We start from the raw sequence: 227,048 nt of genomic DNA, 5'->3' as shown, positions 1-227,048 counted from the left end.
GTCGTTCGGCCCCTGAATGCAGCTCACCCATTTGTTGAACACCACCGGCTCCTCGGGGATCGGCAGGTTGGATTCGGCCGCGTGATCGGCATAGTTGAGGCCGATCGCGACGAACTGACGCGTGCCGGTGACGCAGGGGCCATAGCGCACATCGCCTTCCACCAGCTTGAGCGTGGTGGGGTCGACGCCCGCGAGGTTCGCCAGCGTTTCCTTCGACAGGGTCTGCGCGTCGATATCGGCGACATAGTTGGACAGGTCGCGGATGCGGCCATCGGCGTCGATCAGGCCGGGCTTTTCGGCGCCGGGAGCGCCATAACGGCAGAGCTTCATGGGTCTTCCTTCGGTCTTGAATGTCAGTCGTTTGGATAGGGGCGATGGAGCGCGATGTCGCGGTTGAGCTCGACGCCGAAGCCGGGCTTGTCGAGTTCGCTCGCGCGGATCTTGCCGTTCACCGGCACCGGCTCGCCCAGCAATTGCGGCGCGAACATCGGCACCACCTCGGTCGGTCCCGGATGCATCATCAGGAACTCGGCGAAGGGCGAATTGTGGCGCGTCACCACGAAGTGATAGCTGTAGACCGACGATCCGTGCGGGACCATCAGCACGCCCTTCTTGTCGGCGTCGTCGGCGATCTTGATCAGCTCGGTCACGCCGCCGCACCAGCCGACATCGGGCTGGATGATGTCGCAGCACTCCATCTCGAGCAGCATCCTGAAGCCCCAGCGGGTCGATTCATGCTCGCCGGTGGTGACGAGCAGGCCGTCGGGGGCATTCTTCTTGAGCTGCGCATAGCCCCAATAATCGTCGGGCGAGAGCGCTTCCTCGATCCACTTCAGGCCGCACTCATCCCATGCGCGATGCGCGAGGCGGGTCGCGTAATCGATGTCGAGCGCCATCCAGCAATCGTACATCAGCCAGAAATCGTCGCCGCACTTGGCCCGCATGTCGGCGAGCAGGGCAAGGTTCTTGTCCATCCCTGCCTCGCCCTCGGCGGGGCCGTGATGGAGCGGCAGCTTGCCGCCGATAAAGCCCATTTCCTTGGCGAGGTCGGGCCGCGCTCCGGTGGCGTAGAACTGCATCTCGTCGCGCACCGCGCCGCCGAGCAGGTGATAGACCGGCTCCTGCCGCAGCTTGCCGAGCAGGTCCCAGATGGCGAGGTCGACGCCCGAAATGGCGTTCACGACCAGCCCCTTGCGCCCATAATATTGGGTCGAGAAGTACATCTGATCCCAGATCGTCTCATAGTCCGACGGGTCGCGACCGATCAGGAAACGCGACAGATGCTTCTCGACGATGAAGCAAGCGGGTTCGCCGCCGGTCGTGACGGCAAAGCCGATCGTGCCGTCCTCGGCCTCCAGCTCGACCACCAGCGTGCCGAGCACGTTGATGCCGAAGCTCTGGCGGCTCTGGCGATATTCGGGATATTTGGACATCGGCGTCGCGATGTGATCGTCGATCCAGTGGCCCGCGCCCTGATCGTGATAGTCCGCGCCGCCCCCGCGCACCGTGTAGGCGCGGACATGTTTGATCTTCGGAAGACCCACGAATTTCCCTTCGTTCATCGTGCGGCACCATCCAGCACCAGCACCCAGTCATTGCCGGCCGTGGCCTCGCCCGGCGGATCGAAACGCTTCACGCCGCGATTGGCGAAACCGCCCACGGGCGTGAACTTGCCGTCGCGCGGCGAGTACCATTGTGCCTTGACCCGGTTGCCCGCGATCGCGCCCAGCTTCAGCGTGAAGGGGCGGCCGGTATGGGTGTAAGCGAAGGCATAGGCCTTGCCCCGGCTCGCCAGCACGCGATCGTAGCGGACGCCATTGTCGGCGATCATGGTCTGGTCGGGCACGCGCTCGAGCATCGGCCGCGACTCGATGAGGGTGCGCAGGTGTCGCATCTGGTCGGCGCCCGGTGCGCCGGGCGCGGTCAGCGACGTGTCCCAGCGTTGATTAGGTTCGAAATTGGCATCCTTCGAACCGGCGACGAACATCTGCATGACGTGGTTTTCGCCATAAGTATGGCCGAACGCGCCGGCCATCACGCCCCACCACGCGTAGCGGCGCACGTCCGCCGCCTGCCAGCGCGGCTGGTTCGGCTCGTGCAGGCCGTGCGGGATATTCTCGTAGCTCGGCTCGCCGTCGATCGTCGGCTTGGGCGGGGTGCGGGCGAGGTCCTGCTCGACATAGCGCCAGTTGTCCTCGCCGATCGCGTTCGCGCCTTCCTGCGCGTAGCTGCGATGACCCGACTGGAACATGTTGAAGTCCAGCCACGGCGCCTGGTGCCATTGCCACGACGATGTGGTGCGGCCGATCGGATGGAAGGTTATCAGCTGCTTGGGCGCGATCTTCTTGATCGTGGTGCCGAGCTTGTCCCACACCGCCGCGCGCATCTCCGAGCGCGTGTCGCCGCCGTTGAGCCAGATGACGTTGGGCGCCTTGCCATACCGCTCGGCCAGGAAGCGGCCATAGCTTTCGACATTCTTCTCGTTGAGCTGACGCTCCATCGCGAGGTCGCCCCAGGCGGGCACCATCGCGACATAGATGCCGTGCGCCGCGGCGCGTTCGACCACCCAATCGAGGTGATCCCAATAGTCATACTCGCCCGCCTTGGCAGGATTCTTACCCGGGGTGGTGCGCGGCTGCCCAGGATCGCCGTCGATCAAAGCAGGCGCATCGTAGCGGTTGGTCATCTTGTCAGTGTGCAACACCATCACCTGGACGACGTTGAAGCCCTGACGCTGGCGCGTGGCGAGATAATGCTCGGTCTCTTCGCGGTCGAGGCGGCTGAGCAACAGCCAAGCGGTGTCGCCCAGCCAGAAGAAGGACTTGCCACCCGCCTCCAGATAGCGGTGATTGGCCGAGACGCTGAGCGGCGGCGTCTGCGCGGCGGCGGGTGCCGTCGCCAGCACGGCAAGGCCGGTCAGCAGAAATCTCGAAGCCATCCCTACACTCTCCCAAGCCCGCCTCTGCCTGCGCAGCACGGGTCACTATCGACGACCAGGGATTCGACACCTCCAGTCGTCGTACAATTTAAATATAATAGTATTATTTGGTCAAGCGTTTCGATGCGCGAAAGCTGCCGGAGCGGGGCCGCCGGTCGCCCAGTCGAGCAGTTCGATCGAGTGGACGACAGGGAAGCTACCATGGCGGGCGATCTGCATCGCGCAGCCGACGTTTCCGGTGGCGATCACATCGGCCTGCAATCGCGCGAGATTGGCCGCTTTCCGGGCACCGAGCTGGCCTGCGATATCCGGCTGGAGGATGTTGTAGGTGCCCGCGGATCCGCAGCAGAGATGCGCTTCGGCGGGCGTACGCACGGTGTAACCGGCGGCGGCGAGCAGCCGTTTGGGCGCATCGGTGACCTTCTGCCCATGCTGGAGCGAACAGGCGGCGTGATAGGCAACGGTGAGGCCGCGCCCGTCGCCCGGGGGCAGATCGATCTCGGCGAGCAGCTCGGAGACATCCTTCGCCAGCGCCGACACGCGTATCGCCTTGTCGGCATAGGCGGGATCGTTGCGCAGCATGAAGCCATAGTCCTTGATCGTGGTGCCGCAGCCCGATGCGGTCACGACGATCGCCGCCAGTCCGCCGCCCTCGATCTCGCGCATCCACGCATCGACATTGCGCCGCGCGGCGTCGAGCCCGTCGGCCTCGCGGCCCATATGATGGACCAGCGCGCCGCAGCAGCCCTCGCCGGCGGCGAACACCACGTCATAGCCGGCGCGATTGAGCAGACGGATCGCGGCGGCGCGATATTCGGGTTTGAGCACGGGTTCGGCGCAGCCCTGAAGCAGCGCGATCCGGCCTTTGGTACCGGGCACCGTCGCATTCACAGGGGCGACCGGAGGAGGTACCCGCTTCGGTGCCATCGCCAGCATCGCCGCGAGCGGCTTCACCCCCGCGACCAGTGGGGCGAAGGGCCGGCTCAGTTTCGCGAGTATCAGCGCCGCGCGGAAGCGGCCGGGATAGGGCAGGATCGCCGCGAGCAATCGCCGCACCGCGCGCTCATGCCACGGGCGGCGGTAATTCTCGTGAATGTACGCCCGCGCATGATCGACCAGGTGCATATAGTTCACGCCCGAGGGGCAGGTGGTCATGCACGACAGGCAGGAGAGGCAGCGGTCGATATGCTTGACCGTCTCCGGCCCCGGCTTGCGCTGGTTCTCCAGCATGTCCTTGATCAGATAGATGCGCCCGCGCGGGCTATCGAGCTCGTCGCCGAGCAACGCATAGGTCGGGCAGGTCGCGGTACAGAAGCCGCAATGGACGCATTTGCGGATCACGCCCTCGGACGAGGCCATTGCCGGGTCGGCCAGCTGATCAGGGGTGAACCGGGTTTGCATCTAGAAGCGCCCTGTTTCGAATATGCCGTCCGGGTCGAAGGCGCGGCGCACGCGTGTCTCGATCCCGGCCAGAGCGGGAGGTTGCGGGTGAAGTGTCGAGACGGCGCCGCGCATCGCCTCGCTGGCACGAACCAGCGTGGCATGCCCGCCCGCCGCCTCGGCAGCCGCGCGGATCGCGACGGGATCGGCCGCGCTTGCCAGCCAGATCAGTCCGCCCGCCCAGTCGAGCAGCCATTCCGCACCCGGTAGCGCGGCGATAACGCTGGGCGCCTGGCCGGGTGCGACGATCAGCCGCCATAGCGGCCATTCGCGTGGCAGCGGCGAAACATCGCGCACGGCGCGCCACAGCGCATCGCCATCGTCGATTGCTTCGAATTCGGGCAGCATCGCCGCGCGCGCCGCGACCGATTCCGCGAAACCGTCGAGCCGCAGCGCGGTCATCGCCTCGCCCCGCCAGTCGCGCAGATGAGCGGCGGCGGTAACTTCCGCCGCCGATCCCAGCGCGCGCGCCATCGCCGCGACCGCCCCGGCCGGATCGAGGCCGCGGATGACCAAAGTCAGCCGCGTGCGCGGCGCGGGCAGGACCTTGAGCGTCAGCTCGGTCAGCGCGGCAAGCCGGCCCCAGCTTCCCGCCATCAGCTTGGGCAGATCGTAGCCGGTGACGTTCTTGACCACCTTCGCCCCCGCGACGAAACGTTCGCCGCGTCCCGAGACGGCGGTGAAGCCGAGCAGATGATCGCGCGCGCCGCCACGCGACAGCCGCGCGGGGCCCGCTACGCCCGCCGCGATCACGCCGCCGATGGTCGCGCCGCCATCATTGCCGAGCATCGCACCGTGATCGAACGGATCGAAGGCGAGCATCTGGCCTTCGCTCGCGACGAGTGCCTCGATCTCAGCCAGCGGTGTGCCGGCGCCGACGGTGAGGACGAGTTCGGGCGGGTCGTAGTCGATCACGCCCGCGAAGCCGCGCATGTCGACGATCTGTGCATCGCACGGCGCGCCGATCGCATCCTTGGTACCGCCACCGCGAAGGCGGAATTTGGTGCCGGAGGAGATGACCTCGCACAGCTCCCCGATGGAAGCGGGACGGATCATTGCCCACCTCTACCGTCACCCCGGCCTTGTGCCGGGGTCCACCGGGAGGCTGGCATGAAACAAGAGGCGCCAGTGCATCGGACGAGGGGGAGCCGTGGACCCCGGCACGAGGCCGGGGTGACGGTGGGGGTTGGGGCGAGGGTCGGGATCATCAAAAGCGCGGAAGATCGGGGAATGGCACTTGGCCGCGATGGACGTGCATGCGGCCAAGCTCGGCGCAGCGGTGCAGTTCGGGGAACATCTTGCCGGGGTTGAGCAGCAGCTCAGGGTCGAACGCGCATTTGACCCGCTGCTGCTGGGCGAGATCGGCCTTGCTGAACATCGTCGGCATCAGGTCGCGCTTCTCGACCCCGACGCCATGCTCGCCGGTGAGCACACCGCCGACCTCGACGCAGAGCCTGAGGATATCCGCCCCGAACGCCTCGGCGCGTTCGAGCTGACCAGGCTGGTTCGCGTCGTACATGATCAGCGGGTGGAGATTACCGTCGCCGGCATGGAAGACGTTGATGACGCCAAGGCCATATTGATCGGACAGCGCCTTCGTCCGCGTCAACACTTCGGGAAGCCGCCGCCGCGGGATCGTCCCGTCCATGCAATAGTAATCGGGCGAGAGCCGACCCGCTGCCGGGAACGCCGCCTTGCGCCCGGCCCAGAAGGCAACGCGCTCGGCTTCGTCGGCCGAAGCACGCACCGACACCGCGCCATTGGCGCGGGCGATGCGTTCGACCTCGCCGGTCAGATGGCCGCATTCCGCCGAAGGGCCGTCCAGTTCGACGATCAGCAGCGCCTCGACATCGAGCGGATAACCAACCTGGACAAAGGCTTCGGCCGCATGGACGGCGGCGCGGTCCATCATCTCCATGCCGGCGGGGATGATCCCGGCGGCAATCACCTCGGCGACGCATTGGCCCGCGCTCTCGACGCTCGGAAACCCGATCAGCAGCGCCTTCGCCGTTTGCGGCCGCGGCAGGATGCGGACCGTGACTTCGGTGACCACGCCGAGCAGCCCTTCCGACCCGACGATCACTCCGAGCAGGTCGAGCCCCGCCGGCTCCAGCCCGCGCCCGCCAAGGCGCACGACCTCGCCCTCGATCGTCACCAGCTCGACGCCGAGGACGTTGTTGGTGGTGAGGCCGTATTTGAGGCAATGCACCCCGCCCGAATTCTCGGCGACGTTGCCGCCGATGGTGCAGGCGATCTGGCTCGAGGGATCGGGGGCGTAGTAGAAGCCGGCGTCTTCCACTGCTCGCGTAATGGCGAGATTGGTGACACCCGGCTGCACCACCGCGACGCGATCGGCATAGTCGATATCGAGGACGCGGTTGAATTTCGCCATGCCGAGCAGGATGCCGTCGGCGAGCGGCAACGCCCCGCCCGACAGCGAGGTCCCCGCGCCGCGCGGCACCACCTTGACCCGGTTGGCGTGACACCAGCGCAGCACCGCCGCGACCTGCTCCACCGTCTCGGGCAGCACCACCAGCAGCGGGATCTGCGCATAGGCGGTGAGTGCGTCGGACTCATAGGGCCGCAGCGCCTCGAGCTTGTCGATCACGCCCTCGCCGGGGACGATCGCGCGCATCGCCGCCACGATCTCCGCCCGCCGCGCCAGTATCGCGGCATCGGGCGGAGGCATGACGAGCGACACGCCGGAGGGCCTATTGCAGGTTCACGAAGGCGCCGCCGTCGACCAGCAGCGCCGCGCCGGTAACGTACGCCGCCATGTCGGAGGCGAGGAACACGATCGGCCCGGCAAGGTCTTCGGACTCGCCAAGGCGGCCAAGCGGGATGCGCGCGGTCATGCGGTCGCGTTTGTCCTGGTCGGCGAGATCGTCCTTGTTGATCTCGGTCAGGATCGTGCCCGGCAGCACCGAGTTGCATCGGATGCCGTGACGCCCAAGCGCAATCGCCGCCGATTGCATCAGCGAGTGCACGCCCGCCTTGGTCGGGGTGTAGTGCGTCTGAAACTCGCCACCGACCAGCGCCGAGATCGAGGAGACGGCGACGATCGCGCCGCCCTCACCCTGCTTCACCATCTGGTTCGCCGCCGCCTGCACCATGTAATAGGCGCCGTGGAGGTTGACGCGGAAGGTGCGGTCGACCGTCTCGACCGGCATGTCGAGGAAGGCGTGGAACGGGCAGATGCCGGCGTTGGAGACCATCACATCGACGCGACCGAACGCCTCGACCGCCTTGTTCACGAAATCGGCCGCGGTCTCGGGCAAGGCGACGTCGCCCTTCACCGCGAGGCCGCGCTGCCCGAGCGCCTCGATCTCGGCAACGCATGAGGCGGCCTTGTCGTCGGATGAGGCATAGTTGATCGCGACATTCGCGCCGTGCTTTGCCGCGCCGATCGCGGCGGCGCGACCGATCCCGGTCGATCCGCCGGTGACCAGCACGGTCTTGCCTTCGAGAAGCTTCATTTCACACCTTCAGCAAGGATCGAGCGGTCAATCGCTTCGATCCGGTTGACCCCGGTCAGCGTCATCGCGACCTTCATTTCACGCGCGATCAGGGCGAGCAGCTTGGCGACGCCCGCCTCACCCTGCGCCGCGAGCGCATAGACCCAGGCACGGCCGAGCAGCACGCCGTCCGCGCCGAGCGCGAGCATTCGCACGACATCGAGCCCGGTGCGGATACCGCCATCGGCGAGGATGGTGAGCTTGCCGCCCACCGCATCGGCTATCGGTGGGAGCGCACGGGCGCTGGAGAGCACGCCATCGAGCTGGCGCCCGCCATGGTTGGAGACGACGATGCCGTCGGCACCGATCGCCGCCGCCTCGCGCGCGTCCTCGGGATCGAGGATGCCCTTGATGATCAGCGGGCGATCCCATTCGGCGCGGATCCAGTCGAGATCCTTCCACTGGATCGACGGATCGAAATTCTTGCCCAGCCAGCCCATATAATCGGAAAGGCCGCTGTCCTTGCCGAGCACCGGCGCCAAATTACCCAGCGTGTGCGGGCGGCCCATCAACCCGACATCCCATGCCCAGCGCGGCTTGCCGATCGCCTGCAGGATCTGTCGCAACCGCGCGTTGGGCCCGGCCATGCCCGAATGCTCCGAACGATAGCGCGCGCCAGGAATCGGCATGTCGACGGTGAACACCATCGCCTCCGCGCCCGCCGCCTTCGCCCGCGCGATCAGGTCACGCATGAAGCCGCGGTCGCGGATGACATAGAGCTGGAACCAGAAGGGGTCGGCCGCCCGCGCCACCTCCTCCAGCGGGCAGATCGAGACGGTGGAAAGACAGGTCGGGATACCCGCCGCCGCCGCCGCGCGCGCCGCCTGAACCTCGCCGCGGCGGGCATACATGCCGCTGATCCCGACCGGCCCGAGCGCGACGGGCAGCGCCACCTCACGCCCGAACAGGGTGGTCTTGAGATCGACGTGCGCGACATCCTTGAGCACGCGCTGGCGCAACGTCACCGAAGCGAGATCGCTGACGTTGCGAGCCAGCGTCACCTCGTCATAGGCACCGCCCTCGGCATAATCGAACAGGAAGCGCGGCACGCGCCGCTTCGCCGCCTTCTCGAAATCATGGGACGAGGCAATGATCATGCGGCACCCTTTCCGGCGGCTGTCGGAGCGAGAGGGTATAGCATCAGAAGGAGGTGAACAGCGCTTCGCGGGCAAGGCGCAGCGCGGTCACCGCGTCGTGGCGATCCTGCGCATCCTGCATCGCTTCGAAGTCGAGCTTGTCGAGCGCCCGCTCGATGCCCTTCAAGAAGCTGATCGCGCCATTGGCGACCGCCACCGAATCCTCGCGGAACGGGAACTGGTCGAGCTGCCACACGCCCTCCCACTTGTTCTTGCGCAGCGTGTAGAAGAATTCGAACAGCTCGATCGGGTGGACCGATCCGGCCATCAGGTCATCGTCCCAGCCGCGGAAATTGTCGTTCACGTCCATGCCGAACAGGCGCCCGTGATCGATCGCGAGTTGCGCCGAATCCGCCGGGCTCTCGCCGCCATACAGCGCATGGCCGAAGTCGAGCAGGATGCCGACATTGGGCAGCCCCATCCGCTCGATCCCGAGCAGGGTGCGCGACACGCTGTCATAGCTCATGTGGCAGCGCGGCTCGCGCGGCTTGTACTCGATCACGAAGTTGAGGTCGGGGTTCTGGCTGGCGAGCTCGCCGATCCCCTCGACGCTTTGCTGCCATAGCTTGCGATGATCGACCTGGAACGGATAGTCCCAGCCGTCCTGCCCCGGCCACAGCTTCACATAGTCCGCGCCGAAGCGGCGCACGACGTTGGCGGCGTCGTTGCACATCTCGTTCGCCAGGCGGCGGATGCCGGGATCGGGGTTGGTGAAGGCGCCCTTGGCGAACTGGCGGGTGTAGATTTCCGGCGTGATGCCGATGACCGAGAGGTTGTTGCGCTTGAGCGCAGCCTCGACCGTGTCGAGCGACAGGCTCGGGTCGACAAAGGGGTAGTTGATGTCGACCACCGACAGGTCGTCGACTTGCCCGGCGATATCGATCATCTCGATCAGCGAGCGCGCCGGGCCATAGCCGTCGGTGGCGTAGCGATCGACAAAGGTCGCGAAGTGCCAGATGCCGGCACCGTATTTCTGATTGCTCACGTGCATGTTCCTTGTTGCAAGGAGGTGCGGCGCCGGGCGCCGTAAGGGTTCAGGCGACCAGGACCTCGACGCCCGCCGCCTCGATCGCGGCGCGGTCTTCGTCGCGGATGCCGGCGTCGGTCACCAGCAGGTGCACCAGGTCGATCCCACCGAGCGCGGTGAACGAGCGCAGCCCGATCTTGCTCGAATCGGCGACGAGGATGACCTTCTCAGCCGCCTCGATCATCGCACGCTTGACCGGGATGTCGGACAGCGCGGGATAGGTGAGGCCCGCTTCCAGATCGATCGCCGCGGTCGCGAGAAACAACTTCTGGACGAACAGGCCGCGGAAATAGTCCGCGCTGCGGTCGCCGGAGAGCGACAGCGTCGGCGCCTTGAAATGGCCGCCGGTCATATGGACCTCGAACCCCGGCTCGGCGCCGAGCATCAGTGCGATGTTGAGCGCGTTGGTGATCACGGTCATATCGCGCCGCCCGGACAGCTGCGTCGCGACCTCGGTCGTGGTCGATCCCGAATCGAGGATGATCGTCTCGCCATCGCCGACCAGCGCGGCGGCGGCGCGGCCGATGCGCTGCTTGGCGTCCATATTCTCGTGATGCTGCAGCGCCATCGCACGCACCTGTTGCGTCACCGATTTCAGGAACGCGCCGCCATGCTCGCGGACGATATGACCGTCCGACTCGAGCTTCTCCAGGTCCTGGCGGACGGTGACTTCGGACACGCCGAACGCCTCGGCCAGGCTGCGCACGCGCGCGCTGCCCTCTTCCTGAAGCCATTCGAGGATCTTGTTCCGGCGTGCCTCGCCGAGCATCCGCGCGCGTCGTTCACCGCTCATGCGCGGCCCACGATGCGACATGCGCCGCGGAAGAGCGCCCCCTGGCTGGACGAAACCGACATCCCCGCTCCTGCCTATCTGCCTGATTTGGCACCCGTTCGGGACCATCCGGCCCTCTCCCCTAGCTAACGCAGCCTTTCGGCTCTTGTCAATTTTTACCCATATCGATAGAAAACGAAGATATTCGAAACTTCGATCGATATCGCATATAATATGACTATTATTGCGTTCGATTACAACATCCGCTATCCGGCGGGCAGGAGAGGGTATGAGTAGAGTCGGACTGGAACGCCGGGAGACGGCTGTGCGCACGCTGGAAAGCCGTGCCACGCACGTCCGTGAGCGTGCCAATTGGATGCGCCGCCGGCTGCTCCGCATGATCGTCGATGCCGGCCAAGGCCATCCGGGCGGCGACCTTTCGTCCGCAGACGTCATCGCCACGCTTTATTTCGACATTCTTCGGATCGAAGGGTCCGCGCCCACCGCTCCGGACCGCGACCGTTTCGTGATGAGCAAGGGGCATTGTACCGGCGCGCTCTATACCGCGCTGGCCGGGGCCGGTTTCTTCGAAGAGCAAGAACTCGAAACCTACCTCAAGCCCGAGTCGCGGCTCAACGGGCACCCCAACCGCACCTATCTGCCCGGCGTCGAGACCAATACCGGTCCGCTCGGCCACGGCCTGCCGGTCGCGGTCGGCATCGCGGTGGCAGGTCAGATCGACCAGGCGGACTATCGCGTCTTCGTGCTCACCGGCGACGGCGAGCTGCAGGAAGGCAGCATGTGGGAAGCGGCGATGTTCGCCGGGCATCGCGGCCTTGGCAACCTCACCGTGATCGTCGATCGCAACCGGCTTCAGCAGGGCGCGGGGACCGAAGATACCAACGGCCTTGAGCCGCTCGCCGACAAATGGCGCGCGTTCGGTTGGGACGTCGTCGGGGTCGATGGGCATGACCACGCCGCGTTGCTCGAAACCTTCGACCGCGCGGCCGAGCCGCGTGAGCGTCCGCTCGTCATCATCGCCGACACCCACAAGGGCCAGGGTGTCAGCTTCATGCGCGACCAGGCCGGCTGGCACCACGGCGTGCCGAACCCCGAGCAATATGCCCAGGCGATTGCAGAACTCGAAGCGGAGATGAACTGATGGCCGCCGCAGCACCCGCCGCCGGTCTGTTCGACTGCCGCGACGCCTATGTCCGCACGGTCGAGGAACTCGCCGCCAATGACAGCCGCATCGTCGCGGTCGTCAACGATTCGGTCGGCTCATCCAAGCTCGGCAAGTTTCGCGAGCGTTTCCCCGATCGCCTGATCAATGTCGGCATCGCCGAGCAGAATATGGTCGGGGTCGGCGCCGGCCTCGCCAATGGCGGCAAGATCCCGTTCGTCAGCGGCGCCGGCTGCTTCCTGACCGCGCGCGCGATGGAGCAGATCAAGGCCGACTGCGCCTACAGCCAGCAGAATGTGAAATTGTGCGGCATCTCTTCGGGCGTCGCCTATGGCGAGCTTGGCGCGACGCACCACAGCATCGAGGACGTCGCCTGGCTTCGCGCCATCGACAAGCTGACCGTGATCGTCCCCGCCGACCCGTGGGAGACGGCCGAGGCGATCAAGGCCGCCGCCGCCCATGACGGCCCGGTCTATATCAAGATCAGCCGTATGCCCGTGCCCGCACTCGAGCGCCCCGAAGGCGCGGCCTTCGCGATCGGCAAGGGCGAGGTGCTGCGCGCAGGCAGCGACATCGCCATCGTCGTCAACGGCACGCTGGTTCACCACGCACTGGCCGCGGCCGAGGCGCTCGCTGCCGAAGGTATCGCGGCGCGTGTCATCAACATGGCAAGCGTTTCGCCCCTCGACACCGATCTGATCGCCGCCGCGGCGCAGACCGGGGCGATCGTCACCGCCGAGGAAGGACTTGCGCAAGGCGGCCTTGGTGGCGCGATCGCCGAATATTGTGCGCAGCACGATCCAGTGCGGATGCGGATGCTCGGCTTCCCCGGCTTCCTGCCGACCGGTTCGGCCGCGTGGCTGATGGAGCGCTACGGCCTGTCCGCCACCGGCATCGCCGCCGCCGCGCGCGAGCTGCTGGGCAGCAAGGCCGCCTGATGTCCGGTCCGGTCATCCTTGCCATCGATCAGGGCACCACCAACACCAAGGCGCTGCTGGTGGCGCCCGACGGGTCGGTGCTGCTGTCGCGTTCGCGGCCGATGCAGGTGATCTATCCGCAGCCGGGCTGGGCCGAGCAATCGGCGGCGGACATCTGGGACGCGGTCGCCGCGCTGATCGACGAGCTGGTCGCGGCGGCACCCGACGCGCAGATCGCAGCACTCGCCATCTCCAACCAGCGCGAGACGGTGGTGCTATGGGAGGCGGACACCGGCCGGCCGATCGCACCGGCGGTGATCTGGCAATGCGCGCGCTCGGCCGAACGCTGCGCCGCATTGCGCGCAGCCGGTCTCGAGGAGGCCATCGCGTCACGCAGCGGGCTCGGCATTGACCCGCTCTTCCCCGCCGCCAAGATCGGTTGGCTGCTCGACGCCATCCCCGGCACCCGCGACCGCGCGGCGGCCGGCGAGATCCGGGCCGGGACGATCGACAGCTGGCTGCTGTGGAATCTCACCGGCGGGCAGGTGCACGCTACCGATCACAGCAACGCCTCGCGCACCCAGCTGTTCAACCTCGACACGCTCGACTGGGATCCGGAACTGACGCGCATTTTCGACGTGCCGCTTTCCATCCTGCCGCGCATCGCGCCGTCGGACAGCGGTTTCGGTACGGTGGCGCCGGGCCTGACGGCACTGCCGACGGGCACACCGGTCCAGGTGTTGCTGGGCGACAGCCATGCCGCATTGTTCGCGCACGGCATCCATGCGCCGGGCCGGGTCAAGGCGACGATCGGCACCGGCAGCTCGTTGATGGCCGCGACCGACCGCCGCGTTCGCTCGTCGCGAGGGCTGTCCAGCACGATCGCATGGAGCCACGCCAAAGGTGGTGCACAGCACGCGATCGAGGGCAATATCTCCGTCTCAGGCCATGCCGCCGCGTTCGCGACCGCGCTGCTTGGTTTAACCGACGAGCAAGCGCTCACCGATCTTGCCACAAGCGTCGAGAGCAGCGAAGGCGTGGCCTTCGTCCCCGCGCTCGCGGGTCTCGGCGCGCCGCACTGGAACACCGACGCCCGCGGCACGATCAGCGGGATGACGCTGGGCACCCGCCCGGCGCATATCGCGCGTGCGACGCTGGAGGCGATCGCGCTCCAGATCGGCGATGTGCTCGACGCGATCACCGCCGATTTGGGGATCGACCTTCCCGAACTGTCGATCGACGGCGGCGCGGCGCGCAACGCACTACTCGCGCAGATGCTCGCCGATCTGACCGGGCGCACGATCGTCCGGCCCGAAATCGCCGAAGCGAGCGCGCTCGGCGTCGCGCGCATGGCTGCGCAGGCGCTCGGCCTCGCGGAAACGCCAGCACCCGCCGCCACCGACCGTTTCGAACCGGTACTGACCACCAGCGCACGCACGATGATCCGGCGCAACTGGCGCGAGAGCGTGGCGGATGTCGTCGCCCGCGCCAACCGCGCGCCGCCGGACTGAGGACTCAAAGAAACTACCGACAGAGAGGCGGAACACCGCCCGACGACTGGGCCGAACCCGGGCCCGTTCACAAACAAAAGGGAAGGAGTGGGGAAATGAAGGATGCAGGAACCAATCTGTCACGCGGCGCCCGCCACGGGTTGCTGATGACCGGCGCGAGCGCACTGACGCTGCTTGCAGCCACCGCCGCGCAGGCGCAGGACGCCGTGCCCGCAAGCCAGCCGACCGCCGAAGCCGAGCAGGAAGTCGTCGTCACAGGCAGTCGCATCGCGTCGCCCGCTTTGACTTCGCCCAGCCCGCTGCAGGTCGTGACCGCGCAGGCGCTGGAGGATAGCGGCGTCGTCAACGTGCAGGAGGCGCTGCAGCAGAACCCCGCCGTCGGCATCCCCGGCCAGAGCCGCACCACCAATGGCGGCAGTACCAACCCAGGCCTCGCCACCGTCAATTTGCGCAACCTGGGCGCCGACCGCACCCTGGTGCTGATCGACGGCCGCCGTTCGGTCGCGGGCGTTCCGGGCACCGCGCAGGTCGACCTGTCGATGATCCCGACCCCGTTCATCGAGCGCGTCGACGTGCTGACCGGCGGCGCATCGGCCGTCTACGGATCGGACGCCGTCGCAGGTGTGGTCAACTTCATCTACAAGAAGAAGTTCGAAGGGCTGCGGCTCAACGTCCAGGGCGGCATTTCCGAGCGCGGCGACGATCGCCAGTTCGTCGCCAACGCCACCTATGGCGCGAACTTCGCCGACGGCCGCGGCAACATCATGGTCTATGGCGGCTATGTGAACGAGGGCGTGGTCGAGAATGACGGTCGCGACTTCGCGCGCCTCGACTATACCAGCCTTGGCACCACGCAGCGCGTCGCCGGCAACAGCGCGACCAACCTGACCGCCGCGCAGAACCTGTTCACCCCCTTCTACAACCCGTCGAACGTCGGGCCGGGCGGGGTGTTCGTGATCGGCAGCCAGACCGGCCGCATCATCAATCCCGACGGCAGCTTCCGCGCCTACAACGCCGCGACCGACGGCTATAATCGCGAGCAGTACAAGCTGCTGGCGGCGCCGTCCGAGCGCTACACCTTCGCGGCGCGTCTCAACTATGACGTGACCGACAACGCGAACGTCTTTGCCGAGGCGACCTATACCAACGTGCTCAGCAAGGGCCGGATGGAAGCGTCGCCGATGCGCACCGACAGCGCGCTGGGCGCCTTCCCGGGCAATGGCGGTTTCTACCCCATCGAGTTCATGGTCGCGAACCCGACCAATGCGGCCGATGTCCGCCGTCTCGCCAACCCGCTGGTGCCGGCGGCGGTGTTCGCGGCGGCGACCAACCGCAACGTCAACGACGCGATCGCATCGAAGGATCTAAGCTTCCTGCTGCGCACGACGATGTTCGACGGCGGCACGCGCACCATCCCGACCGAGCGCGACAATTTCCGCGTGGTGCTGGGCGGGACCGTCGATCTGGGCAGCAGCTGGAAATTCGACGCCTATTACCAATATGGCTTCACCAAACAGACCCAGTCGATGAGCGGCCTCGCCAACCTCTACAACCTGGCCGAGGCGCTGCAGGCGATCCCCGACGTCTATGATTATGACAATGACGGCAACCGCAACGAAGCGGTGTGCGTCAATGCGTCGGCACGTGCGCAGGGCTGCGTTCCGATCGACGTCTATGGCCTGAACGCCGACGGCAGCTCGAAAATCTCGGCCGATGCGATCAAGTACATCAAGACGAGCATGAGCCGCTATTCCAAGCAGCAGATGCACGTCGCCGCCGCCAACCTCACCGGCACTCTGTTCCAGCTTCCCGCCGGTCCAGTGCAGGTCGCGGTCGGCGCCGAATATCGCAAGGAGGAAAGCCGCGACATCTTCGATCCGCTGACCAATCAGGCGCGGAACGGCTATGTCCAGATGACCGACACGGCGGGCAAGTTCGACGTCAAGGAAGCCTATGGCGAGATCGTCGTGCCGATCCTGTCGGACACGCCCTTCTTCCAGAACCTGACGCTGCGCGCGGCGGGCCGCATGTCGGATTACTCGACCGTGGGCACCTTCTATGCCTGGAACATCGGCGGCGAATGGTCGCCGGTCGAGGATATCCGCTTCCGCGCGGTCTATGCGCACGCGACCCGCGCGCCGAACATCGGCGAGCTGTTCGCGGCGCCACAAGCCGGCATCATCTCGATCACCGATCCGTGCCAGGGCATCACCGCGACCACGACCGGGGCGCTCGCCGACAATTGCCGCGCGGTACCGGGCATCGCGGCGAATATCGCGGCGAACGGATCGTTCACGCTCACCCAGGCGGATCTCGCGGGCGTCGGCGGCATCTCCGCCAACAATCCGAACATCCAGGAAGAGACCGGCAAGACGCTGACGATCGGCGCGGTGATCAACCCGCGTTCGATCCACGCGCTGCGCAACCTGACGCTGACCGTCGACTATTTCGACATCAAGCTCGAGAATGCGATCAGCCGCGTGTCGGCCGCGACGGTGCTCAACAAATGCTATCGCGAGGGGATCGCCGACTTCTGCCAGTTCGTCACCCGCCGCGCGGGCGCGTCGGGCGCGTACAGCACCGGTTCGGTCGAGCAGGTGGTGCGCGCGCTGGTCAACAGCGGCGGATCGTTCAGCCGCGGCCTCGACTTCACGCTGAACTACAAGCACGAGGTTGCGGGCGGCACGGCGAGCCTGTCGGCGGCGTGGACGCATCTGCTCAAGAACGGGTTCCGCGCGCTGACCGGCGACCCCTATGACAATACGATGGGCGAGCTTGGCACACCGCGCGACGCGGTGACGGCGGGCATCGGCTGGGACAATGACAAGTTCGGCTTCAATCTCAGCGCCGAGTATATCGCGCCGCAGGTGCTGGATTATGAGAATTTCCAGACGCTCTATCGCCTCGCCGACGGGTCGGTGCCGGACGAAAAATATTTCCGCATCGGGTCCAAGATCTACACCGACATGCAGGTTCGCTACACCGGGCTCGAGCATTTCGAATTCTATATCGGCGTGAAGAACCTGTTCGATGTCGAGCGTCCGCCCGTCTGGGGCGGCCTGCCCGGCAGCGCCAACGGCGTGTACGACGTGATCGGCCGCCGCTTCTACACCGGTGCCCGCATCAAGTTCTGACGAAGCACCCCTTTGGCAGGGGAGGCACGCGTCTCCCCTGTCGCTCTGTTTTCGGATTACCGTCGAGGCCGCGACGACGACATAACGGCCAAGCCACTAGCCCTGGAGAACAACAGAATGAGCAGTGCAGCCGATCGGGAGGATTGGAAGAATACAATCCTGGCGGGACTCGCCAATTACATCGACGCCGGATCGATCGTCGCGGGCGCCGTCGCGCTGGCGCTGTGGCAGAAGGAATATGGACTCGACGACAGCCTGCTCGGGCTGATCGCCGCGTTCGGCCCCAATGCGATCGCGGCGGGCATCGGCGCGCTGATCGGCGGGCGGCTGTGCGACCTGCTCGGGCGCAAGAAGATCTACCAGTACGACATGCTGTTCTACGCGTTCGGTATGCTGTGGCTGGTGTTCGCGATGAACGCCTGGATGGTCATCATCGGCTTCTTCCTCGTCGGCCTTGCCGTCGGCGCGGACATCCCCGCATCCTGGTCGCTGATCGCGGAAATGGCGCCCGACAAGAAGCGCGGCAAGCATAGCGGCGTCGCGCAATTGCTCTGGTATCTCGGCCCCGTCGTCGTGCTGGTAATGGCGCTGATCCTCGACAGCCTCGGTCTGCTCGGCGTGCGCATCATCTTCGCGCACCTCGCGATCCTCGCGATCGCCCTCACCTTCCTGCGCTCGAAGATGCAGGAATCGCAGCGCTGGGTGGAGGCGCAGCAGAGCGGGGAGACCGCGCAGCGCGGCCGCTGGCAGGATTTGTTCACCCGCAAGCATATCGGGTCGATGGCGTTCCTGGCGGGCACCTATCTGTTCTGGAACCTGTGGGCCGGCACCAACGGCTTCTTCTTCCCCTATATCCTGAGCACCGTCGGCAGCCAGACCCATGCGATGTCGGTCGCGGTCCAGACATTGAGCTTCGTGCTCGGCATGGCGTCGATCTTCTTCATCTTCATGAAGCTGTCCGACAAGGTGAACCAGCGGCTGTTGTTCGGCATCTCGGCCGTCACGCAGGTGATCGGCATGGCGCTGCTGGCGATCTTCCCGCTGACGCTCACCGTCGCGATCGTCCACGTCTTCCTGATGTCGGTCGGCGGCGGCTTCGGCGCACAGAGCTTCTTCCAGCTGTGGAGCTCGGAGATGTTCCCGACCGCGCTGCGGGCGACCGCACAGGGGGTGATGTTCGCGATCGTGCGCATCGTGCTCGGCATCTTCAGCTTCTTCGTGCCCGCGCTGGTGGCCACCGGCTTCCACAATCTCGCCTGGATCCTGGTCGGCTTCCTTGCGATCAGCGGCGTGATCGGCTTCGTCTGGGCGCCGCGCAACGAGGGCAAGTCGCTCGAACAGCTCGACGCGGAGCGCGCGGCGTGACCCTGTCCCGCCGCAATGTCCTGAAATCGGGCCTGATCGCCGCCGGTGCCGCCGCGACCCCCGCCTTCGGGCAGGGCGCGCCGCGCACCGAGCGGTGGGGCGTGCACGAGCTGGTGTTCGAGGGGCCGCAGGCGGGCAACCCGTTCGACGACGTGCAGCTCGCCGCGGTGTTCAAGGGCGCGGGCAAAACGATCCGCGTCCCCGGCTTCTACGACGGCAAGGGCGTCTACCGCATCCGCTTCAGCCCGCCCGAAACCGGCAAGTGGAGCTGGGAGACCGAGAGCAGCGCGACCGAGATGGCGCACAAGCGCGGCGGCTTCGAGTGCGTCGCACCGTCGAAGGGCAATCACGGCCCGGTACGGGTGAGCCAGGACGGCTATCACTTCACTTATGCCGACGGCACGCCGTTCCGCCAGATCGGCACCACCTGCTACAGCTGGGCGCTGCAGTCCGACGCCAAATGCGCGCAGACGCTGGAGACGCTCAAGACCGCGCCGTTCAACAAGATGCGGATGCTGGTCACCCCCAACGTCGAATCGGTCGCGACCAACCCCTATGTCCGCACCGGCAAGGGGCCGCGCGACTGGGACGCGACGCGCTTCGACCCCGACTATTTCCGCCGTTACGAGGACCGCATCGCGAAGCTCGGCGCGCTCGGCATCGAGGCGGACGTCATCCTGTTCCACCCCTATGACGAGACGCGCGGCTATAACGACATGAAGCGGGCGGACGACGCACGCTTCGTCCGCTACTGCGCCGCGCGCTGGGGGGCATACCGCCATGTCTGGTGGGCGATGGCCAACGAGTACGATGCGGTGAAGACCAAGTCGATGGCCGACTGGGATCATCTGTTCGAGGTCCTCGTCGCCGCCGACCCACACGACCGGCTGCGCTCGATCCATCAGATCAACACCTATTACGACCACCGCAAGCCGTGGATCACCCATGCCAGCGTCCAGAACGGCGCCGCGGTGCTCGACGATCTGCGCGCCGAGCTGCACCGGGCGATGACGCTCAAGCCCGTCATCTTCGACGAGGTGGTCTATGAGGGCAATTCGACCAAGCGCTGGGGCAATCTCGACGGGCAGGGCATGGTCGAGCGCTTCTGGTGGGGCCTGATCGGCGGCACCTATGTCGGGCATAGCGAGACCTACGACCCCAAGCAGAACGCCGATTTCTCATGGCTGGGCCAGGGCGGCTTGCTCAAGGGGACCAGCGCCCCACGCCTCGCCTTCCTGCGCAAGATCATGGAGGAGGGCCCGACGCCCGGCATCGACGCGATCCAGCCCTGGTGGAACTATCACCTCGGCGGCAAGCCGCACGAATACTACCTCAAATATTTCGGCACCGAAGCGCCGACCGAGTGGAAGGTCGTGTTGCCGGGCCGGGGCGGCGACCCCAAGCACAGCTTCCGCATCGACGTGATCGACACCTGGAACATGACGGTCACGCCGGTCGATGGCGTGTTCCGTATGCAGCAAAAGGACGATTACGACGTCCATGACCCCGCGCGGCCGAGCATCGCGCTGCCGGGCAAGCCGTACATCGCGGTCCGGCTGGTCAAGGTTTAACGAGACCCCCTCTGGGGTGGCTAGACCTGCGGCCGCGGCGTTTCGGCGTCGCGGCCGCTCTTTTTTCGGGTATCTGGATACCCGAAAGTCGCGAAAGTCCGGCTCCTACGCGCGCGCGAGTCCGATCGTCACCCACGATGAGAAAGAGCCGCCGAAGGCTGGCAGCCCGAATCCAACATTGCAAGGAAGCGGTGTCAGGCGGGCGTATTGCCGCTGCGCCGCCACCAGGCCCTGAGCAGCCGCGCGATCATGCCGGACACGCCGGGTCGCACGAACAGCCAGTCGCGGATCATCGGCCCCGCATCGGCGCCGATCGTGCGCTTGTAGCCGCTGTCGCCCGCGCCCCAGTCGACCGTCGCCATGCCGTCGTCGAGCGCGCGGACGAGGTTGCGATAATAGAGCAGCTTCCCGGGCGAATGCTTGGCGACGCGCGGGTCATAGCTGTTGGCGATGGCGTATTTGAGCGTGCCGGCGTTCATGTCGAACGAGAAGGCCGCCGGCTCCCCATCGATCCGCAGCAAAGCCGCCCACATCATCCGCGCGATCACCGGATCGGCCGCCGCCGCGCGCCAGAAACCGCCATGGCCGTCATCGGTGAACTTGGCGTCGCTGCCGTCGGTGCGCGAGGCGATCCAGCTCCTGGTTTCGACCGCGGCGAGATCGTCGAACGCCTGCGCGGTCCACTCCGCACCGGAAACGAAGCTCCAGTCGAGCGCGCCATGTTCGGCGAGGTGCTTTTCGTGGAAGCGGTTCTTGCGCAGCGTCGAGTTGCGCGGCCAGGTCCCCTCGTCGCGCAGCCCGGTCATGTCGAGCAGGAAGCTTTCGGCGACGAACCGGTCGAGCGCGACCCAGCCCTTCGCCGCCGCGGCGGCACGCAAGCCCTCGAGCGCCGGATCGCCGTCATAGACGGGGCCGAGGCGAAGCGCGCGCCCCTCGAACTTGTCGAGCAGCAGTTCGAAGGCGGCGGCATCGGCGTCCGACGCGACCGGGAAACTGCGGAACGGCCAGTAGCAACCGGGCACCGCCTGCATGCCGAGAAACCCAGGCCCCTTCGCGACCAGCGGCACCGCGAGCACGGGCACGCCTTCGCGCGCGACCGTCAACGTGCGTGCCGACCCGCCATAGGCGGCGAGCGCGGCGGCGAACCAGCCATAGCGCAGGAAACGATGCGTCGGCGCGGCATGATCCGCCACCAGATCGAGCGCGCTGGACAGACCATCCCCGACGCTCACGGTGAGCAGCGGGGGCAGACGGGTGAACTCGGCGAGGGGCATCGGCCTTGTCATAGCACGCGCGATAACGAGAATGCGTTACCAATGGGTGCAAGCCCGCTTGGCGGGAACGCCCCAGAATCATACAATCACGCGATGACCCCGATGCTCTCGACCGTCGCCGCCACCATTCAGGTTTCGATCGCCCCCGTTTTCCTGCTGGCGGGTATCGCGGGCATCCTCAACGTGCTGATCGGACGCATGGCGCGCGTGGTCGACCGCTCACGCAAGATCGAACAGCTCCATCCGGTGTCGCAAGGCGCCGAGCATGAACGGCACGTCTGGGAACTGCGGTTGATCGACCGTCGGCTGTCGGTGATCAACAAGTCGATCTGGCTATGCGTCGCGAGCGCGATCCTGATCTGCCTTGTCGTCGCGCTGATGTTCGGGGCGACGCTGACCCATCTCAACATCGGCGGGGTGGTCGCGGTGACCTTCATCGCGTCGATGCTGCTGCTCACCGCCGGACTGGTCGCGTTCCTGGTCGAGGTGCGGCTGTCGCTGCAGGCGGTGCATATCCGCGAGGAACTGCTGGAACGCGACCCGAGCTAGTTCTTGACCGGAACACAGCGGATCGGTTTCCCGCCGGACGGGACAATCCACAGCCCGGCTTCGTCGCCTTCGAGCCGTATATGGGGCTGCCAGCCGGATCGCGGGGACTGACGCACAGCCGCGCCGACCGGTTTCCCCTTGCGTTCGAGCCGCAACGCGCCGGCTGGGACCAGGGTGGCAAGAACCGAACCACAACGATAGGCGGGAATCGAAGGGCGGCGCGACAGCGCGCTCAGCACGAGCATCCGCTCGTCATAGGCGTCCGTAGCGCATTCCCGGTGCGTCGTTTCGAATGCGCAGCGGCTGCGGCGCTTGAACCAATCGGCCTGCGGCTCGAGCCACGGAGTAATGCCAGCGACCGGCTCGGGGCCGAGGCTGTAGAGGGCCACCGCGATGGCCGCGTCCAGCACACGAAGCTCCCGATCAGCGCATACCAGCTGATCGGTGGCATAGACGGGAGCGCGGCAATTCGCCGTGAACTGTTCGATCGGAGGCGGCACCGCCTGCGCCGAGACGAAGAGGAGAAGCGCGGCGATCATGGCGCGCTGCTCGCCAGCACGGTGAGCTTGCCGCCCGTCTGATGCGGCAGCACATGCGATTGGGTGACGAGCGCGGTGGTGCCGGGAACGATGGCGGCGCGCAACGCATCGAGGAATCCCCGCGGCATCCGCGCCTGTGCCAGCACGGTGGCGTCGAGCACCTCGCTCGCCTCGTCCTGATGCCCCGGCACGCCGACCAGCACCCAGCGCGGGCTGCCGGGGGGCGCGGCGACATAGGTCATGACATGAGTCTGGAAGTCTTCGGTGGGCAGCTCGACACGGGCGCGGCCGATCTCGACCCCGTTGCGCAGCACCACGATGCGCTGGTCGGAACGTGAGGCGATGATCGTGAGCGGGCCCGTGGGCGCGACCTCGGGCGTCCAGCGCCACGCCTCATCCGATGCGAGCGGGGTGTGGGAGACCTCGCCACCCTTGGCTCCGATCGGCGCGAGGACGCCGGCGGACGGCGCCAGCACCGCGCCGCCCGCGCGCCCAGCCACCACGACCACGCCGCCCATCTCGGTCACGCCGAACAGCAGCCGCGCGAACTCCAGCGGAAGATGCACGCAGCCATGGCTTTCGGGATAACCGGGCAGTCCGCCGGCATGGAGCGCGACGCCGTCCCAGGTGAGGCGTTCCTGGAACTTCATCGGGGCATTGTTGTAAGTGCTGGAGCGGTGGTTCGCGTCCTTTTGCAGGATCACGAACACCCCCTCCGGCGTCTCATGCCCCGCCTTGCCCGACGAGATGGTGGCGACGCCGATGCGCACGCCGTTGCGATAGACGGTCGCGATCTGGCGCGAGAGATCGACATAGACATGAACCGGCCCCTTGGGCGCGACCTGCGGCGCCCAGACCCAGTCGCCGGGCTTGAGCGTATCGGCCTTGCGCGCGAATTCGACCGGCGAGCTCGCTTTCGCCCCCTGCGGCATCGCGGAAGCGGGGATCGCCATCAGGCCCAGTATGACAGCCAGTCCGATCCCGCCGTTCCGCCGTATCCGCATGCCCCCATCCCGCATCGATTCAGCCCGCATCTATAGCGGCGCGCCCGAGGCGCAAATAGCCTTGCTCAGCCGGCGATTGGATCTCTGTGCGGCCGGGTCAGCCGTTCGGGGGTGAGGAGAAACGTCAGCGCCTCGGGGCTGAGCAACCCGCGTTCGAGCACCAGCTCGGCCACGCCGCGGCCGGTCTCGAGCGCCTCGCGCGCGATCTTGGTCGCGTTCTCATAGCCGATATAGGGGTTGAGCGCGGTCACCAGCCCGATCGAGTTCTTCACCGTTTCAGCCAGGTGCGCCTGGTTGGCGGTGATGCCCGCGACGCAGCGTTCGGCGAGGACGGTGCAACCGTTGCGCAGATGGCGGATGCTCTTGAACAGACTGTGCGCGATGATCGGTTCGAACGCGTTGAGCTGAAGCTGTCCCGCCTCGGCCGCCATCGTGATGGTGAGATCGTTGCCGATCACCTCGAACGCGATCTGGTTGACGACCTCCGGGATCACCGGGTTGACCTTGCCGGGCATGATCGACGACCCCGCCTGCATCGCGGGCAGGTTGATCTCACCCAGTCCGGTACGCGGGCCGCTCGCCAGCAGGCGCAGGTCGTTGCAGGTCTTCGACAGCTTGACCGCGATCCGCTTGAGCACGCCGGAAAGCTGGACGAACGCGCCGCAATCCTGCGTCGCTTCGATGAGGTCCGGCGAGGTCGACAGCGGCAGGCCGGTGATCCGCACCAGCTCCTCGCACACCAGCTGCGCATAACGCGGGTGCGAGGTTAGGCCGGTGCCGATCGCGGTGCCGCCCAGATTGATCTCGCAGATCAGCGCCGAGGCTTCGACCAGTCGCTGCTCGTCCTCGCCGATCATCACGGCATAGGTGCCGAATTCCTGGCCCAGCGTCATCGGGACCGCGTCCTGGAGCTGGGTCCGCCCCATCTTGATGATGTCGGCGAACTCGACCGCCTTGCGCTCAAAGGCCTCGCGCAGCGCCGCCATCGCGATCAGCAGTTCCTCGGCGCTGCGATAGGCCGCGACCTTGAGCGCCGTCGGATAGACGTCGTTGGTGCTCTGGCTCATGTTGACGTGTTCATTGGGGTGGATGAACGCATAGTCGCCGCGCTGGCGCCCGGTCAGCTCGAGCGCGAGATTGGCGATCACCTCGTTGGCGTTCATGTTGGTCGAGGTCCCCGCCCCGCCCTGGATCGCATCGACGACGAATTGGTCGTGGAAGCTGCCCGCGCGGATCGACTGGCACGCGGCGGCGATCGCCCCCGCGCGTTCGGCGTCGAGCAGCCCGAGCCTGGCGTTGGTGACGGCGGCGGCTTCCTTGATCGCGGCGAGCGCGCGGATCAGGTTGCGGTTGGCGTGGATCGGCACGCCCGAGATCGGGAAGTTGGCGAGCGCGCGCAGAGTGTGGACGCCGTAATAGGCATCGGCGGGCACCTCCATCGCGCCGATCAGGTCGTGTTCGATCCGGGTTGCCTCGCCGGTCATCGGCATCGCCTTCATTCCTGCGCCTCGCCAGGCTCGGCCGGATCGTCGCTGCTGTCGTCGTCCCCATCCGCCGGCGCCGCGTTCGGCGCCAGCGTCGGGACATAGGCCGCGCCCGTCACATGCGAGGTGAGCCAGCGCATGCTGGTGTTCACCTGAAACAACTGGTGGCGCAGCTCCCTGAAATTATGCGGCTCTCGCGGGGCGAGATAGAGTTCGGTCGGAACGCCGAGATCCTTGAGCGCGCGGAACAGCATGACCGACTGGGCGGGCGGAACGCGTTTGTCCTCTGCCCCGGCGAGGATCAGCGTCGGCGTCTTCGCGGCATCGATCGATGCGAGCGGCGAGTTGGCGAGATAGAGGTCGCGGCGCGCCTTGCTGCCATAGGGCGGGGTGACGAACCATTCCTTGCGCTGCCAGCGCGTGTCCGACCCCATGTACATCGACGCCCAGTCGACCGCGCCGGCGCCGACGATCGCCGCCTTGAAGCGATCGGTGACGGTGATGAGGCGCGCGGTCATGTGCCCGCCCGCGCTCCAGCCCATCGCGCCGGTCCTGGCCGGATCGGCGATGCCGCGCTTGACCAGTTCGTCGACGCCCGACAGCACGTCGCGGTCGGCGACGCGGAAATAGTCGCCGTTCATGCCCTGGAGGAAGGTATCGCCATAGCCGGTGCCGCCGCGATAATTGACGCTGAGCGTGACGAAGCCGTGCGACGCCAGCAGCGGCAGGAAGCGGCCATAGGAGAAGATGTTGAACTGATCGGCCGAGCGCGGCCCGCCATGGCTCTGGACGATCAGCGGATAGCGCTGACCCGGCATATAGCCGAGCGGATAGGTGACGAGGCCTTCGAGCTTCTGCCCCTCAGGCCCCGCCCACTGGATCGCCTCTTGCCGAGGAAGCTGGAAACGCTTGCCGATATCGTCGTTGATCGCCGTCACCTGGACCGGCGCGGTCGAGCCGGTCGGGTCGGTCCGCACGACTTCCGCCGGCTGGGTCGCCGACGCGCGCAGATAGGCCAGCGTCCGGCCGTCTCGCGACAAGGCGGGGGCCGAGACCACGCAGTCGCAGGCCTGAAGCGGCCGGATCGCCGCGGTCGCGACGTTGACGGCGTGCAGGTTGGTGCGGACACCGTCCTGGGCGGTGAAGTAGATTTCGGACCCGTCGGCGGACCACATCGCATCCTCGATCGCCCAGGGCTTGCCCTCGCCGAGCTGGCGGATCGCGCCGGTGGCGATATCGATGACGAACAGGCGCGAATTGACCGTCGCATATTTGCCGCCCGAGGCGTTGGCGACGAACAGCGCGCGCTTGCCGTCGGGCGCGAGCTGCGCATCATTTTCGCGATAGTCGTTGCTGGTCAGGCGGCGGCGAATGCCGGTCGCCGGGTCGAGCAGCCACAGTTCGGATCGCGGCTGATCGTCGAGCAGACGCGTCGGCGCCACGCGGAGCAGGATCGTCCCGGCGTCGCGCGCGATGCTGAAGCTGCGCACGTCCATGTCGCCGCTGACCACCGTCACCACCTCTCCCGATGCGATGTCGAGATAGTTGAGTGCCGTGCGCCGGCGCGGCTCCTCGAACGCGAACATGTCGTCCTTGGCCTTGATGCGGGCGGCGGTGGCGGGGTCGTCCGGCTTTTCGGCGAGGAAGTAGATGCGCTTGCCGTCGCCGGTCCAAGCGAGTGCGGAGGCGGAGCTGCGCAGCCGGGTGAGCTGACGCGCCTTGCCGCCATTGGGCGCGAGATGGATCTGGGCGTATTTGCCGTCGTCGGGCTTGGTCGCGAAGGCCAGCGCCTTGCCGTCGGGTGCCCAGGCGATCTCGCCCTTCAGGTCGCGCGCGCGCTCGGCGACGCCGGAGGCCGGCATGCGCCAGGTCCGTGTCGTCGCCTTGTTGCGGGCCCAGTTCGCGGCGCGGGTCTTGTAGACGATCACGCTGCCGTCGGGGGATGGGAGCGGGCCGGTGGCGCGGGTCAGCTCGACCAGATCGACCGCGGTCATCGGCCGGGGCGACGACGCGGAGGGCGATGCCTGTGACGACTGCGCGGATACGGGCGAGGCCGCGAGCGCGGGCAGTGCGCAGATCGTCAGCCAGAAGCGGTTCGAGGTCATGGGCCTGCATTCCTGTCGAGAGGGCGTGCCACAGGCTTGCGCGGAGGGAGACCGCACAAGCCTGTAACGTCACTGTATGATCGCTTGTCGGGAGCCGCCACCGGCATCCGGTGGCGGCTCCGCATCAGAAGTTCAGCGATGCGCCGAAATAGAAGCGGCGCCCGGAAACATCGTAGGTCGGGTTGTAGTTGTTGGTGCTTCCGCTGAGCACGTCGCCGGCCGGCAGCAGCGGGCTGGTCTTGTTGAAGACGTTGGTGACGCCACCATAGAGCCGCATGCCCGCGCCGCGGATCTTGAAATTATAGCCCGCATAGAAATTATGCTGCCACACCGCCGGGATATTCAGGAACAGCGGATATTCGGCATTCGGGTTGCTCGCCTTGAACGTCTGGTATTCCTTGAGGCGGGTCAGGCTGTCGTAGATCTTGCCATAATAGACCGCGGTCCAGCGCAGGCTCAGCCCCTCGTGCCGCCACGACAGCGATCCGCGCGCACGGTATTTGAACGTCCCCGACACCAGTTCACCGCGCTCGTCGGTGGTGACGAGGCCGGTGAGGCCCATGAAGCGGGTCTCGTATTTGAGCAGATGCGTCGCGTCGTAGCGGACGCTCCACTTGCCCGGCAGACCGATGCCGTCGAGGTCGAAGCGATATTCGGCGGCGACATCGAGGCCGGCGGTAGTGAAGCCGGCGAGGTTGAACTCGCGCTGGATGATACCCGACAGCTGCCCATTGTTCGGATTGCGGGTGACGTCGCCGCAGAACGGATTGGCCGACGTCGCGAGATCACTGTCATAGCATTGGGACAGGATGTCCTGATTGCCATAAGCGGTGATCGCGTCCTTGATCCGGATATTATAGTAATCCACCGACAGCGTGAACCGCTTGAGAAAGCTCGGCGTGAACACCGCGCCAGCGGTGAAGGTGTTCGCGGTTTCCTCCTTCAGCTCCAGATTGCCGGAATTGGGGCTGTAGATCGACGTGCCCGACTGATCGAACAGTTGCGGAACACTGTTCGCCGCCTGCGACGCGAACAGCGCCTGGATGCCGGGATTCGCCCGGCAATTCGCCGCGATCCGGCCCGCCGTGGTCGGCGTGACGCCGTCGCAGATGTCGCTGACATCGTCGAAGTCGCCGCGTGGGGGCGAGAACAGCTCGGTGAGGTCGGGCGCGCGCTGGGCGCGGGCATAGCTGGCGCGGAAGCGGATATCCTTGACCGGCGCGTACTGGATGCCGCCCCGGAAGCTGAAGATGTTTCCGACATTCTTGATGTCATAGGTGCCGATGCGCGCCGAGCCGTCGACGCTGAGCAGTTCGATGCCCGGCTTGTCCTTCACCAGCGGCGCGTTGAACTCGGCATAGCCTTCGAACACCGAAATCGACCCGCCGAAATTCGGCACCGGCGGGCCCGAGGTGCCGCCGAAGCGCGAATAATCGTCACCCTCGATCTTCTGGCTGTCCTTGCGATATTCGATGCCGAACGCGGCACCGACGGGTCCGGCGGGCAGATCGAACAGGTCGCCGGTGAGGAAGCCGCTGAAGCTGTGCTGCTTGAGCGTCGCGCGCTGATGGAGATCAGCCTTGATGAACGCCGCCGCCTCGGGCGTGATCGAGCCTTCGCCGAAGATGTTGATCGGCACACAGCCATTGGAGGGGTCACGGCAGACGATCTGGCCGTTCACCGTGGTCGCGTCGAGCGCCTGCTTGAGGCGCAGACCATGGATCTCGCCCGAACGCACCTGATCCTGGACGAACTGGCCATAAGCGAAGCTCGCTTCCCACTTCCAGTTGGCCCAGGCATCGCCACGCGCGCCGAACCAGCTGCGCACGGTTTCACGGTCGTTATAGGTCGCCTGCGGCCCGAGTTCGACTAGGCGGCGGGTGAAATAGACGCCGCGGTTGGTCGATCCGGTGGTGACGTCGGCGCGGATTTCTGCAGGCACGAAGGGGTTGCACGGGCCCGAGCCGGTTCCGGTCGCGCGCTGGCACGGGATGCGGCCGAGCGTCACTTCGCTGCCGACGCCGGTGACACGATCGATCACCGGGAAGGTATCGTCCGCGGTTATCGCGCTCGGCTCGCGGAAGTTGAGCGTCTTGACCTTCGAATACTGGACCTGAGCGAAAATGCTGGTCTTGTCCGACACCTCGAAATCGAACTTGGCGGCACCGAGATAGCGTTCGCGCTCGCCGCTGATCCAGCGCACATCCCGGGTACTGAACCCGTCGCGGTTGGGGAGGAAATAGCCGGTGTTGCCGGCGTCGCTGGTGCCGACATTGACGACCGCTCCGGTCTGAACGTCGGGACCGAGCGGAACCAGCGTACCGCCGCGATAGAACCGGTCGCGCGCGCTGCTTGATCCGTAGAAGACGCCGCCAGGGATCGAGCTGGAGAGATCGGCGGGCTTGTTGGGCGGGAAGGTGCCGATCGGCTGATCGCCGCTGGTCGGGATGCCCGTGGCATCGTTGTACAGCGTCTCATATTCGTTGATCCCGCCCAGCGCAGGATCCCAGTCATATTCCCATTGGGTGAGCGCGAAGGCGCGCTGGTTCGCGCGGATCGGGTCCTGCCGGTCATAGGAGCCGCTGATCAGGAAATAGCCACGCCCGTCGGCGAATTTGGTGCCGAAGCTGGCCTCGATCTCATGCTCGCGCCCGCCACCGGCATCGGTGAACTCGGTGCGTCCGCCGATGCGAAGACCCGTCCTCTTCGATTCAGTGATGATGTTGACCACGCCGGCGATCGCGTCCGAGCCATAGACCGACGAGGTGCCGCCGGTGATGATGTCGACGCGGTTCACAAAACCGCTGGGGATCGAACTCAGGCTGACGCGGTTGGCGTTGGCGCTGTTCGATACGGTGCGGCGGCCATCGACCAGCACCAGTGTGCGGTTGTCGCTGAGACTGCGCAGCTGGACCGAGCTGACGCCGTCATTCTGAACGTCGCCGCTGTTCCGGCGATCGTTCAGCGTCGAGCTGACCGAGGGCAGTTCGGCGATCACTTCGCTGAGTTCGGTCCGGCCCGATTCGGCGATCTCTTCACTTTCCAGCGCGGTGACGGGCGAGGCCGTGTCGAACGACTGGCGACGGATGCGCGAACCGGTGACGATCACTTCGCCGGGCTGAGCCTCCGCGACGGCCTGCGGCTCCGCTTCGGGGCCTGCGGACGGAAGTTCATCGGCCTGTCGGGGAGCGGCGCGCGTCACGGCAGCCGGGGTCGGCTGGCTCGACTGGCGCGGTTCGCGTGTGACCACGAAGGTCTGCCCGGTGGAACGGCGCGCGACCAGGCCGGTCCCCTGCAACATGCGCGCGAGCGCCTGTTCGACCGACATCGCGCCCTTCACCGCATTGGCCTGCTTGCCGTTCGTCACGCTGCGCGACGCGATGATCTGGACATCGGCCTGGCGCCCGAGCGTCACGATCGCCGATCGAACCGATTGCGCGGGAATGTCGAAGCGCTTTTCCTGCGCCTGTGCCGGCGTCGCAACCGCGCACATGATCGCGGTTCCCGCCATGAAGGCGTTGCGCGTGTATCCCCTCATTCTGTCTTCTCCCCCCTGGGCGTCGGGCTTTTGCCCGCTCACCTGCACCAAGAGACCGGGCTGGGAAGAATCCTTCGCCGACGCCGGATTTTTTGTTTCTTAATTCGCTTTCCCGATGCGGATGCCATCGGGATGCGCGGTATCGACCGGCACGCCGAGGCTGTCGCGCACCGCCATCGCGAACCCTTCGGGATCATCGACGCGGAAGATACCGTCAAACTCCTCGCCGGCCAGCGCGGGATCGGCGATGACCAGCTTGCGCGCATTATAGCGGTTGAACTCGCCGACCGCGAAGTCGAGCCGGTTGCCGTCGAGGTCGATCTTGCCCGCGCGCCAGGCGAGCGAGCGGTCGACCGCCGAGGGTTCGGCCGCGGCGACGTCGATCGCGGCGTCGTTCGAGACGAACGCCTTGCCGCCGGCGGCGATCCTGACGCGGTGCCCTTCCGCACCCTCGACCCAGGCCTCGACCACGCCTTCGGTCACGACCACCTGGGCGCCTCCGCTTTCCAGGCGCACGGCGAAGGCGGTGCCGACCGCGCGCACGCGGACCCGCCCCGCATCGACGACGAACGGCCGCCGCGGGTCCTTCGCGACCTGGAACCAGGCTTCACCCGCCTCGAGCTTCACGTTGCGGCGCTTGGCGTCGACCTGGATTTCGATCCGGCTGTCGGTGTTGATCGCCGCGACCGATCCGTCGGCTAGCGGCACACGACGGATCTCTCCCACGCCGGTCGAATATTGCAGCGAGCTGGTGCCCCAGATCAGGCCACCGGCGAGCGAGGCGGCGATCAGCCCGCCACCGCCGGCCATGACCCAGCGGCGCGAGACCCTGGCCGCCGACGGCGGGTCGCCGCGGTCGGCCTCCGCCAATTCGAGGTCGGTGGAGATCCACGCGGCCTGGGCCTGCAACAGCGCGCCGCCATGCATCGGGTGCGCGGCCAGCCAGGCCTGAAGCTCGGATTCGTCGCGATCGGTCCAGCCGCCCGCATCCATGCGGGCGGTCCAGCGCGCGGCCTCGTCCGATATGTCGCGGGTCATGCGAGTCATCTCGACGTCCTCGTCCGCTCAGCCTGGTCCATGCGGGCCTCGGCCTCCGCATCCGCGGCTCGCCACAATGCCTGCACCGCCTTGATGCCCTGCCAAACCTGCTTCTCCACCACCTTTTCGGTCACGCCGAGGCGCGACGCGATCTCCTTTTGCGACAGTCCCTCGATCCGGCGCATCTGCACGATCTGCCGGCACCGGTCCGGCAGGCGCGCGATCAGCCCGAGCACCCGCTCCACCTCGAGCCGACCGCCGGCCTCGCGCTCGGGCGACGGCGCATCGTCCGCCGAATGGCTTTCGATCGCTGCGATCGTCTCGATCGGAACCACCCGGGCGCGCTTGACGCGGCGCACATAGAGGTTGCGTACGATCGAGAAGAAATAGGCGTCCGGCCGCCCGATATGCTCGACGCTGTCGAGCATCGCGAGCCGGCAATAGGCTTCCTGGATCAGTTCATCGATATCGTCGGGAGTCGCGCGTGAACGCCGGAGCCACGCGCGCACGGCAGGCTCGTGGGGCATGACCTGCCTGGCCACCCACGTCGCGATACGGACCCGCCGCTCGACTTCGAACCCCTGCGCCGTTGCCTCGGCTCCCTATTCAACCCCGGACGCCATGCGCCACACTGCCTAGAGATTCCTGCCAGGGAAATCCTTCGCGGTTTCGAAAAAAGTTGAGAAGGCCGCACACCCGACAAGATCCCGCCAGGCCGTCCGGCAAGCCGGACGGCCTGGCGATCTTCATCGGTCGATTGGCCAGTCGCCACTCGAGCGAATAGTCAGAACTTCATCTCGAGGGACAGTCGCGCCGCCCTCGGGCTACCGCGAGTAAGGAAACCGCGCGACGTCGATTGCCAGTAGGAGTTGGCCGTCACATTCTCCACATTCGCACGCAGGATGTAGTGGTTTCCAGGATTGTCCGCCGACCAGCTGAACGGCCGTTATGTGGGAGCATTTCCGACGCCGTTCGCGCGCCACACCGAGCCGACAGGCTTCCGCGCTCGAATCTATTGAACACTGTAAAAAATGAAGGCAGACTCCCGCGATGGCGCGCCGGTCCGATCACACGCGGGACGAACTTCGAACCATGATTGTCCATGAGGGGCATCGTCAGATCTCCCAAGTGGGGTTTGCGCGGTTCTCCGCGCGCGAGGTAGCGAAGCGGATCGGCTATTCGATCGGCACGATCTACAATGTGTTCGGCAGTCACGACATGCTGATCGTCGCGATCAACGCACGGACCCTGATGCAATGGCAGGCGCACGTGGAAGCGCGGCTCGCGGGAACGACCGCTGACCGCCTGCGCGTGCTGGTGCAAGCCTATTTCGAATTTGCCATCCTGCACCGGCATGCCTGGACTGCATTGTACGATCACCGCTTGCCCGACGATGTCGCGGCCCCCGAATATTATCTCGAGCATATCCGATCGCTGACCGGGATCGTGCGCGACGAGATCGCCGCGGTCCTGCCTCCCGGACGCCAAGACGAAGCGGACGCGCTGACCCGATCGTTGCTGGCCACGGTGCATGGGCATTGCTTCTTCACGCTCAACGGCACCTTCGCTCTGCTCGGCGAAACCCAACCGCTCGAAACCGTCTACGCCCGCGTCCTCGAAGCCATCGCGCACGCTCCCTTTACAAGTAAATAGACAGTGTTCAGAATATTGGCATGAACGCGACTCGCGGCATCGGATTTCGCCTTGCTGGTAGCGGCATCGCCCTGCCCAAAGCGGCTGTCCTTTCCACTGAAGTCGACGCGCTGATCGGCCGCGACGCCGGCTGGACCGAGAGGCATTTCGAGATCGCGGCCCGCTATTGGGTGCGCGGCGAGGAAACCAGCTCATCGCTCGGCGCGGCAGCGGGCTTCGCGGCGCTGGCAGCCGCAAACTGGGATGCCGGCGAACTCGATGTGATCGTCTCCGCATGCGGCGTGATGGAGCAACCGATCCCCGGCAACGCGCCCCTGATCCAGCGCAGGCTCGGCATCGGCGCCAGCGGCATCGCTGCGTTCGACGTCAATGCGACCTGTCTTTCGTTCCTGGTTGCGCTCGACACCCTGCTGACCGGAATGGCAGCGGGCAAATGGCGCCGCGGCCTGATTGTCTCCGTCGACATCGCCTCGGCGGCGCTCGATTTTGGCCAGCCCGAGGCTTCGGTGATTTTCGGGGACGGCGCTGCCGCGATGGCAATCGAAGCGGATGGGCCCAGCCGTCTACTCGCGTCGCGACTCGCAACCTATGGCGACGGGGCAGAGTTATGCCAGCTTGAATCCGGTGGAACCCGAATGCGTCCTGGCGAGAATCTCGACAGATTTCTGGCGGCCGCCAAGTTCCGGATGGACGGTCCCGCCCTATTCGCGGCGACCGCCAAGCGCTTCCCACGCTTCCTGCGGGACCTTCTCGCCGAGAGCAGAGTGGAAGCAGATGCGATCGACACAATCGTCCCGCACCAGGCGAGCGCCGCCGCGCTCGAGCACCTCAAGCGATCGGTGCCCCGCGGCCACGCCAAGACGCTCGACATCTTCCGCGACCATGGCAACCAGATCGCAGCCGGCATGCCGCACGCGCTTCACATCGCACGCCAGCGGGGACTGACCGGGCCGGACAGTCACACACTGCTGATCGGTACCTCGGCAGGAGTCTCGCTGGGCGGCGCGGTGATCCGCTGGTGAGCCGCCGCGCGCTCGTGACCGGAGCGACCGGAGGACTGGGTCGCGAGTTGGTCGGTCAGTTGCTCGCCGCCGGATATCGCGTACGCGCGACCGGACGCGACCGGGCGATCGGTGCACTGTTGGGCACGGAGTTCGTTGCGGCCGACCTGACGCGCGACCCGCTGCCGCCCCTGGTCGACGGTATGAACATGGTCTTCCACCTCGCCGCCTTGTCCTCGCCCTGGGGGCCTCGTGCCGCTTTCCAGACGATCAACATCGCCGCGACCCGGCGGCTGCTGGATGCGGCGCGCATCGCGGGATGCGGCGGACTGATCTACGCCTCCACGCCTTCGATCTACGCCGCGCCGCGCGATCGCATCGGATTGACCGAGGGCAGCCCGGTCGGACCGCGCTTCGCGAACGCCTATGCCGCAACCAAATATGCCGGCGAACGCCTGGTCCTAGCCGCAGATGCGCCGGGCTTTCGGACTGTCGCGCTCCGCCCGCGTGCGATCGTCGGACCGAATGACAGCGTCCTTCTGCCGCGGATCTTGCGCGCCGCGCGGCGTGGGCGGTTTCCGCTACCCGGCGGCGGGCATGCGCTGATCGAGCCGACCGACGTACGCGACGCCGCGGCCGCCTTCGTCGCCGCCGACCGGTACCTGGCGGCGGCGGGCGGCCGGGCGATCAACATATCGGGCGGGGATCCGCGGCCGCTTCGCGAACTGCTCAGCGCGCTGTTCACCCGGATCGGGCAAACTCCACGCTTTATCGCGGTGCCAACTTCGCTCGCGATGACGGGGGCAAGCCTAGTGGAGCAAATGGCGGCGCTGTTGCCCGGCAGGCCCGAGCCGCCGGTGACGCGCTACAGCGTGATGACCTTCGGCTTCTCGCAAACGATGTGTCTCGATCGTGCGCGCGAACTGCTCGATTGGACGCCTCGGCATCGCGTCGAGGACATGGTCGCACACGCTCTGCCGGAGCCGATCGATGCGTGAGGTCGCCGTCAGGCTGATCCGCGCCGGCCACTGCGTCCACCCGCAACGCGCGACGATCCGTGACGGCAGCTGGCGCCCGGTGGTCTTTCCCGCCCTTTCCGCGCTGATCGTCCACCCGGTGGAGGGTCCGATCATATTCGATACCGGCTATGATCCGGCGTTCTTTGACGCGACCCAGCCCTTCCCCGAACGCTTCTATCGCTGGCTCACCCCAGTGACGCTTCCGTCGGGGGCCGATGTCGCGGGTCAGTTGCGGCGCCTCGGTATCGAGCCCACCGATGTCCGCCATCTGATCCTGTCCCATTTTCATGCCGACCATATCGCGGGCACCCACGCTTTCCCCAACGCCGCGATCCATTGCGCACGCGCCGGGCTCGATGCAGCCTGTTCGAGCGGTCGGATCAGCGCACTACTCGGCGGCGTGCTACCGGCGTTGCTTCCCGCCGATATCGCAGCCCGCGCGCGTTTCTTCGAGGAAGCGGCGCGCGCGCCGCTGCCGAGTGCGCTCCAGCCGTTCACCGACGCCGCCGACATCCTGGGCGACGGCAGCCTGCTCGCCGTCGAGCTACCGGGGCACTGTCCCGGCCACTGGGGGATGGTGGTCGCCGATGACCGACATGGCGAGCATTTCCTGGTCGCCGACGCCGCCTGGTCGAGCGACGCGATCCGCCGCAACATGCCACCGCCGCGGCTGACGAGTGGTCTTCTCGGCAACGCCGGACGAGTCGAGAGAACGCTGACCAATTTGCATGCGCTATGGCGGCGCAATCCGGCGATCCGGCTCACTCCCGCGCATTGCGCTGAATGCGCTGCCGAAGCCGAGATGTGAGCACGGTCCTGATCACCGGAGCCCGCGCGCCGGTAGCGGTCGATCTCGCCCGGTCATTCGCTGGCGCGGGGTACGAAGTCCATCTGGCCGATTCAGTGACGGGCTGGGCGGCGCGGCTCTCGCGCGCGGTCACCGCGACGCATCGGGTGCCACCGCCTCGCACCGATTTTCGACGGTTCGCGGCCGCGCTGCACGATCTGGTCGTCGAGCTCGATCCTGTCGCGGTCATTCCCACCTGCGAGGAAGTATTCTACCTCGCCGCGGCCGGCTTGGGTGAGCGCGTGCTGGCACCGCCGCTGTCTGTACTGCGCGCATTGCACTCGAAAGTCGCATTCGCCGGCCATGCGCGAAAATTGGGAATCGCCGTCCCCGACACATGGCGGATCGAGACACGCGCCGAACTCGATGCGCTGCCCGTCGCGGCCGCGGACCTCGTGCTCAAGCCCGAATTCTCGCGCTTCGCGACCCAGACGCTGATCCGGCCGACACGGGCGCAGCTCGCCGCGATCGAATGCACCGCCGGACGGCCCTGGGCCGCGCAGCGCTTCGTTGCCGGTGAGGAGCTTTGCCTGTGGTCGTTCGCGCGCGCCGGGCAGCTGGTCGCCTCGGCCGTCTATCGCCCAGTCTGGCGGCACGGCAGCGCGGCCGCCTATGCGTTCGAGGCGGTCGAATGCCCGGCCGCGATCGAGGTCGCACGCACTATCGCCGCAGCGGATCGCCTCACCGGACACCTCTCCTTCGACCTGATCCTCACGCCCCAAGGCGCGGTGGTGCCGATCGAGTGCAACCCGCGCGCGGTCAGCGGGCTGCATCTGTTCGATGCGCGCCCCGAACTCGCCCGTGCCATGCTCGGCGATGGCGAAGCGCATGCGATTGCAGGTGTGCGCTATCTAGGCCCGGCGATGCTGCTGCTGGGCCTGCCCGCGGCGATCGGTCGGAAACGTCTCAGCGAACTAGCCCGCGACGTGGGACGCGGGCGCGATGCGATCGGACGGCCGGGAGATCGCCTCCCGCTACTTGGCGCGGTGCTCGACGCTGCGCGTTTCGCGGCGCGCGCACGGGTGTCCGGGCACAGCGCAGCTGGCGCGACCACTGCCGACATCGAGTGGAACGGCGAGACGATCATATGATTCTGTTCGATCCGCTTGACCCGCCGCCTGACGCCTGGCCGAGCCCATGCGATTGCCGGGCCTATATCGAGGGCATTGCACGCGATGGTGCGGCCGCGATGATTCCCAACGTCACGACCCGATGGCTGGCGCTTCGGTCCGGCAACCGCATCTATCCGGTGACCGTCAACGACCGCGAATATGGCGGCAGCTACGTCTGCCTGCCGCACAGTGCCTATGTCCTCTATGCACGCGCGGAGCTCGATATCGTCGATACCGGCTGGCTGCGGCCGGTGTTGCGCATGTTGATCGCGGCCGCCGACCACCTGCTGCGCTGGGGTGAGGTCAATCGCGTCGTCCATGTCGACAACTGGCTGTTGTCCACCAATCTGCACGGCGACTGGTCGGGAGAGGATCTCACAACAATCCGGATGTTCCTGGCTGAGCGCTTTCCAGGCCACGCCATCGCGATCCGCTCGGTCGACCCCTGGTCGTCGCCGGCACTATTCGAGGCGACCAAGCGCGATGGCTGGCGGTTGCTGGGGAGCCGTCAGATCTGGGTAACCGGCAATCTGGAGCAGGATTGGCGGCCACGGCGTAACACGCACCACGACCTCAGGCTCCTCCGCCGCAGCGGCCTGACGATCGACGAATTCTCGGTGATGAGCGAGGCCGACGCGGAGCGGATCGCCGAACTCTATCATCTACTCTATGTTGGTAAATACTCGCCCCTCAACCCGGTATTCTCGCCCGCCTATGTGCTGATGACCTGGCGCGCTGGTACGCTGCGTTATCGCGGCGCTCGCGATGCGGAGGGTAATCTGCTGGCCGTGGCTGGCGTGCTGATCCGAGGTGACGTCCTGACTCCGCCTGTCGTGGGCTACGATACTACACGACCGCCGGCCGAGGGCCTGTACCGGATCGCCACGCTGCTGTTCACCACCATGGCGGCGGCACGGGAATTGCGGGTCAACGGCTCGGCCGGCGCGGCGCAGTTCAAGCGCAATCGCGGCGCGACCGGCGTAATCGAATATACGGCGGTAGCTGCCCGGCATCTGCCTTGGCGAAGGCGTGTCGTGCTGGGGTTCATGCAAACCGTCCTCGACCATCTGGCGGTTCCGATGATGAAGAGGCAAGGATTATGAGCGAGGCGTGGCCAATCGCGATCCGGCAAGGCTGGCACCCGATGGCGGCGCTGGACGAGTTGCGCGACAAGCCGATCGCGCGGCGGCTGATGGGAACGCCGATCGTGCTGTTCAAGAGCGGGGGCAAGCCAGTCGCGATGCTCGACCGCTGCCCGCATCGCGCGCTCAAGCTGTCGGACGGTTATGTACGCGAAGATACGATTGCCTGTCCCTATCATGGCTGGCGCTTCGGCGCGGATGGCCGCTGCGTCGAGGTCCCGGGATCAGATGACGTGCCCGCCGTCGCGGTGCGCGTACTCCCGGTCGAGGTGCGGGCGGGGCTTGTCTGGACCTGTCTGGCGGAGATGGCGCCGCCCTTCCCCAACTTGCCCGCGCTACTCGACGACACGACGCTCGATCATTTTCGCTGGCTGGTGGCACCGAGCCGGATGCGGTTGCTCGACGGGCTAGAGAACATGCTCGACGCTTCGCACCCGCATTATGTCCATCCCTGGTTCCTGCGCGGCACCGGAAAGCGTCGGGCAATGCGGGTCGAGGTATCGCTCGGCCCGGACGGTGCCGAAGCCGTCTATCATGAAAATGCCCGCGCCGACGGATTCATGCCGCGCCTGCTCGAGGGCAAGCGGACGGTATCGATCGGACGCTATTTCCCGCCGACGATCGGCCAGCTCGAATTCCGGACCGAGCGCGGTCTGAGCGTCTCGCTGACCGCGATCTTCGTGCCGGAGGACAAGGACCTCGTCCGCCCCTATGCCCTGTTCTCCACCCGCAAGGGCCTTGCGCCGGCCTGGCTCAAGCGCTGGGTGCTCAAGGCATTCAATCTCCCGCTGCTACGTCAGGACCAGCGCGTGCTTGCCGATCAAGTCGAAGCGCTGAAGGATTGGGGGGCGGTCGATTTCGCGATCGGCCCGGCCGACCTGATCGGACCGACCGTGTGGCGGCTGGCGAATGGCAGGCCGCAGGCGACCGAGCGGCGCGTGACGACACTCTACCTCTGAGACCATTCCCGGCGAACTCGGCGCAGCTTGTGGTCGAAGTCGATGTTCAGCCCGCGCGAAACGGTGATGGCGGGCCGAACGACGCCAGCGCGATCGAACAGCCCTTCCAGTGCGGTGATCACACACGCGTCGCTACCTAGGGGCAATGCTCGGTCGAGCGACACCACCACGCGATCCTCCGCGGTCTGCACGATGCGAAAGTCGGTGATCGCGCGGTCGGCATCGACCACCGCGTTGCGCAGCACGTCCGGCGTGATCATGCGCCACTGGCCATCGGTGTCGCGCAGTTCGAACACGTCGTCCTGCCGCCCTTCGATACGCGCCACCGACCGCAGCGGCGACCCGCAGGGACAGTCTTCGTCCGAGAGCGCCAGCAGATCGTTCATCCGGTAGCGTGCCATGATCTGGGTGCGGCGCGTGAAGTCGGTGACTATAGGGGTCACCAAACCGCTATCGCCCGCCGGCAGCCACTCGAACTTCACCGCATCTTCGGCGAGATGCAGCGTGCCGTGTGGGCAGGCGACCCCGAACAACCCCTCCGTCGCCATGTAGATTTCGCGCACGCGGGCGCCAGACGCCGCCTCGATCACCGTGCGATCCAGCGGATCGAGCACTTCGGCTCCGCTGAACAGATTGCGTGCAGTTAGCCGGCCGCTTTCGGCCAGCCGTCGCAGCACCTTCGGCGGAGCCACGATGGTGTCCGGCGCGAACGCGACCAGGTCATCGGCCCAAGCCTCGACGCCAAGCCCAAGATCGAAGAAGCGCAATCTGATCCGCCCCCCGCGCTCGGCCGAGCGATAGAGAGTCGAGAAGCCCGGCAAGGCAAGTGCAACACGGTGCCGACGCCACAGGACATCCGGCAGGGCCTTGGCGAGGATCGTGCCCAACCAGACGAAACGCTCAACATCGCTGATCACATAATAACCGCGATTGCCGCTGGTCCCGGTACTCTGCCCGACGGGATAACCGCGCACGCGATCCTCCCCCGCATCGATGGCTGCGCGCACCTCCGCCGTGGTTATGCCGGGCCGGTTATAGGCGGCGAAATTGGCTATTAGGATTGCCTTATCGATCGGTGGCAGCGCCTCCAGCTGCGCGACCGTCGTACCGACGAACGCGCGGGCTTGCGGCAGATCGACCTTCAGCCACCTGGCGATCCGTCGATCCTGCCACCTGCGGACATCCTCGGGGGTCTTCAGTCTGCCGGCTAGCCAGCGCGTACGCAAAAAGGCCGAAGCCGCGTTCATCACCGCAAACATGGCGACATGTTGACGCTAAAATCATCCCCTGCAAAGCAACCAGATTCAATTCCCCTTACCGCTCGGGTTTCAGCGAAAGAGTGCAATTTGACACGGCAACTGACGCAATTGATCTGTTCGTGATCGTCACCGCCTGCTTACCTGAATGAACAGCGGTTTTCAGGATGGCCTTTGATCGGGCTGAACGATCGGCCAACCCTCGCGTAACCGCTCTTAGATTACCTCAACCGTACATGTCGCAGAACGTCATCGCCCAGATGACGGGCACGCGTGCATCGACCGGCGCTCTGATCAACCGCGCGAACCAGATCGTGAACTATAGCGCCGTCAAGGACACCCACACGCAGACGATCAACATCGACGGCCTGGCCGCCGGTGTGTCCGTCAAGACGGGTGAAATCCTCTTCATCAATGGCGTGTACGCGACCAACTCGCGTCAGACGGACATGCCGCTCGACTTCCCGCGCCAGTTCGTCTCCCAAGCTGGCCAATCCAAGGGTCGATGAGATTGATACGGCACATATCCTCGATGTGCTTGCGCCCATCTGGACCGCCAAGCCCGGACTAGCTCGCAAGGTGCGGGTTCGCCTGGGACAGGTGTTGAACTTCAGCCATTCCAGGGGTTGGCGATCGACCGAGGCTCCAAGCAAGACCATTTCACTCGGGCTGCCGACGCAGCCCAAGGGCGGAAACTTCAAGGCAATGCCCTATGCGACGCCAACTCCTTACGGCGTGGAGCGAGTTTGTGACTACGGCACGAGTTGAGGAAAGCGATTTACCTCTCCTCGAAACGGGTTCACCGACCTAACTGCTCCTACGGATACTCGGATCGGTCATTTATGCTGCTTGATGCCAGAGATGCGGCCTTAGAGCGGCTAGCGATCTGCGAGCCTCACGATTGCGGCCACCGCTAGCCGTGTCCCTGTTCATCCGCATCAAGCCGTCGGTCGATCTCCTCGGCCAGTTGATCGAGCTGGTCGAATGTGGCGAGCAATTCGAATGACACGCCGTCTTGCGACGCAAGGCGAATGAGATAATCGGCGCCGACGGGCTCGATGGCGGCTTCTGCTAGGCGAGTGGGAATTGCGGTTCTCCAGCTGAGTTCAAGGAAGGTCGGATATTTGCAAGTGCAGATGATGCGATCCGGTGAGGAATCCCGCACACGCGTGCGAGCTGCCCAATCAGGCTGAATCTGCAAAACACGCGCCGTCTTGCAGGACTTCAGAGAAGGTTAAATCACGCGCGCTTTCCTGCCGTTCGACCGTGACATCCGTGTGGATTCACGGCGATCAGCGTAGCGCAGGGCATGTTGACCGTATCCAGCAACTACCATGGGCCCGCTTGGAGACCCAGCGATATGTTTCTCTCGACCGGGGTTAAATACGAGCTGCGGCGTACCTATATTCCGCTCATCGCTGGCAGGCGGCTTTGTAGGCGCTAGCGGCTGAGAGACAATTGCGCTCCCGCTTACATCCGGCGGGAGCATGTCATGGATCTCAACTATCTCCTTTCGCGCCATCAGATCTCCCTGATGCGGGCCGATGAGGCCGATTCTCGTGAAGTGCGGCACGCACATCGCGGGCTGGCATATGCCTACGCTACCCGCATTCGCGAACTCCAGGATCGACTTGGGGCGGTCTCGACGCCGCTCCAGGCGGCCTGACAGCTTGAGCAAGGAGGACCTGATCACTCTTGATGGGCTGATCGAGGAAATTCTTCCGGATGGGCGCTTTCGCGTTCTGCTCGAGAATGAGCACCGGATTATGGCCGACTTTTCTACCGCGAGTAGGGTGGCAAACTCGGGTACTCATGTGCGCAAGGGACACCGGCGTTGAGCGAAGCGCATAAGGACGATCCGCTGCGAGCGCCAGCAGCGCCTAGACGCAGGATGTTCGCGACCAGGACGAAGCCTCTCTCCCCCGATGCTGTCGAGCGGCAGAGCCGTGTCACGTTGCTCGCCTGGAATCTTCTTGGTGCCGATGCCGCAATCGCGTTTCTCAACGCCTACCACACCAGCCTCGATGGTCGCCCATTGGACCTGGCGGTCGCGAGCGCCGATGGCTGTGAAGCGGTCGAACTCGCCATTGCATCGAGCGTCGGCAGCTGACCTGTCGCTCCACCCACCGGACCAATCCGTCGGTCGGCAAACTCCACCCGCCCGGGCGAATGAATGGGCAGCCAGCTGGCACGAGGTTCTCGAAGGACGGTATGACCCACGATATCTGCCGGGCACAGAACACCCTTCGTCGCGGCGCTGAAGCGTTTGCCCAATGGCCGCGCGCGCTCCGGCAACGGCCGCAGATAACGCATGACCTTCGTTCAAAGGTCATCGGTAACGGCCTGCGCGAGCTGGACAGGTTCCTCAACCTGCTGGTCGATGCGGCGGTTCGCGAGCGCAACGAGTGCGACACGTCGAATCAATGGAACACTGCGAACAAGCTTCGCGGGTTTCGACAGGAGTCCGCTGGCGCGCGTGACGAGTATAGACGCCTTATTGCGCTTGGAAGATCCCGCAGCTCGCTTTTCCATTGTAGCGGGATCGCAAGGCACCAGGATCGCGACGATCCTCGGTTGATGACTTTGGGGTGGACAGGCGGCCCCGGTTCTCCACTCACCCGCGTGTCCCTCGGCGTTCCGATTGTGCTTAGCGCGAGCGACTTTGAATGTGTTGGTCAGTTCTACGGCGCGCTTGCACAATCGGTGGTGTCGGAAATTTGAACTTCACGGACTAAGGATCAGAACGAGGAATACGAAGAACAAGGACAGATGCACCGCGCCCTCCAGCATCGTCGTACGTGTCCCGGAGAAGGTGAGTGTATTGAGCATGAGAGTCACGGCAAGAAGCACCATGTTCGCGGGCGACACGCCCAGGATCACGGGTTGGCCGGTGGCCAGACCGATGAAAAGAACCACAGGCACCGTCAGGCCAAGGGTGGAAGTGGCCGCGCCTAGGCACAGGTTGATCGCGCGCGTCAGTTGATTGGCCGCAACCGCCTTCAGTGCGGAGATGCCTTCGGGCGTGAAGACGATCAGAGCGATCAGAATGCCGCCCAGCGCGGGCGGGGCGCCGAGGACAGCGATGCCATGGTCGAGCAGCTTTGCAAGATGCTTGGAAAGCAGCACGATCGGCAGGATGTTGATCACCAGTATGGCGATCCGCAGCCTGGTCGTGCCCGGAGCACGTTCCTGTCGCGGCAGCGGCGTGGCTATTGCGTCTTGCGCGTTTCCGCTGGCTGGCAGGAAGAACCCGCGATGCCTGCCCGTCTGGAGCCAGAGGAAACCGCCATAGAGTGCGATCGTGAAGGCGGAGAAGCTCAAGGCCTGTGGCAGCGAAAGCGCTCCCACGGTGCTCGATATCGTGAAGTTGGGCAGCACCAGCGCGATCACGCTGAGCGGAATGATGACGGCGAGATAAGCGCTCGCGCCCTGCAGATTATAGGCTTGCTGATGGAACCGCAGCCCGCCGACAAGCAGGCAAAGGCCGACGACGCCGTTGAGGACGATCATCAGCACGGCGAACATCGTGTCGCGGCCGAGTGTTGGTACATGCTGCGCGCTCAGCATCACCGCCGCGATCAGCGCGACCTCGATGATGACGATTGAAAGGGTCAGAACCAGCGTTCCAAGCGGTTCGCCGAGCCGCTCCGCCACCTCCTCGGCTTCGTGAACCACGCCGAACGCCGCCCACAGGATCGCGCCCAAGAGCCAGATGAAGAGAAGGGCTGTGATTACGGGATGCACGCCGACGAGCCGGACGGGATCGCCAGCGTACACGGCAGCGACCGTTGTCCATGCCGCCGCCAGGCGAAGAAACGAGGATTTCATCACCGTCTCAACGAGTCCCATGATTGAGCGTTGGGCGTTACGGGCGGGCCGGCTCAATCGGGTGGCACATGCTTGTGTTCGGCGGCTTGGCGGGAGCGAACGCGCGCCTCACGTCGCACATGCCGCGCATAGCCACGGGGGTATGAATGACAATATAGATAGCCGATGACGGTTGCGACGAAGATCGCGATCAGAAGCATGAGCAGATAGGCGGCGATTAATTGTGGTTCCATGGTGAACCTCCTCTGGCCGCGGATCGCGGCGGCGCGATATTCGGGCGGGATGCCGCCGAGCTGCGGTCCAACGACGCGGCCCGCAATATGAGGCTCTGGCTGCCGCGTGGGACGAGTATCACGCGATACGGCAACAGCATCATGTCCTTCGCATGACGATGCGTTCGACCCGATCTTCTATCCCGCTCTCATTCGCACCAGCGCGAATCGTGTTCAGTGACAGCCCTTGTCTCGGATTTTCGCCGAGCCGGCGCCAGCTCGAAGCGCCGCCACGGCGTTCATGCACGCTCGCTCCGTGACATAGCCGGCGCCACTGGCGACCGGCTTGCCGTCCGATGCACAGAAACGCCAGCGCCAGTCCCCGCCTGAAAAGAGGATCGAGGTGAGGTTCACGCGATCCGTCCGATAGATCTCGAAATAGGCTTCTCTCGCCAAGGCTTGGCGGGGTTTCGGGGCAACGGGTTCCATAAGCGTTGTGAGTCCACCGGCGACATCTTCCGGCACCTCCGCTGCGCTGCGCCGCGGTTCATCGAATCCATGATGTGCGAAGTTGTTCGTCACGCGATTTCTCCCTTCGGCAAGCGGGAGCAAATCCGTTTCTCTCGGGCGTCGCGCGCTTGCGAAGCGTGTGGTGCGACGATCCACCGAGCATAGGCCCATTCGCGGCAATTGACCACCCGTGCTATGATCAGTCGCGACAGCCAGCCGTCCGGGAGAGTAGCGATGACGATCCGAACGACACGCACAACGGTCACATTCGGATTGCCGTTCCGGCTCAAGGGCATCGGCGAAGAGCTCCCGCCTGGGCGCTACGACGTCGAGACCGACGAGGAGGTTCTGGAGGGACACGGTCACAATGCGTTCCGGCGCGTGGCGACTTTGTTGTTCGTTCCGACGGCGTCCGGGATGCGCATGTGCACGGTGGATGGCGACGAGCTCGACGCGGCGGTTACAGCCGACGCGCGATAGCCGGCGGCACTTGCGGGCGGGCGGGGCAGCGCCCACATGCCAAGCACTGGCATGCCGTTCCGGCATGCCCATTCGCATAGGCGGCGCTGGCTTCCGGTTGTGAAAGCGACGTGTTCGTCGCGGCCCAGCGACCCGAACGGCTCATTCTCATGACAGCAAGAGACATCAGGTTTGCGCGTGACGCGCGCGAACGCATCATGCGCGGCGTCGACAGGCTCGCCGACGCGGTACGGGTGACGCTGGGACCGAAGGGCCGCAACGTCCTGATCGACCGCGGCTATGGTGCTCCGCACATCACCAAGGACGGCGTTACCGTCGCCAAGGAGATGCAGTTCAGCGACAAGTTCGAAAATCTGGGCGCGCAACTTCTGCTCGCGGTGGCTTCACGAACCCAGGACCATGCCGGTGACGGCACGACCACGGCGACCGTGCTGGCACAGGCGATCGCACATGAAGGCATGAAATCGGTGGCCGCCGGCGCGAGTCCGATCGACCTCAAGCGCGGCATCGATCTCGGGGTCGCACGAGTGGTAGCTGGCCTGATGGCACGCTCACGGGCCGTGTCCGGGACCGACGAAATCGCTCAGGTCGGCACCGTCTCCGCCAACGGCGATGTCGAGATTGGCCGGATGATTGCGGCCGCGATGGACAAGGTCGGCAAGGAAGGCATCATCTCGATCGAGGACGCCCGCGGCACCGAGTTCGAGCTTGAGATCGTTGAGGGCATGCAGTTCGATCAAGGCTATCTCAGCCCCTATTTCATCACCGATACGCGGAAGATGACGGTCGCGCTCGACGACCCGTATATCCTGCTCCACGAGAAGAAGCTGTCCAACCTTCATCCGCTGCTACCGATGCTGGAGGCCGTCGCCCAGTCGGGTCGGCCATTGCTGATCATCGCCGAGGACATCGATGGCGAAGCACTGGCCACGCTGGTCGTCAACAAGTTGCGCGGCGGGCTCAATGTCGCGGCCGTCAAGGCGCCCGGCTTCGGCGACCGCCGCAAGGCGATGCTCGAGGACATCGCCATCCTGACCGGCGGAATCGTCATATCCCCCGACCTCGGCACCAAATTGGAGCATATCGCGCTCGAAGAACTTGGTACCGCCCGGCGCGTGACGATCGATCGCAACGACACCACGATCATCGATGGCGCGGGTGATGCCGCGGCGATCGCCGGCCGGGTCGGCGCCATCAAGCAGCAGATCGACCTAAGTTCGAGTGAATATGACCAGGAGAAGCTGCAGGAGCGGCTGTCCAGGCTCTCCGGCGGCGTCGCGATCATTCGCGTCGGCGCTTCGACAGAGGTCGAGATGCGCGAACGCAAGGACCGGATCGATGACGCGCTGCATGCGACGCGCGCCGCGGTCGAGGAGGGGATCGTCTCCGGTGGCGGCACCGCGCTGCTCTATGCATCTCACGCGCTGGATGGCGTGCACGGCGCCAATGAGGATCAAACCCGCGGCATCGATATCGTCCGCAAGGCCTTGTCGGCTCCGCTGCGTCAGATCGCCGAGAATGCCGGGTACGACGGCGGCGTCGTTGCCGCGCGCCTGCTCGATGGCAACGACCATGACATGGGATTCAACGCGCAGACCGAAATCTATGAGAACCTGATCGAAGCGGGGGTGATCGATCCGACATTGGTCGTCCGGTCCGCGCTTCAGGATGCGGCGTCGGTGGCCGGCCTGCTACTCACCACCGAAGCTGCGATCGTCGATGTCCGAGACCACTCGCCGAGGCTGGCGGCTCTTGGAAACGCCTAGCGTCGACGGGCGCCGCGCGGCGTACCGAACCCTGATCCCGGCGTTCGCTCGCGATAGATGATGCGCCCCTTGTCGAGGTCGTAGGGCGTCATCTCCACCTGAACGCGATCGCCGACGACCGAGCGGATACGGTTTCGCCGCATCCGACCCGCCGTATAGGCGATGATCTGATGATCATTTTCCAGCAGGACGCGAAAGCGGCCGTCGGGCAGGATCTCGTCGATCATGCCGTCGAAGGTCATCAGTTCTTCCTTCGCCATCGCCTTCAGGCCCCCGCGTCCGCGAAACCCCGATCCGGGTTTTCGCTGAACATGCGATCCTCCCGCAGTGATGGAGCGTGGAGCATCTCCTGAGCCCTGCGTGCGCGTCGTTGCTCACGGCGTTCGGCGGTGATCGCTTCCTTTGCCCATGCGGCGGCCGCAAGTATCGCCACGCCCTTGACGTTCGTGAGCGCGGCATCGGCGGCAAGGGCGCGCTGACGTGCTTCCTGCGCGCGGCATATGGCGAGGGTCGGGTTCATGTGATTTCCTTTCAAAGAGCACGCCAGGGAAGGCCCGGCAGCCGTATCATGTCGCAACCGCAATGGACGCAGCAGCTCGCGAAATAGCCGCGATTCCAATGGTTACGTGCGGGATCCGGAACATGCGTTCCGAACAGACGATGCAGGAGGTCACGCACCGGCCCGTCCGCGCCGTGCGGCGGCGATCGCGTCTTTCAGGCTGCCGTAGCGAAACCCGTTCCAGTGGAAATAGTCGACCGGGATACACTCGATCCCGTAGCTCTCCATCAGTGTGGCGGGATCATCGAGAACAGGTGGAGAAGGCTGAGAGATGAGGGGTGGCATGATGACCCTTCCTTGGTTGTGAGGATGTGCCCGCTCTAGTTGATGCGCTGTTGCGTCCATGGCTCGCGAACAATGGCGCCTTTCAGCACGCGTCGACCGAAGGCTTGCTCCACGACTGTTGCGGCATCGCGGTTCATGAACACGACACGCGTGCCTTCCGGCAGCAGCGGTTCGATCGCACTGATCGTCGCGCCGCATTTCGCGGCCATGGCGATCACCTCGGCAACGGTCGCGTTGACGTTCACAGCCCGCGACATGGCACGGGCTCGCTTTGGGCCGGGTCGAGACCAGGCATCGCGACGGCGGCTGAGAACAGGGAAAGCACGGCCCGGGGGCGAACGCGCGCAACCATCGCCGTGCTCGTACTGGTTTTGAGTGGAAGGGGCATATGGGGCTCCACGAAAGAGCGGGAGCACACTTATCTCTCAGTCGCGACCTGCTCGAAATGAAGCGAAGCGATAGCGATTATGTGGGTATATGGCGCCTATATTACTAGTGCGCGTCCGATAACCGTCATCGAATGCGACAAAAAAACGAGAACAACCAATTTTATGGACGACGTGGAGATACTCACCTCGTCTGGGGTGGGACTGTGACAACGAATGTGGATTCATATGAATAATGTCGTATCGGTCGTAGATATTTACGGATTCATGCTCATTGTATTCAGAAGCGCGTGACCCCATTTCCATGAGATCGCCCGCTTCAATGCGTGCCGGCGACTGAGAGACCCTTGTGCTCCCGCTGAAGGAGCCAGGGCTTGGATTTCGCGCGACCTTCTCGCCATTGCCAGATACCTCCCTCCATGGCTGTCGGCAGGGCGCGCAATCGATTTCGGCTTATGCTGGACGATATTGTCGTTGGAACAAACATGCCGGGGAATGGTTCTCTGTTCTGGCATGAGAAGTCTGCCACGTATCTCGAAACAATAGGAAATTTCGGGCGAAACCTTCCGCCACGTTCCTCTTTCGAAGGTAGCTGACCGTGTACGAAACACTCGATCGCGCGTTGTTCCATGAAGGCCGGGAAACGCACCCGACGCTCCAGCCGAACGCACCCGCCACCGTTCGCCTGGCGCTTGTCGGCGGTTTTTCTCCCCGGCGGTGCGGCATCGCCACCTTTACCGCGGACATGCGTTCGTCGCTGCGCAAGGCGGATCCCGATCTCCTGGTCGATGTCTATGCGATCGCGCCCGCGGGGCCCCCGACCGTCTTCGATCCGGGGGTTCGCGGCGTCATAACCGAAGGCGACGCGGCCAGCTTCGTGGAGGCGGCACGGCAGATCGAGGCGAGCGGCGCCGACATCGTCTGGCTGCAGCACGAATTCGGCCTGTTCGGCGGTCTTGCGGGCGACAGAATCCTCGAACTGATCGATCGCGTCTCCGCGCCCCTCCTCGTCACGCTTCACACTGTGCTTCCCGATCCCGACCCAGCTCAACGCCACGTCATGGATTGCCTGATCGCGCGAGCGATCAGGCTGGTCGTCATGTCCGAGCATTCGCGCGACCTGCTGCGAACCATCTATCGAGCCGACGACGAACAGATAGCGGTGATTCCGCACGGCGTTCCCGATCGTCCGTTTGGCCGCACAGCGCAATTCAAGCCGCGGTTCGGGTTCCAGGGCAAGGACGTGGCGCTGACCTTTGGCCTTCTGTCGCCGGGCAAGGGGATCGAGGGGGTCATCGAGGCATTGCCCGCGATCGTCGAGGGGCACCCCGATTTCCTCTACTGCATCGCCGGAGCCACTCACCCCAATCTTCTTGCGCGTGAAGGCGAAGCCTATCGTGAGCGACTCCAGGCACTCGCGTTCTCACTCGGCGTTGACGCGCATGTCCGCTGGATCGATGCGTTCATGGAGACCGACGAGCTCCTCGACCTGCTGGAAGCCGCCGACATCTATGTGACGCCCTATACGGGCGCGCAGCAATCGACTTCGGGCACGCTCGCCTATGCGATGGCGCTGGGCAAGGCCGTGATCTCGACGCCCTATGTTCACGCTGTCGAATTGCTCGCCGACGACCATGGCGTGCTGGTGCCGTTCAACGATAGCGGCGCGATCGCGAACGAGATCACGACACTGCTCGGCGATCCCGATCGGCTGCGCGATTTGCAGAAACGCGCCTATGCCCGAAGCCGCGACACGATCTGGCCGGTCTTCGCCGCGCGAACCCGGGCATTGATCGAAGAAAGCCGGGTCGTGCCGAAGTCAGCGCCAGTTCCCGACCGGATCGGCGTCGAAGGTCTTTTGCGCATATGCGATGGCACCGGCATCCTGCAGCACAGTATCCATGGGGTTCCCGACCGGGCGCACGGCTATTGCATCGACGACAATGCCCGCGCGCTGATGCTGATGCACCGGCTGCCCGACGCTATGCTTGCTCAATGCGGGCAATTGACCTCCGTCTTCGCCGCGTTCGTGCAGCATGGCTGGAACGCGGACCGGCGCGGGTTTCGCAATTTCATGGGGTTCGGACGGGACTGGCTGGAGGAGGTCGGCTCGGAGGATAGCTGTGGGCGGACCCTCTGGGCGCTGGGTGCGACGGCACGCGACGCGCATGATCCCGGCCTGCGAAGGTGGGCGCGCGAGTTGTTCGAGGATAGCGCAGCGATCACGCTGGATTTCCAATCGCCAAGGGCGATCGCGTTCGCGATGCTGGGGGCGGACTTTCTGCTCGCCGCCGATGCCGACGATGCGCTTGCCGGCCGGATCGTGCGGCAAGGCGCTGACCGGTTGCTAGCGCTCTATCGCACTGCGGCCCGGCCGGACTGGCGATGGTTCGAACCCGTCCTGGCCTATGACAATTGCCGCTTGCCCGAAGCGATGCTGCGGGCGGGTATGCAGCTGGATCGTGCCGACGTGACCAGCTGCGGCCTGGAGGCACTGCGCTGGATCAACGACGTACAGATTTCGACTTCCGGTCGCTATCGTCCGGTGGGGTCGGGCAGTTTCGGGCGTGCCTATGAACCGCCGCGCCCGTTCGATCAGCAGCCGCTCGAGATATGGGCCGCCATCGATGCCGCATCAGCGGCTTACGATGTGACCGGTGACGACGTCTGGCTCGCGCACGCCCAGCGCGCCTATGACTGGTTCGCCGGACGCAATGATCGCGGCGTGAGGGTCGGCGATCCGCTGACCGGAACCAGCAAGGACGGCATCAATCCGCGCGGCCTCAACCTCAACGAAGGCGCGGAATCCGTCCTGGCCTATCAGCACGCGACCTACGCCATGCTCGAATTCATCAAGAAGGCCGGCTGAGGGGTCATGGCGCATCTGGTCCAGCATGAATTGCGGCTGCATGCGGATCCGACCCGCGTCGTCGTGCGGCCTTTCCATCTGGCGTGGCAGGCGTCCGGCCCCGATCTGGAGCGCGTACAGCGGCTTGCACGCGAGATCGTCGCGCTCGATCCGCGAACGGTGCGTTCCGAACTCGCGGTTGTGCTGCGCGACTTCGCCGATCGGCACTGGCAGATCGAGAAAGTGTTCGCGGATCGCTTCGGCGAAATCGAACCGAAGCTTGGGCTTGAAGGCATTGCGATCAAGCGTGAGACGCAGCTTCTGATCGGCGCCTATTTTTGCCACGAATACAGCTATGCCGCTGCCGCACTGATGAATCCCAGCGTCGTGCGTCACCCCGACCAGAGCGGGTTGCGGGAGGGACACGTCCGCATCCTGCTGTCGCTACGAGCGGTCGGGGAGGGGCATATTTCGACCATCGCGTTTCGCGAAGGCGTGATCACGCATGATCGCGAGTTGACGCTGTTGCCGCGCCCGAGCTTTGCGACCGCCGCCATGCTGGGTGCGCATCGCGATGAACTGCCCCAGGACGTGGCGTGCGTCTATCGCCAGAAGGACAGCACGATCTCCGGGACGGTGATCTTCCCGATAACCGAGGCGCAGCGCAACGGACTTGAGGATCTGCGGCTGGTCGAGTTCGAGCGCGACAGCGGAAAGAGCGAGTGGATCGGAACCTACACGGCCTATAGCGGCCGCGACATCCAGTCCGAGCTGCTACGGACGCGTGACTTCGAGGATTTCACGCTGACCCCGATCAAGGGCAAGGCGGGACGCAACAAGGGCATGGCGCTGTTTCCGCGCAAGATCGACGGCCAGTTCTGCATGATCGGCCGCCAGGACGGCAAGAACCTCTATCTGTTGCGGTCCGACACGATCGACGAGTGGGAGGATGGCGAATTGCTGCTCGAGCCGCACTTTCCCTGGGAATTGATCCAGATCGGTAATTGCGGCGCACCGATCGAACTCGATCAGGGCTGGCTGGTCCTGACGCATGGTGTCGGCGCGATGCGAAAGTACGCGATCGGCGCGGTCCTGCTCGACAAGGACGACCCGTCGAAGGTCATCGGCCGCACGCCCAATCCGATCTTGTCCGCCGCGGACGAGGACCGCGAGGGCTATGTCCCGAATGTCGTCTATACGTGCGGAGCGATCCGGATCGGCGACGACATCTTTCTGCCTTACGGCGTGGCGGACAGCTCGGTCTGCTTCGCATTCGTTTCGATCTCGGAAATCATGGCGGCCATGACCTAGCGTCACGCACCATAGGGTGAAGCGGCGGATTGCCATGACGTCGCGAAGGAGCGACGAGTGTGGAGAGCTCCCTATCTTCTCACCGGCGGATGACCATGACCGGAAGCGACCGACATCGGTCAACCCGCTTCCTGGCGCGATTTCAGGATCGATCTTCCCGACTTTGACTCTATCTATCAATTTGAATCGAGGGGGGACGACGAGATGACAAGATTTCGGAATGCGCGAGGCTCCGCACTATTTTTGGCGATTGCTGCCGCGACCACGACGCCCGCCATGGCAAAGCCCCCCAAACCATCGAACGGAAGCTGGCGCATCATGCCTCTTACCCTGACCGAACCGCTGAAAGTCACGGTGGGTGACAAGATGACGCCGATCCTCGAGCAGAGGTTGGTTCCTGAGGCGGCGGTGCTGACCAGCGCGCCGGTCCAGTACGCCTCCCATTCACTAGCCGCGGACGCGGCGCTGATCAAAGTGACCACTAAGCAGGGCACCGCGTGGTGCAGCATCGACCCGCTTCGTACCCATCCCGGCAATCCGAAGACGTCGTTCGGTGAAGCACTCCTGATCGGCCGCAAGGTCGTCGAGCGCCGCGAGACTCCCTGCTTTGCCGACACGAATAGCGATGGCCTGATGGATAGCGCGATGACTGGGTCGGAACGCGGCTATGTCGTGCCGACGATCGACAAGCTAGGGAAACCGACACCCGTCACGCCCTTCGCGGTTCGAGAAACTGATGCCGCCGCGGTGATCTCCTACCCCCTTGTGCTACGGGCTGAGTTGACAAAGCCCAAGAACGAGGCGCCCAGCCTCATCTTCTCGCTCTCGGTTTCTTCGGATGAGCATTCTTCCGAGATCGTAGGATACAGGCTCGTCGGCGGGCCTGACGACCGGACATCCTTTGCGATGTTTTCCGGCCTCGCGACCATCGAAACGAAATTCGAAGAGCCAGTTCCGGCGCTCTATGCTCTCGGCCCGGTTAACCCGGACGGAAGCGCCGTGGTGACGATCACCCAAACGATCTCTGCGCGTCGTTTTACCCTCGACGACATATCGACCTTTTAGCAACGGGCATTCTCACTGTACTTGCTTCCAAACCTGGCCGGTTGCTGACACGGCGATCACCGAGGAGGCGACAGCTTTCGGCCAATCCCCACACTCACCCGAATGGCCGTGATTGAGGGCGCAAAGCTGCCGGGATGCCCTTGAACGAGTGCAGTCGATAGGCGAATCGTTTCAAATGTGGCGCGCCAACTGATTGCAACCTTGAGGATCGTGCCGCGGAGGTGATCCCGCGGCACCAACCTGCTCAGAAACGTAAGCCCAAACCGATCACCGCCTGATGGCGGCTATAGTCCCCTTCATAGTTCGAGTAGCGGTACTCGCTCTTCAGCAGGAAGGTCTGGCCCAGCCGCTTCTCGATGCCGATTCCGACGCGGTATCCGCCGATCGTCCCGCTCGCTGAGGATCGGAGCGATCCCGACACACGATCCCGAAGTTCGAAGGTCTCATGCACATTGCTGTAGCCGGCCTTGGCATAGACCAGCGCCGTTTCCCCAAGAACCGCGCCGATGCGGCCGCCGGCGTAGAGGTCCCGGCCCGGCTTGACGCAGGACTGATCGGCGGCGCCACCAACATGGAAGATGATGGTGCAGTTCTTGCCGGTTCCACCGCTCGCTTCGCCCTCGATGCCGAAGACGACCCCGTTCGACTGCCAGTCATAGCCGAGTTGACCACCATAGATCCCGGTGGCCTTGGCATCGCCATACCATTGGGCGGCTTCGATACCGCCGATCAGGGTCACGCTCGGCCCCGTGAAGGCGGTGTCGGATTCGTCCTGCGCCAGGACAGGGGCAGCACTGAAGACGGACAGCATCAACGCTGCGGTAAATAATCGCATCGGTTTCTCCTTCAGGGATGTGACAGGTCGTGCTTGGTGCATGGCGGGCAAGGCCGCCTGATTCTCGCGTTTCATCGGCGCAATGACGCGCCCGCAGACCAAAACCGCAGTCGTCTCGATGATCTTTTTAGAAGCGGCGCGAAATCGCCAGGGAGACGGTGCGCGGACGGAGGGGCGTGTATTGTCGGGTCGTTCGCGCCGAAAGGGGGTTGCCAAGGGAGGCGGTGTCAGCCGCCGCATCGAACAGGTTGTCGATTTCGGCGCGGAATGTCAGCCGGTCGTGCTCGGCCGAAACAGCAAATCGGCCGATGGCATAAGCTGGCACTCGTCGATTGAGATCCGCATCAAGACTGAGATGCGTCGCGCCGACAAGATTGGCCGAAATGACCGGGGTGACCCGCCACTCGCCGAGATCTGTCTCGCGCGCGATAGCGAACCGCGCCGATACATCCGGCAGCACGGGCAGGCGCGAGTTCGGCACCAATGCCGCGCCGTCCGGACCGTGGGTGAGGCGCGGGCGTTGCCAGATCGCCCCCGCTTGCACCCGCCATCCGTCGGCCAAGCGCCAGTCGGCCGACAGCTCAGTACCCAAGGTCCGCGCACGTCCGGCGTTGCGCGTTGCGATCAGACCACCGTCCTGCAGATAGTCAGACTGAAGGTTGTTCCAGGTCGTCCCGAATAGGCTGCCCTCGATGCTCAGTCGCGCACGATCCAGCCGGATGCGACCACCAAGATCGATACTGCGCACCTCATCGGCAAGGTAGCGTCGAGTAATCGCGTTACCGGCGTCGAGACCGCCGGGCCGAAAGGCGGTTCCGAAGCGCGCATAGATCAACTGATCCGGAGCGATCTCGTACGACAGTGAGGCGCTGGGGGTGGCGCTGAGCGACGTCTTGGCCTGGGCCTCCAGATATCCGGGCTCGAACCGATCATCCCGGGTATCGGTCCGGAATCCGCGGAGGCCCATGCCCAGTCTGACCCTGGGAAGAAGCGGAAACGACGCATCGGCGAAAATCGCGGCCTCGATGATCCGCCGATGCGCCGACAGCGTACCCGGGCTGGGTCCATTGCCCGACAAGAGCGGACCATAGGTTTTCGTCCGTGCCAGCATGAACGAGCCACCTGCAACCCAGGCGAACCGACTGCCCAATGCCGAACCGATACGAACTTCCTGGGTAAGGACGAGGTAATCCCGGTAGTCATAATAGGATGGCCGAAGGAATGTGGGCGCCGCCGCGGTGGTATCGTGGAGATCGCCCTGCTCCTGTGTCGTCAGCCCGGTCGCGACCGTCAGCCGCAGCGAACCGATCGATCCGGCGATGGTGTTCTGGGCGATCACGACTTTGCCGAAGCGGGGCTCGCGGATCGGCAGGTCACGCGTCAATCCCGCATCGGCGCCAAAGACATGCTGACTGTCCCGCGCGTGGAGCGACTGGATCGCCCCGGTCAGGTCCACGGTCCAGCCATCGAACGGCACGACGCGCAGCGTAGCGCGAGCACCCCGCGTCGTGGACCGGTTCAAGCCGCGACCGAACTTGGCATCCTCGATCCATCCCGGGTCCGCGGCCGTATAGCCGACGATCCGGATCGCCGCGCGATCCCGGATCAGTGGGAGGTTGACCACCCCTTCCGCCTGCGCGCCCAAGCTGCCCGAGTTCGACGACAATCCGAGACCAGCCCGCGCCTCGAATCGCCCGAGCACCGGCCGGTTGGTGACGATGCGGTAAACACCGCCGAGTGCACCGGTACCGTAGAGCGGCCCCTGCGGTCCCTTCAGCACTTCGACGCGCGCGATATCGACCAGCCTAAGCCCGGGTTCGGGCGCATCGAACGTCACCCGCGCGTCGTCGAGCTGAACGCTGACCGTCGCCTGGCTGAACCCGTTGAGCAGGCTGTCGGCAACGCCACGAATGAATAGCCGGTCGCGACCGGGGCCATTGTTGGCAAGCACGAATCCCACGGTTTCGCGCGCGACGTCGCGGGTCGCGGTGGCGACGCCGGGTGGGCTTCCATTGTGAGGGACATAGACGCTGAGAGGAGCGGCCACACCCGACAATATCTCCGATTGCTTCCGCCCGGTAACGATGATGTCTTCGGCGGGCAGGTCAGCCGCAGCCGTTGGCTTCTCCCTAACCGATATGCGCCGCACGATGCGATATGCGCGATTGCCAACGCGCACCGCCCCGAGATCGAAGGGGTGCAGCATCCGGTCGAGCGCATCCTCGATCGTCATCGTTCCGCGCATCGCGCGCACCGAACCGCGTGGCATCGGGCCATCGGAAGCGAACGACATCCCGGTCTGCGTCGAGAGCATCGCCAGCGCATTGGCGAGATCGGTCGCGCGGATATCGATCCGATACCGGGCGTCACGCGCCTGAGCTGGATCGTTGCAGAGCGCGGCGCTAGCGGCCAGCGCGATCGCCAAGACGTATCGCATCGCCGTCCGTCCGTGTTTGCAGGCCGGTCAGTTCGCCGAGCGAGGTGACCATTGTGGTGCGTTCACCGAGCGCGATCACGCCGGAAAAGCGACGACGCGCAACCGCCGGATCGACTGTCACCGGCCGACCGGTCGAGCGTGAAATGTCCGCAGCGACCATGGCCAACGGAACCTCATCATAGACCAGCGAACCCCGTCGCCACGCGCCGACGGTTTGCTCGCTTACCGGCCGCATTTCCGCCGCGCCATCCGGTCCGGTCAGGAGCAGCGCCTTTCCGGCACTCACCTCCACCTCTCCGGCAATATTGGGCGAGCGAACTGCAACCAGTCCCTCGGTCACCGCGATCCGCACCATGGCGCCGCCGGTCGAGACCTCGAACCGGGTGCCCACGTCGCGGATTTCATATCCGCCGGCGCGCACGACAAGCGGTTGTCCGTCCTTGTGCCGGACATCGAAGAAAGCGGTGCCGTCGAGCATCATTGGCGCCTCGCCGGAATCGGGGACGCGCAGGGTGCTGCCGGGCGCCAGTGTGGCAACGGCGCCGTTGGAGAGCCGCACTTCGCGCGACTGGCCCGCAGGCGCGCGATAGGCAATGGTTTCCGCGGCCCGCTCGGACACCCAGGGACGAAGGCCGACGGCGATCACGGCGATCAGCATCGCAGCGATCGTTCCCCAGAGGATCGTGCGCGGGGCACGGCGTGGGACCGACTCCGCTTGTTCGGGCAGCAGCTCGGACAAGGCGGGCCGCGCCGCATCAATCCGCGCATCGAGCATCGCGATCGCGTCATAGGCTTCGCGATGGCGCGGATCAGCCTCCAGCCATTCGGCGAAGGCCGCCCAGTCCATATCGTCTTCCGCCTGCGCCAGATGCCAGAGCGCGGCCTTCTCGTCGATTTCTGCGCTCATGTCGTTGCCATCGGCGCGACCTTACGATCATGCCGCCTCGCTATCCTGTTCAGACGCCGCCGGTCCCGCATACCTCAGTCCTTCATCGCGCGACGCAAATGAGCCATCGCGACGGCGATATGCTTTTCCACCCCGCTACGGCTGATCCCAAGCCGCGCAGCGATATCCGCGTGCGACAATCCCTCCAGCTTATGAAGCCGGAAAACCCGGCCCGCGGCTTCGGGAAGCGCGGCGATCGCCGAAGCGAGCGCAGCAGCCTCCTCGCGTGCCACCATGGCCGCCTCCGCATTGGGAGCGAGATCGACAGGCTCGGCGCCAGCGCCGCTGTGCGCCGCCGCCCATTGCGCGTCGCGCGCCGAACCGCGGTGCCGTGCTCGAACAACGTCGAGGGCCAGGTTCTGCGCCGCGCGATAGAGATAGGCCCGGCCATTGGCCACGGGGCCGGTGTCGGCGGCATGAATCCGCAGCCACAAATCCTGGAGCACGTCCTCCGCAGCCGCCACGTCACCGAGGCGGGCAGTCAGGAATCGCAGCAACTCTCCGTGAATGTCCGCATAGACCTGGGTGAGACCGGATGACGGGGCGGAAACAGGCTTACCTCTCGCTTGCGTTGCCGGATATGTGCCGTGTCGGTAATCGGGCGGCAAGGACCGAATTCGCGATTTCAAGCTATGGGCGCGGGTCATGTCCGGTAATGGTGGCGGGTACGACCAGAGGACCTACACTCCATGCAATCGCTGCCTCTACCGGCAGCTTGGACGAATGGCGGCTTTCAGGATCGCCGACCGCTAGCCTGAGCGACTGACAAGCGGGCGCTTAGCCGCCCTGAATTGGAGCGGCCCATCTTAGGCTCTAGCGTCGGATCTCGGTTCGCTCAGCAAGGGTTAGAGCATCTTCAATGTCGACGCCGAGATATCGGACGGTGTTCTCAATCTTCGTGTGGCCTAACAGGATCTGGATCGCGCGAAGATTGCCGGTGGCCTTGTAGATCATCGATGCCTTTGTGCGCCTGAGCGAGTGCGTGCCATACTTGGCCCGGCGAAGTCCGACTGCATCGACCCACTCGTCTACAAGTCGAGCATATTGGCGCGTACTGAGGTGACCGGCACGATCGACGCGGCTTGGAAAAGCATAGTCGTGGATCGTGCCGCCGCGACGCTCGAGCCAAGCCAGCAAGCTGACTCTGACATCAGCTGTCGGCTCGAATTGAACGGGCTTTCCGGTCTTCTGCTGGATGACGATCGCTCTGGTTCTGATGTCGGCTCCGGATACCAGATCGCCGATCTTGATCTTCACCAGGTCGCAGCCCGCGGCTTAGCGAACGGCGGGTTTCGGGTCGCTCTGCCGGGCTGCCAGACCGCGGCTATGAGGGCGAAATCCCGTCCGGCAGCTCATGCCAAGAGCGGCCCATCGTAGATACTAGCTGACGGCACAGCTCACCAGTTTTCGAACTGCTGCAATCCGCTCCGCGAGACCCAGTCGCTCGCTTGCTAATTGCCACGATGGACGGGTCCCAGGCTGGGAACTCATACGATCCTGAGAAAGCGAAATCATGTCCGCGTCCTCAGCGCTTCCGCCAGCCCACTTGCCATCCGCCGGGCAAGAGAACGCTGCAACGGAACATAATCGTCGGTGTCGGTGGCGTCAGCATATTCGCCTGTCCACAGGTTTCGGCCATCGTCCTCATGCACCAGCGAAACGGTCACCACCGTCCGCTGCGGCGTCTGCCGGACGCTCGTCTTTACCCGCAGATCGACTTTGGCATTGGAGGCGACCATCTCACAATTCTCCGGAAGGCGCCGACTAACCTCCGCCACGAAGCTCTCGCGAAGGCCAGCATTGAACTTCGGAAATAGCGTATACTCGCAAAGACCATTCGCTGGGCCAATGGCGAGGCGATGGTGCGGTCGGAAGAACATGCCGTGCGTTCCGACGCCGCCGATCGCGAGAGCCGCAAACGCCCCTCCCGCCAGTATCAGACGGCGACGTATGCGCGGCACCTCCGTCTCCGCTACTGCTACTGCCGCGGCCTCCTCCTCTTCCTCCGTCGCAAGCGAACCGATGAAGCGATAGCCAATACGAGGGCGCGTCTGGATGAAACGAGGCGTCTCGCTGTCGTCCTCAAGCAGCGTGCGGATGCGACGGATGCAGGTGTTCAGGGCGGCATCACCGCCCGTCCCGGAGCGTGCCCAGAAGCGCTCCAGCAGCTCCTGGCGCGTAACGGTCCGATCGGCATGACTTATGAGATAGGCAAGGACTTCCACCACCTGAGGCGGCGCATCGAGCCGATGTCCGTCACGGAATATATGCAAGATAGCCGGATCCAGCCGGAACACATCAAAATCAATCATCGCTGGCTTCCGCCGGACCTCCAATCCGCCTTCATCTGCCCTGCCCGGACCAAGGAACGCAAACTAGAAACCGAGATGTCAGTCACCGTCACAAGATGTCATTAGTCTCCGATCGCCGATCCCAGTAGCCCGGACCCGACAAAGACGGTCCTTACGCGCCGGGTCGGGGCCTTATGGGCATCGCCGCGACGGTTGCCAGAACGACGCACGCACCGGAGTTCCCACGGATCGCGGACAGCGAATTACCACCTCGTCAATCGAGTTCAGTGCGACACCTCGCAAGGCTGGCGCGCCAGCCTTCAATCTTTCAGGACTAGGAGGCGGCGATGGCGAGGAAACGAATGATTGGCCGGATCATCGCCGGTATCGTGGCATTGTCGGGGCTTCTTCTCGGCCTAGGCGCGTCCTACGAACAGCATGCGCGTCGTGGGGCCGCGCGGGATTTTCCTCCATCTGGCCGGCTGGTCGATATCGGCGGTCGTCGCATCCATCTTGATTGCCGTGGAAACGGACTCCCAACCGTGATCCTGGAGGCTGGCGCCGATACAAGCGGATCGGCCCTGTGGTATCCCGTTATGGATTCCATCGCCCGCCAAACGCGCGTGTGTTCTTATGATCGGGCTGGGCTGATGTGGAGTGATCCAGGGCCGTCCCCTCGCGATGGCGAGGCAATCGTCTCCGATTTGAACAAGGCCCTAACGACGGCGCGCGAGCATGGTCCCTACGTCATGGTCGGTGCTTCCCTCGGCGGCCCTTTGACACTTCTCTTTACCAAGCATTTTGGTGACGAGGTCGCCGGCCTCGTGTTGGTCGATGCCGCACACCCGGATCAGATCCGGCGCCTCGAGGAAGCGTCTGGCGTAAAGGACGATCCCGCGCCTCTCGCTTTCAGGGTACTGGCGAATGTCGCCTGGACTGGCTTGCCGAGATTGCTCCTGCCACCCCCCGAACTCCCTGAACTCCCACAGCGTGTCGCCGACGCAATCAATGCATATCAGGTGCCGTCGTTAGGCCCGGCACTCAACGAAGCGATCGCGATGCCGGAGACTCTCCACCAGGCTGGAGCGGCTCGCAACCTGGGCGACCGACCGTTAGCCATATTGTCCCACGGCAAGCCATGGAGCGCCTATACACAAGCGCAGCGAGCGTCGGCCGGCATGAATAAGGCGCAGTTTGAACGTCATCAGGCTGCCTGGGCACGCATGCAGGCAGAGGAGACCGGCTGGTCGAGCGACAGCAGCCACCGCACACTCATCGATTCCAGCCACGTCATCCAATTGGAACGACCCGATGCGGTGATTGCCGCAATCACCGAGGTGATCCGCAAGCTACGCTCAAGGCAGCATCAGCGCGCGAAGCTGCCCGCCGCAAGATCCGGCTCGTAGACTACTGCGCATCGCCGACGCGATCGCGGTCCGGTACGAGCCACATACATGGTGTGACCGGCAAGGTCTGGACCACAGCGAAACCGGCACCGGTACAGGAAGAGCCGCCTCCCCTTCGAGCGGAGAGGACCGCCTATTCACCGCGATCTTGGGGCAAGTTGCGGCTGGGCGGCCGCGTTCTTGGAGAAGCGGCTCGACGCAATGCGTGAAGCCATCACCGCTCCAGCCTATGCGCGTTCAGACAGCTTGATAGGTCCGGTATGTCGAACAAAAGTCATTATCGAACAGGAAGTTGGTGAACGTCACTGTCATGCTGAAATCCAATGCACGGACATGGTGCCACCAGCCGACCGGAATGAACAGCAACTCCCCCGGCGCGAGATCGTGGCAAAGGATCTCCACGTTCCGCATCCTCGGAAAGCGATCGTAATCGACATTGTCGAGATCGACTTCGCTGTAGACGTGAAGGTGATTGTACAGATTGGCCACCTGCAACCCATCGACCAGATGTACACGCTTGCGCCCAGTAATCTGAGCCATGAAGTTGTTGGTAAGGTCATGATGCGTCGGCGTGATCGTCCCTGCCGGTCCAATCCAGAAGAATCCCCGGTTCGCCGGATTGCTTGCATCGAGATATTCAGGGATCTGGACGATCCCGTCCCACAGTTCGCGCAAAGCTGAAGCGTTGGCGCCACCATTCCTGGCAGTCATGTAGATATCGTTGCTTTCCCCCAATTCTGTGATGCGCGCCATGAACGCTTCGAACGCCAGCCTCGTGCCGTGGCTGTCGGCCTGCATCTCATATTGCGGGTTGGCGTTGCGGTTGACCTGCACCTCCACCTCGCGACCAGCAAAGATGTGGATGAGCTGTTCGCGCGTCCAACCGAGTGCCGGCCAGTCCTCCATCATCCCGGTGATGACTACAGGGCGGTTGGCGCTGTAATAGTCGTTGAGGAATGTCGCACGGTCGAGTTTGTGGCGGCGCTCGATCGTACAATCGTTGCACGCACGCATTCTCCGCGCCTTGTGCTGTGCCTCAAGGGTCCAGTCGCGCTTTGCGACACGGCTGGCCAGCAGCCGGGCCGCTTTCAGGTAGGGGCTGCGATCGGCCTTATCGATTTCACGGCGCGCTTCGCCCGGGTGGAAGTTGCGAGAGGCAAGGGCCGACAGCAGCACATCGGGCGTAACCCCTAGCGCCAGATTCTCGCCGATCCATTCCCGCCAACCATCGGTGAAAGGGTCATGGACAGGCTCCAGCGAGGCGTTGTTAGCGGCTGGCATGATCATCTTCCCTCTCTCTATTCTCGCATTCGCACCGGGCGGCAGCCATTGCTGAAGGACGGCATCCATGCGCCCGGCGTCGATCAACCATTTGACGACTGCGTGGGGTGCTTCCGGGATTCGTTCGATGCCGACCCCAGCAATCCCGGTGAATCGGCGTGCATGGACCTCGTCCAGATTGGGGCTGCCATCCGCCTCCGCACCGGTACCGAACAGGATATGGATGGGCGGCGGCGACACGCCGGCAAACAAGGCAAGCAGATCGTCATACCGCCTGGCGGGAGGATAGCGATCGAGCGTCTCCATCACGCCAATCCAGCGCATGTCGCCGTCGCGCCGGGCCCAGTCAGCGCGCAGGTAGGATAGCGGGCCAAAGGCGAGCACCTGGTCCACGCGCAGCAGGACGCCGAACAGAATGGCCGCATAGCCGCCCATCGATTGACCGACGGTGCAGACCGAACTCGGTCGCAGATCGGCGATGATCCGGCGCAGCGATTCCGCAACCGTATCGACATCCCGTCCAAGGCCGGTCACGCCGTGCTGGTACCAGAAATTGGCTGTATCGCGGACCAGGATCAGGTTGAGCGGCTGCCCGGTTGCCGCCCCCAGCTTAAGGAGACGACCGACGAGATCGAATTTGGGAAGCTCTACCCAATCGACGAAGCCGAAAGTGATGATGAGCGGCGCCCCTTCATACGGGGCGTCGATGATGTAGCCGATATCGGGATCGGCTTGCGCGACCGCGAATTGCGTGTTGCCGGATCGTGTCATCGTTCGGGGCCACCTGTCGGAACGCGCCGGGAATGCGCGAGTGACGCATTCCCGGCAGCGCCCTGTTAGAAGCGGATACTGAGCCGCCCGCCGGCGCCGTGCGCCGTTGTTCCGGACCCGAAATCGCCATTGTAGGAAATCCCGATCGAAACACCGGCCGATGCCTGGACATCTAGCCCAGCCCGCACGGTCGCCGCATCCCTGGTGATCGGCGCACCCGCGATCAGGAAGGATCCCGTGGTATCGGGCAGCTTCATCGTCGCGAATGAGGTGGTATCTTGGAAAGCGTGGCGCCAGCCCGCACCACCAAATACCGTGGCCCGCACGCCGCCCAGGTCGATCCCGGTCGAACCCCGCACCCCCAAGGTCGTGAAGAAGGTCTCCATGCCCCGGGGCTTCACGGTCAGCGCCGCGGCACCGCCATCGGTCGCGACGCTCTTCTCGGTGAAGTCGTCGAGATCAAGCCGCACATAAGCGATGCTGGCATAGGGCTCGATAATCGACTTGCCCGCGCCATAGCGCCAGGCAAGCTCGCCAAACGACTGGAAGCTGCCGCCCCTGTAGTCAGCCTTGAGGCGGTCCTTGAACCCCGGGAAAGCCACGACCCGGTCGGTCGAGACATCATGCCATGTGTAGGAGAGTCCGGCGCGCAGAGACAGGCTGTCCCATCGCGTTCCGCCATAAATTCCAAGGTGGATGTTGTCGCTCTTGCCGTCCGATTGCTGCTGGCGAACGCTGAAATCGTCGCGGCTATAGCCGAGAAACGCGCCGAGGCGCGCGTTCGAGCCAACCCCGCTGTCGAGGCCGAACAGCAGACCGCCGGTGGAATTGCGCACACGGACACTGTCCCCATCCCGGCCTATGCGGCTCCAGTTGCCCAGCACCTGACCCCATATCGTGAGGCCAGACTGCGCGCGCTTGTCGCGCGCATAGTCGCTATAGCGGTAGTTGAGTGCGGCGACTTCCACGGGGTCGGCGACCTCCAGCGTGTCGCGCAGCCGGTCGAACGCCGCATCCCGCAGGGACAGGCCTTGCGAAGCTAGCGTCGATTGCACCGAGGCATGAATACTGCCCGACAAAGTATCGAACGCGGCGCGCGCCGTTGCAGCGTCAAGCACCAGCAGAACATTATACAGCGCCAGCGATCCGCCGCTCTGCTTGAGCGTATTGAGCGCAAGCGCCGTGTTGTACTGGTTGGCCGTTTTCGCGGCTGCCTGGAAGACAAGTGGAGGCGTCGGTGTCGGTGTCGGTGTCGGCGTTGGAGGCGTCGGTGTCGGTGTCGGCGTCGGCGTTGGAGGCGTCGGTGTCGGCGTCGGCGTCGGCGTTGGAGGCGTCGGTGTCGGCGTCGGCGTCGGCGTCGGAGGTGTCGGTGTCGGTGTCGGTGTCGGTGTCGGCGTCGGCGTAACCGCGATCTTCAGATCGACCTTGTTCGACTGTTGGTCGAGGCTGACACCAAGGAACGCAGATTTGGTGATCGCTTGCGCGAACCGGCCGTCGATCCCGCCGGCGGCTGTCAGGATGGTGTAGGTCTGGCCGTTTTGATAGCTGACCTCGGGGTCAAGTGCCGTGACCTCGACATTGACGCCGGTGCCGATCTTTACGCCTCCCTGCGACGCGCTCGGCGCATTGGTGCCGACGGGAAGCACGCGGATGAGATCGCTGGTGCCGTTGCCGAGGATATCGACCTCGTAGATCGACCCGTTGCCGAATTCGAGCTGCCCCAACACGGTCAGCGTACCTACCGAGTTGTTTCCGGGAGCGATGACCGCATGCCTGCCGCTGCCGTCGCCAAGTCCGTAGAGCCGCACCGATCCCACCGTTCCGGTTCCAGCGAGGCGGCCGAACCGGTTGGGGTCCGTATCGCTCTGCCCACCAACATAGACGCGGCTGGTGTAGGTCGAGTCACCCACGCCATTGGTGAAGACATGTCCTGTCTCGCCGTTGATGACGAGCGTACCGTGGTCGACCAGAATCAGCGTGCTGGGCCCGGTGATGCCGTATCTCCCGTCATTGCTGGCATCCGTGCCGAAACTGCCGCTCATGACCAGCCGGCTGCCGCCCTTCACGACCACGCCGCCGGTCACGCTGTCCGTACCGAGAAACTTGGTCATGTCGCCCGACAGGATCGTCTCGCCAGCGAGGCTGACGATCGTGCCGTCGCCGGCGATGGCGTTCTTGAATTCATACGCGGTATTGGTGTGGTTGAAGAGAAGCTGGCCATCCCTTCCGGAGAAGGTGATACGCGCATTCTCGTTGAGCATGCCGGCAGCCTCCGCGGCGACCGAGGTCGCGTTGTCAAAGACATCGAACACAACCTTGCCGCCAACCGTCAGCGCGCCGAGATTGACGCCGCCGCTCGCGTTACCGCCAAGCACGATTTCCTTGGCCGACAGAGTCGCGCCGTTCGACACGACCAGATTGTGATTGCTGTCGTCGCCGATCGTGATCGTTCCCGTCGCCGCGAAGGACGAACCTGCACCAGTGAGATAGGTCGTTGCCAGCGAAGTGGACATGCCGCGCAACTCGGCATTCGCCGTGGTCAGCTTGCCGCCATCCTGGATGGTCATGCTGCGATAGCTGGTGAAGTTGCCGCTATTATCCCACGCCGACCCGTGCCCGGTGATCAGCGTCTGCTTCGCCTTGCTCGAATCGTCCGCCGGCCCTCCGTCCAGCTCGACGGTGGTCGTCGAGATCCGACCGCCGTTCTCGATGGTGATCGCGCCCGCATCGTTGACGTCGTTGTTCCGGGAGCGGTTCCGTAGCGTATCGGCCACGATTGCGGATCCGGCACCGCTGACCTTGATGGCACCGCCGGTATTATCGAACCCCGCGTTGCTGGACATGGCGATGTCGCGCACCGAAACCTGTCCGCCATTCTCCACGTTGAGCCGGCCGAACCCGCTCCCGCCAATTTGAAGGAGGTTGTCGAGGAGACTGGTGGTACGTGTCACCTCCAGCTTCGAGCCGGCCCCGGTGACGGTGACCGTTCCCGAAGATCCGCCACCCGCGCCGATCCTGACCTGCTTGGCCACGACCACATCGGCGCCATTGTCGATCGTCAGCACGACGTCAGGCTTCGTCCGCCCCACGACAAGCGCTTCCGGGATGGTCCGATCCGTGGACCAGGTCGTGCTCCCGCTGTCGAGCACGGTATCCTGAGCCCTCGCGCTACCGGAAGCCAGCAGAACAATCGGTAGCGGCAACAGCGCGGCAAATGCGAGCCCATTACCGAGCGCCGTCGAGGCACCAAGAGTTCGCTTGAACCCTGCGATCGTTCTGATCATCTACAATTCCTCATAATAATAGTTACAGATACTGGACAATATTAAGTTGATTTAACGCACATCTATGACGAACTTCTGCCAGTCGTCTCAGGTATTTACGAAGGTCATTACTTGTCAGCCGGAGATCATCCGACTTTCCAGCAACTGGAAAGATCTTCAATTATTGCGGCGATCCGGGTGCTCGTCGGATCAAGGGCCAGGGCATGTTCATAGCTCTCGCGCGCTCGATCGATTTGCCCCGCGGCGCGATAAGCCTCGCCGAGACTGTCATGCGCATTCGCCGATCGCGGAAAGCGCGCGACGTTCCATTGGAAGATCGGCACCGCGGTTCGAGCATCCAGGATGTTCATCGCGTCATAGCCGACGCGATTGACGATCGCCTCGACCCTGTCGCTGGAGACGGTGGTGGTCAGGCGCGCCACGGCCAGGTCCCAGCGGTTCGAAGCGAGCCCCCGATAGAGCGCTTCTTCCTGCTCCTCCGTCGATCGCGCGGCCCCTGACATGACCCGATCCGCCAGGAGCGCCGCCAGTCGATGCCGGTCGAACGTCGTCCGGCCGCCATTGTCGAGATAAATCACCGTCGCGCAATCCGAGGGGTCGTCCGCGCGGAAGAAGTGTCGCCAGACATGACGAACGCCGCCGCCGTGTCCCACAATCGTCACATCGTCGTGCCGATAATATTCCCAGCCATGCGTATGCCATGCCGCTTCGCCGCCCGGCATCGCGAACGGTGCCCAGGAAGCGCGCAGGGGAGCAAACGGCATCAGCGCGCCGCGAAGCAACGCCTGGCTCCAGGCGACCATGTCGGCCAATGTCGAGCTTATACCCGTGGAGCCCTGGGTATAGGGCGGCCAAGACGGCGGCATGAACGCGACCGGCGGGCGATCCCGCAAGGGAGCGGGCTGGTAGGTCGTGACCGGCCGGGCATGTCGCCCATCCCGTCCGGAATAGCCGCTGTGATGCATACCAGCGGCGCGAAATTGCTGGTCGACCAGTGCGGTTAGCGCCGTCCCGGTTGCCCGTTCCAGCGCCTCCTTGGCGAACAGGAAATTCGTCTGACTATAGTCGTTGCGCGTACCAGGCACGAAGCGTGGCGGCACTTCCCGGATCGCGGCGAGCGCCTGATCGGCGGTTGGCTTCACGCGATCGGGACTATAGTCCGGCAGACCGGACACGTGGGCGATCGCCTGCGCCAGAGTGATGTTCCGCCATGACTCGGGAAGGCCCGATCGGATCGCGCCCAGCGGCATCTCCAGTTCGATCAGGCCGCGTTCCCGCGCCTTCAACAGCTCGACCACCAGAAAGAGCTTCGAGATGGAGTAGATCGGATAGGCCGAACGGGCGGTGATGCGCGCGCCACTGTCCCGGTCCGCCAAACCAGCGTGCCGGCTGTAGAGCAGCCTGCCGCGCCGGAGCACGGCGACGGAGTAGCCCACGGTGCCATAGGCGGCTGCCGTGACGTCGAGTAGATCGCCTATGCTTCCAAGCTCGTCCGCGGCATGGGCTTGTGGAAAGGGCGCGAATGCAATCGTCAGGCCCGAAAGACTCCAGGCGAGGGCGTCACGCCGTTCGGGCGAGAAGGAGGCGTTCTCCTCTGGCAAGGTTGATTTCCACCGTGAATGCGTTGCGAACGCTCATCGGCTATCGCCCTCGTACCGAATGGCCGAATGACATCTCATGACCTGGGCTGACATGTTGCGACCAAGCCTTCCTCTTCGAGGCTCGTGCGGCTGACGGAAGGAAACCTGTCGCCAAGCATGACGATGCTTGGCGCGATGAGCCATCAACCTCGGCGGTTAAACGGAGTAGGCCGGAGCGAGGAACCAACGGCGGCTTTGGGAGGTGGTGGGTCGATCGACGTACGACCGAATTGCGGGCGCTTGGCTGCCGCTGGCTTGTAGCAGGCCGGGGCAGCCGGGTTGGCCAGGGTCAGCTATCTTTGATCGATAGTGTTCCGAAAAACACTATCGATCAAATCAGAAGCGATACCCTCCTGCCCCGACTGGGCTGGCGCGGCGCTAGTGTAGTCGGCGAAATGCGATTCACCTTGCTCGACAATGAGCGGCGCCGTTCGCCCGCTAGACCGCGAACCGATGTAACTAGAACCGGAAGCTGACCGCACCGCGCACCGTGGTCGGCGCGCTGGGCGTTCCGTTGGTGTTGCTGTGCGCGAAGACGAAATACTTCTCGTTGGTCAGATTCTCGACATTGACCTGAAGGTCGATGGTCTCGTTGATCCGGTAATAGACCGCCGCGTCGGCACGGAAATAGCCCGGCATCGCGACCAGATTGTCCTGAGCGGCGAAGCGCCGGCCCTGATAGACGCCGCCCAGCGCCAGGCCCAGTTGCGGCGTGACGTCGTAGCGCGTCCAAAGCGAGGCACTGTGGCGCGGCGCGTTGGGAATCCGGGCACCGTCCTTGACGGTTGCCGAGATCGCGCGCGTGAATTCCGCTTCCTGATAGGTGTAGGAACCGACGACGCTGAGCTGCGGGGTAATGTTGCCCATCGCTTGAAGCTCGAAGCCGCGTGAGCGCTGGCCGCCGCCAAGCTCGGTGCCCGCGGCGGGATCGTTGGGATTGATCAGCACGATCACATTGTCACGGTCGAGCTGATAGATCGCCGCGCCGATGCTGAAATTGGGATTGATGTCCCATTTCACGCCCAGTTCGTAATTCTGGTAGCGCTCGGGATCGAGCGACTGGTTGTCGATCGTCAGGCCCGCCAGCTGATCGCCACCGCGCGGCAGATAGGAGCGCGAGAAGCTGGCATAGATGCTGGCATTTTCGGCGGGCTTGTAGATGAGGCCGGCGCGCGGCGACCACAGATTGTCGACCGTGCGGAATTTCGCTCCGGTACGCCGGTTGGTGACGTTGGTCACCAGATTCTCGAAACGCAGCCCAAGCACGACCTGGAACGCCGGCGACAGCTCGATCTGGTCCTGGATGTAACCCGCGGCGATATCGAGCGAGCTGATGTTGCTGGCACTGGTTGCATTCGGCGCCCAGCGGATGTCGTTCCGGCCGATGCGGGGGTTCGAAAGCGGCGCGAAGATCGCGCTGACGCCGCTCGCATTGCCCGACACCGGGAAGAACCCTTCCAGGCGAACATTGTCGGTGTTCTGGCGTCCGAATTCCGCGCCGACCAGCAGTGTATGGCCGATCCCGCCGGTGCTGAACTCAGCGTTGAGATCGGTCTGGTTGACGAAATTCTCGCGCTTCGTCGCCTGGTTGTAGGCGGAGATCTGGACGATCGTGCCGGCGGCATAGGTGCCGGCCGGAAGCCCCGCCGGGTTGGTCGACGGGGCCGCGTTCAGGGCGCCCGGAAAGACATTCTGGTAGAATTTGTCATAGTCGGCATAGCGCGTGCGGTTGCGCAGCGTCACGCCGCCGCCGAAATCATGGGTGATGTATAGATTGGCCGCGTCGGTGTTGGTCCAGGTGGGGCTGTTCTCGGGATCGCCGAAGAAGCGGCCGCGCGGCGTGTCGACAAACTCGACGGCGCCCGTGAAGCCGGCCGGGCGCAACCGCGACGTCACGCCGCGATCGGCGATGCGGTCGTCCTGAAAATGCTCGTACCCGGCCTGGATCACGGTGTTCGCGCCGATGCGGAACGACACGGTCGGGTTGATTCCCCACCGCTCATACTCGACCCCATCACGATAGCTGCCGCTATTCTGGTAGACGCCGGTCAGCCGCAGCGCGACCGCATCGCTGACCGCTCCGCCCAGATCGACCTGGCCGCGATAGTGATCGTACATCCCGGCCTCGAGCCGCACTTCGCGTACCGGCGTCCAGTCGGCGACCTTGGTGACGCGATTGATTAGCCCACCGGTACCGCCGCGCCCGAACGCCATCGCGTTGGGGCCGCGAAACACCTCGAGGCGCTGGATGTTGTAGAGGTCGCGATAGGTCTGGACGTCATCGCGAATGCCGTCGACGAAGAAGTCGCCGGTCGTCGTCATACCGCGGATCACCAGCGTCTCGCGATTGCCCTCGCCCTGCGCCGAGTAGATGCCCGGCGTGTAGCGCACCGCATCGCCGATGCTGTTGGCGGCCTGATCCTCGATCTGCTTGGCCGTGATGACGCTGACCGACTGGGGCGTGTCGACCAGCGGCGTGTCGGTGCGCATCCCCGAGCTGCTGTTGCTGACCTTGTAGCCGGTCTCGGCTTCGCGCACGCCGGTGACGACGATCTCCCGGCGGTCCCCGGAGTTCGCTTCCTGTCCGTTGGCGGCGTCTTCGGCGGACGCGACGGTGGGAGAAACCATCATTGTCGCAACCGATGACAGGACGGCGATGCGCAGAGCACGGCGATGAACGGCAATAGACATGGAAAACCCCTGAAAACTCGGCTAGGTGCGAATGATAATGGCTCGCATAAGCGCCGCAAATAGTCGGAGGCCGGATGGTGTCCACGCAGTATCTGGAACATTGGGAAAATGTATAGAAACTGCAATCTTCGCCGAAACAGCGTCTGCGAAGCCGGTCGCCCTCTCCGCTGCGCGATCGTCTGCCGGTGAAGCTGCTGCTTCTTGAGGATGACGCGAGCTCGGCCGCGTTTATCGAACGCGGACTTCGGGAACTCGGCCACCAGGTCACGACCGTCGATTGCGGCGAGCACGCGATCGGGAAAATCGCCACGAGCAGCTACGACGTGCTGATCCTCGACCGCATGGTTCCCGGGATCGACGGCGTCTCGGTGCTGAAACAGGCGCGGCGCGACCATTGCCAGACGCCGGCGATCCTCCTCACCGCCATGTCGGGGATCGAGGACCGCGTTGTCGGCCTTGAGGCGGGCGCCGACGATTATCTGGTCAAGCCGTTCGCCTTTGTCGAACTGGTCGCGCGGATCAATGCGCTGTCGCGCCGGCCCGCACTCGGCGAAGCCGGCACACAGTTGCGCGCCGGCGATATCGAAATGGATTTGTTGCGGCGCACCGTCAGGCGCGCGGGTCGCGTCGTCGATCTGCAGCCGCGCGAATTCCTCATTCTCGAACAATTGCTGCGCAACGCGGATCGGGTCGTCACCCGGACGATGCTGCTGGACCGCGTATGGGATTTGGGCTTCGATCCCAAAACCAACATCGTCGAGACGCATATCAGCCGGCTGCGCACGAAGTTGAACGAGGGGTTCGATCGGGACGCGATCCATACGGTCAGGGGTTCGGGATACATGATCGGCGGCAATGCCGGCTAAATGGATACCGGGCTCGATTCGCGGCATCGCGCTTTCGATCGCGGCCGGTGCGGGTGTCGTCACCGCTCTGCTTGGCCTTGCCACCTATGGCGTGGTCCATCACGAGATCGAGCGCCAGATCGATCACCGGATCGAAGTCGAAACCCACGCTTTGCTTGAGCAGAATCGCGCGCATGGCTTTGACGCGCTTGTTCACACCATCAACGCCCGTGACGACGGCGTTGCGTTCGACATTGGCTATCTGGCCAGCATCGATGGCGACGACCGGTCGATGGGCTATATCCTGACCGACGCCTCGGGGCGGCGTCGCGCCGGAGCACTTCGGGCGGACATCCCCCCACCGGGGTGGAGCGAGTTCCTGCATTTCCGAAAGCCCGATGGAAGCACTGGCATCGCACAGGCGATGAACAGCGCGGTGCCGGGCGGCGGGCGACTGGTGGTCGCCGCCGATCGTGCGATCGTCGACAAGATGGATTTGAAGATCCTCAAGCTGTTCCTGCTCAACTTCGGGTTGATCATCCTTGTCGTGGGGGCGGCGGCACTCGGCTTCGGGCGCATCATCCAGCGCCGCCTCGCCGCCATCAGGACGTCGGCGGAAACGATCATGGCCGAAGACCTGTCCAATCGCATGCCGGTGGAAACGGGGCGCGGCGAACTCGATCGTCTCGCAATGTCGCTCAACGCCATGCTCGACCGGATCAGCGGGCTTGTCGATAATCTCCGTCACATGTCGGTGGGGATCGCGCACGACCTGCGCACGCCGATCAACCGTCTGCGCCAACGGCTCGAAGAGGCTCAGCGAGAGGCCGATCCGAACATGCAGCGACTGCTGGGCGCCGCGCTGGAGGAGTCCGACGAACTGCTCGAGCTGCTGACCGGGCTGCTCGCGATTTCCGAAGTCGGCGGTGGCGCCGTGCGCAAGCGCTTTACCGCGGTCGATCTCGCGGCTGCGGTGCAGGAAATGGTGACCACCTACCAGCCACCGCTCGAAGATCGCGGGATCTCGCTGACCGCCGACTATGACGCGGCATCGGTGCTTGGAGAGAAGCGGCTATTGCAACGCGTCGTTGCAAATCTTCTCGACAATCTCAGCTTTCACACGCCTGCGGGCACGCAGGCCCATATCTCGGTCAGGCCCAGTGGCGATATGGTGGATATCCATCTGACCGACAACGGACCCGGAATCCCCGCTGCGGAGCGGCGGAGGGTGTTCGAGCCTCTGGCGCGCCTCGACCGGAGTCGTTCGACCCCGGGACACGGGCTCGGACTCAGCATGGTCGCCGCGGTTGTTGCGGCGCATCAGGGGACCATCGAAATCATGGATTCGAAACAGGGAATGGCCATCCATATCCGCCTGCCCCGCATCGCGGAGTAGGCACCCTGGCGGAACGGCACGGCCGCCCTGTCCTTGGCGCAAGACGGCACCTCGGCCACTCGCGCAGAGCCGACTTCACGTGCCGTCATCACGGATAAGGCCGCGCGGCGGACCCGCCTCGCACTTCTTGCAATTCACTCGCAGTTACGATTATGGCGCCCGCTCTTTGTCCCGATTCAAGGTAGTTAGATGATCATCGCACGCCGCCGCTCGCTTCCGTTTCTGGCGCTGTCGGCAGCTACCGCCGCATTCGCAACGCCCGCTCTGGCGCAGGACGCGGAAGGCGGCGAGATCATCGTGACGGCGCAGCGCACCAACCCGGACATCACGCCGCCGGCCCATCAGATCACGACGATCGATCGTGAGGAACTGGAAATGGCGCGCGCCGCATCGGACACGCTTTCGACGGTCCTGGCCAAGGCCGTTCCCGGGCTTGCCGACTCCAGCCGCACCATGACCGATTATGGGCAGACGCTGCGGGGACGCGGTTCGCTCATCCTCGTCGACGGGGTTCCCTACAACACCAATCGCGACAGCTCGCGCAACCTCATCAGCGTCAATCCGAACATGATCGAGCGGGTCGATGTTCTACGCGGCGGCACCGCGATCTACGGCAGTGGGGCGACCGGCGGCCTCATCTCGATCAACACCCGGCCCGCGGGCGGACCGCTGAAGATCGAAACGACGCTGTCGGCCGTCACGTCGCTGTCGAACCTCACCGACCAGAGCCTGGGCGCGCGGGCGCAGCAGTTCATGTCGGGTTCGGCCGGCTCGCTCGATTTTGCCCTGAGCGGCGGCTATGAGCGCATCGGGGCCGGTTTCGACGGTCGCGGCAACCGCCGTGCGCCCGAGCCGAGCCAGGGCGACCTGATCGACAGCAATGTCTGGAATGTCGGCGGCAAGCTCGGCCATCGGCTCGGGTCCGATGGCTATGTCCACGGATCGATCAACTACTATCGCGCCGACCAGAACAGCGACTATGCCGCCGATCCCGCGACCGGCCGCGCGCCGGCGGGAACCGTGCTCGCACGCCCGATCAAGGGGCTCGAACTCGCCGACCAGAATCAGGTGCACAGCCTTGTCGCCACAGTCGGCTATCGCAACGGCGACCTGCTCGGCAGCAAGGTCGATCTGCTCGGCTATTATCGCGACCTGTTCGTCCGCTTCACGCCGTTCGACGCGCGCGGCATCGCCAACCGCGGCCGCAACGTCGATCAGGTATTCCAGAACACCCGGACCTATGGCGCGCGCCTGACGATCGAAACGCCGATCGGCGAACGGACGGCGATCACCTGGGGCGGCGACCTTGGCCGGGAAGTCAGCGACATGCCGCTCGATGTCTTCGATCCCGCGGCCTATGACGCGAGCGGCGGGCTCGTCTTCAAGCGCACCGGCACGCTCATCTTCATGCCCGAACTCACCACCGACACGCAGGGCGGGTTCGTCCAGCTCCAACATCGCTTCTCGGTCCTCTTCACGATCGAAGCCGGCCTCCGCTACGACCGCGCCGAGGCATCGTTCGATACCTTCACCCCGCTATCGCAATATCGCGCGCCTAACCCGATCGCGATTCAGGGCGGCACGATCCGCTACGACGGCTGGACATTCAATGCCGGCGCGACGCTGACCCCGATGGATCGCCAGACCTTCTACGCCTCATTCTCACAGGGCTTCCAGCTGCCGGACATCGGCCTGCAGCTGCGCGGCGCCAATGCGGGATTCAACATCGGCAATTCCGACCTGCAGCCCGTAAAAATCGACAGTTATGAGATCGGCTGGCGCGGCGGTTTCGGGACGATGAAGGGCACCGTGGCGCTGTTCCGCAGTACCTCCGATCTGGGAGACGTACAGAGCTTCAACAACGGGCTGATCCTGGTACGCACGGCAGAGCGTATCACGGGCGTCGAAGCCTCGCTCGATGTCGGGAGTGCAAAGGACCCATTCCGGTTCGGCGGTAGCGTTACCTATCTACGTGGCCGCGAGAAGGCGGCGGCCGCGACCCGATGGCAGAATATGACCGGCTATCGCATTCCACCACTCAAGGTCACCGCCTATGCGGAAGTTGCGCCGACCGACCGGCTGAACATCCGCCTTCAGGGTCTGTTCTCCGGGGATCGCGACTATCGTCTCAACCGGGTCGCGAGCTTCGGCCGGCGCAAGGTCGAGAGCTACACGGTCGTGGATTTGATCGCACGCTATGACGTCACCGGAAAGGACCAGTTTACGCTGGGGGTCGAGAACCTCCTCAACACTCAGTATCTGCCGGTCTACAGCCAGCTGCTGCGCAGCAGCACCAACACGAGCCGGGTCCCCGCCAACGGCGCCACGCTGACCATCGGTTACAAACGGACCTGGTAGCGCCCACCGCCGCTGTCCGATTCTACAAATGAATTACATTAGAGAGGTCGACGACCAAGAGGCGATGTCCATTCGTGATCCTTTGTTAGATGTCCGCTATCGGGTGATAGCTGGCCGATGGCGAATGACGGTTATGAGGGTGCAATGCGGACGGATCCTGTATCAGCCCGTTAGTCGCCGAATATACCGTCGACCTCTCCACGACAGCGTACGAACCGGCCGCTGCTAGTCTCGTCTCCGAACATCATGACATTCTCAGCTACGCGGTCGATACGACTGATTTGAGGTTCTCCTGTTGAGGTAGAAGCATCGCGGTTGATGATATCGGCGAGGACGACGCCACCACCAGACGCCCGCCATTGAGCGTAGGTGCGAGTATAGTGCTCGGACTCGCTTGGGGTGGTGTACGCGAACATCGCGCGATAGCGCCCCGAAGCCTCAAGGCTAATGAGCAAGGCCTTCTCACCGTTAAGACGGTATAGCGGCGGTGCGTTAAAATCGCCGCAATCCGCGCTCGAAGTGGCAACGAATGGCTGAACGGATGCCATCCTAAGGGCATTTTATACAATAAACACAACGTTTTATCATGGAATTGATGGCGCACCCGACAGGATTCGAACCTGTGGCCTCTGCCTTCGGAGGGCAGCGCTCTATCCAGCTGAGCTACGGGTGCGTGGCGACCGCGCCTAGCAAAGCGAAACGGGGTACGCCAGCGCTAAACTGCGGCGGGCTTCCAACCCTTTGGCGCCGGGGTCTTGGGCTTGTAGGCGCATAGATCCGCAACGATGCAGCGCCAGCATTCGGGCGTGCGCGCCTTGCAGACATAGCGGCCGTGCAGGATCAACCAGTGATGCGCGTGAAGCCGGAACGGCTGGGGGACATTCTTCTCCAGCTTCTTCTCGACCGCGAGCGGCGTCTTGCCCGGCGCGATGCCGGTACGGTTGCCGAGGCGAAAGAGGTGCGTGTCCACCGCGAACGTCTCTTGCCCGAACGCGACGTTCAGCACCACGTTCGCGGTCTTCCGGCCGACGCCGGGAAGCGCCTCCAGCGCGTCGCGGTCGGCGGGAACCTGGCTGTCATGGTTGGCGATCAGCGCCTCGCTCAGCGCAATGACGTTCTTCGCCTTGGCGTTGAACAACCCGATCGTCTTGATGTGCTGCCTCAGGCCCTCCTCGCCCAGCGCGACCATCTTCTCGGGCGTGTCGACCTCGGCAAACAGCCGCCGGGTCGCCTTGTTGACCCCGGCATCGGTCGCCTGTGCCGACAGCACCACCGCGACCAGCAGCGTATAGTCGTTGACCGATTCGAGTTCGGTCTCGGGATGCGGATTGGCTTCGGCCAGCCGCTCGAAGAAGTGGAAAATGTCGGCCTTCTTCAAAGCCCCAGCACCGCGTCCATCGTGTAGCGCCCAGCAGGCTTGTTCGCGAGCCACAGCGCCGCCCTGACCGCGCCGCGGGCGAAGATCGCACGATCCTCGGCACGATGCGCCAGCTCGATCCGTTCCCCCGCTCCCGCCAGCACAACCAGATGGTCGCCGATCACCGTGCCTCCGCGCAAGGAAGCGAAGCCGATCGTCCCCTCAGCACGGGCGCCGGTGAGGCCGGCGCGGTCGGCGACGCGCACCTCACCAAGCGAAACATCACGCCCCGCCGCCGCGGCCTCGCCCAGCATCAGCGCGGTGCCCGAGGGTGCGTCGACCTTCTGGCGGTGATGCATCTCGACGATCTCGATATCCCAGTCGGGACCAAGACGCGCCGCCGCCTCGCGCACCAGCCGCGCGAGCAGCACCACGCCGAGCGAGGTATTGCCCGTCTGGAGCACGGCGATGTCGCGCGCGGCATCGTCGATCAGCGCATGATGCTGCGCGGTCAGGCCGGTGGTGCCGATCACGATCGGCGTCCCCGCGGCGCGCGCGGCGGCGAGATGCGTCTCAAGCGCCATCGGGGTCGAGAAATCGACCAGCGCATCAGCGGCCGCGGCGAGCGCGGCCGGGTCATCGCTCGCATCGGCGCCGCCGGCGAACTTAACGCCCTGTTCCGCCAATATGTCGCGGATCGCCACGCCCATCCGGCCAAGGCTGCCATAGATACCGATGCTACTCATGGCTGTTGCTTGGCCGGGGACGGCGTGGACTGCAACAAAGGATTTGGCCGCCCAGCCGGTAGCCGGACCGCTTTTCGCTTGCCGTGGCAATGGCCGGCGGCAAAGCAGCGGGATGACCGTCCACCTTCTTGCCGTAATGGGCGCAGCCTGCCTCACCATTGCCGCCGCCGAACCGGCGCCTCCGCATCAACTGTATGAGGATGTCCGTATCCTGTCCGCCGACGATATGGCGGGACGGCTGGTCGGGACGCCGGGCTCGGCCAAGGCGCGCGTCTATCTGATCGAGCGACTGCGGACGATCGGCATCGAACCGGTTCTTGAAGGCTATGAACAGCCGTTCGAGGCGGAACATGACGGCAGGATTCTGAAGGGCGTCAACCTGATCGGCCGCATCCGCGGATCGGGGACGAGCGACCGCGTCCTGCTGATCGGCGCACACTATGATCATTTCGGGGTTCGCGATGGCAAGGTGCTGAACGGCGCCGACGACAACGCCTCGGGCGTCGCCGTGCTGCTGTCGATCGCCGAGCGCTTCGCGCGCGAGCGGCCCGTCCACGACACCGTCTTTGCGCTATGGGATGCCGAGGAACAGGGCTTCTACGGAGCGAAGGCGTTCGTGAACAACCCGCCGGCGCCGTTGTCGCGCATCGCGATGAACCTAAACCTCGACATGATGAGCCGCAACGACCGCAACGAGCTGTGGCTGGCCGGCGCGCATCATTCGCCCTTCCTGCGCGCGCGTTTCGAAACCCTCGTCGCGCAGGCGCCGGTGTCGCTCAAGCTGGGGCATGACGGGCCGCCATGGAAGGACACCGACGACTGGACCGGCGGATCAGACCATTTCATCTTTCATCAGAAGGGCATTCCGTTCGCCTATTTCGGGGTCGAGGATTATCCCGATTATCACAGGGCGACCGACGATTTCGCGGCGATCCCGAAGGACTTCTTCGCCCGCTCGGCGGCAACCGCGCTGCTGGCGGCGCGGCTGTTCGACCGGGAGCTCGATGGCATCGCGACGGAGGCGGGCCTAGCCAAACAGGCCCGCGCCAAGGGAAGCTAGCCCGCGCCCTCCAGCGCCTTTTGTCGGCGGCGCTGGACCGAGCTGCCGATGCCCATCGCCTCACGATATTTGGCGACGGTGCGCCGGGCGATGTCGAAGCCCTTGGAATTGAGCATCTCGACCAGCGTATCGTCTGACAGGATCTTCTTGGGGTCCTCGGCCTGGATCAACGCGCGGATCGCGCTCTTCACCGCTTCGGCCGAAACCGCGTCGCCGCCATCGGCCGACTGGATCGCGCTGGTGAAGAAGTATTTGAGCTCGAACAGCCCCCGCGCGCAGGACAGGTACTTGTTGCTGGTCACGCGGCTGACAGTCGATTCGTGCATCTCGATCGCGTCGGCGATCTGGCGCAACGTCAGCGGACGCAGATGCGATACGCCGTGACGGAAGAACGCTTCCTGCTGCTTCACGATCTCACTCGCGACCTTGATGATCGTGCGCTGGCGCTGATCGAGCGCCTTGACCAGCCAGTTGGCGCTGGCGAGCATGTCGGACAGCCACGCCTTGCTCGATTTGTCCTGCGGCCCCGCCGACACCTCGGCATAGTAAGCGCGGTTGACGAGCACGCGCGGCAGGGTCGCGCTGTTGAGTTCGATCGCCCAAGCCTGCCCCCGCGGCGCGACGAAAATGTCGGGCGTGACGCTCGCCACCGGGTCGCCGCCGAAGCGACAGCCGGGCTTGGGATCGTAGCCGCGAAGCTCGCGGATCATGTCCGCCATATCCTCGTCATCGACGCGGCAGATGCGCTTCAAGCGCGCCAGCTCACCGCGCGCGAGCAGATCGAGATTGGCGATCAGCGCGGCCATGCACGGGTCGTAGCGGTCCGCCTCCTTCGCCTGCAGCGTCAGGCATTCAGCAAGGTTGCGTGCACCGACCCCCGTCGGGTCAAGCGTCTGGATGATCGCCAGCACCGCCTCCACTCGCGCCAGCGGCACGCCGAGCCGGGTCGCGATATCGAGCAGCGAAGCGGTAAGATATCCTGCCTCGTCGATCTGATCGATCAGATGCTGGGCGATGAACAGATCGGCGCCGTCCACCACCGCCCCCGCCTGCGCGAGCAGATGATCGACGAGACTGAGGTCGGGCGCGGAGAAGCTGTCGAAATCGGGGCCGTCCTCCCCCACCCCGCCGCTGCCCGTTCCGGCCAGGCCAAGGCCGCCGTCGAGTCCGCCGACCGAATCGGCGGCGCTGTCGTGATGGAAGGTCTCGGCGGTGAAATCGACATCGAGCGACGCCTCGCCCGTCGCATCGCCACTGTTGAGCAGCTCGGTCGAATCGGCGGGGCCGTCGCGCTCGTGAAGCGGCTCGGCCTCGGGCGCCTCGATGGGCTCGCGATCCTCGCCGCCGCCGGCGTCGAGAAGCGGATTCTTCTCCAGCTCCTCGGCGATGAAGGTCTCGATCTCGAGGTTGGACAACGCCAGCAGCTTGATCGCCTGCTGCAGCTGCGGCGTCATCACCAGCGATTGGGATTGCCTCAGATCAAGGCGGGGGGCGAGGCTCATCGGATCAAGTCAGGGCAGTGCCTGCAATCACAGCGAGAAGCCCTCGCCGAGATAGAGGCGGCGAACATTGGCGTCGGCGACCAGATCCTCGGGAGATCCGGCGAACAGCACGCGACCGTCATAGATGATCGAGGCGCGGTCGACGATGTCGAGCGTCTCGCGGACATTGTGATCGGTGATGAGCACGCCGATGTTGCGCGTCTTCAACTCCTTCACCAGGTCACGGATATCGGCGATCGAGATCGGGTCGATACCGGCGAACGGCTCGTCGAGCAGCATGATCGACGGATCGGCGGCGAGCGCGCGGGCGATTTCGGCGCGGCGGCGCTCACCGCCCGACAGCGCCATCGCCGGCGCGTCGCGCAGCCGAGTGAGGCCGAATTCATCGAGCAGCTTCTCGAGCCGTGCGGCGCGCGCATGCTTGTCCGGCTCCGACAGTTCAAGCACGGCGGAGATGTTCTTGGCGACGGTCAGGCCGCGGAAGATCGAGGTTTCCTGGGGCAGATAGCCCAGGCCCAGGATCGCGCGGCGGTACATGGGCAGTGGGGTGATATCGACACCATCGAGCATGATGCGGCCCGCATCGGGCTTCACCAGTCCCATCACCGAATAGAAGCAGGTCGTCTTGCCCGCGCCGTTGGGACCGAGCAGACCGACTACCTCGCCCTTGCCGACCGAAAGCGACACATCCGACAGCACGACGCGCTTGTCATAGGATTTGGCGATCGACACCACGGCCAGCCCCGATGTGGGCGGGCTTCCCGCTTCCGCGGCTACCGGTTCCAGCGTTTCGATATCTGCCATGGCGCCCTTCCTGATCGCACGATATGCTTAGCGTTTCCTTGCCGCGCAGTCACTTGGCAAGTTTTATGCATGGCAAACTCGAGCGAAGTTAGGAAGCCCCGTAACGGAGTGAAAGCCCGTCCGCGATCAATCGCGCTTGGGGACGGTGAAACGGCCGGTGACGCGCCCGCCCGACTGGATCACGCTGCCGTCGGGCGTCTTGGTCGTGCCGACCCCCGAACCGTCGATCGATGCGCGCCCGGTATCGAGATTCATCGTCAGCCGTCCCCCGCTCACCCGGTTGCTGCCTTGAGTCAGCGTGACGTTGCCGAGCATGGTGATGGTGCGCTTGTTGATGTCGTACACGCCATATTGCGCGCGCGCAGTCTGGTCGGGCCGCACGACCGTGACCCCGCCCGCCGCGTCGAAGCGCGAGACCGAGGGAGAGCCATCGAGAACCTGACCGGTATAGGTCACCGTTACCCGCGCGGCGGTCAGCGTCAAATTCGCCTGGGTGATCTTCACCCCGCCCGACAGGATCGCGCGGTTCGCCTTGTCTTGCAGATCGATGCTCTGCGCGGCGAAATCGATCGGCGCGTTCGAATCGTGACGCGTCTGCCCCACGGCCGCGGTACCGATCGCGGCAGTGGTGGCGATCGCAGCGATCGACGCGATGAGAAGCGGACGGGCCATATTCACCTATTTGCGCGCTTGGGAACGATCCGCAAGCGGGCATTGCCCTCGATCCGTACGGTTCGTTTGTCGAGATCGGCGGTCATGCTGTCGCCGCTGAACACGCCGAGCGGTGTCTTGCCGTCGATCTGTCCCGTGCCGGTCAGCTTCCGGGTCTTGAGATCCATGGTCGAATCGCGCGTATCGAGCTGGTAGCCGTCCGAGCTACGAAAGGCGATCGGGCCGTCGATCGCGACCCGTTCGGTTTCCATGTCGTAGCGGCCGCGTTCGGCGCGTACCTCCGCCGGGCCGTCGGACAGACGGATGCTGGCGGCGAGATTGTTGAGTTGCACCACCGGCTCAGCCGAGCTTTTCTGCACCGCCGATCCCGCCGTCAGCACGAAGGGCTGACCCTTGGCATCGGCGCCACGATAGCGCGCGGACTGGATGCGGAGGCGCTCGTTCGCGACATCGACCTTGTTCTTGTCGAGCACGAACGACACGTCGCCGCCCATGAACAGCGGCGCCATCACCAGGAATGCGCCGAGCACGCCGATCCCCGCCGGCAGAATCAGCAGCAGGGCGCGGACAATATGGTCGTGACTGCCCCCCGGACGCGCCCAGTGCTTGCGGCGCGAGCGTTCCTGAAGGGCGATCTCAGACATGGTGTGCCTTAGATATGCGCAAAGATATCGACCTCGGGCCATCCCGCGAGGTCGAGTTCGGCACGATGCGGAAGGAAGTCGAAACACGCTTGTGCCAGCGCCGTCCGCCCCTCGCGCGCCAGACGGCGGTCGAGCTCTTCACGCATCGCATGGAGATAGCGCACGTCGGACGCGGCATAGTCCTTCTGCGCATCGCTCAGCACCGGCCCGCCCCAGTCCGACGATTGCTGCTGCTTGGAGATTTCCTGCCCCAGCAGCTCGCGCACCAGATCCTTGAGGCCGTGGCGATCGGTATAGGTGCGCACCAGGCGCGAGGCGATCTTGGTGCAATAGACCGGCGCCGCGGTGACGCCGAGATAGTGACGAATCGCCGCCAGATCGAAGCGCCCGAAATGATAGAGCTTCACCCGCGCCGGATCGGCGAGCACTGCGCGCAGGTTGGGCGCGGCATAATCGCTGCCCGGTGCAAAGCGGACGAGATGCTCGTCCTCGCCCCCGTCGGAAAGCTGGACGACGCAGAGCCGATCACGCGGCGTGATCAGTCCCATCGTCTCGGTATCGACAGCGATGTCGGCGCCGGGGGCGAACAGCCCTTCGGGAATATCTTCTTCGTGCAGGAAAACGGCCATGCGTCCGCCTAGCCGTTTACACCTGAACGCTCAATGCCAAGCTTATTCGTGAGGGTTACCCTCACGCTTCAGCTTGGATCGGCGCGCGATCATGTTGAGCGATTCGACCAACGCCGAGAAGGCCATGGCGGCATAGATATAGCCCTTGGGCACGTGCACGCCGAAGCCGTCGGCGATCAGCACCGCGCCGATCATGAGCAGGAAGCCGAGCGCGAGCATCACCACGGTCGGGTTGTGCTTGATGAAGTTCGCCAGCGGATCGGCCGCGACCAGCATCACCGCGACGGTGACCAGAACCGCGGTGACCATGATCGCGATCTCGTCGGTCATGCCGACCGCGGTCAGGATCGAATCGACCGAGAAGACCATGTCGAGCAGGATGATCTGGAAGATCGCTGAGCCGAAATTCAGCCCGACCACCTGCTTCTTGTCCAGGATCTCATCGTCGCTCGGCACCGGATCCAGCGTATGGTGGATTTCCTTGGTCGCCTTCCACAGCAGGAACAGGCCGCCCGCGATCAGGATCAGGTCGCGCCAGGAGAATGCCGTCTCGAAGCTCGGCGCACCCGTCGCGCCGACCGCACCCTGAAGGCCCAGATCGAAGACCGGCGTGGTCAGCGACACGATGACCCAGATCATCGACAGCAGCGCGACTCGCATGACAAGTGCCAGGCCGATACCGATTCGGCGCGCCTTCTGCTGCTGATGCTCCGGCAGCTTGTTGGTCAGAATCGAGATGAAGATGAGGTTGTCGATACCGAGAACCACCTCCATCACGATCAGGGTGATGAGGGCGGCCCAGGCAGCCGGGTCGGCGATTAATGCAGCGATGTCCATAGACGCCCGCTCTGCCGTTCCTGCGCCGCATACGCAAGTATCTGTTGGAACAGCACCAAAATCGCGACGAATTCGTTCGCGTCTTGTCCCGTACTGAGCTATGACCCGATTCCATGGGCGTGTCTTTGGAACGCCGGAATGTCTGCGTCCTCGTCCGGCGTATGGCTTTCGAGATACAGTTGGGCGACCGGGAAGACGAACAGGGCAATGAGTTTTGATCGAGGGCGCCGCGGGGATCGCGGCGGGCGCGGCAGAGATAAGCGCGACGGTTTCGGCGGCGACGAATTCGGCGGCAGCAGCAGCTATGGCGACCGCGGTGGCTTCGGCGGCGGCGGCTTCGGTGACCGCGGCGGCTTCGGCGGCGGCGGTGGCGGCGGTGGTGGCTATCGCGGCGGCGGTGGCGGCTTCGGCGGCGGTGGTGGCGGCGGCTTCGGCGGCGGCGGCGGTGGCTTCGGCGGCCGTGGCGGCGGCGGCGGCGGCGGCATGCCCCCTCAGGTCGTTGGCGAAGGCACCGGCGTAGTCAAATTCTTCAACGGCCAGAAGGGCTTCGGCTTCGTCGTCCGTGACGATGGCGGCGAAGACGTGTTCGTACACATCAGCGCGGTCGAGCAGGCCGGCCTCACCGGCCTGGCCGAAGGCCAGCCGCTGGGCTTCACGCTGGTCGACCGTGGCGGCCGAATCAGTGCAACCGAGCTCAAGATCGAGGGCGAACCACTCCCGGTCGAGGACCGCGGTCCCCCGCGTGACCGCGATGCCGGCCCGCGTGGCGGCGCTGGCGGTGCCGGCGGCCCGCAGCGTCAGCTGACGGGTGAGAAGGCGACCGGCACGGTCAAGTTCTTCAACGCGATGAAGGGCTTCGGCTTCATTCAGCGCGACGACGGACAGCCCGATGCGTTCGTGCACATCAGTGCCGTCGAGCGCGCCGGCATGCCGACGCTCAACGAGGGTGACCGGCTCGAGTTCGAGCTCGAGGTCGATCGCCGTGGCAAATACGCCGCGGTGAACCTGACCGCGTCGCAGTAATCGGACGCGCACCATGCTCCGGCTGATCACGGCCGGGCGCGGAGCGACAATGGGGGTCGCCCTAGCCATGCTGGCCGGGGCGGCCCCGATTGTTTCAGCTCCGGCGGCCTCCCTCCCTGTCCCGCCACAAACGGCAGATGTGCCCGCACAGGCCCCCATGCCTCCGATAGAGGCGGCTCAGGTCATTGCGACCTATCCGCACGATGCGCGTGCCTTCACCCAGGGCCTGTTCTTCAGCGACGGGCGGCTGTTCGAAAGCACCGGCCAGGAAGGCGAATCGGCGATTCGCGAGCTCGACCTCGCCACCGGCAAGGTGAAGCGCGAGGCACGACTGCCCGCCGACTATTTCGGTGAGGGCAGTACGATCTGGGGCAAGACGATCGTCAGCCTCACATGGAAGCACGGCAAGGGCTTTCGCTGGGATCGCGACAGCTTCCGCAAGCTTGGCGAGTTCGCCTATACGGGGGAAGGCTGGGGTCTGACCCAGGACGGCAAGAACCTGATTCTCTCGGACGGCAGCAGCGAGCTGCGCTTCCTCGACCCCAAGACCTTTGCCGAACAGCGACGCGTGCGGGTCACTTGGCGCGGCAAGCCGGTGCGGCAGATCAACGAGCTGGAATATGTGCGCGGCGAAGTCCTGGCGAATATCTGGCACAGTGATCTGATTGCGCGGATCGATCCCGATAGCGGCGTGATCAAGGGTGTGATCGACCTGCGCGCGGTAATCGCATCGGTCGCGATGCGCGACAGCGAGGCGGTACTGAACGGCATCGCCTATGACGAGAAGTCCGGGAAGCTCTACGTCACCGGCAAACGCTGGCCCAAGCTGTTCGAGATCGCGCTGCCCAAGGGGCTGGCAGGCGGCTGAACGCTATTTCGCCACCGGCTCGGCGCGCCAGGTCGTCAGCCAGTTCACCGATCCACGGCATTCGGGCATCGACCGCGACTCGACCAGACGGAACATCGATCCGTCCCAGACATAGCCCTCCATGCTTCCGCAATCGCCCAAGCCGCGACCCTTGGAATAGCTGTCCAGTCGCCCCGTCTTCGCGTCGAAGCTGGCATTGACCAGCGATGGGCGACCATCGTCCGCCTCGGTGAAGCCCGGCGGCGAATCGAACTTCGCGACCACCGGCTGCGCGCCGGGCGCGAGAATATAGGGCTCGGTCGAGAAATTGTACGCGCCACTGCCGCACGGGAGCAGTACCAGCGTCTTGCCACCGCCGAGCGCGACCCGTTCGACCCCAGGCAGCTCGCCCGTCCCGCCCTCATAGACGGCGCCGCATTCGCTGGATTTGTCGAGCGCCTTGCGCATCGCCGGCGTGAACGGCGCGGCAACGCCCCCCGGGCGGATGAAGGCGACCTTGGGCAAGACGGGTGGCGCCGGGACGGCGCTTGCCGGCTTCGCGCCCTTTGCCACCGCCGCGGTCACGGTGCCCGCGCGGCCCTGCTCGGCGTCGATGAAGCGCAGCGCCGCCGACGATCCTTTGAGCGAAGCCATGCCGGTGACATCGACCTCGGACCCCACGCGCAGGTCGGTACCATCGACCATCGCAGCGACGATCTGCGCCGCTTGCGCGCCGGTAAAGGTGAGCAGGTCGTTCTTGGGGATGCCCCAGAGGAAGAAGCCACGATCGGTGCTCACCTGCACCCGATCCTTGCCCGAATTGCCCGGCAGCTGGATCTCGACCGACCAGCCGCCAACCGCCCCCGCCGCACGCTCGATCGAGACCGAGACCTGGTCATAGGGCGATCCTTCTTGCGGCTGATTGTCGTCAGGCCAGATCGACGTCATCTCGCAGCGCTTGGCATTGTCGCACGCCACCACCCATGCGCCGAAGCTCTTGATCGACCCCTGCTTCTGGGCGGATTGCGGAGCAGAGGCCTGGGCCAGTGCGAGCAGCGCGATCGTCAGCATCTATTCCCCCTTACTAGCCGTTTCGCGAACGAGTCGGTAGGACGCCTGCATATCAGATTCCGGAGGACATGCATGAAGACGGTTGGCGTGATCGGCGCGGGGCAGATGGGAGCGGGCATCGCCCAGGTTTCGGCGCAGGCGGGCTATCGCGTGCTGCTGTCTGACATGGACGTCGCGCGCGCCGAAAAGGGCAAGGCGGGCATCGCCAAACAGCTCGCGCGGGCGGTGGAGAAGGAAAAGATCACCGCGCAGGCCGCGGAAGCCGCACTCGCCAACATCGAATGCGTCGGCGGCACCGATGCGTTCGCGCCGTGCGACCTCGTCATCGAAGCCGCGACCGAGCGCGAGGAGATCAAGCGCACCATCTTCGCGAATGTCGGCAAGGTGCTGTCCGACACCGCGATCCTCGCCAGCAACACCTCATCGATCCCGATCACCCGGCTGGCGCAGGCGTCACCCGATCCCGCGCGCTTCATGGGCGTGCACTTCTTCAATCCCGTACCGGTGATGGGCCTGATCGAACTGATCCGCGGTCTCGCCACCAGTGACGCGACGGTCGCGGCGGTCGAGGCGTACGGCAAGACGCTCAACAAGCGTATCGTCCACGCCAACGACGCGCCGGGCTTCATCGTCAACCGCGTGCTGATGCCCTTCCTCAACGAAGCCTGCTTCGCGCTGGGTGAAGGCGTGGCGACGATCCCCGATATCGACGCGGCGATCCAGCTCGGCCTCAACCATCCGATGGGGCCGTTCACGCTCGCCGACTTCATCGGCCTCGACACCTGCCTCGAGATTACGCGCGTGCTGTTCGAAGGCACCGGCGATCCCAAGTTCCGCCCCGCCCCGCTGCTCGTCAAATATGTCGAAGCCGGCTGGTACGGCCGCAAGACCGGCCGCGGCTTCTACGACTATTCAGGCGCGGAACCGGTACCCACGCGCTGACCCTCCGACGCATGATAGGAACCGACCACCTCGACCAGCCGGTCGAAGCTCTGGTCGGTGCCTATCATGGAAATGGACAGGTCACCTGACCCCATCGCCTTGTTCAACCCCGACAGCCCTCCGAGCGTTGAACGGCCGGGATAACGCGCGGGATTGGCGAGCCAGAGGTTCAGCAACTTCTGCTCGCCCACCGTCGTGACCTCAACGCGCGTAATCACATTCCACGGAATGGTCGTGTCGGACCAGCGACGCCAGAGAATACCGCGCTCATCGATCTCGAGTACCGGGCCGGTCCGGAATAACTGTCTGATGAATGCAGCAAGTAACAGACCAAAGATCGGTGTGAGGACCCATCCGACCCCCGATATGAACATAGGACTGGAATAACGGCGGGTGACCAGATCTTCAGGGCTCACGATGCACCAGATGCCCAGCGCGACGCAGCCAGCGAAAAGCAGAGCGAAGAACGATACCTCGCCCTTCGATACCCGCGCCACAAGCCGCTCGTTCACGGCAGCAGCAACCCCGCCAATGCCGCGGACATAAGGTTGGCCAGGCTGCCCGCGATCAACGCCTTGATGCCGAGCTTCGCGATCACCGGTCGCTGATTCGGCGCGAGGCTACCGGCCGCCGCCATCTGGATCGCGATCGAGCTGAAATTGGCGAAGCCGCACAGCGCGAAGGTGATGATCGCGACGCTGCGCGGGCTCAGCCCCTGGGTCGAGCCGAGGTTGAGGAAGGCGACGAATTCGTTGAGCACCATCTTGGTACCGAACAGGCTGCCCGCCGCGCCGCTCTCGGCCCATGGGATACCGATCAGGAACATCACCGGCGCGAAGACGGTGCCGATCGCCCCCTGGAAGGTGAGGTCGCCATAGCCGAACCAGCCGCCGACCACGCCGAGAAGGCCGTTGGCGAGCGCGACCAAAGCGACGAAGGCGAGCACCATCGCGCCGACCGCAACCGCGATCTTGACGCCGATCTGCGCGCCCATCGCCGCCGCCATGATGATGTTGGCGGGGCGTTCCTCGTCTAGGTCCTTCTCGACCGCGCGGATCGCCGCATCCTCGGGATCGAGCGCGGCCGCTTCGCCGTCGAGCGGAAGCTCGGCCTGCTTCGCCGGCTCATCGGGCATCATGATCTTCGCCATCAGCAGACCGCCGGGCGCGGCCATGAACGATGCGGCGAGCAGATACTGGATGTCGATCCCCATCGCGGCATAGGCCGCCAGAATCGTGCCCGCGACGCCGGCCATGCCGACGCTCATCACCGCGAACATCTGCGCGGGGGTGAGGCTCGCCAGATAGGGGCGGATCACCAGCGGCGATTCGCTCTGACCGACGAAGATGTTCGCGGCGGAGCACAGCGACTCCACCTTGCTCACCCCGGTCACCTTCTCGATCGCCCCGCCGATCCACCGGATCACCAGCGGCATGATGCGCAGATAGTAGAGGATCGAGACCAGGCTGGCGAAGAAGATGATCACCGGCAGCGCCGCGATGGCGAAGCTGTGACCGCCCATTTCGGGCTTGGCCAGCGGACCGAAGATGAAGTCGGTGCCGGCCTGCGCATAGCCGAGCAGCGCCGAGACGCCGCGCGACATGCCCTCGATCACCGCCCGCCCTGCGGGCACATAGAGGACGAGGACCGCAATACCCGTCTGCAGCGCGAATGCCGCGCCGACGACCCGCAACCGGATCGCGCGGCGGTTCGACGAAAGCGCAAAGGCAATCGCGAGAATCGCGACGATGCCCAGAATACCGATCGGAAGATTGTTCAAGTGGAAGGCCCCCAAGCACCGCGTCTGGTGCGCGGCATATGGGGCTGCAGCATAGCGCCGCTTTCTGGCATCGCTAGGTGCTTCCGTATCGCGTGAAACCGCGCTAGCAACGCCCATGACCACACCGGCCCCGCTGACGCGCTCGCTCTTCGTCTTCTCGATCTTCTATGGCGGCATGGTCTGCATCGCGGGCGTGCTGGGCAACAAGCAGGTGGCGATGGGGCCGCTTGGGGTGGAAGCAGGCATCTTCGCCTTCCTGCTGCTGGTCGCGGTATCGAGCGCGGTCGCCGAACTGCACGGGCGCAGCGTGGCGAACCGGCTGGTCCAGATCGGCTTCATCCCGCTGATCGCCTCGCTGCTGCTCTCGTTGCTCGTCTGGTCGCTGCCCGCGTCGCAGGAGATGATCCAGCACCGTCCCGATGACCTCAAGGCGATCCAGGGCATCCTGTTCGCCACCTGGCGCATCTGGATCGGCGGGATCTTCGCCTATGGCATCTCGCAGACGCTCAACGTCACGATCTTCTCCTGGCTCAAGCGCGAGGAAGGCAAGCTGCTGTGGCTGCGCGCAGCAGTGGCGGGCGTGCTCAGCCAGATCGTCGACACGATGATCTTCATCGGTATCGCCTTCTATGGCGTCTTCCCGATCGGCGAACTGCTGATGGGCCAGCTGATCGCCAAGGTGGTGCTGTCGGCAATCCTGGTGCCGATCCTGATCTACGCCTTTGTCGGCCTGGGCCGCAGACTGGACCGCGACGCCTGAAGGCACAGCGACCGGCCCGCACGCCCTGTCGCAAGTAACCCGTCATCCCGGCCTTGTGCCGGGATCCACCGGGAGGTGAGCTGGAAGCAAGAGGCTCTATCCCCCGGCGGCACCATGGAAGCCGGCACAGGGCCGGGATGACGAAGGACAGCGATGACCGCCAGCGACCCAGTTGCGGACAGCAGCCCTACCGGGCTCTGTCGGCCGCGCAGGCAATCTCTGTCTTGAAAGCCATTGGCAGGCTGAGCACGAGACCGGCCACGTAACCCGCCATAATCACCGCCAACGCGACGAACAGGGTTAGGCGCTGCGCGGTGCAGCCGCAAAGATATAGCCTCCCACGAACAGGAAGAATGCGAAGAACGGGGCGGCTAACCACCAATGAACCTCGTGAGCGGTACTGCATTCGGATGCGACGTCCACAGAGGCTGCTATTCCCGCGATTGCTAACCCGGTTGCCGCCGCGATGACAGCGACCCACCCCCTCAACCCAGTCATCTTGTGCTTCCCAGCACCCTCGACTTACTCCAGGGTGATTTCCGCTTTCCACCGAAATCCCGACCCCGCTTGCAATGTTGGAATTGATTTGCTTGCATCGTCCGCTGCCAGGCAGCGCTCTTTGATTTCGTCGATCCGCTCGGTTGGCCCCACATGACACCCACCCGACAACGGCGACGAAGTTGACAGAATGAATCGCGTTCCGCGTAACATCGTCAACTTCGCGGCGGTGCCGACGGCTGCTTGCGAATGCCCCAGCCCCCTCCACCGCTTTCGTATCCCGGCAACTCACGCTAAGGGCGCGCCATGACCGATCATGCCCCCGATCCCCTGATGCTCGCCAAGGCCGAAACGCTGACCGACGCGCTGCCCTATATGCAGCGCTACGCGGGCAAGACCTTCGTCGTGAAATATGGCGGCCATGCGATGGGCGATCCCGAGCTGGCACGCGACTTCGCCGAGGATGTCGTGCTGCTGAAAGCAGTCGGCATCAATCCGGTGGTCGTCCATGGCGGCGGGCCGCAGATCGGCCAGATGCTCAAACGCCTCGGCGTCGAATCGGAGTTCGTCAGCGGGCTGCGGGTGACCGATGCCGAAACCGCACGGATCGCGGAAATGGTCCTGGCCGGATCGATCAACAAGGAAATCGTCAGCTGGATCGGCGCGGCGGGCGGCAAGGCGATCGGCATTTCGGGCAAGGATTCAGGGCTGGTCACCGCGCGCAAAGTGACTCGGAGCGAAGCCGATCCGCTGCAGGGAATCGAACGTCATGTCGATCTGGGCTTCGTCGGCGAGCCGGTGGCGGTCGATGCCAGCGTGCTGACGACGCTGTCGGCGCAGGGCTTCATCCCCGTGATCGCGCCGATCGCGCTCGGCGCGGACGGGCACACTTACAATATCAATGCCGACACGATGGCGGGCGCGATCGCCGGCGCGCTGGGCGCATCGCGCTTCTTCCTGCTAACCGACGTGCCTGGCGTGCTGAGCAAGGACAAGGAGCTCCTCTCCGACCTCGACCCCGGCCGGATCGCGGCATTGAAGGCCGACGGCACGATCAGCGGCGGCATGATCCCCAAGGTCGAGACCTGCGTCGCCGCGGTCGATGCCGGGGTGGACGCCGCGGTCATCCTCGACGGGCGCGTGCCGCATTCGATGCTGCTCGAAATCTTCACGCCCCAGGGTGCCGGCACCTTGGTACATCGCTGAGCCGTATTATATAGCTAACACGGTTGCCGCCTTGCCCGGCTTTCCGGTAGAAGCATCTGAAAATTCCGGAGGCCCCCGTTGGACACCCTAATCGCGACCACCTTCCACATCGTTCAGATCCTGCTGACCGTGGCTTGGTGGATCATCGTCGCACAGGCGATCCTGTCGACCCTGATCGCGTTCAACGTGATCAACACCTATAACGACTTCGTCAGTTCGCTGTGGCGCGGCCTCAACACGCTGACCGAGCCGGTCTATCGCCCGATCCGCCGCATTCTGCCCGATACCGGCCCGATGGACTTCGCGCCGTTCGTGGTGCTGATCCTGATCTGGATCCTGCAGGACGCAATCGTGCCACGCGTCGCGGTCGCGCTGATCCGCAGCGCCGCCTGACCCGGCCCTGGCACGCGGATGTCGGGGGCATCCGCATCGCGGTGCGCGTGACGCCGCGCGCATCGAAGCCGGCCTTTCTCGCCGGAACGGCGGAGCATTTCGTGGCACGCCTTGCCGCTCCGCCGGTCGACGGTGCAGCCAATGCAGCGCTGATCGACCTGGTCGCGAAGGCATTCCGCGTGGCGAAGCGCGACGTCGCGCTGATCGCGGGCGAGACGTCCCGGCTCAAGCGGCTGACGATCGCCGGCGACGCTTCGGTGCTGGCGGGAATCGCCGCACAGTTCTATGGGGCAGACCATGACGGCTGAGATCATCGACGGTAAGGCATTTGCAGCGGGCCTGCGCGCACGCGTGGGCGAAGCGGCAGCGGCGTTCGAGGCGCAGGCGGGCCGCAAGGCCGGCCTGGCCGTGGTTCTGGTCGGCGAAGACCCCGCCTCCGCCGTCTATGTCCGCAGCAAGGGCAAGGCGACGGTTGCCGCCAACATGGAAAGTTTCGAGCATCGCCTGCCCGCCGACATTGATCAGGGCACGCTGATCGCGCTGGTTGATACGCTCAACGCCGATTCCGCAGTCGACGGCATTCTGGTCCAGCTGCCTCTGCCCGGCCATCTCGACGAACAGGACGTGCTGCTGCGGATCAGCCCAGACAAGGACGTCGACGGCTTCCACCCGGTCAATGCCGGCCGTCTTGCCACCGGCATCGACGGCTTCGTCCCGTGCACGCCGCTCGGCTGCCTGATGCTGCTCAAGGACCAGCTCGGCGATCTGTCGGGCAAGGACGCCGTCGTGATCGGTCGGTCGAATATCGTCGGCAAGCCTATGGCGGCGCTACTGACCGCCGCGAGCGCCACCGTCACGCTCGCGCACTCGCGGACCAGGGACCTGCCCGGCCATGTCTCGCGCGCCGACATCGTCGTCGCGGCGGTGGGCCGCGCGGGCTTCGTCAAGGGCGAGTGGTTGAAGCCAGGCGCAACCGTGATCGATGTTGGCATCAACCGCACCGACAACGGCCTGACCGGCGATGTCGAGTTCGAAAGCGCGGCATCGGTAGCGGGCGCGATTACTCCGGTGCCGGGCGGGGTTGGGCCGATGACCATCGCCTGCCTGCTGCGCAACACGCTGGTCGCCGCGCACCGCCGCGAAGGACTGGCACTGGACCCGACGGCACTGTGATCCTCGCGGCGCTGCTGCTGGCCCAAGCGGGAACAGCGGTGGACGCCGAGCGAGAATTCAACCGCGCCGCGCAGACCGAAGGCCAATGGACCGCCTTCCGCCGCTACGCCGCCGACGACGCGGTGATGTTCACGCCCAAGCCGGTTAGCGCTCAAGCGTTCCTCAAGGATCGCAAGGATCCGCCGCTCTCGGTGCAGTGGTGGCCGGCTGAAAGCTATATTTCATGCGACGGCGCCGCGGCGGTGAATACCGGCCCCTGGGTCGCCCCGCGAGGATCCGGCTTCTTCACCACCGTCTGGACCCGGCGGGGCGATGACGGGTGGAAATGGGTTTACGATGGCGGCGATGCGCTGAGGACACCGCGCCTCCTTCCCGAACAGCCCAAGGTGCGCCGCGCGGCGTGCAGGCGGATTCCCACCCGTGTCCCTACCGCGCCTGCCCCCGACGGCGCGACAGGCGCCTCCCCCGATGGCTCGTTGCGCTGGCGCTGGTCGATGGCTGCCGACGGCAACCGCAGCTTCACCGCATCGATCTGGAGCGGCAAGCGGTTCGAGGATGTCGTCACCGATCGTGTCGCGGCGCCCTAATAACAAGGCTGTTCTTCGCAGATTGCGCAGACTAGACTTGTGATGATGTAACATTGCGAATAAAGGGGCGCGTTTTCAGTCGCAGGACCGTGTACCCATGAAGCGTAGCCTCGCCGCCCTCCTCGCCACCACCCTGTTCACTTTTCCAGCGTTCGCACAGACCACGACCCATGCCGAACGCGACGCCACCAGCCGCAGCGCCGTGCATGGCGACTCGGACCAGGAAATCGTGATCACCGCGCCCTATGTCGCCGATCTCGACCTGCTCGCGGGCGCGTCGGTGGTGACGGGCGATGCGCTGGTGCGCGACATTCGCGGGCAGATCGGCGACACGCTGACCAAGGTGCCGGGCGTCTCCGCCACCTCGTTCAGTCCCGGCGCGTCGCGCCCGGTACTGCGCGGCTTCCAGGGCGAGCGCGTGCGCGTCCTCTCCGACGGACTCGGCACGCTCGACGTTTCCAACACCTCGACCGACCATGCCGTGTCGATCGATCCGCTCACCGCCGAGCGGATCGAAGTGCTGCGCGGCCCCGCGGTGCTGCTGTTCGGCAGCCAGGCGATCGGCGGCGCGGTCAATGTGATCGACCGGCGCATCCCGCGCGCCGTTCCCGAGAACGGTTTCCATGTCGATGCGGTCGGCACCTATGGTTCGGCGGCGGACGAGCGTAGCGGCGGCGCGGCGGTAGACGTCGCGCTCGACCATCAGTTCGTTCTTCACTTCGATGGTAGCTACCGCAAGACCGATGACGTCCGCGTCGGCGGCTATGTGCTGAGCGCGCCGCTGCGCGCGGACCAGCTCCACCGTGCCGAGCATGCGATCGAGGACGGCCATGCCGATGAAGCGGCGGAGGCGACGGCGCTCGCCAATCTGCGCGGCCGCCTGCCTAACAGCGGCACGCGCACCTATACGCTGGGCGGCGGGCTTTCGCTGATCAACGATGGCGGGAGTCTTGGCTTCTCGGTCGGCTATTACGACACCAATTACGGCGTGCCCGAGCGTCCGCCGGGAGCGCACGACGATCACGACGCCGGGCACGATCACGGCGAGGGGCCAGTGACGATCGGGCTGCACCAGTGGCGCGCGGACCTGCGCGGCGAGGTCAACGTCAATGGCGGCTTCCTCGACAAGATCCGTGTCCGCGCCGGCTATTCGGACTATGAGCACACCGAGTTCGAGGGCGACGAGGTCGGCACCGTCTTTGCCTCGACCGGGTTCGAAGGGCGGCTGGAGCTGGTTCAGGCGGATCGCGGCGGCTGGCGCGGCGTCGTCGGCTTCCAAGGCTTCACCCGCGACTTCTCGGCAACGGGCGCGGAAGCGTTCGTGCCGGAGAACACCACCAACCAGTACGGCTTCTTCACGCTGCAGGAAGTCAATCTCGGCAAGCTCGGACTTGAGGGCGCGCTACGCTACGAGCGGACCGGCGTGCACTCGAACAAGGTCAAGCTGGGGCTCGACGAGGATGCACCGGTCGGACGGGTGAACCGCGACTTCGACGCCGTTTCGGGCGCCATCGGCTTGTCCTACGAAGTCGCACCGCGCGTGAAGGTCGGCGTCAACGCCTCGCGCGCCGTCCGCGCGCCGTCGGCCGAGGAGCTGTTCTCCAACGGCCCGCACATCGCGACCCAGGCCTACGAGGTCGGCAACCCCAATTTCCGCACCGAGAAGAGCTGGGGCGGCGAAATCTACGCTCGCGGCGCGGTCGGCGGCCTCAAGTTCCAACTGGCCGGCTACGCCAACTGGTTCACGGACTATATCTACGAGACCGAGACCGGCCTTGAGATCAACGGGCTGCCGGTGTTCCAGTACCGTCAGGCCGATGCCCGCTATCTCGGCGTCGAGGGCGAAGTGTCCGCGACGATCATCGAGCATGGCGGCTTCACCCTCGGCGGCAACCTCGTCGCCGACTATGTCCGCGCCACCCTGCAGGACGGCAGCCCGGTTCCGCGCATCCCGCCCTTCCGCGTCCTGGCGGGCATCGACGCCAGCAAGGGCCCGTTCGGCGGCCGGGTCGAGGTCGAGCACGTCACCAAGCAAGCGCGCATCGCCGCGTTCGAGACCGAGACCCCCGCCTTCACCCTCGTCAACGCGTCGCTCACCTGGCACCCGTTCGGTGAGAAGCGCGAGACGGCGCTGATCCTCTCCGCCAACAATATCTTCGACGTCGAGGCGCGGCGGCATGCCTCATTCACCAAGGATTTCGTGCCGCTTGCCGGCCGCGACATCCGCGTGGCGGCCCGTGTAAGCTTCTAGGTTGCCCCCGGCGGGCGCTGCCTTCCTTACAAGGGGGGCAGCGCCCAATCGATTGATCCGCGCCCCTTCGCCTCCAGGAACGCGTTCGCCTGCGAGAAATGGCGGCAGCCGAAGAAGCCGCCATGCGCCGACAGCGGCGAGGGGTGGACCGACTTCAACACCAGATGGCGTGGATCGACCGACGGCGCCTTTTTCTGGGCGTGGCTGCCCCACAGCATGAACACCACCGGATCGGGCAGCGCGTTGACGTGCGCGACCACCGCGTCGGTGAATTTCTCCCACCCGCGCCCCTGATGCGACGCGGCGCGGCCCATTTCCACCGTCAGGCAGTTGTTGAGCAGCAACACCCCCTGCTTCGCCCAGGCTTCGAGAAAGCCATGGCGCGGCGGCTCGATACCGAGGTCGCTGCGCAATTCCTTGTAGATGTTGACGAGGCTCGGCGGCACGCGGACGCCGGGCTGGACCGAGAAGCACAGGCCGTGCGCCTGTCCCTCGCCATGATAGGGGTCCTGGCCAAGGATGACGACCCGCACATCCTGCGGCGGGGTCAGGTCGAGCGCGCGGAACCAGTCGGCTCCCTTGGGGAAGATGCGCTTCCCCGCCGCCTTCTCGTCGAGCAGGAACTGGCGCAGCGCAGCCATGTACGGCGCGTCGAATTCCTGGCTGAGCGGTTCGAGCCAATCGGGATGCAGCTTCACGGCCATGCGGTTTCCTTCCGGGCGCGACTGTGCGAACCAGCGCCAAACTGTCAACGAGGGAGAGCCGAAATGCCCGTCACCGGAAGCTGCCACTGCGGCAACGTCAGCTACACACTGCAAGGCGAAGCACCGAACAGCGCGGTGTCGTGCAACTGCTCGATCTGCAGCCGCAAGGGCGCGCTGCTCCATTTCGCATCGGCGGACCAGTTCACGCTGCACACCGATCCGGCGGCGATGACGACCTACCAGTTCAACAAGCACAATATCCGGCACAATTTCTGCGCGACCTGCGGCTGTTCGCCCTATGGCGGCGGGACCGGGCCGGACGGCAAGGAGATGGTGGCGATCAACCTGCGCTGTGCCGACGATATCGATGTCGATTCGCTGGCGATCCACAAGTTCGACGGAGCCAGTCTCTAAGCCATGCATATGAGCCACGACGCCACGGCCCCGGCCGCCGCGGAAATCAGTTTCGACCAGTTTCTCGCGGTGGACATCCGCGTCGGCACGATCGTCGCCGCCGAGCCGTTTCCTGAGGCGCGCAAACCTGCCTACAGACTGACGATCGATTTCGGCCCGACGATCGGGATCAAGCGATCCTCGGCGCAGATCACCGAGCATTACGCCCTTGACGAGCTGCCCGGGCGGCAGGTCGCGGCGGTGGTCAATTTCCCGCCGCGCCAGATCGGGCCGATGATGTCCGAGGTGCTGACCTTGGGCTTCCCCGATGCCGAGGGGAAGGTGGTGCTGTTCCATCCGAGCGTCGATGTACCGAATGGCGGACGGCTGTACTGACAAGCGCGGTTGACGAAGTTGACGCAGAAACGCGGTTTTCCAGCCGAAGCGACAGGAACGCGCCGGTAACGCAACCCTAACGCGACAGCTGCGCGACACAGGAGCGCCACCGGCGCGCCACACACGCGACGACCGCGCGACGCTGACGCGACACCCGCGAGACAGGAACGCGCCGCCCACGCGACACCGACGCGACAGGAATGCGCCACTGACGCGACACCAGCGCGACGGAGAGGCCGCTGCCCGGCGGTTCGAGCTGAGTGAAGAGGCGTCCCGATGCTGCATGGGACATTCCAGCTATCATAGGCCGGGGCCTGTAGGAAAATACCACATTCCTCACGCCTTGCTCATTCGCCGCTCATGACGCCCGGCGCCGGGACCGGCGATGTTCACGCCACCGCAACGGCATGAGGCATCGAACCATGACAGACGAACGCGAGACAGAGGAACGGCGGAGCGAACAGGATCGGGCACGGCTGTTCGACCGCATCCACCGATCGCCGCGGATTCCCGATCGCTATGCCGAGCGGCGCACGGCTCCCGACTCCGCAACCTCACCCGTCGTCATTCCCGCGAAAGCGGGAATCCATTGGCCGTGACGTAGCGGATCGACCCTCAACGGCAGCCAGAATGGATCCCCGCCTTCGCGGGGATGACGGTGAGAGAGCGGAGCGACGGGGAAGGGGTGAGGAATGGCGTTGCGGGGGTTCGGAACGCCCGTACGCCGCTATGCCGAGCGGCGTACGGTGAGCAGATAGTTGAGGCTGGTATCGTCGGAGAGGTGGAAGCCCGCGCCCGGCGAGAAGCTGAGGCCGCGCAGGTCCGCGACTTCCATGCCCGCGTCGGCGAGCAGGTCGATCAACTCGTCGGGCGTGATGAACTTGTCATGGTCGTGCGTGCCGCGCGGGATCATGCCCAGCCCCTCGCCCACCGTGATCATCGCGAGGCGTGACAGGGGCGTGCGATTGGGGGTGGAGAGGATCATCAGGCCACCCGGCGCCAGCGCGGCGGCGAGGCCCGCGACGAAGGCGGCGGGATCGGTGACATGCTCGATCACCTCCATCGAGGTGACGAGATCGAAGGTGCGGCCCTTCACCTCAGTCTCGAACTCGCCCGCGCGATAATCGATCGTGAGGCCGGACGCCTGCGCATGCGCGCGCGCGGCCCCGATATTCTCGGGCGCCGCATCGACCCCGGTAACCTGAGCGCCGAGGCGAGCGAGCGGCTCGCACAACAGCCCCGCGCCGCAGCCGACATCGAGCGCGGTCTTACCGCCAAGCGGGGTGAAGCTGGCGGGGTCACCCTCCCAATGCGCGTCGACCGCTTCGCGGATATAGCGCAGCCGCGGCGGGTTGAGGCGGTGGAGCATGGCCGAGGAGCCCTTGGGGTTCCACCAGTCCGCCGCGAGCCGCCCGAAATGCTCAGCTTCACGCGGGTCAATGGTTGCTTTGCTTGTCATCGCCATCCCCCCCTCCTATCAGCGCGCCCACACACACCCAAGGGGGTAGGACCAGATGGCACGCATTGTGATGAAGTTCGGTGGCACGTCGATGGCGGGCATCGAGCGGATTCGTAACGTCGCCAACCGCGTGAAGGCCGAGTGGGAAGCGGGCAATCAGGTCGCGGTCGTCGTCTCCGCCATGGCGGGCGAGACCGACCGCCTCGTCGGCTTCTGCAGGGAAGCCTCGCCGCTCTACGACCTGCGCGAGTACGACACGGTCGTCTCGGCCGGCGAGCAGGTGACGAGCGGGCTGCTCGCAATCGCGCTGCAGGCGGCCGGCGTTCCCGCGCGCTCGTGGCTCGGCTGGCAGCTGCCGATTCACACCAGCAGCGCGCATGCCAGCGCACGCATCGGCACGATCGACACGACCGAGCTCAACGCCAGCCTCGCCGACGGCAATGTCGCGGTGATCCCGGGCTTCCAGGGCCTGGCCGAGGACAATCGCGTGACCACGCTGGGCCGTGGCGGATCGGACACCAGCGCGGTGGCGGTGGCGGCGGCGATGAAGGCCGACCGCTGCGACATCTACACCGACGTGGATGGCGTCTATACAACCGACCCGCGCATCGTGCCGCGGGCGCGCAAGCTGTCCAAGGTGACGTACGAAGAAATGCTGGAACTGGCGAGCGTCGGGGCGAAGGTGCTCCAGACCCGCTCGGTCGGGCTGGCGATGAAGGAAGGCGTGCGCGTGCGCGTGCTTTCCTCGCTGGAGGACAATCGCGACGAAGAGGGCCATCGCGGCACGCTGATCGTCGGCGAAGAGGAGATCAACGACGTGGAACGGCAGCTCATCACCGGCATCGCCGCGGACAAGAACGAGGCGAAGGTTACGCTGACCAACGTTCCCGACCGCCCCGGCGCGGTGGGCCATATCTTCACCCCGCTGGCCGAGGCCGGGATCAACGTCGACATGATCGTCCAGAACGTGGCGCATGCCACCGGCTCGACCGACGTGACCTTCACCGTCCCGCGCGCCGAGCTGGCCCGTGCGCTCGACGTGCTCGAGAAGAACAAGGCGCCGATCGGATACGATGCGCTGATCCACGATACCAAGGTCGCCAAGATCAGCGTCGTCGGGGTCGGCATGCGCAGCCATGCCGGCGTCGCCGCGACGATGTTCGAGACGCTGGGCGAGCGCCGCATCAACATCCTCGCCATCACCACCAGCGAGATCAAGGTGAGCGTGCTGATCCACGAGGATGAGACCGAACTCGCCGTCCGCGTGCTCCACACCGCCTATGGGCTGGACGCGCCGGAAGACGAGGCGGCGTAAGCCGGAACGGCATCGACGGGAAGCAGGAGGTCAACCTTCTTCCCCGTCACCCCGGCCTTGTGCCGGGGTGACGGAGAGAAATCATCAATTTGAATCCGCAATCACCCGCCTTCAGCGCGGGGTGAGGGTTGCCGCCACGCCGAAGTGATCCGACGGATATTCGCCGTCGATCATCTGGTCGCCGATACGGCGGGCCTCTGTCACATCGAAAGCGCGCGGATCGGCGAAGATATGGTCGATCACGCGCGGCGGGTGTCCGCGTGAAACGACCAACGTCGTGTCGGTCGCACCGGGCTTGAGCGCGGGATCGAGGCCGCGCGCCGCGATCTGCGCGAGCGGCGCTTCGTCGAGCGGGGCGTTGAAGTCGCCCATCAGCACCAGCGGCACATCGTCCTGCGGCAACCAGTCGAACAGACCGCTTATCTGCTGCGCGCGCACCGGACCGGCATCGGGCTGCCAGGCGAGGTGGGTGTTGACCACATCGACCGGCCGACCCCGCGCATCGACGCGCACGCGGATCGCCGTGCGATAATCGCTCAAGGGTTCGAGCTTGATCGTGTCCACCGTGCTGACCGGCAGCCGCGTCAGGATCGCGTTGCCGTAGCGATTGGCGGCGCCTTCGGGCGAAGTCGACATGAAATGCGCGGTATAGCCGCCCAGCGCGGCGGCGATCGTCTCGGCCTGGTTGGGCAGGTTCTTCTTCGAATCCTGCAGCACTTCCTGCAGCGCGATCACATCGGCATCGGCGGCGCGCAGCACGTCGACGATCAGCTTGAGGCGTAGCGGCCAGTTGCCGGCATCGTGCCAGATGTTGAAGGTGACGGCACGAAACGGCGTGCGCGGCGGCGTCGCACGCGGGGCGCAGGCGGCAATTGGAAGCGCGGCGGCGGCGCCAAGCACGGAACGTCGGGTCAGGCGGATCATGCCGCCCTGCTACGCGCCGATCCGGCGGACCGCAACGCGCGTCAGTCGGTCAGGCCGAGCAGCGCGCGCGCGTTGCCGTAGCGGATCTTCGCCAGTTCCTCGGCGGTGAGGCCGAGCTTGGCCAGCGCATCGACATTCTGCTTGAGCGAGAATTGCGGATAGTCCGAACCGAGCAGGATATGGTCGATGCCGACATTGCGCATCGTCCACACGAATTCGTCCTCGATCGGGGAATCCGCGGTCAGCGTTACCGTCGCCGAGATGTCGAAATAGATATTGTCGCCGAACAGCCCTTCCGCCGTGCGCGCGGCCTTGAGCATGTTCCAGAAGCGGAAGCCCATCGCGCCCATATGCGCGAAGATGAACCGTGTCTTCGGAGCGGAAAGGGCGAGGTTGAACAGCTTCTCATTGTCGTCGTTGACGATGCCGGCATTGTCCATCAGCACGACGATCCCCGCCGCGCCGGCCGCCTTCACCGTCGCCAGCACGCGCGGATCGGCGGCGTCGAACTTCTGCGTATGCGGGTGGATCTTGAGCAGCTTCACCCCGGCGGCGGCGACTCGCCGCACCTCGGCGATCGCCGCGTCGCCGTCATAGGGATGGACGGTGGCGACCGGGGTCAGCCTGGGGTTGGCCTTGGCGAGCGCGATGATCGCATCGTTGCTGGCGCGGATTTCGGCGGGCTTGCCGGCCAGCGCCTGATTGGGGCCGCCGAACCACATCACCGCCGCGACCGGATCGAGCCCCGCCGCCTGCGACTGGGCGCGATAGGCACGCAGCGATTCCTCGCCCTTCCAGAGGTGGACATGGTTGTCGAACAGCCGGTCCTGCGCCGCGGCGGCGGGCGCAAGGACGAGCAAGGCGAGGCTGGCAAGCGCGGGAAGTTTCATGAGCGACTTCTCTAATGCGCGGGCAGACCGCTGGCCAGACTTGCCGGGACGGGGCAGGCGCGGCTAGGGCAAGCCGATGAGCATTGGGGAAGAGCGCCTTCAGCGCCGCATGGCGCGCGGCATCGAGTTTCTGGGCAGCAAGACCGCGATCCTGTGCGGCGCGATGTCGTGGGTGAGCGAGCGCAACCTCGTCTCCGCGATCTCGAACGCGGGCGGGTTCGGGCTGATCGCGTGCGGCGCGATGAACCCCGAGCAGCTCGACGCGGAAATCGCGGGCACCAAAAAGCTGACCGACAAGCCGTTCGGCGTGAACCTGATCACCATGCATCCACAGCTGTTCGAGCTGATCGCGGTGTGCGCCAAGCATGAGGTCTCGCACATCGTGCTGGCGGGCGGGCTTCCGCCGGCGGGCAGCCTCGATGCGATCAAGGGCAATGGCGCCAAGCTGATCTGCTTCGCACCCGCGCTCAGCCTCGCCAAGAAGCTGATCCGTTCGGGCGTCGACGCGCTGGTGGTCGAGGGCATGGAGGCCGGCGGGCATATCGGCCCGGTGTCGACCAGCGTGCTCGCGCAGGAAATCCTGCCCGAGGTCGCCGAGCAGGTGCCGGTGTTCGTCGCGGGCGGGATCGGCCGGGGCGAGGCGATCGCCGGTTACCTCGACCAGGGTGCGGCGGGCGTCCAGCTCGGCACGCGCTTCGCTTGTGCGACCGAGAGCATCGCGCATCCCAATTTCAAGAAGGCGTTCTTCCGCGCCAGCGCGCGCGACGCGGTCGCCAGCGTGCAGATCGATCCGCGCCTGCCGGTGATCCCGGTGCGCGCGCTCAAGAACGCATCGTCCGAGCTGTTCACCGCCAAGCAGCGCGAGGTCGCGCAACTGCTCGACGAGAACAAGGTCGAGATGATGGAGGCGCAGCTTCAGATCGAGCATTACTGGGCGGGCGCACTGCGCCGCGCGGTGATCGAGGGCGATGTCGACAACGGGTCGCTGATGGCGGGCCAGTCGGTCGGCATGGTCACGAAGGAAGAGCCGGTCGCCGAGATCATCGCCCAGCTGATGGCCGAGGCCGCGCACGCCCTGGAAAAGCGCGCGGCCTGAACCAGCTGGTCAGCGCCGCAGCCAGCGCCACGCTTCCAGCGCGCCCTGCCAGGTCCACACGACCGCGGCGGCGACGATGCCGATGCGCAGCGACAGGTCGAGGCTTTCCTGCAGCCTGCCGGCCTGTTCGACCGCCATACCCGTTGGGATCACCGTCACCCAGTGTCCGGCGCGGTAGAGCAGGACCGCGACGATGATCGCGCCGACGGTCGACACGATCGCGAGCACGCCGCGCGTCCAGCGCCAGCGGGGCCGCAGCCAGCGGACGACATTATAAGCGAGCCGCACCGCCAGCACCCCGAAGACCGGCCAGTAGAGCTGATCCCAGATCGGCGCGAGTTCGAGGCGGAAGCCGCCGGTGCCGGCGATCATCGGGATCGGTACCAGCCCGGCCCACCACAGCAGGATCAGGACGCCGAGCACCACCTCCGTCGCTGAAGCGAGGTGGCCCGGCTCGTTGCGCCGCTCGACCTCGGGCAGGTCGGCGGGCTTCCAGTCGCAGAGCTGGCGCTGAACATTGGCGTAGCGCTCGACCAGGACGAAGATGATCGTCGTGGTACCGACTACCGTCGTCGCGGCCCACCACAGCGAATGCAGCAGTTGGACGGCAATCTGCCCGGCATCGCCCGGGCTCGTCACCGCCCGGATCACCGACATCACGGCCACGCCCAGCAGGGTGATCGCGCCGAACAGCTTCAGCGAATAGAGGTAGAAGGGGTAGAGTTCGGGACCGATCAGCGACTGTTTCTCGCGATAGCGCCCGGCGACGACCAGCGGGTGGCCGAACTCGACCAGCAGCGTCTCCCATTCGCCCTTGTCGAGCGGCCGGTCGAGCGCCGCCTCGCGTGCCTCGACGCGTTCGAGCAATACGTCGCGCAGTTCGGCGGCGATGTCGTCAGCCTTGGCTGCGGGCAGGTTGCGCCGCACCGCGGCGACATAGCGGTCGAGCAGGTCCATCATGCATCCTTTCCGGTCAAGCGGAGGATCGATTCGGAGATCGCGTTCCATTCGGCGAGCAACCGCGCGAGCACGTCGCCGCCTTCTTCGCTCAGGCGGTAGAAGCGCTTGTTGCGCTTGCCCTCCTCCCGCCATTCGCTGGTGAGCAGCCCCTGCGTCTCCAGCCGGCGCAGCAGCGGGTAGAGCGCGCTTTCCTCGATCGGCAGCCCGGCATCCTCGAGCAGCTGGCGCAGCGTGTAGCCGTAGCGCTCCTCGCGCAGCGCCCCGAGCACGGCGACCACCAAAGATCCCCGGCGCAGCTCGACACGCAGCTTTTCGAACAGGTCCTCTTCGGTCGGCATATACCATGCCTCATATCGTGTATGACATACACTGTATGTCACATAGTACATGATTGCACAAGCCCCTGCGGGAGTCGGATCGCTCATGCGGTTAACGTCAATTTTACCTTGAGGTGGTGGGATGGCGGCATGTCGTACCGCGTCCCCGCTTCGCTCGCCGTGCTGGCCGCCCTTGCCGGGTGCGCCGGCCAGAAACAGATGGCGGCCCCCGCCCCGATTCCGGTTCCGGCCCCCGCACCGATGCGGGCCACCGCGCCGACCCCGCCCGATGGCGCGGCGACAGGACTGACCATCCCCGCACGGCTCGCCGACGGCAGCTACGCCTCGCCCAATCGCGGCGTCTCGGCCGCGGGCGCGGTCTGGCATCTGCGCGCCGCGTTCAACGTCGCGGCACTGAGCTGCCCCGACACCAGCCTCGCCCCCACCTACAACAAGCTGCTGAGCACACATCGCCAGGCGCTGGCGGCGGCGCATCGCGCGCTCGCGGCCGAACATGGCGGCATGACGTCGTTCGATCCGGCGATGACGCGGCTCTACAATTATTTCGCGCAGCCGCCGGTGCTGGCACGCTTCTGCGCCCAGGCGGGGCCGTTGTTGCATCAGGCGGCGGCGTTGCCCGCGGGATCGCTCAATGGCTTCGCCGCGACCGCGCTGGCGACGATCGATCGGCCATTCGGCGACTTCTATGCGCGCTACGACGCCTATCGCACCGATCTGGCGGCGTGGCGTGCGGGGACGCTGGCGGCCCCAAGGCTCGACTATGACCGCACCGTGTTCACCGCGAACGTGGCAGTCACCGGCGGGAGACGAACCGTCCTGGCCGCTCGCTGAGGCTGCGCCGGCATTCCGTGGGATCGATCAAATAGTCCAGCTGACATAGTTGGTAACGCTGAACCGATTGGCGCGCCCGCGCCGATCTGATAGCGCGATACCATGCCCGTTTCCGCCGCCGCCTCCGCCCGCGAAATCCTGACACGGCTGCACGATGTGATGGCGTCGCGCTCGGCGGCGCAAGCGAAGCTCAACTCCGTCGTCAACATCATCGGCGAGGCGCTCAACAGCGAGGTCTGTTCGATCTACCTGTTGCGCGAGGGCGTGCTGGAATTGTTCGCGACCCGCGGCCTGGCACAGGAAGCCGTCCACGTCACCAAGCTGGCGATGGGTGAAGGACTGACCGGCACGATCGCGGCGAATGTCGAGACATTGAACCTCGACGAAGCCGCCGCGCACCCCGATTTCGCCTATCGCCCCGAAACGGGCGAGGACCGGTTTCACAGCTATGCCGGCGTGCCGATCATCCGCAAGGAACGCGCCGTCGGCGTGCTCGCTGTCCAGCATGCCGAGCCGCGCAAATATGACGAGGTCGAGATCGAGGCGCTGCAGACGGTGGCGATGGTCCTCTCCGAACTCATCGCCAATGCCGGCCTGATCGATCCGGCGGGCGGCGGGGGCACCACCCGGCTGCAATCGACCGGAACCGCGCGCGTCGGCGGGTTCAAGCTGGTCGAGGGCATGGCCGCGGGCGCCGCCGTGTTCCACCAGCCGCGCATTATCATCGAACATACGGTCGCCGAGGATACCGAGGCCGAGCGCCACCGCGTCTATGCCGCGTTCGACAAGATGCGCGAGCAGATCGACCGCATGACCAGCCAGGCCGAGTTCGGCGGCGGCGGCGAGCATGAGGAGGTCCTCGAGACCTACAAGATGTTCGCCTATGACGAAGGCTGGAGCCGCCGCATCAACGAGGCGATCGACAGCGGCCTGACCGCCGAGGCGGCGATCGAGCGCGTCCAGCAGCGCACGCGGATGCGCATGCGCCAGATCGACGATCCGCTGCTGCGCGACCGCATGCACGACCTGGAGGACCTGTCCAACCGGCTGCTGCGCATCGTCTCCGGCCAGCTCGGCACCGCCGCGCAACTGGGCCTGCGCCAGGATTCGATCCTGATCGCGCGCAACCTCGGCCCTGCAGAGCTGCTCGAATATGACCGCCGGCGGCTGAAGGGCGTGGTGCTGGAAGAGGGGTCGCTGACCGCGCACGTCACCATCGTCGCCCGTGCGATGGGCGTGCCGGTGCTGGGTCGCGTCAAGGACATCCGCCGCCTGATCGCCGAGGGCGACCGACTGCTGGTCGACGTGACCGAGGATACGCTGATCATCCGCCCGACCGCGGCGATGGACGAGGCGTTCGAAGCCAAGCTGCTGGTCACGCAGAAACGCCGCGCCGCCTTCGCCGCGCTCAAGAGCGAGGCGCCGGTCACCAAGGACGGGCACCGGCTGACGGTTATGGTGAATGCGGGGCTCCGTGATGACGTGGCGGCGCTCGACCTGACCGGTGCCGACGGCATCGGGCTGTTCCGCACCGAGTTCCAGTTCCTGGTTTCCGCCACCTTGCCGCAGCGCGACAGCCAGCGGCGGCTGTACAAGGATGTGCTCGACGCCGCGGGCGAGCGGCCGGTGACGTTCCGCACCGTCGATATCGGCGGGGACAAGGCGCTGCCCTATCTCGACCATGACGAGAATGGCGAGGAGGAGAATCCGGCGATGGGCTGGCGCGCGCTGCGGCTAGCGCTGGACCGCGAAGGCCTGATGAAAGTGCAGGCACGCGCGTTGCTGGAGGCCGCGGCCGGACGCACGCTCAACGTCATGTTCCCGATGGTCTCCGAGCCCTGGGAGTTCGATCAGGCACGCGCGCTGTTCGAGAGCCAGCGGGCGTGGCTGGAAGCGCGCGGGCACAAATTGCCGATCCACATCCGCTATGGCGCGATGCTGGAAGTGCCGGCGCTGGCCGAAGTGCTCGATATCCTGCTGCCTAATCTCGACTTCCTGTCGGTAGGCACCAACGACCTGACCCAGTTCCTGTTCGCCGCCGATCGCGCGCACCCCAAGCTGGCGGTGCGCTACGATTGGCTCAGTCCATCGATCCTGCGCTTCCTGCGTCGCGTGACGGGCGAAGCGAACGCCGCCGGCGTGCCGCTGGCGGTATGCGGCGAAATGGGTGGGCGACCGCTGGAGGCGATGGCGCTGATCGGACTTGGCATCGAACGCCTGTCGATCACCCCCGCCGCGGTCGGACCGATCAAGGCGATGGTGCGCTCGCTCGACCGTCCCGCGCTGATCGAGGCGATGGCCGGGATGCTGGCCCGCCCACCGCAGGACATGCGCGCGGCGCTGGAGCAATGGGCGGATGACCACGGGGTCGAGCTGGCGTAATTTTACCCGTGTGATTTGATACCATTTTCCCTCCGCCAGCGTTGACAGCGGCAGGCGGGTGTTGGACACCCGCACGGCCTGCATTTCGCTGGCGAACCCCCAGCGCGATCGGAGAGTGATTGAATGGACGGCGAACCCGGCGAGAACCCGACACTCTTTCCCGAGAAGGTCGGCGAGAAGCTGCGCGATGCGCGGCTGGCGCAGGGGCTTGAGCTGTCCGATATCGCATCGCGTACGCGCATTCCGTTGCGCCATCTGCAGGCGATCGAGACGTCCGACTATTCGGGCCTGCCTTCGCCCACCTATGCCATCGGCTTCGTCAAATCCTATGCCCGTGCCATTGGCGCGGACGAGGTCGCGCTCGCGAAGGAATTGCGCGCCGAAACGTCGGGCATGTTCGCCGCGCGCGAAGTTTACGAAAGCTACGACCCGCAGGATCCCGTGCGCGAACCGTCGAGCGGTCTGGTCTGGGCCGGGGTCGCCGTAACCGTACTCCTCGTTGGGCTGCTGGTCCTCTGGTACGGCACCAACCTGTTCCGGAGCAGTGGCGCTCCCGAGCCCGAGCCGGCGCCGACCGAAGCCGTGATCGCGGTGCCCGATGCCGCGCCTTCGCCGGCGGCCGCGACCACCAACGGTCAGGTCACGCTGACCGCGACCCAGGCGGTTTGGCTGCGTATCTATGACGCCGACGGCAAGCGCCTGTTCGAGAAGGAAATGGCCGCGGGCGAACGCTATGACCTGCCGCAGGACGCCAAGGGTCCGATGATCAACCTCGGCCGGCCGGAGTCGATCCGCGTCACCGTCAACGGATCCGATGTCGCGCCGCTCGGCACACCGGGCCGCGCGATCAAGGATGTGCCGATCAGCGCCGCCGCGCTGCTGGCGCGTGGCACCGGCGCGGCTCCCGCCGCGACGCCCACGCCGGCAGCAAGCACCCCGGCGCCCGGCGCCAGCCCCAAGGCGCGCTCGCAGCAGCAACTGCCCCCGGCATTCCGCCCCGCCTTCGATCCGCCCGCGCAACCCGTTCCGGTGACGCCCGAACCTCAGACAGGCGGAAACACTACCGCGCCGTAAAGCGTGGCGACAGATTCGGCATGTGATGTATAAGGCGTTGAGGATGTTAGCGCCTGCGGGGGTTTCGATGCGTTTGATTGGAAAGATGGCGTTGCTGGGCACGGCGGCTGCCGCGCTGGCGAGCGTGGCGATGCCGGCAACGGCGCAGACCAGCCGCGGCACCGCCGCCGGTGGGATCGAGGGCCGGGTCGACCGGCTCGAGCGCGAGATGCGCGCCGTGCAGCGCAAGGTGTTCCCGGGCGGCGCCGGCCAGACGATCGAACCGCAAATCACCCCGCCGCAGCAGCAACAGGGTAGCGCCGGCATCCCCGCCACCAGCGTGGTGACCGACCTCAACGCCCGCATCGGCGCGGTGGAGTCGCAGCTTTCGCAGATGACCGGGCAGGTCGAGCAGACCCAGTATCGCCTGCGCCAGCTGGAAGACGCGTTCAACGCCTACAAGCGCACGACCGATGCGCGGCTCAAGGCGCTGGAAGCGGGGCCCGCACCCGCAACCGAGGAAGAACCGCCGGTGACGGGCACGCGTCCCGCTCCCACCCGCCCCGCGGTCGGCGGTCCCGCCACCACCGCGCCGACCACGCCGGCGACGCCCGCGGTGGCGGTCGATCGGCCCAAGACCGACGATCCTGCCGAGGACGGCTATGTCTATGGCTATCGCCTGTGGCAGGCGAAACAGTATGACAAGGCGATCCCCGAGCTGCGCACGGTCGTCCAGAAATATCCCAAGCACCGCCGCGCCAGCTACTCGCAGAATCTGCTCGGCCGCACGCTGCTCGACCAGGGCAAGCCGGCCCTCGCCGCTACCGCCTTGTTCGAGAGCTATCAGAAGATGCCGAACGGCGAGCGCGCGCCGGATTCGCTCTATTACCTTGCCCAGGCGCTGGTGAAGATGAAGAAGCCGGCGAGCGAGGTCTGCAAGGTCTATGACGAGCTGACTCAGGTCTATGGCGACCGCATCTCCGACGCGATGAAGAAAGATGTCGCAACCGGCCGCACCGCCAGCAAGTGCAAGTAAGCCATTGAATCCGCTCGATCCGTCAGGGGTCGAGCGGTTCGCCTGCGATCTCGACCAGCTGTTCGTGGCGGCCACGGGCATGCCCGCGCCAGACGGTGCGCCGATCGCGCTCGCCGTGTCGGGCGGCGCCGACAGCATGGCGATGCTGCTGCTCGCCGCAACCGCCTTTCCCGACCGCATCATCGCCGCCACGGTCGATCATGGCCTGCGCGCGGAGGCCGCGGACGAGGCGGCGCTGGTGGCCGAACTCTGCGCCCGGCTGGGCGTGCGTCACGCGGTGCTGGCGCCCTTCGCACCGATCGCGGGCGCCAGCATCCAGCGCCAAGCGCGCGACGCCCGGTACGCGGCGTTGACCGCCTGGGCTCAGGCAGCGGGCGCGACCGCGCTGCTGACCGCGCACCATGCCGACGATCAGGCCGAAACGCTGCTGATGCGGCTCAACCGCGCGTCGGGCGTCGCGGGACTGACCGGAATCCGCCCGTGGCGCTTCGAGGATGAGACGCTGCTGATGCGACCGTTGTTGAGCTGGCGGCGCGACGAGCTGCGCGCGATCGTCGCGTCGGCGGGTGCGCCTTGGGTCGAGGATCCTTCCAACGCCGACCCGCGTCACGACCGGACGCGGTTCCGCGATCTGCTGGCGCATCAGTCACTGCTCGACCCCGCCGCGCTCGCCCGGTCCGCGGCCTTTCTGGGTGAAGCCGAGGCCGCGCTTGAGGTCTTTGCCGAGACGCTCCGGGCCGAACGCTGGTCGCCCGCCAAGGGGCTGCTGCGCGCCGCCGGCCTTCCGCGCGAGATGCAGCGCCGGCTGGTTCGCGACGCCGTGACGGACGTGCGCGCGGCACACGGAATCACCGCCCCCGGCTTCTCGGACGCCGCCAATGTCGAACCGCTGCTCGACGCGCTGACGTCCGGAAAGGCGGCGACGCAGGCGGGCGTGCTGGTTTCGCCGGACCGCGACGGCGGCTGGCGCTTCGCCCCCGCTCCACCGCGCCGATCACTCTGATCGAAGCTGTTCCATTGCCATTAACCTGCCACACCCTATCTTATCGGGGAATCATGGCACCGGAATCGGAATGAACGACAACGACAAGCAGCAAGGTCCCGAGAATAACGGCAACCCTTGGATGAAAAGCCTGCTCATCTGGGTGGGTATTCTGGCGGCGCTCGCGCTGTTCGTATCCTTCATGAATCCGCCGAGCCAGAATGCGGGATCGACGATCCCCTATTCGGCCTTCCTCGACAAGGTCCAGGAAGGGTCGGTCAAGGACGTCAACGTCAGCCCGACGGTGATCACCGGCACGTTCAGCAACGACACCAAGTTCCGTACCAACACCGTGCCCGATCCGCAGCTGATCCCGACGCTGCGCGCCAAGGGCGTGACGATCAGCGCGCGGCCGGAGGAACAGCCGTCGATCTGGATGTACATGCTGTACAACTCGCTGCCGTTCCTGCTCTTCCTCGGCATCGCCTTCTTCGTGCTGCGCCAGATGCAGAAGGGCTCGGGCTCGGGCGCGATGGGGTTCGGCAAGTCGCGCGCGAAGCTGCTGACGCAGAAGGAAGGCAAGGTCACCTTCGACGACGTCGCCGGCATCGACGAGGCGCGCGAGGAACTGCAGGAAATCGTCGAGTTCCTGAAGGACCCGACCAAGTTCGCCCGCCTGGGCGGCAAGATCCCCAAGGGCGCGCTGCTGGTCGGCTCGCCCGGCACCGGCAAGACCCTGCTCGCCCGCGCGATCGCGGGTGAGGCGGGCGTGCCCTTCTTCTCGATCTCGGGCTCGGACTTCGTCGAGATGTTCGTGGGCGTCGGCGCCAGCCGCGTGCGCGACATGTTCGAACAGGCCAAGAAGTCGGCGCCCTGCATCGTCTTCATCGACGAGATCGACGCCGTCGGCCGCCATCGCGGCGCCGGCATCGGCAACGGCAATGACGAACGCGAGCAGACACTGAACCAGCTGCTGGTCGAGATGGACGGGTTCGATGCCAATGAGGGCATCATCATCGTCGCCGCGACCAACCGCCCCGACGTGCTCGATCCGGCGCTGCTGCGTCCGGGCCGCTTCGACCGCCAGGTCCAGGTGCCGCGCCCGGATATCGAGGGCCGCATCAAGATCCTGCAGGTCCATATGAAGAAGGTGCCGCTGGCGCCCGACGTCGATCCGCGCGTGATCGCGCGCGGCACGCCGGGCTTTTCGGGTGCCGATCTCGCCAACCTCGTCAACGAAGCCGCGTTGCTGGCCGCGCGCAAGGGCAAGCGACTGGTCGCTGCGGCCGAGTTCGATGACGCGCGCGACAAGGTGCTGATGGGCGCAGAGCGCCGGTCGATGGTGATGACCGAGGACGAAAAGCGGATGACCGCCTATCACGAGGCGGGCCATGCGCTGGTCTTCGCGCACGAGCCGACCGCGGACCCGATCCACAAGGCGACGATCATCCCGCGCGGTTTCGCGTTGGGCATGGTCCAGCCGCTACCCGAGCGTGACAGCTACAGCTATCACCGCGACAAGATGCATGCCGACATCGCCGTGGCGTTTGGCGGCCGCGTCGCCGAGGAACTGATCTTCGGCTATGACAAGGTCAGCTCCGGCGCGTCGAACGACATCATGCAGGCGACCCGCCTCGCCCGCGCCATGGTCACCAAATGGGGCATGTCGGACGCGCTCGGCCCGCTCGACTTCAGCGAATCGCAGGACAGCTTCACCGGCTATTCGATGCATCAGGCACGCCCGATGTCGGACGACACCGCGCGGCTGATCGACAGCGAGGTCAAGCGCCTGGTCGAGGGCGGGCTGGAGCGCGCGCGCGCGATTCTGACCGAGCATATCGACCAGCTCCATACCATCGCGGGCGCCTTGCTCGAGTTCGAGACGCTGACCGGCGAGGACATCAAGAAGCTGATCGCGGGCGGCGATATCGACCGCTCCGACCCGGCGGCAACGGCCAGGCCGGTCGCCGCGGCGGGAACCTCGATCCCCAAGACGCGGCGTCCCAAAGGCCCGTTCGGCAACCCGGCACCCCAGGGCGCCTGATCGGCCTATTTCTTCTTCGTTGAATCCGGTTCGGCCCGCGCGATGAGCGCGGGCCGCATCGTTTGGGCGACATCCGCATCGGGCTGAGCGCTCAGCGCCTCCATCAGCGCGATCCGCGCGTCACACCTCGCCTTCGGGTCCTCGCCCCGCAGCGCCTCCGCCAGCGCCTCCGCGCTGACGGCATCTCCACGCGCGGTGGCGGCGCCGCGCAGCAGATCGCTGGTGGAGATCGCACGCCCGGCCTTACGGTCGGCGGCGCTAGCGGGCGCGCTTCCAGCAACGGTCAGCGCATGGCGATAGTGACGCTTGTTCAGCCCGTCGCTCAGCTCGACCTTGCCGTCCTCCCGCCCGCCATCGGCGCAGGCGCGCAGATCGAGCGTGCGGTACTCCCGCATCGTCGCGAGCCGGATGTCCAGCTCGTTGGCGATCATCGCCGCCGGCGCCAGCGGCAGCCGCTCGCGATAGGCCGCGTTGACCAGCTGGTCGATCTGGCGGGACGCATTCTCACGGCTGAGCAGATCCAGTTCGACCTGCTGGCGGATCTGCTCGATCGTCGCGTAGAGACCGGGATTGCCCTGCTTGAGCGCCGCAAAGGCCGGCTCACGCTGTTCAAGCTGCGTCACGGGATCAACCACGATTCGCTCGCGCTCGACCGGCGGGACGGAAAACAATGCCGCCAGCACCAGCGCTCCCCAGAGCCCGGCACGCAGCCACGGCAGCAGCGGCACCGCGAAGCTCCCGTCCGCCAGGTCGCGCACGGCGCCGAGCAACACGATCCCCGCGATCGCCGCGGCCACCCACGATACCATCAACACCGGCCCATCGGGGAGCATGAACCGGATCGCGGGAATCGCGATCAGCAGCACCGCTATCACCAGCGCATTGAGGACCGGCCAGCGGCTGATCCGCCACAAGGCCGCCGCGAGTCCGGCGCTGCCCGATAGCGCGATCAGCCCCGACGCTACGCCGAATCCGCCAAGCGCCAGCTTCTCCGGCCCGGTGAGCGCCAGGAAACCGGCACCCGCCAGCATCGCGACAACGCCGGCCCAGACGATCACCGCCAACGGACTCCCGACCGCGATCTCCCGCGCCGTGGTCGCCGCCATCCACAGCGCGCCGATCGCCGACAGCACGACCACCGTTCCCGCGATTGCCGGCGTCACCGGCCACACCGCCAGCATCGCCCCGGCGAACAGCCACGGCACCGCCCAGGCATCGTCGAGCCAGCCCGGCTCCACATCCTCCAGCTCGCGCCGGATCCGCCAGGGCATCACGATGCGCAGCCGCACGATCGGGAAGGCGATGGCAGCGAACAACAGCGCCGCCCCGGCCGCCACTTGCACCCCCGGCGCTTCCACCCCCAGGGTAAGGGCGCAGGCGAGCGCGGCTGCCAACAACATCACGGCGATATCGACAAAGCCGAAGCGCGGCTTGTCGAGATGCGCACGCCACCAGGCCACGGCCCGCGGATCGAAACTGTGCGCGATCCCCGGCACCTGATAGTCGGCCAGGTTGAACAATTGTTGCACCTTGCCCGCGATCCCCGGCCGCAATGCGCTGAGCCGCCGCTGCCAGTCGGGCGCCTTCTCGCGCGTCAGCGCGCTCCATGCCGGCGACAGCGCGTGCTCGCCGCCGCGCAGCGCCTGGATTACGCGCCATTCGTCGATCCGGCGAAGCACCTGCCACACCGCGTCCGGGTGCCTGCCTTCATTCTCCCATCCGAACGCCTGGATCGCCGCCATCAGCACGGCGTCGCTGCGGGGGATCGTGTCGGCGAGCAGCTCCGCCAGCCAATTCTCGACCGAATCGCGAACCGTAATCTCGATCAGCGCGGGTGCCGCCAGGATCGCCTCGAACCTCTCGGTCAGCGCCGCGGCATCGCCATGCCAGGGACCGCGCAGCGCCGCTTCAAACGCGGAGGCCAGCTGGCGGAGTTCGGCATGATCGGCGGCGCGCGCCTCCGCCTCGGGGTCGGGCTGCGCCGGGGGTGCCGGATCGTCCTCGGCCTCGACGTCGGAAGCGTCCTCCGCGGCCGCCTCAACGGCCACGCCGACAAATCCGTCGTCCGCTTCCCAATGGCTGTCGTGATCGACCCAGCTCAGCGCCGCCTCATAAGCCTGGCGCAGCGCCATGAAGCCCTGGGGATCATCCTCGGGGTTGGTGACACGCAGTTTTTGCGCATAGGCGCGGCGGATCGCCCCGCGCTCGCTCTCGCGCGGGATACCCAGAACCTGCCACCACGGCTTCACAGGAAGGTTTCGCCTTCGAGCTGGTCGAGCGCGAGGTGCAGTTCCTTGCGCGCCGCCTCGATCGTGCGGGGATCCTGGGTCTCGAGTGCGGCGTTGAACCGGCCCACGACCTCACCCACCCAGAAACGCTGTTCGCCCAGGAAATTCTCGAAGCATTTCTCGCCGCGCGCGACCGCGGCCTTGTTCTCAGCCTCGTCGCGCGGGTGCAGTTTGAGCTTGGCAAGGGCGCTCCGCGCCTTTTCCAGCGCGGCCTCGTCCCCCGCCATACCGTCGTTGATCGTCAGGCTGGAGCTCTCACCCGTCTGCGCGACCAGGATATCGACCTCGAGCAGCCCGCTGACATCGTAGGAGAAGCGCACGTCCATCCGCTGCCCCGCCGGGCCACGCGGCACGCGGACGGTGGTGCGGCCGATCTCGACATTGTCGCGAACCAACCGCGCCTCGCCCTGATAGATGCCGAATTCGACATTGGTCTGGTTGTCGCGCAGCGTGCTGAAGCTGTGGATGCGGCTCGCCGGAATCACCGTGCCGCGCTCGAGAATCGGCGCGAACAGCCCCTCCTCATACCCGCCGCCGGGTAGCTGGCGGGCGACATCGACGCCCAGCGAATAGGGACAGACATCGGTGACGACGACTTCGCGGAGCGCCTCGTCGCGCGACTTGAGGCCGGCCTGAACCGCCGCGCCCAGCGCCACCGCCTCGTCCGGATTGACCGTCGCATTGGGGAAGCGGCCGAACATGCGGGTGACGGCGCTGCGTACCAACGGCATCCGCGTCGCGCCGCCGATCAGGATGATCTCCGACAGTTCGGCGCTCTTGATCCCCGAATCGCGCATCGACCGCAGCACCGGCTCGCGCAGCCGGTCGATCAGCGGCTTGGCCGCCTCCTCGAACGCGGCGGTGGTGAGCATGTGGCGATATTCGGTGTCGTTCCAGACGAGGCGCATCTCCGCCTCCTGCCCGCTCGACAAGGCGCGGCGCGCGCGCTCGGCCGTCTCGCGCAGTTTCTGGTGCAGCGGATCGTCGCCCCGCCCGGCATTGCCGAATGCGTCGGCATGGGCTTCGCGCATCAGCCCGACGAGCAGTTCGTTGAAATCCTCCCCGCCCAGGTGATTGTCCCCGGTCGAGGCGCGCACCTCGATGATCCCCTCGAAGATCTCGACGATCGAGACGTCGAACGTGCCCCCGCCCAGATCGAACACCAGGAAGCGCGATTCATCGGCGAGCTGGTGGATGCCATAGGCAAGCGCGGCGGCGGTCGGTTCGTTGACCAGCCGCTCGACCTTGAGGCCGGCGAGTTCGCCCGCGCGGTGCGTCGCCTTGCGCTGCTTGTCGTTGAAATAGGCAGGGACGGTGATCACCGCCTCGGTCACGCCCTCGCCCAGGAACGCCTCGGCATCCTCCTTCAGGCTGCGCAGGACCAGCGCCGACAATTCCTCGGGCGTGAAGTCCCGCTTGCCGAGGCGGGCGGACCGCTTGGTTCCCATATAGCGTTTGAACGCGGTCGCGGTGACATCGGGATGGCTCGCCATCCGCTCGCGCGCGGCAAGTCCGGTGATGATCTCGCCATCCTCGCCGATGCTGACGGCGCTGGGGGTGAGCAGATGGCCCAGCCGGTTGGGCACCAGCACCGCCTGTCCATCGCGCCAGACCGCCGCGACACTGTTCGTCGTGCCGAGGTCGATACCGATAATCATGCATTCCCCCCGGATCGATTCTGCGGCAAGTTTAACGGGCGCACTGGCGCTGTGAAGCGGCTAGTGTTCAGATGCTTAGGGGCGAATCGGGGGGAGGCGCTTGAATGAACCGCTGGTGGCTGGTTGCCGGTGCTTTGGTGTTGATGCCGGTCAGTGCGCAGGCGATGACCGTCGAGGAATTCCTGGTCAAGGCACGCGCGCTCAAGGCCAAGGGGCCGTTCGCGCTCTTCTCGTCCGACCTTCCGCCGGTGAAGGCGGAGATCAAGGCGGTCGCGACCAGCTATCGCGCCGATCTGCGCGCCGACAAGGCCGCCGGCCGCCCGCCGCATAGCTGTCCCCCGCCGGAGGGCAGCGAAGCGGCGAAGATCAAACCCGCCGCCTTCCTCGCCGAACTTGAGAAGATCCCGCCGCATCAGCGATCGATGAGCATGAAGACCGCCTTCTACCTGATCATGAAGCGCCGCTGGCCCTGCCCGGCTTGACCCCAATGATCCGCGCCACACTCGCTGTCGCCTTTCTCGCGCTGCTGTCCGCCGCGAGCGATGCCGGCCCCGAAATCCGCACCGGCGATGTCGACCGGTTCTACGCGCTCTATGACGCGACCGGCGGCAAGCCCGACGTGACGCGGATTCAGCGCGACTATCTCGACCATGCGAGCGACGGTTTCGTGGCGTTCATCAAGATGCGCCGGATCACCGCCGACCGGATCGCCGCGATGCTTGCCGACCAGCCCGACCTTTACGTGAAGGCACGCGGCTGCGCCGCACAGCTTCCCGCGATCCGCAGCCGCCTGACCACCAGCCTCGGCAAGATGCGTACCCTCTATCCCAATGCCCGGTTGCCCCCGGTGACGCTGGCGATCGGCCGCGGCAGGCCGGTGGGAACCGCCAATGCCGACGGGGTGATGATCGGACTTGAGGCGCTGTGCGCCGCCGATTTCATGGTCGCCGATCCGCAGGACCGGTTCGTGCATGTCATCGCGCACGAATATGTCCATGTGCAGCAGGCCGCCGCGGGATCGGATGACGAGAAGGGCACGACCGTGCTCAAGGCGTCGCTGCTCGAGGGTGGCGCCGAGTTCATCGGCGAGCTGATGTCCGGCGCGGTGAGCTACCAGCATCTGGCGCGCATCACCCGCAAGCGCGAGGCCGCGTTCGAGGCCGGGTTCCTCGACGATATCGACAAGCCGGCCCAGGATTCGCGCTGGCTCTATAACGGACGCGGCACGGCGGACTGGCCGGGCGATCTGGGCTATTGGGTCGGCTATCGCATCGCCAAGGCCTATTACGCCCGCGCCAAGGACAAACGCGCGGCGGTGCGCGACCTCATCGAACTGCGCGATCCCAAGGCGATCCTCGCCGCAAGCGGCTGGAAGCCCGGGATCAAGCTCCCCTAGCCGGTCAATCCCAGGCCGAGCAGCAGCAGCAGGAAGATCGGCAGGATCAACGTGATGAAGATGAGCAGGATGAAGGTACGCAGCAGCGCCCCCCATCTGCCCAGGCGATAGGCGCCCTTCAGCTGGAAGAAAATATGGACCGGCGGAATCACCAACGCCGCCGTCGCAATGGCGTCCATGGCCAGGCCCAGTCCACCCGCGATCGTCAGCACGATCGACAGCAGCGACATGAATGACAGCGAATAGGTCACGAACACCGCGTGGTCGTAGCCCTTGTAGCGCCGCCTCCAGAAGAACAGCAGCCACACGAACGGGATCGACAGCGGGATCAGCGCCCAGCTGAATTTATAGCTGTTGGTCTGGAGCTTGTAGAGCGCAAGGCCCGGATTCTGGTTGGCCTTCTCGATCCCCTTGTCGAGCCGCTTCCAGCCAGTCTTGAAGTTGAGTCCCTGGCCGCTCGCCCGGCTGACCGATAACGGTACCCGTTCCAGCTCGTCGAGCTCGCGCTCGAGCCCGGCGATGCGCTTGTCGAGCTTCTGCGCGCGTTCGCTGCCCGGCTCCGCGCGCGCGCGCGCCTCCTTCGAATCGGCGATCGCGCTTTCGGTATTTTGCCGGGCGAAGCGCAGCCCCTGTTCGATCTGCGAGGCGGTACCGATCTGAGTGGGCGCGGAAATGCCCATGATCTGGAGCACCGCGAACATCATGAAGACCGAGAACAGGAACATCGCCATCGGCGAGACGAACCGCGCGCGCTCGCCATGGATGTAACGACGCGTCAGCTCGCCCGGGCGCAGGCAGAGCATCGGCAGCGTGTTCCACAGCTTGCCCTCGAAATGGACGACGCCGTGCAGGATCTCGTGCCAGATCGCGCCGATGGTTCGGTGGACATGCCCCGTCTGTCCGCAGTGGTGGCAATAGGGACCGGTCAGCGTGGTGCCGCAGTTGAGGCAGATGCCCCCATGACCCCCATGCCCGGCCTCGCCACGATGACTCTCGACGGCGCGGCCCAGCAGTGCCCCGCTCACGACTTCCCCGGCTGCGTCGAATTCCCCCATGAAAGCCCACCTAACAAAGTGCGAAAGCAGAGGCGATAGGGACTTTCGCCGCGACCCGTGATAGCCGCGACCGCATGGACATGATCGCCGAGACCTCGCCCACCGCCCTCATCGCCGAGCTGGGCGTCCGCGCCCGCGCCGCCGCCGGGGTGCTCGCGGGGCTGCCGGCGCCACGCAAGGCACAGGGCCTGCGCGCCGCCGCCGCCGCGATCCGCGCCGATGCGGACGCGATCCTCGCGGCGAACGCCAAGGATGTCGCAGCGGGCGAAGCGAATGGTCTTTCGGGCGCGCTGCTCGACCGGCTGCGGCTCGATCCCGCCAGGCTCGAGGGCGCGGCGTCGGGAGTCGAGGCGGTGGCCGCGCTGACCGATCCGGTCGGCGAGACCATCAGCACCAGCGAGCGTCCCAACGGCCTCCTGCTCAGCCGCGTGCGCGTGCCGATCGGGGTGATCGGGATCGTCTATGAAAGCCGTCCCAACGTCACCGCCGATGCGGCGGCGCTGTGCGTGATGAGCGGCAATGCCGCGATCCTGCGCGGCGGGTCGGAAGCGGTGCACAGCAATCGCGCGATCCACGCCGCCTTCGCCCGCGGCCTTGCCGATGCGGGACTGCCCGAAGACGCCGTCCAGCTCGTCCCCACCACCGATCGTGCGGCGGTGGGCGCGATGCTCAAGGCCGACGGGGCGATCGACCTGGTCGTGCCGCGTGGCGGGAAGAGCCTGGTCGCGCGCGTTCAGGAAGAAGCGCGCGTCCCCGTGCTCGCGCATCTCGACGGGATCAACCATACCTATATCGACGGCGCCGCCGATCCGGACATGGCCCGTGCGCTGGCGATCAATGCCAAAATGCGCCGCACCGGTATCTGCGGCGCGACCGAGACCCTGCTGATCGACACCGGCTTCGCCGATCCCGCGCCGATCCTGTCGGCGCTCGCCGATACCGGCTGCGAGCTGCGCGGCGATGCGGATATCCGTGCCATCGAGCCGCGTGTCGTGGCCGCCAATGCCGAGGACTGGGACACCGAATATCTCGATTCGATCCTGTCGGTGAAGCGCGTCGACGGCGTTGCCGGCGCGATGGCGCATATCGCCGCGCACGGATCGCACCATACCGACGCGATCGTCACCGAGGACGCGGCCACCGCCGAACGATTCCTCAACGGCGTCGACAGCGCGATCGTGATGTGGAACGCCTCGACCCAGTTCGCCGATGGCGGCGAGTTCGGGCTGGGCGCGGAGATCGGCATCGCCACCGGCCGCCTGCATGCGCGCGGTCCGGTCGCGCTGGAGGGGCTGACGACCTATAAATGGGTGGTGCGCGGAACCGGCCAGATCCGGCCATGAATCGGACGGGCGCGAGGCTGGAACCCGGCCTGCGCGTTCCTATCTGACCCGCGTCCCTCTTCCCGAAAGGATCGCCCCATGCGCATGAAGCCGCTCGGCCGTACCGGCCTGTTCGTCTCCGAAATCTGCCTCGGCACCATGACCTTTGGCGGTCAGGGCGCGTTCGCCCGCATCGGCGACCTCGGCCAGGACGACGCCGACGCGCTGGTCAAGGCGGCGGTCGACGCCGGGGTCAATTTCATCGACACCGCCAATGTCTATTCGGAGGGGATGTCGGAAGGGATCACCGGCCAGGCGATCCGCAATCTCGGCCTCGATCGCGACGAGCTGGTGCTGGCGACGAAGGTGATGGGGCCGATGGGTCCCGGGCCCAATAATCGCGGCACCTCGCGCAAGCATATCGTCGCGCAGGCCCATGCCAGCCTCAAGCGGCTCGGCACCGACTATATCGATCTCTACCAGATCCATGGCTGGGACCCGGCAGTGCCGGTCGAGGAGACGGTCGAGGCATTGGATACGCTCGTCCGCGCGGGCGACGTCCGCTATGTCGGCGTCTCCAACTGGGCCGCGTGGCAGATCATGAAGGCGCTGGGCATCGCCGAACGGCGCCAGGCGGCGCGCTTCCAATCGGTCCAGGCCTATTACACGCTTGCCGGACGCGACATCGAACGCGAGATTGGCCCGATGATCGCTTCGGAGGGCCTGGGTCTGATGGTGTGGAGCCCGCTCGCGGGCGGCTATCTCTCGGGCAAGTATCGCGGCGGTGGCGAAGGCAGGCGCGCCGGCTTCGACTTCCCGCCGGTTAACATGGCACGCGGCGACACGGTGCTCGACGCGATGGAGCCGGTCGCGGCCGCGCACGGCGTGTCGGTGGCTCCGGTCGCGCTCGCCTGGCTGCTCCAGCGCCCCGAGGTGACCAGCATCATCGCTGGGGCCAAGCGGCCCGACCAGCTTGCCGACAACCTCGCCGCTGCGCAGTTGCGCCTCACCGAGAGCGAAATCGCCTCGCTCGACGCCGCGAGCACCTTGCCGCCCGAATATCCCGGCTGGATGATCACGCGCCAGGGCGAGTATCGCCGCGGCGGTCAGGCCGGCTTGCCACCGACGGACAGCGCACGCTGAAACGCATCGGCCTTCTTGGCGGGTCGTTCAACCCGGCGCACCGCGGACACCGGGCGATCTCGCTTCACGCCCTGCGCGCGCTGGAGCTGGACGAAGTGTGGTGGATGGTCTCGCCCGGCAATCCGCTAAAGGAGGCGAAGGGCATGGCCCCCTTCGCCGCCCGGATCGCTTCGGCGCGTGCGATGGCCAAGCACGCCCCGATCCGACCGACCGCGGTCGAGAAGCGGCTCAAGACCCGCTACACCGTCGATACGCTGACCAAGCTCCCCCGCCTCTACCCCAAGCATCGCTTCATCTGGCTGATGGGCGCCGACAATCTGGCCCAGTTCGATCAGTGGAAGGGTTGGCGGCGGATTGCGCAACAGGTTCCGATTGCGGTGATCGCTCGTCCGGGCTATGATCGTGACGCCCATGCAAGTCCTGCCATGGGCTGGCTGCGGCGCTTCGTGCGGCCCGCAGGCCAGGCGAAGAACTGGACGAAGTGGAGTTTGCCGGCACTGGTGCTGTTGCGCTTCCGCCCTGACACGACTTCGGCGACACGGCTTCGCGCCGCCGACCCCGCCTGGCACCGGCGCTATGCGCCGTCCCCACATCACCGCACGCGCGTCTCCGGACGCTAGGAGCAGACTTGAACGCCACGCCCCATGTTTCGCGTAGTCCCGAACCCAAGGGTTCCCTGAACGAGGCTGACGCGCTGCATAAGCTCGTCCTCACCTCGCTCGACGACGATCAGGCGGTGGAAACCGTCTCGATCCCGCTCGCGGGCAAGAGCAGCATCGCCGACTATATGGTCGTCGCCAGCGGCAAATCGACACGACAGGTCGCGTCGATGGCCCAGAAGCTCGCTGAGAAAATCAAGGCCGAGTTCGGCCGCAGCCCGCGGATCGAGGGGCTGCCGACCGCCGACTGGGTGCTGATCGACGCCGGCGACGTGATCGTCCATCTGTTCCGGCCCGAAGTGCGCACCTTCTACAATCTCGAGCGCATGTGGGCGTTCGGAGACACGCCGTCGCTCGGCAACGCCTGAGTTTCACTTAGTGCGCCGCACCAGCCCACTCGCCCACCCAGCCACCCATATCATGCTACCGCTGGGTGGCCGGGTGGGGGAGTGGGCTGGTGCCGTGACCCGAATCTAGGTCCGTGCTGCTGCATATCGTGGCGCGCGGGCGCATCGGGCGGGGGCCGGAGGCCGATCTTGTCGCGCGCTACATGAAGCGCGTGACCTGGCCCCACAAGATCACCGAGATGCCCGACACCGGCGGCAAGCTGCCCGACCTCGCGCCCGGCACGCGCCGGGTGATGCTCGACGAAAAGGGCGACAATTTGCCCTCGCGCGTGCTGGCGGAACGGCTTCAGGCGTGGCGCGACGACGGGGTGCGCGAGACCCGCTTCCTGATCGGCGCGGCGGACGGATTCGGCGACGCCGAGCGGGCCGAGGCCGACCTGCTGATCGCATTCGGCCGGGCGACCTGGCCCCATCTGATGGCGCGCGCGATGCTTGCCGAGCAATTGTGGCGCGCGACCAGCATCCTCACCAACCATCCCTATCACCGCGAAGGCTAGGATGCGCGGGACCCTGATCCCCGCTGCCGTCGCCTTGCTGGCGATCGCCGGGGTGAGCGCTTTGCCGGCACAGGCACCCGATCTTCCCGCCCAACAGGGGCAGCTCAAGGCGGCGAACCAGGCCGCCAGAACCGCCGAGGCGCGCGCGAAGCAGCTCCAGCGGGCCGCCGATGGCGAGCGCGACGAAACCCGGCGCGCCAAGCTGCGCGAGGCTGCGGTCGCGGCAAGCATCGCAGCGGCGGAGGCCCGGATCGTCGCGGCGCAGGCGCGCACCGCGATCGTCGACCGGTTGCTGGTCGAACAGCGTGTGCGGCTGGAGACGCAGCAGGGACCGATCGCGCGGTTGATCGCGGCGCTCCAATCACTCGCGCGGCGACCCGCAATGCTCGGCCTGCTCCAGCCGGGGTCGACCGCCGACATCGTCCATGTCCGCGCCGTACTGGGCAGCGTCGCCCCAGTGGTGCGCGAGCGCAGCGCGAGCGTGCGTGAAGAGATCGCCCGCACCCGCCGCCTGCGTGAAGGCGCCCAGATCGCCGCGCGCAGCCTGAGCGACGGGCGGGAGAAGCTCGAAACCGAGCGGCTTGCATTGCTCAAGATGGAGGCCGGGCACCGGCTGCGCGCGACCGGATACCGGCGCGACGCGATGATCGAATCGGACCGCGCGCTCGCGCTGGGCGAGCAGGCGCGCGACCTGGTCGAGCTGATGGACACGCTGGGCGCCGCGGCGCAGACGCGCGAGGCGCTGGAGGCGCTGCCCGGTCCGCTGCCCCGCCCGGGCGCGGAGAGCGAGGAATCAGCGGCCGCGTCTTCCCAGCCGGCATCGACCCGCCCGCCCCCCTTCCGGCTTCCGGTCGCCGGCAGCCTGGTCACCGGACTCGGCGAAATATCGGAGTCCGGGGTGCGCTCGCGCGGCCTCACGCTTTCGACCTGGGCGGGCGCGCAGGTCGTGGCACCGGCGGCGGGGCGCGTGATCTATGCCGGGCGGTTTCGCGGCTATGGCAATATCGTGATCCTCGATCACGGCGATGGCTGGTCTTCGCTGATCGCGGGGCTCGACCGGATGCTGGTCCGCGTCGGCGACGCGCCGGTTCAAGGCACCCCGCTTGGCCGGGCGCCGCCGGGCGAAGCGCCGCGCATCACGATCGAACTGCGCCGCAAGGGCCAGGCGGTCGATCTGGCGCAACTGCTGGATTGAGAGTCTTTTTCCAAGTTGCCGCACCAGCCCGCTCCCTGAAACCAAATTCGCCCCGTCCTTGCCGCTTTGCGGCCACGGCTTTCCGGTCTATCCTGTCACCAAGCATCGCTCAGGAAGTTCGCGTATGATCCGTCCCCTGCTTCAGGTCACCGCCGCCGTCGGCGCGCTGGCGCTTATTCCCGTCACCACCGGCGCCATGGCGAGCGTCGAGACGTCCAGCTATCGCGAGCTCGATACCTTCATGGACGTCTATGCGCGCGTGAAGGCCGGCTATGTCGACAAGGTCGACGACAAGACACTGATCAAGGGCGCGATCGAAGGAATGCTCGCCAGCCTCGATCCCCACAGCTCGTTCGCCGACGGGATCGACTACGACAATCTGCAGATCCAGACCCAGGGCAGCTATGGCGGCCTGGGCCTGTCGGTCACGATGGAGGATGGCGCGGTCAAGGTGATCACGCCGACCGAGGACACCCCCGCCTGGCGCGCCGGGATCAAGTCGGGCGATTTCATCACCCATATCGACGGCAAGCTCATCTATGGCGGCACGCTCGACGAAGCCGTCACCCAGATGCGCGGCGAACCGGGCAGCAAGATCGCCATCCGCATCGTCCGCCCCGGTCGCGACAAACCGCTCGAATTGACCCTGACGCGCGAGATCATCGTCCAGAAGGCGGTGAAGTGGGAGGTCAAGGACGGCATTGGCATCCTCAACATCAACACCTTCAGCGCCACCACCGCCGCCGACATGCGCGCGGGAATCGCGGGAATCGAAAAGCAGCTGGGCGGCAAGCCCAAGGGCTATGTGATCGATCTGCGCGCCAATGGCGGCGGCCTGCTCAGCCAGGCGATCGAGGTGACCGACGCCTTCCTCCAGCATGGCGAGATTGTCTCGCAGCGCGGACGCGACAAGGCGGACATCGAACGCTGGTATGCCAAGGCCGACGATCTGGCCCGCGGCCTGCCGCTGGTCGTGCTGGTCGATGCCGGCACCGCTTCGGCGTCGGAGATCGTCGCGGGTGCGCTCCAGGATCATCACCGCGCGCTGGTGCTGGGCGAACGCACCTTCGGCAAGGGGTCGGTCCAGTCGATCATCGATATGGGCCCACGCAGCGCGCTGCGCCTGACCACCGCCCGCTATTACACGCCGTCCGGCCATTCGGTGCAGGAAGGCGGGATCACCCCCGACATCGCCGTGCCGCAGCTCACCGATCCCGACTACAAGACCCGGCCGGTGCTGCGTGAGGCCGATCTGCGCCGCCACCTGCTCAACCAGGCCAAGGTCGACAATTCGGTGCTTGAGGAAGACACCAAGCCCGATCCGCGCTTCGCCGCGAGCGTCGATGATCTGAAGAAAAAGGGCATCGAGGACTTCCAGCTCCATTACGCGCTGGCGACCATCGCCCGCACCGCCGCGCCCGCGCGGATGGCCGGGGGCGCCGCGCCCAAGGCCGGCAACCGGCGCTGAGAGGCAGGAAGGTCATGACACCCCGCCGCACCGCGCAGGCGCTTGCCCTGCTGCTTCCCCTCGGCTTGATGGCCGGCGCGCTCTACAGCCAATATGTCGGCGGGCTGTTCCCGTGCGAGATGTGCATGTGGCAGCGCTGGCCGCACTACACCGCCATCGCGCTCGCCGCGCTGTCGTTCGCGACCAAGCCGTTCCGGGACGCCCTGGTCTGGCTGGCGACGCTGGCCATCGCGATCAGCGGCGGGATCGGCGCCTTCCATGCCGGGGTCGAGTATAAATGGTGGGAGGGCATCACCCAGTGCGCCACCCATTTCGGCGGCGGCAGCGCGCTTGAGGCGATCATGAACGCGCCCTTGGTGCGCTGTGACGTCGCGCCCTGGCATTTCCTCGGCATCTCGCTCGCAGGCTGGAATGCGATCCTTTCGCTCGGTGGCGCGTTGGTGATCGCGATACTGATGCTCAGGAAGCAACGCCGATGAACTGGAAGCCCGGCGACCGTCGCGACGCGATCGCGTCGATGATCCGCGTCGATCAGGCGGGCGAATATGGCGCCACGCGAATCTATGCCGGCCAGCTCGCGGTGATGGGCGACCGGCATGACATGGCGCGCGCGATTTCGGGCATGGCGAACCAGGAGGAGCGGCACCGCGCCTTTTTCGACGCGCTGATCGCGCAGCGCGGCGTGCGCCCGACCGCACTTCAGCCGATCTGGAACGTCGCGGGCTTCGCGCTGGGCGCGGCGACCGCGGCGATCGGTCCGGCGGCGGCGATGGCATGCACCGTCGCGGTCGAGACCGAGATCGACCTCCACTACCAGGAGCAGCTCGACGCGCTTGGTGACGGCGATCCGGTGCTGTCGGCGGCGGTTGCGGAGTTTCGCGCCGAGGAACTCGAGCATCGCGATTCGGCACTGGCGGCGGGGGCGGAGAACGCGCCGGCCTATCCCTTGCTCGCCGGCGCGATCCGGCTGGCATGCAAGGCTGCCATTGCGGTCTCGAAACGGATATAGGGGCGATAGGGGTACGGAGTTGACGATGACGAAGACGATCCTGCTGAGCCTTGTCCTTGCCGCCGCGCCGATGGCGACGCCGCTGCCCGCATTCGCCCAGAATGCGGCGCAGAACGGCGTGCTGGTGATCTATGGCGACGACAAATGCCCCACCAACGCCGATGGCGACGAGGTGGTGATCTGTGTCCGCCGCCCCGCCGAGGAGCGGTTCCGCATCCCCAAGGAGCTGCGCGGCCAGGACGTAACGCCGCAGAATCAGAGTTGGGCGGTGCGCCAGCAGGACGCGCTGAACACGGGCGGGACCGGTATCGGCAGCTGTTCGGCGGTCGGCGCCGGCGGCGGAATCGGTTGTTCGACCCGCGAGATCCAGGCCGGCAAGGCTGAGGCCGACGCCCGCAAGCGGGCCGAGAAGGTCCTGCCCGACTAGGATCCAATCCTATCGATCATCATCCTTGCATAGGCCGGAACCCTTCCGGCTGACGGAACAGGCAACGCCGCAACGTCAGCTCCAATGGGTCCCGCTCGTGCCGGGACAATGACATGACGGTGATGGGCTGCAATGAATTCGACGATGCGGGGAATCGGGTTGGGTGAAGCGCGCGGACACTGGCGCGTTCCGGCGTTGTTGTTCGCGCTGGTCTGGCTGTCCTGCACGTGGTTCGGCTCCTGGGCGTTCAATCCGAACAGCGCGACGCGGCTGCTCGCCGCCACCGCCATCGTCGAGCATGGCGATGCGCGGATCGACAATTTCACCGACATGACGATCGACAAGGCGCTGTTCGACGGCCATTTCTACATGGACAAGGCGCCGGGCATGACGCTGATGGCGTTGCCCTGGGTAGCGCTGACCAATCAGGTCACCGACCGTAGCTCGTTCGACATTCCCCATCGCATGTTCGATCCCGTCGCCGAACATTTCCTGGCGGTGCGAATGCGCGTCGCGATCGGCTTTACCAACGCCATCCTAACCGCATTGGCGGCGATCGCGCTGCTCCAGCTCGGCACCGGCATCACCCGTAGCCGCGCCGCGGGGCTGTTCGGCGCCGTCGGCTTCGCCTTCGGAACGACGATGTGGGGGTGGAGCACCACCTATTTCGGCCATGCGCCCACCACGGCGCTGATCGCCATCGCGCTATGGGCGGTCTGGCGTGGTACCGGCAAGGGAACGCATCCCGGCCGCTATGCGCTGATCGCGGGGCTCGCGCTCGGCTGGGCGGTGGTGATCGAGCATAGCGCGATCCTCACCGGCGCGCCGGTCGCGCTTTGGGCGCTATGGCGCATCCGCCGCTGGAAGGCCTCGGCCATCGCACGCACTCTCGCTTTCGCGCTCGGTGGCGGCATCATCGCCTCCATCCCGCTCTTCGCCTACAACATCGCCGTGTTCGGCCACCCCTTCCAGACCGGCTATTCGGGCGTGGTCGGGTTTGAGGGCATGCAACAAGGGCTGTTCGGCCTCACCTATCCGAAGCCCGACATCCTGTGGGAGATCCTCGGCGGCAAGCGGCGCGGCATGGTTTGGGTGGCGCCGGTGCTGGTGCTCGCGCCGTTCGGCATCTGGACATTGCTGCGCGATTCGAAGACCCGTGACATCGGCATCATGGTGGCGGCTGGCGCGATCGTCGCGTTCCTCTACCACGCGTCCTATGTCTATTGGGACGGCGGCAACTCGACCGGGCCGCGTCATGCGCTCCCCGCGGTCGCCTATCTCGCCATCGGCCTCGCCGCCTTCTGGGCGGGCGCGAGCCGCGTGGAGAAATGGCTCGGCGGCGGCTTCCTTGCCGCAAGTGTCGCGATCAACCTCGCCATCACCGCAGCGGAGGTTCAGGCGCCGCATTTCTACCCCGCCCCGGTGACCCAGCACATCATTCCCAAGTTCCTGAGCGGCGACATCCGCACCATCCCGAATGAATTCTGGGGCTGGTCGGCATGGACCGGCCTCGGCGTCTATCTGGCGCTCGCCGGATTGCTTTCGGCGTTGCTCGCGCTGGCGTGGATGCGGGAGCGACAAGTCCCTGAAACCGCTTGAGAATGATTCGCGGCTGAAACTTCGTTCGGTCTGACTGGTTGAAATGGCCAGAGGAGAGTTCCGATGGCCGACGACCGGATTTTCGCGGAGCTGAAGCGCGACCATGACCGACAGCGCAAGCTACTTGACGCGATTGGCGAGACCAGCGGCGACAGCGCGGAACGCCGCACCCTGTTCGAGGAACTGCGGCTGGAGCTTCAGGCGCACGCCGCCGCCGAGGAGGAGTCGCTCTACGCGACCATGCTCGCCAACCCCGATCTGCGCGACGACGCCCGCCATTCGGTGTCCGAGCACAAGGAGGTCGACGACATGCTGGGCGAGCTGGTCGAGATGGAAATGAGTTCGACCGGCTGGCTGACCCGCTTCAAGACGATGCGCCACCGCTATCTCCATCATATCGACGAGGAAGAGGAAGAGATGTTCCCCGCCGCGGCGAAGGATCTCGACTCCGCGACCAAGGACCGGCTCGCTACGGTGTTCGAGAAGCGTAAACCGAAGGAGCTGGCGCGCGCCGAGGATGAGCTGCCGGGCGACGCGCGCGAATAACTGACAGGCATGTTAGTGACTGGACGGACGCGACGGAGCGCGTAATCTGCCTCTCAAAACAGGGAGAGGCTCATGATCCGCACCGCCGCCGTTGCGCTGTTCGCCGTCGCGTCGTCCGCCGCGCTCGCCAAGACCATCGACGTCCCCGCTGGCCCCAATGCGCAGGAACGGCTGCAGGAAGCGCTGCTCGACGCCAAGCCCGGCGATGTCGTCCAGATCGGCGCGGGTCGGTTCGATCTGACCGACGGCCTCAGCCTCGACGTCGACAAGGTCACGGTGCGCGGCGCCGGGCCGGACAAGACCGTGCTGAGTTTCAAGGGCCAGCTCGGCGCGGGCGAAGGGCTGCTCGTCACCTCCGACGATGTCGTGCTGCGCGGCTTCGCGGTCGAGGACAGCAAGGGCGACGGGATCAAGTCCAAGGACGCCAACCGCATCGTCTACAAGGATATCCGCGTCGAATGGACCGGCGGGCCCAAGGCGACCAACGGCGCCTATGGCGTCTATCCCGTCTCCAGCCACACCATCCTGGTCGACGGCGTCACGGTGAAGGGCGCGTCCGACGCCGGTATCTATGTCGGCCAGTCCGAGCGCATCGTCGTGCGCAACTCGACCGTCTCGCAGAATGTCGCGGGGATCGAGATCGAGAACAGCAATCACGCCGACGTCCATGGCAACACCGCCACGGGCAATACCGGCGGCATCCTGGTGTTCGATCTGCCCAATCTCCCCCGCATGAACGGCGGCGGGGTGCGCGTGTTCGGCAACAAGGTGTTCGCCAACGACACGCCGAACTTCGCGCCCAAGGGCAATATCGTCGCGACCGTGCCCAAGGGTACCGGCGTGCTCGTGATGGCCAATGACGGCGTCCATGTCTTCGACAACGATCTGTCGGAACATGCCACCGCGAACGTGATGATCATCTCCTACCGATCGAAGTTCGAGGACGCGAAGTACAACCCCTATCCGCGCCGCATCATCGTCTCCGGCAACCGTCATGGCCGCGCCGGCTTCGCACCCGACGTGCCGGGCGGTGGATTCCTGACCGCGGCGTTTGGCGGAAGCGCGCCGCCGGTGTGGTGGGACGGCACCGGGACTGTCTCGGAACTGGGACTGCGTGTCGCCGATGCCGTGCCGGTGCTCGGCCTCGGCCTTGCGCTCGGCGCATCGACCGACACCGCCAAGCCGTCGAAGGTCGAGCTCAATGCCCCGGATGTCGCGCAACCCTCCCCGATCGTGCTGCCGCCCGAGATGGAGGCTGCGGCCAAGTGAAGCGGATCGGCGCGGCGCTGCTCGGGCTCGCGGTGCTGGGCTTCGCCGCTGCCGCGGCGCGCCCGTCGCCGCAGGTCAACGACGCCGCGATCGCCGCCGATGGCTATCCGGCGAAACTGTCCGACTATGGCTTCTTCGCCGATCTGGTGAAGCGGACTCCAGCCTCACGTGTCGTCGGCTACGACCTCGAGACCGCGCTCTTCTCAGACTATACGGTCAAGCAGCGCTTCATCTACGTGCCCGCCGGGGCGAAGGCGAAATACGATCCCGCCAAGGCGTTCGACTTCCCCGTCGGCAGCGCCCTCATCAAGACCTTCGGCTATGGTGAAGGGGCGGCGTTCCGGCCGATCGAGACGCGTCTACTGCTACGCCGCGCGGCGGGTTGGGTCGCGATCCCCTATGTCTGGAACGCCGAGGGTACCGATGCGGTGCTGAAGCGCGCGGGCACGCGGCTGGCGGTCAGCTTCACCGACCCCTCGGGCAAGCTGCGCCAGATCAGCTACGCCGTCCCCAACCAGAATCAGTGCAAGGATTGCCACGCCCTGTCCGGTCAGATCACCCCGATCGGCCCCAAGGCGCGCTACCTCAACCACAATGGTCAGCTCCAGAAGCTGGTCGCCGCCGGTGTGCTCGACCGCGTGCCCGCAAACGCCCCGCGCGTCGCGCGCTGGGACGACCCCAAGGCGCCACTCGATGCCCGCGCGCGCGCCTATCTCGAGATCAACTGCGCGCATTGCCACAATCCGGCGGGCGCGGCGTCCAATTCGGGCCTGTTCCTTGAGCTTGACCGCAAGGAAGCGGTGACGATCGGCATCGGAAAGCGACCGGTCGCGGCGGGGCGCGGCAGCGGCGGGCGCGAGTTCGCAATTCAACCCGGCAACGCCGACGCCTCGATCCTGATCTATCGCCTGCGCAGCACCGATCCCGGCATCGCCATGCCCGAACTGGGACGCGCGACCGCGCATGACGAAGGCATCGCCATGCTCTCGCAATGGATCGATTCGATGTCCGCGGCCCAAACCCAAAAGCGTTGAACATCACCAACTCGGGTGGCTGATGTTTTGACTTGGCAACTTATCCCGCACACGCTGCGTTTCAGCGAATATGTGCCTGGTGTTTCCCGATCCGCCCGTTGTGGCGAACCTTGCGCTCCCAGCGGCACGACAGCGGCCTGCCGCGTACAAATCGGACCGATGCGGCTGACGCCGGACTCCGCCGAGCTTCCCCATCGGGGCAATGCGACGGAAATACCGATCGCTCAGGTTCGCGCCGCCACCCGTCACCTCGCCGAACTGCAGACCAGTCTGCTTGCGCACGGCGTTCGCGTGTTCGGCGGGCGGATCGACCGGTTCATCATTTACACCCTCGCCGCACGCGTGACCGGCCTGTCAGATTCGGAAGCCGCAACGATGGTGCCGACGTCCGCCCACGCGCTCGCGGCCTCGCTCGGCCGGCCCTATGAAACGATCCGGCGGCACGTGAACGCGCTGATCGACGACGGACTCTGCGCCCGCCACGGTAACCGCATTCATGTCACCGCCGAAGGGCTACGCCGTCCCAGGATCGCGCATCTACTGCGCTGGTCCCACGATTGCTTCGTCCGCTTCGTCGAGAGCATGGCCGCTGCCGGCGAACCGTTGCCCCAGGCGCGAGGCATCACACATTATGAGATGGCAAATGGCGTGCGCACAGCGGTCGACCTTATGCTCGCGGTACTCCAGACCAATCGCGAGCGCCACGCAAGCTGGCTCGACCTTATCCTGTTTTCCACCGTGGTTGCCGCCAACTGCCGCAATCACCGCGGCAGCGACGCGCTAAGCCGAGCCGACAGGCCGGTTGCCTCGCGGACGGTGGCCCGGATGATCGGGGTGACGCCGGTCACCGCCCACCGACATCTGTCGGCGATGACCCAGATCGGCTCGTTGGTGCGGGAAAACGGCGGATTCAGGGTCAACGGCGCCTGGCTGGCGCACCCCACCGCCCAGGCCGTGACCGACGCCAGCGTCCAGAACATCCGCCGCCTGCTGGGCGGGCTGGCGGCGCAAGGCTTTCCGTTCGACGATCCCGCCCGGGCTTATCTTGCCGCGCGACCGCCACTCACGCCGATTCGCTAAGGCTTTGGCTGTTTAAGCTTCGCCAGCGCCGCGAACGGCCCGGCCTCCTCCTCGTTCAGCACCCCGGCCTCGCGCAACGCCGCCTCCGCACCCGGGCTGCGCGGGAACGGATCGAGCGCCAGCGCCAGCGTCTCCGCCGCCGCTTCACCCAGGTCGATCGCCCCGCCGCTGTAGAAGACGGTGTCGCAATCGCCTTCGCTCAGCTCGACCTCGTCGCCGCTTTCGCCGCCTTCGGGAACGAAGCGGATCGCGAAATCCTCTTCGATCTTCGCCGGAACCGCATCGCCGGTGATGCTGCACGGCTGAACCACCGCGCCTGACAAATGGCCGCGCGCGATGGTGCCTGCAGCGTCCGAGCGGATCGCGTAATCGGCAACGAGCTTATCGATCGCGATCAGCCCGAAACGGCGGGCCAGCGCGCCGCGCTCGTCCGCATCCGCCTCGACGCGCACGCTACGCTCACCCGCGCCGATCGTGTCGAGCCGCTGAGGCCGGGAAAATTCGGGAATCATGCCGTCAGGCGTCCCGCCATCAACGCGTCGAGCTCGACTCGCGCGAGCGTCGCGTGGAGCGCGCGCAGCTCGCCCGCGCTATGCGCCAGCGCCGCGGCGCCCGGATCCTCGGCGCGATAGAGGTTGCGCAGCAACGCCTCGTCGAGGGACTCGGTCCCCGTCACCAATGCGTCGCGATAGGCGCCCAGTCGTCCGCCGAGCAGGCCCATCATCTTGCCCATCCGCTTGCCGACCACGACGTCGCCGATGCCGATCTGGCGCAGCTGGCCGTCCATATCCTCGACGAAGCACTCGATCAGCCGTGCGATCGTCTCCGCCGCCGTCGGCTCCGCCTCCAGCCTCAGCAAGACCACCGCCAATACGCTCGCGATGGTGTCGAACCGGCCGTTGACCGTGTCGGGCACGCCGCCCGCTTCATACCAATGCGGCTCGCGTCCGCGCGCCACGACGGCCTGATACAGCGCCGCCGCGGGATTTTCCGCCTTGCGTCCGGCCAGCCGTTGCCACAATCCCATGTTCCTGTGCTCCACCCGCCCGCGCGACTTGTTTGCGCGAGCGCGGGCGCATATTGAGGCGAACGGCCCGCGATGCAATGCATAGCGCCCGTCCGTCATGGGCCTGCCCGCCCTGGGAGAGTGAGTTTGATGATTTCCGCCCGTGCCCTTCTTACCGCTGCTTGCGGCGCCGCCCTTCTGGGAACGGGCGCCTGCGCACCGCTTCGCGGCTATCAGGGCTATGTCGTCGACGCCGATCTGGTGAACTCGGTCCAGCCGGGCGTGGACAATCGCGAATCGGTGCTGGCGACGCTGGGCAAGCCGACGCTGACCAGCCAGTTCAACCAGGGTGAATGGTATTATGTCGGGCGCAACACCCGCAATTATGCCTTCAACAACCCCAAGCCGCGCGAACAGACCACGCTGCGTATCCGCTTCGATGCGCAGGGCAATGTCGTCGAGGTGACCCGCACCGGCGTGGAGCAGGTCGCGTCGATCAACCCATCGAACAAGAAGACCCCGACCTTGGGTCGCGAGCGCGGCTTCTTCGAGGATCTGTTCGGCAATATCGGAACCGTCGGTGCCCCTGGCGCCGGGGGACCGGGGCCGAGCGGCGGCCCGTAGGAGCCGTAAGCCTTTCATTTTGCTGACTGCCCCATTTTCGGGACGTTCAGTCAGGCGGCTCTAGACCCAGGATCACGCCGGATCGCTTCCGGTTTGAACCAAGGAGAGCTGTGATGAGAAAGAAGCTCATGATTTCGGCGCTGATCGCCGCCGTCGCCATGCCGGCGATGGCACCGATGACCGCCCATGCCCAGAGCCAGCGCGAGGTCCGCCGTGACCGCGAGCAGCTGCGCGAAGAGCAGCGCGAGCTGCGCCGTGCCGAACGCTATGGCGATCGCCGCGACGTGCGCCGCGAGCGCGACGATGTCCGCGATGCCCGCCGCGACCTGCGCGATTCGGTCCAGGACCGTAACCGCCGCTGGGGCAATGACGACTGGCGTGGCTGGCGCGACCGCAATCGCGGTACCTATTCGCGTGGCCAGTGGCGTGCGCCATTCCGCTATTACGGCTTCCGCGACGGCGCGCGCATCGGGCCGCAATATTATGGCAGCCGCTATTTCATCAGCGATCCGTGGCGTTATCGCCTGCCGCCGGCGGGCTACGGACAGCGTTGGGTGCGTCACTATGACGACGTCCTGCTGGTCGATACCCGGCGCGGCTATGTCGTCCGGGTGATCCGCAACTTCTTCTGGTAAGTTGCCACTTACAAAAATGGCCGCGCCGGCGAATACGCTGCCGGCGCGGCCTACTCGTATTCCGGTCCCGAAAGGGTAGGACCATTTGCCGCAACGCGCGGGAATCGCTTTGGTTCGATTCCCTGCGAAATTGCGGCCGCCGCCGAGGCACTTTTCCGGTTTCCGTGTCCCAGTGGCAACCGATCGACACGGTGGAAAAAGGCTCCGGAGCAGTATCCTGCCCGCTCAGCGCACCGTGAACAGCAACTGATCGACCACGCGCCCGCCAGGATCGACCAACCGCAGGCGATGCCGCCCCGGTCCGGCCAAAACCATCGGTCGCGCGTCCGCCGCACCCAGATCGCGGCCGTCCAGCTCGAGCCGGTGGCCCGTCACCTCACCCGACACAGTGATCGCCATCCGCTGCCGATCGACCGGGATATCGGGGTCGAGGGCATAGACGCTGCCCGACACCGGACTCACGATATGGGGACGGCGCGAGGCAGGCGGCGCGACCGCGATCTCGCTCATCCCCGTGCCCTTCAGGAAATATTCGCGGCGCGGCTGTTCCAGATTGCCGGTGAAGCGGATTTCGCGCGCCTCGATCCCCTCGGGCCGGGCAGGCGCGCGGCCCGGGGCCTGTGCATGGAGCGCCATCATCACATCGCGCCATACCGGCGCGGCTCCGCTGGTCCCCGACACCGCGCGCATCGGATCGCCCTCAAGGTTTCCTACCCATACAGCGACCGTGTAGCGGTCCGTGAAGCCGACACACCAATTGTCGCGCATCGCCTTCGACGTGCCCGTCTTCACGGCGGCCCAAAACGGCAAACGCAGCGCCGAATCCATGCCGAACGTGCCGGCGCGGGCATTGGGGTCGGCGAGCATGTCGGCGACCAGCCACGCCGCCTGCGGCGTCGTCGTCGCGCGATCCGGCTCGACCTTCGCGTCCTTGCGCACATGCAGCGGCGACCAGCGCCCGCCGCGCGCGAGGCTGCGGAACGCCGCCGCCTGCTCGACCAACGTCACCTCGGCCGAGCCGAGCGCAAGGCTGTAGCCATAATAGTCGCCGCTCTCGGTCAACCCGCGATAGCCGGTGTCCCAGAGGCGATCGCGGAACGGCTCCACCCCCGTCAGCAGCAAGGTGCGCACCGCGGGCACGTTGAGCGACCCCGCCAGCGCCGCGCGCGCGGTCACCGGCCCCTTGAAGGCGCGGTCGTAATTCTGCGGGACGTACAGCCCCGATGCGGTGTCGAGCTGAACCGGTGAATCGTCGAGAATCGAGGCGGGGGTCAGATACCCCTTCTCGAGTCCCAGGGCGTAGAGGAAGGGCTTGAGCGTCGATCCCGCCTGGCGATAGCTGTTGGCGCCATCGACCGACGGCGCGGTCGACGCGCCGCCGATTCCGCCGACCCAGGCGAGAATCTCGCCGGTCGCATTGTCCGCGACGATCACCGCGCCATCGCGCGCGCGCGTCCCGCCCAGTCCCTGCAACTGACGCCGCAGCGCGCGCATCGCCAGCCGCTGAATGCGCGCGTCGATCGTCGTCTCGACGCGCAGGCCGGGCTGGGTGAGCAGCCGGTTGGAGAGGTGCGGCGCAAGGCCAGGATCGAGCGCCAGGCTGCGCGCCGGGCCGAGCATCGAGGCAGCGGCGCCCGCAAAGCGTGAGCAATCGCTCTCTCGGGACAGGGCACAGGCGCGACGCGCGACCTCCGTCGTCCCCGCCGTGGGGTTGGGCAACAGCGCCGCGAGCAACAGCCCGTCGTCGCGGGTCAGCGCTTCAGGCGTCTTGCCGAACAGGCCGAGCGCGGCGGCGCCGATCCCCTGCGCCTCGCCGCGAAACCCCGCGAGATTGAGATAAGCTTCAAGGATATCATCCTTGCTCCATGTCCGCTCGATCGCCGCGCCCGCGCGCATCTGGCGCAGCTTGTCACGCAGGCCGCGCGATCCCGGCGCGGCAAGACCGGGCGACAGATAGGCCGCGACCTGCATCGACAGCGTCGAGGCGCCGCGCGCGCGTTTCCCCTCGATCCGGTCGCGGATCGATCCGGCGACCGACCACCAGTCGATCCCGTCATGATCGCGGAAGCGCTTGTCCTCCGCCGCGACCAGCGCCTCGACCGCCGCCGGCGCGATCTTGTCGAGTGGCACCCAGGCGAGGCGGCGTGCCTGGAAATCGACCCGCGCCGAATCGAGCAGCCGCCCGTCGCGATCGTAGAGCCACGCCTCGGACGGCCTCCACGCCGCGACGGTGGCGCCGTGGCCCGGCAGCAGCGGCGGTCGCGTCGCATAATCGGCGACGCCATAGATCGCGGCCAAGCCGAGGATCGCGGCGATGGCGATGCGGGGGCCGGTCCACCAGACGCGGTGGGTGGGGGCTTCGAGGCGTGCCCAGAGGGTGCGGGCGCGCTGCCAGAGGTTGGACACCCGGCTCATCCGTCACCCCGACCTTGTGCCCGGGTCCACCGAGAGGCCAGCGCGGAGCAAGAGGTTCCAGCGCGCCGCGTCGGGAGCCGTGGACCCCGGCACAAGGCCGGGGTGACGGTTATTGGGGACTTCCGAAAACCGCTCACGTCATCGCTGCGCGATCACCATCGGCTGGTTCGGCACCGCCGCGCGGATCTCGGGCGAGTACATCGCCTCGACCTTCGAAGGCGGCATCTGCATCCGGCCCGCGGCGTTGAGCCGCATGACGTACGTCACCGTATGCGTGCCGCGCGGCAGCCAGGCGAAATAGCCGCGCCAGGCGTCGCGCCCACGCTCGACATAGCTCGGCTGCGATCCCGACGTCTCGCCGCCCTCGGCCAGCATCTCGGACTGTCCGCCCAGCGATCCGATGACGGTCGCGCCCGCCGGGACCGGGTCGTTGATCACCACCCAGTTGCGGTCGGCGGTCGCCTCGACCGTCAGCGTCACGCGGATCACGTCGCCGCGCGTCAGCGTCCCCTGCGTCTTGGCCTGGACCACCTCGGTCTTGCGCGACAGCTTGTAGCCGGCGCTCAGCGGCTGGGTCAGCGGCACCGCCGCCTTGACCTGAACCATCGCCCAGGGCCCTGCCCCGCCCGACTGGCTCAGCGTCAGTGGCGCCTGCTGCGTGGGCAGCGCCATGACGAAGCTGCGCTGCGGATCGGGCAGCGGCCAGCTGCGCGTGACGCTCTGCCCGCCGAGCGATGCGGTGGTGATCCCCGCCACCGCGCTCGCCGGATAGACCTGGCCGAATTTCCGCGCGGCGATCACGCCCCATGCGTTGGCGGTGGTGGTGTCCCAATGGCCGCGCTGCTGACGGAAGGCGGCGCCAACCATCATCTTGGGTCCCTCGCCCGAGAAGGTCGGGCGACCCAATGTCGCGACCAGCGCGCGCAGCACCGATTCGTCGCCCGACGACATCATCCACCACGCGGTGTTGGCGCTGTCGGACAAATCGATGCGCGTGCCTTCATAGACCAGCCGGGTCTTGAGCACGCCTTCCGCCGCCGCGCGCAGCTGCGCGCCATTGGCGAGGCCGGGCACCTTGCCCAGCGCGGCGATGTAATCGGCCAGCGTCGAGGTCGGCATGTCCTGCGGGGTCATGCCGATCTGGCCGAGCATCGCGGCGGTGGCCGCACCCTGCCGCGCCAGCGCCGCGAATGCCGCGACCTTCTGCAGGCGGACATCGCCATAATCCTCGTGCCGCAGCCGCCCGTCGAGCACCGCCTTGAGCGCCTCGATCATCCGCCCACGCGGACCGTCGGGGATCGGCAGCCCCGCCTCGGCGGTGATCGACAGGATATAGCTGGTCAGCGCTTCCGACCCGCGCAGGCTGTCCGACGGGAAGTAGCGCAGCAGGCCATCGCTATCGAGATAGACCGGCATCTCGCCCGACAGGCGATTCCACTCGCCCATGTCGCCGAGCACGATCGCGCGCGAGGTGCGCTGCTCGAAACAGCCATAGGGATAGGCCGCCATATAGTCGCGCACGCCCTGAAGCGGCGGAGTCAGCGTATCGGTGAGCAGGATCGAGACGTTGCCGATCCCCGGCAACGCGCCCGCCGGCGGCTGAATCGCCACCGGCCCACCCTCGCCGACGCGAACCAGGGTCGCCGCCCAAGTCTCGACCGGCACCGCCGGCGCGATCTCTTGGGCGACGGTGATCGCGTCGCTGGCCTTGCCGCTTTCGTCCTTGGCGGTGACCTTCCACTGGAGCTTGTCGAAGCCCGCCGGTGCGGTGAGGTTCCACGCGATCGGTACCGCGCCGCCCGCCGGGATCTCGACCGTCAGGTCGCGGCCCTCGGCCACCTTGGGCGACAGCTCGACATGCGCGGTCACCTTCATCGGCTTGTCCGAGCCGTTGCGCAGCGTGAAGCCGGCCGAGAAGAAGTCGCCATTGCGCACCAAAGGCGGAATGCCGGCGAAGATCGACAGATCCTGTGCGCTGCGGATGCTGGTCTCGCCGGTGCCGAAGCTCTGGCCCTTGTCGCCCAGCGCGATCGCGACGAGCTTGAACGAGGTCAGCGCGTCGGAGAGCGGCACATCGACCTGCGCCTTGCCCTGTGCGTCGAGCGGCACCTTGCCGCGCCACAGCAACACCGGCTGGAAATTCTCGCGGTTGAGCGCCGAGAGATCGCCGCCGCCACCGCCGCCGGCCTCGACCGCCTTGCGGCCATAGTGACGCTTGCCGACCACCTGGGTCTGCGCGGTCGAGGTGAGGACCGAGATCGGCCGTTCGCCCATCATCGCACCCAGCACATCCCAGCTCTCGTTGGGAGCGAGCTGGAGCAGCGCCTCGTCCACCGCGACGAAGGCGACATCGGCGCTTGGCGCGACGCTGCCGTCGGGGTTGTTGACCTGAAGCGCGACCTTGGCGGTGTCGCGCGCGGCATAGCGTTCCTTATCGGCCTTGACCGCCACGTTCATGCGGTGGCCTTCCCAGCCGACCTTCACCTTGGCGATGCCGAGGCGGTAGCTCGGCTTGGCGAGATCGACCATCGCGGTCGGCGCCGCGCCCTCGCGCGAGAAGAACGGCAGGTTCCAGCGCCGGGCAAGGTCCGCCCACCAAAGTTTCCACCCGCCGATGCGCCCGCGCACCGCCATGACCGAAACGAACACGTCAGGGGCATAGACGCCCTGCATCGGCACCTCGACCACCGGATTGTCGCCCGACAGCTCGGTGACGAAGCTCGACATCACGCCTTCGCGCTCGACCGTCACCAGCGCCGTCGCCTTGCGGAACGGCATGCGCACCTGGAAGCGCGCGGTGTCGGTCGACTTATATTCCTGCTGCTCGGGGATGACGTCCATGCGGTCGCCATTGTCGCCGCCGAACCACCAGTCATCCTCGCCCGCCAGCCAGACGGAGGTCACGGCGCGCGCCGTGTTGCCGTTGGCGTCGGTGGTCGTCGCCACCGCATAGACCTCGCCCGACACGCCCGGATCGATCTGGCACTGTGCCAGTCCCAGCTCGTCGGTCGACGCCGAGCAGCTTGCGCTGATCTTGGTCGTCTTGGCGTTGTTCTCATAGGCGTAGAAGCCGCCGATCAGCCGCCGCCGCGCGGTGAGGATCTCGCGGCTGTACAGCGCGACCTGAACCTTCTGGCCCTTGATCGGCTTGCCGTCGGTGCCGAGCGCGACGAGGCGGAGGCGCAGGTCATCCTCCTTCATCAGCCAGCCGTCGGTCTTGATCCCGAGCTGGACGCCCGAGGCATAGATCGGCACGCGGCGCGACGCGGTCAGGATCTCGCCATTGGCGTCCTGATAATCCATCTCGACACGCATCTGGCTGTTGCCGTCGAGCGTCTGGGGAATATCGACGCTGGTGCGCACCGTCCCGTCGGCGCCCAGTGTCACCGGCAACGTCTGCATCGGCGGCAGCGTGACGGTGTCTTCCTCACCCTCGCCGTTCAATGGCTTGGTGCCCTCGGCGATCGCGCGCCCGCCAAAGGTATAGCCGTCATAGCCGGTGGGTGCCGAGATGCCGTCATAATAGCCGATGCGCAGCTCGACCGGCAGGTTCGACGCGCCCCCGCCGGAGAGATAGCCGACGAACAGGTCGAGCGGCAGGCTCTTGGGCTTGATCGCGGCCTCTTTCGGCCCCGCGACCGACGCCTTCATCGTCGGCAGCTTGTATTCGTCGACCTTGATCGACTGGCTGGTCCAGATCGTCTGCTCGGCGCCGTCCTTGCCGGGGCCGACGAACTGCAGATCATAGTCGCCCATCGGAGCGCCCTGCGGCACGTTCCACTGCGTCTCGCCGGTGCCGCTGGCATCGACGGTGACCGGCAACTCGAAGCTGGTGTCCGAGCCGCGATGGCTGAGCTTCAACTTGCCGGTAAAGCCGGCCGGGGTGATGAAGCCCTGCGCCACCGGGCGGCGCAGCACATGCTTCATGTTCACCACCTCGCCCTGGCGCACCAAGGCGCGATCGAAGATGGTGTGGACGATCTCGTTCGCGGCTTCATAGCCGTAGCGCAGGTCGAAATCGTACGGGCGGATGCCCTCGCCCCACGCGGTCAGCGTGAAGCTCATATCGTCGCCCTTGCGCGCCGAGACCATCAGCGGGTGCGAGCTGCTGTCGTCGCAATTGCCCCAGCTCTGCGGCTCGGGGATGCCCTGCTTGACCGTCAGACGCCCCATATCGTCGGTGGTGCCCTTGGCCAGCGCCGCGCCGGTGCAGCTGTCGGTGACCTGCACGGCGGCGCCGCTCACCGGCTTGCCGCTGTCGAGCGAGGTCACCCAGGCGAGCGAGCCCTCGCGGCCCCATTTGAAATGCACCGCCATGTTGGTGACGAGCGCGCCCGCCGCGACGTAGCGCGGGGCGTTGCGACCGAGCAAAGCCTGGCCGAGCTGGGGCGAGGACAGCTCGACGACATAGAATCCGGGCTTCTTGAGCGGGATTCCGACGACCTCGAACTCCTTGCCCTTGCCGGGTAGCGCGATCGGCTGGAGCGCCGTGCCGAGGCCCTGGGGCAGGATCGACTTGGCGCCGGTCTGGTTGATGCGGACCGTCTCCGTGCCACGCTTGACCTCATCGACCTCGTAATCGTCGGCCTTGTCGATGTTGCGCAGCCATTTGGCGATCACGCCGTCGGCGGCATCGACGCGCATATGCTGGCCGGTGACCGACAGGCCCTTGCCCTGAAGCGAGGCTTCGACGTTGCGCACGGTGACGGGCAGGATGCCGCCCTCCTGCGCTTCGATGATCCCGAACGGCGCGGCGAATTTCACCAGCGGCGGTGCTTCGTCGAAGCGGACCTCGAGCGGGAAGCGTTCGGCGTTCGCCAGCACACGGCCGCTCTCGTCCTTCACACCCGCGGGCAGGACGAGCTTGGCGGTGGTCGATGCCGGGAGCGGCGCCTTGAATTTGAGGTCGCTGACGGTGTTCGCCCGCTTGTCGTCGTCCGACAGTTCGGGCGCCAGCTTCTTGCCGTCGGGCAGCTCGATGCGGACCTGTTCGGCCAGTTCCTTGGGCACGCGTGCGCTGAAGCGCACCCACGCCTCCTGCACCGGCGAGCAGCCCGCCTGCGGGTTGACGCGCGAACATTCGAAGCGCGCGGTGAACGGCTTGCGCACGGTGAAGTCGAAGCGCTGCTCGGCCCCGGCGGTCTTGCCGCCGGCGCCCGCGATCGATGCGCCCCAGACGAGCGAGACGTCGCGCCCCGGGGGCAGCGGACGGCCGCATTTGACCGCGACGACGCTGGCCAGCGCCTTGGCGCGGTCGCCCGCATCCTCGGGCAGTTTCTCGGCGATCCCCGAATCGTTGAGGAAGCTGCGAACCTCCCAGCGCTCGGGGTTCAAATCCTTGATCAGCTTGCCGGGCAGCTCGGCGTCGAGCAGTTCGACCGGGATCTTCTCGCCCAGGCCCTCGACCGCGCAATAGGCACCCGCCGCGATCGACGCGCGCGTGGCGGGCATGTTGGTGCCGATCAGGAAGACCTGGTCCTCCTCGATTTCGCCGCCATAGCGGCTCGGCAGCATGCCCTTCACGGTCGGCCCGCCGGCATCGATCTTGAACGTGCGCGTTCCGGTGACCGCGTAGCCCGACAGGCCCTTCAGTTTCTCGTTGAGCTCGAACTCGCACACCGTCCCGCCGGGGAGCGGGGTCGCGAAGTCGTGGACGAAGGTCTGCTGGTCGACCCAGCGCCCCTCGCCGCCCACCGGGCAATTGACCTTGGCGGGGGAGGCCGCGCGCGGATCGCCCAGCGGCACCATCGGCGCGCTGAAGCGAAGCGTGAAGCGCTCGATCGCGCCATCGCCCATGCCGGGCGTCGCCAGCACCACCTGAGGGCTGGAATCCCCCCAGGCCGCGAGCGGCGTCAGCGCAAGAGCCAGAACCGCGGCTGCGCGTGCGAGGTGCTTCATGATCCTTCCCCTTGCAGGACGGCGCGAAACCTACCGCCCGCACCATGGCGAAGTCCAGTGACAGCTTTGAAAACGCGGCGATTTGAGTAACTGCCGCCCCGCACCCGGTGCAGCAATTCTGAAACGCGGCTTTGCCTTTTCTGACACATGAATCTGCGAAGGGCCCCCGAATAGCGACGTTCGGGGACAAGTCAGATGATCCGCAAGGCGATCCGGTCCAGCCTGCCGCTCCTGGCGCTGGCCAGCCTGTCGACCGCCGCCGCGCCGGACCCGTCCGACGAGCCGATCGAGCAGGCGCAACTGATCGGCGCACTCCAGCTCGATGGCGAGCTGTTCCACGTCCAGGGCCTCGAACTCGAGCGCACGCGCATCTGGGTCACCTCGGTCGACGAGGGGAGCCGCAAGGCCTGGCTCCACGCGTTCGACCGGCGCACCGGCCGCTTCCTGCGGCGCCTGGAGCTGACCGACGGCGCGCGCTACCACCCCGGCGGCATCTCGATCTCCGGCCGCTCGATCTGGGTCCCGGTCGCGGAGTACAAGCCGAACAGCTCCGCGACCCTGATCGAGGTCGATGCGGATAGCCTGAAAGTACGGCGGAAAATTCAGGTCGCCGACCATCTCGGTTTCGTCGCGGCATCGGGCGACACGCTGGTCGCGGGCAATTGGGACGGCCGGCTGCTCTATGTCTTCGACCTCAAGCGCAACGCCCCGCCACGCATCGTTCCCAACCCTTCCGCCACCCGCCATCAGGATATGAAGTTCGTCGGCGACCAGCTGGTCGCGGGCGGCGCGATCACGCCGTGGAACGGCGCGATCGACTGGATCGACTGGCCGTCGATGAAGGTCACGCGCACGCTGCGCGCCGGCGCCATCGGCCCGATCCGCCCGATCGGCCGCGGCGGCCCCTATACCGGCGAAGGCATGGCGATCGAGGGCCGCGACCTCTACCTCGTCCCCGAAGACGGCCCCAGCCGCATGTTCCACTTCCGGCTGGATGAGCAGGGCGGGGACGAGCCGGCCTGATCGAATTTCAGGCGATGCACCAGCGGCGGCTATTGGGTGGGCGTTTCGTTGCGGTAGGCCACTGCGTCCGCACCACACTGAGGACATGCGAAGATCAAGCGAGGTGGAATGTATGTCTGCCGAAACTCTTGAAACCACACTCCCGCCGATGCGGTGGCCGCCTCCACACGACGAAGATGCACCACTCTAAGGTCATCGCGAACAAGGAGATTATTGACGCGGGTCTGCACAGCCTCATTGCCGCCGTCTTCAACTTCAGCGTCGATCATCTCAGCGACAACTATCTCATCGACGGCCACGCTGGTCAGAGAAGTAAGCCCAGCAGTTACCATGTCGGTGTCACCGCTAAAGGTCAGATGGGGGGTTACATGACCGCTCCCTTCACATCGCAAAGAGGAGATGGTCCCTTCGATCCAGCGCGTCATGTCGCCAAGCTAACGAAGACACAGATGTCTGCAATGGGGGCGTTAGCGGTCTCGGCCTCTGTCATCCGGCCTTGTGCCGGGATGACGGCTGGATTGACGCGCTCGTAACCCGGCCAGCGCGGCCTTGAGCCCACCGGCACGAGCTCCCGCAACCGGCATCTACTGGCTTCCCTTCCCGCCCCACAATCTCCACAACCACCCCATGACCCTGCGCACCCTCTACCCCGAGATCACCCCCTATGCGTCGGGCATGCTCGACGTCGGGGATGGCCACAGCATCTATTACGAGCGCTCCGGTACGCCGGGCGCCAAGCCCGCCGTGTTCCTGCATGGCGGCCCGGGCGGGGGCATCGCGCCCACCCATCGCCGGCTGTTCGATCCCGCGCGCTACGACGTATTGCTGTTCGACCAGCGCGGCTGCGGGCGATCGACGCCGCACGCCAATCTCGACGCCAACACCACCTGGCACCTCGTCGCCGATATCGAACGGCTGCGCGAACTCGCCGGGGTCGAGCAATGGCTGGTGTTCGGCGGCTCCTGGGGCTCGACGCTCGCGCTTGCCTATGCCCAGACGCATGCCGAGCGGGTGAGCGAGCTGGTGCTGCGCGGCATCTACACCTGCACCAAACCGGAGCTGGACTGGTTCTACCAGTTCGGCGTGTCGGAGATGTTCCCCGACAAATATGAGCGCTTCGCCGCGCCGATCCCGGAGGCGGAGCGTGGCGACCTGCTGTCCGCCTATCACCGCCGCCTGACCACCGGCCCGCGCGAAGACCGGATCGCGGCGGCGCGCGCGTGGAGCGTGTTCGAGGGCGAGACGATCACCCTGCTCCCCGATCCGGCGCTGTCCGCGCATCATGACGCGGATGAGTTCGCGCTCGCCTTCGCCCGGATCGAGACGCATTATTTCGTCAACGGCTGCTGGCTCGAGCCCGGCCAGCTGCTGCGCGACGCGCACAAGCTGCACGGTATTCCCGGGACGATCGTGCATGGCCGCTACGACATGCCCTGTCCCGCGCGCTACGCCTGGCAACTGCACCAGGCCTGGCCCGAGGCGGATTTCCACCTGATCGAAGGGGCAGGCCACGCCTATTCGGAGCCGGGTATCCTCGACCAGCTGATCCGCGCGACCGACCGCTACGCGGCAGCGTAACGTCAGTCGTCCGGCTGGTCTTCGGCCGCGTCCGGGCGCCCCTTGAAGCCCTGCGCCACCACGAACCATTCGACCGATCCCTTGCGGCTCGACGGTGGCTTGGCGTGCTTCACGCTGGCGAAGGCGCGCTTCATCTCCGCGACGAACTTGCCGTCTCCGCCGCTCGCGAACACCTTGCTGACAAAGGTGCCGCCGGGCGCGAGGTTGTTGATCGCGAAGTCGAACGCCAGCTCGACCAGCCCCATCGTGCGCAGCGCGTCGGTCTGCGGGTGGCCGACGGTGTTGGCCGCCATGTCCGAAACGACGAGGTCGGGCGCGCCGCCCAGCGCCTCGATCAGCTTGCCGGGCGCGGCATCGTCCATGAAATCCATCTGGAAGATGGTGACGCCGTCGATCGGATCGACGGGCAGCAGGTCGATGCCCACCACCTCTGCCCTGGGACATTTGCGGCGCACGACCTGGCTCCACCCGCCGGGTGCGAGGCCAAGATCGACGACGCGCTTGGTGCCCTTGAGGAAGTCGAACTTCTCGTCCAGCTCGATCAGCTTGTAGGCCGCGCGGCTGCGATAGCCCTCGGCCTTGGCCTTCTTGACGTACGGGTCGTTGAGCTGGCGTTCGAGCCAGCGCACCGACTGGCTGGTCCGCCCGCGCCCGGTCCGAACGCGGGTGTGCCCGCGGGTGCCGCCCCTGCTCATTGCGCGCGGGCGCCCATCAGGCGGCGAAGGATGCCCTCGCGGATGCCGCGGTCGGCGATGCCGAGCCGCTGCGCGGGCCAGATGTCCATGATCGTCTCCAGAATCGCGCATCCCGCGACGACCAGATCGGCCCGCTCCGCGCCGATGCAGGGAATAGCCGAGCGCCCGGTCATGTCCAGCCCGGCGACGCGCTGGCTGACCGCGCGCATCGATGCGGCGGGGACGATCAGCCCGTCGATCGCCGAGCGGTCGTAGGAGGACAGCCCCAGATGCACGCTGGCGAGCGTCGTCACCGTCCCGCTGGTGCCGAGCAGCCGCGGGGTGCCGGTGATTTCAGGCAGCCGCGCGATGAACGGCGCGAACGCCTGCGCCACGCTGTCGCGCATCCGCGCATAGCTCGCCTCGCGCGCATCGGGATCGCGGTCGTCGGCGATGCCGCGCGCCTCGGTCAGCGAGACCACGCCCCAGGGCGCGCTGTGCCAGTCGAGGATGCGGGGTTGTTCATGGGTCGAATCGACCAGCACCAGCTCGGTGGATCCGCCACCGATGTCGAACACCAAAGCCGGGCCGTCGCCCGGTTCGAGCAGCGCGTGGCAGCCCAGCACCGCCAGCCGCGCCTCTTCCTCGGCGGTGATGATGTCGAGCACGATCCCCGTCTCGCGATAGACGCGCTGGATGAATTCGGGGCCGTTCGACGCCTGGCGGCACGCTTCGGTCGCGACCGATCGCGACAGCGCGACATGGCGGCGTTTCAGCTTGTCGGCGCAGATCTTGAGCGCGGCGATGGTCCGCTCGATCGCCGCGTCGGACAGCCGCCCGCTCGACGCCAGCCCCTCGCCCAGCCGGACGATTCGCGAAAAGGCGTCGACCACGGTGAACCCCGACCCTTGCGGGCGGGCGATCAGCAATCTGCAATTATTGGTGCCAAGGTCGAGCGCGGCATAGTGCCGCGCCTCTGGCCAGCGTGCCCGCCCCTGCTGGGGCGGAGACGGTCTTGAGGCCGGGCGGGCCGGTTTCGGAGCCGGCGGGCGCGGCATCCTGGCGGAGCCATCCCCCATCAAATCACTCACTTATGTTCTTCCGTCACGGCCGAAGCGGGCCGCCGGTGCTTGGGAACGAGGCTAGCGCAACGCCGGGGCATCGGCAAGGCGAGCGACCGGCGGTGCAAAACCGGCCTGAACCCCCTTGACCGGCCCGGTTTCTCCTCCTAATTGCCCCCGCCTGACTTCGGTCGGTGATGCCCGATCCTCTAATGGTAAGAGAGCGGACTCTGACTCCGTCAATCAAGGTTCGAGTCCTTGTCGGGCATCCAATTCTCTACAGCACGAGACCCTAGGCGCGCATACAGGCTTCGATCTGTTCCGCGGGAACGGCGTGCCAACGCCGGTTAGTGGTGTCCCGGGGGCTGGTATTGCCGCGGTGGATGGTCGCCACGAACTGGTCGCCCTGCGGGTTGACGACCAGGCGTTTGGAACGGCTGCTCCAGACAAAGGCGTTGTCTTCGCCGACGTTCAGGTCGGCAAACGGGCTCGAGCGCCAGTAATCGCGCCGGTAGCAGAGCGTGCCCCCTGCAACCCAAGGCTGCCTGCCGTCGTAAACGTAGCGCCAGCCGCGACGCGACTCGCGGTCGTAGAACAGGACGCGGTCTAGCCCGCAGATATCGGCCTGCTCCGACATGAGCGTCGTGACTTGCGAGCGCATCCATCGCTTCGAGCGCCAGTCGTCATCGTCCCAATGGACGACGACATCGCCGCGCGCCATCTCGACGGCAAGGTTGCGCTTGGCGCCGACCGAAAGCCTCGCCGCCGAGCGATAATAGCGGATCGCCGCATCGGATGGGACGAGGTCGGCGATGCTGTCCGTGCCATCATCGACGATGATCAGCTCGCGGTTGGGATAGTCTTGTTCCAGGAACTGCCGGATGGCTTCGGGAACGAAGGCGCGACGGTTCGCGGTGGGCAGGATGCAGCTGACGAGCATCGTTGGCTCGGTAGCTCGAAGCGGTCCGCTTTGCCTGACCGGCGCGGGTGAACCGGCCCATGCGTCCTGCACAGCCGCGAATCCGGCGGATGCCGGCACGATCCGGCATTCCGACGGAGTCAGGTCCAGACCGAACGGCAGTTGCCAGCTGTTCGATCCATGCCGGACATACACCATATGCTCGCGCCCCGGCTGGCGGTGCAGCCGTGCGCCACCATGCATCAGCGCGGCGAGGAAATGGCTGTCCTCGCGCATCGATGCGCGTGGATAGCCGCCGCTCCGCTCCCAATCGCGCTTGAGGAACATCAGCGTCCCGCCCGCCACATTCTCCGCGAACATCCGGGCGAACAGCGCGGGGTCGGCTTCCCAACACACCCCGGTCGCCGCATCGAAGAACAGAATGTCGTTCAGCGCCGTCACCTCGGCGCTTCCGTCCAGGATCGCCGCCGCTTGAACGCTCAACCGCGCGGGGCCGTACCAGTCGTCGTCATCCCACTGGGCGATGATGTCGCCGCGCGCGGCCGCGACCGCCTGGTTGCGCTTTGCCCCGATGCTGTTCTCCTGCGCGCGGAGGATCCGGATATCGTCGCCGCCGATCCCGGGCGGCAGATCGCCGTCGCGATCATGGACGATGATCAGCTCGCGGTCGGGATAGTCCTGGGCGCGGAAACAAGCGATTGCCCGCTCGACAAGGTCGGCGCGACCACGGGTCGGCATGATGCAGCTGATCATGGCCCGCTCCAGCCGCGCGGCACCCTGCGGCGCGCTGGCTGCGGCCGGCGGTTGCGACCAGGCGGCATCGAACGGGATTGGGGGGCTTTGGCTCTCACCACCCGACTCCGGCCAGTCCGGCTCCGGAGGACTGGCAGCCGGTGGCTGGTTCAGGGGCAGGATCGTCGCGCGATCCGACATGTCCGAGGGCGGCGAAGTCTCCATGCGCTCTCTCCTGGATCGCGCCATGCCCCCGCAAAGTACAGCGGCATCCGTTCCCGGCCGATCGTCGGTTACGGGATGTGCGAGCTTTTCAGGTCAATGACCAGCGGAAGAATATCCGCAACGACGTCAACCGCGTGACGCTGCCCCCGCGACCCGCACGCCTTCCTTAAAGGTATCGGTGACGGCGATATCGGCGAGGCGGGCGGGGTCGATCGTCAGGGGATTGTCCGAGAGAATCGTCAGATCGGCAAGCTTGCCCGGGACGAGCGCCCCCTTCCGGTCATCCTCGAAATGCTGCCAGGCCGCCCACAAGGTCATCGCCTTGAGCGCGACCTCGACGGGAACACGCTGATCGGCGCCAAGGATATCGCCCGATCGCGTGCGGCGCGTCACCGTCGCCGACAGCACCCGCATCGCATTCGGGTTGGCGACCGGTGCGTCGTGGTGCGAGGTGAAGCGCATGCCCCGCCGCAAGGCCCAGCCACAGGGCGAGATTGTCTCCGCCCGGCGCGGACCCAGCACCGAATCGCGATGCCAGTCTCCCCAGTAGAAGGTGTGCATCGGGAAGAAGGACGGCACGATGCCCAGCGCCTTCAACTGATCGACCTGATCCTCACGCGTCACCTGGCCGTGGATCAGCACCGGGCGGCGATCGGCGGCTCCGTGGCGACGTGTCGCCTCGCGCACCGCCGCGATGAGCAGGTCGACCGCTGCGTCGCCATTGGCATGTACCTGGATCTGCCAGCCGCGCGCGAAGGCAAGATCGATCGACTCCATCGCCTGCTTCTCGGTGATCGCGGGATAGCCGGCATAGGCCGCCGACCGACCCGCCGGCGGGACGTAATAGGGCTGTGACATCCAGGCGGTCTTGGCCTGCGGCGATCCGTCGATGGTGAGCTTGACCCCGCCGATACGGAAACGGCCGACATAGTTACGACGATAGATCGGCAATGCCATCGCGTCGGTCGATGTCAGGATGTCGGGAAAGGACAGCACGTCGATCGGTAGCCCGCCCTGCGCCGCGACCGATTCGATCAGGCGGCAGGTGTCGGTCGAAGAGCGCCCGTCCTGGCAGGTGGTGTAGCCGAAGCTGGCATAGAAGGCCGCCCCCTCCCGCAGCATTTCGCGGTTCGCCTGGGCATCCATGCGGGTGAACAGCACCCCCATCATCGCGAACAGCGCGGTTTCCTCGAGCACGCCATTCGGCTCGCGCGAACCGGCCTCGCGGCGATAGATGCCGCCATCGGGATCGGGTGTGTCGGCGGTGACGCGAGCCGCGGCGAGTGCGGGCGTGTTGACCACGCCCATATGGCTGGACTGGTGCAGGAACAGAATCGGCACGTCGCGCGAAATCGCGTCGAGTTCGGCCCGCGTCGGATGCCGCTGCTCCTTCAGCTGCGAATCGTCATAGCCGAAGCCGATCACCAGCTGGCTCTTGCGCACCAGCGCGTCATGGCGGGCCATCCAGTCGCGGGTGATCCGTTGGAGCGAGGGAATCGTGTCGCCCTCGCCATCGGGCGCGGGCAGCAGATTGGCGTAGCGCGCCTGCAGCCCGACCATCGAGACATGGCCGTGCGGATCGAAGAAACCGGGCAGCAAGGTCCGCCCCTGCAGGTCGAAGCGTCGCGCCCCGCGCCCCACAGCGGCATTGGCCGCGTCGAGCGAACCGGCCGCCACGATCAACCCGTTACGCACCGCGATCGCTTCCACGCCCGGCGTGGCATCCTCCATCGTCAGGATCGGGCCGCCATGGAAGACCGTCGCCTCCCCCACCCCCCGCGCCATCGCCCGGCCGCCAAACGCCAGCAGGCCTGCGGCGACTCCCCCCTGCTTGAGCACGCTGCGTCGATCGGTGGCTATCATGACGACTTCCCCTGTCAGTAGTTGACGATCAGATTGACGAACCCTCCCGTCCAGAACGGCGCATCGCGCGACGGCACGATCGAGTTGATCCCGGCACCCGGAACCGAAACGGAAATGCCCGCGGTCAGATAGATATTGGGCGTCACCACACGGCTGTATTCGAGGTAGAAATCGTCCGAGAGGTGCGCGCGCGTTACGCCCGTGATCGGGTTGGCGACGCCGTCCACAAACTCAAGGCGTGTCGCCTGTCCGAACTGGATCGGGCTGCCCAACTCGTTCGCGCTGATCCGCGCGGCCCGCGCGGTGATCGTATCGCGCTTGCCCGGCGCGATGCTGAACACGATCTGGTGCGCGTTCACGTTCGAGTTGATGAACACCATCGACGATTTGGAACCCGTCGACCACGCGCTGGGATTACCTTCATAGTAGAGCGGATCGAACCGCTCGAGCCGAGCGGTGGTGGGGTCGTCTCCGGAGAAGGTCTGGTAGACATAGGATATGCTCGGCCGCCAGCGATGGCCGGCGAACCTGTAGCCGACCTGTATCCGTCCGGCCCAGGCACGCAGATCGATCCGTTGGTTGCGCTCCAGCGCGAGATCGACCCCGAGCCAGGCATTGGCGAACGGACCGCTCGACGGCGCGATCCGGCCATAGGCGGTGAGAAACTGCAGGCCGTCGCGCGCGCCCTCGATGATCGACGGCACACCGATGCCGTTCGGCGGCGCCTTGGGATAGGGCGCGCCGGAACGCACCACCTTGCCCAGCGTCACTCCCGCGAAATTGCCGGATGCGCCATCGTAACGCAGGTCGAATCCGGCGACGCTGGTGTCGGTATCATTGTCGGGCGCCTCGTTGGGATCGAGGTAGAAGGCGGTGCCCGTGAATCCCGCCACGCGTCCATTTACCAGCCCGGCCACGCGCCACGCCCGTCGCGGTCCGAGCTTCAGCGCACCGCGCGAGAAACCGCTCGACCCGCCATTGGCAAGCAGCATGCCGGTCCCGGCCTTCCATTCGCGCGCGCCAAAGGAAAGGTCGACCTGCCCCGTCTTCGCCTCGCCTGATTGCAGGCCGAGATAGAGTTCCTCGACCGTGGTCTGGCCATTGTTGCCGGCATCGAACGCATCGGTGCCGACCGTGACCGAGGTGACGACCGACGCGCCACCATAGAGGGCGGCCTTGCCACCCGCCTGGCGGCGAAAGGTGATGCCGGGCTTCACATAGAATTCGAGCCAGCGCGCATCCGAATTGAAATCGGCATTCCCCGCCACGCTTTCGGCGAACTCCCAGAACAGATTGTCCTCGGCGACCAGATTGATCCCGGCCTCCACCTTCGCGCGAATTTCAGTATCATCGGTTTTTACGAGCAGGAAAGGGTCACTCGACTGAGCAAAAACAGGACCTGCCGCGAATACTGCCGCCCAAGAGGCAAGCAATCTGCAAAAGGAAAGTCCGAAATACACTGGCTCTACCCCATGGGTAACGCATAGCATCCTTGCCGCTTATCGAACAGGTCGGGGGTGAATTTTCTAGGTTTATTCAATATTAGTATAGCCGGATTGCTCGCCAACTACCCAAATTGGATGGAACAGGCTCCGATACGTTTGCCAAGCGCGGGCCTCGCCAATCATTCGAAGCGTACCTCAGGCTGGTACGACGCCTTCGCGCCAGCGACCAATCGCGCGAGGAAAACGGGATTCCGTCCGGCTTCGTCAGCGCTTGCAATGTTGGATTTGATTTGTTCATTGTTTGTTCCAGGCCCTCCGCCTGGAGTGACGAGGGAACAACATGGTCGCAACCAACACCTATTTCGATATCATCAGCCTCCGCGCATCGGATGTCGCCGACGCGACGGCATTCCTGGCGCAGGACGCGTCGGTGCCCAACGGCCTCTTCTATTGGACATTGGGAGACTTCACGGGACAGATCGACGACAGGAACATCATCAAGGCGGATAGTGTGGCGGTGAACGCCGGCGCATGGGTCCGGCAGGGCACGGCTTCGATCACGACATGCCAGACCGGCGCCAACGCCGTCCTTCGTAGCGCGCAGGACAAGATCCACGAGACCGTCAGCGTCACCGACTATGGCGCGGTGGGCAACGATGCAGTCGACGACACGGCCGCATTCCAGCAAGCCATCAACGCGGCCCGGGCGCTTGGGGCCAGCCTGTATGTTCCGTTCGGGACCTATCGGATCAGCTCGGCGCTCACGATCCCGTTCGATGCGGCCAAGCGCGGGATCAGGATCCATGGCGAAGCATCGGGCAATTATTACGGGGACGATCGGCAATCGACGATCCGCTACACCGGTTCGACGGGGCACCTTTGCTCGATCGTCGGAGATAACGCAGAAGGCACTGACGGCTCCCCGGCGCTGGTCCTCTTTGATGGCCTCCGGTTTTTAGGAAACAACGCAGCGGCTGGTGCGGTGCTGATCGAGCGTGCCTGGTATGTCGAGTTCGAGCGCTGCGCGTTCGCCCAGTGGAGCCACGCCGATGCGGCGGCCGTAACCTTCAAGGCGACAGGCGCGTCGGGGTTCGCGGGAGACAGCTCTCTGCGCGATTGCGTGTTCGCGAATTGCACCAGAAATCTTCTGCTGACCGGCGGCGGCGTGACCGGCGGACAAGTCAATTCCGTTCACCTGTTCAACTGCAAGGGCGTTGACCAGAAGCATGCGATCGAGGTGGATTTCGGCGGTTTCATCCCGTTCACTTCGGATATCATTGCAATCGCCTGTTCGTGGCAGGGATGCACGCATGAAGCGATCAAGTCGCAGGGCGTGGCGAATGCCTGGCTGATCGACGGCGGCTATATCGAGGAGGGCGACGACAAAAATAATACGCTGCCGGCATTCAGGTTTTCAGGCGCAAATAACCTCGGCATCACGATTCGAAATGTGTTCTCGCGCAAGCCAAAACTCGGGGCCGCGAACGCGCTGATCTATGCCGAAAACGTCAAAGGGCTGACCGTCATCGGCAATTCGTCCGGCTTCGGCGGCGCATCCGATCGCTACAGCGTTGACGTGGTCAACGGGAGCAATCTCGACGTCGAAGTGTTTCCCGTTACGGGCGCGTCGTCCTACCCGCTGCGGGTCAATAACTACGTCATCGCCTCGGGCCGGGTCAGCGAATTATGGGCGGCCGACATGCCCAGCGGCGGCCTGTTCAACGGGGTTTCGTCGGGTGACGGCTGGCCCGGCGGGACTGCGGCCAATCTTGTCGCAAAGCTCAGCAAGTCGAACGGAAAGGTTCGCATCAACTTCAAACAGACGATCACCACGAAGTCGCCGGCCGGCACGCTGACCCTGATCGGCCTGATTCCCTATCCGAATGACGGGGCCGATGTTCCGTTCCGGGTATCGATTACCGACGTAACGACGGACAAGCCCAAATTCTATGACGCCATCCTGCCGTCGGGTACCCCGTTCGCCACGGTCTACGACAGCAATGGCGATGTGCTCGACTATCAGACCGCGTTCAAGGTCGGCACCATCGTTCGCGCCGAGTTTGAATATGTTACGGCTGGCTAGCCGTCATCCTATCGAACAGGAAATAGACGCGTCCTAGTGATATGGGCGCCGCCGGATCACTCCGGCGGCGCCCCAATTCTCACTCCGACGGGAAGCCGCGGCGCTTGAACAGCGCCTTCACGTCGGGGTCGCGGCCGCGGAACGCCTTATAGGCTTCCTTGCGGTCGGTCTCGTTGCCCGTGGCGAGCAGGATGGTGCGGAACTTGTCGGCGACGGTCTTGTCCCAGACATTGCCCGTCTCGGTGAACGCCGCCCAGGTGTCGGCGTCCATCGTCTCCGACCACAGATAGCTGTAATAGCCCGCCGAATAGGCATCGGACGAGAACAGGTGATTGAACTGCGGCAGGCGGTGCCGCATCACGATCTCCTTGGGCATCTTGAGCTCGGCCAGCGTGGCGCGCTCGAACGCGTCGGGATCGATCACCGGCACCGTACGATCGTGCAGCTTCATGTCGACGATCGCCGACGAGAGATATTCGACCGTGCTGAAGCCCTGGTTGAAGGTGTCCGCCTTCTCGATCTTCGCGACCAGCGCCGCCGGGATCACCTCGCCGGTCTTGTAGTGCTTGGCGAAGCGGCTGAGCACGTCGGGCATGAGCAGCCAATTCTCGTTCACCTGGCTGGGATATTCGACGAAGTCGCGCGGCGTGCCGGCGAGGCCCGGATAATAGACGTTGCCGATCAGGCTGTGCAGCGCATGGCCGAATTCGTGGAACAAAGTCGTCGCGTCGTCGAGGCTGATCAGCGTCGGCTCGCCGCCGCCGCCCTTGGTGAAATTATTGTTGTTCGACGCCAGCACGATCTGGTCGCCCTTGATCCCCGAACGGGTGCGATAGGCGGTGGCCCAGGCGCCCGAGCGCTTTCCGGCGCGCGCGAAATTGTCGAGGTAGAAGACACCGACGGTCTTGCCCAGGCGCGTCACCTCGAACGTGCGAACATCGGGGTGGAAGACGGGAATCGTACCCGTATTTTCCTTGAACTGCAGATCGTAGAGGCGGCCCGCGGCGTAGAACATGGCGTTCACCATGTTGTTGAGCTCGAGATAGGGCTTCACCTCGCTCTCATCGAGGTCGTACTTCGCCTTGCGGACCTTCTCCGAATAATAGCGATAGTCCCAGCCCTCGATCGTGATCTTCGGCCCCTTGCCCGCCGCGGCTTCGGCGTCGGCGAGCGCCTGCATGTCGGCGACCTCCTCGATCGCGCGGGCGCGCGCGGCCGGCCACACCGACATCATCAGCTTCATCGCATTGGCGGGGGTTTCCGCCATCGTGTCGTCCATGCGGTAGTCGGCATGGGTCTTGAAGCCGAGCACCTTGGCGCGCTCCTGGCGCAGCTTCAGGATCGCGGCGATGCTGGCGTTGGTGTCGTTCGCGTCGCCATTGTCGCCGCGGTTGATATAGGCGTTGTAGACCTTCTCGCGCAGGTCGCGGCGCGTCGAGTACATCAGGAACGGCTGCATCGACGAGCGGGTGTTCTTGACCGCCCACTTGCCCGCCTGTCCGCGCGCCTTGGCCTCATCGGCAAGGCTCGCCTTGAAGCTGTCGGAAAGCCCGGCGAGGTCGGCTTCGCTGTCGAGGAAGATCGCGGTCTCCTCATCCGCCAGCACCTTGCGGCTGAAATCGGTGTAGAGCTTGGCCAGCTCGCCGTTGATGCGCTTGACCTCGGCCTTCTGCGCGGCGTCGAGCAGCGCGCCCGAGGTCACGTAACCGCGATAGCTGCGCTCGAGCAGGCGCAGCTGCTGGGGGTTGAGGCCCAGGGTCTGGCGCTTGTCGTACAGCGTCTTCACCCGCGCGAACATCTTGGGGTCGAGGCTCATCTCGGTGAAGAAGGCCGAGAGTTTGGGGCTCCACTCGGCGGCGATCTTCTGCACTTCGGGGCTGGCGAGGTTGCTGGTGTAGACGCCCCAGACCGGGAAGACGCGGGCCAGCGCGCTGGTGTTCTTCTCGGACGCCTCGATCGTGTTGGCAAAGGTGGGCGCGGCGGGATTGTCGCGGATCTTCGCGAATTCGACGCGCGCCTCGGCCATCCCCTTTTCAAAGGCGGGGCCGAACATCGCCGGCGTCACCTTGTCCCACTGGGGAACCCCGTCGAACGGGCCGGGCCATTTGTCGAGCATCGGCGCGGGATTGACCGGGGCGGCTTGGGCCGGAGCGTTCTGGGACATCGAGCTTGCCTGTACGTTGGTGGCGAAGAGCGAGGTGGTGGCGAGCAGGATCGCGCCAGTGACGGGCTTCATGGAATTCCCCTGAATTTAGGTGGGCATGGTGTGATAGCCGGATGATACGCGCCCCGGTGCCGTTGGCAAGCGGTTGACTCTGCCTACCAATGGAACAAAATAGGAACAACTTGTCCCGAGTCGGAGTCTAGAGGCAGATCATGGCCGATCCCGCCGTCATCAGCCAGTTGCGCGAAACCTTGCGCACCATCGAAGGGAGCGGCTTCCGCCGCCGCCCGGTGCTGCCGTTCGGGCTTGATCGGCTTGACGCGCGGCTCGCCGATGGCGGCCTGCGGCTCGATGCGCTGCACGAGGTGGCGGCGGCGACCCCCGACCCCGGGGACGATGCCGCCGCCACCCTGTTCACCGCCGGCATTGCCGCGCGCGCCTGGGGGCCGGTGCTGTGGGTGGTGCGGCGGCGCGACCTGTTCGCGCCGGGCCTCTATCAGGCCGGGCTGGCGCCCAAGCGCGTCCTCTATGCCGAGGCGGCGGACGACGACGAACTGCTCGCGATCATGGAGGAAGGGCTGCGGCATCGCGGGCTTGGCGCGGTGGTGGGCGAGGCGCGGCGCGTGGGCATGCCCGCGACGCGGCGGCTCCAGCTCGCGGCGGAGGGCGGGCGCACCATCGCGCTGCTGATGAAGCGGCACCCCCGCCAGGCCGGCGATCCGCTGGGTGCACCGTCGGCGGCGGTGACCCGCTGGCGGGTGGCATGTGCCCCGTCGGCGCCGCTGCCGGTGGAGGGCGTGGGCCGGGCGCGCTGGCAGCTCGCCCTTGCGCGGCAAAAAGGGGGCGATCCTTTCGATATTCTAGTGGAGGCATGCGATGAAACGGGTCGCTGCGCTCTACCTGCCCCAATGGCCGATCGAGCGGTTGTGGCGGGGAGAGGCGCATCCCGGCGCGCGGCCTGAAGTCGCGCCCGCTCCTCCTGCGGCACCCGCGGGCCGCCAGCCCGCGCGACATCAGGGCCATTGGCGGCCCGGCGCGCGCTGGGCCGGAGATGAGCGTACGGCGATGCCCGCGCTCGCTTGCCTTGAGGGCCGGGCACCGCGCCTGACCTCGATCCGCAACGGCAGCCGGATCGAAATCGCCGCCGCGTGCCCGCTGGCGCTGGCGCTGGGTCTGCGGCCCGGAATGGCGGTAACGCAGGCGCGCGCGCAGGTGCGCGGACTCGACATCCGCCCCGCCGACCCCGAGGGCGATCTTGCCGCGCTGCACCGCCTCGCCATTCTCGCCGCGCGACGCTGGTCGCCGCTGACGGCATTGTCGGGCACCGACGGACTGGTCCTCGACATCACCGGCACCGCGCATCTGTTCGGCGGCGAAGAGAGGATGGCGCACCGCGTCGTCCGCCTCCTCGCCCGCGCCGGCTTCACAGTCCACTTCGCGATCGCCGATACGGTGGGTGCGGCATGGGCATTGGTACGCCATGCCGGTGCATGCGTGACGATTTGTCCACCGAACGAGCAGGCGTCGGCGCTCGCCAACCTGCCCACCACCGCGTTACGGATCGATACGGCGGCGATCGAGCTGCTCAAGCGCTTGGGCGTCGATGACATCGGTCAGCTGTTGGCGATGCCGCGCGGTCCCCTGGTTCGCCGCTTCGGCGCGGTAAGCGCCTTACGGCTCGATCAGGCACTGGGCGCCATGCCCGAGCCGCTCGATCCGGTGATCCCGCCGGAGACGGTTGTCGTCCGCCAGCGCTTTGCCGAGCCGATCGCGACGGCCGAGGCGATCGAGCATTGGCTGGGCGAGCTGGTCCCGGTCCTCACAACCGCGCTCGAACGCGAGGGGCTGGGCGTTCGGGCGCTGGAATGCATCGCCGACCGGGTCGATGGCGTTCCCCAGTGCATCCGCATCGGCCTTGCCCGGCCAAGTCGCGATCCCGCGCACCTGCTCCGCCTGCTCAAGCGCCGGATCGAGGATGTCGAACCGGGATATGGCATCGACGCGATCGCCCTCCATGTCCGCCGCGCCGCGCCGCTGGGGCCCGAACCCGTGACCGAACGGCTCGACGAAGATGCGGCACCCGACATCGCCACGCTAGTCGATACGCTGGCAACGCGGATCGGCCTCAGGCGCATGTGGCGGATGCGCGCCGTGGAAAGCGACGTGCCCGAGCGCACGGCGGCGCCGATGGCGGTGCTCGACCCACCCAAGCGCGGTGGCTCGCGGCCCAGGATCGACGATGTCGGCCAACTCGACCGCAGTCCCGCGCTTCACCCCTGGCACCCCGAATGGCCCAAGCCCGCCCGGCTGCTCCACCGGCCCGAACGGCTCGACCATGTCATCGCCGAGCTACCCGATCATGCACCACGCCGCTTCACCTGGCGTGGTCAGATGCACCAGGTGATCTGCGCCGACGGGCCCGAGCGCATTCATGGCGAATGGTGGAGGCACAGCGCCGAAGCCGAACAAGTCCGCGATTACTTCCGTGTCGAGGACGAGGCCGGTCACCGCTACTGGCTGTTCCGCCGCGGCGATGGCGAGCGGACCGCGACCGGCGACTTGAGCTGGTATCTCCATGGGGTGTTCGGATGAGTTACGCCGAACTCCAGGTCACGACCCATTATTCATTCCTGCGCGGCGCCTCTTCGCCCGAGGATCTGTTCCGGCAGGCGGCACTGCTGGGCCTGCCCGCGCTCGGCATCGTCGACCGCAATTCGGTTGGCGGCGTCGTGCGCGCGCTGGTCGCGACCGAGCAGCTTGCGGCGCTCAGCGTCCCGATCCGGATGATCGCGGGGTGCCGGCTCGACCTGACCGACGGCAGCGCTGTGCTGGTCTGGCCCGAGGATCGTGCCGCCTGGTCACGGCTCACCAGCCTGCTCACGCGGGGCAAGGCGCGTGCCGATGCGCAGCGGGGCGAGAAGGGGCAATGTTTCCTGCATTGGGAAGATATCGTCGAAGCGGCGGAGGGACTGGTCGGTGCGCTGGTACCCGGCATCGCCGATCCGGGCGACCCGCAGGCGCTGCGCTGGATGGCGGATGTATTCGGGGATCGCGGCCATGTCTGCCTCACCCAGCATCGCCGACCGGGCGACGCGGCGCGACTGCACCAGCTCGATACCGCGGCCCGGCGCTTTGGGCTGACCCCGCTCGCGACCGGCGACGTGCTCTATGCGACGCCCGACCGGCGCCTGTTGCAGGACGTGGTCACCGCGATCCGCGAGAAGTGCACGATCGACGAACTCGGCTTTCGTCGTGAGCGCAGCGCCGACCGGCATCTCAAGTCGCCGCAGGACATGGCACGGCGTTTCCGCGAGCATCCCGAGGCACTGCGCGCATCGCTCGCGATCGCCGAGCGATGCACCTTCTCGCTGCGCGATCTTCAGCACCAATACCCCGAGGAATATGTCATTCCCGGCCGCACCGCGCAGGAAGCGCTGAGCACGCTCGCCTGGAACGGTCTGAGACAGCGGTTCGGCGGCACCCCGTCCGAAGCGCATCAGAAGCTGTTGAGGCACGAACTCGGGCTGGTCGAGCAGATGGGCTACGCGCCCTATTTCCTCACGGTCAATTCGATCGTGCAGTTTGCACTCAGCCAGCAGATCCTGTGCCAGGGACGTGGCAGCGCGGCCAATTCGGTGATCTGCTTCGCGCTCGGCGTCACCTCGATCGACCCGATCGAGCATCAGTTGCTGTTCGAGCGCTTCATCTCGACCGAACGCAAGGAGCCGCCCGACATCGATGTCGATTTCGAGCATGAGCGGCGCGAGGAGGTGATCCAGTGGATTTATGAGAGCTATGGTCACGACCATGCCGCGCTGACCGCGGTGGTCAGCCGGTTCCGGTCGCGCGGCGCTCTGCGCGAAGTCGGCAAGGTGATGGGCCTGCCCGAGGACCTGACCGCCGCGCTCTCAAGCCAGGTGTGGGGCTGGTCCAACGATGTCGACGACAAGCATGCCGACGCGCTCAACCTCGACCGCAACGACCCGCGCCTCGCTTTGACGCTTAAGCTGGCGCGCCAGCTGATCGGCACGCCGCGCCATTTGTCGCAGCACCCCGGCGGCTTCGTGCTGACCCGCGACAAACTCCACGACCTGATCCCGGTCGAGCCCGCCGCAATGGTCGACCGCCGCGTGGTCGAATGGGAGAAGCTCGACATCGAGGAACTAGGTTTCATGAAGGTCGATATCCTCGGCCTCGGCATGCTCGGTTGCATGCGGCGTACGTTCGACCTGCTCGCACAACACAAGGGAATCCATCTCACCCTCGCCGCGCCGCTGATGCAGAAGGACGACGGCCCCACTTTCGAAATGATCCGGCAGGCGGACACGCTGGGCGTGTTCCAGATCGAAAGCCGCGCGCAGATGTCGATGTTGCCGCGGATGAAGCCGGTCAATTTCTACGACATCGCGATCCAGGTCGCGATCGTCCGGCCCGGCCCAATCCAGGGCAACATGGTCCACCCCTATCTCAAGCGCCGGCAGAACCCCGATCTGGTCGACTATCCAACACCGAAGCTGAAGGCCGTGCTGAAAAAGACACTGGGCGTGCCGCTGTTCCAGGAACAGGCGATGCAGGTCGCGATCGTCGGCGCCGACTTCACCCCGACCGAAGCCGACCGCCTGCGCCGGGCAATGGCGACCTTCAAGTCGAGTGGTGACATCGGCGAATTCGGACCCAAGCTGATCGCCGGGATGCGCAAGAACGGCATCAGCCAGGAATTCGCCGAGCGGATGGTCGAGCAAATCAAGGGGTTCAGCAACTACGGTTTCCCTGAGAGCCATGCCGCCAGCTTCGCCAAGATCGCCTACGCTTCGTCCTGGATGAAATGCCATCATCCGGATGTGTTCTGCACCGCATTGCTCAACGCGCAGCCGATGGGTTTCTACGCGCCGGCACAGCTGATCCGTGACGCCCGCAATCATGGAGTCGAAGCGCGACCAGTATGCATCGTCGACAGCGACTGGGACACGCGCATCGTGCCAGAGGGGCCGAACATGCGCGAGCGGGATGCGCGCTTCTGCGGTACAGCCGAAGACTGGGCGGGGATGCAGCCGATCCGCCTGGGCATGCGGATCGTGCAGGGATTGTCGCAGGACGACGTCGCGGAAATCCTGAAAGCGCGGAGGCAGTCGCCTTTTACTTCAATCGAGGATGTCTGGCGCCGTTCGGGCGTGAAGCCCACCGCGCTGGAAAAGCTAGCGCGCGGCGACGCGTTCCAGGCGCTAGGCCTCAACCGGCGGCAGGCGCTGTGGGCGATCAAGGGACTGGGTCACAAGCCGCTCGACCTGTTCACCGCCGCCGATGCGCGCGAGGGGCAGACGGTTGCCGAAAGCGCCGAGCCGCACGTAGCGCTGGTGCCGCTCACTGCGGGGCGCGAGGTGGTGGAGGATTATCGCGCCACTCAGCTCTCGCTGCGCGCCCATCCACTGTCCTTTCTGCGCGATCGCCTTGCCGCACGGGGAATCACAAAGAGCGCGGACTTGATCCGCATGAAAGACGGTGCGCGCGTCGAGGTCGCCGGGCTGATCCTGGTGCGTCAGCGCCCCGGCACCGCCAGCGGGATCGTGTTCGTGACACTGGAGGACGAGACCGGCATCGCCAATGTTGTGCTGTGGGGCAACCGGTTCGAAGCCAACCGGCGCACGGTGATGTCGGCGACGATGCTCTCGATCCGTGGCCGCGTGCAACGCGAGGGGATTGTCATCCACGTCATCGCCGACACGATCACCGACCTGACCGGCATGCTGCGGGAGGTCGGCGACCTCGACCTGCCGCATGCCGCCATGCCCGGCGACGGCGCGACGCATGGCGGTACGATCGACCCACGAGACCGGCTGCTGCCGTGTCAACGCCCCGCCGACAGCTGGCCGCCGCGGCGCAGCCTCAAAGCGCCGGATCTGATTCCGGTGAAGTCGCGGGATTTCCACTAGGAGTAACAAACAATGATGATCCCCAGTGTTCAGGGCTTCCTGTCCCATCAGTCACGGCAGAATGATGATCAACTGCTCTATCTGATGCTGAAACCCACCCCGGAGCAGGCCGCGGCGATGGACCGCTTGCGAGCCCAATATGATCTCTCTCGCAGCTATGCCGTCGAGCGTTTCCACATCACGTTACTGCCATTCGGGGATATCCGAATGCGCTCACAAGACGATCTCATGTGCATATGTCATGCGATGGCATCGCTGCAGGCAGAGCCCTTCGATGTGACGCTCAACCGGATCAGCGGCAATGTACTCGTCGGCAACAGGATGCGAGCGCTACGCGACTTCCAGCGCGCGTTGCTGGCCCCGCTGAATGCCTTCGGGATCGACATCGACTATACATTCGAGCCGCATGCGTCGCTTACCTATCAATCCTGGAAACGGCGCAACATCCCCGTGCCTCCGATCAGCTGGCGCGCCGAGCAGTTCCTACTGATCGAAAGCGGCAACGGACGGCATGTTGAGCATGGCCGCTGGCCACTAATCGCGCGGCAGGGGGTGTTCGACTTCTGATCGCCTAGAAGCCCAGCCCCAGCTGAGGCATATCGCGGATGACGACGCCGTCCCTGACCTCAACCCCCTCGAGTCCGAGCATGCGCGCCTTGGACAGGGCGCCGCCCGGTGCCGAGAAGCCGCCAATCTTACCATTCGCGGCGGTCACGCGGTGACAGGGGATGATCAGCGGCACCGGGTTGGACGCCATCGCCTGTCCGACATCACGGGCGAATTCCGGACCCACCTCCAATGCCTTGGCGATCGTGCCATAAGTCGCCGTCTCGCCCCAGCCGAGCTGGCGCACGAGCCCATAGACGCGTTCGAAGAACGGCTCTTGCGCTCCTAGAGCGACGGGCACGCGCGCAAAGTCGACACGCTCCCCGGCAAAATAGCGCCGCGCGTCGCCGATCACGGCCTGCACGGATGCAGGGGGCACCGCCGCCTCCGCACTCGGCAAGCGCCGCAGCAACGACCGTTCCACCTCCCGCGCGGTGTCCGCCGGCAGCCGGAAGCTGTGGATGCCCTTCGCATTCCAGCCGATCGCGGCGAAGCCCGCCACGGTTTCGAACACGGTATAGCCGTCGGTCATGCCGTTGAGATCGGAACGCGGCCCGTCGTTCGCAACCTATCCCCCGACAGTCTGCTCGATCACCCCGAAGATCGGGTGGTGCCTGTCGTCTTCGGCCCAGATGCGGACCGTATCGCCGGCCTTGAGGAACGGGGTCACCGGCGCACCGCCGTTGATCGTCTCGACGGTGCGGACTTCGGCAAGGCACGAATAGCCGACGCCGCCTTCGGCGATGGGCTTGCCCGGGCCGCCATCGGCATCGCGATTGGAGACCGTGCCCGATCCGATGATCGTACCCGCGCCGAGCGCCCGCGTTTTGGCGGCGTGCGCGACCAGCGTGCCGAAGTCGAAGGTCATGTCCTCACCCGCTTCGGCGCGGCCGAAAGGCTTGCCGTTGAGATCGACCATCAGCTTGCGATGGAGCTTGCCGTCGCGCCACCAATCGCCGAGCATATCGGGGGTCACGAACACCGGCGAGAAGGCACTGGCCGGCTTGGACTGGAAGAAACCGAAGCCCTTGGCGAGCTCACCCGGGATCAGGTTGCGCAGGGACACGTCGTTGGTGAGGCCGACCAGCCGGATCGCGGCGAGCGCATCCTCACGGCTGGCGCCCTGCGGCACGTCGGCGGTGACGACCACTACTTCCGCCTCGAGGTCGCAGCCCCAGCTCTCATCTGCGAGCGGGATCGGGTCGCGTGGCCCGAGGAAGCCGTCGCTGCCGCCCTGATACATCAGCGGATCGTGCCAGAAGCTGTCGGGCATTTCCGCGCCGCGCGCCTGACGGACCAGCGCGACATGGTTCACATAGGCCGAACCGTCGGCCCATTGATAGGCGCGCGGCAGCGGCGCGGCGGCATCGCGCTCATGGAACCGCTCACGCGGGATCACTTCATGATCGAGATCGGTGGCGAGGTTGCGCAGATCGCCCTCGAGCCGGTCCCAATTGTCGAGCGCGGCCTGAAGCGTCGGTGCGATATGCCCGGCATCGGCATACCAGGCGAGGTCGTTGGAGACGACAACCAGCTTCCCATCGCGGCCGTGCTTGAGGCTTGCCAGTTTCATTCGTCTCTCCTCGTTTTACGCTCGTTCGATTCTTAGAGGCTCTTTTGAAATTCGCGAAGGCGCGAATTTCAAACAATACCGCCCTCCGCAACCTTTCCACAGATGCTCCGCGTCGCCGGATCCTTGGGCGGGCTGCGGACCGCGCCGAAGGCCCATTCCGGCGAACAGACACGCAACGCCCTTGACGCGAAGGCGCGGGAGGGCCATTGGCGCCCCGCATTTCCGAAAACCCTGGTCGCCGAGTCCTGTCGAAGGGCGACCCTGGGTCTGCCTGGCAGGCGGAGACGTGTATCCATGGCAAATGTCGCAGTGATCGGCGCCCAATGGGGCGATGAGGGCAAGGGCAAGATCGTCGACTGGCTCGCCAGCCGGGCCGATCTGGTCGTCCGTTTCCAGGGCGGGCACAATGCCGGCCACACGCTTGTCGTCGGCGAGAAGGTCTACAAGCTTTCGCTGCTCCCCTCCGGCCTGGTGCGCGGGACGCTGTCGGCGATCGGCAACGGTGTCGTGTTCGACCCGTGGCATTTCCGCGACGAGATCGCCCGCCTGCGCGAGCAGGGCGTCGAGATCACGCCCGGAACGCTTCAGGTCGCAGAGACCGCGCCGCTGATCCTGCCCATCCATCGCGATCTCGACGCCCTGCGCGAGGACGCGTCGGGCGCGGGCAAGATCGGCACCACCCGCCGTGGCATCGGCCCGGCGTACGAAGATAAGGTCGGGCGCCGCGCGATCCGCGTGTGCGACCTGGCTCATCTCGACGATCTCGACGCGCAGCTCGATCGCCTGTGCGCGCATCACGACGCGCTGCGCGCCGGCTTCGGCGAGCCGCCGATCGATCGCGCGCGCCTGCTCGAAGAACTGCGCGAGATCGCGCCGTCGGTCCTGCCCTATGCCGCGCCGGTGTGGCTGACGCTCAAGAACGCCAAGGAAGCGGGCAAGCGCATCCTGTTCGAGGGCGCGCAGGGCGTGCTGCTCGACGTCGATCACGGCACCTATCCGTTCGTCACCTCGTCCAACACGGTGAGCGGCGCCGCCGCCTCCGGCTCGGGCCTTGGGCCGGGGTCGGTCGGCTTCGTGCTGGGCATCGTCAAGGCCTACACGACGCGCGTCGGTTCGGGCCCGTTCCCGAGCGAGCAGGATAACGAAGTCGGTGAGCTGCTCGGCACGCGCGGGCGCGAGTTTGGTGTGGTCACCGGGCGCAAGCGCCGCTGCGGCTGGTTCGACGCCGTGCTCGTGCGCCAGTCGGTCGCGGTGAGCGGTGTCACCGGCATCGCGCTGACCAAGCTCGACATCCTCGACGGGATGGAGAATTTGCGCATCTGCATCGGCTACAAGGTCGGCGACAAGCATTACGACTATCTGCCGCCTAGTCCGCAGGATCAGGCTCGCGCCGAAGCGGTGTATGAAGAGTTCGAAGGCTGGAGCGAATCGACCGCGGGCGCGCGTAGCTGGGCACAGCTGCCGGCGCAGGCGATCAAATATATCCGCCGGATCGAGGAACTGATCGGCTGCCCGGTTGCGCTGGTTTCGACCAGCCCGGAGCGTGAGGACACAATCCTGGTCCGCGATCCCTTCGCGGACTGATCCCGACGCAATCGACGTCCCGGGCGCAGCCGGATTGCTGCGCCCGAAACGACGAGAATCACCTTAGTAGAAGGTCGAATTCGGCTCCGGCGCCGTTTCGGTGCCGTTGTTGGTCGGATCGCTACTCGGCTCGACATCGGTCGTGTTCGACTGAGTCTCGGGTGCCGTGGTGTCGGGTGCGGGCGTGGCCTGGTTCGCAACCTCGTTCTGCGCCGGCGGCTCGGTCTGGCCCGGGGCGATATGGGCGAGTGCGGCGGTGGAACCGCACAGAAGAAGAAGGCTGGCGAGCGTCTTATGGCGCATGGGATACTCCTGTTTACGTGGCACAGGAGAAACGCGGCGGCGCGGATCAGGTCCCGAAGACGCGCTTCGCCCTGTCGCCGCTGAATCCCGTTCCGTCCGCGGAACGCACCGCGGGCGGGACGAAGCGATTGATCGGGATCGGGAAAATCAGCCGATCTGGGCGCGATGCAGCAATTTCTGGTCGGCGAGCACCAGGGCCATCATCGCCTCGACCACCGGAACGCCGCGGATACCGACGCACGGATCGTGCCGGCCCTTGGTGCGGATTTGCGTCGCGTCGCCTTCCCTGGTGATGGTTTCCACGGGCGTCAGGATCGAGCTGGTCGGCTTGAACGCCACCCGGACGCGCACCGGCTGGCCAGTCGCGATACCGCCGGCGATCCCGCCCGCATGGTTGGCGAGGAACACCGGCGCGCCGTCATTGCCCGGCCGCATCGGATCGGCATTGGCCTCTCCGCTCAGCGCCGCCGCCGCGAAGCCGTCGCCGATTTCGACACCCTTGACCGCGTTGATGCTCATCATCGCCGCGGCGAGTTCGCTGTCGAGCTTGGCGTAGAGCGGCGCCCCCCAGCCAGCGGGCACGCCGGTCGCCTCGCACGCGATCACGGCACCGATCGACGAGCCTGCCTTGCGCGCGTCGTCGACCAGCCTTTCCCAGCGTCGCGCGGCGTCGGGATCGGGGCAGAAAAAGGGGTTGTTGCTGATTTCCGCTGCATCGAACTTCGCATAGTCGATCGCGTCGCCACCGATCGCCTCGACCCAGGCAAGGATCGACACGTCAGGGATCACCGCGCGTGCCACCGCACCCGCCGCGACCCGGCTCGCGGTCTCGCGCGCCGAGGAGCGCCCGCCGCCGCGATAATCGCGAAAGCCGTATTTGGCGTCATAGGCATAGTCGGCATGGCCCGGGCGATAGGCCTGGGCGACTTCGGAGTAATCCTTCGAGCGCTGGTCGACATTCTCGATCATCAGGCTGATCGGGGTGCCGGTGGTCTTCCCCTCGAACACGCCTGAGAGGATGCGGACCTGATCCGGCTCCTGCCGCTGGGTGGTGAAGCGCGACTGGCCCGGACGGCGCTTGTCGAGGAAAGGCTGGATATCGGCTTCGGACAGCGCCAGCCCCGGTGGGCAGCCGTCGACCACCGCGCCGATCGCGGGACCATGGCTCTCCCCCCAGGTGGTGAAGCGGAAGACGCGGCCGAAGGTGTTGAAGCTCATGGCGCCATCTCCTTGCCCATGTCGCCGCGATTTGAAAGCAAGAAGGATCGACGGTCCGCCATAGCGCGCAGCGCGACGGCCCCGTCAGCCATCCTGCCCCAGCGCCGCGAATGCCGTCGCGTGGTTCGCCTCCCCACGCACGCCACACGGAACCTTCCCGTCCTGCAAGGCCAGCGCCATCAGATACTCGCCAGCATAGGGCGAAGCGAAGCCGCGCGCGAGATCGGCCGCATAGCCGAACCGGCCATAATAGGCAGGGTCGCCAAGCACGAAGCTGATCAGATAGCCGGCATCTGCAAGGTGCTGGTGCCCGGCGGCGATCAGCGCCTCCGCCACGCCCTGGCGGCGATAGGCCGCCTCGACCGCGACCGGCGCCAGCGCCACCGCGGCGAGCGGCTGGTCGTTCACATGGACATCCATGCGGCTGAACGCGACCATGCCCGCGAGCGCACCGGTCTCCTCGTCATCCGCGACCAGGGTCAGCACCATATCGCCGTCGATGCACAGCCGCTGGACCAGCAGCGCCTCGTCCGGCGCCGGGAAGCTGCGGCGCAGCAACGCGTCGATCGCCGCGACATCGCCGCCGGTCGCCGGGCGGATCGCAATCGTCATCAGACCAAAGCGATGTCCGGGGCGTCCTCGGCCTTCATGCCGACGACGTGATAGCCGGCGTCGACATGATGAGTCTCGCCGGTGGTGCCGCTCGACAGGTCGGACAGGAAGTAGAGGCCCGCGCCGCCGACATCCTCGATCGTGACATTGCGCTTGAGTGGCGCGTTGAGCTCGTTCCACTTCAGGATCAGGCGGAAGTCGCCGATGCCCGATGCCGCGAGCGTCTTGATCGGCCCGGCGCTGATCGCGTTGACGCGGATATTCTGCCCGCCGAGATCGACCGCGAGATACTGGACGCTGGTCTCCAGCGCCGCCTTGGCCACGCCCATCACGTTATAGTGCGGAATTACCTTCTCCGCGCCATAATAGCTGAGCGTCAGCAGGGAGCCGCCATCGGGCATCATCGCCTGCGCGCGCTTCGCCACCGCTACGAACGAATAGACGCTGATGTTCATCGTCATCAGGAAATTGTCGAGGCTGGTGTCGACATAGCCGCCGCGCAACTCGTTCTTGTCGGAGAAGCCGATCGCATGGACGACGAAGTCGATCGTCGGCCAGCGCGCGGCGAGCGTCTCGAACGCGGTGTCGAGCGCGGCCATGTCACTCACATCGCAGTCGATCAGGAAATCGCTGCCCAGCTCTTCCGCCAGCGGGCGCACACGCTTCTCCAGCGCTTCGCCCTGATAGCTGAACGCCAGTTCCGCGCCATGCTCGCGCAGCTTCTTCGCAATCCCCCAGGCGAGCGAGCGATCATTGGCTAGGCCCATGATGAGCCCGCGCTTGCCCTGCATCAATCCGGTCACGTCTTACCCTCCGGTCTTTCTTGCGGTCCCTGTAACCCGTTCTCTGGCGTTTCCGCCAGCGCGGCGTTGAGCTCGGCGCCGATAACGACGCCGAAGCCGATCAGAAAGAAAAAGATCAGCGCCACCATCACCCCGGCCAGGCTGCCATAGGTCAGGCCATAGCCGCCAAATGCGCCGATCACATGCGGCAGCGCCGCGGTGCACGCGATCCACCACACCGTCACGAACAGCGGCCCCGGCCATTTGGGGCATTTCGACTGGCGGTAACGTATCGGCGTGAGCGTGTAGAAGAGAATGTAGAGCGCGCCGTACAATGCGATCGCGGGCGCGATCTTGGTCACCGAGATGATGCGCTGCGCATCGGAAGCGAACGGGATCACGCGCCAGATGAACTGTTCGGCACCGATCAGCAGCACCTGGAAGCTGAACGCCATCATCGCCAGGATCACCGATCCGATCACCATCCCGATCGCGCCGAGTTTCAGCCGCCAGAAGGGCGTGCCCGACTGAACGCCATAGGCCTGGCGCAGAATAGCACGGACGGTCTCGATGAAGCCCGATGTGGTCCACAACCCCACCAGCGCACCCAGCCACAATAGCGACCCCGACCGCGCCTCCAGCACCTCGAGGATCGCGGGGCGGAGCAGCGCACCGACCTCGGGCGGAAGGGTCTGGAGGAACGCCCCCACCGCCTGAAGCCCGTCGCCGGTCCGCCCGACCAGTCGGGCGATCGCGGTCGCGACGATGAAGAAGGGAAAGAGCGTGACGAGGCTGAGGTAAGCGAGGTTGCCGGCATGGGTGAAACCGTCGGTATAGGCGCCGACCACCACACGCTTGATCACCTCAACCACCCGGTCGGTGACGCCCAGATCCGCCAGATGCCTGTGAAACCCGCGACGGCGGGCTTCAGGCGATTCGGGGGAGATGGGCTCGCTCACCGGCGCTCAGACGCCCAGTCGTGCGCGCGGATTTTCCTCCACGCCCCACTCGGCGACGAAGGCGGCGAGCTTGGCATCGTGCGCCGGAATCTCGATCATCAGCGACACCAGCAGGTCGCCGCGCGCACTTTTGCCGTGGAAGCCACGCCCCTTGAGGCGCAGCGTCTTGCCCGAGCTCGATCCGGCGGGAACCTTGAGGTTCACCGCGCCCTCAGGCGTCGGCACGCGCACCGCCGCTCCCTCGACCGCTTCCTTGAGCGTGATCGGCAAATCGAGACGGATATGGTCGCCGTCGCGGGTATAGAAACGGTGCGGCTCGATCTCGATCGTCACGATCGCGTCGCCATTGCCGCCAGGCCCAGCATCGCCCTTACCGCCCAGCCGCATCTGCGTGCCCGTCTCGACCCCCTTGGGGAGCTTCAAGTCGATCGTCGCGCCATCGCGCAGCTGGATGCGCTGAGGCTTCAGCGCTGCCGCATCCTCGAACGGCACGCGTAAACGATAGGCGACGTTCGCGCCCTTGGCCGGCGGCGGGCGGCGACCGAAGCCGCTCGAAAAGCCGCCGCCCTGACCGCCAGCGCGGCCGCCGAACAATCCTTCGAAGATATCGCCGATATCGGGGTCGCCACCGCCGCCGCCAAAGTCGAACCCACCGCCGCCGGGACGGAAGCCGCCCTGGGGGCCGCCGCGCGCGCCGGCGAACCCGGCGCCGAACGGCGAGGTCGGGTTGCCGTCGCCGTCGATCTCGCCACGGTCGAAGCGTGCGCGCTTGTCCTTGTCACTCAGCAGCTCATAGGCCTGGGCCACCGTGCCGAATTTCTCGGCGGCCTTGGGATTGTCGCGGTTGCGGTCGGGATGCAGCTCCTTGGCGAGCTTGCGATAGGCCTTCTTGATCTCGTCCTCGCTGGCCCCGCGCGAGACTCCCAGGGTTGCGTAAGGATCGGCCACTAATAGTCCCCGTTTCGTCTTCTTCTTGAGCGTATTACCCCGCTACATCGGCTTCCGACGCGCCGGTTGCAAGTGACGCGGCGTCATCCAGCGGCTCGACATCGACCGAAACCCGCATGTCCTGCGCGCCATAGCCCAGAATGATGCCATCGATCGGCGCGATATCGGCATAGTCGCGCCCAATCGCGATGATGACGTGATCGCTCGCCATCCAGATGCCGTTGGTGGGATCGAACCCGACCCAGCCGCGCTCAGGGCCGCACCACAGCAAAACCCAGGCATGTGTCGCGTCCGCCCCCACCAGCCGGGGCTGTCCGGGCGGCGGAAGCGTGCGCAAATAACCCGAGGCATAGGCGGCAGGCAGCCCGGCGGCGCGCAGGCCGGAGATCATGATCTGCGCGAAATCCTGGCACACGCCGCCGCGCTTCACGAACGCCTCATGCGGCGGGGTGTCGACCAGCGTCGCGGCGGGGTCGAACTCGAACTCCGCCTGGATACGCCGCGCCAACGCGATCCCCGCTTCCAGCGCGCCGCGACCCGGATCGAGATCCTGCGCGCACCAGGCGGCAATATCTGGGTCGAGCGGGATCCGCGACGAAGGAAAGAGATAGGATGCGGGACTTGCAGGACCCGCGTCGCGACTTTCACGAGCCAGCGCAGCAACCTGCGCCAACGTCGGATCACCCGTCGCGGGCTGAGGCACGGGGCGATCGACAGTGATGCGGCACCGGCTTTCGATCGTCAGGCTGTTCGCTGCCTGGTCGATCACCAGCCGCACGACATTGGCAAGGCCAGCCTCAGCCCGCGCCGGCGCGGTACGCCCCCCCGGCTCCACGCTGAGGGTGTAGTCGTGCAGCTGCTGGCCGGACCACTGGATCGGCTTGAGCCGCAAATTGCAGCGCGCGAAGCCCACGGGCTCGGCATAGTCGAAGCGGGTGACATGGCGGATCGCGTAAAGCATCAGGCGAGAACAAGGCCGGCGGCGCGGAGCGGTTCGGCCCCCTGCAGGAAATAGCGGCGCGCGATCGCGTCAGAGAGCGATGCGAGCCGATTGCCGATCTCGATCAGCTTCGCTTCGTCCAGATCCGACGCCTGGGTGATCGAGACGATCGCGGAGAGCGCCGCCGCCTGTGCCTGTTGCGGCTCCGCCAGCCCGTCGTCCGACAGTACCGGAAGCTTCTCGAGATGATCGGCGATCGCCGAAACCTGATAGGCAATGCCCCGCGGATTGCCCGGGTCGAGCGCGACGAGATCGAGCACCGGCACCCGCGCTATCCCCGTCAGGTAACGCTGGCGATAGCTGATCTGGCTGTCGGCAAGGTCGAGAAGGGTGGAAAGGTCGTCGCTGGTCGCCTGCGGCTGACCGAAGGCGTGGATCGCCCGGATCGCCGCCATCGCCCGCTCCACCCGGCGGCCCATGTCGTGGAAGCGCCACGCATCGGTACGACCGAGATGCTCGGCGCCCAGCCCGGCGAGCGCATAGTAACGCCGCTGCGCCGAACCCGCCCGGTCGAGCGCACCGCCCTTCATCGGAAAGGGCGCGTCGAGCAGACGGATCATGTCCGCCGACAGTCGGTCGCGGCTGATCGCACCGATCCCGCGCGCCTGACGGTTGATCGCGCGCACGCTGAACCAGCCGTCGCTCGCGTCCATAGCCGCGCGCGCGAAATGGCTGAGGTCGGCACGGTTGAGGCTGGATGGCGCGGGTGCCGCCCCCGCATGCACGACGATGTCCACGAGCTGCCGCACCGTCTCCACCGACAGCGCCGCCCCGGTATCGGCGCTGATCGAATGACCGAGCAGCGACCGAATCACGCCCAGCAGCGCTTCGCCGCGCTCCAGATAGCGGCCGAGCCAGAAGAGATTATCGGCGACGCGGCTCGGCAACGTCCCGGGATTGCGGCGCAGCTGGGTCGTGTCGTCGGAGGCCAGCAGCGTGACCGGAGCCACCGGTTCAGGGCCATGGATCACCACGTCCGCCGACCAGCTGCCTTCGCCCATCACCGCAGCGCGCTCATCGGCATGTTCGCCGATCTGCGCGAAACCGCCCGGCAGAACGCTCCACCCGCCATCGGGCCGCCGCGCCGCGAACACGCGCAGCGTAAACGGACGCGCGGCCAATCCGTTGTCGCCCACCACCGGCATGGTCGAAAGCCGCACCACCTCACGCCCGACATAGTCTTGCGGCCGCCGCTCGAAATCGGCGAGCAATGCGGCACGCTGCGCAGTGGTCAGATCGGAGCCCAGCACCGCCGTGCCGTCTGCCAGCACATTGGTGGCGACGCCGAATGCCGGCGCGATCAGCATATTGTCGAGATCACCCGCCACCTCGGCACGCTCGCGTTCCTGCCCGCACCACCAGGTCGCGATATTGGCAAGCTTCAATTGCTCACCGGTCAACCGGGTGCACAGTCGCGGCAGGAAAGCAGCAAAGGCGGGCGCCTCGAGCATCCCGGCACCGGGCGAGTTGGTCACCACCACTTCGTCCGCCGCCATCGCATCGACCAGCCCCGCCACGCCGACCCCCGAATGCGAATCGAAGGCGAGCGGGTCGATCATCCGCGGATCGATCCGGTGCCACAGCGCATCGACCCGCTTGAGGCCGGCGATCGTGCGCAAATAGACGCGGTCGTCGAGCACCGCGAGATCGCCGCCCTCGACCAGCGGAAAGCCCAGATAGCGCGCGAGATGCGCCTGCTCGGCATAGCTGGGCGTGAAGCGGCCAGGGGTGAGCAGCACGATTCGCGGCTCCGCACGGCGGCAGCGCGCGGACAATCCATCGCGGAACGCGGCGAAGAATGGCGCCTGCCGCTCGATATTGAGCCGAGTCTGCAACCCGCCCAGCATCCGCGACATGGCGAGGCGGTTCTCGAGCGCATAACCCGCCCCCACCGGCGCGCGCAGCTGGTCCGCCAGCACGCGCCACTCACCCGCCGGACCGCGGCACAGATCGACCGCGACGAAGTTGAGATGATAGCCGCCCGGTGGAGTCAGTCCCATCATCGGGCGCAGGAAATTGGGGCTGCCCGTCACCAGCGCGGCAGGGATGTTTCCGTTCGCGATCAGCCTTTGCTCGCCATAGCAATCGGCCAGCACCGCCTCGAGCAGGTCGGCGCGCTGGGCGACCCCGGTGGCGATCCCATCCCATTCGGCACGCGCGATCAGCAGCGGCACCGGCGACAGGGGCCAGGGCCGCTCCTCCCCCTCGCCCGCGATACGGAAACCGGTGCCGATATCCTCCGCATGGCGCTGGGCGCGCTCGCGCGCGCTGACCAGGTCGTCACCGGATCGCCCCGCCAGTTCCTCGAACAGCGCGTTCCAGGCGGGGTCGTCGCGGCCGGCGGCATAGAACATGTCGGTGGCGGGGGTCGCGGCGCGATAGTCCGCCATCCAGCGCGCGGCGATCGTCGCCGCATCCCCCGCGGATGTCGTCGCAGCGCTAGCCAAATCCACCGCCCCTTTCCGCCGCGCGTTGTGAAGCCAATGATATCGCGGCGCAACAAAGATCGGCTTGGCCGGATCACATGCCGGATGACGGCGCGAAAAGCTTTGCTACAACCCTGAAATGAACCCGCAATTCGCTCCGCTCGACTGGCTGGTGGTCGGTCTGTACGTCGCCGTGCTGCTGATCGGTGGCTGGCTGTTCTCGCGCTTCAAGGCGGATGACGCGCGGGACTATTTCCTCGCCGGACGGACGGTGCCAGCCTGGCTCGCGGCGGTATCGGTCCTTTCCGCGACCCAATCGGCGGCCACGTTCCTGGGCGCGCCGGACCAGGGCTATCGCGGCGACTATAGCTATCTCGGCGCAGTGATCGCGCCGGTGCTGGCCGCCTTCTTCGTCGCACATCTGCTGATCCCGCGCTTCTACGCGATGCGCGCGACGACCGTTTACGAACTTCTGGAAGCACGGTTCGACGCGCGCGCCAAACATTGGGCCGGGGGCATGTTCCTGATCGGCCGGGTATTGGCGGGCGGCGCGCGCGTCTATCTGGCAGCGATCGCCATCGCGATGGTCGCGTTCGGCAGCATCGATGCGCAGGCGATCATCCTGTCGGCCGCCGCGGTGATGCTGGTCAGCTTCCTCTTCACTTTCCATGGCGGCCTCAAGTCGGTGATCTGGAACGACCTCATCCAGTTCGTGATCTACACCGGGTCGGCGGTCGCGGTGTTGATCTTCCTGCGTCTGTCGATCCCCGCCACCAACGGCGAGCTGATCGATGCACTGCGCATGACGCCCGAGGGGGTCAACAAGTTGCGGTTGCTCGACTTTTCGACCGACCTGTCGAAGCCCTTCACGGTGCTGGCGATCTTCACCGGGCTGTTCCTGCTCAACGTCGCCAATGCGGGACTGGACCAGGACACGACCCAACGGCTGCTCGCCAGCCCCGACGCGAAGACCGGCGCACGCGGCCTCATTTATTCGCAGCTCGCCAGCATCCCGCTGATCGCGATGTTCGTCACGATCGGCCTGTTGCTCCATGTATTCTACAACCGCCCCGACCTGATGGGTGCCGACAATCAGGCTGCAACCAGCTTCGCGGGCGAGAAGATCACCGTCTTCGTCCACTATATCCTGACACAGGTGCCGCCGGGGCTGCGCGGCCTTGTCACGATCGGCGTGACGGCCGCGGCGGTCGCGACTACCAACTCGGCGCTCAACGCCATGTCCTCGGTGATGATCAGCGACTTCTACAAGCCGTGGCGCGAGCGGCGCGGGGGCGCCGGCGCCAAGCATTATGTCCATGCCGGCCGCTGGGGAATGGCGATCGTCGGCGTCGCCATGTTCGCGATGGCGGTGCTGAGCTTCTACTGGCAACGCTACACGGACATGCCCCTGCTCGAATTCGCGTTGCAGGTGATGGTGTTCGCCTATGCCGGGCTGCTCGGTGTCTATTTCGTCGCTGTATTCACGAATCGCGGCAACAGCGCGTCGGTGATCGCAGGCCTCGGCGCAGGGTTTGTCACGGTGCTACTGCTTCAGCCCTTCATTGCCGGTCCAACCGGACTCGCCTTTCCGTATCAGCTCTGCATCGGGACACTCGTCTCCGCGATCGTCACCGCGATTCCGCGTGTCAGGGGTACTTGACATATGTCACGTATCCATGACATATAGTCAGCTATCGACGACATATCGTCACGGATAACTGACACGGAAATGCAGAACAGGCTGCGAGTACTGCGCGCCGAACGCAATTGGAGCCAGGCGGAGCTTGGCGGCCATCTGGGCGTGTCGCGGCAGGCGGTGAACGCGATCGAGACGGGGAAGTACGATCCCTCGCTCCCGCTCGCCTTCCGCATCGCGCGGCTGTTCGGCCTGACCATCGAGGAGATTTTCGAGGATGGAGACGGTGATGCGGCCTGAATCGCGCGGTATCGTCGCCGCGAAGACGCGTGCGCGGCGGCTTCAGCTGATCATCGTCGCGCTGATGGGCGCCGGGGCTGTGATCGGCTTCTTCTCCGCGATGTTCGAGGTCGATGGCGGCGCATTCATGGAAGGCATCCCGGCCGGCTGGGCGATCGCCGCGTCGGCGATCCTGATCGGCGCGCTCGGCTATGGCGGCTGGCGCTACCATCTCGCCACCGACGAACTCGACCGGCGCGACCATCAATGGGCATCGGTGGCGGCGCTCAACTTCTACATCGGTGGCTATGCCGGCTGGTATCTGTGGTGGCGCGGCGGGCTGGTACCCGAACCGCAGCACCAGACGATCTTCGTCGCGACGATGGCCGCGATGCTGCTGGCCTATGGCTACAAGAAACTGCGGCCCTGACGACCCGTTCAATCCGAATCAACTGGAGGCAAGAATGACCCATATGCTCTTGCGCGCGGGTTCCGCGCTCGCGCTGCTTTTCGCCGCGCCCAACGCCATCGCGCAGCAGGCCGCGCCGGCGCCCGCGGTCGAGACCAAGGACGCCGATCCCGCTCTGTGGGTGGTGAAGGACCACGACACCACCATCTATCTCTTCGGAACGATCCACATCCTGCGGCCCGGCCTGTCCTGGTTCGACGAGGCGGTGAAGAAGGCGTTCGACGAGAGCGGCGAGCTGGTCACCGAGATCGGCGTGATGCCCGATCCGGCGGCGGCCCAGCCCCTGGTCATGAAGTACGGCTTCAACGCGACCGGCCCGGCACTGACCGAGCGTTTGCCGTCCGACAAGCGCGAGGCGTTCACCAAGGCGGTCGCCGGCCTTGGCCTGCCACAGGCAGCGGTCGATCGCTTCGATCCGTGGCTGGCAGCGGTCCAGATGTCGATGCTGTCGGTGATGCGACTTGGTTACGACCCCAAGAGCGGGGTCGAGGAAGCGCTCCACACCGCGGCGAAAGCGGCGAACAAGCCGATCTCCGGCCTCGAGACGATGGAGCAGCAGTTCAGCTTCTTCGATTCGCTGTCCGAGGAGTCGCAGATCGCGTTCCTGATCGAGACGGTCGAGAAGCTGCCCGAAGCCGGGCCGATGCTGGACAAGATGGTCGTCGAATGGGGCGCCGGCGATGCCGACGGACTCGCCGCACTGATGAACGAAGGCCTCAAGTCCGCGCCGCAAGTGGGCAAGGTTCTGCTCGCCGACCGCAATGCACGCTGGGCCGAATGGATTCAGACACGGCTCGACAAGCCGGGCACGGTCTTCGTCGCGGTCGGCGCGGGGCATCTGGCCGGTAGCGAGAGCGTTCAGACCTATCTCGCCAAGCGCAAGATCAAGGCGACGCGGATCAATTATTGATCGCAACGCCGCCGTGGCCGGAGGGTGGGGCTGCCCCTCAGCCTTCGGTCACGGCACCCTTGCTCATTCAGAAGAGCAACGGCTCTCGCTCGGGCCGCGCGATGCGGCCATGTCCGCGGCGACGCTCCAGCTCGATCTGCGCGGTGTAACGGATGTCGGGATCGCGATCCTGGAGGAAGGCATCGAGCGAATCGTCGTCGATCTCGCTCCATTCCTTGCCGCGATCCGGGCCATAGCGGACGCGTGGAAGCAGACCGGGCAGCTTCGACCATTCAATCAGCTGCGCAACACTCACCGTATTGAGCATGTCACGCAGGTGGTGCGCCGTCACATAAGCATCGGGGAAGGCGCGATGCGCGGGCAGGCCGCGCTCGTGCTCCAGCCCCTCGGGCATGCGATAATAGCGCAGGAACTGGTTGGAAAAACCGGGGCTGTCGGTCCACAGACGCAAGGCGCATTTATAGGTGCAGATCCAGTCCGCCCCACGTGTCAGCGCCGGGGTGCAGAACTGCTCCTCGAAGCTGGCGCGATGCGCCGCCAAGGCCACCCGGCGCGGCCAAGGGTCGAGGATCGGGCGCGCGACATCGTGCCACCAGGGCGCATCGGCCACATCCTCGTCGCGGATATGGTGGATCGCCATGGTGAGCGGCGGAATCGGGCGGCCGGGATTGACCATTCGGCTGCCGCCCTCACCCTGGAGCTCCCAACGCCCGTCGGCACCGAGCGCGACGTCCTGCCAGCCGATTTCGCATACGGCATGCGCCGGCGGCTTATCGCCGGTGGTCTCAAGGTCGATGACGCGGATGATCTGGGGCGGAGGGGCCATGGCGCCTAAGTGCGCGGTGGCGCGTCGAAAAGCGAGTCGAAACGCGGATCAGACACGCGGGATTTCGGCGGTGACGAAGGGTGAGATCACCGTCCAGCCAAGCGTGGCATAGAGCGCGCGGCCATCGTCGGTGGCAACAAGCAGTTCGGTCGCGGCGTGGTCCGCCCGCGTCTCGCGCAACGCCGCCATCACCACGCGGCCCAGCCCCCGGCGGCGATGATCCGGTTCGGTGATGATCCGATCATAGACGAACACACTCGCCGCCTCGGCCGCCGTGCCGCTGGCGGCAAGCTCGCCGTCCGGCGCCAGGATCGTGACGCGGCTGCCGCGCGCATCGCGATCAAGCTGCAGCCTGTAGCCCGCGGACAAGGCGGCCGGCGGCGACGGAGCCTGCGGTCCCCGCATGACGTAGCCGGGCTCATCCTGGAGTCGCCAACGCGGAGGAAGCGCGGCAAGCAACTCTTCGCCCGTGCCGCACAGTTTGAGGAAATGGCCCGGCGTGTCGAGCATCTGCCCAAGTTCGAAAAGCCCCTCATCGGGCCGGGTGAACGCCCAGCGACGGATTTCCACCTCGCCCGCGGTATCGACCCGAAAGCCGCCGCGATCCGCCACCGGCGCCGGCAGCCCGCGCGCGATCGAGCGCGCGGCGAGCCAGCCGAACAACAGGGCGTCGTTCAATGTACCGGCTTCAGTGCGCGGCCTGGGGCCCGCGCTGAAGGCCGCTCGCCTCCAACTGCGCATCGATCTGCGCGAGCAGGCGGTCGAGCGCCTCCTGGCTGCGGGCTTCGGCGCGCGCCACCAGCACGTCCTGCGTGTTCGACGCCCGCAGCAGCCACCAGCCATCGGGCGTGTTGACTCGCGCACCATCGGTGTCGTTGACATCGGCGCCAGCCGCCTTGAGTCGCTCCAGCACCTCGTCGATCACCGCGAACTTGCGGCTCTCATCGACCTGAAAGCGCATTTCCGGCGTGTTGACGAAAGCCGGCATGTTGCCGCGAATCTCGGTCAGCGACTTGCCGTTCAGATGGACGGCGTTGATCAGCTGCACCGCTGCATATTGCGCGTCGTCAAAGCCGTAATAATCCTGCGCGAAAAAGATATGGCCGCTCATCTCGCCGGCGAGCGGTGAGTGAGTCTCCTTCATCTTCATCTTCACGAGACTATGGCCGGTCTTCCACATCACCGGCTCGCCGCCGAGCTCCGCGACGCGGTCGAACAGCATCTGCGACGCCTTAACGTCCGCGATGATCGTCGCTCCCGGTGCCTTCTTCAGGACAGGTTCGGCCAGAATGGACAGAAGCTGATCGCCCCAGATCACACGGCCTTCGCCGTCAATCGCACCAATCCGGTCGCCGTCGCCGTCGAAAGCCAGTCCGAAATCGAGGTTCTTCTCCGCGACCAGCCGCCGCAGGTCCGCCAGATTCTTCTCTTCGGTGGGATCGGGGTGATGGTTCGGAAAATTGCCGTCCACATCGGTGAAGAGCGTGTGATGCTCACCTGGCAGGAGCTTGACCAGCTTCTCGATCACCGGGCCGGCGACGCCGTTGCCGCAGTCCCAACCAATGCGGAAGGTGCCGCCCGCATAACCCGCGAACAGGCGGCCGACATAGTCGTCGAGGATATCGGCGTCGGTGACGGTACCTTGACCCGCTTCCCAGTCGCCCGCGGCGGCAAGCTTGCCGATTTCCTGAATATCCTGGCCGAAAAACGGTCGATGCTGAAACACCATCTTGAAGCCGTTGTAATCGCCGGGATTGTGGCTGCCGGTTATCTGGATGCCGCCATCCACCTCTAGGATCGCCTCGGCATAATAGAGCATCGGCGTCGGTCCCATGCCGACCCGCACCACGTCGCAACCTGACGTGGTCAGCCCGTCGATCAGCGCGGCCTCCAGCGCCGGCGAGGAAACACGGCCGTCGCGACCCACCGCGACGCGATGTCCGCCCGCGCGGCGCAGCAGCGTCGCGAAGCCGCGCCCGATCGCGCGCGCGTCCTCGACCCCCAGCGTCTTTCCAACGATACCGCGAATGTCATACTCGCGAAGCGAGGTCGGGTCGAAACGATGCGTCACAAGTGCCTCCGGATGATTCGGTAACCGCCCAATTCGCGAGCGGCATGGAAAGTTCAATCGCCAGTCTTTGGGAGCAGCCGGTCGCGCGCCGCGTTCACCTGCCGCGTCAGCTCAGGCGAGCCGCCACGGTCGGGATGGACACTGGCGATCAGCTTGCGATGCGCGGCGCGTATTTCCTCCGGTCCGGCGTCGGGCCCAACGCCCAGTACGGCGCGGGCGTCGGCTTCGGGTCCGGTCGGTGCCGGCGGAACGGGCGCAGGCTTGGGCGTACCAGGCAGCGGCCGTCCCCAGCCATGCCACATCCGCCAGCCAAGCCAGCCGACGGCGATCGCGGTGAGGAGCTTCCAGATCACCGTCGCGCGCTCAAGCGAAGACCGGGATGGTGCCGGCGGTTTCGGGCAATGCCAGCCCCGCCATCATCTCGCGCAGTTCCTGCCGCGCGGCGACATGCGCCAGGCCCATCTGCCCAAACTCGCGCGCATCGAGCATCGTCAGCCCCTTCGGAAACAGCTCGCGATAGATGACGCGTTCGGACAGGCCCGGGATGACGCGGAAGCCGACGCGCTTGGCGAGCTGGTCGATCGCCTCCGATACGCGCTTCATGTTGCGCGCCTCGATATGCTGCATCCGATTGCGCAGGACGACCCAGTCGATCGTCGCGCCGTCCGCTTTGGCGCGGCGCTTGCGCGAATCCCAGATCAGCTCCGAATAGAAGCTTGGCCGCACCACCTTGAACGTGTCGGGATCGACATGGCCGATCAGGTCGAAATCGACGAAGCTGTCGTTCATCGGCGTCACCAGCGTATCGGCGTTGGTGATCGCGATGCGGCCGAACTTGTCGTCGCGGCCGGGCGTGTCGATGATCAGGAAGTCGCTGTCGGCTCCCAGCCGCTCCAGCGACTCCGAGAACAGATCGTCGCTTTCGCCATCATGCGTCTCGTAGCGCGGCATCGGCAGCTCGCGGCCGCTGCGCTTGATCGATTCGCCGCGATTGTCGAGATACCGACCCAAGGTCCGCTGGCGGTGATCGAGGTCGAGACAGCTGACCCGCGCGCCCCGCGCCGCCAGCGCGATCGCGGTGTGGACAGCGGTGGTGGACTTGCCCGTCCCGCCCTTCTCGTTGGCGAAGACGATCACATGCAACGGGTTCGACGCTTCGCCCACCAATGAACTTCCTTGATTGATCCCTGGGCCTCCCCCCCATAGAAGGCCGCGCTTCCCGTCCATATCCAAGGCCTCATTCGCGTGCAAACCGTCCGTCAGCTCCCCGAACTTCGTAATGCCATTTCGGGAATCCGTGCTGCCGGCGAACGGATCGCGTTCGTGCCGACGATGGGCGCGCTGCACGCCGGGCATATGGCGCTGGTGGCCGAAGCGAAACTGGCGGCGGATCGCGTGATCGTCTCGATCTTCGTCAACCCCAAGCAGTTCGGCCCGAACGAGGATCTCGCCAAATATCCGCGCAAGGAACAGGTCGATTCACGCCTGCTCAGCGATGCGGGAGTGGATCTGCTGTGGCTGCCCCCGGTCGAGGTCATGTATCCCGAGGACCATTCGACCCATATCAGCGTTGCCGGTGTCAGTGAGCCGCTCGATGGCGCGTCACGCCCCGGCCATTTCAATGGCGTCGCGACGGTCGTCGCCAAGCTGTTCAACCAGGTGAAGCCAGACATCGCGCTGTTCGGCGAGAAGGATTTCCAGCAGCTTGCCGTGATCCGTCGAATGGTCGCCGATCTCGATTTCGATGTCGAGGTGCGCGGCATACCCACCCAGCGCGACGATGACGGCCTCGCCCTCTCCTCGCGCAACGTCTATCTGATGCCCGAGGATCGTGCCGCCGCCGTGGCGCTTCCGCGAGCGCTCGGCGTCGCAGCCAAGGCGATCGAGAAGGGCGAGGATGCGGACACCGCGCTCGCCACCGCCCGAGCGTCGCTCGAAGCGGCCGGGTTCGAGGTCGACTATGTCGAGCTGGCCGACGCCGAGACGCTCGGCACGTCGGTCGCGGGCAAGCCGCGCCGTCTGCTCGCCGCCGCCCGCATCGGCGGCACGCGACTGATCGACAACATCCCCGTCGAGGCTAGCTGAACCAGCCTCAGGAACACCGTTAACGCTTTGGTTACCATGACTGCCGCAGGCTGCGTCCCATGAGGATACAGATTAAAAGTGGGGCAATGTCATGGGCAATAGTCTTAAGAGCGCACAGTTCCTGATCGATAGCCGGCTGGCCGATGCGGCGCGCGGAAGCGCCGACGCGGCCTATGAACTCGGCATGGTCTATTCGAGCGGCGCGTCGGGCTACGACGTCGACCTGATCGAAGCGCATAAATGGTTCAATATCGCCGCGCTCAAGGGCAGCGCGCACGCGCCGTACATGCGGGCAGAAGTGGCCGAAGACATGAGCGCGCGCGAGATCATCGAAGCGCAGAAGCTGGCGCGAGCCTGGCTTCAGATGACCACGTTGCGCGCGGCCTGATCCATCAGCTCAACCGACGGGGCTGATCGCCAGCTCCATATCGATCCGGTGCATCCCGGGTCCCCAGCCATCCGGCAGATGGCACAGCTCGCGCGCACCGAAGCGCGCGAAGAACGGCGCCGAATGCTGGCTCGCCGCGATGTCGAGAGCCGCGGCGCCACGAGCACTTGCATCCGCCATCGCGGCCAGCATCATCGCGCGCCCGATACCCACGCCTTGCGATGCGGGATCGATCAGGATCCAGTTGAGATGCGCCCGCCCCGGCAGGCCAGGCGCAACCCCGAACGCGCCGCTGATGACACCGTCCGTCACGCACACGCGATACGACGACACCCGATCCAGATACGCCGTATAGTCCGCGCGCTCTCCAGGCGCGAAGAAGCGCGGGCAATTGGCGTCGAACAAGGCGAGACAGGCTTCCGCATCCCCCGGAAGGTAGCTGCGGAAGTCCGGTGTCATGCCTTCGCGGCCACTTTCTTGGCAGGGGCCTTCTTTGCGGGAGCCTTCTTCGCAACAGACTTCTTGGCTGGCGCCTTGCGGCCCTTCTTCTTGGCCGGCCCCGCCGCTGCCTTGGCGTCGATCAGTTGCACCGCTTCCTCGAGCGTCAGCGTTGCCTGATCGACCGACTTGGGCAGAGTCGCATTGGTCGAGCCGTCGGTGAGATAGGGACCGAAGCGCCCCTCCATCAGCTTGATCTCGGCGCCCGACTCGGGATGTGCGCCGAAGACCTTCAACGGCTCGCGGCTGGCGCCGCGCGCCCGGCCGCCACCCGCAGCCGCCTCGGCCAGCTTGACCACCGCGGCGTTCATGCCCGTCTCGAACACGTCCGCCGTCGACGACAGCCGCGCGTACTTGCCGTCATGCGCGAGATAGGGGCCATAGCGCCCGATCGACGCCGTGATCGGCTTGCCGCTTTCGGGATGGTCACCGATCGTGCGCGGCAGGTTGAGCAGCCTCACCGCCCAGTCGAGGTCGAACTCGGGAATGTCCTTGGGGATCGAGGCGCGTGCCGCCTCCTTGCCTTCGCCGCGCTGGATATACGGCCCGAACCGGCCCGAACGGCGCGAAATATCCTCGCCCGTCACCGGGTCCTGCCCGATCACCTCCGGCCCGGTGTCGCCGCCATCCGCACTGCCCGGCTGACCGAAGCGGCGGGTGAACTTGCACTCGGGATAGTTGGAGCAAGCAACGAACGCGCCGAACTTGCCGCCGCGCAGTGCCAGCCGTCCCTCGCCGCAGGACGGGCAGAGGCGCGGATCGCTGCCATCGCCCTTGTCGGGGAAGAGATACGGTTCGAGGAACTGGTCGAGCGCCTCGGTCACCTCGCTCGGCTTGCGCTCCATCACCTCGTCGGTGCGCGGACGGAAATCCTTCCAGAACGCTTCGAGCACCGCCTGCCACCCGGCACGGCCGCCCGACACGTCGTCCAGCTCTTCCTCAAGCCCGGCGGTGAAGTCGTAATTGACGTATTTCTCGAAGAAGCGCTCCAGGAAGGCGGTCAGCAGGCGGCCCGTTTCCTCGGCGAAAAAGCGGTTCTTCTCGACCCGTACATAGGCGCGGTCCTTCAGCACCTGAATGATCGAAGCATAGGTCGAGGGGCGGCCGATGCCGAGCTCTTCCATCCGCTTGACCAGCGAAGCTTCGGAGAAGCGCGGCGGCGGCTGGGTGAAATGCTGCTCGGCATCCACACCCTTCTTGGCAGGAGTATCGCCCTGGCGGATCACGGGGAGGCGGCGTGAATCCTCGTCGCCCTCGTCATCCCGCCCCTCTTCGTAGAGCGCCAGATAACCTGGGAAGATCACCACCTGACCGGTGGCGCGCAGTGCATCCTGCCCGGTCGGCTCCTCCAGCTCGACCGTCGTGCGCTCCATGCGTGCCGACGACATCTGGCTCGCCAGCGCACGCTTCCAGATCAGCTCATAGAGCCTGGCGTGGTCGCCCCCACCCGCCTTGTCGCGGCTGAAATCAGTCGGTCGGATCGCCTCGTGCGCTTCCTGCGCGTTCTTGGCCTTGGTCTGGTACTGGCGTGGCTTGTCGGGGATGTAGCTCGCCTGATAGCGGCCGACGATCGCTTTGCGCGCGGCGTCGATGGCACTGCCGTCCATCTGCACGCCGTCGGTTCGCATATAGGTGATCGCACCATCCTCGTAGAGGCCTTGTGCGATCCGCATCGTATGGCTCGCCGAGAAGCCGAGTTTCCGCGCGGCCTCCTGCTGCAGGGTCGAGGTCGTGAAGGGCGGCGGTGGGTTACGCATCGCCGGCTTGGTCTCGACGCTGGCGACGGTGAAGCGACCCTGCTCGACCGCGGCCTTGGCACGGCTCGCGGTGCCCTCGTCGCCGATCGACAGGCGGTCGAGCTTCTTGCCCTCGAACCGGACGAGCCGCGCGTCGAACGCGGTGCCGTCATGTTCGAGATGCGCGGTGACGCTCCAATATTCCTGTGCCTTGAAGATTTCGATCTCGCGCTCGCGCTCGACGATCAGGCGCAGTGCGACCGACTGGACGCGGCCGGCCGACTTGGCGCCCGGCAGCTTGCGCCACAGCACCGGCGAGAGGGTGAAGCCGACGAGGTAGTCGAGCGCGCGGCGGGCGCGGTAGGCATCGATCAGGTCGGTATCGAGCTGGCGCGGCGCCGCCATCGCCGCGAGGATCGCCGGCTTGGTGATCGCGTTGAAGGTGACGCGCTCGACCTCCTTGGGCAGCGCCTTCTTCTTTGCCAACAGCTCCTGCACATGCCAGCTGATCGCCTCTCCCTCACGGTCAGGGTCGGTGGCCAGGATCAGGCGGTCAGCCTTCTTGGCCTCGTCGGTGATCGCCTTGAGCTGCTTCGCCTTGTCGGCATAGGTCTCCCAGTCCATCGCGAAGCCGTCGTCGGGCTTCACCGATCCGTCCTTGGGCGGCAGGTCGCGGACATGGCCGTAGGAAGCGAGGACGCGATAGTCCTTGCCCAGATACTTCTCGATGGTTTTCGCCTTGGCGGGCGATTCGACGATGACCAGCTGCATGGGGTTCCGATTTGAGGCTTCGCGTATACGCGCGAGGATGGTGAGGTGCGGCGGGCGGCGTCAAGCCGCTTGCTTGGGTAACATGCACATGCCATCGGCGCGGTGCATGGATCATCCCCGCCAACCGGGAGGCGCGGCGCGCATTCCACTTGCCGATCGCAGCATCCTGATCCCGCTCGGGCTGGCGGTGGTCCTGTACCTGGTCCTGATCACCGATATCGGCTTCCTGCTGCCGCCGAGCGTGGCCGAGCGCGACTTCATCCTGAACAGCATGCTCGACCATTTGCTCCGCGGCCGGATGGACGTGGACCCGACGATCGTCGGGCAGGAAGGATTCACGCGCAACGGCCACGTCTATGCCTATTGGGGCGTGCTCCCGGCCCTGCTTCGCCTGCCCTTCACCTGGATTCCCGGCTGGCAGCAGATCAACTTCACGCCCTGGTATTGCGCCGCGGCGGTCACGCTGGGGCTATGGGCCAAGCTGTGGACCGTACGGCTCGTCGCCACCGAATGTCCTGAGCTTCCCCGCTGGCTGATCCGTACGACGGTCGTGGCGCTCGTCCTGTCGGGCGCACAGATCGCGTTCCTGCGCGCCAGCATCTACCAGGAAGTCTGCTTCTGGGCGGCGACCTTTGCCGCATTGTTCGTCGCGGGAGCAATGCATGGCCTGTTGCGCGGTTTTACGCGGACCACGCTGACCGTGATGGCAATCGCCTGCGCCGCCGCCCTGCTCACGCGCGTGTCGGTCGCCGTGGGGCTGTTCGCCGCGTTCGGAATGCTTGCGCTGCTGCACCTCTGGAGGTCCCGGCGCGACCTGGCCGGCTATGCGCGCAGCCATGCGGCGGCCGCGGCCATCCTGCTCATCGCCGTGGTCGCGACCGCGTTGATCAACCAGGCCCGCTGGGGCGATCCGTTCACCTTCGCGGATTACAGCCTGTACAATTTCAACACCGCTTATCCGGACCGGCTCGACCGCACCGTCCACTATGGCCTGTTCAACATCGAGCGCCTGCCATTTGGCCTCGTCTATTATTTCCTGCCCTTCTGGGCGGTGACCGGCGCCGATGGGCAATTGCTGCTGTCCGACATGCGCGACCGGCTGATCGACGCGGTGGAGCTTCCGCCGAGCAGCTTCTTCCTGACCGATCCGCTGCTGCTGACGCTGGCCGTCCTGGGCGTTGCCGCGCTTGTCGCGCGGCGCGCGCGGCAATGGCCGTTTCGCGCCGAAGCCATGCTCATTCTGCTGGGTCTCGCCGCCGCGCCGTTGCTCATGCTGACCGCGATCAGCATGAATTTCCGCTATCGCATGGACTTCTACGCGTTGATCGAGTTCGCCGCCTTTCTCGGCCTCGTCGCTTTGGCGCGCGCGCAATGGGTCCACACCGCACGGCGCTGGATGATCGGCGCCACCCTGGTCGGTATCCTCGGCTCGATCGTCACGATGCTGCTGTACAAACTCGGCGATTTCGGTCCGGCCCAGCTCCTCCTGCGCGACGGGCTCACGGAATATTATGCGGCGCTGCTCCGCTGATCGAAAGACTCCGTGCGAGGGCCATACCCGGCTTCTTAACCCATTCTGGTTATTCGATAGTGGGATTCCTTCGTTAGGCGAGTCGGAATGCTGTCGTTCGAGGATCTCCTGCACGACCACAGCGCCATCTTTGCGGTGGTCCGGGACCTTGTGCGCGACATCGAAAACGACGCCGGCTCCGACACGCTTTCCGCCAACCTGAAACAGCTCGATGCGCTGCTCACTCCGCACCTCGCGATCGAGGACGAACAGATCTACCCGCTGCTGCTCGCCAGCGACGATGCCGGCCAGCGGATCATGGCGGAGGAGGCGATCTACGCCTTCGCCTCGGTCGCGAGCGACTGGAACGCCTTCGTCGCGGCATGGGGCGAACCGGCAATCGCCGCCGACCGCATGCGCTTCGTAACGGACCTTCAGGCGCTGCTCGGTACGCTTCAACGGCGCGTGAAGGCGGAAAATGAGGTTCTCTACCCCATGGCCCTGCGCGCTGCGCATATCCGGCTGCGCGCCGCCTGATGGGCCGCAGCCCTAGGCGAAAATCTCCTCGAACTCCCGTTCGCGGCTGGCAAACCCCTGATAGACGGCGACGCTCAGCATCCAGGTCATCACCAGGGTGAGGTTGAGCAGGATGTTCGCGACCGTCACGGCCGCCAGCTGCTCGAGAAACGCGTCGACCTCCCAGAGATAGGCGAGGATCGCGCCCAGCATGGGAATAAGAGTAAGAAGATAGGCGGCCCCGATCGCCTTCCAATGATCCCCGGTCCGCCGCCACGCCTCACCCAGCGCGTCATTGGTATGCAGTCGCTCGACGCCAAGGACGAGCGGAATGGCCGGCATCCATCGGAGGCTGAGCAGAATGCCGGGAACGATCAGGAGTATCAAGCCGAGCACGATTCCAAGTCCCGACACGATCGAGACGCCACAATAGGATACGGCAGCACCGGATAAATTCGTTGCCAGCAACCCTTCACGCGCCAGCGCCAGCCGGACGATCCAGTACTGGATGATCATCGAGACGATATTGAGCGGCAGGCTCAACCACGAATCCGGAAAATAATGATCCCAGGTCGTACCCAGCCCCGCCAGAACCAGGATCGCGATCGCCACCGGGATCGCATTGTCGCGCAGCAGGGTGAACATCCGCTCGATGATCCGCCCCGCCTGCATCGCCCGCTCGTCCATCGCGCTCCCTTCAGCCCCAACTCACACGCCCGCCCGCGTGCCGTTCCAGCCGCCCACCCAGCTCGAGTTCGAGCAGCACCAGCTGAACCATCGCGGCGGGAACGCCGGCCTGCCGGATCAGCTCGTCGACGGGCACAGGCACCGGACCCAGCAGCCCTTCGATCCGCCGCCGGTCCGCATCGCCGGGCTCGACCGCGGGTTCGCTGTCATAGCCGCTGACCGGCGCGCGCACCGCCCGCAGGTCGATCGGACGGATCGCCTCCAATATGTCCTCGACGCTTTGCACCAGGGTCGCGCCCTCGCGGATCAGCAAATTGCACCCCTGGGCACGCGGATCGAGCGGCGAGCCGGGCACCGCCAACACCTCACGCCCCGCCTCGGCGGCGATGCGCGCGGTGATCAGCGATCCGGAACGCGGCGCAGCCTCGACCACCACCGTCCCTTGCGCCAGGCCGGCGATGATGCGGTTGCGCGATGGAAAGTGGCGCGCGAGCGGTTCGGCGCCCGGCGGTTGCTCGGCGACCAACAGCCCCTCGACCGCGACCCGCTCCTGCAGCTCGCGATTCTCGGGCGGAAAAGCGATGTCGATCCCGCTCGCGATCACCCCCACGGTACCGCCGGCGATCGATCCGTGATGGGCCGCGGTATCGATCCCCCGCGCCAATCCCGAAACCACGGTCGCGCCCCCCTCCACCAACCCCTGGGCCAGCTGCCGGGCAAAGCGGCAGGCTGCGGCGGAGGCATTGCGCGCGCCGACCATCGCGACACAGGGCCGGCGGCTCAGCGCCACGTCGCCCCGAACGATCAGCGCGGGCGGCGCGTTTTCCAGTTCGGCGAGCAACGGCGGATAGTCCGCATCGCCAAGGAACAGATACCGCGCGCCAAGCTTCGCTACCGCCGCGATCTCACGCCGCGCAAATCCGACATCCGCGATCGCGGGCGCGGCACCACCGCCGCGCATCGCCAGCGCCGGGAGCGCGTCGAGCGCTGCGTCGGCACTCCCGAAGCGGGCAATCAGCTGGCGGTAGGCAACGGGGCCGATACGCGGCGAGCGGATCAGCCGGAGACGGGCGAGATCAGTCTCGCCTTCACCCATTCTTTCGGCCGATGCGCGGCTCCGTACCGGCCAGCAACCGCTGGATATTCTCACGATGCTTCCACAGCACCACCAGCGCCAGGCCAAGCAGCAGCGGCACGATATCGGTCCGGCCGAAATATGCGGCGCTCGCTGGTGCGCTGACCGCCGCGAGCATCCCCGCGACCGAGGAAATGCGCAGCCCCGCCAACAGCCCCAGCCACACCACGGCATAGACCAGCCCCGACGGCCAGTGGAGCGCGAGAACGATACCCATCAGCGTCGCGACGCCCTTGCCCCCCCGAAATTTGAGCCAGACCGGATAGCAATGGCCGAAGAACGCGCCCGCCGCAGCGAGCACGCCACTGCCCGGCCACAGCGCGTCGGCGATCCACACCGCCGCTGCGCCCTTGAGCAGGTCGAGCAGCAGGGTCGCCGCGGCCAGGCCCTTGCGGCCGGTGCGCAGCACGTTGGTCGCCCCGATATTGCCCGATCCGATCGTACGCAGATCGCCCGCACCCGCGGCCCGCGTCAGCAGCACGCCGAACGGGATCGAGCCGAGCAGATAGCCCAGCAGCAGCGCCAATGTCGGCGTTTGCCAGAGAATTTCAGTGGTCAGCGTGCGTCCCCTTGCTTGCGCCAAAGCTAGGTCCTTCGATAAGCGGGCGCAACAACCTCGAGTCAGGCGAACCCGCGATATGGCCGATACCCGGCCCCTTCTCTTCTTCGATTCGGGCGTGGGCGGCCTGTCGGTGCTGGCCCCGGCCCGCGCACTGCTGCCGCATGCGCCATTGATCTATGCCGCCGACAGCGCCGGCTTTCCCTACGGAACCAAGAGCGAGGAAGAGATCGCGGCACGCGTGCCCGCGCTGCTGGGCCGCCTTGCCGAGCGCTACCGGCCACGACTGATCGTGATCGCGTGCAACACCGCATCGACGATCGCGCTCACCCATGTCCGCGCCGCACTCGACATTCCGATCGTCGGCACGGTCCCGGCGATCAAGCCCGCCGCCGCGCTTTCAAAGACACGGGTGATCGGCGTGCTGGGCACCGAAGCGACGGTGCGCCAGCCCTATGTCGATGACCTTGCCGCCCGGTTCGCGGCGGATTGCACGGTGATCCGGCATGGCAGCGCCGAGCTGGTCCAGTTGGCCGAAGCGAAGCTGCATGGCGCGACCCCCGATCCGGCTCGGTTCCGCGCGGTCCTCGACGGGCTGTTCGGACAGCCCGAGGGCGATCGCATCGATGTGATCGTCAACGCCTGTACCCATTTCCCGCTGGTCGAGGCCGAACTTGCCGCCGCCGCGCCGCATCCGGTTGCCTTTGTCGATGGCGGCCCCGGTATCGCCCGGCGCATCGCCCATCTGACCGACGGACAGGGTTGGCCGGAGGTTCCGCCACCCGGAATCGCCGTGTTCACCCGGCTCGACGATCACGCGCGAATGCTCGCGCCGGGGTTGGCGAGCTATGGCCTCGAGCGAATCGAGGCGCTTTGACGGCTTGGGTGGCCGTATGTCATCAGGACATTCACCTCCGTCGGATCCAGTCGCGGATCAGCCGGACGGCGGCATCATCGCCCGTACGCGTTCTGCGTAGCGCGCGGCCAGGTCGAGATGCGCGCGACGCGCGGTCCGGTCCTGCGCGCGCTCGGCACAGTCGCGCTCGTCGCGCTCGCGTTTCCTGAAATAGGCGTAGTCGTTGCGTTCCATGTCCGTCCCCCTCGCTTCGGGTGGGAGTGCGATGGCCCTGAGCCGTGGAAACGCTCGGAGTCCCGATTCCACGCTATGGTCATCATAGCATGGAGTCGCGGTTCCATGGTGATATCTTCACGGCATGAGGCATTCATCGAGTCTCGCCCAGGTACAGGATGCGCGCGATCCAATCGCTCGATCAGGCTTATGGAAACAATCCCTCTCCACTACGCTAGCGTTCGGCGAACGAAACCGTTATCGGGGCCGGCCATGAGCACCGACACGACTCCGCGCGCCGTGGATTATTCGCGCGTCTTCACCCAGGCGATCGACCGGCTGCATGCCGAGGGGCGCTATCGGGTGTTCATCGACATCCTGCGCAACAAGGGCATGTTCCCCAATGCGCGCTGCTTCCACGGGCACAACGGACCGAAGCCGATCACCGTCTGGTGCTCGAACGACTATCTCGCGATGGGGCAGCACCCCAAGGTGATCGCGGCGATGGAGGAAGCGCTCCACGACGTCGGCGCCGGCTCGGGCGGCACGCGCAACATCGGCGGCAACACCCATTACCATGTCGATCTGGAAGGCGAGCTGGCCGACCTGCACGGCAAGCAGGGCGCGCTGCTGTTCACCAGCGGCTATGTCTCGAACGAGGCGACGCTGTCGACCCTCGCCAAGGTGCTGCCCGGCTGCATCATCTATTCGGACGAGCTCAATCACGCGTCGATGATCGCGGGCATCCGCAATTCGGGCTGTGAGAAGCGCGTGTGGCGTCACAACGACATCGCGCATCTTGAGGAGCTGCTGGCGGCGGACGACCCCAGCGCGCCCAAGCTGATCGCGTTCGAGAGCGTCTATTCGATGGACGGTGACGTCGCGCCGATCCACGCGATCTGCGACCTGGCCGACAAGTATAATGCGCTCACCTATCTGGACGAGGTCCATGCCGTCGGCATGTACGGCGCGCGCGGCGGCGGCATCTCCGAACGCGACGACGCGGCATCGCGGCTGACGATCATCGAAGGGACGCTGGGCAAGGCGTTCGGCGTCATGGGCGGCTATATCGCCGCGGACCAGACGATCATCGACGTGATCCGCAGCTATGCGCCGGGGTTCATCTTCACGACCTCGCTCTCGCCGGTGCTGGTCGCGGGTGCGCTCGCATCGGTGCGCCACCTCAAACAGTCGAGCGAGGAGCGCGACGGGCAGCACGCCGCCGCCGCCAAGCTTAAGGCGATGATGTCCGATGCCGGGCTGCCCGTGCTGGAAACCTCCACGCATATCGTACCGCTGATGGTGGGCGATCCGGTCAAGGCCAAGCGGGTCAGCGACATCCTGCTCGCCGAATACGGCGTGTACGTCCAGCCGATCAACTACCCGACCGTGCCGCGCGGCACCGAACGGCTGCGCTTCACCCCGGGTCCGGCGCATGATGAGGCGATGATGCGCGAGCTGACCGCCGCGCTGGTCGAGATCTGGGAGCGGCTGGAAATGCGCGCCGCCGCCTGATCGACGGATACGATCACTCAGGCCATATCTTCGCGTTACAGATCGATTTCCCGGTGCATTAGATGGACGGTTCCAACGATTGAGGAACCGTCCAATGCCCCGCGATCTCAAGAAAACGCTGACCTATCTCGCGGTCCACCTCACCGTTGGCTTCACAGTCGCCTACACCATCACCGGCTCCCCGACCCTGGCCGGCGGAATCGCGCTGATCGAACCGTGCATCAACGCCGTCGCCTTCTTCTTCCACGAAAAGGCATGGAAACGCGCCGAGCGAAAAGCGGCGATCGATCCGTTCGTCCGTTTCGCGGTGGCGGACGGCTGAACTAACGATCGAGCAGATCGTCGGTGACTTCCATGAGCAGCATCGGTTCACGCGCGGCATCAGCAATGGCATCGACGAAAGCGGCGCGGGTCTCTGGCCCGTCATAGGCCATCCGGGCGTCGAACGCCGCCTGCCATGTCGCGCGATCGGGCCATTCGGCGACGCCGATGAAACGCCCCTGATCGTCACGATGAAGCCTTGACCCGAGCGAGCCGTATCTCGCCTGGATGAGTTCGGTGCCGCGACGCCAGGCGGCACGGAACTGATCTTCCTTCCCCGGATGCACCTTCCACCAATAGGCCGCGACGAACATCGCCCCTCTCCTTCGGCGATCAAGCGCTCAAACATCGCGAAGGTTGCGCAGACGGCGCGTCGGACGCAGGATAGACACCGGTTACCAAAAGGAGAGTCCCATGCGTTCCACCGCCCCCCTTCTTGCGCTCGTCACCCTGGTGGCCGCCTGCTCCCCAGCTGCGGAAAATGCCAATGGCGGCACCGCAGACAATGGCGTGCTGTCCGATGGACCCTTGACCGAGATCAGCAATGTCGCGGCGGCAGACCTGCCCGAGGGACTTTCGGCGCTGGTCGAAACGACGGTGTCCGGGACCACGATCGTCAAGGTCGAGCGCAAGGAACGCGATGGACGCATCTATTACGACGTCGAAGGCACGAAGCCGGATGGCAGCGAGGTCGAGATCGACGTCCTCCAAGGTGCCGACGGCAAGCTGACCGCCGTGGAGGTGCAGCGCGATATCGGCTGGGCCAGCGCTCCTGCCGAAGTGCGCGCCGCCGCCGCCGCGAAGAAGGACGCGTTCGCGCCCGAACGCGTGATCGAAAGCCGGCAGGTCGAAGGCGGCGAGACGATCTACGAGCTATTCGCCCCCGGGAAACCCAAGGAACCGGCGATGGAAGTCCGCTGGCAGAACGGCAAGGCGGAAGTCCTGGGCGAACGCTGGGCGCACTGACGCGTCAGCGGCTGAGGCGCAACCGAAGCCAGCTGCCCGCCGCCCACCAGGCGAGCGCCCAGAGCAACCCGAAGCTCCATCCGGCGAGCACGTCGCTGGGCCAATGGACGCCCAGATAGACCCGGCTCACCCCGATCGCGGTGACGAGCAGCGCGGTTGCGCCGAACACGAACCCGCGCGCCGCGCGGTGCGGGATCACCTGGATGCTGACCAGTGCGATCGTGAGATAGATGATCGCACTGTTGGCGGCATGGCCGCTGGGAAAGCTCGCCGACGACACCTCGACCAGATGGTCGACCAATGTCGGCCGCTCGCGCCCCACCAGGCTCTTGGCGAGCGCGACCGCGATCGAACCCGTGACCGTCCCGCCAAGGACCAGCGCGGCGGCGAGCAGGTGACGACTCGCGGCAAGGAAACCAACCGTCAGCACGACGGCAAGGGTCAACACCGTCTCGCCACCCAGGGCGGTGACATCGACCATCGCCTGCTTCAGCCAGAGCGGCCCTGCGGGAAGCGCCGGATGCCCGTCCTGCCGGAACGCCAGCATGATCGCGCTGTCGAACGCGAACCGGTCGCCGCGCGCTATGGTGCGGCCAAGAATCGTGAGGATGAGCACCGCCCCGGCCAGCGCCGCCATGGCGATGAACACGAACGGCGGATGCCGGGCATCGGGCGCGGACTGGTCCGGAGTGACCGACGCGTCAGCGATCGTGGCGAGCGTACGCGGCGCGGTCATGCGGGCGCGAAGAACATGAGATACACGAGGCGTCCATCCTCTGGCCCAGTACCGAAGCCCGCCCCGCTGTTGTGGAACATCCATGGGCTGAACAGGATCAGCCGGTTGAAGCGCATCGGCGCGGCGAAGCTCTTCTCCCATGCCGAAGGCTTGAGCGTGTCGCGGTTGATGACGTCCGCAACCAGCGCGTCGCCGGTCGGGTAACCCGCCGAAACCATGCCGTCGAGCGTCGCCGGCACGCGCTCCAGCCCGGTCCGGCGATGGCGGTAGAAATCGGTGCCGCCCCGGCAATGTTCGGGAAGGCTGAGATAGAGGATTCCCGAATAGGCGGCCGGATCGCAATGCACACCGCTGGCGCCGCGATCGTTGCGAAGGGTGAGGCGGCAATGGCCGTGAAGCGTGCCCGGCGCCCCCACCAGCGGCTTGCCCGCCACGCGCGATACCGCCTCATCAAGGCCGGGGAGCGGCAGCGGTCGCGCGGAAGTGACGCCGGGAAAGTTCGCACCAGCATCCTTGGCAGCCGCGTCATAGCCGAGTGCCAGCGCCTGCCGCCGCATCTCGAGCGGGTTGGCGAGGAAATCGTCGATTATCGCGAAGGATGGGGTCATGGCGCGGGTCTGGCAAAGCCACGTGTCGCGGGCAAGGGCGCGCCGATCACTTCCCGCGCGGCTTCTGATACCAGAGCGCGTTGACGATGATCCAGCGGTCCCCGAATTTGCCGAGGTGGAAATAGTCCACGAACCAGGGCGTTTCGGCCCGCGCCACCGCGGCGTTACCCGCGACGTCGAGCACGCTGCACGACCGGTTCCATTGCGCTTTCGGGGTCTTGAGCGCGCCCTGCCGGGTCAACTCGACCAGTTCCTCCCGGCTCATCCGGCGCAGTCCAAGCCGTTCGTCGGGGGTGTCACCGAGGACGCGGCGCTTGGCGAGATCGGGATGAAGCGCGCGGGAAACTCGCGCCGGATCGCCCTCAAGTTGGCCATCGACATAATCGAAGCAGGTCGCCTCGATCGCGGTCCGCGTGGCGGGATCGATCACCGCCTGCGACGCGGTGACGCCGACAAGAAGGGCAAGGGCAAGGCTCATCGACGTCTCCAGGGTGAGTTTGCAATCTGATCCGCGAACCAATCAGAGGCGGGCGTTAGTGCGGATGCTTGTGATCCGGCGTGGGCGTCGCGGACGGCGCGGGGAAAGCGGAACCGGCATACCGGACGCAGGGACAAGCAACGCGAACGACGCGTCGGAGGCAAGCAGGGCGAAAACGCATAGGCGGGCCTTTCGGTGCTGGCATCTCGCGGTCCTAGCATGGCCTATAGCGGAAGCTATGCCCGCTATCAGATTGACCGCACCGGTGTGTTACTCCATTAATACGGACGGCAAAAGGGGGCGGCATGGCGGCATCGACGGGATTCAGGGGTATCTGCACCTCGGCCATGCTGGTCTGTGTCGCAAGCATTCCCGGGCAAGCCAGCGCCGCGCAGCCCAAGGCATGCGGACTGGTGCAAGGTGCGAAGGCCGGCGCGGTGCTGCACGTCCCGTTTCAGGTGGTCGACGGCCGTATCTATGTCGAGGCGCGCGTGAACGGAGCGGGGCCGTTCCGCTTCGCGGTCGATACCGGTGCGAGTGGCATGGGCCGCGCCGACGCCAGCCTGGTTACCCAGCTGCGCCTGCCGGTCGAGGGATCCGGAACTACGTCGGACGGCGTGGCGACCTCACGCGTCGACATGACGCGGTTCACGTCGCTCGAGCTGGGCGGCCTGGTGCGCCGTGACCTTCAGGTCATCACCCGCGACTATGGCAGCAGACTTTCGCCCGACGCGAAGTTCGCGGGGATCATCGGACGAGACTATTTCGGCGACGGGTTGCTGGTGATCGACTATCCCGCCCGCATGCTGACCTTCACGCGCGGCACGGGGCTGACCCGCGGCACGGCGGACGTGCTGGGCTATGAACGGCCGTTCCGCGTGCCGATCACGATCGGCGGGGTTGCCGCCGAAGCCAATCTCGACACCGGCGCCAACGTCACCTTCGTGCTGCCCAAGCCGCTGTTCGACCGCGTTTCGGGCGGACCGGTGACCGCGGCGGGCGGCGGACAGCTGACCAACACGACCGTCGATACCGGCCGGGCAACGGTGCGCGGGCCGTTCCGTATCGGCAACGCCAGCCTTTCCGATGTCGAGGTGCGCGTCTCCGACCGCTATCCCGAATTGCTCGCCGGTGCGCACGCCCTCCAGCATTTCGCGATCCTGATCGACCAAAGATCGAAGAGCATCGCGCTGTGCCCGGCAAAGACGGGCAAACGCTGAGCCCGGATCAGGCGGCGTTGGGGTGGCCGGAGGCGAATTCGATCAGGTCCCAGCGATTGCCGTAGAGATCGAGGAACACCGCGACCTTGCCATAGTCATATTGCGCGGGCGGGCGCGCCCATTCGACCCCGGCGGCGGAATAGGCGGCATGGTCGCGATCGAAATCGTCCGTGGCGAGGAACAGGAAGACACGCCCGCCTGCCTGATCGCCGATAAACCGCTCCTGCTCAGCGCTCGAGGCGCGCGCGAGGAGGATGGTTGCCGCCTGTCCCCGCGCGCCGGGCGGACGGATCGTCACCCAGCGCTTGTCCTGTTCAGGCTGGTAACTGTCCTCGACCAGCTCGAAACCGAGCTTGCCGACATAGAAGGCCAGCGCCTCGTCATAGTCGCGGACGACAAGCGCGATATGGACGAGATGGGGCACCGACTATTTCGACTTCTTCGCGATCACCCTGATCTCCGCCAACCCCTTGTCGGGAACCAGCCGGTCGACATCGATCGCGGTCCAGGCCGGATAGGGTGCGGTGACATAGCGCGCCTTGACCTTGACGAAGGCGTCGAGCTGGGTGGCGATGTCGGTGTGATAGGTGGTCATCTCGATTACATCGTCCCAGCTCGACCCGGACCGCTTCAGGATATCGGCGATCTGCGCGAACGCACGATCATAGGCGACCGACTGATCGGTGGTGTTCCACAGACCGGCGACCACGCCCGAAAGGTAGACGGTGTCGCCATGCATCACCGCCTCCGCGAACCCCCATTGCTGATGCGCGGCGTCGCGGCCGGGCGGAGGCATGAGAACCTGTGCCGGATCGCGGGCCGCCGCCGGCGTGGCAAAGGCGGCCACGAGCGCAAGTGCGGCGATATGCTTCATCCTGATGCTCCTCATCCCTCACTCCTTCAGCGCATAGACGCGCCCGTCGAGCGCGCCGACATAGACCACTCCGCCCGCGATCGCGGGCGAGCCCATCACACCGCCCGTGACATAGCCTTGAGTCGGGAGCGGCGTGAAGCGCCACTTCTCACGCCCCGTGGCGGCGTCGATCGCGTGGAAGCCGTGCGTCAGCGTCACGCCTTCGAAATAATAGGGATAGCCGCTGATCGCACCGGTATAGAGCGTACCATTGGCGATTACCGGCGTCGCCCAGGTCCAGCCGCCAGTCTTGAATTGCCATAGCTCACGCCCCGTATCAGGCGCGACAGCGGAGAGCTTGAGCGAGTCCGAGCTGCCGACATAGAGGACACCGGCGGCGGCGATCGCCGAGGATTCGACCCAGGAGCCGTCGGTATAGGCGTGATGCCACGCCTCCTTCCCTGTTTCCACATCATAAGCGATCAGCTTCGCGCTGCGGCTGCCCACCACCACGCGCCCCTGATCGACCACCGGGGTCGACTGGACCACGCCGCCGGTATCAGCTCGCCAAAGCAGCTTCTGTGTCTTCAGATCGACCGCGTAGAGATGATCGTCCCAGCTGCCGAAATAGACCCGGCCGCCATCGATGACGGGATTGCCGCGGATCGCGTCGCCGGTGCCCAGGGTCCATGCGAGCTTACCGGTCGCGGCATCGACGACGAACAGCGCGCCGCTGAGCGAGCCGACATAGACCTTGCCTTCATGCACCACCGGCGAGGACTGGAGGAAATCGAAATAGGGATTGTCGGGCGAAGGCGGGCGGCGGTGAAGATCGCGCGCCTTGAGGTCGAAGCGCCAGAGCTGCCGCCCCGTGGCGCGGTTGACCGCGTAGAGGAAACCGTCGTCACTGGGTGCGAAGACGCGGTCGCCCGCAACCGCCGGCTGGGCGCGGACCTTGCCGCCGGTGGGGAACGACCATTTGAGCTTCCGGCTGGCGGTGTCGAGCGCGTAGAGCCGGTGATCGTCGCTCCCGAAATAAAGGGTACCCGAATCATGGGTGAGCGAGCCCCAGATCTGTCCGCCGGAACGGAATTCCCAGAGCTTGCTTCCGGGAGCGGCGTGCGCGGTCGCGCCGACGCCGCACAACATCAATACCAATAACAGTACCAATCTGATCACACACCCCTCCTATTTTCTTTGAGCTACGTGTTCCAGACGAATGCGGAGACGTCAATTGGTCCTAATTTGGATTGATCACTACTCACGCTATTTGCGCGCTGTCGCCTGTCCAGCTTGCCTGTCATGGTGATATAGTTCACCAAGGCACCCTGTTCGTCAGCAAGAGGGGGCTCTCCATGACAAACCGCACCGCATTGATGCTGCTGCTCGCCACGGCGGCGATTGCTCCGACCGTGCAAGCGCAGAGCGCGGATTCCGCCGATCTGGTCGTCTCCAACGTAACGGTGATCGATCCCGAAACGCGCAGGATCAGCCCGGGACAGGAGATCGTGATCGACGATGGCCGCATCGTCTCGGTCCGCAAGACGCCGAAACGCGCGACACCCGCCAAGGCGGTGATCGACGGCACCGGCAAGTTCGCGATCCCCGGCCTGATGGACATGCACGCGCACACCAACCTCAAGCCGCTGCACCGCTCCACGCTGGCGCTGATGCACGCCAACGGCATCACCGGAGCGCGCGACATGGCGAGCGATTGCCATGGCGAGAAGGGCATCGCGATGTGCATCGGCGAGATGCGCAAGGCCGCCGCCGCGATCGATGCGGGGACGCTGACCGGACCGCGGCTGCTGGCGCTTTCGACGATGAAGATCCAGTCGGGCGGCGGTCCCAAGGACCCGGCCGACCCGCGCGCGCGCTTCTTTCCGCAGAACCCGGAGCAGACCGCGGCGCTGATCCCGGTGCTGATCGCGCGCAAGCCCGACATCATCAAGATGGGCGATGTCATCGACACCGCTTCCTACAAGCTGCTGCTGGCGGCCGCGCGCGCCAACCGGATCGAGGTGAGCGGCCACATCCCGGCGCAGCTGAGCGTGAAGCAGGCCGCCGAGCTGGGCCAGCGGTCGATCGAGCATGCCCGCGACCTGCCGATCGACTGTTCGACCTACGGCGCCAGCTATCGCGCGGCGATGGCGCAGCCGGGCGACACCCGCCCGTCCCCCACCGATCGCGTGAAGAAGGCGGTGGAGACGCAGGACGCGGCGCTCTGCGCGGGGCAGATCGCGGCGATGGTGCGGCACGGGACCTATTACGTCCCGACCCATCTGACCCGGCTGATGGACTATCGCGCATCGGACCCCGCCTTCCGCAACGATCCGCGACTCGCCTGGATCGGGGCGCAGCAGCGGCAGATGTGGGACCGCGACCTCGACCGCTACGCCGCCGCCACGCCCGAGCAGGTCGCGGCGTTCGGCCAGTTCTTCCGCATCGGCCTGACGCTGACCGGGCAGGCGCACAAGGCGGGGGTCAAGGTCATGGCCGGGACCGACGCCAACGACACGATGGTGTTTCCGGGCTTCAGCCTGCACGACGAGCTGGGGCTGCTGGTCGAGGCCGGGCTGTCGCCGATGGACGCACTGCGCGCCGCGACCACCATTCCGGCCGAGTATCTGCATCGCACGCGCGACCTGGGCGGGCTGGCCAAGGGCAAGCTCGCCGATATCGTCCTGCTCGACGCCGATCCGGTCGCGGCGATCGGCAACACCAAGCGCATCGCCTATGTCATCCAGGGCGGCCGGGTGTCGGACCGCGCGGCGCTGGACAGGACCCTGGCGGAGACGCGGGCGCCCGAACCGGCGAAGTGAGCGCGGCGGATCGTTGCATCCGCCACCTTATCGCTTGCATTCGCCAAGGGGATTTTGTCTCGTCCAGCCAAGGCCGCACGATGCGGATGGGGGAAGCCATGTTCAACGATCTGCCCGATATCCTGTTGCGCCATCGCCGATGGGTGGGGCTGGCCGCGATCCTGCTCGCCGCCGCGACCTGGACCATCGACCTGACCGGCGTGGTTTATGCCTGCCCCTATTGCCGGGTTCAGCGCACGGCGATCGGTCTGCTTGGCCTCCTTCTGCTGCTGCCCAATCCGGGACATTGGCTGATCCGGTACGTGTCGGCGGTGTTCGCGGTGTTCGGCCTGAGCGTCGGCGGGGCCCAACATTTCATGGGCTGGAAGAAGATCATGGCCGGCACCTTCACCTGGGGCCAGCAATGGTATGTCAACGCCTGGGTGCTGTCGGGCGCGGCGCTGTTCATCATCACCGGACTGCTCCTGCTGATCTGGCGCTGGAAGCCGGTCGAGGTGGTGGCGGAGACCGCGCCGTCGGAACCCTGATCGCCCGCCGCGGCGGTTGACGAAGTTGACATGAAACCCATGTTTTCCGGCTGAAACGACGGGTTCGCGACCGCAAGGCGACCGCTTCGCGACTGCCGCGCGACACCCGGGCGACGGTGACGCGACACGCACGCGACACTGGCGCGACACCGACAGGACAGGGTCGCGACGCGAGGTGACGGGTTTCGACGCATCGTGACCGGAACGCGCCGCATCGGCGTCACCGGGGCGACACCGGCGCGACAGGCGCGGGACGGGGACGCGCCCCTTCGGACGGGGCGAGCGGATCGGGGATGAAGGGATCGGCGAGGCGCGCGGCATGCAGCCGCAGCGCGTGACCCCAGGCCAGATCGAACGGCGTGCCGGGCAGGCGCTGGCGCAGCGCATGCGCGCTCGACCGCGACATGCCGGCGGCACGCGCCGCGCGGGCGATGCTGCCGGTTTCGAGCAAAGCGGCGAGGAAGATGCGCTGGCGGGCAGGCGTCCAATGCGCACGGAGTGGCGAGCCGGAGGGCGACGTGGTGTGGGGCGTCGCGGCCGGGGGCGAAGCGGTGGGATGCTGGTCCATCCGACAGGATGGAGCAGAAAGCGCGCGTGTAGGAAAATGATTTGTGCGGCGGTGGCGGGCGGGGCTGGCTAGCCGCGCAACGCCCAGCGGCCATGTTCGACATGGGTGGTCTTGCCGACCACGCTTTCCATCAGAATGATCTCATCCACCGTCCACCCGATCGGCGGCATCTTCTGCGCGCGCAGCCGGTCGCCGGCATAGTTGATCGTGACATGCGGCTCGGGCGTGGTGCCGAGCGTGAAGGGGGCATCGTGCGCGATCAGGTGGTGGACGAGTTGTCGCTGGAAGGCGCGCGCCTGGGTGAGCGGATCGCGGGTGCGCAGGGTGACGGCCTTGCGGTTCTCGATCCGGTCGAAGCTGAGCGGAAAGGCCGGGCCGTCGAAACTGTCGAGCGCGGCGATGGTGCGCGGAAGCCAGTCGGGCGGGGCATAATGGAGATCGAACAACGACACGAGCGTGACGTGGAGCAGATGCGGGCCGCGCGCGGGATCGTTGCGCGGGAGCGCGGTGATCAGGGCCTGCTGCGCCGGTGGGGGCTTGGCCATGATGTAGAGGGGGTTACGGGCGCGCATGGGGTGAGTGTAGCATGGTCCGATCAGGTCTCGGACTCGTCCTGCTCAACCGTCTTGTTCACGCCCTTCCCGCGCGTCACCGCGAGCGTCTGGATGCGAGCTCGCGCCTTCGCCTTGTAGAAAAGTCCGACCTTGGATGCCGCGTCGTTCCACGTAAAGGTGAACATGTCGGGTATGCCATGCACCGCGGAACCGTCCCCAAAGGAGATATCGATCCCAGCTCCCCTGAGAATGTCGTCGCACTGCGCGACAAGCCTGCGCCCGTTGATACTGACTTTCGATGAAAATCCATGACGGGTCACGCATGATCTGAATATCAACTGAGGCGCTACCAATCCCTGCTTATTCTTGAGCAACCCATATTTGTCTCTTGGTTTACCCAGCTCCTTGTTGAGCAAGGATGCTGCGAGATGAATCAGCGTGTCATGATCGACGCCCCGATCATCAATCGTCCTCTTGGACATGCTGTAGTTGATGATCTTGATCAGAATGGCTGCGAACAGATTATCGGCGCGCATAACGGCCTTGGACAGTTTCGATTCCAGAACAGGGCCGAAATCGATCTTGTCCCCAAATTGCTCCAGCACATCCGACCAAAGCGACCCGGAAACCAGCTCGCGCCGGAGCTTTCTGAGGCCCCCGCATTTCTCGGCAAGCATATGCAGATATTCGAGCCGGATCGTGCCATCCGCATAGGACAGGGTCTTGGCCCACCCTCGCAGCGTATCGGCGCGTGCACCGTCGACAATGAAGGCCGCGACCCCCTCTCGAAACAGCATCGAATAGAGCGCATGGTCGGATCGGCTGGGCGGACGGCTCACTATGCGTTGGGCGACCAGAAACTCCGCGAAGGATCGGTGACCAAAATAGAAGACGTCGCCGGATTTCTTCTCGAGCAATGATCCGGTCAGGTACTCGCGAACTCGCGCCTCCGGTTCCATCGAATCACCGCCAGGGATCTTATCCATAAGCTCCACCGGCAGATCGCCCGCCTGAAAGGAGGTCGATCCGCCCTTGGCCGTCCATAGCCAGAGCGCAATCTCACGAATGAACTCGAGCCTGTTCTTTGCGCTGATATCCTTTCTGGCGCTCTTCTCGGTCTCTCTGTCCACGAGCGTCTCGAAGAACGCCTCATATAGCTGCCAGCGGGTAACCCCCGTGCCGAACCTGCCGAGGTCGAAACCCGGATCCGCCCCAAGATCAGTCAGAATCTTGGCGTGAACCGGCTTTCCAAACGTTTCCTTCGCCAGATCCGCCAATGCGTTTACCCGGCTCACACGCATTTCAATGTCGGATTCCTCCAATCTCGAATATCGAGACGAATCCCTTTGCGATCGTGAAATATAGCGCCTTACGAAATCAGCGCGCTCATCCGGTGTGAAATCCTGAAGGTCGTACTCGCGGAATTCCGGCCAATCCGCGATCTGTCGCCAAACCGTTCCGGAACGCTTCTTGCCGCGCAAGATATGGCTATGCTCATCCTGTGACAGGAAGGCACTTGGCCTGCCCAAAAGCACGATCCGGGCCCCATCGACGATAAGCTTGTTTATTTCCTGCGCCTGATATCGAAAATCGGCCCATGTCATGGCGTGCTTCATTTCATCAAAGCCATCCAGAACGATGAGCAAGCGCCCTCTTTCATTGGCTCTGAGGAACTGCAGAAAATTGAAGCCGTTGTTGGGAAATTCCGAGGAGAACATCGACCCCAATATGCCATCTATACTTGCAGAGCGGGAGAACGCACCAAGCTTCACCAGAACCGGCCTGCGAGCACCGGCGTCTTTCAGTGCGGTTACCGCCTGATGCGCGACAATGCGTCGCGCAAGGCTCGTCTTTCCTGCGCCGTAACCTCCGAGAATGGCAATCGGTGTGCTGTCGGTACCAACAATCCAGTCCTGAATCGTGTCAAAGACGTCGAAGCTCTTGGAGAGTGTCTTGCGCTGCTGCTTGCCTTCCAGATACGCGACCGGAGAGGCCCTTGCAGGAACATAATATTCCGAGAGGCCCCCTTCTGAAAAAATTCCGGAAAGGTGACGAATATAGTCGGACAATCCGAGAATGGTATTCTCAAGCTCCCAGATCGTGAGATGCGATACATATGTCAGCTCATCCGATACATAGGCATCCGCATCGGCCGTAAGCCCGGATCTGGTGACGATTATAAGCTCCGCAGGCCTGTTCTTCTCGATCAGACCCATATAGTCAGCCCAGATATCCCTCACCTGAGCTCGCGTGAGCGGGGATTCATAGTCTTTTGCTTCTACGAAAAGGCGCCGGCGTTTCTTGAGGTCGATATACTCGAAGTATATGTCGACCTTCTTTCCTGCTTTGCGCGCCTCTGTTCTAGGCTCGCCATAGCGCGCGCTGAGTAGATTCGCGGCCGCATCTCTCAGACCGTCACCTGGACGAGGATGCGGATTCGCCAAATCTTGAACCGTCATGCCCCCTCCGAACGGTACCTGGTTCGTCTTCCCGCCAAGTAGTTCTTAGCAGAAGGGGAAAGGTTGCAAATAGCCAACCCGCGTCGGTCAGAATGTGCGCGTGCCGACCCTGCAAGAGCACTCTACCAGACCTCCACCACCGTCTCATACTCGCCGCCCGCGCGCTGGCTGTGCCAGGCCTTGAAGCGGATGCGGGTGGGGATGATGCTGTCGCCCTTATAGTCGGGCACGATGCGCATCTGGTCGATCGCCCCTTCCTCCACGTCCCTTTCGAGCACGCTGATCAGCAGCGAGCGGGCCTCGGCCGCTTCGGGGGTGACGTAGACGATATTGTGCCGATCCTTCGCCGGGCCGCCGAGTTCGGTGGGGAAGAGGTGGATCTTCACCAGCCCGCCTTCGCGGACGAGGCGGTTGGCGGCGGCCTTGGTGGTGACGGTGGTGAAATCGGGGGCGGCGGGTGCGGCATCCCTCTCCTGCGCCATCGCCGCGGACATGAGGATCAGCGCGCCCAGCGCGAGCAGCATGCCGGCGAGCGCCAGCCCCAATCGTCCCCACCGCATCGCCATTCCTCCCCCAAATGCGGGAAGGCTAACGGCCTTCGCATCGAGAATGGCGGCAAGCCGGTCCGTTTCGGAGATGACTCCCCGGCGCGCTCAATTCTGCGGGAGCGGCGGCGTGCCCTTATCGCGCGACCGCGCCTCGGCAATGGTCGCGAGCGCCGCGTCGCGGCGGGCCGGGGACTTGGGATCGGCACGCCATTCGGTGCAGGCATTGGCAGCCGCCTCATAGCCGGCCGCCTGATATTTGCGGATTTCCCAGCGGCGAGCCTGAGCCTGTTTCTGCTCGGGGGTGTCGTTGGCGTCGCAAGGCATCGGGTGGCCGCTGCCGTCGCCGCAATCCATCGGCCCCTCGTTCATCGCGGCCAGCACCAGAAGCGTATGGAGTTTCGCCGCCCGCTCGCATTCGGCCTTCAGCGTATCGCCCGCGAGCAGGATGCCGGGAGTTGCGACGACAAGGGCCAGGGCAAACAGGGGCATCGATCCTCCACGGGCAAGCTATGCCCGTGGAGGATCGAGGGTTGCCCGGCGCCGGTCAAGCCGGTGCCGCGTCAATCGTGTTCGCGGTCGCCCTGGCCCATGTACAGCTCGCGGCCGGTCTCGTGGTAGAGCTTCGACATCGCGGCCATGCCGGCTTCGGCTTCCTCGGCGGCGACGAAGGTTTCGACCGGGGCATTCTGCTTGGCGGCGAATTCGCGCACTTCGGCGGTGATCTTCATCGAGCAGAATTTGGGGCCGCACATCGAGCAGAAATGCGCGGTCTTAGCGCCCTCCGCGGGCAGGGTCTGGTCGTGATACTTTTCGGCCGTGTCGGGATCGAGCGACAGGTTGAACTGGTCGCGCCAGCGGAATTCGAAGCGGGCGCGTGACAGCGCGTCGTCGCGCATCTTGGCAGCCGGGTGGCCCTTGGCGAGATCGGCGGCGTGGGCGGCGAGCTTGTAGGTCACCACGCCGACCTTGACGTCGTCGCGGTCGGGGAGACCCAAATGCTCCTTGGGCGTGACGTAGCAGAGCATCGCCGTGCCGTACCAGCCGATCATCGCGGCGCCGATGCCGCTGGTGATATGGTCATAGCCCGGCGCGATGTCGGTGGTGAGCGGCCCCAAGGTGTAGAAGGGCGCCTCGCCGCAGGCCTGCAGCTGCTTGTCCATATTCTCCTTGATCTTGTGCATCGGGACATGGCCCGGCCCTTCGATCATCACCTGGACGTCCTGTTCCCAGGCGCGCTTGGTCAGTTCGCCCAGCGTGTAGAGCTCGGCGAACTGCGCCTCGTCATTGGCGTCGGCGATCGAGCCGGGGCGCAGGCCGTCGCCGAGCGAATAGGCGATGTCATAGGCTTTGCAGATCTCGGTGATCTCGTCGAAATGCTCGTAGAGGAAGCTCTCGCGGTGGTGGCTGAGGCACCATTTCGCCATGATCGAGCCGCCGCGGCTGACGATGCCGGTGACGCGCTTGGCGGTGAGCGGGATATAGGGCAGGCGCACGCCGGCGTGGATCGTGAAATAGTCGACGCCCTGCTCGGCCTGCTCGATCAGCGTGTCGCGGAATATCTCCCAGGTCAGGTCCTCGGCGATGCCGCCGACCTTTTCGAGCGCCTGGTAGATCGGCACGGTGCCGACGGGGACGGGCGAGTTGCGCAGGATCCATTCGCGGGTGTCGTGGATGTTGCGGCCGGTCGACAGGTCCATGATCGTGTCGGCGCCCCAGCGGATCGCCCACACCATCTTGTCGACTTCCTGGGCGACGTCGGAGGCGACCGCGGAGTTGCCGATATTGGCGTTGATCTTGACCAGGAAGTTGCGGCCGATCGCCATCGGCTCGGATTCGGGGTGGTTGATGTTGTTGGGGATGATCGCGCGGCCGCGGGCGACCTCGTCGCGGACGAATTCGGGGGTGACATAGTCGGGGATCGAGGCGCCCCAGTCCTGGCCGTCGCGGACATACTCCTTGAGCATCTCCCGGCCGAGATTCTCGCGGGTGGCGACATATTCCATCTCGGGCGTGATGATGCCGCGGCGGGCATAGTACATCTGGCTGACATTGGCGCCGGGCTTGGCGCGGAGGACGCGCTTGCGGACATTGGGGAAGGGCTGGACACCGCCCGAGCGGTCGGGGCCGAGCTGGCCGTTATCCTCGGGGCGGACCTCGCGCTGGTCGACTTCCTCGACATCACCGCGATTGCGGATCCAGTCGCGGCGCAGCTCGGGCAGGCCGGCCATGATGTCGATCCGGGCTTCCGGGTCGGTGTAGGGGCCGGAGCAGTCATAGACGCGCAGCGGCGGCTCGCCCGAGGACGGCTCGAGATGAATCTCGCGCATCGCGACGCCGAGCGGGCCGACATGGATCTTCTTGCTGCCGCGGATCGGGCCGGTGGTGACCTTCAGCTCGGTGCGGGCGGGGATATCGGCCATTCGTCATGCTCCTCAGGCGGGAGCATACGGTTTTCGGGTGAAAGCCGCCCACTCCCTACGCCGGTGTCAACCGGATCAGGTTCAGCGGGTCGGTGGCTCCTGCCACCCTCTCAAGCGCGGATCGGCGCTCCCCCGGGGATGGGCGGACATTAGGGGCCGGGGCGGGAAAGGTCCAGCGGGCGATTTGCCCGTGGACAGGCCGGCCGCAGCGAGTCCTAATGGCCGCAACTGGAGGGGTCACATGATGCAGATGATCGAGATGCGCCGGGTTGGTCTGATGCTGGCGACCGCGCTGGCCTGGCTGCTTTGGCCGGCGCAGGCACACGCACAGGCCTTTCCGTGCAGCGGCGGCAGCAACGGCGCCGGCCCCGGCGAGCGGATGGTGGGCATGTCGCCGGGCGGCCCCACCAATCCATCCTTCCCGCTGTGCGTGCGCGACGATAGCGGCGGCTCCGCGCCGTCGGCACCCAGCGGGCCGGTCAACAGCTATGCCGCGCTCGCCTGGCATGCCGATGCCGCCGACGTTTGGGTCGACGGCAACTACGTCAGCGGCAACAACATCGCCGAGCGCGGCGCGCTCGACGCATGCAACCGGGTGATGGGCGGCGGTTGCGCGTCCCCGGGCACCTGGTCGAATTCGTCGATGGCGATCATCCGCGACCGGGGCGGCGACCTGTTCAAGGGGTGGCTCGGCGACGGCGGCGCGGAACGCGACAAGGTGCTGGCCGAATGCTCGGCCAAGCAATTGCTGCCGTGCGAGGTGATCGCGACGATCCGGTCGAGCACCAACCGGCGCTCGCCCGGTGCCTCGGCGCGCAAGCTCTATGCGGTTTCGGCCTGGGTCGCCGGCACCGACGGCTATGACGGGAAGCTCTATATCGTGAGCGGCCATCGCAACCTCGCCGCGGCGACGGACGCCGCGATCAAGGCGTGCACCGATGCCACGTCACGCAAATGCGAAACCAATGCGTGGAGCGGAAACGGGTTCATCCAGGCCTATCAGATGGATGGCGGCGATGGCGGCGCCACCGCCGAAACATCGGCGCAGCGCGCGAAGGACGCGGCGCGAGTCAATTGCAGGAAGCGCAACAGCAAGTCGTGCACGCTCGAAGCGCAGTTCGACAGCCGCAAGCCGGGGCTGTTCGTGCATGATTTCCGCAAGGCCAAGGCGCCCTAGGCCAAAGCAACATCTTCGCTCAGAAGGTCAGCGCCAGCCCCGCGCCGCCGGTCCATTGGTTTCGCGATCCGGCGATGCTGACGAGCGGGCTGTCGGCGAAGTCGCCGAGGATCCTGGAGTAGCTGAAGCCCGTGACCAGCGCGAGGCCCTTGGTCAGATCCCCGGTCAGCGCGACGGTGAACATGCCGCCCATGGCGACGTTCTTCTGTCCGCCCCTGGGCATGAAGACCGGAAGGCCGCTGGCGACGCTGCCCGAAGGGGTTACGCCGAAATAGGTGCGGGCATAGTCGTCGTCCGCGAATTCCGAGGTGGCGAACAGGCCGACCAGGGTCTTGGTGCTGAGCGGCGTCATATAGTTGATCGTGGGGGTCCAGACGCCGCCCTTGTGGACGCCCGTCACGTCGTGACGATAGCTCAAGGTGACCGAGAGCTTGTCAAAGTCGCTGGTGATCACGCCGGTCCGGCCGATCCCGATATAGCCGCCCAGTTCGAGCGCGGTATCGACCTTGCCCAGCGCCCTGACCCGGGCATCCTCGACCGCGCTGAGCTTCACGCGGTTGAGGTTGAGAACCGCGACCGGCCCCAGCTGGAAGTCCCAGCCCGGGCCGGTGGCGTTGGGAACGAGGTCGAGGCTGACGCGGTTGGCGAGCAGCGTGATGCTCATCCCGGCGATCGTGCCCTGAACCGCCGGAATCGGCGACCAGGTGTGATCGTTCGACCCTTCATAATCGGGGAAATAGGCGACGCCCGCACCGATCGACAGCCGTGCCTTGCCCTCTTCGGCGGCTTGCGCGACCGCCGGAGGCGCGGCGTCGGCCTGACCCTCACCGGTTTGCCGCGCGCCGTCCGCATCCTGAGCGAAAGCGGGAACGGTGGCCAGCGAGGTGGCCGCCAAGAGCGGAGCGAGCAAGGCGATACGCATAAAGGGAGCTTCCCGGAACTGTTTCAGGAAAGCAACGCCGCATCGTACAAATGGATGCAAAACAAGTTATTACAGAAGGTAACGCATCCGAACCGATTGCGGCGCGCCGGTATCGCCGACCGCGAAACGCGCCGCGTCGAATTTGGGCGGGCCGAAGCCGATCGCGGGGTTGCGGCTGAACCCGAACCCCTCGCGCGGGATGCCCATCAGCGTGTCGAGCCTGGCATTGCCATTTTCGTCATGGATGATCGCGGCGGCATAATTGCCCGGCGCCAGCCCCTCGAACTTCACGACAGTCTGGGTCGCGGGCACCGAGCGGGTCACCGCCTGCGCGTCGTTCTTGCAATCGGGGAAGCTTTGCGCTCGGGCGGTAAGGCAGATGCGCAGCACGCCCTTTTGCGAGCGCAGCTTCTGAACGTCGATCTCGAGACTAGCCGTCGGCGACGCGGCCGGCAGAAGCGGCACGGCCAGCGCGAGTATGGCCGCGCGCGAAATCGCCGAGCCCCTTGTCCGTGCCGCAGAACCGATCCCAGACCCGGAAATAGAGGCCATAATTGCACCCATAATGTTCATGGTGCCGCTGATGATGGCTGGCCGTGATCAGCCATGCCCCCAAAGGCCCCCGCCACATCGCACGGGGGAAGAGTTCCCACCCCATGTGATTGGTCACACCCATAACCGTCATGATCCCCAGCACAACGCCCAAAGCGGCGACATGAATGGGGATCAGGAAGACCAGCGCCGGGATCACCACCGCGCCGGTCAGCGCCTCGATCGGGTGGAAACTCATCGCCGCCCAGGCCGTCGGAGGCCGGCTGGCGTGGTGGACGGCGTGCGCGACGCGGAACAACGCCGGGCGATGCATCCAGCGATGCGTCCAGTAGAACCATGTATCGTGCGCCACGAGATAGAGCAGCACCGAGAGCGGGAGGTACCAGAGCGGAAAGACCGAGACGTCGGTGTAGATCCGCGTCCAGCCGCGATTCTGCCAGCCCCAGGCGACGATCCCCGCGGGCACGCCATAGATGGCGGCGCTGGCGAGGCTCCAGCCGATCTCCCGCCGCATCTGCGCGTCGAGGCCGCGATAGAGGCCGGGGTGCCGCAGCCGCGTCGCCCAGGCGAATGCCCCCGAAACGATCAGATAGCGCACCCCGACGATCAGCGTCATCGCGAGCGCGGAGAGGAGGACGGCGGCCAGCACGCCCCGATCCTACAACAATCCCCCCGCCGCCTGCCATGTCTTGATCGCCTCGACCGGCCAGACGAGCATCAGGACGTTGAGGGTGAGATTGTCGCGGATCAGCAACAGGGTCATCGCCTCGAACGCCAGCGCGAGCGCGATGGTCACGCGCACCGGCAGCTTCGCCGCGAGCCAGAAGCCCGCCGCCATCCAGCCGATATCGGCGATCGAATTGAGGATCGAATCGCCCGAATAGCCGAACGCCATCGTCGCCTCGCGATAGCGGTCGATGATCATCGGGGAATTCTCGAGCAGCTCCCACCCGCCCTCAAGTCCGACCGCCAGCGGCAATGCCCAGCGGCGGGCGGGGCCGCGCAGCACGAGATGCGCGAGGCCATAGAAGAGGAAGCCGTGGATGATGTGGCTGAACGTGTACCAGTCGGCGATGTGCTGGCTGTTCTCACTCGAATGGACCACGCCATGCCACAGCTTGATGCTGCCGCATTCGCAGATCGGCGGGCGATCCATCAGGAACAGCGTCACCGCGAACGCGATCACCAGATCGATCGCGAGGAACAGCGTGAACAGCGTCGGCAGCTGCGTGCCGCGCGCGGCGCGAGTGGTTTGAATGCCGATGCCCCCCATCGCGGATGGCTATGCCATGCGCCGATGCTGGCGACTAGATGCTCGCCTGGAGAAGCACCCAGCCGTCACCCCGGCCTTGTGTCGGGATCCACCGGGCGGCAGGCGACGGACAAGAGGCTGAAGGGTCTCCGGTTCGGATGCGTGGACCCCGGCACAAGGCCGGGGTGACGGTCGAGGCGCGGTTCAGGCCGGGGCGATCAGGTCGATACAGTCCTTGGCGGCGCGGTCGAGCTCGGCGCGCGACGCACCGGCACGGGCACGGACGCTCAGGGAATGGATCATCGCGGTGACCACCCGGGCCTGGACCTCGGGCGCGGTGCCGCCCGCCTGACGCAGCAGACGTTCGACCTGGACGTCCTCCATCGTCAGGAAATCGGCGATCCGCGCGCGCACATCGGAATCGATCACCGATTCGGTCGCGGCGGTGCTGATGAACAGGCATCCGGCAGGGCCGTCGTCGCCGGTGAGGAAGCCGTCGATCACCGCGCCGAGCATGGTTTCGAGCATCCCACGCACCGGCAGATCCGCCTCGCCCAACCGAACAAAGCCGCGTTCGGCCCGGGCGTGCGTGCGATCGAGCGCGGCGAGGTAGAGCGCCTTCTTGTCGCCGAACGCCGAATAGAGGCTGGGTCGGTTGAGCCGGGTCGCCGCCGCAAGTTCGTCGAGCGAGGTGCCCGAATAGCCGCCCGCGCGAAACCGCTCGGCCGCGGCCTTCAGCGCCGTGTCGGGATCGAACGCGCGGGGCCGGCCTCGTCTTTTCGCTTCATCGGGCCTTTTTGTACTATCTTGCATAAAATTCCTTGACCGACTCGATATTCATGCGAGACAGTACAAAAATCAACCCCAGGGAGTCGTGCCATGAAGCTTTACTTCACCCCTTTCGCCTGTTCGCTCGCCTCACGCATCGCGGTCGAGGAAGCGGGACTCGACGCCGATTTCGTCCAGGTGCTGCCCGGCCGGAAGCTCCCCGATGGCGGCGATTTCCTCGACATCAGCCCGATGGGCTATGTCCCGGCGCTGGAGACCAAGAGCGGCATCACGCTGACCGAGGGGCCGGCGGTGCTGCAATATCTCGCCGACAATGCCGAGGAGGGCGTGCTCGCCCCGGCGCTGTTCAGCGAGGAACGCTACCGGATGCAGCTGTGGCTGAATTTCGTGAGCACCGAGGTGCACAAGGCGGTGTTCGCGCCACTGTTCGCCAAGGAATCGAGCGATGCCGACAAGCAGGCCGCACTTGGCCGGGTCGCCAAGCCGTTCAAGGTCCTGTCGGAGCATCTAGTGGATCGCGCGCATCTGGGCGCGACCTTCACCGTTGCCGACGCCTATCTGTTGAGCGTGCTCAACTGGTGCGAGACCGCGGGCGTCGACATCGCCGCGTGGCCGGTGCTGCTCGGCTATCGCACCCAATTGCGCAAGCGCCCGTCGGTGGCCCGCGCGATGGCCGCGGAAATGCCGCTGCTCAAGGCCGCCTGATCGCAAGCCGCCGCCTAGCGGGGTTGCGGGTGCTGCCCCTGCCCCGTAAGCGGCGGCGATGCCAGCCATCCACCATTGTGACCTTGCCATTGTCGGCGGCGGGCTTGCCGGCGGGCTCATCGCCCTCGCCCTGCGCAAGCAACGTCCCGACCTCAACCTGCGCATCATCGAGGGTGGCGAGCGACTGGGCGGCGATCACCTGTGGTCCTTCTTCGCCAGCGACATCGCGGCCGCCGATCGCTGGCTGGTCGCGCCGCTGATTTCCTATGGCTGGGCGAGCTATGACGCGGCCTTTCCGGAGCATGCCCGCACGCTGAAGGCGCCCTATTACTCGATCGAGTCCGAGCGGTTCGACCGGGTGGTGCGCGCCGCCTGTCCCGAGGGCGCTGTCATGAGCGGGCGCAAGGTGCTGGGCGCCAGCGCGCGCGCGGTGGTGCTGGCCGATGGCGACCGGGTCGAGGCGGGCGGGGTGATCGATTGCCGGGGACCGGGCGACCTCTCCAAGCTCGACCTGGGCTGGCAGAAGTTCCTGGGCCAGGAGCTGGCGCTGGCCGAGCCGCACGATCTGAAGCGCCCGATCGTGATGGACGCGACGGTCGCGCAGCTCGACGGCTATCGCTTCGTCTATGCGCTGCCCTTCTCACCGACGCGGCTGTTCGTCGAGGATACCTATTACAGCGATACGCCGGAGATCGATGCCGACATACTGCGCCAGCGGATCGACGCCTGGACGCGCGCGCGCAACATCGCCGTCGAGGCGGTGCCGCGCGAGGAAACCGGCGTGTTGCCGGTCGCGATGGGCGGGGATTTCGAGGAATATTGGCGGTCGGGCGGCAATCGCGTCGCCAAGGGCGGGATGCGCGCCGGACTGTTCCACCCGGTCACCGGCTATTCGCTGCCCGATGCGGTGCGACTGGCGCGGCTGGTCGCCGATGCGACCAATCTCGACGGCACCGCGCTGCACGAGCTGACCTATGGCCATGCCCGGCGCCAGTGGCAGAAGCGCGGATTCTACCGCATCCTCTCCGCCATGTTGTTCCGCGCCGCCGAGCCGGAAGCGCGTTATCGTATCCTCGAACGCTTCTATCGACTGGACGCGGGGCTGATCGCACGCTTCTATGCGGGCCAGTCGAGCCTGCTGGATCGCGCACGGGTGCTGGCGGGCAAACCGCCGGTGCCGATCGGACGCGCCTGGCAGGCGATCAGGGGAACCATGTGAAGCGGGCAGTCGTCATCGGTGCGGGGTTCGGCGGGTTGGCGCTCGCGATCCGGCTGCAATCCGCGGGGGTCGATACCGTGCTGGTCGAGGCGCGGGACAAGCCCGGCGGCCGCGCTTACTATTGGGAGAAGGACGGCTTCACCTTCGACGCCGGGCCGACCGTGATCACCGCGCCCGAGGCGCTGGAGGAATTGTGGGCATTGTCGGGCCATCGCATGGCCGACGACGTCACGCTGGCACCGGTCAACCCCTTCTACCGCCTCAACTGGGTCGACGGGACCAGCTTCGACTACACCAATGACGATGCGGTGCTGACCAGCGAGATCGCCAAGCTCGATCCCGCCGACATCGCCGGATATCGCCGCTTCCTCGACTATTCGGCGGGGGTGTACCGCGAGGGCTATGAGAAGCTCGGCCATGTGGCGTTTCTCGACTTCAGATCGATGATCAAGGCGGCGCCCCATCTGGCGAAATACCAGGCGTGGCGCAGCGTCTATTCGATGGTGTCGTCGTTCGTGAAGAACGAAAAGCTGCGCCAGGCGCTGTCGTTCCACACGCTGCTGGTCGGCGGCAATCCGATGACGACCAGCGCCATCTATGCGCTGATCCACAAGCTTGAGCGCGACAGCGGGGTATGGTGCGCGATCGGCGGCACCAACCGGCTGGTCGCGGGGATGGTGCGGCTGTTCGAGCGGCTGGGCGGGGTGCTGAGGCTCGGCGATCCGGTGGCGGAGATCGAGACGCTGGGCGAGCGCGCGACAGCGGTGGTGACGAAGAGCGGCGAGCGGTTCGAGGCCGATGCGATCGCGAGCAACGCCGACCTGATCCACAGCTATCGCGACCTGCTCAAAACCTCACGCAGCGCGCAGCGCACCGCGGCGCGGCTCGAGAAGAAGCGCTTCTCGCCCTCATTGTTCCTCGTCCATTTCGGGATCAAGGGCACCTGGCCGGGCATCCCGCACCACATGATCCTGTTCGGCCCGCGCTATAAGGGCCTGCTCGAGGACATTTACGACCATGGCGTGCTGAGCCAGGACTTCTCGCTCTATCTCCACCACCCGACCGTGACCGATCCCAGCCTGGCGCCGGAGGGCCATTCGACCTTCTACGCGCTCGCGCCGGTGCCGCATCTCGGCAAGTTCCCGGTCGACTGGAGCGATATCGCCCCGGTGCTGGAGAAGCGTATCCTCGACGAGGTCGGGCGGCGGCTGATCCCCGACATCCATGAGCGGATCGTCACCAAGTTCAGCTACGCGCCCAGCGATTTCCGCGACGATCTTGGCGCGCATCTGGGCAGCGCGTTCAGCCTGGAGCCGACCCTGTCGCAGAGCGCCTATTTCCGTGCGCACAACCGCGACCCATCGATCGACAACCTCTATTTCGTCGGCGCCGGCACGCATCCGGGCGCGGGCATTCCCGGCGTGGTCGGTAGCGCGAAAGCCACCGCCACGCTCATGCTGGAGCAACCATGATTCCCCTGAAGCGTCTCGCCATTTATTGCGGCTCGGCCACGCCGAGCGACCCCGTCTATGTCGAGAATGCCCGCTTCGTCGGCCGCACCCTGGCCGAGCGCGGGATCGGCGTGGTCTATGGCGGCGGGCGGCTGGGGCTGATGGGCGCGGTGGCGGACGCGGCGCTGGAGGCGGGCGGCGAGGTGATCGGCGTGATCCCGCAGGCGCTGGTCGATGCCGAGGTGGCGCATCGCGGCTGCACCGAGCTGCACATCGTCCGCACGATGCACGAGCGCAAACAGGCCTTCACCGACATTTCGGACGGCTTCATCACCTTGCCCGGCGGCACCGGGACGATGGATGAGCTGTGGGAAGCGATGAGCTGGGCGCAGATCGGCTATCACGCCAAGCCGGTGGGCCTGCTCAACACCGCCAACTTCTATGACGGGCTGATCGCGTTCGTGAAGACGATGGGGGAAGTCGGGTTTCTGCGGCCGCAGCACCAGGGGCTGCTGATCATCGACGATCAACTCGACGGTCTGCTGGACAAGATGGCCGCGCACGTCCCCGCGACGACGATCGGTCAGATCGGCAGCAAGGACCTGTGAGCCCGCCCAGCCGCGCCCTGGTGGTCGCGGCGGCGCAGGACAGTATCGCGCGCGGATCGCGCAGCTTCGCGATGGCGAGCCAGATCTTCGATCCGGCGACGCGCGAGCGGGCCTGGCTGCTCTACGCCTGGTGCCGTGCGTGCGATGATCTCGCGGATGGACAGGAGCTGGGGCACGATGCCAAGCCGGTCACCGACCCGGCGGCGCGGCTGGCACAGATCCGCAACCTGACCGGCACGGCGCTGGCGGGGGAAGCGACGGGGGATCCGGCGTTCGACGCGCTAGGGATCGTCGCGCGGGAAATCGACCTGCCGCACCGCTTCGTCCACGACCTGATCGAGGGGTTCGCGCTCGACGCAAAGGGGTGGTTCCCGCGCAGCGAGGACGATCTGCTGCGCTATTGCTACCATGTCGCGGGCGCGGTCGGGTGCATGATGGCGGTGGTGATGGGGGTCGATCCCAGGGACGAGGCGACGCTCGACCGCGCCTGTGATCTCGGCATCGCGTTCCAGCTCGCCAACATCGCGCGCGATATCGAGGCCGACGACCGCATCGGCCGCTGCTATCTGCCCGTCGACTGGCTGGTCGAGATGGATATCCCGCCGGGCCAGCACATGAAGCCGCCCTTCCGGCCGCGGCTTGTCGTCATCGCGAAATGGCTGGGAGACATGGCCGAATCCTATGGCGCGAGCGCGCGACACGGGACCCCAGCGCTCGGCTTCCGCTCCGCCTGGGCGGTGCTGGCGGCGACCGGAATCTATGGCGGCATCGCGCGCGAAGTGGTGGCTCGCGGCGGGCATGCCTGGGACCATCGCGCCGCGACCAGCAACTGGCAGAAGCTCGGCTGGCTGGCGCGCGCGTTGCCGCAAGCCGCTTTCCGCGCCCGCCTCTATCCCCCAGCTCCACGTCCGGCGGACCTTTGGCTTCGGCCGCGTTAACCGCGTTCGGCGACGGCCCGGAAATGGGAACGACGCATAACGGGGATCGGTATGACCGCGTTATCGCTTAACCTCTCCCGCGCGCTCGCGAAGGGCCGTGCAGCCCCCGCCCCGCCCGCGAGCCGCGCGGATCTTTTGCTCACCCTGCTGCGCAAACGCGCCGCCGCGCACAATGCCGGCGCGGAGGAGCTTGAAGCGCTGTTGCGCGATCAGATCCTGTGGGCGCTGCCCATCGTACGCTGCTGAACCCTCAGGCGGGCCAAACCGACAGCCGTGAGCCGATACACCCGCCTGACAGGGGCGCCGCCACCGCTGCGATCTGCATCCAGAGCGGATGCGGGATCACGAACAGGGTCGCCACCCCGAAGGCGATGCCGATCGCGACGACGATCCAGCCCGCGCTCGGCCAGCGCGCGATCCGGTTCGCCACCCAGGCTCCGGCCAGCGCGCCCAGGAACCACGCGACCACCACCGCGACCTTTGCCGGCAGCGGAATCTGACTCATCAGCCCGGCAAGCTGGGCGGGATCGGCAGGGTTCAGGCCGGGCGGCGGCGGCCAGATACTGTGGCCGATCGCTTCGGCGATCCACACGACCGCGATCAACGCGGCGAGGCCTGCCAGAATCCCGAGGAACTTTCGCATCGCGCTCTCCCCTGTCGGGGAGGGAGATTATCACGGAACGCGCAAAAACCCCTAACCGCGCGGCACCCGCGTTTCGGTGCGCGCCATCTGCTCGCCACGGCGCTGGCACGCGGCAACGATTACCGGGAAGGACAGATCGGCGTGGCGGGGGAGTACCTGCGTCATCGCGGCCTGGCAGTGCGCCGCGCTCTCATACCGGACCGGCTCGACCCGCGCCTCGCGACATTGCGACTGATCGTCGCCGCAGCCAAGGATCGCCATTACGTAGAAAACGGGTTCCATCGTCTCGCTCCTCGCCATCATAACGGATGGCGGTGGAGCTTTGTTGCATCCGGGGCCTGGCAGCCCCAGATTGGCGCCCATGCCGCCACAGACCGCTTCCACCGGCGGCGAACGCCCGTTGTTCGCCACGCTCCGACGCTTCCTCCCCTATCTCTGGCCCGTCGGAATGCCGGGATTGAAGGCGCGCATCATCGGCGCGCTGCTGCTGGTGCTGCTGTCCAAGGTGGTCCAGGTCTATGGCGCGGCCTATGCGCTCAAGGCTGCGGTCGACAGCATGGCGCTGAACGACCGCGGCGTGGTGACCTTCGTCATCCTGATGGTCATCGGTTATGCCGCCGCGCGGCTGTTCACCACATTGTTCGACAATCTGCGCAACGCGGTGTTCGAGAAGGTCGGGCAGGACGCGACGCGGCGGCTCGCCATCGTCACCTTCCGCCACCTCCACCAGCTGTCGTTGCGCTTCCACCTCGAGCGCCGCACAGGTGCCGTCACCAAGGTGGTCGAACGCGGCACCAAGAGCATCGATTCGATGCTTTACTTCCTGCTCTTCAACATCGCCCCGACGATCCTGGAACTCGCGCTGGTGCTGCAGATCTTCGGCAGCAAGTTCGGCTGGTGGCTGGTCGCGTCGACCATGGCGATGGTCATCATCTACATCGCCTTCACGCGCTGGATTACCGACTGGCGCTCCAAGCTGCGCGAGCAGATGAACGACCTCGACACCGGCGCGGTCGCGCACGCAGTGGATTCGCTGCTGAATTTCGAGACGGTGAAATATTTCAACGCCGAGAAGCGCGAGGCCGACCGCTATTCGGCTGCCGTCGACGCCTATGCCAAGGCGGCGGTGAAGAGCGAGAACTCGCTCGCCTGGCTCAACATGGGCCAGTCGCTGATCACCAATGTGATGCTGGGCGCTGGGATGGCGGTGGTCGCCTGGGGCTGGTCCTCGGGCGACTTCACCGCGGGCGACGTCGTGTTCGTCTCGACACTGCTGAGCCAGCTGTTCCGTCCGCTCGACATGCTCGGCTGGGTCTATCGCACGATCCGCCAGGGCGTGATCGACATGGGCGCGATGTTCGACCTGATCGATACCGATGCCGAGGTGAAGGATGCGCCCGGCGCCGCCGCGCTGCAGGTGTCACGGGGCGAGGTGCGGTTCGAGGATGTGCATTTCGGCTATGATGCCGAGCGCGACATCCTGAAGGGCATCGATCTGGTCATCGCGCCGGGCCAGACGGTCGCCGTGGTCGGGCCATCGGGTGCGGGCAAGTCGACGCTCGCACGCATCCTCTATCGCTTCTACGACCTTACCGGCGGGCGGGTGACGATCGACGGACAGGATATCAGCCAGGTGACGCAGGCATCCTTGCGCGCCGCGATCGGCATCGTCCCGCAGGACACGGTGCTGTTCAACGACACGGTCGGCTACAACATCGCCTATGGCCGCGAAGGCGCCACGCCCGAGCAGGTCGCGGCGGCGGCACGCGGCGCGGCGATCGCCGGGTTCATCGAGAGCATGCCGAGCGGCTACGACACGCGTGTCGGGGAGCGCGGGCTGAAGCTGTCCGGGGGAGAGAAGCAGCGCGTCGCGATCGCGCGCACGTTGCTCAAGGATCCGCCGATCCTGATCCTGGACGAGGCGACCAGCGCGCTGGATTCGCGGACGGAGGCGGAGATTCTCGACACGCTGGAGGCGATCGAGCGCGGACGGACCACGATCGTGATCGCGCATCGGCTATCGACGGTGGTCAATGCCGACCGCATCGTGGTGCTGGAGGCCGGGCGTATCGCCGAGCAGGGCACGCATGCCCAGCTGCTGGAACTGCGCGGCGTCTATGCCGAGATGTGGGCGCGCCAGCAGGCCGAGCGCGAGGCGGTGGCCGACGCGGCGGAGTAAGAACGTAGCCCTCCCCTTTAGGGAAGGGGCTTGGATCAACCGAACTCGACCGCCTCGAACCGTACCGGGCGACCATGCGCGGCATTGGCGAGCTGGCCGTCCCACATCACCTGACGCCCGCGAATGATCGTGCCGATCGGCTTGCCGGTGAGCTGGTCCCCGGTGAACGGCGACCAGCCGCAGCGCGAGGCGAGCCAGCTTTCCTCGACGGTCCACTGCTTCTTCAAATCGACCACGGTGAAGTCCGCGTCATAGCCGGCGGCGATCCGGCCCTTGCCCACCAGCCCGAACACGCGTTGCGGCCCGGCGCTGGTGAGATCGATCAGTCGCGCGAGCGTCGTGCGCCCCTTGGCGACATGGTCGAGCAGCAGCGGCAGCAGCGTCTGCACCCCGGGCATGCCGCTGGGTGAGGACGGATAGGGCTTGGCCTTCTCCTCGATCGTGTGCGGGGCGTGGTCGGAGCCGAGCACATCGGGCACGCCCTGGTTGAGCCAGTGCCACAGCCCGTCGCGATGCGCGGCCGAACGGATCGGCGGGTTCATCTGGGCATAGGTACCAAGACGCGGATAGGCGTCCTCGCCCGCCAGCGTCAGATGCTGGGGCGTCACCTCGCACGTCGCGATGTCCTTATGCTGGCCGAGCAGCTCCAGCTCGGCGGGGGTGGTGACGTGGAGGACGTGGATGCGGCGCCGCGCCTCGCGCGCGAGTTTCAGGATCCGGCGCGTGGCCATGATCGCGCTTTCGTCGTCGCGCCACACCGGGTGCGAGGACGGATCGCCGGCGACGCGCTCGCCCTCGCGATCGTTCATGCGGAATTCGTCCTCGGCATGGATCGCGACGCGGCGATGGCCCGAAGCGAGCACGCGCGCGAGATTGGCGTCGTCCGACACCAGCAGATCGCCGGTCGAGGCGCCCATGAAGATCTTGACCCCGGCGGTGCCCGGCATCCGCTCGAGCTCGGCCAGGTCGGCGGCGTTGTTGTTGGTCGCGCCGACATAGAAGGCGTGGTCGCACCACATCCGGTCCTTGGCGCGCGCGAGCTTGTCGTTCACCGCGTCGGCGGTGTCGGTGTTGGGCTTGGTGTTCGGCATCTCGAACACCGCGGTCACCCCGCCCAGCACCGCGGCGCGGCTGCCGGATTCAAGGTCTTCCTTGGCCTCGAGCCCCGGCTCGCGGAAATGGACCTGGCTGTCGATCACGCCGGGCAGGATATCGAGGCCGGTACAGTCGATCGTCTCGCCGGCGTCGCCGGTGGCACCGATCGCGACGATCTTGCCGTCGCGCACGCCGATATCGACCTGGGCGGGGCCGCCGGGCAGGTGCACCGTGCCGCCGGTGAGCTTGAGATCGAAGGTCGCCATATCAGCCTCTTTTGCAGTCGCTTCCGGCGTCCTACCTGTTCGGCATGACAGAGACCAGCCAAGTTCGGGCCACCCTGCTCGCCGATCGTGCCCTCATTCGCGTTTCCGGGGAGGATGTGCGCGGCTTCCTGCAAGGGCTTGTAACGCAGGATCTCAACGCCGTGGCGCCCGATGCGCCGCAATGGGCTGGGTTGCTCACCGCGCAGGGCAAGGCACTCTTCGACTTCATCCTGTGGGATGACGGGGAAGCGATCCTGATCGATTGCGAGATGGAACAGCGCGAAGCGCTGATCCGGCGACTGTCGATCTATCGCCTGCGCCGGCCGATCGTGATCGAAGCGGCCGAAGGTGGCGTCCACTGGTCGGCCGATGCCGGGACGGGTTTCGCCGATCCGCGCCTCGCGGCGCTTGGCTATCGCTGGTTGGGAGAAGCGGGCGGCGAGGCCGCGATAGGCTGGCTCGAACATCGCCTGTGCCTTGGCGTGACCGAAGGCATCGCCGAACTCGGCCAGGACAAGACGCTCTGGCTCGAATGCAACGCGATCGAGCTCAACGGTGTGAGCTTCGGCAAGGGGTGCTATGTCGGCCAGGAGAATACCGCGCGGATGAACTGGCGCGCCAAGATCAACCGCCGCCTCGTCGTTGCGCCGCTGGGCGAGATGGGTGACCGCACTCGAGCGGCCTATCCCGACCTTGGCCTGATGGTCGAGCATCGGCGGGTCGAAGCACTGGGCGATGCGTTGATGCCAGACTGGCTGGCGGCGGCGCTTAGCGCGGAGCGCTAACGGATCTACTCCGGTCAGCCAGCAACTTCGGCGATCAGGCTATCCACCGTTTCGCTCGACAGCACAGGCGAGGTCAGAACGACCGAGGTCGCGACCTGCCGCGCTGGCACCTTCCAATAGGTTTCGAGAAGTGGGGCGATATCGCGCTCGCTCACGCGCGCGAAGCCATGCCGCTCATAGAAGCGGATCGCCCAGTCCGCCGCCGCCCATGTGCCGATCAGGATCGGCCGTTCGACGTCGTCGCAAAAGTATCGGAGCAGCGTTGAACCGATGCCGTGCCCCTGCCACTCGGGCAGGACATAGGCGTGACGGATGAGATCGACATTGTGCCGGCGCTGCACGCCCATCACCCCGATCAGCCGCCCGTGCGCGACGCAACCACTGAACATCACGCCATCGCTGAGTTCGGACAGCAACGCATCGCTCGACATATAGGGGTCGTGCCAGCGATCGGCCGGAATCACGCCACGATACGCCTCCGCTGCGGCGTTGATGATCGCGAGCGTTTCAGCGAGGTCGGCCAGATCACACCGCCGGATCACCACCTCTGTCGGTGTCTGGTCCTTCTTCCTCATCGTCTCAGCCCTCCGCTTCGCGCCGGTGCCGGGCTAGCGCGAATCCAAGGGCGCTTTCTTGAACGAAATTGCACGGCGTCGATGGGCCTGGGCATAGGCGCCCGGCGTGAAGCCATAACGGACAACGAAACTGCGGTGCATGTGGCTCTGATCGGCAAAGCCAGCCTCTGCAGCCGCGTCCGCCAACGTCGAGCCATCGCGGATTGATCTTCGAACGGCATCAAGGCGGCGTTGCACCACATAGCTGTGGGGGGTGAGTCCGGTCAGCCGCGAGAAGGCCCGCAACGTCTGGTAGCGGCTGAGACCGGCCAAGGCCGCGAGATCGGCCAGGGCGTGTGGGTCGGACGGTTTGTCATCGATCCGTTCGCGAACCTGCGCCAACCGATGTGGAATATTGGCGATCGGTGTCAGACCGATGCCCAACAGATGCCCAAAGAGCGACAGCAGCCGCTCTTCAAACGCTTCCTTCTCCTCGTCGCGCGCGATCGCCTGCCGGATCTCGACAAAGAGCCGGGCGAGGCGTGAATCGTCCACGACGGGCGCATGCAGCTCGCGTAGCGTACACTGCCCCTCTTCAAGATCGCTGATGGCGGCACCGACAGCGGCCTGCGAAAAGTAGAGCATCGACCAGGAGCGCGCGTTGCCCAGCGGAACGCCGTCGTGCAACTCGCCGGGGTTCACGGTGATGAGATTACCCTTGACCGCTTCCACCAGCCCGCGCCCGCTCCATGATCGCTGCGCGCCATGCGTGACCAACCCGACGCCGTACTCATCATGCGCGTGACGCGCGAACGAACGCCCCGAACACGCATCGACGGCGATGATCGCGCCGTCGCGAAAAGACCGGACGTGAAAGGTTTCGTGTTTCATTCGCCGCGCATCATGCGCGTCCGTCGCTGCGGTGCAATTCAAACCTCCGCGACGATCAGATCCCTGACCAAAGCAGGCCAGCCGGAAGCTCGAAGCCCGCATAGTCGACCTGCAGCACACGGCGAGTCCCGGGATTCAGTGCCGCTTCGGACGCATGCAGGATCGGCGTCGCATACACCCAGATGTCTGCCGCGCGCGCGGTGCAGACATGAACGCCGCACCGGGCAACGACAGCGTCGATCGCCTCCTCGCGGACGAGTCCGAAGCGATGTGATCCGGGCGCGATCAGCAAGGGCGCATTCTCTGCGGATACGTCGTCGAGATGAATGCGGATCGTCACCATCCGCTCGAGCAGGTCGAAGGGCGGCGCGACATGCAGCAGACCGGACTTGACCGTCCACGGACCAAAGCCGGGCACATCCCGACGTTCGCGCACGCAGATGGTACGATCCTGATGCCAGGCCAGCGACCAATTGGTTGCCGGGTTCTTGTCGAACAATATTGCGCGCACCGGGCGAGCTGCCGCGCCCGCGAAAGGCGCGATCAGCGTGCCGATCGCGCCGACTGGATCGAGCAATGTATTCAGTTCGGAAACGCCCCACAGCCGCAGGCCCGGTCGATCGCGGGCAAGCGGCACAATCGCGCGTTCGATCTCTCCCAGCACGAGCCGAGCCGCGCCGTCGAGCCGCTCCGCGCCATCAGCCGCAAAGCACATGGCATCGCCAGAAACCGAGTCGGTTTCGTGCACGGAGGGAGAGATCGGCATCGGCTCAGCTTGGCCGCCCTGTCCTGCTTTCTCAAGACGGGGGCCGTCGCGATCACCAGCTGTTACGGCCGTCGACCTGCTCGATCTTCACCGTCGAAATATCGAAATCGTCGATCAAACGAATGTTGATCGC

The 227,048-nt window shown here is 65.9% G+C and carries 213 protein-coding genes, 2 tRNA genes, 1 pseudogene and 1 riboswitch (2 of these 217 only partly in view); of the genes and pseudogenes, 102 read left to right on the top strand and 114 right to left on the bottom strand.

Going from position 1 to position 227,048, the window contains the following annotated elements:
- From AC07M1_RS02795 to AC07M1_RS02750, 10 genes are all read right to left on the bottom strand, one after another.
- Positions 1–330, bottom strand: partial view of a fumarylacetoacetate hydrolase family protein gene (locus AC07M1_RS02795; RefSeq protein ID WP_495161045.1) — the start only. It extends 528 nt beyond the left edge of the window; 330 of the gene's 858 nt are visible here — the first part of the coding sequence; it begins with the start codon at positions 328–330; the stop codon falls past the left edge of the window.
- A gap of 23 nt (positions 331–353) precedes the next feature.
- Positions 354–1,562 carry an L-rhamnonate dehydratase gene (gene rhmD, locus AC07M1_RS02790; protein ID WP_495161044.1) on the bottom strand — a complete coding sequence of 403 codons (1,209 nt, stop codon included), beginning with the start codon at positions 1,560–1,562 and terminating at the stop codon, positions 354–356.
- Positions 1,559–2,938 carry a glycoside hydrolase family 140 protein gene (locus AC07M1_RS02785; RefSeq protein WP_495161043.1) on the bottom strand — a complete coding sequence of 460 codons (1,380 nt, stop codon included), beginning with the start codon at positions 2,936–2,938 and terminating at the stop codon, positions 1,559–1,561. The genes rhmD and AC07M1_RS02785 overlap by 4 nt, the downstream gene beginning before the upstream one ends.
- A gap of 111 nt (positions 2,939–3,049) precedes the next feature.
- A complete protein-coding gene (glcF, locus tag AC07M1_RS02780) occupies positions 3,050–4,339 on the bottom strand; it encodes a glycolate oxidase subunit GlcF (protein WP_495161042.1) in 1,290 nt (429 codons plus the stop codon).
- Positions 4,340–5,434, bottom strand: coding sequence for a glycolate oxidase subunit GlcE (gene glcE / locus AC07M1_RS02775; RefSeq protein WP_495161041.1), 1,095 nt, complete (start codon positions 5,432–5,434; stop codon positions 4,340–4,342).
- 151 nt (positions 5,435–5,585) lie between these two features.
- Complete coding sequence (locus AC07M1_RS02770; protein WP_495161040.1) at positions 5,586–7,079, bottom strand: FAD-linked oxidase C-terminal domain-containing protein; 1,494 nt, start codon at positions 7,077–7,079, stop codon at positions 5,586–5,588.
- 10 nt (positions 7,080–7,089) lie between these two features.
- Entirely contained in the window at positions 7,090–7,854 is a 765-nt protein-coding gene (gene lra1, locus AC07M1_RS02765) for an L-rhamnose 1-dehydrogenase Lra1 (protein WP_495161039.1), read from the bottom strand.
- A complete protein-coding gene (gene lldD, locus AC07M1_RS02760; protein WP_495161038.1) occupies positions 7,851–8,990 on the bottom strand; it encodes an FMN-dependent L-lactate dehydrogenase LldD in 1,140 nt (379 codons plus the stop codon). The genes lra1 and lldD overlap by 4 nt, the downstream gene beginning before the upstream one ends.
- A 43-nt stretch (positions 8,991–9,033) precedes the next feature.
- Complete coding sequence (locus AC07M1_RS02755; RefSeq protein WP_495161037.1) at positions 9,034–10,020, bottom strand: sugar phosphate isomerase/epimerase family protein; 987 nt, start codon at positions 10,018–10,020, stop codon at positions 9,034–9,036.
- Between the two features lie 43 nt (positions 10,021–10,063).
- Positions 10,064–10,849 carry a DeoR/GlpR family DNA-binding transcription regulator gene (locus AC07M1_RS02750; protein ID WP_495161036.1) on the bottom strand — a complete coding sequence of 262 codons (786 nt, stop codon included), beginning with the start codon at positions 10,847–10,849 and terminating at the stop codon, positions 10,064–10,066.
- A 268-nt stretch (positions 10,850–11,117) separates the two neighbouring features.
- Between AC07M1_RS02750 and AC07M1_RS02745 the strand changes: the two genes are divergently transcribed.
- The 6 genes from AC07M1_RS02745 to AC07M1_RS02720 all read left to right on the top strand — a co-directional run bounded on the left by AC07M1_RS02745 (position 11,118) and on the right by AC07M1_RS02720 (position 20,509).
- On the top strand, positions 11,118–11,990 hold the full coding sequence (locus AC07M1_RS02745) for a transketolase (RefSeq protein WP_495161035.1): 873 nt from the start codon (positions 11,118–11,120) through the stop codon (positions 11,988–11,990).
- Complete coding sequence (locus AC07M1_RS02740) at positions 11,990–12,949, top strand: transketolase family protein (protein ID WP_495161034.1); 960 nt, start codon at positions 11,990–11,992, stop codon at positions 12,947–12,949. The genes AC07M1_RS02745 and AC07M1_RS02740 overlap by 1 nt, the downstream gene beginning before the upstream one ends.
- Positions 12,949–14,439, top strand: a complete 1,491-nt coding sequence (locus tag AC07M1_RS02735; RefSeq protein ID WP_495161033.1) for an FGGY family carbohydrate kinase — start codon at positions 12,949–12,951, stop codon at positions 14,437–14,439. Before AC07M1_RS02740 ends, AC07M1_RS02735 begins: the two co-directional genes overlap by 1 nt.
- Before the next feature lie 95 nt (positions 14,440–14,534).
- Positions 14,535–17,573, top strand: coding sequence for a TonB-dependent receptor plug domain-containing protein (locus AC07M1_RS02730; protein WP_495161032.1), 3,039 nt, complete (start codon positions 14,535–14,537; stop codon positions 17,571–17,573).
- A 117-nt stretch (positions 17,574–17,690) separates the two neighbouring features.
- Entirely contained in the window at positions 17,691–18,938 is a 1,248-nt protein-coding gene (locus tag AC07M1_RS02725) for an MFS transporter (RefSeq protein WP_495161031.1), read from the top strand.
- A complete protein-coding gene (locus AC07M1_RS02720) occupies positions 18,935–20,509 on the top strand; it encodes a DUF5060 domain-containing protein (protein WP_495161030.1) in 1,575 nt (524 codons plus the stop codon). The genes AC07M1_RS02725 and AC07M1_RS02720 overlap by 4 nt, the downstream gene beginning before the upstream one ends.
- A 194-nt stretch (positions 20,510–20,703) precedes the next feature.
- On the opposite strand, the gene AC07M1_RS02715 is transcribed toward AC07M1_RS02720, so the two are convergent.
- Positions 20,704–21,795 carry a GNAT family N-acetyltransferase gene (locus tag AC07M1_RS02715; RefSeq protein ID WP_495161029.1) on the bottom strand — a complete coding sequence of 364 codons (1,092 nt, stop codon included), beginning with the start codon at positions 21,793–21,795 and terminating at the stop codon, positions 20,704–20,706.
- An 81-nt stretch (positions 21,796–21,876) separates the two neighbouring features.
- Here AC07M1_RS02715 and AC07M1_RS02710 point away from each other — a divergent pair, with 81 nt between their 5' ends.
- Positions 21,877–22,332, top strand: a complete 456-nt coding sequence (locus tag AC07M1_RS02710) for a DUF2721 domain-containing protein (RefSeq protein ID WP_495161028.1) — start codon at positions 21,877–21,879, stop codon at positions 22,330–22,332.
- Here the strand turns inward: AC07M1_RS02710 and AC07M1_RS02705 are convergent.
- The 7 genes from AC07M1_RS02705 to AC07M1_RS02675 all read right to left on the bottom strand — a co-directional run bounded on the left by AC07M1_RS02705 (position 22,329) and on the right by AC07M1_RS02675 (position 32,567).
- Complete coding sequence (locus AC07M1_RS02705) at positions 22,329–22,871, bottom strand: lysozyme inhibitor LprI family protein (RefSeq protein WP_495161027.1); 543 nt, start codon at positions 22,869–22,871, stop codon at positions 22,329–22,331. The two genes, AC07M1_RS02710 and AC07M1_RS02705, sit on opposite strands and share 4 nt — an antisense overlap.
- Entirely contained in the window at positions 22,868–23,875 is a 1,008-nt protein-coding gene (locus tag AC07M1_RS02700) for a L,D-transpeptidase family protein (protein WP_495161026.1), read from the bottom strand. The genes AC07M1_RS02705 and AC07M1_RS02700 overlap by 4 nt, the downstream gene beginning before the upstream one ends.
- 65 nt (positions 23,876–23,940) lie before the next feature.
- Positions 23,941–25,359, bottom strand: a complete 1,419-nt coding sequence (gene aspA, locus AC07M1_RS02695; protein ID WP_495161025.1) for an aspartate ammonia-lyase — start codon at positions 25,357–25,359, stop codon at positions 23,941–23,943.
- A gap of 11 nt (positions 25,360–25,370) precedes the next feature.
- A complete protein-coding gene (locus tag AC07M1_RS02690) occupies positions 25,371–27,464 on the bottom strand; it encodes a S9 family peptidase (RefSeq protein ID WP_495161024.1) in 2,094 nt (697 codons plus the stop codon).
- A 124-nt stretch (positions 27,465–27,588) separates the two neighbouring features.
- Positions 27,589–31,002, bottom strand: a complete 3,414-nt coding sequence (locus tag AC07M1_RS02685; RefSeq protein WP_495161023.1) for a TonB-dependent receptor — start codon at positions 31,000–31,002, stop codon at positions 27,589–27,591.
- A 99-nt stretch (positions 31,003–31,101) separates the two neighbouring features.
- Complete coding sequence (locus AC07M1_RS02680; RefSeq protein WP_495161022.1) at positions 31,102–32,049, bottom strand: FecR family protein; 948 nt, start codon at positions 32,047–32,049, stop codon at positions 31,102–31,104.
- Positions 32,046–32,567, bottom strand: a complete 522-nt coding sequence (locus AC07M1_RS02675) for an RNA polymerase sigma factor (RefSeq protein ID WP_495162801.1) — start codon at positions 32,565–32,567, stop codon at positions 32,046–32,048. The genes AC07M1_RS02680 and AC07M1_RS02675 overlap by 4 nt, the downstream gene beginning before the upstream one ends.
- Before the next feature lie 523 nt (positions 32,568–33,090).
- Here AC07M1_RS02675 and AC07M1_RS02670 point away from each other — a divergent pair.
- Genes AC07M1_RS02670 through AC07M1_RS02640 form a run of 7 tightly spaced genes read left to right on the top strand, consistent with a single transcriptional unit; the run spans position 33,091 to position 39,773 of the window.
- Positions 33,091–33,693: a TetR/AcrR family transcriptional regulator gene (locus AC07M1_RS02670; RefSeq protein WP_495161021.1), complete on the top strand. Its 603-nt coding sequence runs from the start codon at positions 33,091–33,093 to the stop codon at positions 33,691–33,693.
- 20 nt (positions 33,694–33,713) lie between these two features.
- Positions 33,714–34,715, top strand: a complete 1,002-nt coding sequence (locus AC07M1_RS02665; RefSeq protein WP_495161020.1) for a 3-oxoacyl-[acyl-carrier-protein] synthase III C-terminal domain-containing protein — start codon at positions 33,714–33,716, stop codon at positions 34,713–34,715.
- On the top strand, positions 34,712–35,692 hold the full coding sequence (locus tag AC07M1_RS02660; RefSeq protein ID WP_495161019.1) for an NAD-dependent epimerase/dehydratase family protein: 981 nt from the start codon (positions 34,712–34,714) through the stop codon (positions 35,690–35,692). The genes AC07M1_RS02665 and AC07M1_RS02660 overlap by 4 nt, the downstream gene beginning before the upstream one ends.
- The gene (locus tag AC07M1_RS02655) at positions 35,685–36,521 is read left to right on the top strand and encodes an MBL fold metallo-hydrolase (RefSeq protein WP_495161018.1); all 837 of its coding nucleotides are present in this window, start codon (positions 35,685–35,687) and stop codon (positions 36,519–36,521) included. Before AC07M1_RS02660 ends, AC07M1_RS02655 begins: the two co-directional genes overlap by 8 nt.
- The gene (locus AC07M1_RS02650) at positions 36,518–37,651 is read left to right on the top strand and encodes an ATP-grasp domain-containing protein (RefSeq protein WP_495161017.1); all 1,134 of its coding nucleotides are present in this window, start codon (positions 36,518–36,520) and stop codon (positions 37,649–37,651) included. The genes AC07M1_RS02655 and AC07M1_RS02650 overlap by 4 nt, the downstream gene beginning before the upstream one ends.
- On the top strand, positions 37,648–38,775 hold the full coding sequence (locus AC07M1_RS02645) for a hypothetical protein (RefSeq protein WP_495161016.1): 1,128 nt from the start codon (positions 37,648–37,650) through the stop codon (positions 38,773–38,775). Before AC07M1_RS02650 ends, AC07M1_RS02645 begins: the two co-directional genes overlap by 4 nt.
- Positions 38,772–39,773 (top strand): Rieske 2Fe-2S domain-containing protein, encoded by a 1,002-nt coding sequence (locus AC07M1_RS02640; protein ID WP_495161015.1) that lies wholly within the window; start codon positions 38,772–38,774, stop codon positions 39,771–39,773. The genes AC07M1_RS02645 and AC07M1_RS02640 overlap by 4 nt, the downstream gene beginning before the upstream one ends.
- On the opposite strand, the gene AC07M1_RS02635 is transcribed toward AC07M1_RS02640, so the two are convergent.
- Complete coding sequence (locus AC07M1_RS02635) at positions 39,764–41,020, bottom strand: F390 synthetase-related protein (RefSeq protein ID WP_495161014.1); 1,257 nt, start codon at positions 41,018–41,020, stop codon at positions 39,764–39,766. The two genes, AC07M1_RS02640 and AC07M1_RS02635, sit on opposite strands and share 10 nt — an antisense overlap.
- A gap of 245 nt (positions 41,021–41,265) precedes the next feature.
- Here AC07M1_RS02635 and AC07M1_RS02630 point away from each other — a divergent pair, with 245 nt between their 5' ends.
- Together AC07M1_RS02630 and AC07M1_RS02625 are read left to right on the top strand one after the other, a co-directional pair.
- Positions 41,266–41,538: a hypothetical protein gene (locus AC07M1_RS02630; protein ID WP_495161013.1), complete on the top strand. Its 273-nt coding sequence runs from the start codon at positions 41,266–41,268 to the stop codon at positions 41,536–41,538.
- Positions 41,444–41,797: a phage integrase central domain-containing protein gene (locus AC07M1_RS02625; RefSeq protein WP_495161012.1), complete on the top strand. Its 354-nt coding sequence runs from the start codon at positions 41,444–41,446 to the stop codon at positions 41,795–41,797. Before AC07M1_RS02630 ends, AC07M1_RS02625 begins: the two co-directional genes overlap by 95 nt.
- Positions 41,798–41,942: 145 nt before the next feature.
- On the opposite strand, the gene AC07M1_RS02620 is transcribed toward AC07M1_RS02625, so the two are convergent.
- Entirely contained in the window at positions 41,943–42,230 is a 288-nt protein-coding gene (locus AC07M1_RS02620) for a hypothetical protein (RefSeq protein ID WP_495161011.1), read from the bottom strand.
- Between the two features lie 291 nt (positions 42,231–42,521).
- Between AC07M1_RS02620 and AC07M1_RS02615 the strand changes: the two genes are divergently transcribed.
- From AC07M1_RS02615 to AC07M1_RS02605, 3 genes are all read left to right on the top strand, one after another.
- The gene (locus tag AC07M1_RS02615; RefSeq protein ID WP_495161010.1) at positions 42,522–42,695 is read left to right on the top strand and encodes a hypothetical protein; all 174 of its coding nucleotides are present in this window, start codon (positions 42,522–42,524) and stop codon (positions 42,693–42,695) included.
- A 225-nt stretch (positions 42,696–42,920) separates the two neighbouring features.
- Positions 42,921–43,139, top strand: a complete 219-nt coding sequence (locus tag AC07M1_RS02610) for a hypothetical protein (protein ID WP_495161009.1) — start codon at positions 42,921–42,923, stop codon at positions 43,137–43,139.
- Between the two features lie 101 nt (positions 43,140–43,240).
- Positions 43,241–43,750, top strand: a complete 510-nt coding sequence (locus AC07M1_RS02605) for a hypothetical protein (protein ID WP_495161008.1) — start codon at positions 43,241–43,243, stop codon at positions 43,748–43,750.
- Between the two features lie 3 nt (positions 43,751–43,753).
- Here the strand turns inward: AC07M1_RS02605 and AC07M1_RS02600 are convergent, their stop codons facing one another.
- Both AC07M1_RS02600 and AC07M1_RS02595 read right to left on the bottom strand, forming a co-directional pair.
- Entirely contained in the window at positions 43,754–44,914 is a 1,161-nt protein-coding gene (locus tag AC07M1_RS02600) for a calcium:cation antiporter (RefSeq protein ID WP_495161007.1), read from the bottom strand.
- 389 nt (positions 44,915–45,303) lie between these two features.
- Entirely contained in the window at positions 45,304–45,651 is a 348-nt protein-coding gene (locus tag AC07M1_RS02595; protein ID WP_495161006.1) for a YegP family protein, read from the bottom strand.
- 162 nt (positions 45,652–45,813) lie between these two features.
- Between AC07M1_RS02595 and AC07M1_RS02590 the strand changes: the two genes are divergently transcribed.
- Both AC07M1_RS02590 and groL read left to right on the top strand, forming a co-directional pair.
- Complete coding sequence (locus AC07M1_RS02590; protein ID WP_495161005.1) at positions 45,814–46,059, top strand: hypothetical protein; 246 nt, start codon at positions 45,814–45,816, stop codon at positions 46,057–46,059.
- Between the two features lie 149 nt (positions 46,060–46,208).
- Positions 46,209–47,825 (top strand): chaperonin GroEL, encoded by a 1,617-nt coding sequence (gene groL, locus AC07M1_RS02585; protein WP_495161004.1) that lies wholly within the window; start codon positions 46,209–46,211, stop codon positions 47,823–47,825.
- On the opposite strand, the gene infA is transcribed toward groL, so the two are convergent.
- From infA to AC07M1_RS02565, 4 genes are all read right to left on the bottom strand, one after another.
- Positions 47,822–48,085, bottom strand: a complete 264-nt coding sequence (infA, locus tag AC07M1_RS02580; RefSeq protein ID WP_495161003.1) for a translation initiation factor IF-1 — start codon at positions 48,083–48,085, stop codon at positions 47,822–47,824. The genes groL and infA overlap by 4 nt on opposite strands.
- Before the next feature lie 5 nt (positions 48,086–48,090).
- Positions 48,091–48,345 carry a hypothetical protein gene (locus AC07M1_RS02575; RefSeq protein WP_495161002.1) on the bottom strand — a complete coding sequence of 85 codons (255 nt, stop codon included), beginning with the start codon at positions 48,343–48,345 and terminating at the stop codon, positions 48,091–48,093.
- A gap of 150 nt (positions 48,346–48,495) precedes the next feature.
- Entirely contained in the window at positions 48,496–48,669 is a 174-nt protein-coding gene (locus tag AC07M1_RS02570; protein WP_495161001.1) for a hypothetical protein, read from the bottom strand.
- A 35-nt stretch (positions 48,670–48,704) separates the two neighbouring features.
- The gene (locus AC07M1_RS02565) at positions 48,705–48,914 is read right to left on the bottom strand and encodes a hypothetical protein (protein ID WP_495161000.1); all 210 of its coding nucleotides are present in this window, start codon (positions 48,912–48,914) and stop codon (positions 48,705–48,707) included.
- A 739-nt stretch (positions 48,915–49,653) separates the two neighbouring features.
- Between AC07M1_RS02565 and AC07M1_RS02560 the strand changes: the two genes are divergently transcribed.
- The 3 genes from AC07M1_RS02560 (at position 49,654) to AC07M1_RS02550 (ending at position 54,279) form a co-directional block, all read left to right on the top strand.
- On the top strand, positions 49,654–51,924 hold the full coding sequence (locus AC07M1_RS02560) for a glycosyltransferase family 4 protein (RefSeq protein ID WP_495160999.1): 2,271 nt from the start codon (positions 49,654–49,656) through the stop codon (positions 51,922–51,924).
- 6 nt (positions 51,925–51,930) lie between these two features.
- A complete protein-coding gene (locus AC07M1_RS02555) occupies positions 51,931–53,214 on the top strand; it encodes a glycoside hydrolase family 130 protein (RefSeq protein ID WP_495160998.1) in 1,284 nt (427 codons plus the stop codon).
- A 276-nt stretch (positions 53,215–53,490) separates the two neighbouring features.
- On the top strand, positions 53,491–54,279 hold the full coding sequence (locus AC07M1_RS02550) for a hypothetical protein (protein ID WP_495160997.1): 789 nt from the start codon (positions 53,491–53,493) through the stop codon (positions 54,277–54,279).
- 244 nt (positions 54,280–54,523) lie between these two features.
- Here AC07M1_RS02550 and AC07M1_RS02545 read toward each other — a convergent pair whose 3' ends face one another.
- The 6 genes and pseudogenes from AC07M1_RS02545 to AC07M1_RS02520 form a co-directional block, all read right to left on the bottom strand.
- Positions 54,524–55,114 carry an outer membrane protein gene (locus AC07M1_RS02545; protein WP_495160996.1) on the bottom strand — a complete coding sequence of 197 codons (591 nt, stop codon included), beginning with the start codon at positions 55,112–55,114 and terminating at the stop codon, positions 54,524–54,526.
- A 127-nt stretch (positions 55,115–55,241) separates the two neighbouring features.
- Positions 55,242–57,551: a TonB-dependent receptor gene (locus AC07M1_RS02540; RefSeq protein WP_495160995.1), complete on the bottom strand. Its 2,310-nt coding sequence runs from the start codon at positions 57,549–57,551 to the stop codon at positions 55,242–55,244.
- Entirely contained in the window at positions 57,517–58,458 is a 942-nt protein-coding gene (locus AC07M1_RS02535) for a FecR family protein (protein ID WP_495160994.1), read from the bottom strand. The genes AC07M1_RS02540 and AC07M1_RS02535 overlap by 35 nt, the downstream gene beginning before the upstream one ends.
- A gap of 74 nt (positions 58,459–58,532) precedes the next feature.
- Positions 58,533–59,144, bottom strand: a complete 612-nt coding sequence (locus AC07M1_RS02530; protein WP_495160993.1) for a sigma-70 family RNA polymerase sigma factor — start codon at positions 59,142–59,144, stop codon at positions 58,533–58,535.
- 166 nt (positions 59,145–59,310) lie between these two features.
- Positions 59,311–59,766, bottom strand: a pseudogene (locus AC07M1_RS02525) (tyrosine-type recombinase/integrase); the annotation flags it as partial.
- A 242-nt stretch (positions 59,767–60,008) separates the two neighbouring features.
- On the bottom strand, positions 60,009–60,809 hold the full coding sequence (locus AC07M1_RS02520) for a winged helix-turn-helix domain-containing protein (RefSeq protein WP_495160992.1): 801 nt from the start codon (positions 60,807–60,809) through the stop codon (positions 60,009–60,011).
- Between the two features lie 341 nt (positions 60,810–61,150).
- Here AC07M1_RS02520 and AC07M1_RS02515 point away from each other — a divergent pair, with 341 nt between their 5' ends.
- On the top strand, positions 61,151–62,194 hold the full coding sequence (locus AC07M1_RS02515; protein ID WP_495160991.1) for an alpha/beta fold hydrolase: 1,044 nt from the start codon (positions 61,151–61,153) through the stop codon (positions 62,192–62,194).
- A gap of 237 nt (positions 62,195–62,431) precedes the next feature.
- On the opposite strand, the gene AC07M1_RS02510 is transcribed toward AC07M1_RS02515, so the two are convergent.
- The 4 genes from AC07M1_RS02510 to AC07M1_RS02495 all read right to left on the bottom strand — a co-directional run bounded on the left by AC07M1_RS02510 (position 62,432) and on the right by AC07M1_RS02495 (position 71,861).
- On the bottom strand, positions 62,432–64,246 hold the full coding sequence (locus tag AC07M1_RS02510; protein ID WP_495160990.1) for a cupin-like domain-containing protein: 1,815 nt from the start codon (positions 64,244–64,246) through the stop codon (positions 62,432–62,434).
- A gap of 65 nt (positions 64,247–64,311) precedes the next feature.
- Positions 64,312–67,530 carry an autotransporter domain-containing protein gene (locus tag AC07M1_RS02505; protein WP_495160989.1) on the bottom strand — a complete coding sequence of 1,073 codons (3,219 nt, stop codon included), beginning with the start codon at positions 67,528–67,530 and terminating at the stop codon, positions 64,312–64,314.
- A 125-nt stretch (positions 67,531–67,655) separates the two neighbouring features.
- Positions 67,656–69,131 (bottom strand): serine hydrolase, encoded by a 1,476-nt coding sequence (locus AC07M1_RS02500; RefSeq protein WP_495160988.1) that lies wholly within the window; start codon positions 69,129–69,131, stop codon positions 67,656–67,658.
- A gap of 498 nt (positions 69,132–69,629) precedes the next feature.
- Positions 69,630–71,861 (bottom strand): TonB-dependent receptor, encoded by a 2,232-nt coding sequence (locus AC07M1_RS02495; protein WP_495160987.1) that lies wholly within the window; start codon positions 71,859–71,861, stop codon positions 69,630–69,632.
- A 185-nt stretch (positions 71,862–72,046) separates the two neighbouring features.
- Here AC07M1_RS02495 and AC07M1_RS02490 point away from each other — a divergent pair, with 185 nt between their 5' ends.
- From AC07M1_RS02490 to AC07M1_RS02480, 3 genes are all read left to right on the top strand, one after another.
- Entirely contained in the window at positions 72,047–72,727 is a 681-nt protein-coding gene (locus tag AC07M1_RS02490; RefSeq protein WP_495160986.1) for a response regulator transcription factor, read from the top strand.
- Positions 72,717–74,102, top strand: a complete 1,386-nt coding sequence (locus tag AC07M1_RS02485; RefSeq protein ID WP_495160985.1) for a sensor histidine kinase — start codon at positions 72,717–72,719, stop codon at positions 74,100–74,102. Before AC07M1_RS02490 ends, AC07M1_RS02485 begins: the two co-directional genes overlap by 11 nt.
- A 189-nt stretch (positions 74,103–74,291) precedes the next feature.
- Positions 74,292–76,460 (top strand): TonB-dependent receptor, encoded by a 2,169-nt coding sequence (locus AC07M1_RS02480; RefSeq protein WP_495160984.1) that lies wholly within the window; start codon positions 74,292–74,294, stop codon positions 76,458–76,460.
- A 596-nt stretch (positions 76,461–77,056) separates the two neighbouring features.
- Here AC07M1_RS02480 and AC07M1_RS02475 read toward each other — a convergent pair.
- The 3 genes from AC07M1_RS02475 to dapB all read right to left on the bottom strand — a co-directional run bounded on the left by AC07M1_RS02475 (position 77,057) and on the right by dapB (position 78,563).
- A tRNA-Arg gene (locus AC07M1_RS02475) sits at positions 77,057–77,133 on the bottom strand.
- 42 nt (positions 77,134–77,175) lie between these two features.
- Positions 77,176–77,838, bottom strand: a complete 663-nt coding sequence (gene nth / locus AC07M1_RS02470) for an endonuclease III (RefSeq protein ID WP_495160983.1) — start codon at positions 77,836–77,838, stop codon at positions 77,176–77,178.
- Positions 77,835–78,563 carry a 4-hydroxy-tetrahydrodipicolinate reductase gene (dapB, locus tag AC07M1_RS02465; RefSeq protein WP_495160982.1) on the bottom strand — a complete coding sequence of 243 codons (729 nt, stop codon included), beginning with the start codon at positions 78,561–78,563 and terminating at the stop codon, positions 77,835–77,837. The genes nth and dapB overlap by 4 nt, the downstream gene beginning before the upstream one ends.
- 112 nt (positions 78,564–78,675) lie before the next feature.
- Between dapB and AC07M1_RS02460 the strand changes: the two genes are divergently transcribed.
- Entirely contained in the window at positions 78,676–79,623 is a 948-nt protein-coding gene (locus tag AC07M1_RS02460) for a M28 family peptidase (RefSeq protein ID WP_495160981.1), read from the top strand.
- Here AC07M1_RS02460 and rpoN read toward each other — a convergent pair.
- From rpoN to AC07M1_RS02430, 6 genes are all read right to left on the bottom strand, one after another.
- A complete protein-coding gene (gene rpoN, locus AC07M1_RS02455) occupies positions 79,620–81,125 on the bottom strand; it encodes an RNA polymerase factor sigma-54 (RefSeq protein WP_495160980.1) in 1,506 nt (501 codons plus the stop codon). The genes AC07M1_RS02460 and rpoN overlap by 4 nt on opposite strands.
- A 27-nt stretch (positions 81,126–81,152) precedes the next feature.
- Positions 81,153–81,929: an LPS export ABC transporter ATP-binding protein gene (lptB, locus tag AC07M1_RS02450; protein ID WP_495160979.1), complete on the bottom strand. Its 777-nt coding sequence runs from the start codon at positions 81,927–81,929 to the stop codon at positions 81,153–81,155.
- 126 nt (positions 81,930–82,055) lie between these two features.
- The gene (locus AC07M1_RS02445) at positions 82,056–82,601 is read right to left on the bottom strand and encodes an LptA/OstA family protein (RefSeq protein ID WP_495160978.1); all 546 of its coding nucleotides are present in this window, start codon (positions 82,599–82,601) and stop codon (positions 82,056–82,058) included.
- Between the two features lie 2 nt (positions 82,602–82,603).
- On the bottom strand, positions 82,604–83,245 hold the full coding sequence (gene lptC / locus AC07M1_RS02440) for an LPS export ABC transporter periplasmic protein LptC (RefSeq protein WP_495160977.1): 642 nt from the start codon (positions 83,243–83,245) through the stop codon (positions 82,604–82,606).
- 8 nt (positions 83,246–83,253) lie between these two features.
- On the bottom strand, positions 83,254–83,874 hold the full coding sequence (locus tag AC07M1_RS02435; protein WP_495160976.1) for a ribonuclease D: 621 nt from the start codon (positions 83,872–83,874) through the stop codon (positions 83,254–83,256).
- Positions 83,875–83,916: 42 nt separating this feature from the next.
- Positions 83,917–84,711, bottom strand: a complete 795-nt coding sequence (locus AC07M1_RS02430; protein ID WP_495160975.1) for a TerC family protein — start codon at positions 84,709–84,711, stop codon at positions 83,917–83,919.
- A gap of 207 nt (positions 84,712–84,918) precedes the next feature.
- On the opposite strand from AC07M1_RS02430, the gene AC07M1_RS02425 reads away from it, so the two are divergent.
- Both AC07M1_RS02425 and AC07M1_RS02420 read left to right on the top strand, forming a co-directional pair.
- Positions 84,919–85,734, top strand: a complete 816-nt coding sequence (locus AC07M1_RS02425) for a cold-shock protein (RefSeq protein ID WP_495160974.1) — start codon at positions 84,919–84,921, stop codon at positions 85,732–85,734.
- A 157-nt stretch (positions 85,735–85,891) separates the two neighbouring features.
- Positions 85,892–86,602 carry a glutaminyl-peptide cyclotransferase gene (locus AC07M1_RS02420; protein WP_495160973.1) on the top strand — a complete coding sequence of 237 codons (711 nt, stop codon included), beginning with the start codon at positions 85,892–85,894 and terminating at the stop codon, positions 86,600–86,602.
- 3 nt (positions 86,603–86,605) lie between these two features.
- On the opposite strand, the gene AC07M1_RS02415 is transcribed toward AC07M1_RS02420, so the two are convergent.
- On the bottom strand, positions 86,606–87,652 hold the full coding sequence (locus AC07M1_RS02415) for a DUF1176 domain-containing protein (protein WP_495160972.1): 1,047 nt from the start codon (positions 87,650–87,652) through the stop codon (positions 86,606–86,608).
- Positions 87,653–87,724: 72 nt separating this feature from the next.
- Between AC07M1_RS02415 and AC07M1_RS02410 the strand changes: the two genes are divergently transcribed.
- Positions 87,725–88,594 carry a 3-hydroxybutyryl-CoA dehydrogenase gene (locus AC07M1_RS02410; protein WP_495160971.1) on the top strand — a complete coding sequence of 290 codons (870 nt, stop codon included), beginning with the start codon at positions 87,725–87,727 and terminating at the stop codon, positions 88,592–88,594.
- Here AC07M1_RS02410 and AC07M1_RS02405 read toward each other — a convergent pair.
- Together AC07M1_RS02405 and AC07M1_RS02400 are read right to left on the bottom strand one after the other, a co-directional pair.
- Positions 88,561–89,106: an STM3941 family protein gene (locus AC07M1_RS02405; RefSeq protein ID WP_495160970.1), complete on the bottom strand. Its 546-nt coding sequence runs from the start codon at positions 89,104–89,106 to the stop codon at positions 88,561–88,563. The genes AC07M1_RS02410 and AC07M1_RS02405 overlap by 34 nt on opposite strands.
- Positions 89,103–90,374 carry a NupC/NupG family nucleoside CNT transporter gene (locus AC07M1_RS02400; protein WP_495160969.1) on the bottom strand — a complete coding sequence of 424 codons (1,272 nt, stop codon included), beginning with the start codon at positions 90,372–90,374 and terminating at the stop codon, positions 89,103–89,105. Before AC07M1_RS02400 ends, AC07M1_RS02405 begins: the two co-directional genes overlap by 4 nt.
- 115 nt (positions 90,375–90,489) lie before the next feature.
- On the opposite strand from AC07M1_RS02400, the gene AC07M1_RS02395 reads away from it, so the two are divergent.
- The 7 genes from AC07M1_RS02395 (at position 90,490) to AC07M1_RS02365 (ending at position 97,242) form a co-directional block, all read left to right on the top strand.
- Positions 90,490–91,134, top strand: coding sequence for a queuosine precursor transporter (locus AC07M1_RS02395; RefSeq protein ID WP_495160968.1), 645 nt, complete (start codon positions 90,490–90,492; stop codon positions 91,132–91,134).
- Positions 91,135–91,938: 804 nt separating this feature from the next.
- Positions 91,939–92,838, top strand: coding sequence for an acetylglutamate kinase (argB, locus tag AC07M1_RS02390; RefSeq protein WP_495160967.1), 900 nt, complete (start codon positions 91,939–91,941; stop codon positions 92,836–92,838).
- A 78-nt stretch (positions 92,839–92,916) separates the two neighbouring features.
- Positions 92,917–93,231, top strand: a complete 315-nt coding sequence (locus AC07M1_RS02385; RefSeq protein ID WP_495160966.1) for a YggT family protein — start codon at positions 92,917–92,919, stop codon at positions 93,229–93,231.
- Positions 93,228–93,539, top strand: coding sequence for a DUF167 domain-containing protein (locus AC07M1_RS02380; RefSeq protein WP_495162800.1), 312 nt, complete (start codon positions 93,228–93,230; stop codon positions 93,537–93,539). The genes AC07M1_RS02385 and AC07M1_RS02380 overlap by 4 nt, the downstream gene beginning before the upstream one ends.
- A complete protein-coding gene (gene folD, locus AC07M1_RS02375; RefSeq protein WP_495160965.1) occupies positions 93,529–94,404 on the top strand; it encodes a bifunctional methylenetetrahydrofolate dehydrogenase/methenyltetrahydrofolate cyclohydrolase FolD in 876 nt (291 codons plus the stop codon). The genes AC07M1_RS02380 and folD overlap by 11 nt, the downstream gene beginning before the upstream one ends.
- The gene (locus AC07M1_RS02370; RefSeq protein WP_495160964.1) at positions 94,401–94,991 is read left to right on the top strand and encodes a Cif family virulence factor; all 591 of its coding nucleotides are present in this window, start codon (positions 94,401–94,403) and stop codon (positions 94,989–94,991) included. The genes folD and AC07M1_RS02370 overlap by 4 nt, the downstream gene beginning before the upstream one ends.
- Before the next feature lie 97 nt (positions 94,992–95,088).
- A complete protein-coding gene (locus AC07M1_RS02365; protein ID WP_495160963.1) occupies positions 95,089–97,242 on the top strand; it encodes a TonB-dependent receptor in 2,154 nt (717 codons plus the stop codon).
- 26 nt (positions 97,243–97,268) lie between these two features.
- Here AC07M1_RS02365 and ung read toward each other — a convergent pair whose 3' ends face one another.
- The gene (gene ung / locus AC07M1_RS02360) at positions 97,269–97,946 is read right to left on the bottom strand and encodes a uracil-DNA glycosylase (protein ID WP_495160962.1); all 678 of its coding nucleotides are present in this window, start codon (positions 97,944–97,946) and stop codon (positions 97,269–97,271) included.
- 63 nt (positions 97,947–98,009) lie between these two features.
- Between ung and AC07M1_RS02355 the strand changes: the two genes are divergently transcribed.
- The 3 genes from AC07M1_RS02355 to AC07M1_RS02345 all read left to right on the top strand — a co-directional run bounded on the left by AC07M1_RS02355 (position 98,010) and on the right by AC07M1_RS02345 (position 99,334).
- Positions 98,010–98,360, top strand: a complete 351-nt coding sequence (locus AC07M1_RS02355) for a GFA family protein (RefSeq protein ID WP_495160961.1) — start codon at positions 98,010–98,012, stop codon at positions 98,358–98,360.
- 3 nt (positions 98,361–98,363) lie between these two features.
- Positions 98,364–98,735: a tRNA-binding protein gene (locus tag AC07M1_RS02350; protein ID WP_495160960.1), complete on the top strand. Its 372-nt coding sequence runs from the start codon at positions 98,364–98,366 to the stop codon at positions 98,733–98,735.
- Positions 98,736–99,157: 422 nt separating this feature from the next.
- Entirely contained in the window at positions 99,158–99,334 is a 177-nt protein-coding gene (locus AC07M1_RS02345) for a hypothetical protein (RefSeq protein WP_495160959.1), read from the top strand.
- A 128-nt stretch (positions 99,335–99,462) separates the two neighbouring features.
- Here AC07M1_RS02345 and ubiG read toward each other — a convergent pair whose 3' ends face one another.
- Complete coding sequence (gene ubiG / locus AC07M1_RS02340; protein WP_495160958.1) at positions 99,463–100,200, bottom strand: bifunctional 2-polyprenyl-6-hydroxyphenol methylase/3-demethylubiquinol 3-O-methyltransferase UbiG; 738 nt, start codon at positions 100,198–100,200, stop codon at positions 99,463–99,465.
- A 49-nt stretch (positions 100,201–100,249) separates the two neighbouring features.
- Here ubiG and AC07M1_RS02335 point away from each other — a divergent pair, with 49 nt between their 5' ends.
- The gene (locus tag AC07M1_RS02335) at positions 100,250–101,509 is read left to right on the top strand and encodes an aspartate kinase (RefSeq protein WP_495160957.1); all 1,260 of its coding nucleotides are present in this window, start codon (positions 100,250–100,252) and stop codon (positions 101,507–101,509) included.
- A 111-nt stretch (positions 101,510–101,620) separates the two neighbouring features.
- Here the strand turns inward: AC07M1_RS02335 and AC07M1_RS02330 are convergent, their stop codons facing one another.
- On the bottom strand, positions 101,621–102,433 hold the full coding sequence (locus tag AC07M1_RS02330) for an endonuclease/exonuclease/phosphatase family protein (RefSeq protein ID WP_495160956.1): 813 nt from the start codon (positions 102,431–102,433) through the stop codon (positions 101,621–101,623).
- Between the two features lie 41 nt (positions 102,434–102,474).
- Positions 102,475–103,323, bottom strand: coding sequence for an amidohydrolase family protein (locus AC07M1_RS02325; RefSeq protein WP_495160955.1), 849 nt, complete (start codon positions 103,321–103,323; stop codon positions 102,475–102,477).
- A gap of 76 nt (positions 103,324–103,399) precedes the next feature.
- Here AC07M1_RS02325 and AC07M1_RS02320 point away from each other — a divergent pair, with 76 nt between their 5' ends.
- A complete protein-coding gene (locus AC07M1_RS02320; RefSeq protein WP_495160954.1) occupies positions 103,400–104,419 on the top strand; it encodes an NAD(P)H-dependent flavin oxidoreductase in 1,020 nt (339 codons plus the stop codon).
- Between the two features lie 9 nt (positions 104,420–104,428).
- Here the strand turns inward: AC07M1_RS02320 and AC07M1_RS02315 are convergent, their stop codons facing one another.
- Both AC07M1_RS02315 and AC07M1_RS02310 read right to left on the bottom strand, forming a co-directional pair.
- Positions 104,429–105,376, bottom strand: a complete 948-nt coding sequence (locus AC07M1_RS02315; RefSeq protein WP_495160953.1) for a hypothetical protein — start codon at positions 105,374–105,376, stop codon at positions 104,429–104,431.
- On the bottom strand, positions 105,376–105,717 hold the full coding sequence (locus AC07M1_RS02310) for a PadR family transcriptional regulator (RefSeq protein WP_495160952.1): 342 nt from the start codon (positions 105,715–105,717) through the stop codon (positions 105,376–105,378). Before AC07M1_RS02310 ends, AC07M1_RS02315 begins: the two co-directional genes overlap by 1 nt.
- Positions 105,718–105,846: 129 nt before the next feature.
- Here AC07M1_RS02310 and AC07M1_RS02305 point away from each other — a divergent pair, with 129 nt between their 5' ends.
- From AC07M1_RS02305 to ftsH, 6 genes are all read left to right on the top strand, one after another.
- Positions 105,847–106,548, top strand: a complete 702-nt coding sequence (locus tag AC07M1_RS02305) for a hypothetical protein (protein ID WP_495160951.1) — start codon at positions 105,847–105,849, stop codon at positions 106,546–106,548.
- A gap of 102 nt (positions 106,549–106,650) precedes the next feature.
- Complete coding sequence (gene ptsP / locus AC07M1_RS02300) at positions 106,651–108,930, top strand: phosphoenolpyruvate--protein phosphotransferase (protein WP_495160950.1); 2,280 nt, start codon at positions 106,651–106,653, stop codon at positions 108,928–108,930.
- 123 nt (positions 108,931–109,053) lie between these two features.
- On the top strand, positions 109,054–110,004 hold the full coding sequence (locus tag AC07M1_RS02295) for a helix-turn-helix domain-containing protein (protein WP_495160949.1): 951 nt from the start codon (positions 109,054–109,056) through the stop codon (positions 110,002–110,004).
- Positions 110,005–110,071: 67 nt separating this feature from the next.
- On the top strand, positions 110,072–111,019 hold the full coding sequence (locus AC07M1_RS02290; protein WP_495160948.1) for a tetratricopeptide repeat protein: 948 nt from the start codon (positions 110,072–110,074) through the stop codon (positions 111,017–111,019).
- A 4-nt stretch (positions 111,020–111,023) separates the two neighbouring features.
- Positions 111,024–112,022, top strand: a complete 999-nt coding sequence (gene tilS / locus AC07M1_RS02285) for a tRNA lysidine(34) synthetase TilS (protein ID WP_495160947.1) — start codon at positions 111,024–111,026, stop codon at positions 112,020–112,022.
- Positions 112,023–112,092: 70 nt separating this feature from the next.
- On the top strand, positions 112,093–114,045 hold the full coding sequence (gene ftsH / locus AC07M1_RS02280) for an ATP-dependent zinc metalloprotease FtsH (RefSeq protein WP_495160946.1): 1,953 nt from the start codon (positions 112,093–112,095) through the stop codon (positions 114,043–114,045).
- A 5-nt stretch (positions 114,046–114,050) separates the two neighbouring features.
- On the opposite strand, the gene AC07M1_RS02275 is transcribed toward ftsH, so the two are convergent.
- A complete protein-coding gene (locus tag AC07M1_RS02275) occupies positions 114,051–116,294 on the bottom strand; it encodes a hypothetical protein (RefSeq protein WP_495160945.1) in 2,244 nt (747 codons plus the stop codon).
- Positions 116,291–117,991, bottom strand: a complete 1,701-nt coding sequence (locus AC07M1_RS02270; protein ID WP_495160944.1) for an Hsp70 family protein — start codon at positions 117,989–117,991, stop codon at positions 116,291–116,293. Before AC07M1_RS02270 ends, AC07M1_RS02275 begins: the two co-directional genes overlap by 4 nt.
- 104 nt (positions 117,992–118,095) lie before the next feature.
- On the opposite strand from AC07M1_RS02270, the gene AC07M1_RS02265 reads away from it, so the two are divergent.
- Together AC07M1_RS02265 and AC07M1_RS02260 are read left to right on the top strand one after the other, a co-directional pair.
- On the top strand, positions 118,096–118,473 hold the full coding sequence (locus tag AC07M1_RS02265; protein ID WP_495160943.1) for a hypothetical protein: 378 nt from the start codon (positions 118,096–118,098) through the stop codon (positions 118,471–118,473).
- Positions 118,474–118,478: 5 nt separating this feature from the next.
- Positions 118,479–119,387, top strand: a complete 909-nt coding sequence (locus AC07M1_RS02260) for a gliding motility protein GldB-related protein (protein ID WP_495160942.1) — start codon at positions 118,479–118,481, stop codon at positions 119,385–119,387.
- Here the strand turns inward: AC07M1_RS02260 and AC07M1_RS02255 are convergent.
- The gene (locus tag AC07M1_RS02255; RefSeq protein WP_495160941.1) at positions 119,384–120,442 is read right to left on the bottom strand and encodes a DUF3667 domain-containing protein; all 1,059 of its coding nucleotides are present in this window, start codon (positions 120,440–120,442) and stop codon (positions 119,384–119,386) included. The genes AC07M1_RS02260 and AC07M1_RS02255 overlap by 4 nt on opposite strands.
- Before the next feature lie 74 nt (positions 120,443–120,516).
- Here AC07M1_RS02255 and AC07M1_RS02250 point away from each other — a divergent pair, with 74 nt between their 5' ends.
- The 15 genes from AC07M1_RS02250 to AC07M1_RS02180 all read left to right on the top strand — a co-directional run bounded on the left by AC07M1_RS02250 (position 120,517) and on the right by AC07M1_RS02180 (position 134,097).
- Positions 120,517–121,785: a glutamate-5-semialdehyde dehydrogenase gene (locus AC07M1_RS02250; RefSeq protein WP_495160940.1), complete on the top strand. Its 1,269-nt coding sequence runs from the start codon at positions 120,517–120,519 to the stop codon at positions 121,783–121,785.
- Positions 121,786–121,863: 78 nt separating this feature from the next.
- A complete protein-coding gene (locus tag AC07M1_RS02245) occupies positions 121,864–122,907 on the top strand; it encodes an aldo/keto reductase (RefSeq protein WP_495160939.1) in 1,044 nt (347 codons plus the stop codon).
- Positions 122,904–123,527 (top strand): nicotinate-nucleotide adenylyltransferase, encoded by a 624-nt coding sequence (locus AC07M1_RS02240; RefSeq protein WP_495162799.1) that lies wholly within the window; start codon positions 122,904–122,906, stop codon positions 123,525–123,527. Before AC07M1_RS02245 ends, AC07M1_RS02240 begins: the two co-directional genes overlap by 4 nt.
- 56 nt (positions 123,528–123,583) lie before the next feature.
- Complete coding sequence (rsfS, locus tag AC07M1_RS02235; protein ID WP_495162798.1) at positions 123,584–123,934, top strand: ribosome silencing factor; 351 nt, start codon at positions 123,584–123,586, stop codon at positions 123,932–123,934.
- Positions 123,935–124,047: 113 nt separating this feature from the next.
- A complete protein-coding gene (locus AC07M1_RS02230; protein WP_495160938.1) occupies positions 124,048–124,470 on the top strand; it encodes a 23S rRNA (pseudouridine(1915)-N(3))-methyltransferase RlmH in 423 nt (140 codons plus the stop codon).
- A gap of 1 nt (position 124,471) precedes the next feature.
- Positions 124,472–125,665 carry a murein hydrolase activator EnvC family protein gene (locus AC07M1_RS02225; RefSeq protein ID WP_495160937.1) on the top strand — a complete coding sequence of 398 codons (1,194 nt, stop codon included), beginning with the start codon at positions 124,472–124,474 and terminating at the stop codon, positions 125,663–125,665.
- 124 nt (positions 125,666–125,789) lie between these two features.
- Positions 125,790–127,133 (top strand): S41 family peptidase, encoded by a 1,344-nt coding sequence (locus AC07M1_RS02220; RefSeq protein WP_495160936.1) that lies wholly within the window; start codon positions 125,790–125,792, stop codon positions 127,131–127,133.
- Positions 127,134–127,147: 14 nt separating this feature from the next.
- Complete coding sequence (locus AC07M1_RS02215) at positions 127,148–127,612, top strand: disulfide bond formation protein B (RefSeq protein WP_495160935.1); 465 nt, start codon at positions 127,148–127,150, stop codon at positions 127,610–127,612.
- Positions 127,609–128,142, top strand: coding sequence for a demethoxyubiquinone hydroxylase family protein (locus AC07M1_RS02210; RefSeq protein WP_495160934.1), 534 nt, complete (start codon positions 127,609–127,611; stop codon positions 128,140–128,142). The genes AC07M1_RS02215 and AC07M1_RS02210 overlap by 4 nt, the downstream gene beginning before the upstream one ends.
- A gap of 25 nt (positions 128,143–128,167) precedes the next feature.
- Positions 128,168–128,569: a hypothetical protein gene (locus tag AC07M1_RS02205; protein ID WP_495160933.1), complete on the top strand. Its 402-nt coding sequence runs from the start codon at positions 128,168–128,170 to the stop codon at positions 128,567–128,569.
- A 132-nt stretch (positions 128,570–128,701) separates the two neighbouring features.
- On the top strand, positions 128,702–130,168 hold the full coding sequence (locus tag AC07M1_RS02200) for a hypothetical protein (protein WP_495160932.1): 1,467 nt from the start codon (positions 128,702–128,704) through the stop codon (positions 130,166–130,168).
- 63 nt (positions 130,169–130,231) lie between these two features.
- Complete coding sequence (locus tag AC07M1_RS02195; protein WP_495160931.1) at positions 130,232–130,714, top strand: hemerythrin domain-containing protein; 483 nt, start codon at positions 130,232–130,234, stop codon at positions 130,712–130,714.
- Positions 130,715–130,786: 72 nt separating this feature from the next.
- Positions 130,787–131,983, top strand: coding sequence for a parallel beta-helix domain-containing protein (locus AC07M1_RS02190; protein WP_495160930.1), 1,197 nt, complete (start codon positions 130,787–130,789; stop codon positions 131,981–131,983).
- Positions 131,980–133,017, top strand: coding sequence for an SO2930 family diheme c-type cytochrome (locus AC07M1_RS02185; RefSeq protein WP_495160929.1), 1,038 nt, complete (start codon positions 131,980–131,982; stop codon positions 133,015–133,017). The genes AC07M1_RS02190 and AC07M1_RS02185 overlap by 4 nt, the downstream gene beginning before the upstream one ends.
- A 159-nt stretch (positions 133,018–133,176) precedes the next feature.
- Positions 133,177–134,097 carry a hypothetical protein gene (locus tag AC07M1_RS02180; protein WP_495160928.1) on the top strand — a complete coding sequence of 307 codons (921 nt, stop codon included), beginning with the start codon at positions 133,177–133,179 and terminating at the stop codon, positions 134,095–134,097.
- Here AC07M1_RS02180 and AC07M1_RS02175 read toward each other — a convergent pair.
- Both AC07M1_RS02175 and AC07M1_RS02170 read right to left on the bottom strand, forming a co-directional pair.
- The gene (locus AC07M1_RS02175; protein WP_495160927.1) at positions 134,094–134,609 is read right to left on the bottom strand and encodes a YceD family protein; all 516 of its coding nucleotides are present in this window, start codon (positions 134,607–134,609) and stop codon (positions 134,094–134,096) included. The two genes, AC07M1_RS02180 and AC07M1_RS02175, sit on opposite strands and share 4 nt — an antisense overlap.
- Positions 134,606–135,124 (bottom strand): ubiquinol-cytochrome C chaperone family protein, encoded by a 519-nt coding sequence (locus AC07M1_RS02170; RefSeq protein ID WP_495160926.1) that lies wholly within the window; start codon positions 135,122–135,124, stop codon positions 134,606–134,608. Before AC07M1_RS02170 ends, AC07M1_RS02175 begins: the two co-directional genes overlap by 4 nt.
- Before the next feature lie 129 nt (positions 135,125–135,253).
- On the opposite strand from AC07M1_RS02170, the gene AC07M1_RS02165 reads away from it, so the two are divergent.
- Together AC07M1_RS02165 and AC07M1_RS02160 are read left to right on the top strand one after the other, a co-directional pair.
- Positions 135,254–135,727 (top strand): outer membrane protein assembly factor BamE, encoded by a 474-nt coding sequence (locus tag AC07M1_RS02165; protein WP_495160925.1) that lies wholly within the window; start codon positions 135,254–135,256, stop codon positions 135,725–135,727.
- Positions 135,728–135,840: 113 nt separating this feature from the next.
- Positions 135,841–136,362, top strand: coding sequence for an RcnB family protein (locus AC07M1_RS02160; protein WP_495160924.1), 522 nt, complete (start codon positions 135,841–135,843; stop codon positions 136,360–136,362).
- A 225-nt stretch (positions 136,363–136,587) separates the two neighbouring features.
- On the opposite strand, the gene pbpC is transcribed toward AC07M1_RS02160, so the two are convergent.
- Positions 136,588–138,777, bottom strand: coding sequence for a penicillin-binding protein 1C (pbpC, locus tag AC07M1_RS02155; RefSeq protein WP_495160923.1), 2,190 nt, complete (start codon positions 138,775–138,777; stop codon positions 136,588–136,590).
- 138 nt (positions 138,778–138,915) lie between these two features.
- Positions 138,916–144,675, bottom strand: coding sequence for an alpha-2-macroglobulin family protein (locus AC07M1_RS02150; protein WP_495160922.1), 5,760 nt, complete (start codon positions 144,673–144,675; stop codon positions 138,916–138,918).
- A gap of 195 nt (positions 144,676–144,870) precedes the next feature.
- Here AC07M1_RS02150 and AC07M1_RS02145 point away from each other — a divergent pair, with 195 nt between their 5' ends.
- Positions 144,871–145,698: a DUF6454 family protein gene (locus AC07M1_RS02145; protein WP_495160921.1), complete on the top strand. Its 828-nt coding sequence runs from the start codon at positions 144,871–144,873 to the stop codon at positions 145,696–145,698.
- Positions 145,699–145,727: 29 nt separating this feature from the next.
- Here AC07M1_RS02145 and AC07M1_RS02140 read toward each other — a convergent pair whose 3' ends face one another.
- Positions 145,728–146,123, bottom strand: a complete 396-nt coding sequence (locus AC07M1_RS02140) for a hypothetical protein (RefSeq protein WP_495160920.1) — start codon at positions 146,121–146,123, stop codon at positions 145,728–145,730.
- Between the two features lie 202 nt (positions 146,124–146,325).
- Here AC07M1_RS02140 and pip point away from each other — a divergent pair, with 202 nt between their 5' ends.
- Entirely contained in the window at positions 146,326–147,276 is a 951-nt protein-coding gene (gene pip / locus AC07M1_RS02135; RefSeq protein WP_495160919.1) for a prolyl aminopeptidase, read from the top strand.
- Positions 147,277–147,278: 2 nt separating this feature from the next.
- Here the strand turns inward: pip and AC07M1_RS02130 are convergent, their stop codons facing one another.
- Together AC07M1_RS02130 and AC07M1_RS02125 are read right to left on the bottom strand one after the other, a co-directional pair.
- Positions 147,279–147,971, bottom strand: a complete 693-nt coding sequence (locus AC07M1_RS02130; protein ID WP_495160918.1) for an RlmE family RNA methyltransferase — start codon at positions 147,969–147,971, stop codon at positions 147,279–147,281.
- The gene (locus AC07M1_RS02125) at positions 147,968–149,008 is read right to left on the bottom strand and encodes a Ppx/GppA phosphatase family protein (protein WP_495162797.1); all 1,041 of its coding nucleotides are present in this window, start codon (positions 149,006–149,008) and stop codon (positions 147,968–147,970) included. Before AC07M1_RS02125 ends, AC07M1_RS02130 begins: the two co-directional genes overlap by 4 nt.
- Positions 149,009–149,209: 201 nt before the next feature.
- Between AC07M1_RS02125 and AC07M1_RS02120 the strand changes: the two genes are divergently transcribed.
- Positions 149,210–149,283: transfer RNA gene (locus tag AC07M1_RS02120), tRNA-Gln, on the top strand.
- Positions 149,284–149,303: 20 nt separating this feature from the next.
- Here AC07M1_RS02120 and AC07M1_RS02115 read toward each other — a convergent pair.
- From AC07M1_RS02115 to AC07M1_RS02105, 3 genes are all read right to left on the bottom strand, one after another.
- Complete coding sequence (locus tag AC07M1_RS02115) at positions 149,304–150,887, bottom strand: glycosyltransferase family 2 protein (protein ID WP_495160917.1); 1,584 nt, start codon at positions 150,885–150,887, stop codon at positions 149,304–149,306.
- A gap of 126 nt (positions 150,888–151,013) precedes the next feature.
- A complete protein-coding gene (locus AC07M1_RS02110) occupies positions 151,014–152,750 on the bottom strand; it encodes an amidohydrolase (RefSeq protein WP_495160916.1) in 1,737 nt (578 codons plus the stop codon).
- A gap of 14 nt (positions 152,751–152,764) precedes the next feature.
- Positions 152,765–154,078, bottom strand: a complete 1,314-nt coding sequence (locus tag AC07M1_RS02105; protein ID WP_495160915.1) for an alginate export family protein — start codon at positions 154,076–154,078, stop codon at positions 152,765–152,767.
- A gap of 547 nt (positions 154,079–154,625) precedes the next feature.
- Here AC07M1_RS02105 and AC07M1_RS02100 point away from each other — a divergent pair.
- Complete coding sequence (locus AC07M1_RS02100) at positions 154,626–156,278, top strand: glycosyl hydrolase family 28-related protein (RefSeq protein ID WP_495160914.1); 1,653 nt, start codon at positions 154,626–154,628, stop codon at positions 156,276–156,278.
- A gap of 79 nt (positions 156,279–156,357) precedes the next feature.
- Here the strand turns inward: AC07M1_RS02100 and AC07M1_RS02095 are convergent, their stop codons facing one another.
- A complete protein-coding gene (locus tag AC07M1_RS02095; RefSeq protein WP_495160913.1) occupies positions 156,358–158,514 on the bottom strand; it encodes a M3 family metallopeptidase in 2,157 nt (718 codons plus the stop codon).
- A gap of 140 nt (positions 158,515–158,654) precedes the next feature.
- Here AC07M1_RS02095 and AC07M1_RS02090 point away from each other — a divergent pair, with 140 nt between their 5' ends.
- From AC07M1_RS02090 to AC07M1_RS02075, 4 genes are read left to right on the top strand one after another with little or no spacing between them, the layout of a single operon-like run.
- Complete coding sequence (locus AC07M1_RS02090) at positions 158,655–159,404, top strand: ImuA family protein (RefSeq protein ID WP_495160912.1); 750 nt, start codon at positions 158,655–158,657, stop codon at positions 159,402–159,404.
- Positions 159,319–161,034, top strand: coding sequence for a Y-family DNA polymerase (locus AC07M1_RS02085; RefSeq protein ID WP_495160911.1), 1,716 nt, complete (start codon positions 159,319–159,321; stop codon positions 161,032–161,034). Before AC07M1_RS02090 ends, AC07M1_RS02085 begins: the two co-directional genes overlap by 86 nt.
- Positions 161,031–164,372 carry an error-prone DNA polymerase gene (locus AC07M1_RS02080; protein ID WP_495160910.1) on the top strand — a complete coding sequence of 1,114 codons (3,342 nt, stop codon included), beginning with the start codon at positions 161,031–161,033 and terminating at the stop codon, positions 164,370–164,372. The genes AC07M1_RS02085 and AC07M1_RS02080 overlap by 4 nt, the downstream gene beginning before the upstream one ends.
- 15 nt (positions 164,373–164,387) lie before the next feature.
- Entirely contained in the window at positions 164,388–164,939 is a 552-nt protein-coding gene (locus AC07M1_RS02075; protein ID WP_495160909.1) for a 2'-5' RNA ligase family protein, read from the top strand.
- Between the two features lie 4 nt (positions 164,940–164,943).
- On the opposite strand, the gene AC07M1_RS02070 is transcribed toward AC07M1_RS02075, so the two are convergent.
- Both AC07M1_RS02070 and AC07M1_RS02065 read right to left on the bottom strand, forming a co-directional pair.
- Complete coding sequence (locus AC07M1_RS02070; protein ID WP_495160908.1) at positions 164,944–165,510, bottom strand: methylated-DNA--[protein]-cysteine S-methyltransferase; 567 nt, start codon at positions 165,508–165,510, stop codon at positions 164,944–164,946.
- 36 nt (positions 165,511–165,546) lie between these two features.
- The gene (locus AC07M1_RS02065; RefSeq protein WP_495160907.1) at positions 165,547–166,551 is read right to left on the bottom strand and encodes a fumarylacetoacetate hydrolase family protein; all 1,005 of its coding nucleotides are present in this window, start codon (positions 166,549–166,551) and stop codon (positions 165,547–165,549) included.
- Between the two features lie 294 nt (positions 166,552–166,845).
- Here AC07M1_RS02065 and AC07M1_RS02060 point away from each other — a divergent pair, with 294 nt between their 5' ends.
- Entirely contained in the window at positions 166,846–168,135 is a 1,290-nt protein-coding gene (locus AC07M1_RS02060; protein WP_495160906.1) for an adenylosuccinate synthase, read from the top strand.
- 63 nt (positions 168,136–168,198) lie between these two features.
- On the opposite strand, the gene AC07M1_RS02055 is transcribed toward AC07M1_RS02060, so the two are convergent.
- From AC07M1_RS02055 to AC07M1_RS02020, 8 genes are all read right to left on the bottom strand, one after another.
- Positions 168,199–168,438: a hypothetical protein gene (locus tag AC07M1_RS02055; protein ID WP_495160905.1), complete on the bottom strand. Its 240-nt coding sequence runs from the start codon at positions 168,436–168,438 to the stop codon at positions 168,199–168,201.
- A 147-nt stretch (positions 168,439–168,585) separates the two neighbouring features.
- Positions 168,586–169,656, bottom strand: a complete 1,071-nt coding sequence (gene aroC, locus AC07M1_RS02050; RefSeq protein WP_495160904.1) for a chorismate synthase — start codon at positions 169,654–169,656, stop codon at positions 168,586–168,588.
- An 84-nt stretch (positions 169,657–169,740) separates the two neighbouring features.
- Complete coding sequence (locus tag AC07M1_RS02045) at positions 169,741–170,268, bottom strand: GNAT family N-acetyltransferase (RefSeq protein WP_495160903.1); 528 nt, start codon at positions 170,266–170,268, stop codon at positions 169,741–169,743.
- Positions 170,268–171,071: an enoyl-ACP reductase FabI gene (gene fabI, locus AC07M1_RS02040; protein WP_495160902.1), complete on the bottom strand. Its 804-nt coding sequence runs from the start codon at positions 171,069–171,071 to the stop codon at positions 170,268–170,270. The genes AC07M1_RS02045 and fabI overlap by 1 nt, the downstream gene beginning before the upstream one ends.
- On the bottom strand, positions 171,068–172,009 hold the full coding sequence (locus AC07M1_RS02035; RefSeq protein WP_495160901.1) for a YihY/virulence factor BrkB family protein: 942 nt from the start codon (positions 172,007–172,009) through the stop codon (positions 171,068–171,070). The genes fabI and AC07M1_RS02035 overlap by 4 nt, the downstream gene beginning before the upstream one ends.
- A gap of 6 nt (positions 172,010–172,015) precedes the next feature.
- The gene (locus AC07M1_RS02030; protein WP_495160900.1) at positions 172,016–172,957 is read right to left on the bottom strand and encodes a DnaJ C-terminal domain-containing protein; all 942 of its coding nucleotides are present in this window, start codon (positions 172,955–172,957) and stop codon (positions 172,016–172,018) included.
- A gap of 34 nt (positions 172,958–172,991) precedes the next feature.
- Positions 172,992–173,918, bottom strand: coding sequence for a transglutaminase family protein (locus tag AC07M1_RS02025; RefSeq protein ID WP_495160899.1), 927 nt, complete (start codon positions 173,916–173,918; stop codon positions 172,992–172,994).
- The gene (locus AC07M1_RS02020; protein ID WP_495162796.1) at positions 173,918–176,347 is read right to left on the bottom strand and encodes a circularly permuted type 2 ATP-grasp protein; all 2,430 of its coding nucleotides are present in this window, start codon (positions 176,345–176,347) and stop codon (positions 173,918–173,920) included. Before AC07M1_RS02020 ends, AC07M1_RS02025 begins: the two co-directional genes overlap by 1 nt.
- 175 nt (positions 176,348–176,522) lie before the next feature.
- Between AC07M1_RS02020 and AC07M1_RS02015 the strand changes: the two genes are divergently transcribed.
- The 4 genes from AC07M1_RS02015 (at position 176,523) to AC07M1_RS02000 (ending at position 179,677) form a co-directional block, all read left to right on the top strand.
- Positions 176,523–178,043: a sodium:solute symporter gene (locus tag AC07M1_RS02015; RefSeq protein WP_495160898.1), complete on the top strand. Its 1,521-nt coding sequence runs from the start codon at positions 176,523–176,525 to the stop codon at positions 178,041–178,043.
- A 69-nt stretch (positions 178,044–178,112) separates the two neighbouring features.
- Positions 178,113–178,319 carry a helix-turn-helix transcriptional regulator gene (locus AC07M1_RS02010; RefSeq protein WP_495160897.1) on the top strand — a complete coding sequence of 69 codons (207 nt, stop codon included), beginning with the start codon at positions 178,113–178,115 and terminating at the stop codon, positions 178,317–178,319.
- Entirely contained in the window at positions 178,309–178,728 is a 420-nt protein-coding gene (locus AC07M1_RS02005) for a hypothetical protein (RefSeq protein ID WP_495160896.1), read from the top strand. The genes AC07M1_RS02010 and AC07M1_RS02005 overlap by 11 nt, the downstream gene beginning before the upstream one ends.
- A gap of 34 nt (positions 178,729–178,762) precedes the next feature.
- Positions 178,763–179,677: a TraB/GumN family protein gene (locus tag AC07M1_RS02000; protein WP_495160895.1), complete on the top strand. Its 915-nt coding sequence runs from the start codon at positions 178,763–178,765 to the stop codon at positions 179,675–179,677.
- Positions 179,678–179,744: 67 nt separating this feature from the next.
- Here the strand turns inward: AC07M1_RS02000 and AC07M1_RS01995 are convergent, their stop codons facing one another.
- Genes AC07M1_RS01995 through AC07M1_RS01975 form a run of 5 tightly spaced genes read right to left on the bottom strand, consistent with a single transcriptional unit; the run spans position 179,745 to position 183,738 of the window.
- Positions 179,745–180,503 (bottom strand): exonuclease domain-containing protein, encoded by a 759-nt coding sequence (locus AC07M1_RS01995; RefSeq protein ID WP_495160894.1) that lies wholly within the window; start codon positions 180,501–180,503, stop codon positions 179,745–179,747.
- A 48-nt stretch (positions 180,504–180,551) separates the two neighbouring features.
- Positions 180,552–181,181 carry a GNAT family N-acetyltransferase gene (locus tag AC07M1_RS01990; RefSeq protein ID WP_495160893.1) on the bottom strand — a complete coding sequence of 210 codons (630 nt, stop codon included), beginning with the start codon at positions 181,179–181,181 and terminating at the stop codon, positions 180,552–180,554.
- A 10-nt stretch (positions 181,182–181,191) separates the two neighbouring features.
- Positions 181,192–182,574 (bottom strand): phosphoglucomutase/phosphomannomutase PgmG, encoded by a 1,383-nt coding sequence (gene pgmG / locus AC07M1_RS01985; protein ID WP_495160892.1) that lies wholly within the window; start codon positions 182,572–182,574, stop codon positions 181,192–181,194.
- A 53-nt stretch (positions 182,575–182,627) separates the two neighbouring features.
- Positions 182,628–182,927: a J domain-containing protein gene (locus tag AC07M1_RS01980; protein ID WP_495160891.1), complete on the bottom strand. Its 300-nt coding sequence runs from the start codon at positions 182,925–182,927 to the stop codon at positions 182,628–182,630.
- 10 nt (positions 182,928–182,937) lie between these two features.
- Positions 182,938–183,738 carry a division plane positioning ATPase MipZ gene (locus AC07M1_RS01975; protein ID WP_495160890.1) on the bottom strand — a complete coding sequence of 267 codons (801 nt, stop codon included), beginning with the start codon at positions 183,736–183,738 and terminating at the stop codon, positions 182,938–182,940.
- Between the two features lie 81 nt (positions 183,739–183,819).
- On the opposite strand from AC07M1_RS01975, the gene panC reads away from it, so the two are divergent.
- Positions 183,820–184,659 carry a pantoate--beta-alanine ligase gene (panC, locus tag AC07M1_RS01970; RefSeq protein ID WP_495160889.1) on the top strand — a complete coding sequence of 280 codons (840 nt, stop codon included), beginning with the start codon at positions 183,820–183,822 and terminating at the stop codon, positions 184,657–184,659.
- A 91-nt stretch (positions 184,660–184,750) separates the two neighbouring features.
- Positions 184,751–185,047 (top strand): hypothetical protein, encoded by a 297-nt coding sequence (locus AC07M1_RS01965; RefSeq protein WP_495160888.1) that lies wholly within the window; start codon positions 184,751–184,753, stop codon positions 185,045–185,047.
- A 9-nt stretch (positions 185,048–185,056) separates the two neighbouring features.
- Here AC07M1_RS01965 and AC07M1_RS01960 read toward each other — a convergent pair whose 3' ends face one another.
- On the bottom strand, positions 185,057–185,506 hold the full coding sequence (locus AC07M1_RS01960; RefSeq protein WP_495160887.1) for a GNAT family N-acetyltransferase: 450 nt from the start codon (positions 185,504–185,506) through the stop codon (positions 185,057–185,059).
- Entirely contained in the window at positions 185,503–188,052 is a 2,550-nt protein-coding gene (topA, locus tag AC07M1_RS01955) for a type I DNA topoisomerase (RefSeq protein WP_495160886.1), read from the bottom strand. Before topA ends, AC07M1_RS01960 begins: the two co-directional genes overlap by 4 nt.
- 106 nt (positions 188,053–188,158) lie before the next feature.
- On the opposite strand from topA, the gene AC07M1_RS01950 reads away from it, so the two are divergent.
- Positions 188,159–189,583 (top strand): hypothetical protein, encoded by a 1,425-nt coding sequence (locus AC07M1_RS01950; RefSeq protein ID WP_495160885.1) that lies wholly within the window; start codon positions 188,159–188,161, stop codon positions 189,581–189,583.
- Between the two features lie 87 nt (positions 189,584–189,670).
- Positions 189,671–190,099 carry a hemerythrin domain-containing protein gene (locus tag AC07M1_RS01945; RefSeq protein ID WP_495160884.1) on the top strand — a complete coding sequence of 143 codons (429 nt, stop codon included), beginning with the start codon at positions 189,671–189,673 and terminating at the stop codon, positions 190,097–190,099.
- 12 nt (positions 190,100–190,111) lie between these two features.
- Here AC07M1_RS01945 and AC07M1_RS01940 read toward each other — a convergent pair whose 3' ends face one another.
- The 3 genes from AC07M1_RS01940 to plsY are packed head-to-tail and all read right to left on the bottom strand — an operon-like array spanning position 190,112 to position 192,459.
- Positions 190,112–190,765 carry a hypothetical protein gene (locus AC07M1_RS01940; RefSeq protein ID WP_495160883.1) on the bottom strand — a complete coding sequence of 218 codons (654 nt, stop codon included), beginning with the start codon at positions 190,763–190,765 and terminating at the stop codon, positions 190,112–190,114.
- 10 nt (positions 190,766–190,775) lie between these two features.
- On the bottom strand, positions 190,776–191,861 hold the full coding sequence (gene dprA / locus AC07M1_RS01935) for a DNA-processing protein DprA (RefSeq protein WP_495160882.1): 1,086 nt from the start codon (positions 191,859–191,861) through the stop codon (positions 190,776–190,778).
- The gene (gene plsY, locus AC07M1_RS01930; RefSeq protein WP_495162795.1) at positions 191,854–192,459 is read right to left on the bottom strand and encodes a glycerol-3-phosphate 1-O-acyltransferase PlsY; all 606 of its coding nucleotides are present in this window, start codon (positions 192,457–192,459) and stop codon (positions 191,854–191,856) included. Before plsY ends, dprA begins: the two co-directional genes overlap by 8 nt.
- A gap of 79 nt (positions 192,460–192,538) precedes the next feature.
- Here plsY and murI point away from each other — a divergent pair, with 79 nt between their 5' ends.
- Positions 192,539–193,336, top strand: coding sequence for a glutamate racemase (gene murI, locus AC07M1_RS01925; RefSeq protein WP_495160881.1), 798 nt, complete (start codon positions 192,539–192,541; stop codon positions 193,334–193,336).
- 57 nt (positions 193,337–193,393) lie between these two features.
- Here murI and AC07M1_RS01920 read toward each other — a convergent pair whose 3' ends face one another.
- Positions 193,394–193,549: a hypothetical protein gene (locus tag AC07M1_RS01920; RefSeq protein WP_495160880.1), complete on the bottom strand. Its 156-nt coding sequence runs from the start codon at positions 193,547–193,549 to the stop codon at positions 193,394–193,396.
- 252 nt (positions 193,550–193,801) lie between these two features.
- Here AC07M1_RS01920 and hemA point away from each other — a divergent pair, with 252 nt between their 5' ends.
- Positions 193,802–195,043: a 5-aminolevulinate synthase gene (gene hemA, locus AC07M1_RS01915; RefSeq protein WP_495160879.1), complete on the top strand. Its 1,242-nt coding sequence runs from the start codon at positions 193,802–193,804 to the stop codon at positions 195,041–195,043.
- 94 nt (positions 195,044–195,137) lie between these two features.
- Complete coding sequence (locus AC07M1_RS01910) at positions 195,138–195,365, top strand: DUF2061 domain-containing protein (protein ID WP_495160878.1); 228 nt, start codon at positions 195,138–195,140, stop codon at positions 195,363–195,365.
- Position 195,366: 1 nt separating this feature from the next.
- Here the strand turns inward: AC07M1_RS01910 and AC07M1_RS01905 are convergent, their stop codons facing one another.
- Positions 195,367–195,678 carry an antibiotic biosynthesis monooxygenase family protein gene (locus AC07M1_RS01905; protein WP_495160877.1) on the bottom strand — a complete coding sequence of 104 codons (312 nt, stop codon included), beginning with the start codon at positions 195,676–195,678 and terminating at the stop codon, positions 195,367–195,369.
- 100 nt (positions 195,679–195,778) lie between these two features.
- On the opposite strand from AC07M1_RS01905, the gene AC07M1_RS01900 reads away from it, so the two are divergent.
- Positions 195,779–196,330 carry a PepSY domain-containing protein gene (locus AC07M1_RS01900; RefSeq protein WP_495160876.1) on the top strand — a complete coding sequence of 184 codons (552 nt, stop codon included), beginning with the start codon at positions 195,779–195,781 and terminating at the stop codon, positions 196,328–196,330.
- A gap of 4 nt (positions 196,331–196,334) precedes the next feature.
- Here AC07M1_RS01900 and AC07M1_RS01895 read toward each other — a convergent pair whose 3' ends face one another.
- Genes AC07M1_RS01895 through AC07M1_RS01885 form a run of 3 tightly spaced genes read right to left on the bottom strand, consistent with a single transcriptional unit; the run spans position 196,335 to position 198,152 of the window.
- Complete coding sequence (locus AC07M1_RS01895; RefSeq protein ID WP_495160875.1) at positions 196,335–197,066, bottom strand: phosphatase PAP2 family protein; 732 nt, start codon at positions 197,064–197,066, stop codon at positions 196,335–196,337.
- Positions 197,063–197,674, bottom strand: a complete 612-nt coding sequence (locus AC07M1_RS01890) for a DUF6445 family protein (RefSeq protein ID WP_495160874.1) — start codon at positions 197,672–197,674, stop codon at positions 197,063–197,065. The genes AC07M1_RS01895 and AC07M1_RS01890 overlap by 4 nt, the downstream gene beginning before the upstream one ends.
- A gap of 46 nt (positions 197,675–197,720) precedes the next feature.
- Positions 197,721–198,152: a nuclear transport factor 2 family protein gene (locus AC07M1_RS01885; RefSeq protein ID WP_495160873.1), complete on the bottom strand. Its 432-nt coding sequence runs from the start codon at positions 198,150–198,152 to the stop codon at positions 197,721–197,723.
- A gap of 305 nt (positions 198,153–198,457) precedes the next feature.
- On the opposite strand from AC07M1_RS01885, the gene AC07M1_RS01880 reads away from it, so the two are divergent.
- Positions 198,458–199,372: an aspartyl protease family protein gene (locus tag AC07M1_RS01880; RefSeq protein WP_495160872.1), complete on the top strand. Its 915-nt coding sequence runs from the start codon at positions 198,458–198,460 to the stop codon at positions 199,370–199,372.
- 7 nt (positions 199,373–199,379) lie between these two features.
- On the opposite strand, the gene AC07M1_RS01875 is transcribed toward AC07M1_RS01880, so the two are convergent.
- From AC07M1_RS01875 to AC07M1_RS01865, 3 genes are read right to left on the bottom strand one after another with little or no spacing between them, the layout of a single operon-like run.
- Complete coding sequence (locus AC07M1_RS01875) at positions 199,380–199,796, bottom strand: VOC family protein (RefSeq protein WP_495160871.1); 417 nt, start codon at positions 199,794–199,796, stop codon at positions 199,380–199,382.
- Positions 199,797–199,799: 3 nt separating this feature from the next.
- The gene (locus tag AC07M1_RS01870; RefSeq protein WP_495160870.1) at positions 199,800–200,246 is read right to left on the bottom strand and encodes a Rid family hydrolase; all 447 of its coding nucleotides are present in this window, start codon (positions 200,244–200,246) and stop codon (positions 199,800–199,802) included.
- A gap of 18 nt (positions 200,247–200,264) precedes the next feature.
- Entirely contained in the window at positions 200,265–201,404 is a 1,140-nt protein-coding gene (locus AC07M1_RS01865) for an outer membrane protein assembly factor BamB family protein (RefSeq protein WP_495160869.1), read from the bottom strand.
- A 176-nt stretch (positions 201,405–201,580) separates the two neighbouring features.
- Here AC07M1_RS01865 and AC07M1_RS01860 point away from each other — a divergent pair, with 176 nt between their 5' ends.
- Complete coding sequence (locus tag AC07M1_RS01860) at positions 201,581–203,047, top strand: amidohydrolase family protein (protein ID WP_495160868.1); 1,467 nt, start codon at positions 201,581–201,583, stop codon at positions 203,045–203,047.
- Between the two features lie 98 nt (positions 203,048–203,145).
- A complete protein-coding gene (locus AC07M1_RS01855; RefSeq protein ID WP_495160867.1) occupies positions 203,146–203,574 on the top strand; it encodes a hypothetical protein in 429 nt (142 codons plus the stop codon).
- Between the two features lie 220 nt (positions 203,575–203,794).
- Here AC07M1_RS01855 and AC07M1_RS01850 read toward each other — a convergent pair whose 3' ends face one another.
- From AC07M1_RS01850 to thiC, 6 genes are all read right to left on the bottom strand, one after another.
- Positions 203,795–204,142 (bottom strand): LysR family transcriptional regulator, encoded by a 348-nt coding sequence (locus AC07M1_RS01850; RefSeq protein WP_495160866.1) that lies wholly within the window; start codon positions 204,140–204,142, stop codon positions 203,795–203,797.
- 68 nt (positions 204,143–204,210) lie between these two features.
- Positions 204,211–204,714, bottom strand: a complete 504-nt coding sequence (locus AC07M1_RS01845) for a 2'-5' RNA ligase family protein (RefSeq protein ID WP_495160865.1) — start codon at positions 204,712–204,714, stop codon at positions 204,211–204,213.
- A gap of 23 nt (positions 204,715–204,737) precedes the next feature.
- Positions 204,738–207,155: an NACHT domain-containing protein gene (locus AC07M1_RS01840; RefSeq protein WP_495160864.1), complete on the bottom strand. Its 2,418-nt coding sequence runs from the start codon at positions 207,153–207,155 to the stop codon at positions 204,738–204,740.
- Between the two features lie 122 nt (positions 207,156–207,277).
- Positions 207,278–207,715 carry a hypothetical protein gene (locus AC07M1_RS01835; RefSeq protein ID WP_495160863.1) on the bottom strand — a complete coding sequence of 146 codons (438 nt, stop codon included), beginning with the start codon at positions 207,713–207,715 and terminating at the stop codon, positions 207,278–207,280.
- Positions 207,716–207,808: 93 nt separating this feature from the next.
- Positions 207,809–208,192: a hypothetical protein gene (locus tag AC07M1_RS01830; protein ID WP_495160862.1), complete on the bottom strand. Its 384-nt coding sequence runs from the start codon at positions 208,190–208,192 to the stop codon at positions 207,809–207,811.
- A gap of 71 nt (positions 208,193–208,263) precedes the next feature.
- Positions 208,264–210,123: a phosphomethylpyrimidine synthase ThiC gene (gene thiC / locus AC07M1_RS01825; protein ID WP_495160861.1), complete on the bottom strand. Its 1,860-nt coding sequence runs from the start codon at positions 210,121–210,123 to the stop codon at positions 208,264–208,266.
- Between the two features lie 35 nt (positions 210,124–210,158).
- A riboswitch (TPP riboswitch) is annotated at positions 210,159–210,266 on the bottom strand.
- Positions 210,267–210,364: 98 nt separating this feature from the next.
- On the opposite strand from thiC, the gene AC07M1_RS01820 reads away from it, so the two are divergent.
- Positions 210,365–211,300, top strand: coding sequence for a DUF4189 domain-containing protein (locus AC07M1_RS01820; protein ID WP_495160860.1), 936 nt, complete (start codon positions 210,365–210,367; stop codon positions 211,298–211,300).
- Positions 211,301–211,319: 19 nt separating this feature from the next.
- On the opposite strand, the gene AC07M1_RS01815 is transcribed toward AC07M1_RS01820, so the two are convergent.
- The 5 genes from AC07M1_RS01815 to AC07M1_RS01795 form a co-directional block, all read right to left on the bottom strand.
- The gene (locus AC07M1_RS01815) at positions 211,320–212,222 is read right to left on the bottom strand and encodes a MipA/OmpV family protein (protein WP_495160859.1); all 903 of its coding nucleotides are present in this window, start codon (positions 212,220–212,222) and stop codon (positions 211,320–211,322) included.
- A gap of 69 nt (positions 212,223–212,291) precedes the next feature.
- Entirely contained in the window at positions 212,292–212,687 is a 396-nt protein-coding gene (locus AC07M1_RS01810) for a DUF2141 domain-containing protein (protein WP_495160858.1), read from the bottom strand.
- Entirely contained in the window at positions 212,653–213,423 is a 771-nt protein-coding gene (locus AC07M1_RS01805; RefSeq protein ID WP_495160857.1) for a sterol desaturase family protein, read from the bottom strand. Before AC07M1_RS01805 ends, AC07M1_RS01810 begins: the two co-directional genes overlap by 35 nt.
- 9 nt (positions 213,424–213,432) lie before the next feature.
- The gene (locus tag AC07M1_RS01800) at positions 213,433–214,047 is read right to left on the bottom strand and encodes a DUF2585 domain-containing protein (protein ID WP_495160856.1); all 615 of its coding nucleotides are present in this window, start codon (positions 214,045–214,047) and stop codon (positions 213,433–213,435) included.
- 183 nt (positions 214,048–214,230) lie between these two features.
- Positions 214,231–214,839, bottom strand: a complete 609-nt coding sequence (locus tag AC07M1_RS01795) for a TetR/AcrR family transcriptional regulator (protein ID WP_495160855.1) — start codon at positions 214,837–214,839, stop codon at positions 214,231–214,233.
- 66 nt (positions 214,840–214,905) lie between these two features.
- On the opposite strand from AC07M1_RS01795, the gene AC07M1_RS01790 reads away from it, so the two are divergent.
- The 6 genes from AC07M1_RS01790 to AC07M1_RS01765 are packed head-to-tail and all read left to right on the top strand — an operon-like array spanning position 214,906 to position 219,982.
- A complete protein-coding gene (locus tag AC07M1_RS01790; protein ID WP_495160854.1) occupies positions 214,906–215,520 on the top strand; it encodes a glutathione binding-like protein in 615 nt (204 codons plus the stop codon).
- 58 nt (positions 215,521–215,578) lie between these two features.
- Complete coding sequence (gene crtY, locus AC07M1_RS01785; protein ID WP_495160853.1) at positions 215,579–216,739, top strand: lycopene beta-cyclase CrtY; 1,161 nt, start codon at positions 215,579–215,581, stop codon at positions 216,737–216,739.
- On the top strand, positions 216,736–218,211 hold the full coding sequence (locus AC07M1_RS01780) for a phytoene desaturase (protein WP_495160852.1): 1,476 nt from the start codon (positions 216,736–216,738) through the stop codon (positions 218,209–218,211). Before crtY ends, AC07M1_RS01780 begins: the two co-directional genes overlap by 4 nt.
- Before the next feature lie 5 nt (positions 218,212–218,216).
- The gene (locus AC07M1_RS01775; protein WP_495162794.1) at positions 218,217–218,798 is read left to right on the top strand and encodes an LOG family protein; all 582 of its coding nucleotides are present in this window, start codon (positions 218,217–218,219) and stop codon (positions 218,796–218,798) included.
- A gap of 17 nt (positions 218,799–218,815) precedes the next feature.
- The gene (locus AC07M1_RS01770) at positions 218,816–219,736 is read left to right on the top strand and encodes a phytoene/squalene synthase family protein (protein WP_495162793.1); all 921 of its coding nucleotides are present in this window, start codon (positions 218,816–218,818) and stop codon (positions 219,734–219,736) included.
- 51 nt (positions 219,737–219,787) lie between these two features.
- Positions 219,788–219,982 (top strand): hypothetical protein, encoded by a 195-nt coding sequence (locus AC07M1_RS01765; RefSeq protein WP_495160851.1) that lies wholly within the window; start codon positions 219,788–219,790, stop codon positions 219,980–219,982.
- A 4-nt stretch (positions 219,983–219,986) separates the two neighbouring features.
- Here AC07M1_RS01765 and AC07M1_RS01760 read toward each other — a convergent pair whose 3' ends face one another.
- Both AC07M1_RS01760 and AC07M1_RS01755 read right to left on the bottom strand, forming a co-directional pair.
- Positions 219,987–220,379: a hypothetical protein gene (locus AC07M1_RS01760; protein WP_495160850.1), complete on the bottom strand. Its 393-nt coding sequence runs from the start codon at positions 220,377–220,379 to the stop codon at positions 219,987–219,989.
- Between the two features lie 51 nt (positions 220,380–220,430).
- The gene (locus AC07M1_RS01755; RefSeq protein WP_495160849.1) at positions 220,431–220,661 is read right to left on the bottom strand and encodes a hypothetical protein; all 231 of its coding nucleotides are present in this window, start codon (positions 220,659–220,661) and stop codon (positions 220,431–220,433) included.
- A 79-nt stretch (positions 220,662–220,740) separates the two neighbouring features.
- Between AC07M1_RS01755 and AC07M1_RS01750 the strand changes: the two genes are divergently transcribed.
- Positions 220,741–222,558 carry an ABCB family ABC transporter ATP-binding protein/permease gene (locus AC07M1_RS01750; protein ID WP_495160848.1) on the top strand — a complete coding sequence of 606 codons (1,818 nt, stop codon included), beginning with the start codon at positions 220,741–220,743 and terminating at the stop codon, positions 222,556–222,558.
- A 35-nt stretch (positions 222,559–222,593) separates the two neighbouring features.
- On the opposite strand, the gene AC07M1_RS01745 is transcribed toward AC07M1_RS01750, so the two are convergent.
- Positions 222,594–223,919, bottom strand: a complete 1,326-nt coding sequence (locus tag AC07M1_RS01745) for a dihydroorotase (protein WP_495160847.1) — start codon at positions 223,917–223,919, stop codon at positions 222,594–222,596.
- Positions 223,920–223,963: 44 nt separating this feature from the next.
- Here AC07M1_RS01745 and ygfZ point away from each other — a divergent pair, with 44 nt between their 5' ends.
- On the top strand, positions 223,964–224,704 hold the full coding sequence (gene ygfZ / locus AC07M1_RS01740; RefSeq protein ID WP_495160846.1) for a CAF17-like 4Fe-4S cluster assembly/insertion protein YgfZ: 741 nt from the start codon (positions 223,964–223,966) through the stop codon (positions 224,702–224,704).
- A 14-nt stretch (positions 224,705–224,718) separates the two neighbouring features.
- Here the strand turns inward: ygfZ and AC07M1_RS01735 are convergent, their stop codons facing one another.
- The 4 genes from AC07M1_RS01735 to AC07M1_RS01720 form a co-directional block, all read right to left on the bottom strand.
- Complete coding sequence (locus AC07M1_RS01735; protein ID WP_495160845.1) at positions 224,719–225,279, bottom strand: GNAT family N-acetyltransferase; 561 nt, start codon at positions 225,277–225,279, stop codon at positions 224,719–224,721.
- A 33-nt stretch (positions 225,280–225,312) separates the two neighbouring features.
- Positions 225,313–226,149, bottom strand: a complete 837-nt coding sequence (locus tag AC07M1_RS01730) for an AraC family transcriptional regulator (protein WP_495160844.1) — start codon at positions 226,147–226,149, stop codon at positions 225,313–225,315.
- 55 nt (positions 226,150–226,204) lie between these two features.
- Complete coding sequence (locus AC07M1_RS01725) at positions 226,205–226,897, bottom strand: phytanoyl-CoA dioxygenase family protein (protein WP_495160843.1); 693 nt, start codon at positions 226,895–226,897, stop codon at positions 226,205–226,207.
- A 70-nt stretch (positions 226,898–226,967) separates the two neighbouring features.
- A protein-coding gene (locus AC07M1_RS01720) for a GFA family protein (protein ID WP_495160842.1) crosses the window boundary here: on the bottom strand, positions 226,968–227,048 show its 3' end. 321 nt of this gene lie beyond the right edge of the window; 81 of the gene's 402 nt are visible here — the last part of the coding sequence; its start codon lies beyond the right edge, outside the window; it ends in the stop codon at positions 226,968–226,970.

The sequence above is a fragment of the Sphingomonas sp. GW821-FHT10C01 genome, from assembly GCF_059415525.1.
This window is presented reverse-complemented; position numbering and strand designations above follow the sequence as displayed.

Bases quoted from the DNA above. Each gene is read 5' to 3' on its own strand.
- rhmD (WP_495161044.1), bottom strand. From the start codon at position 1,562: ATGAACGAAGGGAAATTCGTGGGTCTTCCGAAGATCAAACATGTCCGC.
- AC07M1_RS02785 (WP_495161043.1), bottom strand. From the start codon at position 2,938: ATGGCTTCGAGATTTCTGCTGACCGGCCTTGCCGTGCTGGCGACGGCA.
- glcF (WP_495161042.1), bottom strand. From the start codon at position 4,339: ATGCAAACCCGGTTCACCCCTGATCAGCTGGCCGACCCGGCAATGGCC.
- glcE (WP_495161041.1), bottom strand. From the start codon at position 5,434: ATGATCCGTCCCGCTTCCATCGGGGAGCTGTGCGAGGTCATCTCCTCC.
- lra1 (WP_495161039.1), bottom strand. From the start codon at position 7,854: ATGAAGCTTCTCGAAGGCAAGACCGTGCTGGTCACCGGCGGATCGACC.
- lldD (WP_495161038.1), bottom strand. From the start codon at position 8,990: ATGATCATTGCCTCGTCCCATGATTTCGAGAAGGCGGCGAAGCGGCGC.
- AC07M1_RS02755 (WP_495161037.1), bottom strand. From the start codon at position 10,020: ATGCACGTGAGCAATCAGAAATACGGTGCCGGCATCTGGCACTTCGCG.
- AC07M1_RS02750 (WP_495161036.1), bottom strand. From the start codon at position 10,849: ATGAGCGGTGAACGACGCGCGCGGATGCTCGGCGAGGCACGCCGGAAC.
- AC07M1_RS02745 (WP_495161035.1), top strand. From the start codon at position 11,118: ATGAGTAGAGTCGGACTGGAACGCCGGGAGACGGCTGTGCGCACGCTG.
- AC07M1_RS02740 (WP_495161034.1), top strand. From the start codon at position 11,990: ATGGCCGCCGCAGCACCCGCCGCCGGTCTGTTCGACTGCCGCGACGCC.
- AC07M1_RS02735 (WP_495161033.1), top strand. From the start codon at position 12,949: ATGTCCGGTCCGGTCATCCTTGCCATCGATCAGGGCACCACCAACACC.
- AC07M1_RS02730 (WP_495161032.1), top strand. From the start codon at position 14,535: ATGAAGGATGCAGGAACCAATCTGTCACGCGGCGCCCGCCACGGGTTG.
- AC07M1_RS02725 (WP_495161031.1), top strand. From the start codon at position 17,691: ATGAGCAGTGCAGCCGATCGGGAGGATTGGAAGAATACAATCCTGGCG.
- AC07M1_RS02715 (WP_495161029.1), bottom strand. From the start codon at position 21,795: ATGACAAGGCCGATGCCCCTCGCCGAGTTCACCCGTCTGCCCCCGCTG.
- AC07M1_RS02710 (WP_495161028.1), top strand. From the start codon at position 21,877: ATGACCCCGATGCTCTCGACCGTCGCCGCCACCATTCAGGTTTCGATC.
- AC07M1_RS02705 (WP_495161027.1), bottom strand. From the start codon at position 22,871: ATGATCGCCGCGCTTCTCCTCTTCGTCTCGGCGCAGGCGGTGCCGCCT.
- AC07M1_RS02700 (WP_495161026.1), bottom strand. From the start codon at position 23,875: ATGCGGATACGGCGGAACGGCGGGATCGGACTGGCTGTCATACTGGGC.
- aspA (WP_495161025.1), bottom strand. From the start codon at position 25,359: ATGACCGGCGAGGCAACCCGGATCGAACACGACCTGATCGGCGCGATG.
- AC07M1_RS02690 (WP_495161024.1), bottom strand. From the start codon at position 27,464: ATGACCTCGAACCGCTTCTGGCTGACGATCTGCGCACTGCCCGCGCTC.
- AC07M1_RS02685 (WP_495161023.1), bottom strand. From the start codon at position 31,002: ATGAGGGGATACACGCGCAACGCCTTCATGGCGGGAACCGCGATCATG.
- AC07M1_RS02680 (WP_495161022.1), bottom strand. From the start codon at position 32,049: ATGACTCGCATGACCCGCGACATATCGGACGAGGCCGCGCGCTGGACC.
- AC07M1_RS02675 (WP_495162801.1), bottom strand. From the start codon at position 32,567: ATGCCCCACGAGCCTGCCGTGCGCGCGTGGCTCCGGCGTTCACGCGCG.
- AC07M1_RS02670 (WP_495161021.1), top strand. From the start codon at position 33,091: ATGGCGCGCCGGTCCGATCACACGCGGGACGAACTTCGAACCATGATT.
- AC07M1_RS02665 (WP_495161020.1), top strand. From the start codon at position 33,714: ATGAACGCGACTCGCGGCATCGGATTTCGCCTTGCTGGTAGCGGCATC.
- AC07M1_RS02655 (WP_495161018.1), top strand. From the start codon at position 35,685: ATGCGTGAGGTCGCCGTCAGGCTGATCCGCGCCGGCCACTGCGTCCAC.
- AC07M1_RS02645 (WP_495161016.1), top strand. From the start codon at position 37,648: ATGATTCTGTTCGATCCGCTTGACCCGCCGCCTGACGCCTGGCCGAGC.
- AC07M1_RS02640 (WP_495161015.1), top strand. From the start codon at position 38,772: ATGAGCGAGGCGTGGCCAATCGCGATCCGGCAAGGCTGGCACCCGATG.
- AC07M1_RS02635 (WP_495161014.1), bottom strand. From the start codon at position 41,020: ATGAACGCGGCTTCGGCCTTTTTGCGTACGCGCTGGCTAGCCGGCAGA.
- AC07M1_RS02630 (WP_495161013.1), top strand. From the start codon at position 41,266: ATGTCGCAGAACGTCATCGCCCAGATGACGGGCACGCGTGCATCGACC.
- AC07M1_RS02625 (WP_495161012.1), top strand. From the start codon at position 41,444: ATGGCGTGTACGCGACCAACTCGCGTCAGACGGACATGCCGCTCGACT.
- AC07M1_RS02615 (WP_495161010.1), top strand. From the start codon at position 42,522: ATGGATCTCAACTATCTCCTTTCGCGCCATCAGATCTCCCTGATGCGG.
- AC07M1_RS02610 (WP_495161009.1), top strand. From the start codon at position 42,921: ATGTTCGCGACCAGGACGAAGCCTCTCTCCCCCGATGCTGTCGAGCGG.
- AC07M1_RS02605 (WP_495161008.1), top strand. From the start codon at position 43,241: ATGACCCACGATATCTGCCGGGCACAGAACACCCTTCGTCGCGGCGCT.
- AC07M1_RS02590 (WP_495161005.1), top strand. From the start codon at position 45,814: ATGACGATCCGAACGACACGCACAACGGTCACATTCGGATTGCCGTTC.
- groL (WP_495161004.1), top strand. From the start codon at position 46,209: ATGACAGCAAGAGACATCAGGTTTGCGCGTGACGCGCGCGAACGCATC.
- infA (WP_495161003.1), bottom strand. From the start codon at position 48,085: ATGGCGAAGGAAGAACTGATGACCTTCGACGGCATGATCGACGAGATC.
- AC07M1_RS02575 (WP_495161002.1), bottom strand. From the start codon at position 48,345: ATGAACCCGACCCTCGCCATATGCCGCGCGCAGGAAGCACGTCAGCGC.
- AC07M1_RS02570 (WP_495161001.1), bottom strand. From the start codon at position 48,669: ATGCCACCCCTCATCTCTCAGCCTTCTCCACCTGTTCTCGATGATCCC.
- AC07M1_RS02555 (WP_495160998.1), top strand. From the start codon at position 51,931: ATGGCGCATCTGGTCCAGCATGAATTGCGGCTGCATGCGGATCCGACC.
- AC07M1_RS02550 (WP_495160997.1), top strand. From the start codon at position 53,491: ATGGCAAAGCCCCCCAAACCATCGAACGGAAGCTGGCGCATCATGCCT.
- AC07M1_RS02545 (WP_495160996.1), bottom strand. From the start codon at position 55,114: ATGCGATTATTTACCGCAGCGTTGATGCTGTCCGTCTTCAGTGCTGCC.
- AC07M1_RS02540 (WP_495160995.1), bottom strand. From the start codon at position 57,551: ATGCGATACGTCTTGGCGATCGCGCTGGCCGCTAGCGCCGCGCTCTGC.
- AC07M1_RS02535 (WP_495160994.1), bottom strand. From the start codon at position 58,458: ATGAGCGCAGAAATCGACGAGAAGGCCGCGCTCTGGCATCTGGCGCAG.
- AC07M1_RS02530 (WP_495160993.1), bottom strand. From the start codon at position 59,144: ATGACCCGCGCCCATAGCTTGAAATCGCGAATTCGGTCCTTGCCGCCC.
- AC07M1_RS02520 (WP_495160992.1), bottom strand. From the start codon at position 60,809: ATGATTGATTTTGATGTGTTCCGGCTGGATCCGGCTATCTTGCATATA.
- AC07M1_RS02515 (WP_495160991.1), top strand. From the start codon at position 61,151: ATGATTGGCCGGATCATCGCCGGTATCGTGGCATTGTCGGGGCTTCTT.
- AC07M1_RS02510 (WP_495160990.1), bottom strand. From the start codon at position 64,246: ATGACACGATCCGGCAACACGCAATTCGCGGTCGCGCAAGCCGATCCC.
- AC07M1_RS02505 (WP_495160989.1), bottom strand. From the start codon at position 67,530: ATGATCAGAACGATCGCAGGGTTCAAGCGAACTCTTGGTGCCTCGACG.
- AC07M1_RS02495 (WP_495160987.1), bottom strand. From the start codon at position 71,861: ATGTCTATTGCCGTTCATCGCCGTGCTCTGCGCATCGCCGTCCTGTCA.
- AC07M1_RS02485 (WP_495160985.1), top strand. From the start codon at position 72,717: ATGCCGGCTAAATGGATACCGGGCTCGATTCGCGGCATCGCGCTTTCG.
- AC07M1_RS02480 (WP_495160984.1), top strand. From the start codon at position 74,292: ATGATCATCGCACGCCGCCGCTCGCTTCCGTTTCTGGCGCTGTCGGCA.
- dapB (WP_495160982.1), bottom strand. From the start codon at position 78,563: ATGAGTAGCATCGGTATCTATGGCAGCCTTGGCCGGATGGGCGTGGCG.
- AC07M1_RS02460 (WP_495160981.1), top strand. From the start codon at position 78,676: ATGACCGTCCACCTTCTTGCCGTAATGGGCGCAGCCTGCCTCACCATT.
- rpoN (WP_495160980.1), bottom strand. From the start codon at position 81,125: ATGAGCCTCGCCCCCCGCCTTGATCTGAGGCAATCCCAATCGCTGGTG.
- lptB (WP_495160979.1), bottom strand. From the start codon at position 81,929: ATGGCAGATATCGAAACGCTGGAACCGGTAGCCGCGGAAGCGGGAAGC.
- AC07M1_RS02445 (WP_495160978.1), bottom strand. From the start codon at position 82,601: ATGGCCCGTCCGCTTCTCATCGCGTCGATCGCTGCGATCGCCACCACT.
- lptC (WP_495160977.1), bottom strand. From the start codon at position 83,245: ATGTCTGAGATCGCCCTTCAGGAACGCTCGCGCCGCAAGCACTGGGCG.
- AC07M1_RS02435 (WP_495160976.1), bottom strand. From the start codon at position 83,874: ATGGCCGTTTTCCTGCACGAAGAAGATATTCCCGAAGGGCTGTTCGCC.
- AC07M1_RS02430 (WP_495160975.1), bottom strand. From the start codon at position 84,711: ATGGACATCGCTGCATTAATCGCCGACCCGGCTGCCTGGGCCGCCCTC.
- AC07M1_RS02425 (WP_495160974.1), top strand. From the start codon at position 84,919: ATGAGTTTTGATCGAGGGCGCCGCGGGGATCGCGGCGGGCGCGGCAGA.
- AC07M1_RS02420 (WP_495160973.1), top strand. From the start codon at position 85,892: ATGCCTCCGATAGAGGCGGCTCAGGTCATTGCGACCTATCCGCACGAT.
- AC07M1_RS02415 (WP_495160972.1), bottom strand. From the start codon at position 87,652: ATGCTGACGATCGCGCTGCTCGCACTGGCCCAGGCCTCTGCTCCGCAA.
- AC07M1_RS02410 (WP_495160971.1), top strand. From the start codon at position 87,725: ATGAAGACGGTTGGCGTGATCGGCGCGGGGCAGATGGGAGCGGGCATC.
- AC07M1_RS02395 (WP_495160968.1), top strand. From the start codon at position 90,490: ATGACCACACCGGCCCCGCTGACGCGCTCGCTCTTCGTCTTCTCGATC.
- argB (WP_495160967.1), top strand. From the start codon at position 91,939: ATGACCGATCATGCCCCCGATCCCCTGATGCTCGCCAAGGCCGAAACG.
- folD (WP_495160965.1), top strand. From the start codon at position 93,529: ATGACGGCTGAGATCATCGACGGTAAGGCATTTGCAGCGGGCCTGCGC.
- AC07M1_RS02365 (WP_495160963.1), top strand. From the start codon at position 95,089: ATGAAGCGTAGCCTCGCCGCCCTCCTCGCCACCACCCTGTTCACTTTT.
- ung (WP_495160962.1), bottom strand. From the start codon at position 97,946: ATGGCCGTGAAGCTGCATCCCGATTGGCTCGAACCGCTCAGCCAGGAA.
- AC07M1_RS02355 (WP_495160961.1), top strand. From the start codon at position 98,010: ATGCCCGTCACCGGAAGCTGCCACTGCGGCAACGTCAGCTACACACTG.
- AC07M1_RS02350 (WP_495160960.1), top strand. From the start codon at position 98,364: ATGCATATGAGCCACGACGCCACGGCCCCGGCCGCCGCGGAAATCAGT.
- AC07M1_RS02345 (WP_495160959.1), top strand. From the start codon at position 99,158: ATGACAGACGAACGCGAGACAGAGGAACGGCGGAGCGAACAGGATCGG.
- ubiG (WP_495160958.1), bottom strand. From the start codon at position 100,200: ATGGCGATGACAAGCAAAGCAACCATTGACCCGCGTGAAGCTGAGCAT.
- AC07M1_RS02335 (WP_495160957.1), top strand. From the start codon at position 100,250: ATGGCACGCATTGTGATGAAGTTCGGTGGCACGTCGATGGCGGGCATC.
- AC07M1_RS02330 (WP_495160956.1), bottom strand. From the start codon at position 102,433: ATGATCCGCCTGACCCGACGTTCCGTGCTTGGCGCCGCCGCCGCGCTT.
- AC07M1_RS02325 (WP_495160955.1), bottom strand. From the start codon at position 103,323: ATGAAACTTCCCGCGCTTGCCAGCCTCGCCTTGCTCGTCCTTGCGCCC.
- AC07M1_RS02320 (WP_495160954.1), top strand. From the start codon at position 103,400: ATGAGCATTGGGGAAGAGCGCCTTCAGCGCCGCATGGCGCGCGGCATC.
- AC07M1_RS02315 (WP_495160953.1), bottom strand. From the start codon at position 105,376: ATGGACCTGCTCGACCGCTATGTCGCCGCGGTGCGGCGCAACCTGCCC.
- AC07M1_RS02310 (WP_495160952.1), bottom strand. From the start codon at position 105,717: ATGCCGACCGAAGAGGACCTGTTCGAAAAGCTGCGTGTCGAGCTGCGC.
- AC07M1_RS02305 (WP_495160951.1), top strand. From the start codon at position 105,847: ATGTCGTACCGCGTCCCCGCTTCGCTCGCCGTGCTGGCCGCCCTTGCC.
- ptsP (WP_495160950.1), top strand. From the start codon at position 106,651: ATGCCCGTTTCCGCCGCCGCCTCCGCCCGCGAAATCCTGACACGGCTG.
- AC07M1_RS02295 (WP_495160949.1), top strand. From the start codon at position 109,054: ATGGACGGCGAACCCGGCGAGAACCCGACACTCTTTCCCGAGAAGGTC.
- AC07M1_RS02290 (WP_495160948.1), top strand. From the start codon at position 110,072: ATGCGTTTGATTGGAAAGATGGCGTTGCTGGGCACGGCGGCTGCCGCG.
- ftsH (WP_495160946.1), top strand. From the start codon at position 112,093: ATGAACGACAACGACAAGCAGCAAGGTCCCGAGAATAACGGCAACCCT.
- AC07M1_RS02270 (WP_495160944.1), bottom strand. From the start codon at position 117,991: ATGATTATCGGTATCGACCTCGGCACGACGAACAGTGTCGCGGCGGTC.
- AC07M1_RS02265 (WP_495160943.1), top strand. From the start codon at position 118,096: ATGAACCGCTGGTGGCTGGTTGCCGGTGCTTTGGTGTTGATGCCGGTC.
- AC07M1_RS02260 (WP_495160942.1), top strand. From the start codon at position 118,479: ATGATCCGCGCCACACTCGCTGTCGCCTTTCTCGCGCTGCTGTCCGCC.
- AC07M1_RS02255 (WP_495160941.1), bottom strand. From the start codon at position 120,442: ATGGGGGAATTCGACGCAGCCGGGGAAGTCGTGAGCGGGGCACTGCTG.
- AC07M1_RS02250 (WP_495160940.1), top strand. From the start codon at position 120,517: ATGGACATGATCGCCGAGACCTCGCCCACCGCCCTCATCGCCGAGCTG.
- AC07M1_RS02245 (WP_495160939.1), top strand. From the start codon at position 121,864: ATGCGCATGAAGCCGCTCGGCCGTACCGGCCTGTTCGTCTCCGAAATC.
- AC07M1_RS02225 (WP_495160937.1), top strand. From the start codon at position 124,472: ATGCGCGGGACCCTGATCCCCGCTGCCGTCGCCTTGCTGGCGATCGCC.
- AC07M1_RS02220 (WP_495160936.1), top strand. From the start codon at position 125,790: ATGATCCGTCCCCTGCTTCAGGTCACCGCCGCCGTCGGCGCGCTGGCG.
- AC07M1_RS02215 (WP_495160935.1), top strand. From the start codon at position 127,148: ATGACACCCCGCCGCACCGCGCAGGCGCTTGCCCTGCTGCTTCCCCTC.
- AC07M1_RS02210 (WP_495160934.1), top strand. From the start codon at position 127,609: ATGAACTGGAAGCCCGGCGACCGTCGCGACGCGATCGCGTCGATGATC.
- AC07M1_RS02205 (WP_495160933.1), top strand. From the start codon at position 128,168: ATGACGAAGACGATCCTGCTGAGCCTTGTCCTTGCCGCCGCGCCGATG.
- AC07M1_RS02200 (WP_495160932.1), top strand. From the start codon at position 128,702: ATGAATTCGACGATGCGGGGAATCGGGTTGGGTGAAGCGCGCGGACAC.
- AC07M1_RS02195 (WP_495160931.1), top strand. From the start codon at position 130,232: ATGGCCGACGACCGGATTTTCGCGGAGCTGAAGCGCGACCATGACCGA.
- AC07M1_RS02190 (WP_495160930.1), top strand. From the start codon at position 130,787: ATGATCCGCACCGCCGCCGTTGCGCTGTTCGCCGTCGCGTCGTCCGCC.
- AC07M1_RS02180 (WP_495160928.1), top strand. From the start codon at position 133,177: ATGCGGCTGACGCCGGACTCCGCCGAGCTTCCCCATCGGGGCAATGCG.
- AC07M1_RS02175 (WP_495160927.1), bottom strand. From the start codon at position 134,609: ATGATTCCCGAATTTTCCCGGCCTCAGCGGCTCGACACGATCGGCGCG.
- AC07M1_RS02170 (WP_495160926.1), bottom strand. From the start codon at position 135,124: ATGGGATTGTGGCAACGGCTGGCCGGACGCAAGGCGGAAAATCCCGCG.
- AC07M1_RS02165 (WP_495160925.1), top strand. From the start codon at position 135,254: ATGATTTCCGCCCGTGCCCTTCTTACCGCTGCTTGCGGCGCCGCCCTT.
- AC07M1_RS02160 (WP_495160924.1), top strand. From the start codon at position 135,841: ATGAGAAAGAAGCTCATGATTTCGGCGCTGATCGCCGCCGTCGCCATG.
- pbpC (WP_495160923.1), bottom strand. From the start codon at position 138,777: ATGAGCCGGGTGTCCAACCTCTGGCAGCGCGCCCGCACCCTCTGGGCA.
- AC07M1_RS02150 (WP_495160922.1), bottom strand. From the start codon at position 144,675: ATGAAGCACCTCGCACGCGCAGCCGCGGTTCTGGCTCTTGCGCTGACG.
- AC07M1_RS02145 (WP_495160921.1), top strand. From the start codon at position 144,871: ATGATCCGCAAGGCGATCCGGTCCAGCCTGCCGCTCCTGGCGCTGGCC.
- AC07M1_RS02140 (WP_495160920.1), bottom strand. From the start codon at position 146,123: ATGACGCGCTGGATCGAAGGGACCATCTCCTCTTTGCGATGTGAAGGG.
- pip (WP_495160919.1), top strand. From the start codon at position 146,326: ATGACCCTGCGCACCCTCTACCCCGAGATCACCCCCTATGCGTCGGGC.
- AC07M1_RS02130 (WP_495160918.1), bottom strand. From the start codon at position 147,971: ATGAGCAGGGGCGGCACCCGCGGGCACACCCGCGTTCGGACCGGGCGC.
- AC07M1_RS02125 (WP_495162797.1), bottom strand. From the start codon at position 149,008: ATGCCGCGCCCGCCGGCTCCGAAACCGGCCCGCCCGGCCTCAAGACCG.
- AC07M1_RS02115 (WP_495160917.1), bottom strand. From the start codon at position 150,887: ATGGAGACTTCGCCGCCCTCGGACATGTCGGATCGCGCGACGATCCTG.
- AC07M1_RS02110 (WP_495160916.1), bottom strand. From the start codon at position 152,750: ATGATAGCCACCGATCGACGCAGCGTGCTCAAGCAGGGGGGAGTCGCC.
- AC07M1_RS02095 (WP_495160913.1), bottom strand. From the start codon at position 158,514: ATGAAGCCCGTCACTGGCGCGATCCTGCTCGCCACCACCTCGCTCTTC.
- AC07M1_RS02090 (WP_495160912.1), top strand. From the start codon at position 158,655: ATGGCCGATCCCGCCGTCATCAGCCAGTTGCGCGAAACCTTGCGCACC.
- AC07M1_RS02085 (WP_495160911.1), top strand. From the start codon at position 159,319: ATGAAACGGGTCGCTGCGCTCTACCTGCCCCAATGGCCGATCGAGCGG.
- AC07M1_RS02080 (WP_495160910.1), top strand. From the start codon at position 161,031: ATGAGTTACGCCGAACTCCAGGTCACGACCCATTATTCATTCCTGCGC.
- AC07M1_RS02075 (WP_495160909.1), top strand. From the start codon at position 164,388: ATGATCCCCAGTGTTCAGGGCTTCCTGTCCCATCAGTCACGGCAGAAT.
- AC07M1_RS02070 (WP_495160908.1), bottom strand. From the start codon at position 165,510: ATGACCGACGGCTATACCGTGTTCGAAACCGTGGCGGGCTTCGCCGCG.
- AC07M1_RS02065 (WP_495160907.1), bottom strand. From the start codon at position 166,551: ATGAAACTGGCAAGCCTCAAGCACGGCCGCGATGGGAAGCTGGTTGTC.
- AC07M1_RS02060 (WP_495160906.1), top strand. From the start codon at position 166,846: ATGGCAAATGTCGCAGTGATCGGCGCCCAATGGGGCGATGAGGGCAAG.
- AC07M1_RS02055 (WP_495160905.1), bottom strand. From the start codon at position 168,438: ATGCGCCATAAGACGCTCGCCAGCCTTCTTCTTCTGTGCGGTTCCACC.
- aroC (WP_495160904.1), bottom strand. From the start codon at position 169,656: ATGAGCTTCAACACCTTCGGCCGCGTCTTCCGCTTCACCACCTGGGGG.
- AC07M1_RS02045 (WP_495160903.1), bottom strand. From the start codon at position 170,268: ATGACGATTGCGATCCGCCCGGCGACCGGCGGCGATGTCGCGGCGATC.
- AC07M1_RS02025 (WP_495160899.1), bottom strand. From the start codon at position 173,918: ATGCTTTACGCGATCCGCCATGTCACCCGCTTCGACTATGCCGAGCCC.
- AC07M1_RS02020 (WP_495162796.1), bottom strand. From the start codon at position 176,347: ATGGCGGACTATCGCGCCGCGACCCCCGCCACCGACATGTTCTATGCC.
- AC07M1_RS02015 (WP_495160898.1), top strand. From the start codon at position 176,523: ATGAACCCGCAATTCGCTCCGCTCGACTGGCTGGTGGTCGGTCTGTAC.
- AC07M1_RS02010 (WP_495160897.1), top strand. From the start codon at position 178,113: ATGCAGAACAGGCTGCGAGTACTGCGCGCCGAACGCAATTGGAGCCAG.
- AC07M1_RS02005 (WP_495160896.1), top strand. From the start codon at position 178,309: ATGCGGCCTGAATCGCGCGGTATCGTCGCCGCGAAGACGCGTGCGCGG.
- AC07M1_RS02000 (WP_495160895.1), top strand. From the start codon at position 178,763: ATGACCCATATGCTCTTGCGCGCGGGTTCCGCGCTCGCGCTGCTTTTC.
- AC07M1_RS01995 (WP_495160894.1), bottom strand. From the start codon at position 180,503: ATGGCCCCTCCGCCCCAGATCATCCGCGTCATCGACCTTGAGACCACC.
- AC07M1_RS01965 (WP_495160888.1), top strand. From the start codon at position 184,751: ATGGGCAATAGTCTTAAGAGCGCACAGTTCCTGATCGATAGCCGGCTG.
- AC07M1_RS01960 (WP_495160887.1), bottom strand. From the start codon at position 185,506: ATGACACCGGACTTCCGCAGCTACCTTCCGGGGGATGCGGAAGCCTGT.
- topA (WP_495160886.1), bottom strand. From the start codon at position 188,052: ATGCAGCTGGTCATCGTCGAATCGCCCGCCAAGGCGAAAACCATCGAG.
- AC07M1_RS01950 (WP_495160885.1), top strand. From the start codon at position 188,159: ATGGATCATCCCCGCCAACCGGGAGGCGCGGCGCGCATTCCACTTGCC.
- AC07M1_RS01945 (WP_495160884.1), top strand. From the start codon at position 189,671: ATGCTGTCGTTCGAGGATCTCCTGCACGACCACAGCGCCATCTTTGCG.
- AC07M1_RS01940 (WP_495160883.1), bottom strand. From the start codon at position 190,765: ATGGACGAGCGGGCGATGCAGGCGGGGCGGATCATCGAGCGGATGTTC.
- dprA (WP_495160882.1), bottom strand. From the start codon at position 191,861: ATGGGTGAAGGCGAGACTGATCTCGCCCGTCTCCGGCTGATCCGCTCG.
- murI (WP_495160881.1), top strand. From the start codon at position 192,539: ATGGCCGATACCCGGCCCCTTCTCTTCTTCGATTCGGGCGTGGGCGGC.
- AC07M1_RS01920 (WP_495160880.1), bottom strand. From the start codon at position 193,549: ATGGAACGCAACGACTACGCCTATTTCAGGAAACGCGAGCGCGACGAG.
- hemA (WP_495160879.1), top strand. From the start codon at position 193,802: ATGAGCACCGACACGACTCCGCGCGCCGTGGATTATTCGCGCGTCTTC.
- AC07M1_RS01910 (WP_495160878.1), top strand. From the start codon at position 195,138: ATGCCCCGCGATCTCAAGAAAACGCTGACCTATCTCGCGGTCCACCTC.
- AC07M1_RS01905 (WP_495160877.1), bottom strand. From the start codon at position 195,678: ATGTTCGTCGCGGCCTATTGGTGGAAGGTGCATCCGGGGAAGGAAGAT.
- AC07M1_RS01900 (WP_495160876.1), top strand. From the start codon at position 195,779: ATGCGTTCCACCGCCCCCCTTCTTGCGCTCGTCACCCTGGTGGCCGCC.
- AC07M1_RS01895 (WP_495160875.1), bottom strand. From the start codon at position 197,066: ATGACCGCGCCGCGTACGCTCGCCACGATCGCTGACGCGTCGGTCACT.
- AC07M1_RS01890 (WP_495160874.1), bottom strand. From the start codon at position 197,674: ATGACCCCATCCTTCGCGATAATCGACGATTTCCTCGCCAACCCGCTC.
- AC07M1_RS01885 (WP_495160873.1), bottom strand. From the start codon at position 198,152: ATGAGCCTTGCCCTTGCCCTTCTTGTCGGCGTCACCGCGTCGCAGGCG.
- AC07M1_RS01880 (WP_495160872.1), top strand. From the start codon at position 198,458: ATGGCGGCATCGACGGGATTCAGGGGTATCTGCACCTCGGCCATGCTG.
- AC07M1_RS01870 (WP_495160870.1), bottom strand. From the start codon at position 200,246: ATGAAGCATATCGCCGCACTTGCGCTCGTGGCCGCCTTTGCCACGCCG.
- AC07M1_RS01860 (WP_495160868.1), top strand. From the start codon at position 201,581: ATGACAAACCGCACCGCATTGATGCTGCTGCTCGCCACGGCGGCGATT.
- AC07M1_RS01855 (WP_495160867.1), top strand. From the start codon at position 203,146: ATGTTCAACGATCTGCCCGATATCCTGTTGCGCCATCGCCGATGGGTG.
- AC07M1_RS01850 (WP_495160866.1), bottom strand. From the start codon at position 204,142: ATGGACCAGCATCCCACCGCTTCGCCCCCGGCCGCGACGCCCCACACC.
- AC07M1_RS01845 (WP_495160865.1), bottom strand. From the start codon at position 204,714: ATGCGCGCCCGTAACCCCCTCTACATCATGGCCAAGCCCCCACCGGCG.
- AC07M1_RS01840 (WP_495160864.1), bottom strand. From the start codon at position 207,155: ATGACGGTTCAAGATTTGGCGAATCCGCATCCTCGTCCAGGTGACGGT.
- AC07M1_RS01835 (WP_495160863.1), bottom strand. From the start codon at position 207,715: ATGCGGTGGGGACGATTGGGGCTGGCGCTCGCCGGCATGCTGCTCGCG.
- AC07M1_RS01830 (WP_495160862.1), bottom strand. From the start codon at position 208,192: ATGCCCCTGTTTGCCCTGGCCCTTGTCGTCGCAACTCCCGGCATCCTG.
- thiC (WP_495160861.1), bottom strand. From the start codon at position 210,123: ATGGCCGATATCCCCGCCCGCACCGAGCTGAAGGTCACCACCGGCCCG.
- AC07M1_RS01820 (WP_495160860.1), top strand. From the start codon at position 210,365: ATGATGCAGATGATCGAGATGCGCCGGGTTGGTCTGATGCTGGCGACC.
- AC07M1_RS01815 (WP_495160859.1), bottom strand. From the start codon at position 212,222: ATGCGTATCGCCTTGCTCGCTCCGCTCTTGGCGGCCACCTCGCTGGCC.
- AC07M1_RS01800 (WP_495160856.1), bottom strand. From the start codon at position 214,047: ATGGGGGGCATCGGCATTCAAACCACTCGCGCCGCGCGCGGCACGCAG.
- AC07M1_RS01795 (WP_495160855.1), bottom strand. From the start codon at position 214,839: ATGCAAGATAGTACAAAAAGGCCCGATGAAGCGAAAAGACGAGGCCGG.
- AC07M1_RS01790 (WP_495160854.1), top strand. From the start codon at position 214,906: ATGAAGCTTTACTTCACCCCTTTCGCCTGTTCGCTCGCCTCACGCATC.
- crtY (WP_495160853.1), top strand. From the start codon at position 215,579: ATGCCAGCCATCCACCATTGTGACCTTGCCATTGTCGGCGGCGGGCTT.
- AC07M1_RS01765 (WP_495160851.1), top strand. From the start codon at position 219,788: ATGACCGCGTTATCGCTTAACCTCTCCCGCGCGCTCGCGAAGGGCCGT.
- AC07M1_RS01760 (WP_495160850.1), bottom strand. From the start codon at position 220,379: ATGCGAAAGTTCCTCGGGATTCTGGCAGGCCTCGCCGCGTTGATCGCG.
- AC07M1_RS01755 (WP_495160849.1), bottom strand. From the start codon at position 220,661: ATGGAACCCGTTTTCTACGTAATGGCGATCCTTGGCTGCGGCGACGAT.
- AC07M1_RS01750 (WP_495160848.1), top strand. From the start codon at position 220,741: ATGCCGCCACAGACCGCTTCCACCGGCGGCGAACGCCCGTTGTTCGCC.
- AC07M1_RS01745 (WP_495160847.1), bottom strand. From the start codon at position 223,919: ATGGCGACCTTCGATCTCAAGCTCACCGGCGGCACGGTGCACCTGCCC.
- ygfZ (WP_495160846.1), top strand. From the start codon at position 223,964: ATGACAGAGACCAGCCAAGTTCGGGCCACCCTGCTCGCCGATCGTGCC.
- AC07M1_RS01735 (WP_495160845.1), bottom strand. From the start codon at position 225,279: ATGAGGAAGAAGGACCAGACACCGACAGAGGTGGTGATCCGGCGGTGT.
- AC07M1_RS01730 (WP_495160844.1), bottom strand. From the start codon at position 226,149: ATGAAACACGAAACCTTTCACGTCCGGTCTTTTCGCGACGGCGCGATC.